The sequence below is a fragment of the Bradyrhizobium sp. TM239 genome (genome assembly GCF_036247985.1).
Lineage (GTDB): Bacteria > Pseudomonadota > Alphaproteobacteria > Rhizobiales > Xanthobacteraceae > Bradyrhizobium > Bradyrhizobium ottawaense.
Map to the genome: position 1 here is coordinate 288129 of NZ_BTIR01000011.1, position 228977 is coordinate 517105.

Annotated in this window: 213 protein-coding genes, 2 tRNA genes and 2 pseudogenes (2 of these 217 cut by a window edge); 127 read left to right on the forward strand and 90 right to left on the reverse strand. The window is 64.3% G+C overall.

Going from position 1 to position 228977, the window contains the following annotated elements; all coding sequences use genetic code 11:
• Both AABA84_RS19750 and AABA84_RS19755 read right to left on the reverse strand, forming a co-directional pair.
• Positions 1-1570: the 5' portion of a xanthine dehydrogenase family protein molybdopterin-binding subunit gene (locus AABA84_RS19750; protein ID WP_338312820.1), read on the reverse strand. 725 nt of this gene lie to the left of the window's left edge; the window shows 1570 of its 2295 coding nt (coding positions 1-1570); its start codon is at positions 1568-1570; its stop codon lies off the left edge, out of view.
• A complete protein-coding gene (locus AABA84_RS19755) occupies positions 1567-2058 on the reverse strand; it encodes a (2Fe-2S)-binding protein (RefSeq protein ID WP_338312821.1) in 492 nt (163 codons plus the stop codon). Before AABA84_RS19755 ends, AABA84_RS19750 begins: the two co-directional genes overlap by 4 nt.
• A gap of 415 nt (positions 2059-2473) precedes the next feature.
• Here AABA84_RS19755 and AABA84_RS19760 point away from each other — a divergent pair, with 415 nt between their 5' ends.
• The 4 genes from AABA84_RS19760 (at position 2474) to AABA84_RS19775 (ending at position 5124) form a co-directional block, all read left to right on the forward strand.
• Positions 2474-3238: an alpha/beta fold hydrolase gene (locus AABA84_RS19760; RefSeq protein ID WP_338312823.1), complete on the forward strand. Its 765-nt coding sequence runs from the start codon at positions 2474-2476 to the stop codon at positions 3236-3238.
• Positions 3239-3258: 20 nt separating this feature from the next.
• Positions 3259-3600, forward strand: coding sequence for a hypothetical protein (locus tag AABA84_RS19765; protein ID WP_212243593.1), 342 nt, complete (start codon positions 3259-3261; stop codon positions 3598-3600).
• 143 nt (positions 3601-3743) lie between these two features.
• Complete coding sequence (locus tag AABA84_RS19770) at positions 3744-4415, forward strand: dienelactone hydrolase family protein (protein WP_212243590.1); 672 nt, start codon at positions 3744-3746, stop codon at positions 4413-4415.
• A gap of 226 nt (positions 4416-4641) precedes the next feature.
• The gene (locus tag AABA84_RS19775; RefSeq protein ID WP_338312824.1) at positions 4642-5124 is read left to right on the forward strand and encodes a hypothetical protein; all 483 of its coding nucleotides are present in this window, start codon (positions 4642-4644) and stop codon (positions 5122-5124) included.
• A gap of 1 nt (position 5125) precedes the next feature.
• Here AABA84_RS19775 and AABA84_RS19780 read toward each other — a convergent pair whose 3' ends face one another.
• The 3 genes from AABA84_RS19780 to AABA84_RS19790 all read right to left on the reverse strand — a co-directional run bounded on the left by AABA84_RS19780 (position 5126) and on the right by AABA84_RS19790 (position 7263).
• Positions 5126-5866: a polysaccharide biosynthesis/export family protein gene (locus AABA84_RS19780; RefSeq protein ID WP_338312826.1), complete on the reverse strand. Its 741-nt coding sequence runs from the start codon at positions 5864-5866 to the stop codon at positions 5126-5128.
• Between the two features lie 246 nt (positions 5867-6112).
• Positions 6113-6769, reverse strand: coding sequence for a peptide-methionine (S)-S-oxide reductase MsrA (msrA, locus tag AABA84_RS19785; RefSeq protein ID WP_338312828.1), 657 nt, complete (start codon positions 6767-6769; stop codon positions 6113-6115).
• Between the two features lie 176 nt (positions 6770-6945).
• On the reverse strand, positions 6946-7263 hold the full coding sequence (locus AABA84_RS19790) for a hypothetical protein (protein WP_212243583.1): 318 nt from the start codon (positions 7261-7263) through the stop codon (positions 6946-6948).
• 378 nt (positions 7264-7641) lie between these two features.
• On the opposite strand from AABA84_RS19790, the gene rpsT reads away from it, so the two are divergent.
• The 13 genes from rpsT to AABA84_RS19855 all read left to right on the forward strand — a co-directional run bounded on the left by rpsT (position 7642) and on the right by AABA84_RS19855 (position 24836).
• A complete protein-coding gene (gene rpsT / locus AABA84_RS19795) occupies positions 7642-7908 on the forward strand; it encodes a 30S ribosomal protein S20 (RefSeq protein ID WP_018319466.1) in 267 nt (88 codons plus the stop codon).
• Between the two features lie 1249 nt (positions 7909-9157).
• Positions 9158-10567, forward strand: a complete 1410-nt coding sequence (gene dnaA / locus AABA84_RS19800; RefSeq protein ID WP_212243580.1) for a chromosomal replication initiator protein DnaA — start codon at positions 9158-9160, stop codon at positions 10565-10567.
• A gap of 257 nt (positions 10568-10824) precedes the next feature.
• Positions 10825-11943: a DNA polymerase III subunit beta gene (gene dnaN / locus AABA84_RS19805; RefSeq protein ID WP_018319464.1), complete on the forward strand. Its 1119-nt coding sequence runs from the start codon at positions 10825-10827 to the stop codon at positions 11941-11943.
• A 124-nt stretch (positions 11944-12067) separates the two neighbouring features.
• Entirely contained in the window at positions 12068-13204 is a 1137-nt protein-coding gene (recF, locus tag AABA84_RS19810; protein WP_212243578.1) for a DNA replication/repair protein RecF, read from the forward strand.
• 118 nt (positions 13205-13322) lie between these two features.
• A complete protein-coding gene (locus AABA84_RS19815) occupies positions 13323-14066 on the forward strand; it encodes a hypothetical protein (RefSeq protein ID WP_338312829.1) in 744 nt (247 codons plus the stop codon).
• Positions 14067-14206: 140 nt separating this feature from the next.
• Complete coding sequence (locus tag AABA84_RS19820) at positions 14207-16363, forward strand: hypothetical protein (RefSeq protein WP_338312830.1); 2157 nt, start codon at positions 14207-14209, stop codon at positions 16361-16363.
• 30 nt (positions 16364-16393) lie between these two features.
• Positions 16394-17137: a hypothetical protein gene (locus AABA84_RS19825; RefSeq protein WP_338312831.1), complete on the forward strand. Its 744-nt coding sequence runs from the start codon at positions 16394-16396 to the stop codon at positions 17135-17137.
• A gap of 283 nt (positions 17138-17420) precedes the next feature.
• Positions 17421-19856 (forward strand): DNA topoisomerase (ATP-hydrolyzing) subunit B, encoded by a 2436-nt coding sequence (gene gyrB / locus AABA84_RS19830; protein WP_338307245.1) that lies wholly within the window; start codon positions 17421-17423, stop codon positions 19854-19856.
• Positions 19857-20129: 273 nt separating this feature from the next.
• Positions 20130-20597 carry a hypothetical protein gene (locus tag AABA84_RS19835; protein ID WP_212243568.1) on the forward strand — a complete coding sequence of 156 codons (468 nt, stop codon included), beginning with the start codon at positions 20130-20132 and terminating at the stop codon, positions 20595-20597.
• A gap of 140 nt (positions 20598-20737) precedes the next feature.
• The gene (gene murA / locus AABA84_RS19840) at positions 20738-22033 is read left to right on the forward strand and encodes a UDP-N-acetylglucosamine 1-carboxyvinyltransferase (RefSeq protein ID WP_338312832.1); all 1296 of its coding nucleotides are present in this window, start codon (positions 20738-20740) and stop codon (positions 22031-22033) included.
• Between the two features lie 261 nt (positions 22034-22294).
• Positions 22295-23689: an MATE family efflux transporter gene (locus AABA84_RS19845; RefSeq protein ID WP_338307246.1), complete on the forward strand. Its 1395-nt coding sequence runs from the start codon at positions 22295-22297 to the stop codon at positions 23687-23689.
• Positions 23686-24174 carry a DUF2867 domain-containing protein gene (locus tag AABA84_RS19850; protein ID WP_338312833.1) on the forward strand — a complete coding sequence of 163 codons (489 nt, stop codon included), beginning with the start codon at positions 23686-23688 and terminating at the stop codon, positions 24172-24174. The genes AABA84_RS19845 and AABA84_RS19850 overlap by 4 nt, the downstream gene beginning before the upstream one ends.
• A complete protein-coding gene (locus AABA84_RS19855; RefSeq protein ID WP_338307247.1) occupies positions 24171-24836 on the forward strand; it encodes a 2-hydroxychromene-2-carboxylate isomerase in 666 nt (221 codons plus the stop codon). The genes AABA84_RS19850 and AABA84_RS19855 overlap by 4 nt, the downstream gene beginning before the upstream one ends.
• A 13-nt stretch (positions 24837-24849) precedes the next feature.
• Here AABA84_RS19855 and AABA84_RS19860 read toward each other — a convergent pair whose 3' ends face one another.
• Together AABA84_RS19860 and AABA84_RS19865 are read right to left on the reverse strand one after the other, a co-directional pair.
• The gene (locus AABA84_RS19860) at positions 24850-25344 is read right to left on the reverse strand and encodes a septal ring lytic transglycosylase RlpA family protein (RefSeq protein ID WP_338312834.1); all 495 of its coding nucleotides are present in this window, start codon (positions 25342-25344) and stop codon (positions 24850-24852) included.
• Positions 25345-25651: 307 nt separating this feature from the next.
• Positions 25652-26767, reverse strand: coding sequence for an FUSC family protein (locus tag AABA84_RS19865; protein ID WP_212243555.1), 1116 nt, complete (start codon positions 26765-26767; stop codon positions 25652-25654).
• A 147-nt stretch (positions 26768-26914) separates the two neighbouring features.
• On the opposite strand from AABA84_RS19865, the gene AABA84_RS19870 reads away from it, so the two are divergent.
• On the forward strand, positions 26915-28282 hold the full coding sequence (locus AABA84_RS19870) for an MmgE/PrpD family protein (RefSeq protein ID WP_212243553.1): 1368 nt from the start codon (positions 26915-26917) through the stop codon (positions 28280-28282).
• Positions 28283-28345: 63 nt separating this feature from the next.
• Here the strand turns inward: AABA84_RS19870 and AABA84_RS19875 are convergent, their stop codons facing one another.
• Positions 28346-29773: a serine hydrolase domain-containing protein gene (locus AABA84_RS19875; RefSeq protein WP_338312835.1), complete on the reverse strand. Its 1428-nt coding sequence runs from the start codon at positions 29771-29773 to the stop codon at positions 28346-28348.
• A gap of 144 nt (positions 29774-29917) precedes the next feature.
• Complete coding sequence (locus AABA84_RS19880) at positions 29918-30979, reverse strand: AraC family transcriptional regulator (protein ID WP_338312836.1); 1062 nt, start codon at positions 30977-30979, stop codon at positions 29918-29920.
• 325 nt (positions 30980-31304) lie between these two features.
• Here AABA84_RS19880 and AABA84_RS19885 point away from each other — a divergent pair, with 325 nt between their 5' ends.
• From AABA84_RS19885 to AABA84_RS19895, 3 genes are all read left to right on the forward strand, one after another.
• The gene (locus AABA84_RS19885; RefSeq protein ID WP_338307250.1) at positions 31305-32222 is read left to right on the forward strand and encodes a pirin family protein; all 918 of its coding nucleotides are present in this window, start codon (positions 31305-31307) and stop codon (positions 32220-32222) included.
• Positions 32223-32299: 77 nt separating this feature from the next.
• Positions 32300-33214, forward strand: a complete 915-nt coding sequence (locus AABA84_RS19890; RefSeq protein WP_338312837.1) for a phosphoribosylaminoimidazolesuccinocarboxamide synthase — start codon at positions 32300-32302, stop codon at positions 33212-33214.
• 337 nt (positions 33215-33551) lie between these two features.
• Entirely contained in the window at positions 33552-35768 is a 2217-nt protein-coding gene (locus AABA84_RS19895) for an SLC26A/SulP transporter family protein (RefSeq protein WP_338312838.1), read from the forward strand.
• 61 nt (positions 35769-35829) lie between these two features.
• Here the strand turns inward: AABA84_RS19895 and AABA84_RS19900 are convergent, their stop codons facing one another.
• The 3 genes from AABA84_RS19900 to AABA84_RS19910 form a co-directional block, all read right to left on the reverse strand.
• Positions 35830-36915, reverse strand: coding sequence for an SbmA/BacA-like family transporter (locus tag AABA84_RS19900; protein WP_338312839.1), 1086 nt, complete (start codon positions 36913-36915; stop codon positions 35830-35832).
• A gap of 105 nt (positions 36916-37020) precedes the next feature.
• Complete coding sequence (locus AABA84_RS19905) at positions 37021-38514, reverse strand: NAD-dependent succinate-semialdehyde dehydrogenase (protein ID WP_338312840.1); 1494 nt, start codon at positions 38512-38514, stop codon at positions 37021-37023.
• A gap of 107 nt (positions 38515-38621) precedes the next feature.
• On the reverse strand, positions 38622-38942 hold the full coding sequence (locus AABA84_RS19910) for a hypothetical protein (RefSeq protein ID WP_212243538.1): 321 nt from the start codon (positions 38940-38942) through the stop codon (positions 38622-38624).
• Positions 38943-39289: 347 nt separating this feature from the next.
• Between AABA84_RS19910 and AABA84_RS19915 the strand changes: the two genes are divergently transcribed.
• Both AABA84_RS19915 and AABA84_RS19920 read left to right on the forward strand, forming a co-directional pair.
• Entirely contained in the window at positions 39290-40483 is a 1194-nt protein-coding gene (locus AABA84_RS19915) for a serine hydrolase domain-containing protein (protein ID WP_338312841.1), read from the forward strand.
• Between the two features lie 115 nt (positions 40484-40598).
• Positions 40599-42293, forward strand: coding sequence for an AMP-binding protein (locus AABA84_RS19920; RefSeq protein ID WP_338312843.1), 1695 nt, complete (start codon positions 40599-40601; stop codon positions 42291-42293).
• A 150-nt stretch (positions 42294-42443) separates the two neighbouring features.
• On the opposite strand, the gene AABA84_RS19925 is transcribed toward AABA84_RS19920, so the two are convergent.
• Entirely contained in the window at positions 42444-43445 is a 1002-nt protein-coding gene (locus AABA84_RS19925) for an adenosine kinase (RefSeq protein WP_338312844.1), read from the reverse strand.
• Between the two features lie 125 nt (positions 43446-43570).
• On the opposite strand from AABA84_RS19925, the gene murJ reads away from it, so the two are divergent.
• The 16 genes from murJ to trmB all read left to right on the forward strand — a co-directional run bounded on the left by murJ (position 43571) and on the right by trmB (position 58718).
• Entirely contained in the window at positions 43571-45103 is a 1533-nt protein-coding gene (murJ, locus tag AABA84_RS19930; RefSeq protein ID WP_338312845.1) for a murein biosynthesis integral membrane protein MurJ, read from the forward strand.
• 68 nt (positions 45104-45171) lie between these two features.
• Positions 45172-46224 carry a tryptophan--tRNA ligase gene (trpS, locus tag AABA84_RS19935; RefSeq protein ID WP_212243528.1) on the forward strand — a complete coding sequence of 351 codons (1053 nt, stop codon included), beginning with the start codon at positions 45172-45174 and terminating at the stop codon, positions 46222-46224.
• 92 nt (positions 46225-46316) lie between these two features.
• A complete protein-coding gene (locus AABA84_RS19940; protein WP_338312846.1) occupies positions 46317-46811 on the forward strand; it encodes a universal stress protein in 495 nt (164 codons plus the stop codon).
• 296 nt (positions 46812-47107) lie between these two features.
• Positions 47108-47677 carry a NifU family protein gene (locus AABA84_RS19945; RefSeq protein WP_212243526.1) on the forward strand — a complete coding sequence of 190 codons (570 nt, stop codon included), beginning with the start codon at positions 47108-47110 and terminating at the stop codon, positions 47675-47677.
• Between the two features lie 158 nt (positions 47678-47835).
• Positions 47836-48531: a tRNA (adenosine(37)-N6)-threonylcarbamoyltransferase complex dimerization subunit type 1 TsaB gene (gene tsaB / locus AABA84_RS19950; protein WP_212243524.1), complete on the forward strand. Its 696-nt coding sequence runs from the start codon at positions 47836-47838 to the stop codon at positions 48529-48531.
• On the forward strand, positions 48528-49013 hold the full coding sequence (gene rimI / locus AABA84_RS19955; RefSeq protein ID WP_212243522.1) for a ribosomal protein S18-alanine N-acetyltransferase: 486 nt from the start codon (positions 48528-48530) through the stop codon (positions 49011-49013). The genes tsaB and rimI overlap by 4 nt, the downstream gene beginning before the upstream one ends.
• Positions 49014-49052: 39 nt before the next feature.
• Positions 49053-49508, forward strand: a complete 456-nt coding sequence (locus tag AABA84_RS19960; RefSeq protein ID WP_018319430.1) for a Fur family transcriptional regulator — start codon at positions 49053-49055, stop codon at positions 49506-49508.
• A 4-nt stretch (positions 49509-49512) separates the two neighbouring features.
• Positions 49513-50193 carry an HAD family hydrolase gene (locus tag AABA84_RS19965; RefSeq protein ID WP_338312847.1) on the forward strand — a complete coding sequence of 227 codons (681 nt, stop codon included), beginning with the start codon at positions 49513-49515 and terminating at the stop codon, positions 50191-50193.
• Between the two features lie 183 nt (positions 50194-50376).
• On the forward strand, positions 50377-51771 hold the full coding sequence (gene miaB, locus AABA84_RS19970) for a tRNA (N6-isopentenyl adenosine(37)-C2)-methylthiotransferase MiaB (RefSeq protein WP_338312848.1): 1395 nt from the start codon (positions 50377-50379) through the stop codon (positions 51769-51771).
• A gap of 64 nt (positions 51772-51835) precedes the next feature.
• On the forward strand, positions 51836-52831 hold the full coding sequence (locus AABA84_RS19975) for a PhoH family protein (RefSeq protein WP_212243516.1): 996 nt from the start codon (positions 51836-51838) through the stop codon (positions 52829-52831).
• Positions 52832-52893: 62 nt separating this feature from the next.
• The gene (gene ybeY / locus AABA84_RS19980; protein WP_212243514.1) at positions 52894-53403 is read left to right on the forward strand and encodes an rRNA maturation RNase YbeY; all 510 of its coding nucleotides are present in this window, start codon (positions 52894-52896) and stop codon (positions 53401-53403) included.
• Position 53404: 1 nt separating this feature from the next.
• The gene (locus AABA84_RS19985) at positions 53405-54523 is read left to right on the forward strand and encodes a hemolysin family protein (protein WP_246549918.1); all 1119 of its coding nucleotides are present in this window, start codon (positions 53405-53407) and stop codon (positions 54521-54523) included.
• Entirely contained in the window at positions 54520-56133 is a 1614-nt protein-coding gene (lnt, locus tag AABA84_RS19990; protein ID WP_212243504.1) for an apolipoprotein N-acyltransferase, read from the forward strand. Before AABA84_RS19985 ends, lnt begins: the two co-directional genes overlap by 4 nt.
• Positions 56134-56355: 222 nt before the next feature.
• Positions 56356-56769, forward strand: a complete 414-nt coding sequence (locus AABA84_RS19995; RefSeq protein ID WP_008131807.1) for a helix-turn-helix domain-containing protein — start codon at positions 56356-56358, stop codon at positions 56767-56769.
• Between the two features lie 84 nt (positions 56770-56853).
• Positions 56854-58011 (forward strand): M20 family metallopeptidase, encoded by a 1158-nt coding sequence (locus tag AABA84_RS20000; RefSeq protein ID WP_212243502.1) that lies wholly within the window; start codon positions 56854-56856, stop codon positions 58009-58011.
• The gene (gene trmB, locus AABA84_RS20005) at positions 58008-58718 is read left to right on the forward strand and encodes a tRNA (guanosine(46)-N7)-methyltransferase TrmB (protein ID WP_338307260.1); all 711 of its coding nucleotides are present in this window, start codon (positions 58008-58010) and stop codon (positions 58716-58718) included. The genes AABA84_RS20000 and trmB overlap by 4 nt, the downstream gene beginning before the upstream one ends.
• On the opposite strand, the gene AABA84_RS20010 is transcribed toward trmB, so the two are convergent.
• Positions 58715-59797, reverse strand: a complete 1083-nt coding sequence (locus tag AABA84_RS20010; protein ID WP_212243500.1) for a DUF2336 domain-containing protein — start codon at positions 59795-59797, stop codon at positions 58715-58717. The genes trmB and AABA84_RS20010 overlap by 4 nt on opposite strands.
• 377 nt (positions 59798-60174) lie before the next feature.
• Here AABA84_RS20010 and rimP point away from each other — a divergent pair, with 377 nt between their 5' ends.
• From rimP to pnp, 8 genes are all read left to right on the forward strand, one after another.
• Positions 60175-60933, forward strand: a complete 759-nt coding sequence (gene rimP / locus AABA84_RS20015; protein WP_212243499.1) for a ribosome maturation factor RimP — start codon at positions 60175-60177, stop codon at positions 60931-60933.
• A 2-nt stretch (positions 60934-60935) separates the two neighbouring features.
• On the forward strand, positions 60936-62546 hold the full coding sequence (gene nusA / locus AABA84_RS20020; RefSeq protein ID WP_338312849.1) for a transcription termination factor NusA: 1611 nt from the start codon (positions 60936-60938) through the stop codon (positions 62544-62546).
• A 23-nt stretch (positions 62547-62569) separates the two neighbouring features.
• Positions 62570-63253 carry an RNA-binding protein gene (locus AABA84_RS20025; protein ID WP_338312850.1) on the forward strand — a complete coding sequence of 228 codons (684 nt, stop codon included), beginning with the start codon at positions 62570-62572 and terminating at the stop codon, positions 63251-63253.
• Between the two features lie 69 nt (positions 63254-63322).
• Entirely contained in the window at positions 63323-66031 is a 2709-nt protein-coding gene (gene infB / locus AABA84_RS20030) for a translation initiation factor IF-2 (protein WP_212243495.1), read from the forward strand.
• A gap of 155 nt (positions 66032-66186) precedes the next feature.
• Complete coding sequence (gene rbfA, locus AABA84_RS20035) at positions 66187-66633, forward strand: 30S ribosome-binding factor RbfA (protein WP_338312852.1); 447 nt, start codon at positions 66187-66189, stop codon at positions 66631-66633.
• Entirely contained in the window at positions 66630-67751 is a 1122-nt protein-coding gene (gene truB / locus AABA84_RS20040; protein WP_338312854.1) for a tRNA pseudouridine(55) synthase TruB, read from the forward strand. Before rbfA ends, truB begins: the two co-directional genes overlap by 4 nt.
• Before the next feature lie 2 nt (positions 67752-67753).
• Positions 67754-68023 (forward strand): 30S ribosomal protein S15, encoded by a 270-nt coding sequence (gene rpsO, locus AABA84_RS20045; protein ID WP_008131787.1) that lies wholly within the window; start codon positions 67754-67756, stop codon positions 68021-68023.
• 378 nt (positions 68024-68401) lie between these two features.
• Positions 68402-70558, forward strand: coding sequence for a polyribonucleotide nucleotidyltransferase (pnp, locus tag AABA84_RS20050; RefSeq protein ID WP_212243489.1), 2157 nt, complete (start codon positions 68402-68404; stop codon positions 70556-70558).
• Between the two features lie 119 nt (positions 70559-70677).
• On the opposite strand, the gene katG is transcribed toward pnp, so the two are convergent.
• Positions 70678-72846 (reverse strand): catalase/peroxidase HPI, encoded by a 2169-nt coding sequence (katG, locus tag AABA84_RS20055; RefSeq protein ID WP_338312855.1) that lies wholly within the window; start codon positions 72844-72846, stop codon positions 70678-70680.
• Positions 72847-72960: 114 nt separating this feature from the next.
• Here katG and AABA84_RS20060 point away from each other — a divergent pair, with 114 nt between their 5' ends.
• The 4 genes from AABA84_RS20060 (at position 72961) to AABA84_RS20075 (ending at position 76183) form a co-directional block, all read left to right on the forward strand.
• A complete protein-coding gene (locus AABA84_RS20060) occupies positions 72961-73887 on the forward strand; it encodes a hydrogen peroxide-inducible genes activator (protein WP_212243483.1) in 927 nt (308 codons plus the stop codon).
• Positions 73888-73894: 7 nt separating this feature from the next.
• Positions 73895-74359, forward strand: a complete 465-nt coding sequence (locus AABA84_RS20065; RefSeq protein WP_338312856.1) for a GNAT family N-acetyltransferase — start codon at positions 73895-73897, stop codon at positions 74357-74359.
• Between the two features lie 91 nt (positions 74360-74450).
• On the forward strand, positions 74451-75470 hold the full coding sequence (locus tag AABA84_RS20070) for a hypothetical protein (RefSeq protein WP_338312857.1): 1020 nt from the start codon (positions 74451-74453) through the stop codon (positions 75468-75470).
• A gap of 116 nt (positions 75471-75586) precedes the next feature.
• Positions 75587-76183 (forward strand): glutathione S-transferase family protein, encoded by a 597-nt coding sequence (locus AABA84_RS20075; protein ID WP_338312859.1) that lies wholly within the window; start codon positions 75587-75589, stop codon positions 76181-76183.
• A 138-nt stretch (positions 76184-76321) separates the two neighbouring features.
• On the opposite strand, the gene fabI is transcribed toward AABA84_RS20075, so the two are convergent.
• The 3 genes from fabI to fabA form a co-directional block, all read right to left on the reverse strand.
• On the reverse strand, positions 76322-77122 hold the full coding sequence (gene fabI, locus AABA84_RS20080) for an enoyl-ACP reductase FabI (protein ID WP_028139498.1): 801 nt from the start codon (positions 77120-77122) through the stop codon (positions 76322-76324).
• Between the two features lie 126 nt (positions 77123-77248).
• Complete coding sequence (fabB, locus tag AABA84_RS20085) at positions 77249-78472, reverse strand: beta-ketoacyl-ACP synthase I (RefSeq protein ID WP_038949452.1); 1224 nt, start codon at positions 78470-78472, stop codon at positions 77249-77251.
• 39 nt (positions 78473-78511) lie between these two features.
• The gene (fabA, locus tag AABA84_RS20090; RefSeq protein ID WP_018323402.1) at positions 78512-79033 is read right to left on the reverse strand and encodes a bifunctional 3-hydroxydecanoyl-ACP dehydratase/trans-2-decenoyl-ACP isomerase; all 522 of its coding nucleotides are present in this window, start codon (positions 79031-79033) and stop codon (positions 78512-78514) included.
• A gap of 352 nt (positions 79034-79385) precedes the next feature.
• Here fabA and irrA point away from each other — a divergent pair, with 352 nt between their 5' ends.
• Entirely contained in the window at positions 79386-79877 is a 492-nt protein-coding gene (gene irrA, locus AABA84_RS20095; protein ID WP_094894280.1) for an iron response transcriptional regulator IrrA, read from the forward strand.
• A gap of 198 nt (positions 79878-80075) precedes the next feature.
• Here irrA and AABA84_RS20100 read toward each other — a convergent pair whose 3' ends face one another.
• Positions 80076-80606, reverse strand: a complete 531-nt coding sequence (locus AABA84_RS20100; RefSeq protein ID WP_212243474.1) for an SH3 domain-containing protein — start codon at positions 80604-80606, stop codon at positions 80076-80078.
• A gap of 340 nt (positions 80607-80946) precedes the next feature.
• Here AABA84_RS20100 and AABA84_RS20105 point away from each other — a divergent pair, with 340 nt between their 5' ends.
• Complete coding sequence (locus tag AABA84_RS20105) at positions 80947-81948, forward strand: 2-hydroxyacid dehydrogenase (RefSeq protein WP_212243473.1); 1002 nt, start codon at positions 80947-80949, stop codon at positions 81946-81948.
• A gap of 16 nt (positions 81949-81964) precedes the next feature.
• On the opposite strand, the gene AABA84_RS20110 is transcribed toward AABA84_RS20105, so the two are convergent.
• On the reverse strand, positions 81965-82768 hold the full coding sequence (locus AABA84_RS20110; protein WP_038949454.1) for a HesA/MoeB/ThiF family protein: 804 nt from the start codon (positions 82766-82768) through the stop codon (positions 81965-81967).
• Positions 82769-83016: 248 nt separating this feature from the next.
• On the opposite strand from AABA84_RS20110, the gene AABA84_RS20115 reads away from it, so the two are divergent.
• Positions 83017-84375, forward strand: coding sequence for a peptidoglycan-binding protein (locus tag AABA84_RS20115; protein WP_338312861.1), 1359 nt, complete (start codon positions 83017-83019; stop codon positions 84373-84375).
• A 382-nt stretch (positions 84376-84757) separates the two neighbouring features.
• The gene (locus AABA84_RS20120) at positions 84758-85501 is read left to right on the forward strand and encodes a ParA family protein (protein WP_338312863.1); all 744 of its coding nucleotides are present in this window, start codon (positions 84758-84760) and stop codon (positions 85499-85501) included.
• Positions 85502-85766: 265 nt separating this feature from the next.
• Here AABA84_RS20120 and mutM read toward each other — a convergent pair whose 3' ends face one another.
• Entirely contained in the window at positions 85767-86666 is a 900-nt protein-coding gene (gene mutM / locus AABA84_RS20125) for a bifunctional DNA-formamidopyrimidine glycosylase/DNA-(apurinic or apyrimidinic site) lyase (RefSeq protein ID WP_212243465.1), read from the reverse strand.
• A gap of 81 nt (positions 86667-86747) precedes the next feature.
• On the opposite strand from mutM, the gene ubiE reads away from it, so the two are divergent.
• From ubiE to AABA84_RS20185, 12 genes are all read left to right on the forward strand, one after another.
• Positions 86748-87509, forward strand: coding sequence for a bifunctional demethylmenaquinone methyltransferase/2-methoxy-6-polyprenyl-1,4-benzoquinol methylase UbiE (gene ubiE, locus AABA84_RS20130; RefSeq protein ID WP_212243463.1), 762 nt, complete (start codon positions 86748-86750; stop codon positions 87507-87509).
• Entirely contained in the window at positions 87506-89080 is a 1575-nt protein-coding gene (ubiB, locus tag AABA84_RS20135; protein WP_212243461.1) for a 2-polyprenylphenol 6-hydroxylase, read from the forward strand. Before ubiE ends, ubiB begins: the two co-directional genes overlap by 4 nt.
• Before the next feature lie 71 nt (positions 89081-89151).
• On the forward strand, positions 89152-90600 hold the full coding sequence (gene coaBC, locus AABA84_RS20140; RefSeq protein ID WP_338312864.1) for a bifunctional phosphopantothenoylcysteine decarboxylase/phosphopantothenate--cysteine ligase CoaBC: 1449 nt from the start codon (positions 89152-89154) through the stop codon (positions 90598-90600).
• Positions 90597-91055 carry a dUTP diphosphatase gene (dut, locus tag AABA84_RS20145; protein WP_212243454.1) on the forward strand — a complete coding sequence of 153 codons (459 nt, stop codon included), beginning with the start codon at positions 90597-90599 and terminating at the stop codon, positions 91053-91055. Before coaBC ends, dut begins: the two co-directional genes overlap by 4 nt.
• Before the next feature lie 358 nt (positions 91056-91413).
• Positions 91414-93918: a sensor histidine kinase gene (locus tag AABA84_RS20150; protein WP_338308763.1), complete on the forward strand. Its 2505-nt coding sequence runs from the start codon at positions 91414-91416 to the stop codon at positions 93916-93918.
• Positions 93915-95447 (forward strand): tRNA (adenosine(37)-N6)-threonylcarbamoyltransferase complex ATPase subunit type 1 TsaE, encoded by a 1533-nt coding sequence (gene tsaE / locus AABA84_RS20155; protein ID WP_338312866.1) that lies wholly within the window; start codon positions 93915-93917, stop codon positions 95445-95447. Before AABA84_RS20150 ends, tsaE begins: the two co-directional genes overlap by 4 nt.
• An 86-nt stretch (positions 95448-95533) precedes the next feature.
• The gene (locus tag AABA84_RS20160; RefSeq protein WP_212243443.1) at positions 95534-95851 is read left to right on the forward strand and encodes a PilZ domain-containing protein; all 318 of its coding nucleotides are present in this window, start codon (positions 95534-95536) and stop codon (positions 95849-95851) included.
• 118 nt (positions 95852-95969) lie between these two features.
• On the forward strand, positions 95970-96692 hold the full coding sequence (locus tag AABA84_RS20165) for a nucleotidyltransferase family protein (RefSeq protein ID WP_338312868.1): 723 nt from the start codon (positions 95970-95972) through the stop codon (positions 96690-96692).
• Positions 96693-96906: 214 nt separating this feature from the next.
• A complete protein-coding gene (addB, locus tag AABA84_RS20170; protein ID WP_338312869.1) occupies positions 96907-100053 on the forward strand; it encodes a double-strand break repair protein AddB in 3147 nt (1048 codons plus the stop codon).
• Positions 100047-103556, forward strand: a complete 3510-nt coding sequence (gene addA, locus AABA84_RS20175) for a double-strand break repair helicase AddA (RefSeq protein ID WP_338312870.1) — start codon at positions 100047-100049, stop codon at positions 103554-103556. Before addB ends, addA begins: the two co-directional genes overlap by 7 nt.
• 67 nt (positions 103557-103623) lie before the next feature.
• Positions 103624-103944, forward strand: coding sequence for a thioredoxin (gene trxA, locus AABA84_RS20180; protein ID WP_007598398.1), 321 nt, complete (start codon positions 103624-103626; stop codon positions 103942-103944).
• A gap of 147 nt (positions 103945-104091) precedes the next feature.
• Positions 104092-105099 carry an ATP-dependent DNA ligase gene (locus AABA84_RS20185; RefSeq protein ID WP_338313014.1) on the forward strand — a complete coding sequence of 336 codons (1008 nt, stop codon included), beginning with the start codon at positions 104092-104094 and terminating at the stop codon, positions 105097-105099.
• 124 nt (positions 105100-105223) lie between these two features.
• On the opposite strand, the gene AABA84_RS20190 is transcribed toward AABA84_RS20185, so the two are convergent.
• The 14 genes from AABA84_RS20190 to aroA form a co-directional block, all read right to left on the reverse strand.
• The gene (locus AABA84_RS20190) at positions 105224-105964 is read right to left on the reverse strand and encodes a metallophosphoesterase family protein (protein ID WP_338312872.1); all 741 of its coding nucleotides are present in this window, start codon (positions 105962-105964) and stop codon (positions 105224-105226) included.
• Between the two features lie 123 nt (positions 105965-106087).
• A complete protein-coding gene (locus AABA84_RS20195; protein WP_338312874.1) occupies positions 106088-107431 on the reverse strand; it encodes a bifunctional folylpolyglutamate synthase/dihydrofolate synthase in 1344 nt (447 codons plus the stop codon).
• Entirely contained in the window at positions 107428-108369 is a 942-nt protein-coding gene (gene accD, locus AABA84_RS20200) for an acetyl-CoA carboxylase, carboxyltransferase subunit beta (protein WP_338312875.1), read from the reverse strand. Before accD ends, AABA84_RS20195 begins: the two co-directional genes overlap by 4 nt.
• A 119-nt stretch (positions 108370-108488) precedes the next feature.
• Positions 108489-109325, reverse strand: coding sequence for a tryptophan synthase subunit alpha (gene trpA / locus AABA84_RS20205; protein WP_212243430.1), 837 nt, complete (start codon positions 109323-109325; stop codon positions 108489-108491).
• Positions 109322-110536: a tryptophan synthase subunit beta gene (gene trpB, locus AABA84_RS20210; protein WP_212243429.1), complete on the reverse strand. Its 1215-nt coding sequence runs from the start codon at positions 110534-110536 to the stop codon at positions 109322-109324. Before trpB ends, trpA begins: the two co-directional genes overlap by 4 nt.
• Entirely contained in the window at positions 110533-111204 is a 672-nt protein-coding gene (locus AABA84_RS20215; protein WP_038950993.1) for a phosphoribosylanthranilate isomerase, read from the reverse strand. The genes trpB and AABA84_RS20215 overlap by 4 nt, the downstream gene beginning before the upstream one ends.
• Positions 111205-111269: 65 nt before the next feature.
• On the reverse strand, positions 111270-111662 hold the full coding sequence (locus AABA84_RS20220; protein ID WP_338312877.1) for a lipopolysaccharide assembly protein LapA domain-containing protein: 393 nt from the start codon (positions 111660-111662) through the stop codon (positions 111270-111272).
• 74 nt (positions 111663-111736) lie between these two features.
• Positions 111737-112042, reverse strand: a complete 306-nt coding sequence (locus tag AABA84_RS20225) for an integration host factor subunit beta (protein WP_007598410.1) — start codon at positions 112040-112042, stop codon at positions 111737-111739.
• Between the two features lie 171 nt (positions 112043-112213).
• Entirely contained in the window at positions 112214-113194 is a 981-nt protein-coding gene (sppA, locus tag AABA84_RS20230; RefSeq protein ID WP_091962325.1) for a signal peptide peptidase SppA, read from the reverse strand.
• A gap of 350 nt (positions 113195-113544) precedes the next feature.
• Positions 113545-115251 (reverse strand): 30S ribosomal protein S1, encoded by a 1707-nt coding sequence (rpsA, locus tag AABA84_RS20235; RefSeq protein WP_028139473.1) that lies wholly within the window; start codon positions 115249-115251, stop codon positions 113545-113547.
• Between the two features lie 267 nt (positions 115252-115518).
• A complete protein-coding gene (gene cmk, locus AABA84_RS20240) occupies positions 115519-116157 on the reverse strand; it encodes a (d)CMP kinase (protein WP_028139472.1) in 639 nt (212 codons plus the stop codon).
• A 5-nt stretch (positions 116158-116162) separates the two neighbouring features.
• Positions 116163-116504, reverse strand: a complete 342-nt coding sequence (locus AABA84_RS20245; RefSeq protein WP_338308754.1) for a hypothetical protein — start codon at positions 116502-116504, stop codon at positions 116163-116165.
• Positions 116505-116547: 43 nt separating this feature from the next.
• Entirely contained in the window at positions 116548-117153 is a 606-nt protein-coding gene (locus AABA84_RS20250) for a hypothetical protein (protein WP_212243425.1), read from the reverse strand.
• A 10-nt stretch (positions 117154-117163) separates the two neighbouring features.
• The gene (gene aroA, locus AABA84_RS20255; protein ID WP_338312879.1) at positions 117164-118501 is read right to left on the reverse strand and encodes a 3-phosphoshikimate 1-carboxyvinyltransferase; all 1338 of its coding nucleotides are present in this window, start codon (positions 118499-118501) and stop codon (positions 117164-117166) included.
• Between the two features lie 160 nt (positions 118502-118661).
• Here aroA and AABA84_RS20260 point away from each other — a divergent pair, with 160 nt between their 5' ends.
• The 3 genes and pseudogenes from AABA84_RS20260 (at position 118662) to AABA84_RS20270 (ending at position 119615) form a co-directional block, all read left to right on the forward strand.
• Complete coding sequence (locus AABA84_RS20260; protein WP_211411279.1) at positions 118662-119069, forward strand: TIGR02300 family protein; 408 nt, start codon at positions 118662-118664, stop codon at positions 119067-119069.
• Between the two features lie 92 nt (positions 119070-119161).
• Positions 119162-119237, forward strand: a tRNA-Ala gene (locus AABA84_RS20265).
• Between the two features lie 134 nt (positions 119238-119371).
• Positions 119372-119615, forward strand: a pseudogene (locus AABA84_RS20270) (GIY-YIG nuclease family protein).
• Positions 119616-119626: 11 nt separating this feature from the next.
• Here AABA84_RS20270 and AABA84_RS20275 read toward each other — a convergent pair.
• Positions 119627-120088 (reverse strand): MarR family winged helix-turn-helix transcriptional regulator, encoded by a 462-nt coding sequence (locus AABA84_RS20275; RefSeq protein ID WP_212243422.1) that lies wholly within the window; start codon positions 120086-120088, stop codon positions 119627-119629.
• Between the two features lie 155 nt (positions 120089-120243).
• Between AABA84_RS20275 and AABA84_RS20280 the strand changes: the two genes are divergently transcribed.
• The 8 genes from AABA84_RS20280 (at position 120244) to AABA84_RS20315 (ending at position 127562) form a co-directional block, all read left to right on the forward strand.
• Positions 120244-120669, forward strand: a complete 426-nt coding sequence (locus AABA84_RS20280) for an organic hydroperoxide resistance protein (protein ID WP_018323436.1) — start codon at positions 120244-120246, stop codon at positions 120667-120669.
• Positions 120670-120856: 187 nt separating this feature from the next.
• Positions 120857-122077 carry a CaiB/BaiF CoA transferase family protein gene (locus AABA84_RS20285; RefSeq protein WP_338312880.1) on the forward strand — a complete coding sequence of 407 codons (1221 nt, stop codon included), beginning with the start codon at positions 120857-120859 and terminating at the stop codon, positions 122075-122077.
• A 220-nt stretch (positions 122078-122297) separates the two neighbouring features.
• Positions 122298-123614 carry a sn-glycerol-3-phosphate ABC transporter substrate-binding protein UgpB gene (ugpB, locus tag AABA84_RS20290; protein ID WP_212243420.1) on the forward strand — a complete coding sequence of 439 codons (1317 nt, stop codon included), beginning with the start codon at positions 122298-122300 and terminating at the stop codon, positions 123612-123614.
• Positions 123615-123664: 50 nt separating this feature from the next.
• Positions 123665-124546: a sn-glycerol-3-phosphate ABC transporter permease UgpA gene (gene ugpA, locus AABA84_RS20295; protein WP_212243418.1), complete on the forward strand. Its 882-nt coding sequence runs from the start codon at positions 123665-123667 to the stop codon at positions 124544-124546.
• Positions 124546-125394, forward strand: coding sequence for a sn-glycerol-3-phosphate ABC transporter permease UgpE (gene ugpE / locus AABA84_RS20300; RefSeq protein ID WP_338312882.1), 849 nt, complete (start codon positions 124546-124548; stop codon positions 125392-125394). Before ugpA ends, ugpE begins: the two co-directional genes overlap by 1 nt.
• 13 nt (positions 125395-125407) lie before the next feature.
• The gene (locus AABA84_RS20305; RefSeq protein ID WP_338308749.1) at positions 125408-126496 is read left to right on the forward strand and encodes a sn-glycerol-3-phosphate import ATP-binding protein UgpC; all 1089 of its coding nucleotides are present in this window, start codon (positions 125408-125410) and stop codon (positions 126494-126496) included.
• A gap of 317 nt (positions 126497-126813) precedes the next feature.
• Positions 126814-127239, forward strand: a complete 426-nt coding sequence (locus tag AABA84_RS20310; RefSeq protein ID WP_018323442.1) for an Hsp20 family protein — start codon at positions 126814-126816, stop codon at positions 127237-127239.
• Between the two features lie 50 nt (positions 127240-127289).
• Positions 127290-127562 carry a DUF1150 family protein gene (locus AABA84_RS20315; protein ID WP_007598581.1) on the forward strand — a complete coding sequence of 91 codons (273 nt, stop codon included), beginning with the start codon at positions 127290-127292 and terminating at the stop codon, positions 127560-127562.
• 436 nt (positions 127563-127998) lie between these two features.
• On the opposite strand, the gene AABA84_RS20320 is transcribed toward AABA84_RS20315, so the two are convergent.
• The 11 genes from AABA84_RS20320 to AABA84_RS20370 all read right to left on the reverse strand — a co-directional run bounded on the left by AABA84_RS20320 (position 127999) and on the right by AABA84_RS20370 (position 140371).
• A complete protein-coding gene (locus AABA84_RS20320) occupies positions 127999-129021 on the reverse strand; it encodes a glycoside hydrolase family 5 protein (protein ID WP_338312884.1) in 1023 nt (340 codons plus the stop codon).
• A 13-nt stretch (positions 129022-129034) separates the two neighbouring features.
• Positions 129035-130348, reverse strand: coding sequence for an O-antigen ligase family protein (locus tag AABA84_RS20325; protein WP_338312885.1), 1314 nt, complete (start codon positions 130346-130348; stop codon positions 129035-129037).
• 491 nt (positions 130349-130839) lie between these two features.
• On the reverse strand, positions 130840-131301 hold the full coding sequence (ptsN, locus tag AABA84_RS20330) for a PTS IIA-like nitrogen regulatory protein PtsN (RefSeq protein WP_014438750.1): 462 nt from the start codon (positions 131299-131301) through the stop codon (positions 130840-130842).
• 221 nt (positions 131302-131522) lie between these two features.
• A complete protein-coding gene (hpf, locus tag AABA84_RS20335) occupies positions 131523-132125 on the reverse strand; it encodes a ribosome hibernation-promoting factor, HPF/YfiA family (protein ID WP_338308746.1) in 603 nt (200 codons plus the stop codon).
• A 201-nt stretch (positions 132126-132326) separates the two neighbouring features.
• Positions 132327-133949 (reverse strand): RNA polymerase factor sigma-54, encoded by a 1623-nt coding sequence (gene rpoN, locus AABA84_RS20340; protein ID WP_212243402.1) that lies wholly within the window; start codon positions 133947-133949, stop codon positions 132327-132329.
• A 90-nt stretch (positions 133950-134039) separates the two neighbouring features.
• Positions 134040-135047, reverse strand: coding sequence for an LPS export ABC transporter ATP-binding protein (gene lptB, locus AABA84_RS20345; RefSeq protein WP_338308745.1), 1008 nt, complete (start codon positions 135045-135047; stop codon positions 134040-134042).
• A 221-nt stretch (positions 135048-135268) separates the two neighbouring features.
• On the reverse strand, positions 135269-135979 hold the full coding sequence (locus AABA84_RS20350) for an LptA/OstA family protein (RefSeq protein ID WP_338308744.1): 711 nt from the start codon (positions 135977-135979) through the stop codon (positions 135269-135271).
• A 4-nt stretch (positions 135980-135983) separates the two neighbouring features.
• A complete protein-coding gene (gene lptC / locus AABA84_RS20355) occupies positions 135984-136712 on the reverse strand; it encodes an LPS export ABC transporter periplasmic protein LptC (protein WP_338308743.1) in 729 nt (242 codons plus the stop codon).
• 131 nt (positions 136713-136843) lie between these two features.
• Positions 136844-137458 (reverse strand): ribonuclease D, encoded by a 615-nt coding sequence (locus AABA84_RS20360; RefSeq protein WP_094976049.1) that lies wholly within the window; start codon positions 137456-137458, stop codon positions 136844-136846.
• A gap of 102 nt (positions 137459-137560) precedes the next feature.
• Positions 137561-138850, reverse strand: coding sequence for a UbiA family prenyltransferase (locus AABA84_RS20365; protein ID WP_338312887.1), 1290 nt, complete (start codon positions 138848-138850; stop codon positions 137561-137563).
• A 357-nt stretch (positions 138851-139207) separates the two neighbouring features.
• Positions 139208-140371, reverse strand: coding sequence for a hypothetical protein (locus AABA84_RS20370; protein WP_338312888.1), 1164 nt, complete (start codon positions 140369-140371; stop codon positions 139208-139210).
• Between AABA84_RS20370 and AABA84_RS20375 the strand changes: the two genes are divergently transcribed.
• The 4 genes from AABA84_RS20375 (at position 140370) to AABA84_RS35040 (ending at position 143059) form a co-directional block, all read left to right on the forward strand.
• Positions 140370-140630: a hypothetical protein gene (locus AABA84_RS20375; protein WP_338312889.1), complete on the forward strand. Its 261-nt coding sequence runs from the start codon at positions 140370-140372 to the stop codon at positions 140628-140630. The genes AABA84_RS20370 and AABA84_RS20375 overlap by 2 nt on opposite strands.
• Positions 140631-141146: 516 nt before the next feature.
• Positions 141147-142418: an MFS transporter gene (locus AABA84_RS20380; RefSeq protein WP_338312890.1), complete on the forward strand. Its 1272-nt coding sequence runs from the start codon at positions 141147-141149 to the stop codon at positions 142416-142418.
• Positions 142419-142503: 85 nt separating this feature from the next.
• Positions 142504-142761, forward strand: a complete 258-nt coding sequence (locus tag AABA84_RS20385) for a type II toxin-antitoxin system ParD family antitoxin (RefSeq protein WP_212243390.1) — start codon at positions 142504-142506, stop codon at positions 142759-142761.
• A 148-nt stretch (positions 142762-142909) separates the two neighbouring features.
• A complete protein-coding gene (locus tag AABA84_RS35040) occupies positions 142910-143059 on the forward strand; it encodes a type II toxin-antitoxin system RelE/ParE family toxin (protein WP_445083416.1) in 150 nt (49 codons plus the stop codon).
• A gap of 550 nt (positions 143060-143609) precedes the next feature.
• Here AABA84_RS35040 and AABA84_RS20395 read toward each other — a convergent pair.
• Positions 143610-144164: a thermonuclease family protein gene (locus AABA84_RS20395; protein WP_338312891.1), complete on the reverse strand. Its 555-nt coding sequence runs from the start codon at positions 144162-144164 to the stop codon at positions 143610-143612.
• Positions 144165-144232: 68 nt separating this feature from the next.
• On the opposite strand from AABA84_RS20395, the gene AABA84_RS35045 reads away from it, so the two are divergent.
• The 4 genes from AABA84_RS35045 to AABA84_RS20410 are packed head-to-tail and all read left to right on the forward strand — an operon-like array spanning position 144233 to position 148129.
• The gene (locus AABA84_RS35045) at positions 144233-144721 is read left to right on the forward strand and encodes a DUF4236 domain-containing protein (RefSeq protein WP_445083414.1); all 489 of its coding nucleotides are present in this window, start codon (positions 144233-144235) and stop codon (positions 144719-144721) included.
• Positions 144722-144723: 2 nt separating this feature from the next.
• Entirely contained in the window at positions 144724-145392 is a 669-nt protein-coding gene (locus AABA84_RS20400) for a vWA domain-containing protein (RefSeq protein WP_338312893.1), read from the forward strand.
• A gap of 3 nt (positions 145393-145395) precedes the next feature.
• Positions 145396-146208, forward strand: a complete 813-nt coding sequence (locus AABA84_RS20405) for a PP2C family serine/threonine-protein phosphatase (RefSeq protein WP_338312894.1) — start codon at positions 145396-145398, stop codon at positions 146206-146208.
• Positions 146192-148129, forward strand: a complete 1938-nt coding sequence (locus AABA84_RS20410) for a protein kinase domain-containing protein (protein WP_338312895.1) — start codon at positions 146192-146194, stop codon at positions 148127-148129. The genes AABA84_RS20405 and AABA84_RS20410 overlap by 17 nt, the downstream gene beginning before the upstream one ends.
• A 9-nt stretch (positions 148130-148138) precedes the next feature.
• Here the strand turns inward: AABA84_RS20410 and AABA84_RS20415 are convergent, their stop codons facing one another.
• Positions 148139-148531 carry a hypothetical protein gene (locus AABA84_RS20415; protein ID WP_338312896.1) on the reverse strand — a complete coding sequence of 131 codons (393 nt, stop codon included), beginning with the start codon at positions 148529-148531 and terminating at the stop codon, positions 148139-148141.
• A gap of 153 nt (positions 148532-148684) precedes the next feature.
• Positions 148685-149170, reverse strand: a pseudogene (locus AABA84_RS35050) (lysozyme inhibitor LprI family protein); the annotation flags it as partial.
• A 240-nt stretch (positions 149171-149410) separates the two neighbouring features.
• On the opposite strand from AABA84_RS35050, the gene AABA84_RS20420 reads away from it, so the two are divergent.
• Positions 149411-149950, forward strand: coding sequence for a hypothetical protein (locus AABA84_RS20420; protein WP_338312898.1), 540 nt, complete (start codon positions 149411-149413; stop codon positions 149948-149950).
• A gap of 295 nt (positions 149951-150245) precedes the next feature.
• Here AABA84_RS20420 and AABA84_RS20425 read toward each other — a convergent pair whose 3' ends face one another.
• The 4 genes from AABA84_RS20425 to AABA84_RS20440 all read right to left on the reverse strand — a co-directional run bounded on the left by AABA84_RS20425 (position 150246) and on the right by AABA84_RS20440 (position 155807).
• Positions 150246-150452: a hypothetical protein gene (locus AABA84_RS20425; RefSeq protein ID WP_338312899.1), complete on the reverse strand. Its 207-nt coding sequence runs from the start codon at positions 150450-150452 to the stop codon at positions 150246-150248.
• A gap of 201 nt (positions 150453-150653) precedes the next feature.
• The gene (locus AABA84_RS20430) at positions 150654-153497 is read right to left on the reverse strand and encodes an AAA family ATPase (RefSeq protein ID WP_338312901.1); all 2844 of its coding nucleotides are present in this window, start codon (positions 153495-153497) and stop codon (positions 150654-150656) included.
• A complete protein-coding gene (locus tag AABA84_RS20435; protein ID WP_338312902.1) occupies positions 153494-154081 on the reverse strand; it encodes a hypothetical protein in 588 nt (195 codons plus the stop codon). Before AABA84_RS20435 ends, AABA84_RS20430 begins: the two co-directional genes overlap by 4 nt.
• 1 nt (position 154082) lies before the next feature.
• The gene (locus tag AABA84_RS20440) at positions 154083-155807 is read right to left on the reverse strand and encodes an ABC-three component system protein (RefSeq protein ID WP_338312904.1); all 1725 of its coding nucleotides are present in this window, start codon (positions 155805-155807) and stop codon (positions 154083-154085) included.
• A 495-nt stretch (positions 155808-156302) separates the two neighbouring features.
• Between AABA84_RS20440 and AABA84_RS20445 the strand changes: the two genes are divergently transcribed.
• The 5 genes from AABA84_RS20445 to AABA84_RS20465 all read left to right on the forward strand — a co-directional run bounded on the left by AABA84_RS20445 (position 156303) and on the right by AABA84_RS20465 (position 160679).
• Positions 156303-157040, forward strand: coding sequence for a recombinase family protein (locus tag AABA84_RS20445; protein WP_338312905.1), 738 nt, complete (start codon positions 156303-156305; stop codon positions 157038-157040).
• A 171-nt stretch (positions 157041-157211) separates the two neighbouring features.
• Positions 157212-158051, forward strand: a complete 840-nt coding sequence (locus AABA84_RS20450; RefSeq protein ID WP_338312906.1) for a hypothetical protein — start codon at positions 157212-157214, stop codon at positions 158049-158051.
• The gene (locus AABA84_RS20455; RefSeq protein ID WP_338312907.1) at positions 158048-158536 is read left to right on the forward strand and encodes a hypothetical protein; all 489 of its coding nucleotides are present in this window, start codon (positions 158048-158050) and stop codon (positions 158534-158536) included. The genes AABA84_RS20450 and AABA84_RS20455 overlap by 4 nt, the downstream gene beginning before the upstream one ends.
• A 101-nt stretch (positions 158537-158637) precedes the next feature.
• Entirely contained in the window at positions 158638-159270 is a 633-nt protein-coding gene (locus tag AABA84_RS20460) for a hypothetical protein (RefSeq protein WP_338312908.1), read from the forward strand.
• A 200-nt stretch (positions 159271-159470) separates the two neighbouring features.
• On the forward strand, positions 159471-160679 hold the full coding sequence (locus tag AABA84_RS20465; protein WP_338312909.1) for a hypothetical protein: 1209 nt from the start codon (positions 159471-159473) through the stop codon (positions 160677-160679).
• 521 nt (positions 160680-161200) lie between these two features.
• Here AABA84_RS20465 and AABA84_RS20470 read toward each other — a convergent pair.
• Entirely contained in the window at positions 161201-161437 is a 237-nt protein-coding gene (locus AABA84_RS20470) for a helix-turn-helix domain-containing protein (protein WP_338312910.1), read from the reverse strand.
• Between the two features lie 118 nt (positions 161438-161555).
• Here AABA84_RS20470 and AABA84_RS20475 point away from each other — a divergent pair, with 118 nt between their 5' ends.
• Entirely contained in the window at positions 161556-161981 is a 426-nt protein-coding gene (locus tag AABA84_RS20475) for a hypothetical protein (RefSeq protein WP_338312911.1), read from the forward strand.
• Between the two features lie 51 nt (positions 161982-162032).
• On the opposite strand, the gene AABA84_RS20480 is transcribed toward AABA84_RS20475, so the two are convergent.
• The 3 genes from AABA84_RS20480 to AABA84_RS20490 all read right to left on the reverse strand — a co-directional run bounded on the left by AABA84_RS20480 (position 162033) and on the right by AABA84_RS20490 (position 164900).
• Entirely contained in the window at positions 162033-163019 is a 987-nt protein-coding gene (locus AABA84_RS20480; protein ID WP_338312912.1) for a hypothetical protein, read from the reverse strand.
• Positions 163020-163066: 47 nt separating this feature from the next.
• Positions 163067-164725: a tyrosine-type recombinase/integrase gene (locus AABA84_RS20485; RefSeq protein WP_338312913.1), complete on the reverse strand. Its 1659-nt coding sequence runs from the start codon at positions 164723-164725 to the stop codon at positions 163067-163069.
• Positions 164726-164813: 88 nt separating this feature from the next.
• A tRNA-Leu gene (locus AABA84_RS20490) sits at positions 164814-164900 on the reverse strand.
• 151 nt (positions 164901-165051) lie between these two features.
• Here AABA84_RS20490 and AABA84_RS20495 point away from each other — a divergent pair.
• The gene (locus tag AABA84_RS20495; RefSeq protein ID WP_338308737.1) at positions 165052-166017 is read left to right on the forward strand and encodes a complex I NDUFA9 subunit family protein; all 966 of its coding nucleotides are present in this window, start codon (positions 165052-165054) and stop codon (positions 166015-166017) included.
• A 72-nt stretch (positions 166018-166089) separates the two neighbouring features.
• Here AABA84_RS20495 and AABA84_RS20500 read toward each other — a convergent pair whose 3' ends face one another.
• From AABA84_RS20500 to AABA84_RS20510, 3 genes are all read right to left on the reverse strand, one after another.
• Positions 166090-166830 carry an SDR family oxidoreductase gene (locus tag AABA84_RS20500; protein WP_338308736.1) on the reverse strand — a complete coding sequence of 247 codons (741 nt, stop codon included), beginning with the start codon at positions 166828-166830 and terminating at the stop codon, positions 166090-166092.
• A gap of 3 nt (positions 166831-166833) precedes the next feature.
• Positions 166834-168159: an FAD-binding oxidoreductase gene (locus AABA84_RS20505; protein ID WP_338312914.1), complete on the reverse strand. Its 1326-nt coding sequence runs from the start codon at positions 168157-168159 to the stop codon at positions 166834-166836.
• A 112-nt stretch (positions 168160-168271) separates the two neighbouring features.
• Positions 168272-169078 carry an undecaprenyl-diphosphate phosphatase gene (locus AABA84_RS20510; RefSeq protein ID WP_212243379.1) on the reverse strand — a complete coding sequence of 269 codons (807 nt, stop codon included), beginning with the start codon at positions 169076-169078 and terminating at the stop codon, positions 168272-168274.
• A gap of 169 nt (positions 169079-169247) precedes the next feature.
• On the opposite strand from AABA84_RS20510, the gene AABA84_RS20515 reads away from it, so the two are divergent.
• From AABA84_RS20515 to AABA84_RS20525, 3 genes are read left to right on the forward strand one after another with little or no spacing between them, the layout of a single operon-like run.
• A complete protein-coding gene (locus tag AABA84_RS20515) occupies positions 169248-169940 on the forward strand; it encodes a glutathione S-transferase family protein (RefSeq protein WP_212243377.1) in 693 nt (230 codons plus the stop codon).
• Entirely contained in the window at positions 169889-171064 is a 1176-nt protein-coding gene (gene queG, locus AABA84_RS20520) for a tRNA epoxyqueuosine(34) reductase QueG (protein WP_338312915.1), read from the forward strand. The genes AABA84_RS20515 and queG overlap by 52 nt, the downstream gene beginning before the upstream one ends.
• A gap of 31 nt (positions 171065-171095) precedes the next feature.
• Positions 171096-171893, forward strand: coding sequence for an acyl-CoA thioesterase domain-containing protein (locus tag AABA84_RS20525; RefSeq protein WP_338312916.1), 798 nt, complete (start codon positions 171096-171098; stop codon positions 171891-171893).
• Between the two features lie 10 nt (positions 171894-171903).
• Here the strand turns inward: AABA84_RS20525 and AABA84_RS20530 are convergent, their stop codons facing one another.
• Together AABA84_RS20530 and AABA84_RS20535 are read right to left on the reverse strand one after the other, a co-directional pair.
• The gene (locus AABA84_RS20530; protein WP_338312917.1) at positions 171904-172389 is read right to left on the reverse strand and encodes a nuclear transport factor 2 family protein; all 486 of its coding nucleotides are present in this window, start codon (positions 172387-172389) and stop codon (positions 171904-171906) included.
• A gap of 27 nt (positions 172390-172416) precedes the next feature.
• Complete coding sequence (locus AABA84_RS20535; protein WP_338312918.1) at positions 172417-173205, reverse strand: alpha/beta hydrolase; 789 nt, start codon at positions 173203-173205, stop codon at positions 172417-172419.
• A 246-nt stretch (positions 173206-173451) separates the two neighbouring features.
• Here AABA84_RS20535 and infC point away from each other — a divergent pair, with 246 nt between their 5' ends.
• Positions 173452-173991 carry a translation initiation factor IF-3 gene (gene infC, locus AABA84_RS20540; protein ID WP_091962567.1) on the forward strand — a complete coding sequence of 180 codons (540 nt, stop codon included), beginning with the start codon at positions 173452-173454 and terminating at the stop codon, positions 173989-173991.
• A gap of 207 nt (positions 173992-174198) precedes the next feature.
• Here the strand turns inward: infC and AABA84_RS20545 are convergent, their stop codons facing one another.
• On the reverse strand, positions 174199-174603 hold the full coding sequence (locus AABA84_RS20545) for a hypothetical protein (RefSeq protein ID WP_212243366.1): 405 nt from the start codon (positions 174601-174603) through the stop codon (positions 174199-174201).
• A gap of 271 nt (positions 174604-174874) precedes the next feature.
• Between AABA84_RS20545 and rpmI the strand changes: the two genes are divergently transcribed.
• The 6 genes from rpmI (at position 174875) to AABA84_RS20575 (ending at position 180535) form a co-directional block, all read left to right on the forward strand.
• On the forward strand, positions 174875-175075 hold the full coding sequence (gene rpmI / locus AABA84_RS20550) for a 50S ribosomal protein L35 (protein ID WP_008143958.1): 201 nt from the start codon (positions 174875-174877) through the stop codon (positions 175073-175075).
• A gap of 80 nt (positions 175076-175155) precedes the next feature.
• On the forward strand, positions 175156-175515 hold the full coding sequence (gene rplT / locus AABA84_RS20555) for a 50S ribosomal protein L20 (protein WP_027561620.1): 360 nt from the start codon (positions 175156-175158) through the stop codon (positions 175513-175515).
• A 214-nt stretch (positions 175516-175729) separates the two neighbouring features.
• Positions 175730-176812, forward strand: coding sequence for a phenylalanine--tRNA ligase subunit alpha (pheS, locus tag AABA84_RS20560; protein WP_338312920.1), 1083 nt, complete (start codon positions 175730-175732; stop codon positions 176810-176812).
• A gap of 104 nt (positions 176813-176916) precedes the next feature.
• Positions 176917-177363: an endonuclease domain-containing protein gene (locus AABA84_RS20565; RefSeq protein WP_212243360.1), complete on the forward strand. Its 447-nt coding sequence runs from the start codon at positions 176917-176919 to the stop codon at positions 177361-177363.
• The gene (gene pheT / locus AABA84_RS20570) at positions 177360-179768 is read left to right on the forward strand and encodes a phenylalanine--tRNA ligase subunit beta (protein ID WP_338312921.1); all 2409 of its coding nucleotides are present in this window, start codon (positions 177360-177362) and stop codon (positions 179766-179768) included. The genes AABA84_RS20565 and pheT overlap by 4 nt, the downstream gene beginning before the upstream one ends.
• The gene (locus tag AABA84_RS20575; RefSeq protein WP_338312922.1) at positions 179765-180535 is read left to right on the forward strand and encodes a sulfite exporter TauE/SafE family protein; all 771 of its coding nucleotides are present in this window, start codon (positions 179765-179767) and stop codon (positions 180533-180535) included. Before pheT ends, AABA84_RS20575 begins: the two co-directional genes overlap by 4 nt.
• Before the next feature lie 163 nt (positions 180536-180698).
• Here AABA84_RS20575 and AABA84_RS20580 read toward each other — a convergent pair whose 3' ends face one another.
• Positions 180699-182096, reverse strand: a complete 1398-nt coding sequence (locus AABA84_RS20580; protein ID WP_338312923.1) for a flavin monoamine oxidase family protein — start codon at positions 182094-182096, stop codon at positions 180699-180701.
• A gap of 192 nt (positions 182097-182288) precedes the next feature.
• On the opposite strand from AABA84_RS20580, the gene AABA84_RS20585 reads away from it, so the two are divergent.
• Positions 182289-183272, forward strand: coding sequence for a YiiX/YebB-like N1pC/P60 family cysteine hydrolase (locus AABA84_RS20585; RefSeq protein WP_212243344.1), 984 nt, complete (start codon positions 182289-182291; stop codon positions 183270-183272).
• A 126-nt stretch (positions 183273-183398) separates the two neighbouring features.
• Here AABA84_RS20585 and AABA84_RS20590 read toward each other — a convergent pair whose 3' ends face one another.
• Positions 183399-183674, reverse strand: coding sequence for a metal-sensitive transcriptional regulator (locus AABA84_RS20590; protein ID WP_007598521.1), 276 nt, complete (start codon positions 183672-183674; stop codon positions 183399-183401).
• A gap of 65 nt (positions 183675-183739) precedes the next feature.
• On the opposite strand from AABA84_RS20590, the gene AABA84_RS20595 reads away from it, so the two are divergent.
• From AABA84_RS20595 to AABA84_RS20605, 3 genes are all read left to right on the forward strand, one after another.
• The gene (locus AABA84_RS20595; RefSeq protein ID WP_338312925.1) at positions 183740-186205 is read left to right on the forward strand and encodes a heavy metal translocating P-type ATPase; all 2466 of its coding nucleotides are present in this window, start codon (positions 183740-183742) and stop codon (positions 186203-186205) included.
• Between the two features lie 58 nt (positions 186206-186263).
• Positions 186264-186710 carry a nickel-responsive transcriptional regulator NikR gene (nikR, locus tag AABA84_RS20600; protein WP_338308724.1) on the forward strand — a complete coding sequence of 149 codons (447 nt, stop codon included), beginning with the start codon at positions 186264-186266 and terminating at the stop codon, positions 186708-186710.
• 111 nt (positions 186711-186821) lie between these two features.
• Entirely contained in the window at positions 186822-187562 is a 741-nt protein-coding gene (locus AABA84_RS20605; RefSeq protein ID WP_038948637.1) for a sulfate transporter family protein, read from the forward strand.
• Positions 187563-187568: 6 nt separating this feature from the next.
• Here AABA84_RS20605 and AABA84_RS20610 read toward each other — a convergent pair whose 3' ends face one another.
• From AABA84_RS20610 to nth, 3 genes are all read right to left on the reverse strand, one after another.
• Positions 187569-189197, reverse strand: a complete 1629-nt coding sequence (locus AABA84_RS20610; protein WP_212243334.1) for an MFS transporter — start codon at positions 189195-189197, stop codon at positions 187569-187571.
• A complete protein-coding gene (locus AABA84_RS20615; RefSeq protein WP_338312927.1) occupies positions 189184-190317 on the reverse strand; it encodes an HlyD family secretion protein in 1134 nt (377 codons plus the stop codon). The genes AABA84_RS20610 and AABA84_RS20615 overlap by 14 nt, the downstream gene beginning before the upstream one ends.
• Before the next feature lie 81 nt (positions 190318-190398).
• Positions 190399-191151 carry an endonuclease III gene (gene nth / locus AABA84_RS20620; RefSeq protein WP_212243330.1) on the reverse strand — a complete coding sequence of 251 codons (753 nt, stop codon included), beginning with the start codon at positions 191149-191151 and terminating at the stop codon, positions 190399-190401.
• A gap of 22 nt (positions 191152-191173) precedes the next feature.
• On the opposite strand from nth, the gene AABA84_RS20625 reads away from it, so the two are divergent.
• Both AABA84_RS20625 and AABA84_RS20630 read left to right on the forward strand, forming a co-directional pair.
• Positions 191174-191704: a DUF2244 domain-containing protein gene (locus tag AABA84_RS20625; protein WP_338312929.1), complete on the forward strand. Its 531-nt coding sequence runs from the start codon at positions 191174-191176 to the stop codon at positions 191702-191704.
• A 54-nt stretch (positions 191705-191758) separates the two neighbouring features.
• Positions 191759-192655: a methylated-DNA--[protein]-cysteine S-methyltransferase gene (locus tag AABA84_RS20630; RefSeq protein WP_212243327.1), complete on the forward strand. Its 897-nt coding sequence runs from the start codon at positions 191759-191761 to the stop codon at positions 192653-192655.
• A 145-nt stretch (positions 192656-192800) separates the two neighbouring features.
• Here the strand turns inward: AABA84_RS20630 and AABA84_RS20635 are convergent, their stop codons facing one another.
• The 8 genes from AABA84_RS20635 to dnaK form a co-directional block, all read right to left on the reverse strand.
• Positions 192801-193424, reverse strand: coding sequence for a 2,3-bisphosphoglycerate-dependent phosphoglycerate mutase (locus AABA84_RS20635; RefSeq protein ID WP_338312931.1), 624 nt, complete (start codon positions 193422-193424; stop codon positions 192801-192803).
• 23 nt (positions 193425-193447) lie between these two features.
• Positions 193448-194263 carry a 4-hydroxy-tetrahydrodipicolinate reductase gene (gene dapB / locus AABA84_RS20640; protein WP_212243325.1) on the reverse strand — a complete coding sequence of 272 codons (816 nt, stop codon included), beginning with the start codon at positions 194261-194263 and terminating at the stop codon, positions 193448-193450.
• A gap of 170 nt (positions 194264-194433) precedes the next feature.
• The gene (locus AABA84_RS20645) at positions 194434-194745 is read right to left on the reverse strand and encodes a DUF1330 domain-containing protein (protein WP_027566211.1); all 312 of its coding nucleotides are present in this window, start codon (positions 194743-194745) and stop codon (positions 194434-194436) included.
• Between the two features lie 100 nt (positions 194746-194845).
• Positions 194846-195553, reverse strand: a complete 708-nt coding sequence (pyrF, locus tag AABA84_RS20650) for an orotidine-5'-phosphate decarboxylase (protein WP_338312933.1) — start codon at positions 195551-195553, stop codon at positions 194846-194848.
• Positions 195554-195559: 6 nt separating this feature from the next.
• Entirely contained in the window at positions 195560-196138 is a 579-nt protein-coding gene (locus tag AABA84_RS20655) for an NADPH-dependent FMN reductase (RefSeq protein WP_212243323.1), read from the reverse strand.
• Positions 196139-196195: 57 nt separating this feature from the next.
• Entirely contained in the window at positions 196196-196795 is a 600-nt protein-coding gene (locus AABA84_RS20660; RefSeq protein WP_212243322.1) for a class I SAM-dependent methyltransferase, read from the reverse strand.
• An 88-nt stretch (positions 196796-196883) separates the two neighbouring features.
• Positions 196884-198011 (reverse strand): molecular chaperone DnaJ, encoded by a 1128-nt coding sequence (dnaJ, locus tag AABA84_RS20665; protein ID WP_028139412.1) that lies wholly within the window; start codon positions 198009-198011, stop codon positions 196884-196886.
• Positions 198012-198256: 245 nt separating this feature from the next.
• On the reverse strand, positions 198257-200158 hold the full coding sequence (gene dnaK, locus AABA84_RS20670) for a molecular chaperone DnaK (RefSeq protein ID WP_028139411.1): 1902 nt from the start codon (positions 200156-200158) through the stop codon (positions 198257-198259).
• 393 nt (positions 200159-200551) lie between these two features.
• Here dnaK and AABA84_RS20675 point away from each other — a divergent pair, with 393 nt between their 5' ends.
• Both AABA84_RS20675 and pncA read left to right on the forward strand, forming a co-directional pair.
• The gene (locus AABA84_RS20675) at positions 200552-201493 is read left to right on the forward strand and encodes a hypothetical protein (RefSeq protein WP_338312935.1); all 942 of its coding nucleotides are present in this window, start codon (positions 200552-200554) and stop codon (positions 201491-201493) included.
• A gap of 305 nt (positions 201494-201798) precedes the next feature.
• Positions 201799-202518: a bifunctional nicotinamidase/pyrazinamidase gene (gene pncA / locus AABA84_RS20680; protein WP_212243318.1), complete on the forward strand. Its 720-nt coding sequence runs from the start codon at positions 201799-201801 to the stop codon at positions 202516-202518.
• Positions 202519-202579: 61 nt separating this feature from the next.
• On the opposite strand, the gene grpE is transcribed toward pncA, so the two are convergent.
• Positions 202580-203197 carry a nucleotide exchange factor GrpE gene (gene grpE / locus AABA84_RS20685; RefSeq protein ID WP_338312937.1) on the reverse strand — a complete coding sequence of 206 codons (618 nt, stop codon included), beginning with the start codon at positions 203195-203197 and terminating at the stop codon, positions 202580-202582.
• A gap of 97 nt (positions 203198-203294) precedes the next feature.
• Positions 203295-204383, reverse strand: coding sequence for a heat-inducible transcriptional repressor HrcA (hrcA, locus tag AABA84_RS20690; protein WP_028139407.1), 1089 nt, complete (start codon positions 204381-204383; stop codon positions 203295-203297).
• 181 nt (positions 204384-204564) lie between these two features.
• On the opposite strand from hrcA, the gene rph reads away from it, so the two are divergent.
• From rph to hemW, 3 genes are read left to right on the forward strand one after another with little or no spacing between them, the layout of a single operon-like run.
• Entirely contained in the window at positions 204565-205278 is a 714-nt protein-coding gene (rph, locus tag AABA84_RS20695; RefSeq protein ID WP_097660458.1) for a ribonuclease PH, read from the forward strand.
• A gap of 11 nt (positions 205279-205289) precedes the next feature.
• Positions 205290-205925, forward strand: a complete 636-nt coding sequence (rdgB, locus tag AABA84_RS20700) for an RdgB/HAM1 family non-canonical purine NTP pyrophosphatase (protein ID WP_338312938.1) — start codon at positions 205290-205292, stop codon at positions 205923-205925.
• Positions 205926-205941: 16 nt separating this feature from the next.
• Complete coding sequence (gene hemW / locus AABA84_RS20705; protein WP_212244111.1) at positions 205942-207126, forward strand: radical SAM family heme chaperone HemW; 1185 nt, start codon at positions 205942-205944, stop codon at positions 207124-207126.
• Positions 207127-207227: 101 nt separating this feature from the next.
• Here hemW and AABA84_RS20710 read toward each other — a convergent pair whose 3' ends face one another.
• The gene (locus AABA84_RS20710) at positions 207228-208478 is read right to left on the reverse strand and encodes a penicillin-binding protein activator (RefSeq protein WP_433960958.1); all 1251 of its coding nucleotides are present in this window, start codon (positions 208476-208478) and stop codon (positions 207228-207230) included.
• Between the two features lie 339 nt (positions 208479-208817).
• On the opposite strand from AABA84_RS20710, the gene rsmI reads away from it, so the two are divergent.
• From rsmI to AABA84_RS20745, 7 genes are all read left to right on the forward strand, one after another.
• Entirely contained in the window at positions 208818-209768 is a 951-nt protein-coding gene (gene rsmI, locus AABA84_RS20715; protein ID WP_338312939.1) for a 16S rRNA (cytidine(1402)-2'-O)-methyltransferase, read from the forward strand.
• Positions 209755-210156 carry a YraN family protein gene (locus AABA84_RS20720; RefSeq protein WP_338312940.1) on the forward strand — a complete coding sequence of 134 codons (402 nt, stop codon included), beginning with the start codon at positions 209755-209757 and terminating at the stop codon, positions 210154-210156. Before rsmI ends, AABA84_RS20720 begins: the two co-directional genes overlap by 14 nt.
• Positions 210157-210166: 10 nt before the next feature.
• A complete protein-coding gene (gene gshB / locus AABA84_RS20725; RefSeq protein ID WP_212243308.1) occupies positions 210167-211111 on the forward strand; it encodes a glutathione synthase in 945 nt (314 codons plus the stop codon).
• Between the two features lie 502 nt (positions 211112-211613).
• Positions 211614-212435 carry a Flp pilus assembly protein CpaB gene (cpaB, locus tag AABA84_RS20730; protein WP_338308717.1) on the forward strand — a complete coding sequence of 274 codons (822 nt, stop codon included), beginning with the start codon at positions 211614-211616 and terminating at the stop codon, positions 212433-212435.
• Positions 212436-212448: 13 nt separating this feature from the next.
• Positions 212449-213966 carry a type II and III secretion system protein family protein gene (locus tag AABA84_RS20735; protein WP_338308716.1) on the forward strand — a complete coding sequence of 506 codons (1518 nt, stop codon included), beginning with the start codon at positions 212449-212451 and terminating at the stop codon, positions 213964-213966.
• Between the two features lie 52 nt (positions 213967-214018).
• Positions 214019-214753, forward strand: a complete 735-nt coding sequence (locus AABA84_RS20740) for a CpaD family pilus assembly protein (protein ID WP_212243305.1) — start codon at positions 214019-214021, stop codon at positions 214751-214753.
• Positions 214750-216039 carry an AAA family ATPase gene (locus AABA84_RS20745; RefSeq protein ID WP_212243304.1) on the forward strand — a complete coding sequence of 430 codons (1290 nt, stop codon included), beginning with the start codon at positions 214750-214752 and terminating at the stop codon, positions 216037-216039. Before AABA84_RS20740 ends, AABA84_RS20745 begins: the two co-directional genes overlap by 4 nt.
• A gap of 21 nt (positions 216040-216060) precedes the next feature.
• On the opposite strand, the gene AABA84_RS20750 is transcribed toward AABA84_RS20745, so the two are convergent.
• Together AABA84_RS20750 and AABA84_RS20755 are read right to left on the reverse strand one after the other, a co-directional pair.
• Complete coding sequence (locus AABA84_RS20750; RefSeq protein WP_338312941.1) at positions 216061-216834, reverse strand: tetratricopeptide repeat protein; 774 nt, start codon at positions 216832-216834, stop codon at positions 216061-216063.
• A 180-nt stretch (positions 216835-217014) separates the two neighbouring features.
• Entirely contained in the window at positions 217015-217260 is a 246-nt protein-coding gene (locus AABA84_RS20755; RefSeq protein WP_011083489.1) for a PilZ domain-containing protein, read from the reverse strand.
• A gap of 228 nt (positions 217261-217488) precedes the next feature.
• Here AABA84_RS20755 and AABA84_RS20760 point away from each other — a divergent pair, with 228 nt between their 5' ends.
• The 5 genes from AABA84_RS20760 (at position 217489) to AABA84_RS20780 (ending at position 223975) form a co-directional block, all read left to right on the forward strand.
• Entirely contained in the window at positions 217489-219027 is a 1539-nt protein-coding gene (locus AABA84_RS20760; RefSeq protein WP_338312942.1) for a YifB family Mg chelatase-like AAA ATPase, read from the forward strand.
• A 99-nt stretch (positions 219028-219126) separates the two neighbouring features.
• Positions 219127-219600, forward strand: a complete 474-nt coding sequence (locus AABA84_RS20765; protein WP_338312943.1) for a hypothetical protein — start codon at positions 219127-219129, stop codon at positions 219598-219600.
• A gap of 149 nt (positions 219601-219749) precedes the next feature.
• Entirely contained in the window at positions 219750-221999 is a 2250-nt protein-coding gene (locus AABA84_RS20770; RefSeq protein WP_338312945.1) for an ATP-binding protein, read from the forward strand.
• 104 nt (positions 222000-222103) lie between these two features.
• Positions 222104-222733 (forward strand): histidine phosphatase family protein, encoded by a 630-nt coding sequence (locus AABA84_RS20775; protein WP_338312946.1) that lies wholly within the window; start codon positions 222104-222106, stop codon positions 222731-222733.
• A gap of 183 nt (positions 222734-222916) precedes the next feature.
• Positions 222917-223975, forward strand: a complete 1059-nt coding sequence (locus AABA84_RS20780) for an AI-2E family transporter (protein WP_338308711.1) — start codon at positions 222917-222919, stop codon at positions 223973-223975.
• Positions 223976-223979: 4 nt separating this feature from the next.
• Here AABA84_RS20780 and AABA84_RS20785 read toward each other — a convergent pair whose 3' ends face one another.
• From AABA84_RS20785 to hisB, 8 genes are all read right to left on the reverse strand, one after another.
• Positions 223980-224219, reverse strand: a complete 240-nt coding sequence (locus tag AABA84_RS20785; RefSeq protein WP_338308710.1) for a hypothetical protein — start codon at positions 224217-224219, stop codon at positions 223980-223982.
• A gap of 99 nt (positions 224220-224318) precedes the next feature.
• Entirely contained in the window at positions 224319-225275 is a 957-nt protein-coding gene (gene coaA / locus AABA84_RS20790) for a type I pantothenate kinase (RefSeq protein WP_028139389.1), read from the reverse strand.
• Between the two features lie 27 nt (positions 225276-225302).
• Positions 225303-225623: a phosphoribosyl-ATP diphosphatase gene (locus AABA84_RS20795; protein ID WP_018323522.1), complete on the reverse strand. Its 321-nt coding sequence runs from the start codon at positions 225621-225623 to the stop codon at positions 225303-225305.
• Positions 225624-225712: 89 nt separating this feature from the next.
• Entirely contained in the window at positions 225713-226486 is a 774-nt protein-coding gene (gene hisF, locus AABA84_RS20800; RefSeq protein ID WP_018323523.1) for an imidazole glycerol phosphate synthase subunit HisF, read from the reverse strand.
• A 3-nt stretch (positions 226487-226489) separates the two neighbouring features.
• Positions 226490-227233 (reverse strand): 1-(5-phosphoribosyl)-5-[(5-phosphoribosylamino)methylideneamino]imidazole-4-carboxamide isomerase, encoded by a 744-nt coding sequence (gene hisA / locus AABA84_RS20805; protein WP_212243285.1) that lies wholly within the window; start codon positions 227231-227233, stop codon positions 226490-226492.
• A 166-nt stretch (positions 227234-227399) separates the two neighbouring features.
• Positions 227400-228050 carry an imidazole glycerol phosphate synthase subunit HisH gene (gene hisH / locus AABA84_RS20810; RefSeq protein ID WP_212243284.1) on the reverse strand — a complete coding sequence of 217 codons (651 nt, stop codon included), beginning with the start codon at positions 228048-228050 and terminating at the stop codon, positions 227400-227402.
• Positions 228047-228577 carry a DUF2628 domain-containing protein gene (locus AABA84_RS20815; protein WP_028139386.1) on the reverse strand — a complete coding sequence of 177 codons (531 nt, stop codon included), beginning with the start codon at positions 228575-228577 and terminating at the stop codon, positions 228047-228049. Before AABA84_RS20815 ends, hisH begins: the two co-directional genes overlap by 4 nt.
• A gap of 67 nt (positions 228578-228644) precedes the next feature.
• Positions 228645-228977, reverse strand: the 3' portion of a protein-coding gene (hisB, locus tag AABA84_RS20820; protein WP_018323527.1) for an imidazoleglycerol-phosphate dehydratase HisB. Its footprint extends 261 nt past the window's final position; 333 of the gene's 594 nt are visible here — the last part of the coding sequence; the start codon falls outside the window, past its right edge — the gene reads right to left on this strand; the stop codon is at positions 228645-228647.

The following is a 228977-nucleotide window of genomic DNA, read 5'->3' on the forward strand; positions in this document are numbered from 1 at the left end:
AGTGGTTGGGCACGGTGTAGAAGAAGTCCGCTCCATTGACCGTGAAGCTGTCGAGCGGGCCCTTCTTGTCGACCGAGGGCGTGAGGAAATCGGGGATTCCCCAGCGCGCGGTCGGCCAGGCCGAGACGACGTCGTGGCTGAGCGCGACGAGCTTGCCGTCGCCGTCCACGCCGGCCTTGACCTTTTGATAGGTGAGCGGCCGCGAGAAATCCATCGTCATGTCGTTCTCGCGCGAGTAGATCACCTTGACCGGCTTGCCGACCGCCTTCGCCGCCTGCACCGCCGGAATCATCATGTCGGCATCGAGCCTGCGGCCAAAGCCGCCGCCGAGCCAATGCTGATGCATCACGACGAATTTCGGATCGATCCCGGCTGCACCCGCAGCGATCGCGCCGGAGCGCGTCGCGAACTGGTTGCCGGAATAGATGTGCAGGATGTCGCCCTTGAACTCCGCCGTGGCGTTCATGGGCTCCAGCGGCGCGTGGATGTTGATGCTGGTGGTGTACTCGGCCTCGACCACTTTCGCCGCCGAGCCGAAGGCAGCAACGGGATCGCCGTCCTTGACGAAGAACTGGCCGGAATCCTCCAAGCCCTGCAGCCGCTTGGCCTCGTCGAGCAGCGACTGGCTCGACAGCTTTGCGTTCGGACCGCCGTCATAGGCGATCTTCAGCGCGTCCGCCGCCTTGCGCGCGTTGGCATAGGTGCTGGCCACCGCGACGACCCAGCCGGAGGTGGTTCCGGTCTTGTCGTCGAGGATGACGGCCTTCATGAAGCCTGGCACCTTCTTGGCTTCGCTGTCATCAACTGACTTCACCGTGGCGCCGAAGCGCACCGGCGGGGTCACCACCTTGCCGTAGGCCATGCCCGGCAGCATCACGTCGATGCCGTACTTGGCCGTGCCGTTGGTCTTGGAGGGGATGTCGAGCTGCGGCACCGAGACGCCGATCATGGTGTATTGATCCGGCGTCTTCAGCTGGATCGCCTTGAGTTCGTCCGGCGTGAAGGTTTTCGTCGCCTTGCCGCTCTTGACGATTTCGGCAAACGACATCTGCTTCTTGGACTTCGGATGCGAGACGATGGAATCGCGCACCACGAGCTGGTCCTTGAAATAGGGGGGCAGGCCCATGGCTGCGGCGGCGGCTTCCGTCAGCGCGATGCGGCCGGCGGCGCCTGCCCGGCTCATCGCCTCGAAGTTCATCATGGTCGACCAGCTGCCGCCGGTGATCTGCGCGCCCAAAACGGGATCGTTGAACTTCGGGTCGTTGGAGGCGAGCTGCACGCGCATATCGCTCCATTTCGCACCCAATTCTTCGCAGACGATCTGCGCCATGGTGGAGGCGATGTGCTGGCCCATGTCGGCCTTGCCGCAGGTCACGGTGACGAGACCTTCCGGCGAGATCGCATACCAGACGCTCGGCTCGAAATTGGCGGGCGCCGCGGCCGATGCGGAATCGATGCCGGGCACGCCGGCATAGCCGAGCACGAGGCCGCTTGCGGCGGTGCCGACGAGGAAGGAGCGGCGGCTGAGATCCGTCGTCACGGGGGCGAGATTTTTGACGTGCTCGTTCATGTGGGCCTCCGTTCGGTGGAGGCGGCCGACGCGGTGCGCATCTCGGATGCGGCGCGCATGATCGCCTTCTGGATCCGCGAATAGGTCATGCAGCGGCAGAGATTGCCGTCCATATGCGCCACGACCTCTTCCTTGGTCGGATTGGGATTCTTCGACAGCAGCGAGGCTGCCTGCATGATCTGCCCGGACTGGCAATAGCCGCATTGCGGCACCTGCTCGGCGACCCACGCCTTCTGCAAGGGATGATCGCCCTTGGTGGAGAGGCCTTCGATGGTGGTGATCTTCTTGCCGGCGACATCGCCGACCATGGTCTGGCACGAGCGCACGGCTTCGCCGTTGACGTGCACGGTGCAGGCCCCGCACAACCCGGCGCCGCAGCCGAACTTGGTGCCGGTCATCTGCAATTGCTCGCGGATTGCCCAGAGGAGCGGCGTGTCGTTCGCCGCATCCACGGACAGACTCCGCCCGTTGATGGTGAGAGTTGGCATAGGCGTCTTCCCCTGCCGGTGCATGAAGCCGCTTACGGCGGCAACTTGAATGGCGGACGCCCACCGGGCCGGCGCCAGCCTTGGCGGCGAGAATGATCGGGTTCGGTTGCCGTGGCAAATGCAATTTGGAAACGATCAAATCTATCTTGACAGCTCAGTGTTGTGCGCTGCGAGAACGGGGCCGATGCAGCGACTGGACGCAAACGGAGAGCGCCGGTCATGCATGCCATCGCGTTCGAGTAGTTTCCTCCAAGTAACCATGCGGGCTAGGATGAGCGACGAAGCAGCTTCGTAGGGTGAGCAAAGGCGCGCTCTTCGCGCCGTGCCCACCATCTCTCCACGTATGCAACGGAAATCGTGGGCACGCTTCGCTTGGCCCACTCTGCGAACTGCAATCAAAAGAAGGGGCGGAAACATGCCGAAGATCGATCGCGACGGCGTCAATATCTACTACGAAGTTCATGGCGACGGTCCGCCGCTGCTGCTCACCCACGGTTATTCCTCGACGTCGGCGATGTGGCACGGGCAGGTCGATGCGCTCGCGAGGGACCACAAGCTCGTGCTGTGGGACATGCGCGGCCACGGCCAGTCCGACTATCCCCATGATCCCAGCGCTTACAGCGAAGCGCTCACGGTCGGCGACATGGCTGCGATCCTCGATGCGGTCGGCGCTGAGCGCGCGATCATCGGTGGTCTCTCGCTCGGCGGTTACATGTCGCTCGCGTTCTATCGGACCCATCCAGAGCGCGCCCGCGCGCTACTGATCATCGACACCGGCCCCGGCTTCAAGAAGGACGACGCCCGCGAGGCCTGGAATGCGCGCGCACTGGCCACTGCGGACAGGCTCGACCGCGAAGGCCTCGACGTCTTGAAATCGGCAACACGCGAACGCGCAACCGCCAGCCACCGCGACGCCAGGGGATTGGCGCTCGCCGCACGCGGCATGCTGACCCAGCGCGACGCGCGCGTGATCGAGCTGCTGCCCGACATCAAGGTGCCCTGCCTGATCGTGGTCGGCGCCGACGACACCCCGTTCCTCGCCGCGACCAACTACATGGCGGCAAAAATCCCCGGCGCACAAAAGGTCGTGATCCCCGCGGCCGGCCACGCCGTCAACATCGATCAGCCCAAGGCTTTTGTTGACGCCGTCGCGCCTTTCCTGAAGAACTTGCCGGCATAGGCAATCAGGGACGCAAGACCATGATGCGAGCGATCTTTGCGGTGGGCGCAATCGCGGCGCTGCTGTCGTCGGCGGCGCAGGCCGAACCATTCGGCGCGGCGCCGCCGCGCCAGCCCTTCGTCACGACCTTGTCGAACAACACGCCGCTCGCCTTCGGCATGGACGCCGAGCAGACCGCCCGTGCCCTCGGGCAGCCGCTGCAATATGTGCGGGGGCGTCCCGGCAACGAGATCTATCTCGCGCTGCGCAACATCGGCGGCAGCAGCTTGATCCCCTACCGCCACCGCCTGTTCCTGCAATTCCGTCATGGACGGCTGGCAGGATGGAAGGAGGATTACGGCGAGAACTGGATGTGGGAGTGAGGGATGCCGCTCACGGCCTCAGGCCACGGCGCATGACGAGCGGAGATTTACGCTGAAGTTTCGGCTTCGTCAGGGCCGGGCATGACGAGATTGTGGAACGAGCGAATTTCCGCATCGACGACCAACCAAGAAGGACAACCCGCGTGGGACAAGACATCAAGCTGACGGCGTCCGACAACTTCCAGTTCGGCGCCTATCGCGCCGACCCCAGTGGCACGCCGAAGGGCGCGGTGGTGGTGATCCAGGAGATCTTTGGCGTCAATCACCACATCCGCTCGGTCTGCGACCGCCTCGCCGGGGAAGGCTACGTCGCGATCGCGCCGTCGATCTTCGACCGCACCACGCCGGGCTTCCAGTCTGGCTATTCGCCCGATGAGATCGCCGAAGCGCGCAAGTTTGTCGCCAGCCCCGATTGGGCCGCGATGCTGCGCGACACCCAGGCCGCAATCGATGCGGTGAAGAGCGTGGGTCCGGTCGGCATCATCGGCTTTTGCCTGGGGGGCAGCATCGCCTTTGTCGCGGCGACGCGGCTATCGGGATTGAAGGCTGCGATCGGCTATTACGGCGGCGCGGTCGTGCGCTTCGCCGAGGAGACGCCGAAGGTGCCGACGCAACTGCATTTCGGCGAGAAGGACGCGGGCATCCCGCTGACCGACGTCGAGACCATCAAGTCGAAGCGGCCGGAGGTGGAGGTGTTCGTCTATCCCGGCGCACAGCACGGCTTCCATTGCGACGAACGCGCCAGCTACGACAAGACCAGCGCCGACATCGCCTGGCCGCGCAGCATGGCCTTCTTCGCGGCGCATTTGAAATAGGGCGCGTCTCTTTCGTCTGTCATTCCGGGGCGACGCGTCAGCATCGAACCCGGAATCCATCGGGCGTCAGCGATGGTGGCGCGATGGATTCCGGGCTCGCGCTATCGCGCGCCCCGGAATGACAAGAGGAGAGAGTTGCGCCATCTCGAAGCAGGAATCGGGTGGCCGCATCCCGGCGCGCGGCGATAGAGCTGGCTGGTCAAGCCAACTCACGCCGGAGCTCGCCATGCAACAGGCCATCACGCACCTCGTCATTCGCAATCCGTTCGGAACCATGGATGTTCCCGCGCCCGATGATTCCGAAGTGATGGATTATGCCGCGACGGCCACGCTGCCCGGCGATGCCGCGGACGGCAATGCAGCGGCGTGGGCAGCGATCGCCGCGCCATCCGATCCGCTCGAAGGCATCTGGGCAAGCCGCTGGAATGGCGGCGCCGATCCGACTATTGCCGGCGATACGCCGGACAAGTGGAAGGAAGGGCGCGCGGAAATGCGCATCGCGGGCAGCCGGATCTATCTGCGCTTCGACTGGGACAACGGCCGCCGCCACGGGCTGATCGACGCTGCACGCGACGGCGCGGATCGGCTGGTCGGGAAATACATCAACCTGACCACGCCGGCGATCACACGGCCCTGGGTCGGGCGCGTGGTCGATACGATGCGGATCGACGGATGTTTTCCGGACGGAAGGCTGGATTTCAGACGGTGAGCTAGAACCAGCGTTCGCCGACGAACACGGTGTCGCCGGGGCTCAGGGGGGTGCCGAGCGGCACCACGGCGCGCATGGAGCCGCCGTTCTCGGTGTGCGTGATGGTGACCACGTCGCGCTTGGCACGGGGCGAGAAGCCGCCGGCGATCGCGACCGCGCTCTCGACCGTCATGTTCGGCACGTAAGGATATTGGCCGGGCGCCGTGACTTCGCCGAGAATGAAGAACGGGCGATAAGCCTCGATCTCGACCGCGACCGAGGGCTCGCGAATGTAACCGTTGCGGAGGCGCGCGGCGATCTCGCCGGCAAGGCCTGCCGTGGTGCGGCCGCGGGCCGGCACCGCGCCGATCAGCGGCATGGTGATGGAGCCGCCGGCGTCGATGGCGTAGCTGTTGGTGAGACCTTCCTGGCCGTAGACCACGACGCGGAGCTTGTCGCCGGCGTCGAGATGGTAGGAAGCGTCATAGCGCGCCGCCATCGGCGCGGCGTAGCCGACCGGCATGGGCGCGGGCGAAGAGGCAAAGGAATTGCGCAGCGCGCCGATGGCGCCGCCGCCGTCAGCGACGACGACCGGCTGCGGCGCACTGTAGGGCTGGCCATAGGCCATGGAATCGAGATCCGCGCGCGGCTGCATCACCGCGACGGGGCCGGCGGTCTGCATGCAGCCGCCAAGGGCAAGCGCGGCGGGCGCTGCCAGGGACGCTGCCAAGATCGACCATCGAAACGCGCGTGCAACCGGCACCGGACCAATCCCTCGAAACGAGACGGCTTAAGTGATGCACCGGTTATGGTTAATAAAGCGTTGAGCGGGACGGGGTGCGCTGCGGGCGCGGTGCGCGCCGTCTCCGGCTTGCGGGAGAGGGCGGGGGAGAGGGTGTCTCCACAACGGGACAATCCCCCAGAGGAAAGAGCCCTCACCCGCATTGCATCTGCGATGCAATGCGACCTCTCCCGCAAGCGGGAGAGGTGCACCACCTTCGTGGCTGGCCTACGCACTCACACCGACGCCGATCGGGCAGGTCACGCCGGTGCCGCCGAGGCCGCAATAGCCGGCGGGGTTCTTCGCCAGATATTGCTGATGATAGTCCTCGGCGAAATAGAATTCGCCGGCCGGCGCGATCTCGGTGGTGATGGCACCGAGGCCGTTGGCGGCGAGCGCCTTCTGATAGAGCGCCTTCGACTCGTCGGCCGCCTTCTTCTGCGCATCTGAATAGGTGTAGATCGCGCTTCGGTACTGCGTGCCGACATCGTTGCCCTGACGCATGCCCTGCGTCGGGTTGTGGCTCTCCCAGAACGTCTTCAGGAGCTTCCCGTAAGACACCTTCTTCGGATCGAACACGACCAGCACAACTTCGGTGTGACCGGTGCGGCCCGAACAGGTCTCTTCATAGGTGGGGTTCGGCGTGTGGCCGCCGGCGTAGCCCACGGCCGTCGCATAGATGCCGTCGCCGAGCTCCCAGAACTTGCGCTCGGCGCCCCAGAAGCAGCCCAGCCCGAACACGGCCTGCTCGAGGCCGGCGGGATAAGGCGGCTGCAGCTTCGCGCCGTTGACGAAATGGATGGTCGCGGTCGGAATGGCTTGCGCACGGCCCGGCAGCGCCTCAGTTGCGCTCGGCAATGCGGTGGTCTTGCGCATGAACAGCATGATTGCATCTCCGCGGACGAGCTGTCGTCGCCCGAGCCAGATACTCAGGCGGCGTGCTCGCGATCAGGTGGGAATATAGGGATCTACGCTGGCGTGGGCAGCCTTGTTACGCCGCACGCCTCGCGCCGCTCAATCCAGGCGGGAATGAAGGATCAATCCCGGCGGGAATTGAAAGATCAATCCCGGGAATAGCCGATCAGCGGTTTCCGCGGACGGAACAGGAGCATCAGCAGGATGCCCAGAATGCCGAGGACGGCGAACACCGGCTGATCCAGCAGCAGGCGGATCACCGAGGTCCAGAGCCAGGGCGCCTTGGCCTCGACCCAGGTGCGGAAAGCCGACTGGCTGGCCTGATTGATGTCGTTCCAGAACTGGCCAAACCGGGTGAACTTAAGGGTCTGGTCGGCCACCCAGCGGGCGCCGTCATAGACCATGAAGATGAACCCGCCCGCGAGCAGCAACAGCCCAATCAGTCGGAAAAAGCCGCGGATCATGCCTCACCTTATATGGTCGTCCGATCGGAGGAGCTGACAAAACGCCGCCAGCCAATAGCCGGGAGACGGCAGAAATTCAACCACTTCAGGGCGTTACGATGCCCCCTGGAGGGCCCCAAGGCCGCTTTTCCGGCCTGGAAAGCGTTGACGGTGCCGAAGACCCTCTCTATAAGGGCGCCAACTGGCGGCGGGCGCAATCCTGCCGCCGCTGTTCTTTGAGCAGTTGCAGGCTCCTTGAGCTTAGAGCTCCTTGAGGCCTCATGTTCCGGGGACAGCCCAGCAACCGAACACCCTAAATCCGAGCGTCGATTACGCGGTCAAGCAAGCCGGCGCTACCCGACCAAGACGCGACCGGTACCCGCAAAGGACATTGAGACCATGGCCAATACCACTTCCGCCAAGAAAGCGACGCGCAAGATCGCCCGCCGCACCGCCGTCAACAAGTCGCGCCGCACCCAGATGCGCGGTGCCGTGCGTAACGTCGAAGAAGCCATCGCGACCGGCGACCGCGCCGCTGCCGTGAAGGCGCTGGCGAATGCCGAGCCCGCCTTGATGCGCGCCGCCCAGCGCAACATCATTCACAAGAACAACGCCAGCCGCAAAGTCTCGCGGCTCACCGCGCAGATCGCCAAGCTCGCCAAGTAACGAGCCAGGTAACGGCGAACCAATCGGTCGGCGATCCGATCGAACATCGCACGCGTCAAACAGCCCGGCATCGCGCCGGGCTTTTTTGTTGCCCGTCATATTCACGCAAGCGGTCACGCCACAGTCGACCATCGATCGGAAGGTTTGTACTGCCTGCGCTATTCTTCGTTCCGTAGTTCTACCTGCCGATGTCTTGCAACAGTGGAAACTTTCACCGCGTTGCAAAAACCCCTGTGCTGCCGGGCTAAGATGAATTCGCGCACGCAAGAGTTCTGCACACCGTAGATTCACCGGAACGCGCGCGGCGGTGGAGTTACCCTGTGAAACGAGACTCAAAAAACGATGTCTCGCTAATCACTTATCGACATAGCGACCGCAAGCATTTGGAAAATTCGCCAGCGCGTCCGATGCGTGACGAATTTGTAAAAATTTTTTGGCGGTGACTGAGAATTGTCACATGATGCCCGGCATTCTCGATTCTGTGCACGAATCCAAAAACTTGCTTCCGAGCCTGTGAACAACTCGCGCGCGGCGTTAACCGAGGTCAAGTTTTTTGACGCCTCAAGTGTGAATCAATTTCGTTGCGAGTCTTTCCGCATAGTGTATTCCTTAAGTCGTCAGCGGCGCCCACGATCTTCAGACCAGCGCGGTTTAGGAAACGGGGCGAGCGTGCAAATCGGCGGCGATGTGCACGTAGGCGACGCTTCAAAAAGCGATTGTCGGATCAAAAACCCATAGCAATATGGGAGGGGTAGCTCTTTGCCTGAATGTCTCCAAGCGGGATCTTGCGTATCCCGCACGCATGAGGCGCACAGGCATCGCAAAGCCACCCCGACACAAGCGACGGCGAAGCCGAGCGGACGACACGTATAGACGGGCGGGACATTCGCGACTGGAGCGTTTCAGGAGCGGCTGTCTTTCACACGCAGGACCTTGCCGTGAGCAATCACGGCGGGACGGGGAGGTATCATGTCCTACGGATTCAACGCGGTATTGACACAAGTTCCATCGTTCACCGATGCCGTCTCCGATCCGTCCAGCGTTCAGCCTCCGACATGCGAGGGCGCGTCGAGTACGCGCTGACCTCGCGAACTCTCCATCTCCGACATCGCTGATCTGACCCGCGGCGCATTCGCCGAACGGTCGAGCTGTGCCTGACGATGGACTCGCTTGAGGTCGCGCCATGACCAGGGAACCCCTGCATGGCGCTCACAACGCAACCTTATCTCTCAAGAGAAGTTTTTTGACGATGACAATGGAACAGGATCGCTGGTCACGCGTGAAGGGTCGGCTGCGCTCGACCGTTGGCGAAGACGTTTACACGAGCTGGTTTGCGCGCATGGATCTGGAAGGCGTGCAGGATGAGAGCGTGCGCCTCTCGGTGCCGACCCGGTTCCTGAAGAGCTGGATTCAGGCCCATTATGCCGAGCGCGTGCTGTCGTGCTGGCAGGCCGAGATGCCGGAAGTGCATCGCATCGACCTCACGGTGCGTTCGGCCGTGCGCCCGGTGGTGCAGCCGAAGGAAGCCCCCGCGCCAATCGAGACGCGACGCACGCCCACGCCGGAGCTGCGCTCGACCGCGACCGCGCCGGTCTCGGCCAATCATGACGCGCTCGGCGGCTCGCCGCTCGATCCGCGCCTGACTTTCGCGAGCTTCGTGGTCGGCCGTTCCAACACGCTGGCGCATGCGGCCGCGCGTCAGGTCGCCGAGGGCCGCCGCGGCGATCCTGTGATGTTCAATCCGCTCTACATCCATGCCGGTGTCGGCCTCGGCAAGACGCATCTGCTCCAGGCGGTGACCTGGGCCGGCAATTCCGGCAACGAGCGCAAGGTGCTGTACCTCACGGCAGAAAAATTCATGTACGGCTTCGTCGCCGCGCTGAAGACGCAGACGGCGCTGGCGTTCAAGGAAGCGCTGCGCGGCATCGACGTGCTGGTGATCGACGATCTCCAGTTCCTGCAGGGCAAGTCGACGCAGGCCGAGTTCTGTCACACGCTGAACGCGCTGATCGATGCCGGCCGCCAGGTCGTGATCGCGGCCGACCGTCCGCCGTCCGATCTCGAAAGCCTCGATGACCGCGTCCGCTCGCGGCTCGCTGGCGGCCTCGTGGTCGAGATGGGCTCGCTCGGGGAAGAGCTGCGACACGGCATCCTCAAGTCGCGCGTCGCCGCGGCCCGCGCCCATCACGCGACCTTCGAGGTGCCGGAGGAGGTGCTGCATTATCTGGCGCGCACCATCACCCATAACGGCCGCGACCTCGAAGGCGCGATCAACCGCCTGCTGGCGCACTCGAAGCTCAACAACCGGCCGGTGACGCTGGAGATGGCCGAGCACGAGGTGCGCGACCTGGTCCGGCCGCAGGAGCCCAAGCGGATCAAGATCGAGGACATCCAGCGCGTGGTGGCGCGGCAGTATAATGTCAGCCGCTCCGACCTGCTCTCCTCGCGCCGCACCGCCAACGTGGTGCGCCCGCGCCAGGTGGCGATGTATCTCGCCAAGACGCTGACCCTGCGCTCGCTCCCCGAGATCGGCCGCCGTTTCGGCGGGCGCGACCACACCACGGTGCTGCACGCCGTGCGCAAGATCGAGGCCCTGGTCTCCAAGGACACCGCACTGTCCGAGGAAGTGGAGTCGCTGAAGCGCCAGCTTCAGGAATAAACGCCTAGACCTCCCGCCATTCTGCCGCCGCCCCGGCCATGCCTGGGCGGCGGCTCCGTTTTTGCCTGTAAATCGTGGGGAACTGCCCGGCAATCCCTTGAAACGGATGGTTTTCCGCGCCACCTTGCGCGACCCTGACGGCTTTGGTCATATCGGCTGGATGATCCGGCTTTCCGGGGTCTTCGGTGCCGTGGCGCGCGTCCCGCCGCCCGGCTTTTCCAACGTTGTGTTTCCTTGGGGATCGGGCGAGTAGTGCAATGAAGGTTACGGTCGAACGCGCGCAACTCCTGAAGTCGCTGGGCCATGTCCACCGCGTGGTCGAGCGGCGCAACACGATTCCGATCCTCGGCAACGTGCTGGTCCGCGCCGAGAACGCAAAGCTGTCGCTGAAGGCGACCGACCTCGACCTCGAGGTGACGGAGACGCTGCCGGCGGAAACCGCGACCGCGGGCTCCACCACCGTGCCGGCGCACATGTTCTACGACATCGTGCGCAAGCTGCCGGATGGTTCGCAGATCGTGCTCGAGGCCGACGGCGACCGCGCCGTGCTGGCGATCCGCGCCGGCCGCTCGCGCTTCACGCTGCAGACCCTGCCGGAGAATGATTTCCCGGATCTGGCCGCCGGCGACATGTCGCACTCGTTCTCGCTCGCCGCCAAGGACGTCAAGCGGCTGATCGACCGCACCCAGTTCGCGATCTCCACCGAGGAGACCCGCTATTACCTCAACGGCATCTACCTGCACGCCGCCGGCACGCCCAAGGCCGCCACCCTGCGCGGCGTCGCCACCGACGGTCACCGCCTCGCCCAGCTCGACCTGGTGCAGCCCAAGGGCGCCGAGGGCATGCCCGGCGTGATCGTGCCGCGCAAGACCGTCGGCGAGGTGCAGCGCCTGATCGAGGATACCGACGCCGAGATGACGATCGAGCTGTCGCAGGCCAAGATCCGCTTTACGATCGGTAACGTCGTGCTGACCTCGAAACTGATCGACGGCACCTTCCCCGACTACGGCCGCGTCATTCCGCAAGGCAACGACAAGGAGCTCGTGGTCGACAAGAAGGACTTCGAGAACGCCGTCGACCGCGTCTCGACGATCTCCAGCGAGCGCGGCCGGGCGGTGAAGCTGTCGCTGTCGCCGGGCAAGCTGGTGTTGTCGGTAACCAATCCGGATTCCGGCAGCGCGACCGAAGAGCTGGAGGTCGAATACGCCTCCGACGCCCTCGATATCGGCTTCAACTCCCGCTATTTGCTCGACATCGCCGCCCAGATCGAAGGCGACGTCGCAACGCTCCGGCTCGCCGATCCCGGCTCCCCGACCCTGGTGCAAGACCGCGACGACAAGAGCGCGCTGTATGTGCTGATGCCGATGCGGGTGTGAGACTTACCGGCATCCATACCTGTCACTACATCGTCATGGCCGGGCTCGTCCCGGCCATCCACGTCTTCGGAGCAAAGAACGTGGATGCCCGGCACAAGGCCGGGCATGACGGAAAACGGACCTCATGACCCCCTCCCGCATTCATCGCCTGACGCTGACGCATTTTCGCAATTATCGGGCGGCGGGGCTCGAGACGGCGGCTGACATGGTGGCGCTGGTCGGGCCGAACGGGGCGGGCAAGACCAATTGCATCGAGGCGATCTCGTTTCTCTCGCCCGGGCGCGGCTTGCGGCGGGCGACGCTGGAAGACGTCGCCGACAACCAGGGCGACGGGTCCTGGGCCGTCTCCGCGCAGGTCGAGGGCGCGCTGGGGCTGGCCACGCTCGGCACTGGCATTGATGCGCCGCGCGCTGACGCCGCCGTAAGCCGGCGCTGCCGCATCGACCGCGAGCCGGTGGGGTCGGCGGCCGCCTTCGGCGACCATATCCGCATGGTGTGGCTGACGCCGGCGATGGACGGGCTGTTCATGGGCGCAGGCTCGGAACGGCGGCGCTTCTTCGACCGCCTGGTGCTGGCGATCGACAATGAGCATTCCAGCCGCATCAACGCGCTGGAACGCTCCTTGCGCTCGCGCAACCGCCTGCTCGAAACCCGCAATTACGACGACCATTGGTGCGACGCGATCGAGCGCGAGACCGCGGAGCTTGCGGTCGCGGTCGCGGCAACGCGTGGCCAGACCGCGGCAAGGCTCACCGGCATGCTGAATGCGCGCGCGCAGGCCTCCGCCTTTCCCTCGGCGCAGATCGCGCTCGACGGCTGGATGGAGAACGCGCTGCTGACCGAAACGGCGACGTCGGTCGAGGACCGCTACCGCCAGATCCTGCGCGACAACCGTCCGCGCGATGCCATCGCCGGCCGCACCACCGATGGTCCGCATCTCACCGATCTCCAGGTGATCTATGCGCCGAAGAGCATGCCGGCGCGCGATGCGTCCACGGGCGAGCAGAAAGCGCTGCTGATCGGTCTGGTGCTGGCGCATGCGAGCCTGGTCGCCGAGATGACCGGCATCGTGCCGCTGCTGCTGCTCGACGAGGTCGTTGCCCATCTCGATCCGAACCGCCGCGCCGCGTTGTTCGACGAGCTGCGCAAGCTCGGCGCGCAGGTGTGGCTGACCGGCGCGGACCCGGCGGCCTTCGCCGAGATCGGCGCTGGAGGCGAAGTCTTCGACGTCGAGAGCGGACAGGTCTCGTCGCGACGCTAGGCCTCCGGGTTGAACCCGCTCTGTTCCATCAGCGACTAGCTGTCTGAAGCGGCGCCGACGGTGTCGCCGTTGTGCAATCGCGCGGTATTTCCCACGCGCGCGATGCTTGGAGCGTAGCATGACGACGGTAAGGCATGGGGCAAGAGCTCCTGCGCGATGGCAACTTCTTGCGTGCGGCCTCGCTCTGCTCGCGAGCTGCCTGCTCGCCGCAAGCGCCGGGGCCTTGGTATCGAATTTGTCGCCATTGTTCTCGGTCGCGCTCACACCGGATCCGGATGCGCGGCTGCTCGCGCCGACCCGCTACAGCTATCGAGGGACCCACACCACCGTGATGCCCGGCGTCGAAGCCCCGCTCCGCACCAGGCTCGAAACCACCGTGCCTGCAGAGCTCGGCGACGTCCTCAGCTTCTATCGCACGGAGCTCGGAAAGCTCGGCTGGCAGGAACAGCCCGATGGCGCGGTGATCGCAACCGATCACGCCCAGCTCGCTTTCGCCTCCCCGCTGGGGCCGGCCGCACTGCAGCTCGCCCGCAAGGACAGCAGCACCTCGATTCATCTCGTGCAGAAGAACGCCGATGCGGCGACCCGGGCCAATATCATGCCCGAACCCGGCCAGGCCAAACTGGTGTTCAGCAATATCAGCGGGAGGGACGCGGCGCTCACGATCAACGCACGAACCGTCAAACGCGCCGCCGGCGCCAATGCGATATCGCTGGATCTGGCGCCCGGCAGGTATTCCTACGAACTGACCCTACCGGACCATTCGGCTACCACGAACGTCCTCAACCTTGCCGCCGGCGATACCTGGGAGCTCACGATCGGGCGCGACGGCGACGCCTGGCCGCCGCTCCAGCTGTACTGAGCAGCAATATCGAGGCCTGCGCGATCTTTGAACCTGACGGGTTCCTGCCGCGACTTCTCGTCAGAGGCCGCGCCGGCGGTGTCGCAGCCTGCAATTGCGCGCGAGCCGATGCGCCGCGCCACGCCCCTGGAGAAGTGACGATGTCGAGGATGACGCGCGGGACGCAGGTCCCGGCACGCTGGCGGCTGCTTGCATGCGGCTTCTTCCTGATGGCGAGCTGCGGGGTCGCGGCGGCCGCCGACGCAGGTATCGTCGACGTCCACGCGCTGCCGCAGCTCGAGGGCGCGGTGGAGGACACCTCGCGCCCCGACCCCTACCGCGTCGAATATCGCGTGCCGACGCCGCAAGCCGTGACGTCGCAGGCGGTGCGAAAACTCCTGAGCACCGAGGGCTGGGTGCCCTATGTGCTGCCGCTGGAAGAGAAGAGCACCACGTTGAAATTCAAGAAGGGGCGGCAGGGCCTGTCCGTTCACTTCACGCAAGCGCTCGGCCGGCCCGATCAATCCGTGGTGTATTACACGACCGACCGGATCTATTCGAACGTGCCATTCCCCGACGGCGCGAGCGACCTCGTGTTCGACGGCACCAGGCCCTATCTCGGCTGCATCGCGCCCGGCGCACTCGATGCCACCTCGGATTTCTACACCAGCCAGATGGAGGCGATCGGCTGGCGCAAGCTCTCGGCGGAAACGGCTGCGCGCTGGACCACGACGGGCCTCGACGAGACCGTTCCGAACGGCGTGCGCGCGTTCTACGACCATCCCGAGGGCGACACGACGCAGTTCTACAAGCAGAAGCCGGTGATGCTGACGCTGACGCGACGCGACGACGGCCGGACCAATGTCGACATCCGGATCGCGCCCTTCGTGGCGCCCGCCGACCTCAATGCCGACAGCGACGTCGCCGGCCTGCCGCGACCGAACCCGACCAAGTCGGCCAGAGGCCTCGGCAGCGCAAGCTCCAACAAGCGCGAGATGAGCGCCGCCGCAATGGCGGAGCTGCCCGCCGTGCTCGCCTTCTATCATCGCGAATTCGCCGCGCGCGGCTGGCAGGAAGACGGCAGCGCGCCGCTCGCTCCCGGCGACGACGTCGCGCTCAAGATCTCCAACGCCGAGGAAACCGGCGTGCTGCGGCTCGGCCGCAAATACGACTTCACCATGGTCAATCTGACCGCGCAGCTGAAGGAATCCGCGCTGGCCGCCCGCGCCAAGGCGAAGAAGGAAGCCGACGAGAAGTTCATGAGGGACGCCGAGGCGATGGCCAAGCAGGTCATCGCCGCCGACGAAGCGAGGCGAAAGGTGCAGGCGGCCGCCCTGTCCGACGCGCCGCTCAATACGCTCGCCGACAGCAAGACGCCGGTGCCGCTGCCCGAGACCGCCGAAGGCGTGAAGTTCGAAGGCAATGACGGCCATCTCGAATTCTCCTCCACCTCGAGCGTCAAGGCGCTCACCGCCTTCTATCGCGCGTCACTCAAGCCCGCAGGCTGGAAGGAGCAGCCCTCCGTCATCAACCAGCCCAACATGGCGATGATGGAATTCTCCAAGAGCGGCAAGTCGATCTCGATGACCGTGATGCAGATGGGCCCGAAGGTGAATGTCCGCGCCGACGGATCGGGGCTGGTGATGGCCGCCGCGAAGCCGATGGCCACCGCGGAAGTGCAGGCCAAATCCTCCGAGCCGCTCAAGCCCGACCCTGAATCCCAACTCCCCGTGCCGACGCAGCGGTCGTCGACCTCGCTCGCCACCACCAAAATGCCGGGTAGCGAGACGCCGTTCCGCCGCGAGCTGGCAGCCAGCATCCCGGCCCCGCTCGGCGATGTCCTGGCCTTCTACCGGGCCGAGCTTTCCAAGCTCGGCTGGCAGGAAAAGGCCGACGGCGCCACCGTGTCCGCCGAACGCGCACAGATCGACTTCACCTCGCCGCAAGGCCCGGCCGTGCTCAAGCTCGGCCGCGCCAAGGGCGAGACCACGGTCAGCCTGGCGCAGAAGAATCCGGATGCCGCTGTTAAGGCCGACATCATGCCGAAGCCCGGCCAGGCCAGGCTGATGTTTGGCAATATCGGGGCGAAGGAAGCCTCGCTGACGATCAACAAGCAGACGGTGAAGATCGCCGCCGGCGCCGGCGGTCCGCGATCGCCCAAAGGCCCGATGCTCGACCTGCCGCCGGGCACCTACCAGTACGCCCTGCGCATGCCCGGGCGCCCGGCCCACACCGAAACCCTCACCGTCGCCGCAGGCGATGCCTGGGGCCTGATGGTGGGTCCGACCGGCGAAGCGCTGCCGTTGCAGATGTACTGATCTACCGGGCCCCTGATGCCGGGAACGAACATGATGACGATAAAGCCCGTGATGAGCGGTCCGGCACGCTGGTTGCTGCCGCTGTGCGGTCTCGCCCTCCTCGCGGGCGGCCTGATCGCCGCAAGTGCCGGCGGATGGATGCCGCATCTATCACCGCACACTTCGGCTGCACTCACGCCGGCGGATCCCGACGCCGACATGCCAGTGCCGAAGCAACACAGCTCCTCCAGCTCCAACACCACCCATGTGACCGGCATCGAAATCCCGCTGCGGGTCGGACTCGAAGCCCATGTGCAGGCCCCGCTCACTGCTGTGCTCGCCTTCTACCGCACGGAGCTCGCAAAGCGCGGCTGGGAGGAAAAGCCTGACGGCACTGTGGTTGCCGCCGATCACGCTCAGCTCGCCTTCGTCTCCCCGAAGGGCCCGGCAACATTGAAACTTGGCCGTGCGGAGGACGAGACCATTGTCGAGCTGGTGCAGCGGAATACGGAGGCCGTGGCCAAGGCCAATTTCCTGCCGATGCCAGGACGAGCGCGGCTGATCTTCGGCTATCTTGCGCCCGGCGTGGCTTCGCTCGCGATCAACGATCAGACCATCAAGATCGCGGGCGGCGAAAATCACCCACAAACGCTGGATCTGCCGCCCGGCACGTATTCCTACCATCTGGTCGTGTCGGGCCATACGTTGCGCACCGATACGATCACCGTGGCCGCAGGCGAGACCTGGTCCCTCCAGTTGGGTGACGACGACAGGAAGCCGGATCAGATCTACTGACCCCGCAGACCTGTTCCCGGGCGCCACAGCACGTCGGAACAGGTCGCTGCGACCCCGCAAAATCCACGCCTTTGAAGGCTAGAAAAGGGGTCTCGAATCGGGCTTTTCGCGAGCCCCGGAATCGGCCTTCGAACACCTTGAAAACCGGCCCAAAAACCCCATTTAGTCAAAGGGTTGCCGGAAGATACTTTGCGCTAGGCGCAATCTCTCTTTCATGGCACAAATAGCTCGCAAATCAGCGCCTTTTGCGCGGCTGATTCGGGCGACATCTCGAAGGCCTCTCATGACAGAACCTGCTCGGCAGACACCTGCCGAAAACGAGCCCTCCAATCCGAGCGATTACGGCGCGGAATCGATCCGCGTGCTCAAGGGTCTCGATGCCGTTCGCAAGCGCCCGGGCATGTATATCGGCGACACCGACGACGGCTCGGGCCTGCACCACATGGTCTACGAGGTCGTCGACAACGCGATCGACGAAGCGCTGGCGGGCCACGCCACGCGCGTCGATGTCGTGCTCAATGCCGACAATTCCGTCACCGTGCGCGACGACGGCCGGGGCATTCCCGTCGACATCCACAAGGGCGAAGGCATCTCGGCGGCCGAGGTCATCATGACCCAGCTCCATGCCGGCGGAAAGTTCGACCAGAACTCCTACAAGGTCTCCGGCGGCCTGCACGGCGTCGGCGTCTCCGTGGTCAACGCGCTGTCGAGCAAGTTGGGCTTGCGGATCTGGCGCGACAACAAGGAGCATTACATCGAGTTCGCCCATGGCGATGCCGTCGCACCGCTCAGAATGGTCGGCGATGCGCCGGGCAAGCGCGGCACCGAGGTGACGTTCCTCGCTTCGGGCGAGACCTTCAAGAACATCGAATATGATTTCGCCACGCTGGAGCATCGCCTGCGCGAGCTCGCCTTCCTCAATTCCGGCGTCAACATCGCCCTCTCCGACATGCGGCACGCGGTCGAGAAGCGCGAGGAGATGCACTATTCCGGCGGCGTCGAGGAATTCGTCAAATATCTCGACCGCAACAAGAAGGCGATCGTGCCGGCGCCGATCATGGTGCGCGCGGAAGCCAACGGCATCGGCGTCGAGGCCGCTTTGTGGTGGAACGACAGCTACCATGAGAACGTGCTGTGCTTCACCAACAACATCCCGCAGCGGGACGGCGGCACCCATCTGGCCGGTTTCCGCGGCGCGCTGACGCGCCAGGTCAACGGCTATGCCGAGGCCAATGCGAAAAAGGAAAAGATCGCGCTGACCGGCGACGACTGCCGTGAAGGCCTCACCGCCGTGCTGTCGGTGAAGGTGCCCGATCCGAAATTCTCGTCGCAGACCAAGGACAAGCTCGTGTCCTCGGAAGTGCGTCCCGTGGTCGAGAACGTGCTCAACGAGGCGCTCCAGGCATGGTTCGAGGAGCATCCCACCGAAGCCAAGATGATCGTCGGCAAGGTGATCCAGGCGGCCGCGGCCCGCGAAGCTGCGCGAAAGGCGCGCGAGCTGACGCGCAAGAGCCCGCTCTCGGTGTCCTCGCTGCCCGGCAAGCTCGCCGACTGCCAGGAAAAGGATCCGGCCAAGTCCGAACTCTTCATCGTCGAGGGTGACTCGGCAGGCGGCAGCGCCAAGCAGGGCCGCAACCGCGAATTCCAGGCGGTGCTGCCGCTGCGCGGCAAGATCCTCAACGTCGAACGCGTCCGTCCCGACAAGATGCTGGGAAGCGAGCAGATCGGCACGCTGATCACCGCGCTCGGCACCGGTATCAGCGACGAGTTCTCGATCGAGAAGCTGCGCTATCACAAGATCATCGTGATGACGGACGCCGACGTCGACGGCGCTCACATCCGTACGCTGCTGCTCACCTTCTTCTACCGGCAGATGCGCGACATCATCGACGGCGGCTATCTCTATATCGCCCAGCCGCCGCTCTATAAGGTCTCCAGAGGCAAATCCGAGCAGTATCTGAAGGACGAGCGGGCGCTGGAGGATTATTTGATCGAGACAGGCCTCGATGATTGCATATTCACGCCCGGCACCGGCGGCGACCGCAGCGGCCGTGACCTGCGCGGACTGGTCGACGACGCCCGAGTCGTTCGCAGCATCCTGCGCAATCTGCACACCCGCTACAACCGCAAGGTCGTCGAGCAGGCCGCCATCACCGGCGTGCTGAACAAGGACATCTACGGCGATCCCGACAAAGCCGCCCAGGCTGCCCAATACATCGCCGGACGGCTGGACAAGCAGGCCGAGGATGTCGAACGCGGATGGGTCGGCCACTACGTGGAAGGCCAGGGCTTCCAGTTCGAGCGCACTGTGCGCGGGGTCAAGGACGTCGCGATCATTGACTCCGCGTTCCTGGGCTCGGCCGAGGCCCGCAAGCTCGACGAGTTTACGCCCAAGCTGCAGGATGTTTATGCCCGCCCCGGCAACCTGCGGCGCAAGGACGTCGAGCACACGGTCCACGGTCCGGTTGATCTGTTCGAAGCGGTCACCGACGCCGGCCGCAAGGGCATCACCCTGCAGCGCTACAAAGGTCTCGGCGAGATGAACCCGGAGCAGCTCTGGGAGACAACGCTGGATACCAATGCGCGCTCGCTGCTGCAGGTGAAGGTCAAGGAGGTCGACGAGGCCGACGACATCTTCACCAAGCTGATGGGCGACGTGGTCGAGCCGCGCCGTGACTTCATCCAGGAACATTCGCTGAGCGCGACGATCGATATCTGAGGTCCGCGTTTGCCTTGGGTTTGATCTGGTGGCCAAACACTCGCTGCAACCTCTCCCGCGTGCGGGGGAGGTCGACGCGAAGCGTCGGGTGGGGGCTTTCTCCTCTTGGGGATTGTCCCGTTGTGGCGACACCCTCTCCCCAGCACTCCCCCGCACGCAGGGGAGGGAGCACACCACCTTCGCGGCAACGCCACCCCCTGAACCTCCCCACCCGCCATTGCGACGAAGTGGCATGATCCCGCAAGGCCAGTTCCGGCCGGGAAGTGTCGTGCCATGACCGCCTCCACAGCGACCAGTTCCGCCCTCCCCTCCCGCCGCCTCGGGGTGATCGGCAGCATCGTCGGCGTGCTGGCGCTGATCGCGGCCGTGCTGCCGCATTGGGTCATACCTGCGATCTACCCGCCGCCGCCAGCGGACAAGGTGATTGTCGACACCGGCCATCGCCTGAAGGATCGCCTGATCGCGCGCGTCAAGGGCGTCGAGTACCAGGCCCCGCCGCGGGAGAAGTCGACGGGGAGCCAATTGAGGGAAGCGTCCTCGATCGCGGCGATCTCACTCGGCCTGCTTGCCATCCTGCTCTCGGTCCTCGCCCTCGTGTTTCGCGAAGAGAGGCTGCTGGCGGGCGTCGCGGCCGCGCTTGGGGCCGGCGCCATTGCCGTCGAAATCTCCTTCCTGGCGATGGGCGTGCTGATGCTGATCGTCATCCTTTATGTGGTGGCCAATATCATCGGTCTGTTCTAAACGCCGGATACAGCGGGCCTATTCAGGCCAACGCGCGGCCTTCCGCCGCGACAAGTGCAGAATTGCTACCCTGCTCAATTCTCGGTAGTTTCCGCTCCCGAAGCAGCCCGCCCCAACGCAACAGGACGGAGAAAACCGACGTGGCGCCCATCCAATATATCGTCGAGGGCGGTCACCGGCTCTCGGGCTCGATCGAGCCGTCCGGCAACAAGAATTCGGCGCTGCCGATCATCGCCGCGGCGCTGCTCACCGAGCATCCGGTGACGCTGGAGAACGTGCCGCGCATCCGCGACACCGAGACGCTGGTCGAGCTGATACGCTCGGTCGGCGCGGCGGCGGAATGGACCGGGCGCAACACGCTTCACATCCATGCCAAGAGCATCCGCGCCGCCGATCTCGACCCTGAGCTGTGCGTGCGCATCCGCGCCTCGATCCTGCTCGCAGGCCCCCTGCTCGCCCGCTGCGGCGAGGTGATGCTGCCGCCGCCGGGCGGCGACGTCATCGGCCGCCGCCGGCTGGACACGCATGTGCTGGCGCTGGAGCAGTTGGGCGCCAAGGTCACCGCGACCGACCGGCTCGAATTCCGCGCACCCAAGCTTGCCGGCGCGGACGTGTTCCTGGACGAGCCGAGCGTCACCGCGACGGAGAACGCGCTGGTGGCGGCGGTCGCCGCAGACGGCGTCACCTATTTGCGCAACGCGGCCTCCGAGCCGCATGTGCAGGACCTCGCCAACTTCCTGGTCGCGCTCGGTGCGAAGATCGAGGGCATCGGCACCAACACCATGATCATTCATGGGCCGGCAACGCTGGGGGAAGCGACCTATCGGATCCAGCCCGACCATATCGAGGTCGGCTCGCTGATCGGGCTTGCCGCCGTGACGCGCTCGCCGCTTCGCATCACGCGCGCCGGCGTCGAGCATCTGCGCTCGATCCGCATGGGGTTCGAGCGGCTCGGCATCGTCTGCCGCGTCGAGGGCGACGACCTGATCGTGCCGTCGAACCAGACGCTGAAGATCCAGGACGATTTCGGCGGCCACGTGCCGAAGCTGGAGGACCAGCCCTGGCCGGCCTTTCCGGCCGACCTGATGTCGATTGCGATCGTCACCGCCACGCAATGCGAGGGCGTGATCCTGATGTTCGAGAAGATGTTCGAATCCAGGATGTTCTTCGTCGACAAGCTGATCGCGATGGGCGCGCGCATCGTGCTGTGCGACCCCCACCGCGCCATCATTGCCGGCCCCAGCCGCCTGCACGGCGCGACCATGACCTCGCCCGACATCCGCGCCGGCATGGCGATGCTGCTGGCCGCCGTGTGCGCCCAGGGCACCTCCACCATCAACAACGCCGACCAGATCGAGCGCGGCTATGAGCGCATCGACGAACGGCTGAACGTGCTGGGCGCAAAGATCAAGCGCGTGCCGGAGCGGAAGGGCTGAGGGCTCTGTCTTCCTTCTCCCTCGTCGGAGAAGGTGGCGAAGCACACAGTATCGTAGGGTAGGCAAAGCGACTTGTCCGCCGTAGCTCGTAGAGCGAAGGCGGAAGCCTGCCCACGCCCTCTGTTGCAATATTGAAAAGGTGGTGGGCACGGCGCTGGCGCGCCTTTGCCCACCCTACGAGACCGGGCTAACGGATAGAGCACCTCACCTCTCGCTCTCACGGGCCATGTTTTCGTCGCGGGGCTGTGCTAATGAGCCGCCATGCTCGACACCGTCCAACATCATTCGCAGCCGCAAGCCGGCGTGCCGCAGAACCATCTCGCCGAAGAGTTCGTCGAGACGCTGCGGCTGGCCGTGCCGATGATGCTGACGCAGCTCGGGCAGATCGCGATGATCACGACCGATCTCGCGCTGATCGGGCGGCTTGGCGAGGATGCGGTGGCCGCGGCGGCGCTGGCGCACACCGTCTATTTCGTCAGCTTCACCTTCGGGCTCGGATTGATGGCTGCGGTGTCGCCGCTGGCGGCACAGGCATTTGGCGCCGGAGATGTCAGGCTGATTCGCCGCGCCTTGCGCGTCGGCCTGTGGGTCGCGCTGCTGATCTCGCTGCCGATGATGGCCTCGCCGCTCTATGGCGAGCAGATCCTGATCGCGCTCGGCCAGGCGCCGCAATCGGCCGCTTTGGCGCAACGCTATCTGAACGGGCTGGCCTGGGGCATCGCGCCGGCGCTCGGCTTCATCGCGCTGCGCAGCATGATGAGCGCGGTGAACCGGCCGCAGCCGCCGCTGTGGATCACGCTCGCCGCGATCCCGGTCAATGCCGCGCTGGTCTATGCCATGATCCACGGCCGGTTCGGCCTGCCGGAGCTCGGCCTGTTCGGCGCCGGACTTGCGACCACGATCGTCAACCTCGGCACGTTCGTCGCCGTGCTCGCCATCGCAGGGCTGCGCAAGCCGTTTTCGGACTACCGCCCGCTCGCGCGGTTGTGGCGGATCGACTGGCCCCTGATGCGCCAGCTGATCGCGATCGGCGCGCCGATCTCGTTTTCGCTGCTGCTGGAATATGGCCTGTTCTCCTCGGCGGCGCTGCTGATGGGGCTCATCTCGACCACCGCGATTGCCGCGCATCAGATCGCGCTGCAGATCACCGCCGTGCTGTTCATGGTGCCGCTCGGCATCGGCATGGCGGCCACCGTGCGGGTCGGCCACGCCTTCGGCCGCGGCGAGCCGGCCGCGGTGAAGCGCGCAGGGCTCGTCGCGGCCGTGCTCGGCGTCGCGCTGGTCTCCGCCCTGACGATCGCCATTATCCTCGGCCGCTACCAGCTGGGCCGGCTGTTCTTCGGCAGCGGCGAGGCGAGCGCGGCCACCATCGAGCTGACCGCGACGCTGCTGCTGGTCGGCGCCACCTTCTTCATCGCCGACGGCCTGCAGACCATCATGGGCGGCGCGCTGCGCGGGATCAACGACACGAGAATGACGCTGCTGTTCGCGGCGATCGGCTATTGGGGCATCGCCTTTCCCATCGCCTGGGTGCTGGCCTTCAACCTCGGGCTCGGCGCGGTCGGGGTCTGGGTCGGGTTTTCGGTCGGGACATTCGTCTATGCCGGGCTCTTGATCTTGCGCTTCCGGATGCTGACGCGCAGACTGGCGGGATGAACGGGGCCGTCCGCGAAGTCACGCCTGAGGTCGATGCCAACACGCTGCTGGCAGGCGCGCAATTCGTCGACGCGTTTCGCGTCGAGATCGGCGCAGCGACGGTGAATGCCCGCGAGGCCTGCACCCGGATGGTGCTGCACGGGCCGCGCTGGATCGACGTGCTGCTGCGGCTCCGCAATATTCTGGTGAGGCCGTTCGGGCTGAAGACATCGGGCGAAGGCGCACCGGCGCCGCACGGATTGATCGGCCTGTTTCCGGTCGTCAGCGAGACGCCGGAGCGGCTGGTCGCGGGCTTCAACGATTATCATCTCGACTTCCGCATCGTTGTCGACGCGGCCGGAGATGCTGCGAGCCGTCAAGTCACACTAACCACGCTGGTGCGGACGCATAATCTCCTGGGCCGAACCTACCTCTGCCTCATCGCGCCCTTCCACAAGCTCGTGGCCCGCGGCATGATGGGACGCATCGCGGAGCCGGCGCGATGACGCTGTCCGTCGACCTGTTCTTCTCCTTTCGCAGTCCGTTCAGCTATCTGGCGCTGCCGAAGACGCTGAAGCTGGTCGAAGACTACGATCTCGCAGTGAACCTTCGGCCGGTCTACCCGCTCGCGGTCCGCGTGCCCGGCTTCTTCAAGAAAGCCAGCCCGAATTTCATTCGCTATGTGGTGCTCGACAGTACGCGCGTCGCGCAGCACGAGGGCATTCCGTTCCGCTTTCCCAGGCCTGATCCGATCGTGCAGGACAAGACGACGTTCGACGTCGCGGCCGAGCAGCCCTACATCCACCGCCTGACCCGCCTGGGCGCCATGGCGCAGCTCGAGGGACGCTCGCTCGCATTCACCTATGCGATCGCGCGCGTGCTGTGGGACGGCTCGGTGGCGGGCTGGAACGAAGGCGAACATCTCGCGCGCGCCGCCGAGAGCGCGGGCTTCGACCTCGCCGCGATGGATGCCGCAATCACCGCTGACGCGGATCGCTACGAGCAGGTGATCGCGGAAAACGAGCGGGTCCACGCCGCCTCCGGCCATTGGGGCGTGCCGACCTTCGTGTTCGAGAACGAGCCGTTCTTCGGCCAGGACCGCATCGATCTGCTCGTGTGGCGTATGCAGGGCAAAGGCCTGACGCCGCGTCCGGGCCGAGATGGATGAACACCGCTCGTGTTCAGCCGACCGGCCCCGGGGTCCAATTGTCCCCTGCAAGCGGACTAACTCTCACATCAGGAATGATTCCGAGGTCCATGCCTGGATCGAAATGGCGCATCGTCCGCTCATTGAGGTCAATGATGCGGCCAGGTCTCAGTGGCCCCACGTCATTTATCTTGACGATGACCTTCTTGCCCACGGCCTCGACGAGCGCATATTTCGGCCTCGCGCCAAATTGGACCCCACCAAATTTCCGACGCAGGCTCGTCCGGATGGCAGCCGTCCAGGCAGAGGGATCATAGCGCTCGCCGGAGGCTGTCTTCGGACCGCCCTCCTCCTTGCCGGGCTTGAACGGATTGTATGTGGACGCCGCGCCAACGATCGCATCGCCAGAGGCGGCATCGACGACACCACTTGAGTGATCCCCACGTGTTTCACTTCGAGCAACGGCAACAGAAACGGCGAGCGCAACCAGGGCGCCGCAAATTGCGGCGCTCGAGCGGAATAGCATCATAAGTCCTGTGATTTTTTGGATTGTCCGGTTCCAGAACCGCAAACGTGGTCAAGCGAACGCAGAAGCGTTCGTGAACTTGCGCCGATCGTTTTGCGGATTCGAGCCGACCGTGGCTACGGAACCGTCGTGGGAACCGGAGTGGCCCTCACGGAGTGTTTTAGCTTCACACCGACTAAGACAGAGATTGCGTCAGCAGCATGACCCATTGGAACCCAGCGCGTGCAACGTCTCAGAGGTCGCATCAGGGCCAAGCCGCGCGACATGCGCATTGCTGTCGAAAGCCGACGTTCACGAGGACGCGCCGAACTCACTCCGCAACGCGCGCGGACTTGTCGGCCGAGGCCTCCGACCATTCGCCGACGACGCGGTCGAGGTCGCAGAGATTCTGGTGCATCTGCTCAAGCGAGAAACCGAGTGCGAAGAAGCGCTCGGCAGTGTCGCCGGCATGGCCGCGGATCAGGCCGTCCTGACGCACGGCGGCAACCGCTTCGGCGTAGTGCTGAAGCGCGACGTGGACGGGATGGATCGGCGGCGCGCCGGCGCCTTCGCGCAAGGCCGCCGCGGCCGACCGCAGGAAGCGCGCGATCACGGTCGAGACTTCCGTCAAGGGCGCTGCGAGCCGCGTCTGCACCTCGATCGGTAGCGGCACCACCGTGGCGCGGCCGATCATCACGACGTCATGACGCAATCGCAGGACGGTTCGCAGCAGCGGACCGGTGTCCGGACCGCTCGACAGCCGCGCGGCGCGCTCGCGCTCGGCTTCAGTGCCGATCGCATTGAGACCGACCATCGCGGTGCCGATCCCGTCCTGGATCCGGTGCAGCGCGTCGTTGTCGCGGCCGCGGGTGAGGCCCGCGAGCAGCTCGGTGAAGGCATCGGCGATCAACTCGAGCAGGATCGCCGCGCTGGCACGGATCTGCCGCACCGCGCGCGAGGGCAGCACCAGGAACGAGACCAGCAATCCCGTGATGGCACCGACCCCGACCTCGCTGACGCGGTCGATCGCCGAGGTCATGGGATCGGAATGATGCATGGTCGGAACCAAGAGCACGATCACGGCGGTCACGGTGGCGGCGCTGAGGCTCGGATTGATCGCGGCGATGAAAGCGAGCGGGGCGACCGAGAGCACCAGCAGGCCGAGCAGCCCCACCTCGCTGGAATAAGGGATCAGGATCGCGATGGCACCGCCATAGATGGCACCGCCGATGGTGCCGAGCATGTAGTCTCGGGTTGCCTTCAGCGACCGGCCGACACTCATCTGCGTCACGATCAGCGAGGTCAGGACCGCCCAGAGCGGCAACAGCAGATGCAGCGCGGTGGCGAGCGCATAGGCCGCGGTCGCGGCGACCGTGACCCGGATCGCCAATCCCAGTTGCGTCCGCCGCGACCTGATCCGGTCGAACAGCTGTTTTGCGAGTGCCATCGTCGGAAGTCTCGATCCTCTTGAAGCCAAGCTCTTCGGGTCAGGCCTTTGGAGCCTGCCAAAAGCATGGCTGATGCCCGCGGCCCCAAGCCCGCTTGAAAGGCCAAATCAGCCCGCCTAATTTGCGCGCCAAAACGAGGAAACACGATGGCCCACGAAACCGCAACGCTCGCCGCCTATGTCTTCAATCTGAAATACCAGGATATTCCGGCGGAGGTGCTGGATCGCGCAAAAGTGCTGACGCTGGACTTCCTCGGCAGCGCGATCCGGGCCAGGCGCGAGGCGGAATCGACCCCGTCGATGCTGAAGATGCTGGAGGCGCTGGCGCTCGACACCAAGGGCGAATCCACCGTGTTCGGCGACACCAAGACCTGGACGCCGGCGGTGGCCGCGCTGCTCAACGGCGCGCTCGGCCATTCCCTCGATTTCGACGACACCCACGCCGATTCCTCGCTGCATCCGAGCGCGCCGGTCGTTCCGGCCGCTTTCGCCGTCGGCGAGATGGTCGGCGCATCGGGCCGCGACGTGCTGACCGCGATCGTCGCGGGCTATGAGGTCTGCTGCCGGCTCGGCAATGCCCTCGACCCGACCTCGCATTATGCCCGCGGTTTCCACCCGACCGCGACCGCCGGCACCTATGGCGCGGCGGCCGCCGCTGGCAAGCTGTTCGGCCTGTCCGAACAGCAGATCATTGCCGCCTTCGGCGTCTCCGGCAGCCAGGCCGCGGGTTCGCTGCAATTCCTGGTCAACGGCGCCTGGAATAAGCGTTACCAGGTCGGCGCCGCCGCGATGAACGGCGTGATCGCCGCGACGCTGGCGCGCAACGATTTCGTCGGCGCGACCGAATCGGTCGAGGGCAAGCACGGCCTGCTCGCCGGCTACACCGACGATGCGCATCCGGACAAGGCGGTCGCCGAGCTCGGCAAGACCTACGAGACGATGAAGATCGGCGTGAAGCCATATCCGAGCTGCCGCTACACCCATGCGGCGATCGATGCGCTGATCGCGATGCGGCGTGAGCACAATCTGACGCCCGACCAGGTCAAGCGCGTCGAGATCGGCCTGCATCGCAACGGCATCACGCTGACCGGCGACGCCGCGACCAAGCGCCACCCGACCTCGATCGTCGGCGGCCAGTTCTCGATGTTCTTCACCGGCGCGCTCGCGCTCGATCAGGGCTCGTTCGGCTGGGACGACTATAATCGCCTTGGCGACGCCGCGATCGACGCGCTCGCCGACAAGTTCGACGTGGTGCAGGATGACCGGCTCGAGATCGGCCGCACCCATCCGTTCGGCGCCCGCGTCAGCATCACGACGGACGATGGTGTGCATGAGCGGCTCTATGCGGATCCGTCCGGCGAGCCGAATTCGTTCCCGGACGCGCAGGCGATGCAGCAGAAATTCCTGACGCTGGCGCGCCCCGTGCTGAACGCGCGGGCGGAGAAGTTTGCGGACGCGATCATGACGCTGGAGCGATTCGATCGCGTGGCACAGGCGACGGAGCTGGGGCGGTAAGACTAGCACTGCGGCGCTCTGTTCATCCTCCCCTGGAGGGCCTCTCCAGGGGGTAAGAAGACCTCAATTCGCCCCGGCGAGCTTCCCCTTCTCGCGCGTTGCCGCAACGACATCCCGCACGAGATCGAACACGCCATCGGCTTGCGGCGGCCCGTTCGGTGAGCGGCCAAGGCGGACGATCACCAGCTTCTCCGACGGGATCACGATGGTGTACTGCCCGATCGTGCCCTTGGCGAAGAAGGCATCGCGCGGCCAGCCGTGTGTGATGCGGAAATTTGCGCCAAGACTGTCGCCTTGGTTGGTCCAGAAGCCGGCACCGATGCCGACCCACGCATTCGGCGTGGCCGTCGCCGAATAGCTCACCCAGCCTTCCGGCAAAATGCGTTTGCCGCCAACGACACCGTCATTGAGATAAAGCTGGCCAAAGCGCGCCCAGTCGCGCGCGGATGCGAGCATCTCGCTCGACCCTTCGATCGTGCCGGAGCCATCGAGCTGGAGCGTGACATGGCGCATGCCGAGCGGCGCGAACAATTCGCGGCGCGCGAAGCGCAGCGCGTCCGCAGGATCCCCGCCGGCAGCGACACGGATCAGGTGCGAGAGAATGAGGATATTGCCGTCGTGATAATTCCACGCGGTGCCAGGCGCGGTCTCGAGCGGGATAGTCTCGGCATAGGCGGCCATGTCGGACTCGACGAACTTCATCCGGTTGACCGGCTCGAAGGCGGAGCCGAGCGAGGCCTCCAGGGAGCTGCCGAGCGCAAGGCCGGCGGTGTGGCGCAGAAGCTGATCGACGGTGATCGCATGGCGCGGATCATCGGGATCCTTCCAGGCGGCAACGGGCGCTGGTCCGCCCAGCTTCAGCTTGCCCTGGCGCACGAGGATTCCGGTGAGAGCCGAGATCACCGATTTCGTCATGGAGAAGCCGAGCAGCGGCGTCTCGGGTCCGATGCCGTCGGCGTAGCGCTCGGCGATGACGCGGCCGGCCTTCATCACGACGACCGCGCGGGTGCGGCGGTAAGGCGGTTGTGCCGGCTCGGTGAAGGCGCGGTCGAGCGCAGCGGCTAGCTCGGGGCTTTGTGACGGCACGATCGCAGGGCCGGCGATCTCGGGCAGTAACGCGGGCTGTTTATCGTCAGGCGGCACCGTCACGTCGGTGAGCGCCGCGCCGTGGTCCAGCGTGCAGCCGATGCCGTCGCGATAGACGGCATGGCTGCGGCCGATGCCGAACAGCGTCACCGTGACATCCTTGCGCGTGCGATCGACCCGGTAGTCCATCGCCCAGGTGATCAGGCTGGTGCCGGGCATGGCGTCGGTGGTCTCGGTGAAGTCGCGCCTTGGATCGAGGCCGGAGACGAACGTCTCCGAGCACAGGATGTCGGCGACGAAGCCGGTGGCGACCTTGGGCATGTCGCGGGCGCGCGCCGCGCCGAGCGCGAGGCCGGCAGCGGCGATGGTGGTGGTGAGGAGGACGATCTTGCGGCGGCGGGTCACGGGCTTTCTCCAACACTGGGGACGTGTGTCGCGAGGAAGCCGGAGCAGGCAGAGGAGCGCTCGCCGGATTTGGAAAATGGCCTGGTCGAAGTTGGAGGGCGCTGGTCGATTCTGGAATATTGCAATGATTACAGCGGCTTAAATCTAAGCTGCATTCACCTTCAGCCGCCGGTATTCCGTCGGCGTCACGCCGGTCACCGCCTTGAAGGCGCGGTTGAACGGGCCGAGCGACTGGAAGCCGGCGTCCATCGCGATGGTGATGACGGGGACCTCCGCCTGGGCGGGATCGGCGAGCGCGGCCTTGGCTTCCTCGATCCGGTGGTTGTTCAGGAACACATTGAAATTACGGTAGCCGAGACGCTGGTTGATCAGCCGGCGCAGCCGGTACTCGGGAATCTTCAGCCGGTTCGCCAGCACGCCGATGGTGATGTTCTCCTGGCGGTAGATCCGCTCGTCCGCCATCAGGCGCAGCAGGGCATCAATGAGCTTCTTGTCGGCGCCATCATCGGCCGCAGGCTGACTGAAAACGTCAGGCGGTGCGGGCTCCGCCGCGGCCGGAAACAGATCCGCCCCATCAACGCGCATCATGGCATGGACGATCGCCGCGACGGTACAGGCGAGCACGCCGGCATTGATGGTTTCGGCGACATCGCCGACGTGGTGGCCGACGACGGCGATCTGGAGCACCGCGTTCAGCCCGCCATAGAGCGCGACTATGCAGACGATGAAGACGCGAACGCGGCGGCGGCGCTCGACCAGGTCGGCCGGCCAGGAGGCGATCATCTGCCCGACCGCAAGCGCGATGAAACCGAGCACGATCAGATTCACCAGCGTCACCGAGAACCGCACATGGCCGCTAGGTGCAATCCAGACGCAACCCGCGAAGCTGAAGGCCGTGACCAGCGCCCAGACCCATCCGTGCCACCAGCGGAGGCGAAACTCGTCGTCGAACAGGGAGCGTGTGAACAGCCAGAACACCACGATGGTGCCGGTCGACAACGCGATCAGCGGTGCATGCCAGAGCGGGACCCGCGACGTGACATCCACCGAATAGCTCAGCGCATGCGCGGCCGAGCTCAGCGCGAAGGCCGCGCCGAGACGAGCTGCCAGCACGTTGCGGAAGTCGTGCAACAGCGACGCCGCCAGCATCAGCAGTAACGCGACGCTGGCGGCGCGAAAGGCAAGGTCGAGGGCGGCAAGGCTCATCGGGCGATGCGATCGGTCGCTGTTGAAGTCGGACGAACATCGTTCGTTGCGTCCGTTTTTTCAAGGACCATCCGCGTCCACAACTGTCATCGCCCGGTTTCACGGATCGCAGGATGGGCAAAGCGAAGCCTGCCCACCACTTCTTCTCGATCGGAGAACGCTGGTGGGCACGGCGCTGACGCGCCTTTACCCACCCCACGGCCTGTCATCGCCGACCACGGAGTACGGCGCTATCACACCTGTGACGTCGGAGCCCGCCTTTGTCGCGACGGCGATGCGGAATTCTGCTACCGTCGCGACCAAGAAAGCCAAAAGGAACCTACTCATGAGCTGGCAACCCTCCAACGATCCCGTGCTCGGCGATCCCATGTCCTGCGATGCGCTCGATCTCGTCATCGTGCCGCGCACGCGCGATCTCGGCGACGGGTTCGCGGTGCGGCGCGCGCTGCCGCATGGCAAGCGGCAGATGGTCGGGCCCTTCATCTTCTTCGATCATTTTGGTCCGGTGCAGTTCGTCTCCGGCAAGGGCATGGACGTGCGGCCGCATCCGCATATCGGGCTCGCCACCGTCACCTATCTGTTCGACGGCGCGATCATGCATCGCGACAGCGAGGGCAATGTCCAGGAGATCGCACCCGGCGCGATGAATTTGATGACGGCGGGGCGCGGCATCGCGCATTCCGAACGCACGCCCGAAGCGCAGCGCGCCTCGGGCCAGAAGATGCTGGGCCTGCAGAGCTGGATCGCGCTGCCGGCGGGATCGGAAGAAATCGCGCCGTCGTTCCAGCATTACGGCGCCGGCGATTTGCCGATGATCTCCGAGCGCGATTTCACCGCACGGGTGATCGCAGGCTCGTCGTTCGGCATCACCTCGCCTGTGACGATGGTGTCGCCCTGGTTCTATACCGAGGTCACCGCCGCCCAAGGCGCGAGCGTGCCGCTTGATCCCGATCACGAGGAGCGCGCGATCTATATCGTCGACGGCGAGGTCGAGATCGCAAACGAGCGTTACGAGGCGCCCCGGCTGCTGATCTTCCGCCCGGGCGACCGCATCACCGTGAAGGCGCTGAAGGCGACCCGGATGATGTTTCTCGGCGGCGATGCACTGGAGGGGCCGCGCCACGTCTGGTGGAATTTCGTATCCTCCAGCAAGGAGCGGATCGAGCAGGCCAAGCAGGACTGGAAAACCGGCCGTTTCGCAGCAGTTCCGCAGGAACATGAGTTCATTCCGCTGCCGGAATAGGCTAATCCGGTTGCCGGCCGTGCTGTCCAGTGCGGCCGGATGTCCCGCCTGAATGCCAAGTCTGCGAAAGCTTTGCGATGACCACCATGCTCTCCAGCGACCTGCCCCTGCCCAAGATCGGCCGCGGCAAGGTGCGCGATATCTACGCCGTCGACGACGACCGCCTGCTGCTCGTCACCACCGACCGCATCAGCGCCTTCGACGTGGTGATGGGCGAGACCATCCCGATGAAGGGCGCGGTGCTGACGCAAATCAGCGCGTTCTGGTTCAACGAGCTCGAAGGCGTGGTGCCGCATCACATGATCAGCGCCGACACCGACGAGATCATCGCCGCCGTGCCGGCATTGAAACCGCACCGCGCCGAGATTCTCGGTCGCGCCATGCTGTGCAAGCGCACCACCGTGTTTCCGATCGAATGTGTGATCCGCGGCTATCTCTCGGGCTCGGCCTGGAAGGAATACGCCGCCAGCGGCACGCTCGCGGGCGAGAGGCTGAAAGCGGGCCTCGTCGAGAGCGAGAAGCTGGAGCCCTCGATCTTCAGCCCGGCGACCAAGGCCGAGACCGGTCATGACGAGAACATCACCATTGCGAAGATGCGCGAGGCGGTCGGCGACGAGGTCGCCTACACGCTCGAGAGCATGACGCGCGCGATCTACACGCTCGGCGAGGAGCTGGCGCGCGAACAGGGCATCATCATCGCCGACACCAAGTTCGAGTTCGGCCGCGACAAGGACGACCGCATCATCCTGATCGACGAGGCGATGACGCCGGATTCCTCGCGCTTCTGGGCGGCCAGTGCCTACAAGCCCGGCCAGCCGCAGGCGAGCTTCGACAAGCAGCCCTTGCGCGACTATCTCGACGTCGAGCGCCGTGCCGGCCGCTGGAACGGCGACGCCCCGCCGCCGCCGCTGCCAACAAGCGTGGTGGAGGCGACCAGCAAGCGGTATCTGGAAGCGTATCGTCGCGTGACGGGGAAAGAGCTGAAGATTTAGGCTCTGAAGATTTAGGCCCCACTGTTGCGTCTCGCGCCACACTCTCGCTGTCATCGCCCCGCTTGACCGGGCGATCCAGTACGTCGAGACGTCTGTGATTCACCGAGAGGCCGCGGCGTACTGGATTCCCCGCTTCCGCGGGGAATGACAGCGGTGGATGTGGAGGCTTCGGCTTTTCCCTCGACCATATGGTTGATCATTCACATCTCGTGAACGGCGGTCCTCAACGGATCGCGACAAAGACCGTCGGATATTTCAGAGTTACAAGAATCCTGTTGCGCTAAGGCGGGAGTCGTCTACGTCTCAGACGATATTTTTAAGGAGCGAGCGCAACGGCGTGACCGATCCAGCAATTACTTTCAGCCCGGCTCCTCGTTTCAATCCGGCCCTCAAACGTGCGCTGAATGATATAATGGGCGGCAGCGCCGCCAGCATCCTGACCGTCACTTTCGGGCTGTCCTATTCGCTGCTGATCTTCGCCGGCTCGCTGTCGCCCTATCTGTCCTACGGCATCACCGCGACCTTCGTCAGCTCCGCGGTGCTCGCGATCGTGGTCGCGCTGTGCAGCTCGCTACCCTTCGCGGTGGCTGCGCCCGACAGCTCGACGGCGGCGGTGACAGGGATTCTGGTGGCTTCGCTGGTGGAGCGCATCGAGGCCGCCAACCCGTCCCTGCCCTTGCTCTCGCCGGTCCTCATCACGCTCGGCGTGTCGACGGTGCTGACGGGGCTGGTGCTGTGCGGATTGGGCCTGACGCGGCTGGGGCGCGCCATCCGCTACGTGCCCTACCCCGTGGTCGGCGGCTTCCTCGGCGCCACCGGACTTCTCATCGCGCTCGGTGCCATCAGGGTGATCACCAATCACCCGCTGCAATTCGCAACACTGCCGTATTTCGCCAACCGCACCACGTTGCTGGAGCTGGGGGCCGCCTGCGCGATGGCGCTGGTGCTGTATCTCACCTGGCACCGCTCGCGCAGCCCGTTCGGGCTGCCGATCATTTTGATCGGCGGCGTGCTCACGGCGCATCTGGCGTTCTGGATCACAGGGGTGTCGTTCGACAGCGCCCGCACGCTGGGCTGGACCTTCCAGCCACCGCCGCAGGCGGTATTCACGTTGCCCTGGCATACCGACGATTTCGCCCACTATCCCTGGTTCGTCGTGCCCGATCTGATCGGCAACGTCGTCGCCGTCATCTTTGTCACGGCATGCTGCACGCTGTTCAACACCACCGGCATCGAGGTCGCCGTGCACCGCGAGGCCAATCTGGAACGCGAGCTGAACGTCACCGGCATCGCCAACATCCTGACCGGCGTGCTGGGCGGCTACCCCGGCTGCAGCTCGATCAGCCGCTCGATTCTCAATTACAGCAGCGGCGGGCGCGGGCGCCTGTCCGGCCTTACCGTCGCGGCGCTGTCGCTGCTGATGCTCGCGGTGGCGCCCGAGCTGCTCGGCTTCATCCCGAAATTCGTGATCGGCGGCCTGCTGCTCTATCTCGGCGCCGACCAGCTGCACAGATGGATCATCGAGTCGCGCAAGCGGCTTTCGAAGCTCGAATATCTCTCGCTGATCGCCATCATCGCGATCATCGTCGCCTGGGGCTTCGTGCCGGGCATCCTGATCGGCGTGATCATCGGCTGCGCGACGTTCGCGTTCAGCGCCGCGCGAGTCGAATCGATCAAGTACAGTTTCGACGGCTCGGAGTACCGCTCCTCGCTCGACCGCTCGCGCGACGATCAGGAGGTGCTGCTGGCCCATGGCGGCAGCATCCAGGGTCTGAACCTGCAGAGCTATCTGTTCTTCGGCTCCGCCAACCGGCTCTACCAGCATGTCAAACAACTGCTGCAGGAGCGCCCGGAGTGCCGCTATCTGCTGTTCGATTTCAAGCTCGTCACCGGCGTGGATTCGTCGGCGGCCTACAGCTTTGCCCAGATCAAGCGCAGCGCGCATGACCTCGGCGTCGAGCTGATCCTGGTGCATCTGCCGGCCGCGGCGGAGAAGGTGCTGCGCGCCAGCGATTTCATCGGCGACGGCGTCACCCTCATTCCCGAGCTCGATCGCGCGCTGGAATGGTGCGAGAACGAGATCATCTCGCAGCATCAGGGCCTGGCCCAGGAGGAAGCCAGCCTGCATGACTGGTTCGCGCGGATTCTCGACAGCGAGGACGATGCCGACAGGCTGATCCACCGCTGCCAGCGCATCGAGGTCGAGGCCGGCGAGATCATCGTGAAGGCTGGCGACCCCGCCGATTCCATGCACTTCATCCTCGAGGGACGCGTGGGCGTCATGGTCCCCGCCGAGGAGGAGCGCGCCACGCGCGTGCGCAGCCTCGGCCGCTACACCACGATCGGCGAGATGGGCCTGGTGTCGAACACGCCGCGCAGCGCGACGATCAAGGCCGAGGTCGACAGCGTGCTCTACGTGCTGAACATGCACCAGTTCGACGCGATCAGGGACGAGGACCCGGCACTCAGCCACAAGCTGCTGACCTATTTCGTCTCGGTCATGGCGGAGCGGCTGACCTTTGCGAACAGGACGATCGCGGTGCTGCGGAGGTAGCTCGCGGGGAGCCCGCGACGTGACCCAACCTTGCGTCGAGACAGCAGAGGTGGATCCAACCTCAAGCCTCGACCATCCGCTGCTCGTCCAAGGCCAGCAGAAGCTCGGCAACCCGGTTGGCGGACGCCGTCCATTCCGCGAGCTTGGCGTAGTTGTCCGTGAACCAGTTGAATGCGGTCTGGACAACGACGAAGGCCGCCGACGCCTGAACCACTTCGCCGAGGGTCATTGTGTCGTCGAGATATTTGGGAACGCAAAGCAGCAGACCGACCACGGGCGTCACCAGAAGACCCGTATAGGTGACCAGCGTCATCCGCATCAATTGCCAGCAGTAGATTCGCCAGATGGAGATCACGGCTTTCAGGGCGGCGCCCACGGCCTGGCGGCCGTTCATGCCGGCCTCCTGCACCACCTTGCCTTCGCCGCTCTCGCGCACATGCGTTCCGATCGCACGGAGTTCGGCTTCCATGCGCTTGTTCTCCTCGATCACCCGCGTCAGATGACCCGCGGTCAGCCAGATGCCGATCACCAGCAGCGCGGAATACGCGATCACGGCGATGACGAGGTAACCGGGAATCGCAAGGGAGATGCCGTCGAAATGGACCGTCAGGCTGCCGCCGACCGACCATAGCACCCCGACGAAGGTTGCAATCGTGAGCACCGACTGGAGCAGGCCGGTGACCAGATCGATCGGGAGGTCCGTCGCGACCTTGGCATCTTCGGCGATGCGATATTCCGGCGCCTCGTGATGTCCCTCGATGGCGCTACGCCCTGGAAGACGATCATCGGCCAGCCAGTCTTGATAGAGGCGGCTGCTCAGCCACTCGCGCCAGGAGCGCTGCAGGGTCATCCGCGCCCACACCGAGAACACGGTGAGAGCGATGCTCGCCGCCGCCAGCGGCAGAAACCGGAACGCCTGGTACAGAAGCTCTGCCTGATCCTTCCGGCCGATGGCGTTGAAGAAATCCCGATTCCAGAAGTTCAGGCCATATTGGGTCAGGAGCTGCAGGACGACGTTGACGATCAATGCGATCACCAGGAGCCGGGCCGTCCACGCCGTCGCTCCGCGCCAATATCCCGAAGCACTTTGCCAGAAGCGACCGAGAAGCCGCTTCTCACCCGGAATGAAAGAGCTCCTCGTCAGCATGAGCGAGCCGCAATCCTGCGCGTGCGCCACCCCTATGATGCCGCGCGCGTCAGGTTAGGCAATCTCGCCTGAAGCCTCTTGACCTGCGTCAAGCGATGCTGGGGGCTACACCCCCGCCATCATCACGTATTTGATCTCGACATATTCTTCCATGCCGTGATGCGAGCCTTCGCGCCCCAAGCCGCTTTCCTTGACGCCGCCGAAGGGCGCGACTTCGGTGGTGATGAGGCCGGTGTTGACGCCGACCATACCGGATTCCAGTGCTTCGGCGACGCGCCAGACGCGGCCGAGATCCCGAGAGTAGAAGTAGGAGGCAAGGCCGAACGGCGAGGCGTTGCACATGGCGATGACGTCGGCCTCGTCCTTGAAGCGGATCACCGGCGCCAGCGGGCCGAAGGTTTCCTCCTGCGCCACCAGCGAGTCCGGCTTGACGTCGGCAAGCACGGTCGGCTCGAAGAAGGAGCGTCCGAGCTCGCTGCGCTTGCCGCCGGTGACGACCTTGGCGCCGCGCTTGACCGCATCCGCGATGTGGCGCTCGACCTTGTCAACCGCTTTCAGATTGATCAGCGGGCCCTGCGTGACGCCGCTCTCGGTACCGTCACCGATCTTCATCGCGGCGACCTTCTTCGACAGCTTCTGCACGAACTCGTCGTAGATCTTGTCCTGGGCGTAGAGGCGGTTGGCGCAGACGCAGGTCTGGCCCATGTTGCGGTATTTCGAGACGATGGCGCCTTCGACCGCAGCGTCGATATCGGCGTCGTCGAACACGACGAAGGGCGCGTTGCCGCCGAGCTCCAGGCCAAGCCGCTTCACGCCGACGGAGGCCTGCTGGTAGAGGATCTTGCCGACTGCGGTCGAGCCGGTGAAGCCGACGAAGCGCACCGCCGGATGCTCGCACAGCACCTTGCCGATCGGCGGCGCATCACCGGTGATGATGTTCAGGACGCCCTTGGGGATTCCGGCCTTCTCCGCCAGCACAGCCAGCGCCAGCGCCGACAGCGGCGTTTCATTGGCGGGCTTGAGCACCACGGTACAGCCGGCGGCGAGCGCCGGCGACACCTTGCGGGTAATCATGGAGTTCGGGAAATTCCACGGCGTGATCGCGCCGCAGACGCCGATCGGCTGCTTGATCGCCAGCAGCCGCGCGTCGGGCCGCTGCGTCGGAATGGTCTCGCCGTAGACGCGCCTCGCTTCCTCGGCGAAGAACTCGATATAGGCCGCACCGATATCGACCTCGCCGAGCGCTTCCGATAGCGGCTTGCCCTGCTCGGAGGTCAGGATCAGCGCGAGATCCTCGCGGTTGGCGATAATCAGCTCGAACCATTTGCGCAGGATGTTCGACCGCTGCTTGGCGGTGTGCTTGGCCCAGGCCGGAAAGGCGCGCTGAGCGGCCTCGACCGCCTTGGTGGTGTCGTCCGCACCGAGCTGCGGCACCTTTGCAAGCTCGACGCCCGTCGCGGGATTGTTCACCGCGAACACCGGCGTGCCGACCCAGGCGCCGTCGATATAGCAGGCCTCCTTCAGGAGCGAGGGGTCTTTCAACCGGTCGCGCAGGGTGGCGGTGGCTTGCGTGGCGCGTGCGGCAGCGGGCGGGGTCATGGCGTTACTCCCTGGGGCGATCGGATTGGGCCGGAATATAGGGAAAGACGGCGCGCAATGCACCGCCCCGCAATGCACATCTGATGGGAGCTAAGCTGGGAGCGGCCTTACGCCGCGCCACTCATGTAAGTCTCGCGGCGACCGATCATGCGCTCTTCCGCGGCCTTGGCATCGGCCTTCGACGACGTTGCGCAGGTGCGGTATTCGAGATCCGGGACATGGGAGGTGTCGCGGCGGCCGAACCAGGATTTTGAGCCGACGGGCAGCAGCGCCAGCGCCTGCGCCAGATTGTCGACCGCGCCGAAGGAATAGAGTGCGCCAGTGCCGGCAATGCGGACCTCGTAGATCCCTGGCGAAATCGGCGCTTCCAGGTTCTCGCCGCGTCCCGGACGGGGATAGCGCTTCCATTCACTCCAGGTCGAAATCATCTGAGGTCCCCCTGGCCGCCCATCCACGGCCGGCAACATTTGCATCAAGTCTTAACGGGCCCGTCGATCGGGCCGGGTGCTGAACGCGGCAGCTCACGAAATGTTTCAAGTGCTCGAAAACTCTCGAAACATATCGCCTGGAGCCCATCCAAAGTGAGGGCGAAGTACGCCCATCCACCGCAGATTGCGAAGGAGCATCGCCGTCGGCCGTCTTGTCGTCCTGCGTGGGGCACGGACCGTCAAGTCACGACATCGCGACCTTCGCGAGGGTTGAGACGCTTGCCGCCCGCGACCTCCGGGACGACAATCAATCACTTCCAAAAATAATCAAACCGGAGGAAACGTGCATGCAAAGCAAAACTGAGATCGACGAGCTTCTGCGCCAGAAGAGCGAGGCCAGGGAGATCCCCGGCGTCGTCGCCATCGCGGCCAGCGGTAACGACGTGCTGTATCAGGGCGCGTTCGGCAAGCGCGACCTGTCCAAGCCCGACGCAATGACGGCGGACAGCGTGTTCTGGATCGCCTCGATGACGAAGGCCGTGACATCGGCGGGCGCGATGCAGCTGGTCGAGCAGGGCAAGCTGTCGCTGGATGCGCCGATCGGTGAAGTGTTGCCCGATCTCGCTGCGCCGCAAGTGCTCGAAGGCTTCGATGCCAAGGGCGAGGCCAAGCTGCGGCCGGCCAAGCGGCCGATCACGCTGCGCCAGCTCATGACCCACACCGCCGGCTTCTGCTACAACATGTGGAACAGCGATCTCGCGGTCTATCTCGACAAGAACGGCATTCCCGCCATCACCACCTGCCAGAACGCGGCGCTGAAGACGCCCGTCATGACCGACCCCGGCACGCGCTGGGAATACGGCACCAATATCGACTTCGTCGGCAAGGCCGTGGAAGCCGTCAGCGGCAAGCGGCTGGATGCTTACCTGCGCGACAATCTGTTCGCGCCGCTCGGCATGAGCGACACGGCGTTCAAGATCACTGACGACATGCGCAAGCGCCTGGTCGGCATGCATGCGCGCGGCGAGGACGGCCAGCTCGCATCGATCCCGTTCGAGCTCGAGCAGGAGCCGGAATTCCACATGGGTGGCGGCGGCCTTTACTCGACCGCGGCCGACTACATCAAGTTCACCCAGATGATCTTGAACAAGGGACGCGGCAACGGCAATCAGGTGCTGAAGGCCGAGACCGTCTCGACCATGGGGCAGAACCACATCGGCGATCTCGCCATGGGCAAGATGACGACGGCTGCGCCGATGTACACCAACGACGTCGACCTTTATCCGGAGCAGGTGAAGAAATGGGGCCTCAGCTTCATGATCAACACCGCCAAGACCGCCGAAGGCCGCAGCCCCGGTAGCCTCGCCTGGGCGGGCCTTGCCAACACCTATTACTGGATCGATCCTGTGCGCGACGTCACCGGCGTGATCCTGATGCAGCTGCTGCCGTTCGCCGACGCAAAGTGCCTGGAGGCATTCGCGGGATTCGAGCGCGGGGTTTATGCCGGGCTCGATGCGGGGAGCGGGCAGAAGGCGGCCTAGCCCCTTAGCGTGAGGCGCGACTTGTCGCGCCTCACGACACAATGGATATTCTCGTGGCCGGCGACACTCCCGGTCTGGGCACGGGAGACAAGGATTTGGGCTGGAGGACATCGACTTGGCAGAGAAGGGCGATAGCTACGTTTGCGGCATCTCGGATACGCCGCTGCTCGGCGACACCATCGGTCGCAGCCTCGACCACGCGGTGCGGCGCTGGAGCGATCGCGAGGCGCTGGTCTCGCCCAGCCACGGCGTCAGATGGACCTGGAAAGAATTCGCCGAGCGGGTCGATGCGCTCGCCGCCGGCTTTCTCGCGCTCGGGCTCGAACGCGGGGAACGGATCGGCATCTGGTCGCTGAACCGGCCGGAGTGGACACTGACGCAGTTCGCCGCCGCCAAAGCCGGCCTGATCCTGGTGACGATCAATCCGGCCTACCGGCTCAGCGAGCTGGAATTCGCGCTGAAGAAGGTCGGCTGCGCGGCGATCGTCACGGCGACGGCGTTCAAGACCAGCAATTACATGGAGATGCTCAACACGCTGCTGCCGGAGCTGGCGAGTGCCAAACCCGGACAGTTGCAGGCGGCGCGACTGCCGGCCTTGCGGATGGTGATCCAGATCGGCGGCCCGGCGGCCTCAGGCACTGTCGCGTTCGAGGAGGTCGCGCACATGGGCAGAGCGGAGCATCGCGAGCAACTTGCCGCGCTCGGTGCCGCGCTTCAGTTCGACGACCCCGTCAACATCCAGTTCACCAGCGGCACCACGGGATCGCCGAAAGGCGTGACGCTGACCCACCACAACATCCTCAACAACGGCTATTTCACCGGGCGCGCGATGCGCCTGACCGAACAGGATCGCATCTGCATTCCGGTGCCGCTCTATCATTGCTTCGGCATGGTGATGGGCAACCTCGCCTCGGTCACGCTCGGCACCACCATGGTCTACCCGGGCGAGGGCTTCGATCCACTCGCGACGCTACGCGCGATCGAGCAGGAGAAATGCACCGCGCTATATGGCGTGCCGACCATGTTCATCGCCGAGCTCGACCACCCCGAGTTCAAGAATTTCAATTTGAAATCACTGCGCACCGGCATCATGGCGGGCGCGCCCTGCCCGATCGAGGTGATGAAGCGCGTCAACACCGAGATGAACATGCGCGAGGTCACCATCGCCTATGGCATGACCGAGACCAGCCCGGTGAGCTTCCAGAGCGCGACCGACGATCCGCTCGAGCGCCGCGTCTCCACCGTCGGCCGCATTCACCCGCATGTCGAGGTGAAGGTCGTCGATCTCGAAGGCAAGATCGTCAAGCGGGGCGAACGCGGCGAGCTCTGCACCCGCGGCTACAGCGTCATGCTGGGCTATTGGGAGGAGAAGGAAAAGACGTCCGACGTGCTCGATGCCAATGGCTGGATGCACACCGGCGACCTCGCCACCATCGATGACGCCGGTTATTGCAACATCGTCGGCCGCATCAAGGATCTGGTGATCCGCGGCGGCGAGAACCTCTACCCGCGTGAGATCGAGGAGTTTCTGTACCGTCACCCCAAGATCCAGGACGTGCAGATCTTCGGCGTCGCCGACGCCCGCTACGGCGAGGAACTCTGCGCCTGGATTCGCGTCAGGCCGGGCGAGACGCTGACGGCCGAGGAGGTCCGCGCCTTCTGCGACGGCCAGATCGCTCACAACAAGATCCCGCGCTACGTCGAGTTCGTCGACGAATTCCCGATGACGGTGACGGGCAAGATCCAGAAATTCATGATGCGCGACGCCGTGGAGCAGCGGCTGGGATTGAAGGCGGCGAAGACGGCGTGAGGGCTCTCACCACACGAAGACTGTCATTCCCCGCGAAGGCGGGGAATCAAGTACGCCGCGGCTTCTCCGTAACCCACTAACGCCTCTGGAATACTGGGTCGCCCGGTCAAGCCGGGCGACGACAGCGGAGATTGAGGCGAGAGCAGGACTTTAAGCCGTCAACCCGCGCTGCTGCGCCAGCTCCTTCAGCGACACCAGCGGGCGGGCGCCGATGTGCTGGATGACTTCGGCGGCCGCGAGCGCACCGAGCTCACCGCATTGCTTGTACGCAAGATTGCGCGCCAGGCCATACAGGAAGCCGGCGGCGAAGAGGTCGCCGGCACCGGTGGTATCGATCACCTTGTCGACCGGGAACGCCGGAGCCGCGACGGCGTCTTCCGATGAGACCACCATGCAGCCCTTCTCGCTGCGGGTGACCACGCCGAGATTGACGTCGTTGCGCAGCTGCTTCAGCGCGGTGTCGAAATCCGAGGTCATGTAGAGCGAATGCAGCTCGGACTCGTTGGCGAAGACGATGTCGACGGTGCCGTTGCGCATCAACGAGAGAAACTCGTCCCGATAGCGGTCGACGCAGAAGGAATCCGACAGCGTCAGCGCCACCTTGCGCTTGGCGTCATGGGCGATCTTGGCCGCCTTGACGAAGGCGTCCTTGGCGTTCTTGGGGTCCCAGAGATAGCCTTCGAGATAGACGATGCCGGCGCCGGCGATCTCGGCCGGATCGATATCGGCGGGCGAAAGGTCCTGCGCGGCGCCGAGATAGGTGTTCATGGTGCGCTCGCCGTCATCAGTGACCAGGATGTAGGAGCAGCCGGTGGCGGGGCCGTCCTTCGCGGCGGGCGTGTTGAAGGCGACGCCGGCTGAGCGGATGTCGTGCATGTAGAGCTTGCCGATCTGGTCGTCCTTGACCTTGCCGACATAGGCCGCACGTGCGCCCAGGCTGCCGATGCCGACAATGGTGTTGGCGGCCGAGCCGCCCGAGACTTCCGTGGCCGGCCCCATGTCCTTGTAGATGGCGGCGGCCCGCGCCTCGTCGATCAGGGACATGCTGCCCTTGGTCATGCCGTGCTTGGCCAAAAAGGCCTCGTCGGTCCTGACCAGCACGTCGAACAACGCGTTGCCGATGCCGAGAACGTCATATTTCACGTCAGCCATTCACCTTGATCCTGTTTGGCGGATTGCGATCCCTGCGAAAATCCGCTTCCTGTCGGCCTGAAATCTGGCTCGCGGCCTATCACGACCGGGCCTGCGCGGGCAAGCAACGGTATGATAAAGAGCCGATGATCCGCTCCTTCCTGACCGTCTCGACGGGAACACTGGCCTCGCGGCTGCTGGGCTTTGCGCGCGACTCCCTGATCGCGGCGCTGCTCGGCACCGGCGCCGTGGCGGACGCATTCCTGGCCGCATTCCAGCTCGTCAACGTGGTGCGCCGGCTGCTCAGCGAGGGCGCGCTGAACGCGGCGCTGGTCCCGGCCTGGCTGCGCATCCGTGACCGCGATGGCGCGGACGCTGCGGCAGCATTCGCGGGGCGCGTCCTGGGCACGGTCAGTGCGGCCCTGATCGTGATCTCGCTCGCGATTGCCCTTCTGATGCCGCTGATCATGACGGTCATCGCGCCCGGTTTTCTCGGTACCGGCACGCTCGATCTCGCCGTCCAGAACGCGCGGCTGATGCTGCCTTATCTCGCCTTCGCCGGTCCCGTCACCGTGCTGATGGGGCTGCTGAATGCGCAAGGACGCTTTGCGCTCACGGCATTCTCGCCGCTGCTGTTCAACATCGCGCTGATCGCTGCGATCGCTTTGCTGCTCGTCTGGCACGCTGACGCCGGCTTCGCCGCATGGCTGCTGGCGGCCACGGTCGGCATCGCCGGCCTGCTGCAGCTCCTGATGCTGCTGTCGCAGCGAAGTGCGCGCCTCGCCACGCCTCTGCGCGTCAGTTTCGACAAGGAGATGCGCAGCTTCTTCGCCAAGGCGATCCCCGGCATGATCGCAAGCTCGGGACCGCAATGGCTGATGGTGGCCGGCGCGATCATCGCATCGGCGACGCCGTCCGCGGTGTCCTGGCTCTATTTCGCCAACCGCCTGATCGAGCTGCCGCTCGGCATCGTCGGCGTCGCCATGGGCACCGTGCTGGTGCCGGAGTTGACGCGCGCGGTGAGTGGCGGTGACCGTGATGCGGTAGCACACGCGCAATCGCGCGCGCTGGAGCTTGCGACCGGACTGGCGCTCCCCGCCACGCTCGGCCTGATCGTGCTGGCCGAGCCGATCGTGCGGCTGTTGTTCGAGCATGGCGCGTTCGGCGCGGAGGACAGCGCGGCGACCGCGCACGCGCTGATGTGGCTGGCGCTGGGCCTGCCGGCGCACGTGCTGATCAAGGCATTGTCGCCGGCCTTCTATGCCCGCGGCGACACGATGACGCCGCTGCTGGCGACGGCCAAAGGTTTTGTGGTCGCGGTCGCCCTCGCCGTGCTGCTCGGCCATGTCTTTGGCACAAGCGGGATCGCGGCGAGCATCGCGGCCGGCGCCTGGAGCAGCGCGCTCTCGTTGCTGCGCAAGGGCACGGCCGCGTTCGGCTTCTCGGTCGATGCCGCCGCCCGCAAGCGGCTGCCGCGGATCGTGCTCGCCGCCGGTGCGATGGGCGCCCTGCTTTGGCTGACCACAGGCCTCGTGCCCGCCGAGGCGCACGGCTTCATCCGCTTCATCGTGCTGGGCCTGCAAATCGCGGCCGGGATCGCCGTTTACGGCCTGCTGCTGCAAATCCTCGGCGCGGCCTCGTGGCGCGAGGCGGCTGCCGCCTTGAAGCGGCCCGCCTGACGAATTGCCCTTGACGGGGCAGCGCCGCTGTTGGAAACGACGGCCGAATACCTATGGGAAGGCTTACCATGCCATTCGTTGAACGGGTCTTTTCGGGCGTCCAGCCGACCGGCAATCTGCATCTCGGCAATTACCTCGGCGCCATCGTCAACTTCGTGAAGATGCAGGAAACCCACAACTGCATCTATTGCGTCGTCGACATGCACGCGATCACGCAGGGCGTGGACGTCTGGGGCGGACCGGCCGAGCTCGCGCGCAACACCCGCGAGGTGACCGCGGCGTTCATCGCGAGCGGCATCGATCCGAAAAAGCACATCGTGTTCAACCAGAGCCAGGTCTCCGGCCATGCCGAGCTCGCCTGGATCTTCAACTGCGTCGCGCGCATGGGCTGGCTCGGCCGCATGACCCAGTTCAAGGAAAAGGCCGGCAAGGACCGCGAGAACGCCTCCGTCGGCCTGTTCGACTATCCCGTGCTGATGGCCGCCGACATCCTGCTTTACCGCGCTACCCATGTGCCGGTCGGCGAGGACCAGAAGCAGCATCTCGAGCTCTCGCGCGACATCGCGCAGAAGTTCAACAACGACTTTGGCGACTCGATCCGCAACCTCGGCGCCAATGACGGGCTGTTCTTCCCGCTGCCGGAGCCCCTGATCACGGGCCCGGCGACGCGGGTGATGAGCCTGCGCGACGGCACCAAGAAGATGTCGAAGTCCGATGCGTCGGACAATTCGCGCATCAATCTGACCGACGATGCCGACACCATCGCGCAGAAAATCCGCAAGGCGAAGACCGATCCGGAGCCGCTGCCGACGGAGGAGAAGGGCCTGGAAGCGCGTCCCGAAGCCGACAACCTCGTCGGCATCTTCGCCGCGCTCTCCGGCCGCCCCAAGGCGGATGTGCTGCGCGAATTCGGCGCCGGCCAGTTCTCGAGCTTCAAGAACGCGCTGGCGGAATTGTGCGTCACCAAGCTGGCACCGATCGCCGGCGAGATGAAGCGCCTCGTCGCCGACCCCGGCCATATCGATTCGATCCTGAACGACGGCTCCGACCGGGCCCGCGCCATCGCCGACGAGACGATGAAGCTCTCCAAGGACATCGTCGGCTTCATCCGCCGGCGCTAAAGACGGTCGGCGCCAGCGCGCCGGCCGCATCTCCTCTCCCCAACCTTGCGGGAGTGTGGCAGCATGCCGGCCGTGTACATGCCGGGACATGCATGACCAGCAAGCGACTTTGCTTCGAGCCGGGTCACAAGCCCAAATGCCTCGTCGTCGTCGACGAGACCGCCGAATGGGATCGCGCGGTCTACTATGCCAGCCGCTGGGCGATCCGCGCCGGCGGCGGCGTGGTGATGCTGCGCATCATCGAACCCGAACCGCAGAGCCAGGAATGGTTGGGGGTCGCCGACATCATGCGCGCGGAGGCGCAGGAAGCGGCGGAGGCCGCGCTCGACCGTGCCGCCGGCCGCGCCAACGGCATCGCCGCGATCACCCCGGAGCGGGTGATCCGCGAAGGTGTGCCGATGGAACAGCTGCGCGCCGTGATCGACGAGGACCCCGACATCGCCATGCTGGTGCTCGCCGCCAATCCGGGCGCGGAAGGGCCGGGCCCCCTGGTCGCGCTGCTCGCGCATGCGGTGGGGACGTTCCCGATTCCCGTCACGATCATTTCCGGCGCGCTGAGCGACCAAAGCGTCGATTCGCTGTCGTAGGGCACTTCTAACCCTCCCCTGGAGGGGAGGGTCGGCTCATGTCGAGCGAAGCGAGGCGTGAGATGGGGTGGGGTGGGGTGACGGTCTCTCACCATCCAACGGTGCCCGTGTGGAGAGATCACCCTACCCCGCTCGCGCTGCGCGCGATCGACCCTCCCCCTCCAGGGGAGAGCACCTTAACCCGCTGATATAACAACGAAACGCTCGCTTCTCCCCTTGATCGTGCGTTCGTCGTCGCCATCTGCTAGTGGATAGGGCACGCGCCGGCCTTGAACCGGCGACGTCTGGAGAAAACCATGTTCATTCAAACCGAAGCCACCCCCAATCCCGCCACGCTCAAGTTCATTCCCGGCCGCGTCGTGGTCGACGGCAGTCCGATGGAATTTGCGAGCCGCGAAGCCGCCACGCGCTCGCCGCTGGCCGAAAAGCTGTTCGAGGTGCCCGGCGTCACCGGCGTGTTCTACGGATCGGACTTCATCACCGTGACCAAGGCGAACGGTGAATGGCAGCAGCTCAAGCCCGCGATCCTCGGTGCTATCATGGAGCACTACATGTCCGGCGCGCCGCTGCTTGCCGACGGCGCGGCTCAAGGCGATGCCGATCTCGACGACGAGGACGAGTTCTTCGACGAGGCCGATGCCGAAACGGTCGACATGATCAAGGACCTGATCGAGACCCGGGTGCGGCCGGCGGTCGCCAATGACGGCGGCGACATCACTTTCCGCGGCTTCAAGGACGGGATCGTCTATCTCAACATGAAGGGCGCCTGCTCCGGCTGCCCGTCATCGACCGCGACGCTCCAGCACGGCATCCAGAACCTGCTCAAGCACTTCGTGCCTGACGTGGTCGAAGTCCGGCCGATGTGAGTTGCACGGCCTGCGCACCGATTTTCACTCCGTCATGCCCGGGCTTGTCCCGGGCATCCACGTTTTTGGGGCCGCAAAGTCGTGGATGGCCGGGTCAAGCCCGGCCATGACGGCTAGAACCTTAGGCATCATCCAATTGCCGATGCTATGATCACGTCATGCTGATCCTCGCCATCGATACCGCGCTCGACGCCTGCTCCGTCGCCGTACTCGACACCGAAACGGCCGAGCTCGTTGCGCAGGAGCAGCTTCTCATGAAGCGCGGCCACGCCGAGGCCCTGATGCCGATGATCGCGCGCGTGATGCAATCGGCCAATCTCGCCTTCACCTCGCTCGACCGCATCGCCGTCACCGTCGGCCCCGGAAGCTTCACCGGCCTGCGCGTCGGCATTTCGGCGGCGCGCGGCCTTGCGCTTGCGGCTGAGCGGCCGGCGATCGGCCTGACCACCTTGTCGGCCTATGCCGCCGCCATCGTCGGCCAGAGCAAATCGGCACCCGTGATCTCCGCAATCGACGCGCGGCACGACCATGTCTATTTCCAGATCGTCGCCGGCGACGGCAGCCAGCTGGTGCGGCCGAGCGTCGCTCCCGTCGACGAGGCGATCGCAGCCTCGCAATTCGGCGCGCCGCATCTGGTCGGCAATGCCGCGAATATCCTCGCCGAGCGCTGGCCGAAGGATGTCCCGCAGCCGGTTGCGGTCGATGCGCAGCCCGCGCCCGATATCGGCTGGGTCGCATGGCTCGGCGCCGCCGCCGATCCCGAGGCGAATCCGGCGCGGCCGTTCTATCTGAAGGCGCCCGACGCCAAGCCGGCGGCCCAGCCGCCATTTGCAGCACAAGCCCCGACCCCATGATGAGATGGCTATCGGAATGGTGGCGCGGCGGCACCGCCGCCGTCGAGCCCGCATCCGTGCGTGACGCCGCGCAGCTGGCGCAGCTTCACGGCGCCTCCTTCGCGCGCGGCTGGGGCGAGGGCGAATTCGAGAGCATGGTCAGCGAGCGCAACACGCTCGTGCATCGCTTACGCCTCGGCCGCAGGACCGTCGGATTCGCGGTATCGCGGATCGGGGCGGACGAAGCGGAAATCCTTTCGATCGCGGTGGACGAGGCCTATCGCGGCCGCGGCCTCTCCCGCACGCTGCTGATGACCCATCTCGGCCACCTCGCGGGGCGCGGCGTGCGCACAATATTTCTCGAAGTCGAGGAAAATAACCAGCCGGCGCGGCGGCTCTATGACGGGTGCGGATTCATGGTGGTCGGGCGCCGCGAACGCTACTATAAGCAGCCAAACGGGGAACAATTGAACGCCCTTCTGATGCGACGTGACTTGTCGTAACATCGGTGGCAGAAAGCGCCCCCGCCAGGCAGACAAACTATGACCGCACTGAAACCTTCTTCCGCATCCAAGGCGTCCGGCATCGAAGCGCGCTGTGCCGCCACCGGCATGCGCATGACCGAGCAGCGCCGTGTCATCGCCCGCGTGCTCGCGGAGGCGATCGATCATCCCGATGTCGAGGAATTGTACCGGCGCTGCGTTGCCGTCGACGACAAGATCTCGATCTCGACCGTCTATCGCACCGTCAAGCTGTTCGAGGATGCCGGCATCATCGAGCGCCATGACTTCCGCGAGGGCCGCGCCCGCTACGAGCAGATGCGCGACAGCCACCACGACCACCTCATCAATCTGCGCGACGGCAAGGTGATCGAGTTCACCTCCGAGGAGATCGAGAAGCTTCAGGCGGAAATCGCCCGCAAGCTCGGCTACCGGCTGGTCGACCACCGGCTCGAGCTCTATTGCGTCCCCCTCGACGACGACAAGCCGACGTCTTGATTTAGTGCCCGTCGACCTCATCATCTTCGACTGCGACGGCGTGCTCGTGGACAGCGAGGTGATCTCCTGTCGCGCGCATGCGGATGTGCTGACGCGGCACGGCTATCCGATCACGTCGGAGCAGGTGCTGGTCCGTTTCCTCGGCGTATCCGAGAAGGACGCGCGGCTGATGGTCGAACAGGAAATCGGCCGCAGCCTCCCGGCTGATCTGGAGCAGCAGATCAGTGCGGCCACACTGCAATTCTACGCCAGCGATCTGCAGCCGATCACCCATGTGGCTGCGGCGATCAGCGCAATCGATCTGCCCAAATGCGTCGCATCGAGCAGCACGCCGGAGAAGATTACTCACGGCCTGACCTGCGCCGGCCTCTACGACCTGCTCGCTCCCCACATCTTTTCAGCGAGCCAGGTCGCTCGCGGCAAGCCCGCTCCCGATCTGTTTCTGTTCGCCGCCAAGCAGATGAAAGTCACGCCCGAACGCTGCCTCGTGATCGAGGACAGCGTCCCCGGGGTGACCGGCGCGTCCGCGGCCGGGATGACCGTGCTGGGCTTTCACGGCGGCAGCCACTGCCCGCCGGGCCACGCCGAAAGGCTGCGCGCCGCCGGCGCCGGATCGACATTCGATGATATGCGGCAATTGCCGGAGCTGATCCGACGGATCGAGGCGGCCCGCCCCGTGAGGTAGCCTTTGACCGTCATTCCGGGGCACGTGCAGCGCGCGTGAAGCCGGAATCTCGCCCAAAACCTCAGGATTCCGGGTTTGCGACTGCGTCGCGCCCGGAATGACGGGCCCAAGGGGCCCATTCGCTGGATTTTCGTCCCTCCAACCTATATCTGAGGGCCGTCCTCCACCTCAATTCCAGGTTCCATGACGCCGCCGCGCAAGCTGCACATCAAATCATATGGCTGCCAGATGAACGTCTACGATGCCCAGCGCATGGTGGACACGTTGGCTCCAGAAGGATTCGTGGAGACGGCCAGCGCTGATGACGCCGACCTCGTCATCCTCAACACCTGCCACATCCGCGAGAAGGCCTCCGAAAAGGTCTATTCGGAGCTCGGCCGATTGCGCGTCGCCAAGGACGAGGCTGCGCGCGAGGGCCGCACGATGCAAATTGCGGTCGCGGGCTGCGTCGCCCAGGCCGAGGGCGAGGAGATCGTGCGCCGCGCGCCTGTCGTCGATGTCGTGGTGGGACCGCAGAGCTATCATCATTTGCCGGGGCTGTTGAAGCGCGCCGGCGACGAAGGCCGCGCGATCGAGACCGAGTTTCCTGCCCAGGACAAGTTCGGCTTCCTGGCTCAGCCCAAGCCCGATGCGATCCGCGCGCGCGGCATTTCCGCTTTCGTCACGGTGCAGGAAGGCTGCGACAAGTTCTGCACCTTCTGCGTCGTGCCTTATACGCGCGGTTCGGAAGTCTCCCGTCCTGTCGCCAAGATCATCGACGACGTGAAACGCCTTGCCGACAACGGCGTGCGCGAGCTGACGCTGATCGGGCAGAACGTCAACGCCTATCATGGCGACGGACCGGACGGAAAAACCTGGCCGCTCGGCAGGCTGCTCGAGCATCTGGCGACGATTCCCGGCATCGCGCGGCTGCGCTATTCGACCAGCCACCCGCGCGACGTCGACGACAGCCTGATTGCCGCCCATCGCGATCTCGGTGCCCTGATGCCGTTCGTGCACCTGCCGGTGCAATCGGGTTCGGACCGCATTCTGGCGGCCATGAACCGGAAACATACCGCCGATGATTACCGGCGGGTCATCGACCGTTTCCGCACCGCTCGCCAAGACATTGCTTTTTCATCAGATTTTATCGTGGGCTTCCCCGGCGAGGGCGAGCAAGATTTTCTCGCCACCCTCGCGCTTGTCACGCAAATCGGTTACGCTGCGGCTTATTCGTTCAAATACTCCGCCCGGCCGGGAACGCCGGCCGCGGACATGCAGGAGACGGTGTCCCCCGCCGAGATGGACCAGCGATTGGAGCGGCTCCAGGAACTGATCGACAGCCAGCAATCGGCCTTCAACAAGGCTGCGATTGGCTCAACGGTCGATGTGCTGTTCGAGCGTCCGGCCCGCAAGGACGGCCAGATCGTCGGCCGCACTGCATTCCTGCAGCCCGCCCATGTGATGGCCTCGCCCGACATCATCGGACAAATCCTGCCTGTGCGGATCGACAGCCTCGAACGCTACAGCTTTCTCGGTGAGCTCGTGACGCCGCGTGGGGCGCGCGAGCCCGCTTTATCGCCAGCCATCGGAGCCTGAACCCTTGCCAAAAAGCGCATCGGATTCGTCTTCTCTCGCTCCCAGCCGCAAATTTGACCGCGACATGCAAGTTCCGCCCGAGACCCAGGTCGTCATCGACTTCGACGACAACCGCGCCGCTTCCGCGCTGGTCGGCCCCTACGGCCAGCATCTGGCGCAGATCGAGCGGCGGCTCGGCGTCGTCGTCGATTCCAAGGGCAACCACATCACGATCGGCGGCACGCGCGACGGCTGCGACGCCGCACGCCGCGTGCTGGAGATGCTCTACGCGCAGGCCGTGAAGGGGCAGGATCTCGACCAGGGCGAGGTCGAGGGCGCGATCCGCGCCGTGATCGCCCAGGGTTCCCTGTTCGAGTTCGACGCCAAATCGGCCAAATCCAGCTTCGACAGCATCAATCTGCGCAAGCGCCCGGTGCGCGCGCGGACCGCCGCACAGGATTCCTACATTCGCGCGCTGAAGCGCCACGAGCTGGTGTTCGGCATCGGCCCGGCCGGCACCGGCAAGACCTGGCTCGCGGTCGCGCATGCCGCGCAGCTGTTCGAGCGCAAGGAGGTCGACAAGATCATCCTGTCGCGTCCGGCGGTGGAAGCGGGCGAGCGGCTCGGTTTCCTGCCCGGCGATCTCCGCGAGAAGGTCGATCCTTATCTGCGCCCGATCTACGACGCGCTCTACGACCTCATGGATGCGCGCATCGTCGAGCGCGCACTTCAGACCGGCGAGATCGAGATCGCGCCGCTCGCCTTCATGCGCGGCCGCACCCTCACCAACGCCGCCATCATCCTGGACGAGGCGCAGAACACCACGTCGATGCAGATGAAGATGTTCTTGACGCGCCTCGGTGAGAACAGCCGCATGATCGTGACCGGCGATCCCTCGCAGATCGACCTGCCGAACGGCCAGACCTCGGGCCTGGCCGAAGCGACCCGCCTCCTGGGCGGCGTCGAGGGCATTGCCCAGGTTCATTTCAAAGCCGAGGACGTGATCCGCCACGAACTCGTGGCGCGGATCGTCGCTGCCTACGAAGGCTCGCCGCAGCGGCCGGCCGCCGGCAAATCCTGACGAGGCAACAGCCGGACCCAGAGGGCGCGGACGAAGGCGCCTCATCGTTCCGAACAAAGACAATGTCGCAACCGAATCTTCCCATGACCGAGGTCCTCGTCGTCGCCGATTGCTGGCAGCACGAGCCCGATTCCGAAGCCGTGATTCAGCGCGCGGTTGCGGCCGCCGCCGAGAGTGTCGACGACGACGTTGCCGACGCGGAAGTGGCGGTGATGCTGACCGATGATGCCGGCATCCGCACCCTCAACAGCAACTGGCGCGGCATCGACAAGCCGACCAACGTGCTGTCGTTTCCCGCGCTCCAGCCGGAGGGTGAATGGAAGCCGGGCGATGCGCCGCGCATGCTCGGCGATATCGCGATCGCCTACGAGACCATGCGGCGCGAGGCGGACGAGGAACAAAAGCCGTTCGACCACCATTTGAGCCATCTTGCCGTGCACGGCTTCCTGCACCTGATCGGCTACGACCACGAGAACGACGGCGACGCCGAGGAGATGGAAGCACTGGAGACCCAGATCCTGGCTCACCTGGGAATTCCCGATCCCTATGCAGACCGCGCAGGGACGCACTGAGATGCCGGATTCCGACCCGATCCAGGACAACCCGCGCCACACGGCCAATCTGCCGGCCGTGGTGCCCCAGGGCGAGGTGATGCGCCCGACCGCCGATGGCTGGCTCTTGCGCGCCATCCGCACGCTGTTCGGCTGGAAGGCGGGATCGGTGCGCGACGACCTCCAGGTCGTGCTCGATGCGACGACGCCCGACGACACCGGCTTCTCGGCGGTCGAGCGCACCATGCTGCGCAACATCCTCGGTCTGCACGAGCGCCGCATTGCCGACGTCATGGTGCATCGCGCCGACATCATCGCAGTGAAGCGCGACATCCCGCTCGGCGAGTTGATGGACCGCTTCGAGAGCGCCGGCCATTCGCGCCTGGTGGTCTTCAACGAGACGCTCGACGATCCCGTCGGCATCGTCCACATCCGCGACCTGCTCGCTTTCATGACCGCGCGTGCCCGCGTCTCGGAAGCCACCAAGACCAAGCGCAAGAAGCCGCTGCCGGCCGGGCTCGACCTCCGCACCGTCGATCTCGCGCTGCCGCTCGAGGATGCGCGCATCATCCGCAAGCTGCTCTACGTGCCGCCGTCGATGCGGGCGATCGACCTGCTCGCGCAGATGCAGGCCACGCGCATCCACCTGGCGCTGGTGGTCGACGAATATGGCGGCAGCGACGGGCTGGTCTCGATCGAGGACATCGTCGAGCAGATCGTCGGCGAGATCGACGACGAGCACGACAGCGACGAGCCGCCCTCGATCGTGCGCCTGCCCGACAACGCCTTCATCGCCGACGCCCGCGCCAGCCTCGACGACGTCCGCTCGGTGATCGGCGAGGATTTCGTCACCGGCGAAGCCGGCGAGGAAGTGGAGACGCTCGGCGGCTATCTCGTCAGCTTCGTCGGGCGCCTGCCGGTGCGCGGCGAGGTGATCTCGGGTCCCGGCAATTACGAGATCGAGGTGCTCGATGCCGATCCGCGCCGCGTCAAGCGGCTGCGCATCTCGACGCGGAAGGAGCGTCCCGCGCCGCGCACGCAGCGCGAGAGCCGGCGCCGCGAGGCTGCGCCGGACAGCGGTCAATCGCCGGCCAATGACACGCCCACCCCGCCGCCAAGCGACGGGACCGGCCAGCAGTGAGCCCATTCCAGCGACTTCGGCAGATTGCGCTCGCCATCATCCTCGCCTGGGGATGGAAGCGCGCCGTCATCGCCATGGGGTGCGGAGCGCTGTCGGTGCTGGCGCTGGCGCCGTTCAACCTCTTTCCGGTGCTGTTCATCACCTTCCCGGTGCTGGTCTGGCTGATCGATGGCGCCGGCGCTGGGCGATACAACGGCGTCCCTGCCGCGGCGCTGACCGGCTACTGGTTCGGGCTCGGCTATTTCGTCCCCGGCCTCTACTGGATCGGCTACGCCTTCTTTGTCGAGGCCGATGTGTTCGCCTGGCTGACGCCATTCGCCGTGCTCGGCCTGCCGGCTTACCTGTCCATCTTCACGGCGATCGGCTTTGCGCTGGCACGCCTGCTCTGGACCAAGAACGCCACGCGCGTGCTTGCGCTCGCAGCAAGCCTCACCATCAGCGAATGGCTGCGCGGCCACGCGCTGACCGGCTTTCCCTGGAACGCGTTCGGCTACGCGCTGTCCGAGCCGCTGCCGCTGGCGCAGACCGCCTCGCTGGTCGGCCTGTGGGGCATGACATTCCTGACGGTTGCGATCTTCGCGAGCCCCGCGACGCTGATCGACCGCACGCCCGATCGCCGCCTGGCGTGGCGCGTGCCGGCGGCCGCAATCGCGCTCCTGCTTGTCATGAGCATCTTCGGCGCGATCCGCCTGTCGCTGCATCCGACCACGATGGTTGCTGGCGCCAAGCTGCGCCTGATGCAGCCGAACCTGCAGCAGGACGCCAAGTTCAACTACGCCGCCAAGTCGGAGGTGATGAGAAGATATTTGGCGCTGTCGGACCGCGCCTCCGGCCCGCAATCGACCGGCGTGCGCGATGCCACCATCCTGATCTGGCCGGAATCTGCCTTTCCGTTCTTCCTGACCCGCGAAGCCGACGCGATGGCGCAGATCGCCGATCTTCTGCCCAAGGGCACGGTGCTGATCACGGGTTCGGTCCGCGCGCCCGACCTGCCGCGAGGCACGCCGATCACGCGTGCCTATAATTCGATCTACGTGATCGATCACGACGGCAGCGTGCTCGCAGTGTACGACAAGTTGCATTTGGTGCCGTTCGGAGAATTTCTTCCCTACCAGGCATTGATGGAGAAGCTCGGTTTCGAGCAACTGACGCGTGTGCGCGGCGGCTTCATTCCCGGCACTGTACGGCATGCGCTGCAGGTGCCCGGCGCGCCGCCCGCGCTGCCGCTGATCTGTTACGAAGCGATCTTTCCCGGCGAGGTGGCTGGACGCAACGAACGTCCGGGCTGGATCGTGAATCTCACCAATGACGGTTGGTTCGGCATTTCGACCGGCCCCTATCAGCATCTGGAGCAGTCGCGCATGCGCGCCATCGAGCTCGGATTGCCGCTGGTCCGCTCCGCCAATACCGGCATCTCTGCGGTGATCGATCCGGTGGGCCGCACCGTCGCCAGCCTCGGTCTCGGAATCGAAGGCATTTTGGATGCAAGCCTGCCTGCCGCGATATCACCGACCGTCTATGCGCGCGTGGGCGACGTGCCGGCCGCCATGCTGGTCGCGCTGGCCGTGATTCTGGCGGTCCGCCGACGTGTCGCCAAGCGGAAGGCCTGATCGCGCCATCGCCGTGGAGGCGGCCGGAAGCTTTTGACAACCGTAGTCCCACGGTTGACAGACTGCACATGGGCTCCCCATTCTGCACCGGCTGCAAAAGACAGCGGTGCATTGCTAAATTTCTCCGCAATGTTTCCCAATAAGAGGGTTTGATTTGACGATGCTTGCACCTGAGGCACTCCGGTTGATTGCGCTGAAGGTGGTGTTTGGAGGGCTGAGGAAATGTCGAAAGCGCCCAACCCTGTTGACAAATATGTCGGCAGTCGCGTGCGTATGCGCCGCATCATGTTGGGCATGAGCCAGGAAAAGCTCGGTGAAGCTTTGGGCCTGACTTTCCAGCAGATCCAGAAATATGAGAAGGGCACGAACCGGGTCGGCGCCAGCCGTATCCAGCAGATCGCCGAGATTCTCCAGGTGCCGGTGTCGTTCCTGTTCGAGGGCGGCCCGAGCGGCGTGGCGGGGCCGGACGGCTTCGCAGAAGGCGCTTCGCCCTCCTATGTTTCGGACTTTCTCGCGACCTCCGAAGGACTTGCGTTGACCAAGGCGTTCACGCGAATCACCGATTCGAAGATGCGCCGCTCGATCGTCGATCTCGTCGAGCAGATTGCGGCTCGCGAAGGTCCCGACAAGCGCTGATCGCCACTCAGTGGCGATTTGAGACTGCGTCAAATCTGGCCTATGTCGTCATTTGTGGCCGCGCTTTGACGCGCGTCCGCTTCGATGATGCGATTCAAAGGCACAGATGCTCCCATGGCCGGCTCCAATTGGTTCGATTCTCAAACTATTCTCGATGGCATCCGCCGCTGGGTGGAGGTCGAGACGCCGACGGAAGCGCCTGAACAAGTCAACAGGCTGATCTCTGTGGTCGCGGAGCAATACCGCGATCTGCCTGTCACGCTCGAACGCGTCGCCGGCGTCGATGGCTGCGGCGATCATCTCGTGGTGCGCTCGAATTGGGGGCAGGACCGGCCGGGCATCCTGGTGCTGAGCCACCTCGACACCGTCCATCCCATGGGATTCATCGAGCGGCTGCCGTTCAAGGTCGAAGGCGACGTCGCCTACGGTCCCGGCATCTACGACATGAAAGGCGGGGCCTATATCGCCCATCACGCGTTTGGTGCGCTGTGCGCGACGGCCGATCGCTCGCCGCTCGGCATCACGCATTTGTTCACCTCCGACGAGGAGATCGGCAGCCCCACCTCTCGCGCACTCATCGAGACCGAAGGGCGCAAGGCCAAATACGTGCTGGTGACGGAGCCGGCGCGCGACGGCGGCAAGATCGTCACCGGACGCAAGGGCGTCGGACGCTTCCGGGTGCTCATCAAGGGCGTGCCCGCGCATGCCGGCTCGCGGCCGGAAGACGGCCGCAGCGCCGTGCGCGAGCTCGCCAACGTCATCCTGGCCCTGGAAGGGATGAACGACCTGACACGCGGCGTCAGCGTCAATGTCGGCGTGGTTCGTGGCGGCACGCGCCCCAACGTCACGCCGGAAGAGGCCTATGCCGAAGTCGATCTGCGCGTGCTGAGCCTCAAGGACGCAGAGGAGTTCGTCGGCAAGATCCTTGGGCTGACGTCGAAGACCGAAGGCGTCACCGTCACCGTCACCGGCGAACTCAATCGTCCGCCATACGAGAAGAGCAACGCGGGCGCTTCGCTGTACGAGCATGCGAAGACGCTCGCCGGCGAGATCGGCTTCGAGCTGGTCGACACCCACACCGGCGGCGGCTCGGACGGCAATTTCACCGCGGCCCATACCGCGACGCTCGACGGTCTCGGCGTCGACGGCAAGGGCGCGCACACCCATTATGAGCAGCTCTATGTCTCGTCGCTCGCGCCGCGCGCGCGGCTGCTCCATCGCCTGTACCAGACGCTGCGATGAGCGAGCGCAAATCAACCCCCGATCGCGATGACAGCGAGCGCGCGTTCTTCGGGCGCCGCAAGGGTCACAAGCTCAGGCAGCACCAGGCCGAGCTGATCGGTCAACTGCTGCCGCATCTGGCGCTCGACATCGACGGTGAGACGCCCGCGGATGCAAGCGAGATCTTCGATCCCGCCGCCGACGATGTGCGGCTCGAGATCGGCTTCGGCGGCGGCGAGCATCTGGCGGCCGAGGCACAAAGCTTCGCCACGACAGGCTTCATCGGCTGCGAGCCCTATGTCAACGGCATGGCCAAGATCCTCGCGCAGATCGAGGCCGCCAACATCGGCAACATCCGCCTGTTTGCAGGCGATGCCGCCGAGCTGCTGGCCTGGCTGCCCGAGGCATCGCTGTCGCGGATCGACCTGATCCATCCGGATCCCTGGCCGAAGCGGCGGCACTGGAAACGGCGCTTCGTCCAGGACAGGACCATCGCCGCGATGGCACGCGTGCTGAAGCCGAACGGCGAATTCCGCTTTGTCTGCGACATCGACGATTACTGCGCCTGGACGCTGTCGCATCTTGCGCGTTCGCAGGATTTCGTCTGGCTTGCCGAACGCGCCGATGACTTCAGGCAGCCGTGGGCGGGCTACACCATGACGCGCTACGGCCGAAAGGCCGCACGCGAGGGACGGAAGGCGGCGTATTTGCGATTCAGACGACTCTAGATCGTCTGCCGGTTGCGCCAGAAATTGACGACGCGCTCGGCGGTCGTCGGCATCAGGCGCGTGAAGTTCACGCGCGCGGCCTCGATATCGGCATCGGCCGGCGTGCGGTGCGGACCGTACCAGAGCAGGATGAGCGCGCGCACCGTGGGCCAGCCGAGATTCAGCACGCGGCCGAGAATGAGGATCGGATCGTAGCGGTCGCCTGCAATCAGGCGGTCGAGGACCGAGAGCCGAACGCCGGACATCGCCGAGAGCGAGGCGATGGATTCCTCGTATTTGTTCGCCTTGGCGAAGCCGAGCAGCGCGCTCTCGCCGAGATGGCCCTCGCGATGCAGGGTGAGCACCGTGCGCTGGGCCGCGGAGAAATCGCGCCGTGGCCCCGGCGGCAGCGCGGCCTCCTCGATGGCCACCATCGCGCGCTTGATCTCGACCTGGCGCGCGGGGTTGACCACGCTGGAGAGCCGGCGGCGGATGACGTCGAGCGTTCCGTCGAGAAGCTGTTTCAGATTCTCGCCCGAGAGATCACTGCGCTGGCCGATCTTGAGCGTCAGCACGCCGTCCTGCGCCGCACGCTTGATCAGCTCGGAATAGCTGCCAGGCGAGAACACCGCGCCGGCATTGCCCGCGGCGCGCCGCACCACGTCGCGGTCGCCGCGCTCCACCAGCACGTCGGTGATGACGGGAGACAAAGCGGGGCGCTCCGTCATCGCCAGCAGATGCCCCTGACCTTTCAGCCGCGCAATCTCGACCAGCGCGGCGTCGTCGAGCACGGGGGAGCTGCGCAGCACTGGACCTGCGACCGCGATTTCGTTTTCGCGCGCGAGCTGATTCACCAGATGCGGCGGGGCATTGTTCAATCGCGAGAACCGCTCGGCGAGATCGACGCGCGAGGCAAGCTCCGCATGCGGGACGAGATCGATCAGGAGGTTGTCGAAGAGATCGATGAGCTCGGGCCGAAGTCTTGCGGGATCCTGGAAGAACAGCTCGGAGATGGCGCGCGCGATTTCGCCGCGTCGCCGCGGATCGCCGCGTTTGACGATATCGTCCAGTCCGGGAATGAGCGACGTGGCAACGGTCATGAAAACGCAACTCGTACGGGGCACGCCGCGGGCGCGCCCTTGGTCCAAGCCGCCCCACAATCAGGGAATTTAGCCCCCCGAGGTGAAGGAAGCGTTAGGCCCGGGGCGCCGCGAATCGGGCGCAAAAAGCCTCGTCTGGCCTGCGATGGGCCTTGTCCGGGGGGACAGAAAGCGCTATATCAGCGCCAATTCATCTTCTCATACGATCCGCGTAGTGAGAGTGGGCCCGAAAGGACCCGCTCTTTTTTATTACCCGAACGCGGCTTGGCGGAAGATGCGGCCCGACGCGCTGTCGTCGGGGAGTTCCGAAGCGGGCTTTGAAAATCTTAACCAAGCCTTAACCCAAGCCTTATCCAACGAGCGCCTTGACCCCTGATATGACCGAACCGAACACTGGTTCCACGGATGCCGAGTTGCTGGCCGAGCCGAGGCTCGTGGTCGAGCCGGGCGTGGCGGCACGTGTGTCCGCGGTCGCAGCGCCGGTGCTCGAGGGCATGGGCTACCGCCTGGTGCGGATCCGTATTTCCGGGGAGGCCGGCTGCACCGTGCAGGTCATGGCCGAGCGGCCGGACGGCTCGATGCAGCTCGAGGATTGCGAGGCGATCTCGCGGGCGCTGTCGCCCGTGCTCGATGTCGCCGATCCCATCGATCGCGCCTATCGGCTGGAAATCTCCTCGCCCGGGATCGACCGGCCGCTGGTCCGCCGCTCGGATTTCGAGCGCTATTCCGGCCATCTGGTGAAGATCGACATGGCGGTGGCCCATGAGGGACGCAAGCGGTTCCGCGGGACGCTCGGCGCCGTCGAGGGCGACCGCGTGCACCTGCGTCGCGACGACGCCAAGGCGAGCGATAATCCCGACGTTCTCCTGACGATGGAAGATATCGGCGAAGCCCGCCTGGTGCTGACCGACGATCTGATCGCGGAATCCATGCGCCGCGGCAAGGCCGAGGAGCGCCAGATGCGCCGGGACCTCGGCATCGAGCCGCCGGCAGCACCGCACGCGGAGATCAGTGCGAAGATCACCAAGAACACCAAGCCGCAAAAAAAGAAGCCGGCCCCGACCAATACGAAGAAACATCGCCTTGCCGCCGAACGCGCGCGGCGCGGTGAGATCGAGCCTGACGAAGGAGACTAGCCATGGCAGTCAGCGCCAATCGACTCGAATTGCTCCAGATCGCGGACGCGGTTGCCCGCGAAAAATCGATCGACCGCGGCATCGTGATCGCGGCGATGGAGGATGCCATCGCCAAGGCGGCGCGCGCACGTTACGGCAGCGAAACTGACGTTCACGCCGAGATCGACCCGAAGAAGGGCGAGCTGCGGCTGTCGCGCCACATGCTGGTGGTCGAGAAGGTCGAAAACCATTCCAACCAGATCTCGCTGGTGGACGCGCAGCGCGCCAATCCCGGCGCCCAGGTCGGCGACACCATCGCAGACACCCTGCCGCCGCTGGAATATGGCCGCATCGCTGCGCAATCGGCCAAGCAGGTCATCGTGCAGAAGGTGCGCGAGGCCGAGCGCGACCGGCAATATCAGGAATTCAAGGATCGCATCGGCGACATCGTCAACGGCGTCGTCAAGCGCGTCGAATATGGCAGCGTGATCGTCGACCTCGGCCGTGGCGAAGCCATCATCCGCCGCGACGAGATGCTGCCGCGCGAAGTGTTCCGCAACGGCGACCGCGTCCGCGCCTACATCTTCGACGTCCGCCGCGAGACCCGCGGCCCGCAGATCTTCCTCTCCCGCACCCATCCGCAGTTCATGGCGAAGCTGTTCGCGCAGGAAGTGCCGGAGATCTATGACGGCATCGTCGAGATCAAGGCGGTTGCCCGCGATCCGGGCTCGCGCGCGAAAATCGGCGTGATTTCCCGGGATTCCTCGGTCGATCCGGTCGGCGCCTGCGTCGGTATGCGCGGCTCGCGCGTGCAGGCCGTGGTGAACGAATTGCAGGGCGAGAAGATCGACATCATTCCGTGGTCGCCCGACATCGCGACCTTCGTGGTCAACGCGCTGGCGCCGGCCGAAGTGTCCAAGGTCGTGATCGACGAAGACCGCGAGCGCATCGAGGTCGTCGTCCCCGACACCAACAACCAGCTCTCGCTGGCGATCGGCCGCCGCGGCCAGAACGTGCGTCTGGCCTCGCAGCTCACCGGCTGGGACATCGACATCCTGACCGAGCAGGAGGAATCGGAGCGCCGCCAGGCCGATTTCGAGAACTCCACCCGCGTCTTCATGGAATCGCTCAACGTCGACGAAGTGGTCGGCCAGCTGCTGGCGTCCGAAGGCTTCACCTCGGTCGAGGAACTCGCCATGGTGGACCTCAAGGAACTCGCCGGCATCGAGGGTTTTGACGAGGAGACCGCGCAGGAGCTCCAGAGCCGCGCCCGCGAATATCTCGAGCAGCAGGAAGCGGAGATCGAGGCCAAGCGCAAGGAGCTCGGCGTCGAGGACGCCGTCAAGGACGTGCCCGGCGTCACCTCCAAGATGCTGGTGAAATTCGGCGAGAACGACATCAAGACGGTCGACGACCTCGCCGGCTGCGCCACCGACGATCTGGTCGGCTGGACCGAGCGTAAGGAAGGCGGCGAGCAGACCAAGTTCGCCGGCGCGCTCGACGGTCTCGACGTCTCCCGCGACGATGCCGAGGCCATGATCATGCAGGCGCGCGTCAAGGCCGGCTGGATCACCGAGGCTGACTTGGCCAAGCCGGCCGAAGAGGCTGAGGCGGCTGAAGATCAGCCGGCTTAAGGGCAAAGGAGAATGTCGCCCGGATGCTCGCAGATGCTGACCACGATCTCGACAATGGCCCGCGGACCGAAAGGTCCGCGACCATGCGGATGTGCGCGGTCAGCCGCGAGGTCCGGCCGATCGACGAGCTGATCCGCTTCGTCATTTCGCCGCAGGGCGACGTAGTTCCAGATCTCAAGCGCAAGCTGCCCGGGCGCGGCATGTGGCTCACCGCCTCGCGCGGGGTGGTTGCGGAAGCCGTCCGGCGTCACCAATTTAGCAAGGCCTTCAAGCGCGAGCTGCGCATCCCTCAGACGCTTCCCGCCGACATCGAGGCGCTCCTGGTTCGGAGCGTGACGGAAGCCCTTGGGATTGCTGCCAAGGCAGGCCAGATTGTGGCCGGCTTCGGCAAGGTCGAAAGCGCCCTTCGGGAAGGCACGGCCGGGGTCCTGATCCACGCCAGCGACGGGGCCGCGGACGGAATCCGCAAATTGGACATGCTGGCGCGTCAAAATGCCGGAAATCGCGGCGCCAAGCCGCAGATTCCCGTCGTCACCGCGCTGAAATCGTTAGAATTGGATTTGGCACTGACCCGGTCAAATGTGATACATGCTGCCCTGCTCGCGGGCCCGGCGAGCAGGTCATTCCTGTCACGTAGCCAGATGCTGGTCCGATACCGGATGGCGGACGCTGACAAGACTGCCGAAAAGCCCGGCCAGGATTTCTGAGAGATACGACGACCCGATATGACGGTGCGGCAACGCACAACACTGACAAATCAGGATTAGGACTGCTGAATGGTTGATACCAAGACCCCTGACGACAAGAAGCTGAGCGTTCCGAGCAAGACGCTATCGCTCAAGCCGCGCGTCGAAACGGGCACTGTCCGCCAGAGCTTCAGCCATGGCCGCAGCAAGCAGGTCGTGGTCGAGAAGCGCGGCAAGCGCCGCATCGACGGCAGTGCCGAACCACAGGCTCCCACGGTTGTCGCGAAGCCGGCGCCGGCCGCGCCAACTCCGACGCCCGCTCCGTCGCGCCCGGCGCCACCGCGCAACGCCGGATCCGGCGTGGTGCTGCGCACGCTGACCGAGGACGAACGTTCCGCCCGCGCCAGCGCGCTGGCCGATGCCAAGGTGCGCGAAGTCGAGGAGCGCCGCCAGGCCGAGGAAGAGGCCCAGCGCCGCGCAGTTCGCGAAGCCGCTGAACGCGTCGAGCGCGAAGCTGCCGAATCCCGCCGCAAGGCCGAGGAAGAGCGTCACCGTCACGAGGACGAAGCCAAGCGCAAGGCAGAGACCGAGGCCAAGAAGCGTTTTGGCGAAGGCGAGCAGCCGGCATCCGCGCCGCGCCCCGCGGCAGCAGCCCCGGCCGCTCCGGCGCCGCGCCCCGGCGCCCCCGCAGCCCGCCCCGGCACCACCACGGCACGCCCGGGAACATCGACCGCGCGCCCCGGAACGACCACAGCCAGACCGGCAGGTGGCCCGTTGGGCCGCGCTCCCGCGGTTGCTGCCGGCCCGGACGAGGACGATGGTCCGCGCCAGATCCGCCGCGGCCCCGGCGGCGCCGCGCGTCCCGTGGTAGCCCCCAAGCCCACCCACAAGCCCGGCCCGCAGAAGGAGCGCGGCCGCCTGACGGTCGTGACCGCATTCAATGCTGACGATGTGCGCGAGCGCTCGATCGCCTCGTTCCGTCGCCGCACCCAGCGCCTGAAGGGCCATGCCGCGAACGAGCCGAAGGAAAAGCTCATCCGCGAGGTGGTCATTCCGGAAGCGATCACCATCCAGGAGCTCGCCAACCGCATGGCCGAGCGCGCGGTGGAAATCATCCGCATGCTGATGAAGCAGGGCGCGATCCACAAGATCACCGACGTGATCGACGCCGACACTGCGCAGCTGATCGCCGAAGAGCTCGGCCACACCGTCAAGCGCGTTGCTGCGTCCGACGTTGAAGAAGGTCTGTTCGACGCCACCGACGATTCGACCGACACCGAGACCCGCTCGCCCGTGGTGACCGTCATGGGCCACGTCGACCACGGCAAGACCTCGCTGCTCGACGCGCTCCGCCATGCCAACGTCGTCTCCGGCGAAGCCGGCGGCATCACCCAGCATATCGGCGCCTATCAGGTGCTGTCGCCCGAAAGCGGCAAGAAGATCACCTTCATCGACACGCCCGGCCACGCCGCGTTCACCGCGATGCGCGCGCGCGGCGCCAAGGTGACCGACATCGTCGTGCTGGTGGTTGCGGCCGATGACGGCGTCATGCCGCAGACGATCGAAGCCATCAACCACGCCAAGGCGGCGCGGGTGCCGATCATCGTTGCCATCAACAAGATCGACAAGCCCGACGCCAAGCCCGAGCGCGTGCGCACCGAACTGCTCCAGCACGAGGTGCAGGTGGAATCCTTCGGCGGCGAAGTCGTCGACGTCGAAGTGTCCGCCAAGAACAAGACCAATCTCGACAAGCTGCTCGAGATGATCGCGCTCCAGGCCGATATCCTCGACCTCAAGACCAATTCGGAACGGCCGGCCGAGGGCACCGTGATCGAAGCCAAGCTCGACCGCGGCCGCGGTCCGGTCGCGACCGTGCTGGTCCAGCGCGGCACGCTCCGGGTCGGCGACATCATCGTCGCAGGCGCCGAGATGGGCCGCGTCCGCGCGCTGATCTCGGATCAGGGCGAGACCGTGCAGGAAGCGGGTCCGTCGGTGCCGGTCGAAGTGCTCGGCTTCAACGGTCCGCCGGAAGCCGGCGATCGTCTCGCCGTGGTCGAGAACGAAGCCCGCGCCCGCCAGGTCACCAGCTACCGTGCGCACCAGAAGCGCGAGAACGCGGCGGCCTCGATCTCCGGCATGCGCGGCTCGCTCGAGCAGATGATGTCGCAATTGAAGACCGCGGGCCGCAAGGAATTCCCGCTGATCATCAAGGCCGACGTGCAGGGCTCGCTGGAAGCGATCCTCGGCTCGCTGGAGAAGCTCGGCACCGACGAAGTCGCAGCCCGCATCCTGCATGCCGGCGTCGGCGGCATCTCGGAATCCGACGTGACGCTGGCCGAAGGCTTCAACGCCGCGATCATCGGCTTCTCGGTTCGTGCCAACAAGGAGGCCGCTGCGGCCGCCAAGCGCAACGGCATCGAGATCCGCTACTACAACATCATCTACGACCTCGTGGACGACGTGAAGAAGGCGATGAGCGGCCTGCTCGCGCCGACCTTGCGCGAAACCATGCTCGGCAATGCCTCCATCCTGGAGATCTTCAACATCTCCAAGGTCGGCAAGGTCGCCGGCTGCCGCGTCACCGACGGCACCGTGGAACGCGGCGCCAATGTGCGCCTGATCCGCGACAACGTCGTCGTGCACGAAGGCAAGCTGTCGACGCTGAAGCGCTTCAAGGACGAAGTGAAGGAAGTCCAGTCCGGTCAGGAATGCGGCATGGCCTTCGAGAACTACCACGACATGCGTGCCGGTGACGTGATCGAGTGTTACCGCGTAGAGACGATCCAGCGCTCCCTGTAAGTCCAAATCTTACCGAAGCGCCCGGATCTTTTTGAACTGAAATTGCGGGAGTGCGATGGCCGGATTTTTTCCGGCCATCCACCCCTCTTCGTTTCAACAGGACAAATGACAATGCCCGTCTCCCAAACACGGGCATGACGAGGTGATTTTCGAGAATGCCACGCCATCATCAGAAAAAAAATTCCGCACCGGGCGGAGGCTCGCAACGTCAGTTGCGCGTCGGCGAGCAGGTTCGCCACGCGATGGCCGAGATTCTGGCGCAAGGCAATGTGCATGATGCGGATCTCGAAGGTCACATCATCACCGTGCCGGAGGTGCGGATGTCGCCCGACCTGAAGCTCGCGACAGTCTATGTGATGCCGCTCGGTGGCCGTGACACCGAGGTCGTCATCGCTGCGCTCGAACGCAACAAGAAGTTTCTGCGCGGCGAGGTCGCGCATCGCGTTAACCTGAAATTTGCACCTGATCTTCGTTTCCGCGTCGACGAACGATTCGACGAGGCGGAACGGATCGAGAAACTTTTGCGAACACCTGCGGTGCAGAAGGACCTCGAACAGGACTTGGAACAGGATCCGGAGACGGATCGGGAAGAAGAACGATGACGATGGACCCGGCTCACGACACGATCAGCGGCGAACAGGCCGATCAGCGCGACGTGCAGAAAAATAATTTTGCGGACATCGGCGGCGATTCTCAGCCGCATCAGCAGCCGCGCCGCGTCAACAACGATCCGCGCGCCAATGCCAAGCAGAAGGGCAACCAGGTTCGCCGCGACCGGCGCGACGTCCATGGCTGGGTCGTGCTCGACAAGCCGATCGGCATGACCTCGACGCAGGCGGTTGCGGTGCTCAAGCGCCTGTTCAACGCCAAGCGCGCCGGACACGCCGGCACGCTCGATCCGCTCGCCTCGGGCGGGCTGCCGATCGCGCTCGGGGAAGCCACCAAGACCGTTCCCTTCGTCATGGACGGCCGCAAGCGCTACCAGTTCACGGTGTGCTGGGGCGAGGAACGCGACACCGACGACATCGAGGGCCGCGTGACCGCGACCTCCGACCAGCGTCCGACCCGAGAGGCGATCCTGGCCCTGTTGCCCCGCTTCACCGGGGTGATCGAGCAGATCCCGCCGCGCTATTCCGCGATCAAGGTCCAGGGCGAGCGCGCCTATGACCTCGCCCGCGACGGCGAGGTCGTGGAACTGGCCGCCCGTCCGGTCGAGATTCATCATTTAACCCTTGTGGATCAACCGGATAACGACCGAGCCGTGTTCGAGGCCGAATGCGGCAAGGGCACCTATGTCCGGGCGTTGGCCCGCGATATGGGCCGGATTCTCGGCACTTACGGCCATATCTGCGCGCTCAGGCGGACCCTGGTCGGCCCATTTGGCGAAAACGACATGATTCCGCTGGATCAGCTGGAGGCTTTGTGCGATAGAGCCGCGTCCAGCGAGGGTAGCCTCGCGGACGCGCTTATGCCCGTTGAGACCGCGCTGGACGACATCCCGGCACTGGCCGTCACTCGGGCTGATGCGGCAAGGCTCCATCGGGGCCAGGCCGTTTTGTTGCGCGGACGGGATGCGCCCACTTGTAGCGGCACAGTCTATGTCACGGTGGCAGGCCGTCTTCTCGCGCTTGCTGAAGTCGGCAATGGCGAAATCATCCCCAAGCGTGTGTTCAACCTGACCGGCCTGACTGCCAGCCCCGGTCGCAACGAGAGAAATTGACGATGTCGATTGCCGCAGAACGCAAAGCGGAAGTCATCAAGACGAATGCCAACAAGGCCGGCGACACCGGCTCGCCCGAGGTTCAGGTCGCGATCCTGTCGGAACGCATCAACAACCTCACCAACCATTTCAAGACCCACGTGAAGGACAACCATTCGCGTCGCGGCCTCTTGAAGCTGGTCTCGACCCGCCGCTCGCTGCTCGACTACCTCAAGAAGCGGGACGAGGCGCGTTACAAGGCGCTGCTCGAGAAGCACAACATTCGTCGTTAAGAGTTCTTGCGCGCGCCAACGGCGCGCGTTTTCGCACGTGGTTTCGAACGAAAGCGCTTATTTTAAGCTTTTTGATCGAGGTTGCGCGCACGTCGGATGCGGGCCGTTGACGGCCAGCATCCGGGCATGATGAGCGAAGATCGCAATTCGGTGTTCGCATTCGTGCCGACTGACAGTCCAGCAGCAATCCGGCGGCTGGGCACAACGGGCAAGGCGCCCGTATGACCCGAAAGGATGGACGCCATCCGAAATCCAAAAACCATGGCAGGATCGCAGGACGCTGATCGCCCGCTTCGATCAACGTCCCGCAATCTTGCGCATGGTTTTTGTTTTTCGAGAGCCGTCCCTTCTTTCGAGAACCCATGAAAGAAGACCTCTATGTTCAATAAGCATTCAGTCGAGATCGACTGGGGCGGACGCCCTCTCAAGCTGGAAACCGGCAAGATCGCCCGCCAGGCCGACGGCGCCGTCGTCGCCACCTATGGCGAGACCGTTGTCCTCGCCACCGTCGTCGCGGCGAAGGCGCCGCGCGAAGGCGTCGACTTCCTGCCGCTGACCGTCGACTACCAGGAGAAGACCTACGCTGCGGGCCGCATTCCCGGCGGCTATTTCAAGCGCGAGGGCCGTCCGACCGAGAAGGAGACGCTAGTCTCCCGCCTGATCGATCGTCCGATCCGTCCGCTGTTCGTCGACGGCTGGCGCAACGAGACCCAGGTGATCGTCACCGTGCTCTCGCACGACATGGAAAACGACCCGGACATCGTCGCGCTGGTGGCGTCGTCGGCGGCGCTGACCCTGTCGGGCGCACCGTTCAAGGGTCCGATCGGCGCGGCCCGCGTCGGCTTCGCCAATGACGAGTTCATCCTCAACCCGACGCTCGACGAAATGGTCGACACCCAGCTCGACCTGGTCGTCGCCGGGACCGCCGACGCCGTGCTGATGGTGGAATCGGAAGCCAAGGAGCTGAACGAAGACATCATGCTCGGCGCCGTGATGTTCGGTCACCGCCACTTCCAGCCGGTCATCAACGCGATCATCGAGCTCGCCGAGAAGGCCGCCAAGGAGCCGCGCGAAGTCACCGTCATCGACAATTCCGCGCTCGAGAAGGAGATGCTCGGCCTCGTCGAGCAGGAGCTGCGCGCCGCCTACGCCATTCCGGTCAAGCAGGATCGCTACGCCGCGGTCGGCAAGGTCAAGGAAAAGGTGGTCGCTCACTACTTCCCCGAAGGGCAGGAGCCGAAATACGACAAGCTGCGCATCAGCGCCGTGTTCAAGGAGCTCGAGGCGAAGATCGTTCGCTGGAACATCCTCGACACCGGCAAGCGCATCGACGGCCGTGACTCCAAGACCGTTCGTAACATCGTCGCCGAAGTCGGCGTGCTGCCCCGCGCCCACGGCTCGGCGCTGTTCACCCGCGGCGAGACCCAGGCGATGGTCGTGACCACGCTCGGCACCGGTGAGGACGAGCAGTACATCGACGCGCTGTCGGGAACGTACAAAGAGACGTTCCTGCTGCACTACAACTTCCCTCCCTACTCGGTCGGTGAGACCGGTCGCCTCGGCGGCACCAAGCGCCGCGAGATCGGCCACGGCAAGCTGGCCTGGCGCGCCATCCACCCGGTGCTGCCGCCGCATCACGAATTCCCCTACACCACGCGCGTGGTGTCGGAGATCACCGAGTCGAACGGTTCGTCCTCGATGGCTTCGGTCTGCGGCGCCTCGCTCGCGCTGATGGATGCCGGCGTGCCGTTGAAGCGGCCGACCGCGGGCATCGCGATGGGCCTGATCCTCGAAGACAAGCGCTTCGCGGTTCTCTCGGACATCCTCGGTGACGAAGACCATCTCGGCGACATGGACTTCAAGGTCGCCGGTACCGAGCAAGGCATCACCTCGCTCCAGATGGACATCAAGATCGAGGGCATCACCGAAGAGATCATGAAGGTCGCGCTCGCGCAGGCCAAGGATGGACGTATCCACATCCTCGGCGAGATGGCCAAGGCGCTCACCAACGCCCGTGCCGAGCTCGGCGAATACGCGCCGCGCATCGAGACCTTCAAAATCGCCACCGACAAGATCCGCGAAGTGATCGGCACCGGCGGCAAGGTGATCCGCGAGATCGTCGAGAAGACCGGCGCCAAGGTCAACATCGAGGACGACGGCACCGTGAAGGTCGCCTCCAGCGACGGCGAGGCGATGAAGGCCGCGATCAAGTGGATCAAGTCGATCGCCTCCGATCCGGAAGTCGGCCAGATCTATGACGGCACCGTCGTCAAGGTGATGGAGTTCGGCGCCTTCGTGAACTTCTTCGGCTCCAAGGACGGTCTCGTCCACATCAGCCAGCTCGCTTCGGCGCGCGTGCAGAAGACCTCCGACGTCGTCAAGGAAGGCGACAAGGTCAAGGTCAAGCTGCTCGGCTTCGACGACCGCGGCAAGACCCGCCTGTCGATGAAGGTGGTCGACCAGACCACCGGCGAAGACCTCGAGGGCAAGGGCGGCGACGGCGAGAAGGCCCCGCGCGAAGCCGCCGGCGAGTAAGCGCTCCGCACCACATCAGAAACACGAAGGGCGGCCGAGAGGCCGCCCTTTTGTTTGTCGCTTGCTCCGGGGTGATCTGCGCCCCCTCTCCCGCTTGCGGGAGAGGGGGCAACACGGGGTCAGGAGGCCGCGATGTCGTAACGGTCGAGGTTCATCACCTTGGTCCAGGCCTTGGCGAAGTCCTTCACGAACTTCTCCTTGGCGTCCGAGGTGGCATAGACCTCGGCGTAGGCGCGGAGCTGCGAGTGCGCGCCGAAGATCAGATCGACGCGCGTGCCGGTCCACTTGACGGCGTTGGTCTTGCGGTCGCGCCCCTCGTAGGTGCCGTCGGCCGCCGGCGTCCATTGCGTGCTCATGTCGAGCAGGTTGACGAAGAAGTCGTTGGTCAGCGTTCCCACCTTGGAGGTGAAGACGCCGTTCTTCGAATTGCCCGCGTTGGCACCGAGCACGCGCAGGCCGCCGAGGAGCGCCGTCATCTCGGGCCCGGTGAGCCGCAGAAGCTGCGCGCGGTCGACGAGCGCCTCTTCCTGCTGCATGAACTGATGCCGCTTGCCGATGAAGTTGCGGAAGCCATCGGCCCGCGGCTCCAGCGGAGCGAAGGACTCCGCATCGGTCTGCTCCTGCGAGGCGTCCATGCGGCCCGGCGTGAAGCCGACCTTGACGTCGACGCCGGCATCCTTGGCGGCCTTCTCGACCGCGGCAGAACCGCCGAGCACGATGAGGTCCGCGAGCGAGACCTTCTTCGCGCCTGAGGACGCGTTGAAGTCCTTCTGGATCGCTTCGAGCTTGCCCAGAACCTTGGAGAGCTGAGCCGGCTGGTTCACCTCCCAATCTTTCTGCGGGGCAAGACGGATGCGCGCGCCGTTGGCGCCGCCGCGCTTGTCCGAGCCGCGGAACGTCGAGGCCGACGCCCAGGCGGTCGAGACCAGCTCGGAGACCGACAGACCCGAGGACAGGATCTTGGTCTTCAGCGTAGCGATGTCCTGCTCGCTGGCCAGCTCGTGATTCACGGCCGGAATCGGATCCTGCCAGATCAGCGTCTCCTTCGGCACCAGCGGGCCGAGATAGCGCTGGATCGGCCCCATGTCGCGATGGGTGAGCTTGAACCAGGCGCGGGCAAAGGCGTCCGCGAACTGAGCCGGATTCTCCAGGAAGCGACGCGAGATCTTCTCGTAGGCCGGATCGAAGCGCAGCGAGAGATCGGTCGTCAACATCGTCGGCCGATGCTTCTTCGACTTGTCGAAGGCATCGGGGATGATCGCGTCGGCGCCCTTGGCCGTCCACTGCTGCGCACCGCCCGGGCTCTTCGTCAGCTCCCATTCGAACTTGAACAGGTTCTCGAAGAAGTTGTTGCTCCACTTCGTCGGCGTCGTCGTCCAGGTCACCTCAAGACCGCTGGTGATGGAATCACCGGCGAGGCCCGAAGCGTGCTTGCTCTTCCAGCCGAGGCCTTGATCCTCGAGCGCGCCCGCTTCCGGCTCCGGACCGACCAGCGACGGATCGCCGGCGCCGTGGGTCTTGCCGAAGGAGTGGCCGCCGGCGATCAGCGCGACGGTCTCTTCGTCGTTCATCGCCATGCGGGCGAAGGTCTCGCGGATGTCCTTGGCGGCGGCGACCGGATCCGGCTTGCCGTTCGGGCCTTCCGGATTGACGTAGATCAGGCCCATCTGCACCGCGCCAAGCGGCTCGGCGAGCTGGCGTTCGCCGCTGTAGCGCTCATCACCAAGCCAGGTGCCTTCGGGACCCCAATAGAGCTCTTCCGGCTCCCAGACGTCGGCGCGGCCGCCGGCGAAGCCGAAGGTCTTGAAGCCCATCGATTCCAGCGCGACGTTGCCGGCGAGAACCATCAGGTCGGCCCAGGAGAGCTTGCGGCCGTATTTCTGCTTGATCGGCCACAGCAGCCGGCGCGCCTTGTCGAGGTTGGCGTTGTCGGGCCAGCTGTTGAGCGGTGCGAAACGCTGCTGGCCGGCACCGGCGCCGCCACGGCCGTCGGTGATGCGGTAGGTGCCCGCGCTGTGCCAGGCCATGCGGATCATGAGGCCACCATAGTGACCGAAATCGGCGGGCCACCACTCCTGCGAGTCCGTCATCAGCGCGGTCAGGTCCTTGACGACCGCGTTAAGGTCGAGCGTCTTGAATTCCTTGGCATAGTCGAATTCGTCGCCCATCGGATCGGACAGGCCGGAATTCTTGTGCAGCATCTCGATGCTGAGCTGAGTTGGCCACCAATCGCGGTTCGCTGGCACGCGTTTTCCACCCGAAAACGGGCACTTCGAAGTGTCGTCCATGAATACCTCCTCTGGTGGCGTCGAACTCGCGCCTTTGACCAGGTAGAACCACTCTAAGCGTCGCGTCCTATCAGGTAAAGTTGACTTTAATGATCGCTGCGATAGGATTTTCTGATGATAAACCTGACGCTGCGCCAGCTCCGGTATTTCGACGCTCTGGCGCGTCACGGCCATTTCGGCCGCGCGGCCGAGTCCTGCTCCATCTCGCAACCGGCCCTGTCGATGCAGATCAAGGAGTTGGAGGAGACGCTCGGCGGCCTGCTGCTGGAGCGGAGCGCCCGGCAGGTGGCGCTGACGCGGTTCGGCGAGGAACTCGCGCAACGCGTCCGCGACATTTTGCGCTCGGTCGATGAGCTCGGGGATTTCGCCCGCGCCTCGCAGGACCGCTTCGCCGGCCGGCTGCGCATCGGCATGATCCCGACCATCGCGCCGTATCTCCTGCCCACCATCACCAAGAATCTCACGCGCATGCATCCGGAGCTCGACATCCGCGTGCGCGAGACCATGACGCCGCGGCTGATCCAGGAGCTGGTGGAAGGACGGCTCGACACCGCCATCGTGGCGCTGCCGGTGTCCGAGCCCTCGCTCACCGAGGTCGCCCTGTTCGAGGAAAAATTCCTGCTGGTCCGGCCCGGCGCGGATGAGGGGACGCCGGCGCCGTCGCGCGAGATGATGCGCGAGATGCGGCTGCTGCTGCTCGAAGAGGGGCACTGCTTCCGCGATCAGGCGCTGTCGTTCTGCAACATGCAGTCGGCGCCGCCGCGCGAGATGCTGGATGCCAATTCTCTGTCGACGCTGGTCCAGATGGTCAGCGCCGGCATCGGCGTGACCTTGATTCCTGAAATGGCGGTGGCGGTGGAGACGCGATCGGCCTCGGTCTCGCTGGCGCGCTTCCGCGACCCGCAGCCATCGCGCACCATCGGCATGGTCTGGCGCAAGACCAGCCCGCTGGCGCGGCAGCTGCTGCAGATTTCCGAGGTGGTGTGCCTGTCGGCCGGCAAGGTGCGCGCAGGCCCATCTGTGCGCAGCCAACGGGCCTGAAGCTCCGATGTCGCATCCGATCATCCGCCCCGCCCGCGCCGACGAATATAACGAGGTCGGCCGCGTCTGGATGGAGAGCTGGGTCTCGACCGGGCTCGGCGAGGCCAGCGACTTTCTACTCGCGAATCTCCGCGCGCGCATCCGGCGCGAGATCGAGAACGGCTGGAGCCTGTTCGTCGCCGACGATCGCGGTACCATCGCCGCCATGCTGGCGCTGCATCTGCCAAAACTCTATCTCGATATGCTCTTCGTGGGACCCGCCTATCAGGGGCAATCGCTCGGGCGAAAGCTGCTCGCCTTCACGCGCACGCAAATGCCCGACGAGATGCACCTGCGCTGCGTGCGCGAGAACGAAAAAGCCTGGCGCTGGTACGAGCGCGAAGGTTTTGTGTTCGAGAAGGAAGAGATCGAGCCGGCGAACGGGTTCATGATGAAGTATTACCGGTGGAAACGGCAGCGACCAACGGGATAGACGACGAGCTCCGGGTGCAGCTTGCGGTTGTCACGATGTCACCCTAGTGTGGCGTGTCTGACAACTTCCTGCCGCCACTCCCCTGGAATCTATGGTTCGTATCGCCCTCTCGCTGGTCGCGCTGCTGTCCCTTCTGACCTCGGCAGTGGCGCAAAATCCTCCGACGGGACGCGACACAAGCTATCGCTCGTCCGCTTCCTGCGGCTGGACTACATTTGGCGTTTTGGCCCGGCTGGCCGTCGTTGCGGCCGTGGCATGGTGCTTTCCGATATATGCTTGGGCGCAGACCAAATCGGGACCTCAAGGGACGGAGACGACAGGACCAGCCGTCAAGCAGCGCGCCAACAGCAAGACGACTACGCGGACGGCCAGATCTGCTTCCGTGGTCGGCGGCCCGTGCGACTTCGGTGTCGTCGTCACCACCGGCGACGAGTTCACCGTGCTTACGACCGGCCTGACGGTATTTCAGAAAAAGACGACGGTGGTCCCGATCCCAGGCTGGGGACTCAACGATCTGATCTTTGCTCGGACGCGCGCCGCGATCCCTGCCGGCGTGTCCGTTCTGAGAATCCCCTACAATCCGGCGAAATTCCCTCCCCACGATGAATCGAAGGACACCTTGAAGGACAGGTTATTCCGCGATCTCAACGCGGAGCTGGCCGCATACATGCGCGAGGTAGTGAAAGGAACGAATTGCCGGCATTACATCCAGATCCTCAATTCAATCAGCCCCATCGGGTCATCCAGCTACACGGTCCGCGGCTTCGGCATCCTCAACCAGGATGTGATGCTCGGGCGTCGCATTTATCTCTACGCCCTGGCATTTATCCGCATCTTTGACGGGCGCGACTTCTCCGTTGTTAAACAGAGCTCTGCGCTGATCAACATGCAGCACTCCCTGGCGGTGCAAAGGTTTTTGGGCAAGCTCATCGGCGGTCCCTATCGCGAGCTGCCCGCTGAATCGTTTCCAACGCAGCCTGAGGATGTCGCCGACAATCCCGCGCTGCGTGACGGTGTGCGCGCCATGCTGACGGAAAGCCTCGATAAGACGCTGCCGATCTTACTTGGACTTCGACCAGCAACGCGCCAAAGCAACACCAGAGAACGTTGAGCCACATATCGTTCACGCGGCTTGGCTTCTACCTAGGCGTAGTGCATTGCGAATGCCGGTCAAACGCGGCATGAATTGCGCGCTGTCCGCCTCACGCAGATGGAAGGTTCCCCGCCATGATCAAGCTCTATTGGTCACCCCGCTCGCGCTCGTTCACGACGCTCTGGCTGATGGAGGAGAGCGGCCTGCCCTATGAGCGCGTGCTGACCGACATCTCGACCGGCGCGCAGAAGGCGCCGGAGTATTTGAAGATCAACCCGATGGGCAAGGTGCCGGCCCTCAGCGACGGCGATGCCTCGCTCGGCGAAGCCGCCGCGATCTGCGCCTACGTCGCCGACCGCTATCCGGAGACCAGGCTTGCGCCTGCCGTGACCGATCCGCGCCGCGCGCGCTATCTGCAATGGCTGTTCTTCTCACCGGGCTGCATCGAGCCCGCCATCATCCAGATCTTCACCAAGATCGAGATCCCGACCTCGACCGCGGCCTGGGGCAGCGCGACGCAGGTGTTCGACGTTCTGGAAGCTGCGCTCGCCGAGGGGCCGTGGATTCTCGGCGAGGAATTTTCGGCCGCCGACATCACGATCGGCTCGGGCCTGAATTTCGCGGTGCGCCTGTTCAAGATGGTGCCGTCGCGCCCTGCCTTTGACGCCTATCTCGCGCGCTGCATGTCACGTCCCGCGTTCCAGCGGGCGGAGAAGATCGCGGCGGGATAGACGAACTCTCGTAGGGTGGGCAAAGCGTAGCGTGCCCACGTCATGCGTCTATTGCGATCACGCAGAGATGGTGGGCAAGTCGCTTGCGCTCCTTTGCCCACCCTACGGCGTCGTCATATCAGGCTACTCGCGGACGCCTCAGTCGGGCGTCTTCAAATCGTCAGGCCTCGGCATCAGGACGATGTTGTAGCCGGAATCGACGTAGTGGATCTCCCCGGTGACGCCGCCGGAGAGATCCGACAGCAGATACAGCGCCGAGCCGCCAAGCTCGTCGAGCGTGACGCCGCGGCGAAGCGGCGAATGCTTTTGCATGAAGGCGAACATCGCGCGCGCCTCGCCGATGCCGGAGCCGGCGAGCGTCCGGATGGGGCCTGCCGAGATCGCGTTGACGCGGATGCCGCGCGGTCCGAAATCGGAGGCGAGATAGCGCACGGAGGCTTCCAGCGCCGCCTTGGCCACGCCCATCACGTTGTAGTTCGGCATCGCGCGCTCCGAGGCGCCGAAGGTCAGCGTGATCATGCTGCCGCCCTCCGTCATCAGCTCGGCGGCGCGCTTCGCCACTTCCGTGAACGAGAAGCACGAGATCACCATGGTGCGTGAAAAGTTCTCGCGGCTGGTGTCGGCGTAGCGGCCCTTCAGCTCGTTCTTGTCGGCAAAGCCGATGGCGTGGATGACGAAATCGAGCTTGCCCCATTTTTCACGGAGCACGTCGAAGGTCGCATCGACGCTGGCGATGTCCTCGACGTCGCACGGCAGCACCAGATCGACGCCGAGCTGCTCCGCCAGCGGCTTGACGCGCTTGCCGAGGGCCTCGCCCTGGAAGGTGAAGGCAAGCTCGGCGCCGTGGGCATGCAGCGTCTTCGCCATGCCCCAGGCGATCGAATGATCATTGGCGATGCCCATGATCAAACCGCGCTTACCTTTCATCAGACCTTCCATCTCGCGATCACCTTCCGCTTTGGTCATGCCCGGGCTTCCACGCCCTTCCAAACCTAGTCCCAATACGTGGATGGCCGGGACAAGCCCGGCCATGACGAGAAAATCAACAGTACGCCAACAACGACGTCATGCATCCAGCCGGCTGAACACCAGCGTGGCGTTGGTGCCGCCGAAGCCGAAGGAGTTCGACAGCACGGTGCCGATCTTGACGTTGTCGATGCGCTTGCGCACGATCGGCATGTCGGCGAAGACAGGATCGAGCTCCTGGATATGGGCGCTCTCGCAGATGAAGCCGTTGTTCATCATCAGCAGCGAGTAGATCGCCTCCTGCACGCCGGTGGCGCCCAGCGAGTGGCCGGTCAGCGCCTTGGTCGCCGAGATCGGCGGGCACTTCTCGCCACTTCCGAACACGCGGCGGAGCGCGTCGATCTCCGGCGGATCGCCGGCCGGGGTCGAGGTCGCGTGCGGATTGATGTAGTCGACCTTGGTCTTCACCGTCGACATCGCCATGCGCATGCAGCGCTCGGCGCCTTCGCCTGAAGGTGCGACCATATCGTAGCCGTCCGAGGTCGCGCCGTAGCCGACGATCTCGCCGTAAATGCGGGCGCCGCGCGCCTTGGCATGTTCGAGCTCTTCCAGCACCAGCACGCCGGCGCCGCCGGCGATGACGAAGCCGTCGCGGTTGACGTCGTAGGGACGCGAGGCCGTGGCGGGCGTGTCGTTGTACTTCGAGGACATCGCGCCCATGGCGTCGAACAGCACGGAGAGCGACCAGTCCAGCTCCTCGCAGCCGCCGGCGAAGATGACGTCCTGCTTGCCGATCTGGATCGTCTCATAGGCGTTGCCGACGCAATGGTTCGACGTCGCGCAGGCCGAGGAGATCGAATAGTTCACGCCCTTGATCTTGAACCAGGTCGCAAGCGTCGCGGAGGCCGTGGACGACATCGCCTTCGGCACGGCGAAAGGTCCGACGCGCTTCGGTCCCTTGGTGCGGGTGATGTCGGCGGATTCGACGATGGTGCGGGCAGAGGGGCCGCCGGAGCCCATGATGATGCCGGTGCGAATGTTGGAGACTTCATCAGGCGACAGACCGGAGTCCTGGATCGCCTGCTCCATCGCGACGTGATTCCACGCCGCGCCCTGGCCGAGGAAACGCATCGCGCGGCGGTCGACCACCGTCGCAGGATCGAGCGTCGGCGCGCCCTGTACCTGCGAACGGAAGCCGAGCTCGGCATATTTCTCAGCCCGCGAAATGCCCGACTTCGCCTCGTGAAGGCTCGCAAGCACTTCCTGGGTGTTGTTTCCGATCGACGAGACGATGCCCATCCCGGTGACCACAACCCGCCTCATGACAGCCTCGCCTTAATCGTTGTTGTCTTGGTGATGCGCTCAGCCCAGGCTCGTGCCCTGCTTGAACAGGCCGACCTTCAAGTCCTTGGCGCGATAGATAATCTGGTCATCGACCGAAAGCCACCCGTCGGCGATACCGAGCACCAGCTTTGAACGCATCACGCGTTTGATATCGACGTTGTACACAACCTTGCGCGCCTCGGGCAGCACCTGGCCGCTGAACTTCAGCTCGTTCAAGCCAAGCGCCCGACCGCGACCTTCGCCCCCGGTCCAGCCCAGGTAAAAGCCGACCATTTGCCACAGCGCGTCGAGGCCGAGGCAGCCCGGCATCACCGGATCGTTCTTGAAGTGGCAGCCGAAGAACCAGAGGTCGGGCTTCACGTCGAGCTCGGCGCGCACCAGCCCCTTGCCGAACTCACCGCCATTGTCGTTGATGTCAGTGATGCGGTCGAACATCAGCATCGGCGGCAACGGCAGCTGGGCATTGCCCGGGCCGAACATCTCGCCGCGGCCACAGGCCAGCAGATCTTCGTATTCGTAACCGTTGCGCCTGTTCAGCATGCACGAGCCTCTGTTTGAATTCCGGTTGAGCGGCGCTTTCTGGCGAAAATGGGCCCCGTCCCGGTCGGAGAGCAACGCCATTGCCACTGTCAGGCGCTACGCCCGCATGCCCCGGATGGACTGCGGACCGGGCTTCGATGCCCGGCTGCGCCAAGATCGGCTAAGCGGAACCGCGCGCTCTCTAACACAGGCCATTTCGGGTAGCAAAGCGCATCCATGAAGGTAAAATGACGCGATCCCGGCCCGGTTCCAAGCCTGATTAGAACCTCTCTAGTTGCGAGAAACTTGCATCTGCATCTTTCTGTTCTTATATTGCGGAGAGATATTGTTCACGCGTGCCCGAAATCTGGAAATGAACGAGAATACCGCGCCCCATCACGACGACGACGTCCATGCCGCGGCCCTCTTGTCCGGCCGCCAGCCGGCTCTGACCGGCTGCCCCTGGCACGACGTCAATGAAATGCTCCAGTCCGCCGGGCTTCGTCCGACGCGCCAGCGCATGGCACTGGGCTGGCTGTTGTTCGGCAAGGGTGCGCGTCACCTGACGGCTGAAATGCTGTACGAGGAAGCCACGCTGGCCAAGGTTCCGGTGTCGCTGGCGACCGTCTACAACACGCTGAATCAGCTCACCGACGCCGGGCTGCTCCGGCAGGTCAGCGTCGACGGCACCAAGACCTATTTCGACACCAACGTCACCACCCACCATCACTACTACCTCGAGAACAGCCATGAGCTGGTCGACATCGAGGATCCGCATCTGGCGCTGTCCAAGATGCCGGAGGTGCCGGAGGGTTACGAGATCGCGCGCATCGACATGGTCGTGCGCCTGCGCAAGAAGCGCTGACGTCGTCCTGAAATCGCTGAATTGATCGTCTTGGCCGGGCTTGTCCCGGCCATCGTTATTTGCACGGTCATTCCGGGATGGTCCGAAGGACCAGACCTCAGATGCGCAATTTGCGCATCGGGGAATCTCGGTATCCTCAGGTGCGCAATTGCGCACCATAGTTCGATGCTGACGCATCGCCCGGGATGACCCTTCGGGTCAGTTGACCTGCTCGTCCGAGTACACGCCCCAGAGGCGCTCCTGCTGGATCCAGCCGTCAAAGCCGTTGCCGGTGACCCGGCACCAGTTTGCAATGCACTTCTTCACCTGCGTGACGACGCCGGCCTGGAGTCTTGCTGCAACCGCGCTGTCGAGATCGGCGCGATCGTAGATCGGGGCGAGGTCGTCCTTGTGCTTCATGGTGACGACCGCGGTGCGGCGGCCCGACAGCAGCGAATGATAGACCCAGCCCTCGGCGCCCTCGGAATCGCGCACCCGGCGCCAATTCTCGAACTCGGCGGTGATTTCCACCGGCAGGCCTGAACGGGTGTAGACCCAGGCCACGTCATTGTCCTTGGTCGGGCCGGCACGGACGTTCACGTGGTCCGATTTGAGGCTGACATAGCGCGGCACCGGCAGGCCGCTGGCGGTCTGGGGCGTGGTGTCCTTGGCCGAATGCGAGGGGCCGACCGACGCGCTCAACCAGGTGCAAACGAGCGCCATCACCGAACAAAAACGCCCCAACGCCATCAACCCGTCTCCTGTCGAAGACCCGGCCCGAGCCGGGTCTTCACCCCAAATTCCAAAACCCGCCGCGCAAACCCCTGACCCGCCCCACGCGGGTGTTCCCCAGGCCCGATCCTTGTTGCCTTAACCCGTGGTTCTTGTCTTGGCCCGGCCTTCTGCTAGAGAGGACGGGCACTTGAACAACCAGTTTGCCCCGATTTTCCGGCCGGAAATATCGGGGGAGCTTGAAGGAAACGCCGGGGACGGACACGGCAAGGGCAGTGTCGAACAACCGGGTTAATGAGACCTCAACGACCGGCCTTTGGCGACAGAGGCGGCCTGCGACGCCTCATGAGAGCAGGACATGTCGGTGAAGAAAAAGCCCCTCGTCGTGGTGACGCGCAAGCTGCCGGATTCGATCGAGACGCGGATGCGCGAATTGTTCGACGCGCGGATCAATCTCGAGGACACGCCGATGTCCGCCGACCAGATCGCGGAAGCCGCACGCACCGCCGACGTGCTGGTTCCGACCGTCACCGACCATATCAGCGCCGACATCGTCAACCAGCCCGACTGCAAGCTGCGGCTGATCGCCAATTTCGGCAACGGCGTCGACAATATCGACGTCGAGGCCGCGCATGCCCGCGGCATCACCGTCACCAACACGCCGAAAGTCCTGACCGAGGACACCGCCGACATGACCATGGCGCTGATCCTCGCCGTGCCCAGGCGGATGATCGAAGGCGCCTCGATCCTGACGGAGGGAAAACCCTGGCCGGGCTGGTCGCCGACCTGGATGCTCGGCCACCGTATCGGCGGCAAGCGGCTCGGCATCATCGGCATGGGCCGCATCGGCCAGGCGGTGGCGCGCCGCGCCCGCGCCTTCGGCCTGCAGATCCACTATCACAACCGCCGTCCCGTAGCGCCGAAGATCGCCGAAGAGCTGGGGGCGACCTATTGGGAAAGCCTCGACCAGATGCTGGCGCGGATGGACATCATCTCGGTGAACTGCCCGCACACGCCGGCGACCTATCATTTGCTCTCGGCGCGGCGGCTGAAGCTGATCCGCAAAGACGCCTACATCGTCAACACCGCGCGCGGCGAGGTGACCGACGAGGACACGCTGATCAAGCTGATCGAAGGCGGCGAGATCGCCGGCGCCGGCCTCGACGTCTACGAGCACGAGCCCGCGGTGAATCCAAAACTGGTGCGGCTCGCCAAGGCCGGCAAGGTGACACTGCTGCCGCACATGGGCTCGGCCACGATCGAAGGCCGCGTCGAGATGGGCGAGAAGGTGATCATCAACATCCGCACCTTCCTCGACGCCCACAAGCCGCCGGATCGCGTGCTGCCGAGCATGCTCTGAGGTTTCACTGCCACCTCTACTCGCGGTGGATGCTCAAATCGTCGAACACCGGCCCATCGCCGTTGAGCGGGTTGGCCGGATCGCGTTCGTAGCGCAGTGTCTCGAAGCGCATCGCGCGCGCATCGATCATCAGGAGGCGGCCGACCAGCCCGTCGCCGAAACCGACGATCTCGCGGATCGCCTCCATCGCCATCATCGATCCCAGCACGCCCGCCAGCGCACCCATGACGCCGGCTTCCGCGCAGGCCGGAACGGTGCCCGGCGGCGGCGCTTCCGGAAACAGGCAGCGATAGGTCGGATTGAATTCGCCCTGCTCGTTGGTCTCGTGCGCGCGGATGGTGGTGAGCGAGCCGTCGAAGGTGCCGAGCGCCGCCGTGATCAGCGGCCGCTTCGCGAAGAAGCAGGCGTCCGAGACCAGATAGCGCGTCGAGAAATTATCGGAGCCGTCGAGCACGAGGTCGTAATCGCCGATCAGGCTGAGCGCATTGTCCGCATTCAGCCAGGTGGCGTGGCCGACGAAACGGACATGCGGATTGAGCGCTGCAATCCGTTCGGCGGCGCTCTCGACCTTGTGCCGGCCGATATCGGGCGTGGTGTGGATCACCTGGCGCTGCAAATTGGACAGCGACACCACGTCGTCATCGACCACGCCGAGCGTGCCGATACCGGCGGCGGCCAGATACATCAGCGCCGGCGCGCCGAGCCCGCCGGCACCGACCACCAGCGCGGAGGCCCGCTTCAGCGCGGCCTGGCCCGGTCCGCCGACGTCGCGCAGCACGATATGGCGGGCATAGCGTTCGAGTTCGTCCGGGCTCAGCATCGTCGTACGCCTCTCCTAACACGCCCTTGCTCTCGATCCTCATGGTGAGGAGCGCGGAACGCGCGTCTCGAACCATGAAGGCCCCGATGTCGCCTGTGGCCATCCTTCGAGACGCCGCCTTCGGGCCGCTCCTGAGGATGAGGATCTCGGTTTATGGCCACTAAGCCACCTGAACCACCGCTACATTGTTCGCGACCAACGAGATGTGCTTGAATGACATTGCGTTCAATGGGCTGGCTGGATTTGTCATGAGATCGATGCTTGCGGCAACACTGATGTTTGCGTCTGCCACAGGCGCGAACGCCCAGATGACGACGCCGCAGATCCCCGGTACCAAGCCGAAGCCGGTCCAGACCGTGCCGATCCGGCCACCCGCAATGCAGACGCCGTCGGCGACGGCGGACGCGATGGCGCAGGCGGAGCGGCTGTCGCTGCAATCCGACCTCGCCTGGGTCGGCCAATACAACGGCGCCATCACCGGCGACGTCAGCGCGCGGCTGGTCACCGCCATCAAGGAATACCAGAAGGCCAAGGGCGGCAAGCCAACCGGCGTGCTCAATCCGCAGGAGCGCGCCGCGCTGGCCGAGACGGCGCGAAAGAAGCAGGACGGCGTCGGCTGGAAGATCGTGACGGAGCCGACCAGCGGCGCCCGGCTCGGTATCCCCTCGAAACTGGTGCCGCAGCAGGCGAGCGACGCCAACGGCTCGAAATGGACTTCGCCGACGGGAACCGTGCAGGTGCTGCTCAGCCGCCGCAAGGAGGCGAACCCGACCACGGCAAAACTCGCGGATCTCGAGAAGGAGCCGTCCGGGCGCAAGGTCGATTACACCGTGGTGAAGCCGGATTTCTTCGTGCTGTCCGGCTTGCAGGGCCTGAAGAAATTTTACGTCCGCGGCACCTTTAGAGGCGACGAGGTCCGCACCATGACGATCCTCTACGACCAGGCGACCGAGAACACGGTCGAGCCGGTCGTGATCGCGATGTCGAGCGCGTTCAATGCGTTTCCGCCAGGCCCGCAGGCCGGGCCGCCGCCCCGCAAGACCGTCGAGTACGGCACCGGCCTCGTCGTCAGCGACGACGGCGCGATCGTCACCGACCGGCTCGTCACCGACAACTGTCTTGCCATCACGATCGCCGGCTATGGCAGCGCCGATCGCCTCGCCGAGGACAAGGAGCGCGGTCTCGCACTCCTGCATATCTACGGCGCGCGCGCCCTGAAGCCGTTCAGCCTCGCTGGCGGCGCAGCAAAGACGAACGTGGATGTCGTCGGCATCGCTGATCCCCAGAGCCAGGGCGGCGCGGCCGGCGTGTCGGTGGTCAAGGCCGCACTTGCGCCGGTCCCGAGCAGCGATTCCATGCTGTCCCCGCCGCCGGCGGTCGGGTTGTCCGGTGGTCCGGCGATCGATGGCGACGGCAAGTTCGCCGGCATTGCGCTGTTGAAGCCGGCGATGGTCGCGGGGCCCGCGACATCGGTGCCGGCGTCACAGGCGGTGATGGTGTCCGCGGACGCGGTGCGCGAATTCCTGAAGGCGAACGAGGTCACAGCGAACGGCCCCTCGACGGATGCAAAAGCTGCCGTCGTGCGCGTGATCTGCGTGCGGAAGTAGGTCTAACGCCAACTCTCGTGTCCCGGACGCGGTGCGGCGCGTAGTGTCGCGCCGCTGAGCCGGGACCCGTGCTTCCTCAAATTCCGTGCAAGTGGCTTTCTGGGCCCCGGCTCCGCAGCGCATCACTGGCGTGCTGCGCTTTGTCCGCGGCACGAGCTCAACCGAGCCGCGAGCATCGTCACACGTACGACTACTGGTCCAGTAATGGTACGGATTAGCTGGCCATCCCTATTCCGCCATCATCGTTACTGCTGATTCGGACCTCCGCGATCCCCCTTTGGATCGGGCCGGCACGTCCTGAGCTAGAAGGCTCAGCATCGAGATCGATGCACGTTCGCGTGGCGTATTCCTGACCCAAGCATTCCAAAGGATTGATCTTCAAATGCACACGATCGTACTGGCCACCCAAAAGGGTGGCAGCGGCAAGAGCACGCTCGCCATCGGCCTCGCGCTGGCGGCCAAGCAGGCCGGCTTCACCGTCCGCCTGATCGAGACCGACCCGCAGGGCACCCTGTCGAACTGGCAGCGCCGCCGCACCGCCGATGATCTCGTCGTCGAGCCGATCTATCACGCCGCCGACATCGAGCCGCGCCTGAAGATGCTGGCTGACAGCGGCCTGCAGCTTGCGATCGTCGACACCGCAGCCGGCCTCAGCGCTGCGACCACCGCTGCGATCCGCCATTCCGATCTCTGCCTGATCCCGGCCCGCCCGAGCGTCGCCGACATCGAAGCGACCGTCTCGACGCTCAGCGTCGCGCGCGCCTGGAAGCGACCCTACAGCTTCGTGCTCAACCAGACACCGATCCGCGGCCAGCGCATCGACAATGCCGCCAATACCCTCGCCGAGGAAGCCGCGCTCGATCTTTCGGACGTGCTCGCGCGCCCGCTGATCGTGATGCGCAACGATCACCAGGACTCGCTCGCGAACGGCCTTGCGGTGAGCGAATTCGCGCCGAACGGCAAGTCGGCGGACGAGATCCGCGGCCTCTGGCGCTGGATCGAAACCCGGCTCGAGCTCGAAGCCACGGCCAATGTCCTGATCGACCAGGACATCTCGGCTGCGGACGGCATGCTTCACGTCGCGACCGAGCTTGCTGCCGACGAGACCACGACACTGGCGTCCTGAGCGGGGCGATCGCTCAGACGACAGCCGGCCCTTCACCATCCGGAAGGGCCCCAGCGACGAAGCAATCCGGCCACCAGCCCGGCTGGATTGCTTCGCTTCGCGTTTTTCAGGGACCCCATCCATCCGTCATTGCGAGCGCAGCGAAGCAATCCAGAGTCCCTCCATGGAAAGATTCTGGATTGCTTCGCTGCGCTCGCTATGACGCGCGTGGTGGGCTTCGTCACCCTCGCCTAGACTCACGGTCTTGCGGTCGCAGGCCTCATCCTCATTTCTGACATTTCGGACACCAGAAGGTCGACCGGCCGTTCTGGGTGAAGCGCTTCACCGTGCCGCCACACCCCGGCGTCTTGCAGGTCTCGCCTTCGCGGTCGTAGACCTTGAACGAGTGCTGGAAATAGCCGAGCTCGCCCGAGGTCTGGCGATGATCGCGCAGGCTGGAGCCGCCGGCCTTGATGGCGTCGTTCAGCACGGTGTGAATCGCACTCACCAGCCGCTTCGCATGATCGGTCGGCTCGCCGCCACCAGTGCCCTTGCGACCCTTGGTCGCGAGCGTCGCGGCGATCCGGCGCGGCGACAGGTGCGAGCGATGCAGGGCTTCGCAGACATAGATGTTGCCGAGCCCCGCCACCACGCGCTGGTCGAGCAGCGCGGCCTTCAGGCTGGTGGTCTTGCCTTCGCAGGACCGCGCCAGCATCGCGGCGTCGAATTCATTGCCGAGCGGCTCGGGACCGAGGTCGCGCAGCAGCGGCTCCTCGTCGAGCGCGTTACGTGCGATCACTTTCATGTAACCGAAGCGGCGCGGGTCGTTGAAGACGATGTCGGCGCCAGAGGACATCCGAAACAGCACGTGGTCGTGCGTGGAGTCCTTCCCCCTGGGATAATGAAACTCGCCGGGAGCAGCCTCGTTGTCCGGCTTGATGACGCGGAACGAGCCCGACATGCCCAGATGCATCAAGAGCACATCGCCGGAGGCGAGATCGGCCATGAGATATTTTGCACGGCGGCCGAGCCCCGTGACGATCTGCCCCTGAAGCCGGGCCACGAAGTCCGGCTGGAACGGAAAGCGCAGGTCCGGCCGGCGGGCCTCCGCGACCAGGATTTTCGCACCCTCCATGACGGGCTGAAGGCCGCGGCGAACGGTCTCGACTTCGGGCAATTCAGGCATGGTCAGGCATTCACCTTATGAGGGCGGTGTGATAGCGCCATTGCGGCGGGCGCGCTATGGTTCGCCCAGTGGAGTAGAGTAATGGATCGGCCGGGCGAAACCACGCATTTTGGCTTCAGGGACGTCCCCCTCGGGGACAAGCAGACGCTGGTGAACGACGTGTTTCACAGCGTGGCGTCGCGCTATGATTTGATGAACGATTTGATGTCCGGTGGCCTGCACCGGGTCTGGAAGGACATCATGATCACCGCGCTCGACCCGCCCAGGGGCGACCGGCCGTTCGCGTTGCTCGACGTGGCCGGCGGCACCGGCGACATCTCGTTCCGCGCCGCCAAGGCGGCGGGCCCCGGCTTCCATGCCACGGTCTGCGACATCAACACCGACATGCTGGCGGTGGGCCGCGAGCGCGCCGCGAAGCGCCATCTCGAAACCCGGGTCGATTTCGTCGAAGGCAATGCCGAAGCGCTCGCCTTCGCCGACCGCAGCTTCGACGGATATACGATCGCTTTCGGCATTCGCAATGTGCCCCGGATCGATCTGGCGCTGCGCGAGGCCTATCGCGTGCTCAAGCCCGGCAGCCGCTTCCTGTGCCTGGAATTCTCCACCGTCGAGATGCCCGGGCTCGACCGGATCTACGACCTGTTCTCGTTCAAGGTGATCCCGCCGCTCGGCCGGATGATCACGGGCGATGCCGAGTCTTACCAATATCTCGTCGAATCCATCCGCAAGTTTCCCAAACCCAACGCCTTCGCCGACATGATCCGCGACGCCGGCTTCGCCCGCGTCAGCTGGCAGACATTGTCCGGCGGAATCGTCGCACTGCATTCGGGCTGGCGTTTGTGATCTCTGCCTTCACCCACATTGCGCGCCTGATCCGCGCTGCGTTCGTGTTTGCGCGCGAGGGCGTGTTCGGCTCGGTCGATCCGAGCCTGGTGCCGCCGCCGGGACAGCTCGCGCTGAAGCTGGCGCGCCTCATCGAACGGCGCGGCGTCAAGCACGGCCCGCGGATATCGCGTGCGCTGACGCGGATGGGCCCCGCCTATCTCAAGCTCGGACAATTCCTGGCCACGCGCCCCGACGTCGTCGGCGTCATCATGGCGCGCGACCTCGAGAGTCTCCAGGACCGCCTGCCGCCGTTTCCGCAGGACGAAGCCGAAGCCGCCATCGCGACCTCGCTGGAGCGGCCGCTGAAGGACGTGTTTGTGAGCTTCGGGCCCCCCGTCGCGGCCGCGTCGATCGCGCAGGTGCATCGCGGCGAGGTCTTGCACGCCGGCATCCGCAAGTCGGTCGCGGTCAAGGTGCTCAGGCCCAACGTGGCCTCACGCTTCCGCCGTGATCTCTCCGACTTCTTCTTCGTCGCAAACAAAGCCGAGACCTACTCGGCCGAAGCGCGGCGGCTGCGCCTCATCGAGGTCATCAACACCATGTCGCGCTCGGTCGCCATGGAGATGGATCTGCGGCTGGAAGCTGCGGCGCTGTCGGAGATGGCGGAGAACACGCAGGGCGATCCTGATTTCCGCGTGCCGTCCGTGGACTGGGACCGCACCACGCACAACGTGCTGACGATGGAGTGGATCGACGGCATCGCGCTGAACGATCACAAGCGGCTGGCAGAATCGCAGGTCGACCTGCCCGATCTCGGCCGCAAGGTGATCCAGAGCTTCCTGCGGCACGCGCTGCGCGACGGCTTCTTCCACGCCGACATGCATCCGGGCAATCTGTTCCTGGATGACGCGGGACGACTCGTCGCGGTCGATTTCGGCATCATGGGCCGGCTCGGCATGAAGGAGCGGCGTTTTCTCGCGGAAATCCTGCTCGGCTTCATCACCCGCGATTATCGCCGCGTCGCCGAGGTGCATTTCGAGGCGGGCTACGTGCCCGCGCATCACTCGGTCGAGAACTTTGCGCAAGCCATCCGCGCCATCGGCGAGCCGATCCACAACCGCACGGCGGAAGAGATCTCGATGGCGCGGCTCTTGACGCTGCTGCTCGAGGTCACCGGCCTGTTCGACATGACGACGCGGCCCGAGCTGATCCTGCTGCAGAAGACCATGGTGGTGGTCGAGGGCGTGGCGCGCGGCTTCGATCCCAAGCTCGACATCTGGAAGATCGCCGACCCCGTGGTGCGCGAATGGATCGAGCGCAATCTCGGACCCATAGGCCGGGTGCAGGGTGCCCTCGCCGGGACCGGAGACATCGCGCGCGTGCTGATGCGCCTGCCGGAGATCGCCGAGCGGTCGGTGAAGGTGCTGGAGCAGCTCGAGACCATGACGCGGGAGGGCATCAGGCTGTCGCCGGAGAGCATCGCTGCGATGGGCCGCAGCGAGGGCCGCAAGAACCGCTGGCGCACCGTCGCGCTCTGGATCATCGCCGCGACCTTCATCGGGATCCTGATCGCGGTCCGGAATCTGTGATTGCCAAAAGTTTGATTGCATTGCAATCACGCGAATTATAGCATCGCCATCATTTCGTGCTGGAGGGCGTCATGGCAAGCCTGACCATCCGCAAGCTCGACGACGGCGTCAAAACCTATTTGCGGCTGCGCTCGGCCAAGAACCGCAGATCGGTCGAGGAAGAGGTCCGGGTCATCCTGCGGGAGCTGATCGAGGGCCGGGAGGAGCCGCTGACGCCGTTTTCGGCGCCGCCGGCGGCCTCCGTCGCCCCCACCCCTCAGCGCACCGGCGCCGTCCCTGAGGCCAGCGTCACCCTGATCATCGGCGGCGGGATCGCGGCCTATAAATCGCTCGACCTGATCCGAAGGCTGAAGGAGCGCCGCGTCGAGGTCCGCTGTGTCCTAACCAAGGCCGCGCAGCAATTCGTCACGCCGCTGGCGGTCAGCGCGCTGTCGCATGAGCGTGTCTATACCGACCTGTTCGACCCCCAGAGCGAGTTCGACGCAGGCCATATCAGGCTCGCCCGCGACTGCGACCTGATCGTGGTGGCGCCGGCCACCGCCGACCTGATGGCGAAGATGGCGAACGGCCACGCCGACGATCTCGCCAGCGCGATCCTGCTCGCGACCAACCGCAAGGTGCTGCTGGCACCTGCAATGAACCCACTGATGTGGAACAATGCGGCGACGCGTCGCAACGTCGGCTTGCTCCAGCGCGACGGCGCGGTGCTGATCGGGCCCAATTCCGGCGAGATGGCGGAAGCGGGCGAAGCTGGTGTCGGCCGCATGTCTGAAGCGATCGAGATCGCCAATGCCGCCGAGCGTCTGCTGCGGCCGCCGGTGCCGCGCCCGCTCGCCGGCAAGCGCGTGTTGATCACCGCAGGTCCCACCCACGAGCCGATCGATCCGGTGCGCTACATCGCCAACCGCTCTTCCGGCAAGCAGGGCTTTGCCATCGCCGCCGCCGCACAGGCCGCCGGTGCCGAGGTGATTTTGGTGAGCGGGCCGGTCGACCTCAGCGATCCCCAGGGCGTGACGGTGAAGCATGTGGAATCGGCACGGCAGATGCTGGAGCAGGTGCAGGCCTCGCTTCCCGCCGACATCGCGATCTTTGCCGCCGCGGTCGCCGACTGGCGCGTTGCCAACGAAGGCGAGCAAAAGCTGAAGAAGACCTCGGCCGGCATGCCGCCGCTTCAGCTGATCGAGAACCCCGACATCCTCGCCACGATCTCGAAGCTGACCGACAAGCGCCCGCCGCTGGTGATCGGCTTTGCCGCCGAGACCGAGCACCTCATCGACAACGCCAAGTCAAAACTCGCCCGCAAGGGCTGCGACTGGATCGTCGCCAATGACGTCTCGCCCGCCACCGGCGTGATGGGCGGTGATCGCAACACCGTGCACCTCATCAGCAAGAATGCTGAGAAGAACGGCGAGATGACAGTTGATTCCTGGCCGGTGATGACCAAGGAACAGGTCGCCATCGAGCTGGTCGCGCACATCGCGAGAAGTGTGACCGACAAATCCCTGGAGCCGGCATCTTGAGCACGAAGGTCACTGTCGAATTGCAACGCCTGGCCCACGCCGAGGGCCTGCCAATGCCGGCCTATCAGACCACCGAGGCTGCCGGCCTCGATCTGATGGCGGCGGTGCCGGAGGGCGAGCCGATGACGCTCGCTCCCGGCCAATATGCGCTGGTGCCGACGGGCCTTGCGATCGCATTGCCGGCCGGGCACGAGGCGCAGGTGCGGCCGCGCTCGGGACTTGCCGCCAAGCACGGTGTCACCGTGCTGAACGCGCCGGGCACGATCGACGCGGACTATCGCGGCGAGATCAAGGTGATCCTGATCAACCACGGCGCGGCGCCGTTCGTGATCGAGCGCGGCGAGCGCATCGCCCAGATGGTGATCGCGCCCGTGGTGCAGGCCGCGCTGGTTCCGGTGGCCACATTGTCGGCCACCGATCGGGGCGCCGGCGGCTTCGGCTCGACCGGCCGCTAGTTTTTACACCTCTCCCGCTTGCGGGAGAGTTCGGCGCGAAGCGCCGGGTGAGGGCTCTATCCTCTGGGGGATTGTCCCGTTGCGGAGACACCCTCTCCCCGACCCTCCCCCGCAAGCGGGGGAGGGAGCGCACCTTCATCTTGGCGAGCGATCCGCATCACACGCTAACGCCCGGCAATTTCAGCCGAATCACCCGAAGAATTACGTGGGTTGGAACCGCCCGGCCGGCATTTTTGGGGGGCTATGTTTGCGTTCACGATCTGGACTCTTACCGGCGGAGTCACGGTGAGGGTATTGTCGTTTGATTCGCGCGCGACGGGGGTCGCCGCGCGTAAATTCGTGCGGTCTTGGGGCAACTATGTCAGGCGTGATCGTGTCGATGCGTCGGACGCTGCTGTCGTGCACATCGCTGGCGCGCAACGGCTTGTTGGGAGGCGCTCTTGCGGCGCTGCTGCCGGCTGCGCCGGCCGAGGCGGCCGACCTCATCGACACCCTCTCCATCATGCTGGATTTCAACCGGCAGGAACTCGCGGTGCTCGCCACCGCGCTGGCCTTGCTCGGCTTCTCGGTGGTGGCTGCGATCCTCTTGATGCGCACGCGCGTGCGCACCGCGAAGAACGAGGCGCGGCTGCGCGCCCGAATCGGGGAACTCCAGCTCCAGGCCGACCGCTTCGGCGCGCTGCTGTTCGCCGAGCCGCAGATCCTGATCTCCTGGCCGGCCGGCGACAATCGCGCGCAGATTTCCGGCGACATCTCCTTGGTGCTGCCGCGCGATTCCTCGCCGCAACGCGTGCTCGCCTTCGGAACCTGGCTGCCGCCGGAACCCGCGCTCCAGATGGATCATGCCGTCGATGCGCTGCGTGACCGTGGCGACGGGTTCCAGCTGACGCTGACCACCGCGCATGGCCACACGCTCGAGGCCATCGGCCGCGCCATCGGCGGCCAGGCCATTGTCCGGATTCGCGAACTCTCGGGGCTGCGCCGCGATCTGGCCGAGACCAATCTGCGCTACAACGCGCTCTCCGACGAGACCGAGATGCTGCGCGGCTTTGCCGCCAACGCGCCCTGGCCGATCTGGGCCAAGGGCGAGAACGGCGCGCTGACCTACGCCAACCCGGCCTATGTCCGCGCCACCGAGGCAAACAACGTCACCGACGCGCAGGAGCGCAGGCTCGAGCTGCTCGACAGCGCCGACCGCAGCGCGATGGAACGGGGACTGAAGGACACCGCCAATTTCAACGCGCGGCTGCCGATCGTGATCAGCGGCGAGCGCCGCATCTACGACGTGCGCGCGGTCAATGTCGGCAGCGGCAGCGTCGGCGTCGCCATCGATGCCAGCGAGGCGGATGCGCTCAGCTCGGCGCTGGTACGGATGGCAGAGGCGCATCGCCGCACGCTCGACCAGCTCTCCTCCGGCGTTGCCGTGTTCGACGGCCAGCGCCGGCTCGCCTTCTACAACGATTCCTACCGCCGGCTGTGGGACCTCGACCGCACCTTCCTCGACGCCAATCCCGATGATTCCAGCGTGCTGGATCAGCTCCGTGCCGCGCGAAAGCTGCCGGAGCAGCCGGACTTCCGTGCCTGGAAATCCAAGCTGCACGAGGCCTATCGCGCGGTCGAGACCACCAAGGACACCTGGTACCTGCCCGATGGCCGTGCGCTCTCGGTCGTCACCACGCCGAACCCGGAAGGCGGCGTCACCTATCTGTTCGACGATGTCACCGAGAGCCTCGAGCTCGCCCGCCGCTTCGACGGCATGATCCGGGTCCAGCGCGAGACGCTGGACAGCCTCGCCGAGGGCGTCGCCGTGTTCGGCAGCAACGGCAAGGCGCAGCTGTTCAACCCGGCCTTCGTGCGGATGTGGAAGCTGTCCAGCGATGCCATGCGCGACGAGCCGCACATCCAGACGGTGGAAGGCTGGTGCCATCAGCTGTTCGACGACCCCGCGGTCTGGCGCCAGATCCGCGAGGCCGTCACCTCGATCGAGAGCCGCGCCGACGTGCCGCTGAAGCTGGAGCGCAAGGACGGCAGCGTGCTCGACGGCATGATCCGCCCGCTGCATGACGGCGCGACCATGCTGACGTTCCAGGACATCACCGACACCGAGAACGTCGAGCGCGCGCTGCGCGAGCGCAACGAGGCGCTGGAGGCCGCCGACCAGATGAAGGTGGATTTCGTCCACCACGTCTCCTACGAGCTGCGCTCGCCGCTCACCACCATCATCGGCTTCGCGCATTTCCTCAGCGATCCCTCGACCGGGCCGCTGACGCCGAAACAGGCCGAATATCTCGACTACGTCACCAAATCGACCAACGCGCTGCTGGCGCTGACCAACAACATCCTCGATCTCGCCACCATCGACGCCGGCGCCATGAAGCTGGAACTCGGGCCGGTCGACGTCAGCAAGACCATCGAGCTGGCCGCGGAAGGCATCCAGGACCGGCTCGCCACCGACCGCATTCGCCTCAAGGTCGAGATCGCGCCCGATGTCGGCAGCTTCGTCGGCGACGAGAAGCGCGTGGTGCAGGTGCTCTATAACCTCCTCGCCAACGCCGTCGGGTTTTCTCCACAGGATTCCACGGTCGGCATCAGCGCGCGGCGTACAGAGCGTAGCGTGGTCTTCACTGTGACAGATTCCGGGCCTGGAATACCTGCCGACATGAAGGACAAGGTGTTCAACTGGTTCGAAAGCCGCTCGCAAGGCTCGCGTCACCGCGGTGCCGGGCTCGGCCTGTCGCTGGTGCGCTCCTTCGTCGAGCTGCATGGCGGCAAGGTGCGGGTGGATTCGATCGTCGGCCGGGGCACGGTCGTGATCTGTGACTTCCCGACCGACCAGGCGGCGCATCGCGACGCCGCCGAATGAGCGCGCCCACCACATTCTCCGTCGCGCTTCACAACGAGACGGCCACCGCGCAACTGATGGCCGACCTCGCGCTGCTGGTCGGTCCCGGCGATGTCATCACCCTCACCGGCGATCTCGGCGCCGGCAAGACCGCGGCCGCGCGCGCCATGATCCGCTACCTCGCCGGCGACGAGGCGCTGGAGGTGCCGAGCCCGACCTTCACCCTGGTGCAGGGCTACGAGCTGCCGCCGTTTCCGGTGATGCACGCCGATCTCTACCGCGTCGAGGACGAGAGCGAGCTCGAGGAGATCGGGTTATCGCCGCTCCCGGAAGCAACGCTCGTCCTGATCGAGTGGCCGGAGCGGGCGCCGTCGGCGATGCCACAGGATCGTATCGACATCGCGCTGACGCATCGGCCAGCGCTGGGCTCGAATGCGCGCGCCGCCGACATCACTGGTTACGGCAAGGGGGCCGCCGCTGTCGCGCGGCTGCAGGCGCTGCGCGAATTCCTCGACGCCTCCGGCTACATGGATGCAACGCGCAAACGCATGGCCGGCGATGCCTCGACCCGCTCCTATGCGCGGCTCTTGCGCGACGACGACATCGTCATCCTCATGAACTTTCCGCAGCGCCCTGATGGTGCTCCGACGTACAACGGAAAATCCTACAGCGCCGCAGTGCACCTCGCCGAGAACGTCAAACCCTTCGTCGCCATCGACGAAGGCCTGCGCGCGCAGGGCATCTCCGCGCCCGCGATCCACCATTCCGACCTCGACCATGGCTTCCTGATCACCGAGGATTTCGGCAGCGAAGGCGTGATCGAAGGCGACCCGCCACGCCCGATTGCCGAGCGCTACGAGGCCGCGACTGACGTGCTGGCCGTGCTCCACGGCAAGACGCTGCCGGAAACATTGCCGCTGGACGGACAGACCTACGCCATTCCCCTCTTCGATGCCGAGGCGCTGCTGATCGAGATCAGCTTGATGCCGGAATGGTACCTGCCCGATCGCAACGCGCCGCTGAGCGACGACAAGCGCGCCGAATTCTTCGCGATGTGGCGCGAGCTGCTGAAGAAGCCGCTGGCCGCGCCGAGGACGTGGATCATCCGCGACTATCACTCGCCCAATCTGATCTGGCTTCCGGATCGCGCCGGCATCGCGCGCGTCGGCGTGATCGATTTCCAGGACACCGTGCTCGGTCCGCAATCCTACGACGTGGTGTCGCTGCTGCAGGACGCCCGCATTGACGTGCCCGAAAGCCTCGAGCTGACGCTGCTGTCGCGCTACATCAAGGCGCGGCGCGCTGGCGATGCCGGCTTCGATCCGGCCGGGTTCGCCGAGCTCTACGCCATCATGTCGGCACAGCGGAACACGCGGCTGCTCGGCACCTTCGCCCGCCTCAACCGCCGCGATGGCAAGCCGCATTATTTGCGTCACCAGCCGCGGATCTGGACCTATCTCCAGCGCTCACTGGCGCATCCCGCGCTGAGCCCTTTGCGCGACTGGTATCTCGCCAACGTCCCACCGCCCCAAAGTCCGCCAAAGGCCTGATTCGGAGTCCGATTTACCGGCTGTTAGCCAAGACGCCGGTATTCTGGCGGCGAGGCAGCCGGATGATTACGGGCTGGAGCGGGCAGATGGCGGTAAAGACGGACCAGCGAGGCAACAGCCGGGTTGTCTTCGAGCGCGGGATCTCGGCCCAGATGATGGGAATCGACGGCACCTGGCGGCGCGACTGCACCATGGAGGACGTCTCCGAGACCGGCGCCAAGCTGACCATCGACGGCTCGGTGGAGGGCCTCCATCTGAAGGAGTTCTTTCTGCTGCTGTCGTCCACGGGACTTGCGTACCGGCGTTGCGAGCTGGCCTGGGTCAATGGCGACCAGATCGGGGTCAATTTCCTCAAGCTCGGTGACAAGAAGAAAAAGACGCGTTCCACAGCCGTCGGGGCATGATGGCAACACCCGTCGTACAACCGTCACGGCGGGTGGTTAAGGCGGTTGAGATGCGGTGCGGCTGATCTAACCTCGTGTTAGGATTGCTGCGAACGCGAAAGGTCCGAGAAAGCGAAGGATGTCCGTCAAACCGACCAAAGCCATGGTGCTCGCCGCAGGATTTGGCCTGCGCATGCGTCCGCTGACGGACAAGATGCCGAAGCCGATGGTGCCGGTGGCCGGCCAGCCGCTGCTCGACCATGTGCTCGACAAGCTCGGCCAGGCCGGTGTGACCGAGGCCGTGGTCAACGTGCATTATCTGCCGGACCAGATCATCGATCACACAGCATCGCGCCGGCTTCCGCGCGTGACAATTTCCGACGAGCGCGACCAGGTGCTCGGCACCGGCGGCGGCGTTGTCAAGGCGCTGCCGCTGCTCGGCGATGCACCGTTCTACCACGTCAATTCCGACACGCTCTGGATCGACGGCGTGCGCTCCAATTTGATGCGGCTCGCCGAGAATTTCGACCCCGCGCGGATGGACATCCTGCTGCTGATGGCGCCGACTGCGACCAGCATCGGCTATAGCGGTCGCGGCGATTACGGCATGCTGCCCGACGGCGCCCTGCGCAAGCGCAAGGAAAAGGAAGTCGTTCCGTTCGTCTATGCCGGCGCTGCGATCCTGTCGCCGTCGATCTTCGAAGGCGCGCCGCAGGGCGAGTTCTCGCTGACGAAGATGTTCGACCGCGCAGGCGAGCAGGAGCGGCTGTTCGGCCTCCGTCTCGACGGCGTCTGGATGCATGTCGGCACACCCGATGCCGTGCACGCCGCGGAAGAGGCGTTTCTGGAGAGCGTGGCGTAGGCCAGCCTCGAGGACGGTGCCGTAGGGTGGGCAAAGCGAAGCGTGCCCACCGCCTGATGCCGTCGGGAAAGATCGTGGGCACGGCGCAAGTGCGCCTTTGCCCACCCTACGGCACCTCGCCTAGTCCGGCGAACAACGGGGACTATCCCACCTCCGCCCATGACCATTTGAGCCCGCCTCCCTATATTGCCCTGATCTCCGAATCAGGCGGTTCATGCGCGTCTTCAGCGTCCCCATCTCAGTTCCATTCCTGCGCACGATCGTCGCGAGCCTGCTCGAGGGACGGCTGGTCGAGGGATTCGAGGCGCGCAAGGAACCGGCGCGGCTGGCGGATGCCACGCTGTATTTGCCGACAAGGCGTGCGATGCGCGTGGTCCGCGAGATCTTCCTCGACGAGATGAAAGCGGACGCCGTGGTGCTGCCGCGCATCGTCGCGCTCGGCGACATCGACGAGGATGAGCTCGCCTTCGCCGATGAAGGCGAGCAGTTCTCCGGCGCGACTCCGCTCGACATTCCGCCGCGGCTCGGCGAGCTCGAACGACGGCTGACGCTGGCGCAACTGGTTGCGGCGTGGGCCAAGGGCCCGGTGCTGTCGCCGCTGGTGGTCGGCGGACCTGCCTCGACGCTGGCGCTCGCCGGCGACCTCGCGCGCCTGATCGACGACATGGTGACGCGCGGCGTCGACTGGAGCGCGCTCGATAGCCTCGTACCTGATAACCTCGACCGCTACTGGCAGCACTCGCTCGAATTTTTGCGGATCGCGCGCATCGCCTGGCCCGGGCATCTCGCGGAAATCAACCGGATCGAGCCCGCGGCGCGGCGCGATCTGCTGATCGCGGCGGAAGCCAAACGGCTGACCGCGCATCCGAGCGGGCCGGTCATCGCAGCCGGTTCGACCGGCTCGATGCCGGCCACCGCCAAATTTCTGCACGCGGTCGCATCGCTGCCGCATGGCGCCGTGGTGCTGCCGGGCCTCGACACCGATCTCGACGACGACGCCTGGCGCAGCATCGGCGGCGTGCGCGACTCGCTCGGCAAGTTCGCGGAGCATCCGGCGTCGAACCATCCGCAATATGCCATGCACGCGCTGCTGGATCGTTTTGGCATCAAGCGCAGCGACGTCGAGATTCTCCAGCCGCCAGCGGACGGCGGCCGCGATCTGCTCGCATCCGAATCGATGCGACCATCGGCCAAGACGGAAGTCTGGCACGACCGGCTGAAGCAGCCGGATGTTGCCGCGAAGATCACCGGCGGCATGAAGAATCTCGCTGTCGTCGAAGCACCCAACCCTGAAATGGAAGCGCTCGCCATCGCCATTGCGATGCGCGAGGCGCGACATCTCGACAAATCGGCGGCGCTGGTGACGCCCGACCGCGCGCTGGCACGACGCGTGATGGCCGCGCTGACCCGATGGGATCTCGCGTTCGACGATTCCGGCGGCGACGTGCTGATGGAAACATCCGCCGGCGTTTTCGCGCGGCTTGTGGCGGAAGCGGCGACCAAGGGATTGGAGCCGCCGACGCTGCTGGCGATGCTGAAGCATCCGCTGTGCCGGCTCGGCCGACTGCCTGGCGCGTGGAAGGCGGCGATCGAAGATCTCGAGCTTGCAGTCCTGCGCGGCACGCGCCCGCCTGCGGGCACGGCCGGCCTCTTGCGCGAATTCAACCGCTTTCGCGAGGAGCTGACAAAGCTGTGGCGCAGCGAGGTCTCCGCGCTCCACAAGGCCGAGCCCCGCGCGCGTCTCAAGGCTGAGGATCTCGACCGCATCCAGACGCTGATCGACGCCCTGCAAGCAGCATTGGCGCCGATCGAGAGCCTGCCGCCATTAAAGCCATATGACTTCGCCGAGCTCGCGCACCGGCACCGCGAGATCATGATCGAGCTGTCGCGCGACGAGCAGGGCATCCCGCTGGCCTTCGAGGAGCGCGAAGGCCTCGCGCTCGCCGGCGCCTTCGACGATCTGCTGCGCGGCGGCACGATCAGCGGATTGATGGTGACGCTGCCTGATTATGCCGACGTCTTCCAGACCGCGTTCAGCGATCGCGCGGTGCGGCGGCGCGACAAGCCGGGCGCGCGGCTGCAGATCTACGGCCCGCTGGAATCGCGCCTGATGCAGGCCGACCGCATCATCGTCGGCGGGCTGATCGAAGGCGTTTGGCCACCCGCGCCGCGCATCGACCCCTGGCTCAGCCGGCCGATGCGGCACGAGCTCGGTCTCGATCTGCCGGAACGCCGCATCGGCCTCTCCGCCCACGATTTTGCCCAGCTGCTCGGCGGCGACGAGGTGATCCTCACCCATTCCGCCAAGGCCGGCGGCGCGCCGGCGGTGGCTTCGCGCTTCCTGCATCGGTTGGAAGCGGTTGCGGGCGACGATCATTGGAAGGCGGCCGTTCGCGCCGGCGAGAAATATGTGCAGTTCGCCGGCGCGCTGGACCAGCCGGACGAGGTCAGGCCGATCAAGCAGCCCGAGCCGCGGCCGCCGCAGGCCACGCGGCCGCTCAGGATGTCGGTGACCGCGATCGAAGACTGGCTGCGCGATCCCTACACGATCTACGCAAAACACATTTTGCGGCTCGATGCGCTCGATCCCGTCGACATGCCACTGTCGGCCGCCGACCGGGGCTCGGCGATCCATGACGCGATCGGCGAGTTCACTGAGAGCTATGCCACACGTCTGCCTGACGACCCCGCGCGTGTGCTGCGCACGATCGGCGAGAAATATTTCGCTCCGCTGATGGAACGGCCCGAGGCGCGGGCGCTGTGGTGGCCGCGCTTCCAGCGCATCGCGCGCTGGTTCGGCGAATGGGAGACCGCGCGGCGCAACGCGATCGAGGCCATTACCGCCGAGACACGCGGCGAGATATCCATTCGCCTCGACAATGCGCGCACGTTCCATCTTTCCGCACGCGCCGACCGCATCGAGCGGCGCCAGGGCGGCGGCTACGCCATTCTCGACTACAAGACCGGCCAGCCGCCGACCGGCAAGCAAGTGCGCATGGGCCTGTCGCCGCAGCTCACGCTGGAAGCCGCGATCCTCCGCGAGGGCGGTTTTCCCGATATCGACGCAGGTTCTTCCGTGAGCCAGCTCGTCTATGTGCGCCTGAGCGGCAACAACCCGCCCGGCGAGGAGCGTATCCTCGAGCTCAAATACAAGCAGAGCGACGAGCCGCAACCGCCGGACACGGCGGCCGCGGAAGCACGGGCCAAGCTGGAGGCGCTGATCCGTGCCTTCGAGGACGAGAACCAGCCCTACACTTCGCTGAACCTGCCGATGTGGACGAACCGCTACGGCGCCTATGACGACCTTGCCCGGATCAAGGAATGGTCGGCAGCCGGCGGCTTGGGGATCGAGGAATGGTGAAGCTGCCGCGCCCCATCCCCGACGAGGTGCGCGCGCGGCAGGCGCGTGCGTCCGACCCGACCGCGTCGGCCTTCGTGTCGGCCAATGCCGGCTCGGGCAAGACGCATGTGCTGGTGCAGCGGGTGATCCGCCTGCTGCTGTCGGGCGTGCCGCCGGAAAAGATCCTCTGCATCACCTTCACCAAGGCCGCCGCCGCCAACATGGCCGAGCGCGTGTTCACCACGCTGGGACATTGGGTGACGCTGGATGATGCAGCGCTCGACGGAGCGATCAAGGCTGTCGGCATCCCGCATCCCAGCGCGAAAATTCGGCGCGACGCGCGAAAGCTGTTTGCCTGTGCGCTGGAGACGCCGGGCGGACTGAAGGTGCAGACCATCCACGCGCTGTGCACGCGCCTGCTCCAGCAGTTTCCGTTCGAAGCCAACGTGCCCGCGCGCTTTGCCGTGATCGACGAGCGCGACCAGACCGACATGATGGAGCGCGCCAATCTGAAGGTGCTGCTGGAGGCCGCGCGCGACCCGGAGAGCGTCACCGGCCGCGCATTGCTGACCGCGATGGCGAGCGCGGCCGACGTCACCTTCAAGGAGGTCGTGCGCGAGGCCTGCCTCAGCCGCGATCACTTCATGGCCTGGACGGACGAGGCCGGCAACGCAGAGGCCGCTGCCGCGCAGATGGCGGCGGCGCTGGGTGTTGACCCCGCCGACCGCATCGAGGACATCGAGACCGAGATTCTCGATGGACCCTTTCTGCCGCGATCGCGCTGGGACGACATCGCCTTCGCGCTGGAGGACGGCAGCAAGTCCGACAACGACCAGGCCGGCCGCCTTCGCGACGCAAAGGCATTTTCCGGCAGCGCGCAGGTCGATGCCTATCTCTGCGTCTTTCTCACCGACGAAAAGCTGCCGCGCAAGGCGGTGCTGACCAAGAAGTTTGGCGAGCACAACCCGTCCGTCGCCCGCCTGTTCGAGAACGAGGCGCAGCGCATTGGTGTATTGATCGAGAAACGCCGCGCCGTGACCATGCGCGATCGCACCGCGGCGCTGTTGCACATTGCGACCGCTGCCGCGGCAAACTATCGTCGCGAGAAGCAGGAGCGCGGCCTGCTCGACTACGACGACCTCATCGACAAGACGCTGGCGATGCTGAACCGCGTGTCTTCGGGCTGGGTGCATTACAAGCTCGACCGCGGCGTCGACCACGTGCTGATCGACGAAGCGCAGGACACCAGCCCGCGGCAGTGGGACATCGTCGCCCACATCATCTCCGAATTCACGGTCGGCGAAGGCGCGCGCGAGGGGCTGAACCGCACGGTCTTCGCGGTCGGCGACGAGAAGCAGTCGATCTTCTCGTTCCAGGGCGCTGACCCGCACGAATTCGACAGGCGCAAGCGAGAGCTGGATCGCAGATTCAGGGCTGCCGGGCTGAAGTTCGACCCCGTCGCCTTTACCTACTCGTTCCGTTCGGGTGCTGCGATCCTGCATTCGGTCGACCACGTCTTCCGCGAGCCTGAGATCTACAAGAGCATCCATTCGATCGACGTCGGTCACCCCCTGCACAATTCGCTCAGCGATGCAGGTCCGAGCGTCGTCGAACTCTGGGATCTTGCGGAGGCCGACGACAGGCAGGAGATCGAGGGCTGGCGCGCGCCGTTCGACGGCGTGGCCGTCACCAGCCCCGAGGTCAAGCTGGCGCGCCGCATCCAGGCCGAGATCAAGCGGCTGGTCGAGAGCGGCACGCTGACCGGGCATGAGGGCGAGCGCCGTCCGCTGCGCTATGGCGACATGCTGATCCTGGTGCGCCGGCGCGGCAACGCCTTCGACGCGGTGATCCAGGCGCTGAAGCACGCCGGCGTACCGGTGGCCGGCGCCGATAGGCTCAAGCTGACCGAGCACATCGCGATCATCGACCTGATGAACCTCGCTGATGCCCTGCTGCTGCCGCAGGACGATCTCGCGCTGGCGGTCGCGCTCAAGAGCCCGCTGTTCGGGCTCGATGACGACGACCTGTTCCAGCTTGCCCATGACCGCAAGGGATCCTTGCGCCGCGCACTCGCTCAGCATGCTGCCGGAAGCGAGAAGTTCGCGGCCGTGCTGCGCCGGCTTGAAGCCTGCGAGACGCGCGCGCGCGAGGAGACGCCGTTTGCCTTCTACGCCTGGCTGTTGGGAGGCGACGGCGGCCGTGCGCGCATCCTGCGCCGGCTCGGCCACGAGGCCAATGACGCGCTCGACGAATTCCTGGAGCTGGCGCTGAGCTGTGAGCGCAAGGCGCCGGCCTCGCTGCAGGGCTTCATGGCCTGGCTGCGCTCGGCCGACACCGAGGTGAAGCGCGACATGGAGATCTCGCGCGACGAGGTGCGGGTGATGACCGTGCACGGCGCCAAGGGCCTGGAGGCTTCCGTCGTGTTCATGGTGGACACCACGTCGTCGCCGGCAGACTCACAGCGGGTTCGGCTGATCCACGTGCCGCGCGGCAATGGCGGTGAGGTCGTGGTCTGGGCCGGCCGCAAGGCGGATGATCCCAAACCGGTCGCCGAGGCGCGCAAGGCCATGCTCGAGGAGACCGAGGACGAATACCGCCGCCTGCTCTATGTCGCGATGACACGCGCGGCCGACCGACTGATCGTCGGCGGCTGCATGCCCGGCAATATGAGGACGGTGCGCAAGCTGAGCTGGTACGACCTGGTCGACACCGGTCTCGGCGGCTCGGGCCTGGACAAGCAGACGATCGAGACGCCGCTCGGCAAGGTGACCCGATTCACCCGGCCAGAGGACGTCGCCGCGCTGGGTATCCCGGCGGCGACCGTGGACCAGACGGTCGCGTTGCCGGACTGGCTGCGGACGCCAGCGCCGCGCGAGACCGTTGACGACGATCTGGTGCGTCCCTCCGGTCAGGTCGCCGAGCAAGGCCGCGCGGTGCGGACTGGCGAATCGGTCCAGTCCCGCGCGCTCGCGCTGCAGCGCGGCACGCTGGTGCACCGTCTCCTGCAATCCCTGCCCGATATCGCCGCGGAGCGCCGGCGCGAGGCCGCGCTCGGCTTCATGGCGCGCAACGCCGCGGACTGGACGGAAGCCGACCGCACCGCTTTGGCCGACAAGGTGCTGGCCTTGATCAATGAACCGCGCTTTGCGCCGGTCTTTGCCGCCGGCAGCCGGGCGGAGGTCGCTATCGCCGGCCGACTGGAGCGGCCGGGCCGTGCGCCAGCGCTGGTGTCGGGGCAAATCGACCGGCTGGTCGTTCGTCCGGATGAGGTTTTGATCGTCGATTTCAAGACCAACCAGGCGACGCCCAGGAACGCCGCGGAGGCGCCCGCCGCCTATGTCCGGCAGCTTGCGCTGTATCGGGCGGTGCTGGCGCGGCTTTATCCCCAAAAGCCGATCCGCGCCGTCCTGCTCTGGACCGAGGCCCTTGAATATATGGAGATTTCACCCCCCGCGCTGGACGCGGCGCTGGCATCCCTTCATCTCGGCGTGAGCGTCCTTGACCCGGCAAGGGGCCGTTCATAGGTTGACGGCATGATTCCGGGCGCGATTCCCATCCGCGCCGATTCTTTCAACCGAACGAGGTACTCCCATGGCCGTTGGCAAGGTTTCTGACACCGATTTCGAAGCCGAAGTGCTCAAGGCGAACGGTCCTGTGGTCGTCGATTTCTGGGCTGAGTGGTGCGGCCCCTGCCGCATGATCGCGCCCGCCCTTGACGAGATCGCCGGCGCGATGGGCGACAAGGTCAAGATCGTGAAGCTCAACGTCGACGAGAGCCCCAAGACCGCGTCCAAGTATGGCGTGATGTCGATCCCGACCCTGATGATCTTCAAGGGCGGCGAGATGGCCTCCCGCCAGGTCGGCGCGGCGCCGAAGGCGAAGCTGCAGCAGTGGATCACCTCCGCGGTCTGATCCGCGGCGCGTAAGATTATTTTCGACAACGGCCGGCGAAAGCCGGCCGGTTTGCGTTGATGGGACGTGTCCAGCGTATGACGAGTCCCGCCCTTGCCCGCCCCTCCCGCAAAGCGCGCGCGAAAATCGACCTCCTCTCTCGTTGCGATGGAGGCGCGGTCGGTCGACGAGATTCCGCGCGGCAAGGAGTGGCAGTACGAGCCGAAATGGGATGGCTTTCGCTGCCTGCTGTCGCGCGACGGCGGTCATGTCGATCTGCGCTCAAAATCCGGCGAGGATCTCGCGCGCTATTTCCCGGAAGTAGTCGTCGCCGCATTGAAGCTGAAGGCAGATCGCTTCACCCTCGACGGTGAGATCGTCGTGCCGCACGGCAAGAGTTTTTCGTTCGACGCACTCCTGCAACGCATTCATCCCGCGGCGAGCCGCGTGACGAAACTCTCGCAGGACACGCCGGCGCTCTATCTCGCCTTCGATCTGCTCGCGGCGGCAAAACAGGAGCAGCTTGCTGAGCGGCCGCTGAGCGAACGACGGCCGGCGCTGGAAGCTTTTGCGAAGGCCATTCTGAAGGCCAGTCTCTTCCGGCTCTCACCGGCGACAACGAACTATGCCACCGCGAAGAAATGGCTGGCTCAGTCCGGTGCCGGCTCGGACGGCGTCATCGCCAAGCGCGTCGACCTGCCCTATCAGGCCGGAAATCGCGACGGCATGCAGAAGATCAAGAAATTCCGCAGCGCCGATTGCGTCGTCGGCGGCTTCCGCTACGCCACCAACAAGATCGCGGGGCGAAAGGTGGTCGGCTCGCTGCTGCTCGGGCTCTATGACGATGGCGGCCTGCTGCATCATGTCGGCTTCAGCTCCGCGATCAAGGCAGAGGAGAAGCCCGCGCTGACCGACCGGTTGGAGGCGCTGATCGCAGAACCCGGCTTCACCGGCAACGCGCCGGGCGGGCCGAGCCGCTGGTCCACCGAGCGCTCGGCGAAATGGTGTCCGCTCAAGCCAAAACTGGTGATCGAAATCTGCTACGACCATTTCAGCGGCGAACGCTTCCGCCACGGCACCTCGATCCTGCGCTGGCGCCCCGACAAGGCACCGCGGCAATGCGGCTTCGAGCAGCTGAAGCAGAAGGCGGCGGACCCGATGAAGCTGCTGAAGTGAGTCGGTCTAGTGCCCCGGACGCAGCGCGAAGCGCTGCAGAGCCGGGGCCCAGAAGCCGCGAGTCTGGGTCCCGGCTCTGCGGAGCAGCGCGAAGCGCTGCACCGCGTCCGGGACACGAGAGGATTTACCTGAGCCATCCGGTCGCGATCGCCTGCGCCAGTTCGGGCTGCCCATTGCGCCGCGCCAGCGCCGCCATCGCCTCGTGATCGTACGCGACGTGGCGGAATGTCACCTGCCAGGCACCATCAACGAGATCGAGGATCGCGTAGCGCGCATGCGGCGTGCCGGCCTCGACGACATGCGGATAGGGATGCTTGTCGCGAAAGCCGGGGCTGCCGACGCTGCCGGGATTGACGATCAACCGGCCGTCGCGCAAGCGCACGGCGCGGGCGAGATGGGTGTGGGCGCAGAGGATCAGGGATTGCGCGAGCCCCAGCGCGAATTGCTCGATGCGGTCGAGCGGCGACAGCGCCACCGCGCCGTCCGGGTGCACGGTGTCGAGCCAATAGACTTCGTCGTTATCGGGCGTCGCGTGGCAGAGGAACACCTGATCACGGAAGACGCGCGTCATCGGCTGCGCGCGCAGCCAATCCAGTTGCACGGTATTAAGCGCTGCGTGGGCGGGGCGATCCCACGAGCCCATTTTCTCCGGGGGGCGGTCGAGCAGATAGCGGTCGTGATTGCCGAGCACGTGCACGGCGTCGAGCGTCATCAGGATCTCGATGGTGCGGCGCGCATCGAGCGGGCCGCTCAGCATGTCGCCGAGATTGACGATGTCGGTGATATCAAGGGCCCGGATGTCGGCCAGCACCGCCTCCAGCGCGAGATAGTTTCCGTGGACGTCGGCAATCGCGGCGAAGCGCATGTTGTTATCCCCACTCTCGTGCCCCGGACGCAGCGCAGCACGCAGTGGTGCGCTGCTGAGCCGGGGCCCATGTTGCGGCATTCTGGGTCCCGGCTCGCGCTCCGCGCGTCCGGGACAAGAGAATCATGCAGGAGGCGTGCCGTTGATCGCCAGCACGTGGCCGGCCAGATACAGCGAGCCGGTGATCAGGATCCGCGGCGGCACCTCGTAGGCGAGCTTCGACAGGGCGCGCAGCGCGGCCTCGACGCCGGAGACGGTCTCGACGCGCATGCCGAGGCTGCGGGCGGCATCGGCGAGGCGATCGACCGGCATCGCGTTCTCGGTGTCGGGGATCGGCACCGCGATGATGTGACGGGTGAGACCGGCGAAATTGGCGAGAAAGCCCTGCGCATCCTTGTTGGCCATCATGCCGGCGATGACGACCAGCGGTCGCGACACCCGCTCTTCGAGATCTCCGAGCGCGGCTGCCGCGACGCGGCCGCCTTCGGCATTGTGCCCGCCATCGAGCCAGATCTCCGAGCCTTGCGGACCCCACGAGAGCAATTCGCCGGAGGTGATGCGCTGCATCCGCGCCGGCCATTCGGCACCGACGATGCCGGCCTCGAACGCCGCATGATTGATCTTGAAGTTCGGAATCGCGCGCAGCGTCGCGATCGCAAGGCCGGCATTGTCGAACTGGTGGCGGCCGAACAGCCGCGGCGCCGTGAGATCCATCAGGCCGCGATCGTCGGAGTAGACGAGGCGACCGTGCTCGACATTGACGTGCCAGCTCTCGTTCGCCGCAAAAAGCGGCGCGTGCATGCGCTTGGCCTGCGCCTCGATCACCGCCATGGCTTCGCCCGCCTGCTCCGCGGAGATCACTGGCACGCCGCGCTTGATGATCGCCGCCTTCTCGCCGGCGATCGACGTCAGGGTGTCCCCGAGGAAATCCATGTGGTCCATGCTGACGGGCGTGATCACGCAGGCCGCCGGCGCATCGATCACGTTGGTCGAATCGAGCCGGCCGCCGAGGCCGACTTCGAGCAGCACCACGTCGGCCGGGTTCTGCGCAAACAGATGGAAGGCGGCCGCCGTCTTCAGCTCGAACAATGTCGCGGCCTCACCGGCATTGACGCGCTCGACCCCTTCGAGTGCGGCACGCAACTCGTCATCGCCGACGAGCTCGCCACCGCCGACGCGGCCGAGCCGGAAGCACTCGTTGATCCTGACAAGATAGGGCGAGGTATAGGCGTGCACCCGCAGGCCTGCTGCCTCCAGCGTCGCGCGCAGATAAGCGAGCGTCGAGCCCTTGCCATTGGTGCCGGCGATGTGGATCACCGGCGGCAGCTTGAGCTCGGGGTGGCCGAGCCGCTCGAGCAGGCGGTGCATCCGCTCCAGCCCGAGATCAATGCGCTTCTGATGCAGGACCGACAGCCGCCCGATCAATTCACCGAGCGGCGTCTTCGCGCTGTCAGGGGACGCGTTCACGCGTGGGGCGCAGCCGGCGCCGTTTCGGCGGCCGATACGATCTGTGCCGGGCTGACCACCGGCTGCATCGGCTTCGACGCGGTCTCCAGCGCCGGCGCCTTGGTCAGCAGGCGGCAGAGCCGCGCCAAAGTCGGACGCAGCTCGTGGCGATGCACGACCATGTCGACCATGCCGTGCTCTTTCAGATATTCGGCGCGCTGGAAACCTTCAGGCAGCTTCTCGCGGATGGTCTGCTCGATCACGCGCGCGCCGGCAAATCCGATCAGCGCGCCGGGTTCGGCGATCTGCACGTCGCCGAGCATCGCATAGGACGCGGTGACGCCGCCGGTGGTCGGGTTGGTCAACACGACGATGTAGGGGAGCTTGGCCTCGCGCAGCATCTGCACCGCGACCGTGGTGCGCGGCATCTGCATCAGCGACAGGATGCCTTCCTGCATCCGCGCGCCGCCTGATGCGGCGAACACGATGAAGGGCGACTTCTTTTCAACGGCAAGCTCGAGCCCGCGGACGATGGCTTCGCCTGCGGCCATGCCTAGCGAGCCGCCCATGAAGTCGAAATCCTGCACGGCGACGACAACGGCGGAGCCTTCGAGCTTGCCGTAGCCGACCTTGATCGCGTCGTTCAGATTGGTTCGGGCGCGCGCGTCCTTGATGCGGTCGACATATTTCTTCTCGTCGCGGAACTTGAGCGGATCTGGCGTGACGTCAGGCAGCGCGACGTCGTACCAGGTCTCGTTGTCGAAGATAGACTTCAGGCGCGCCACCGCACCCATGCGCATGTGATAGTTCGAGCCGGGGATGACGAACTGGTTGGCCTCGACGTCCTTGTAGAACACGAGCTGCCCGGAATCCGGACACTTGATCCACAGATTCTCCGGCGTCTCCCGCCGCAGCATGTTGCGGATCTTCGGCCGGACCACGTTGGTAAGCCAGTTCATGGTTTGCTCCGATGTGCGACCCGCCTCGCGGATCGCCTGAAGGGATATATGGCGACCGGGCCGTTGCCCGGCAAGCCGCCGTGTCGCCGTGTCGCCCGCCCCAAAAGCGGAATTATGGCCTATTCCGCCGCTGCCCGCGCGCCCTTGACGCCCTGGGCCAGGGCCGCCGTCAGCTCAGCCACGGCGTTAACGGTTTTGCCGGTCGCCCGTCCCTCGGCGTCGAGGCTGTTCTTGAGCGCATCGACCAGCGCGGTGCCGACCACGGCGCCGTTGGCATGGGATGCAATGGCACGTGCCGTCTCCGGCGTGCGGATACCGAAGCCGACGCAAACCGGCAGCTTGGTGTGCCGCTTGATGCGGGCGACCGCCTCGCTCACGGCCGAGGAGTCCGCCGTCGCAGCACCGGTGATGCCGGTGATGGAGACGTAGTAGACGAAGCCCGAGGTGTTGGCGAGCACGGCCGGCAGCCGCTTGTCGTCGGTCGTCGGCGTCGCCAGGCGAATGAAATTGAGGCCGGCCTTCAGCGCGGGCAGGCAGAGCTCGTCGTCCTCTTCCGGCGGCAGGTCGACGATGATGAGGCCATCGACACCGGCGCTCCTGGCATCGACCAGGAATTTGTCGACGCCGTAGATGTAGATCGGATTGTAGTAGCCCATCAGCACGATCGGCGTCGCATTGTCGTCCTTGCGGAAGCTGCGCACCAGCTCCAGCGTCTTCTTCAGCGTCATGCCGGCCTTGAGCGCACGCAGCCCGGCGGCCTGGATCGAGGGACCGTCGGCCATCGGATCGGTGAAAGGCATGCCGATCTCGATGACGTCGGCGCCTGATTTCGGCAGCGCCTTGATGATCTCGAGCGAGGTCGCCGGATCAGGATCGCCGGCCATCAGGAAGGTCACGAAGGCCGAGCGGCCCTGCTTCGCGAGCTCGGCAAAACGGGTGTCGATACGCGTGGTCACTTCTTGCCCCTCAGGATGTCGCCGACCTGCGGGACGTCCTTGTCGCCGCGGCCGGAGAGGTTGACGACCATCAGGTGATCCCGAGGCCGCTTCGGCGCGAGCTCCATCACCTTGGCGATGGCGTGCGCGGGCTCGAGCGCGGGGATGATGCCTTCGAGGCGCGACAGCAGCTGGAACGCGGCGAGCGCCTCGTCGTCGGTCGCGGAGAGATAGTTCACGCGGCCGATCTCGTGCAGCCAGGAATGCTCGGGGCCGATGCCGGGATAATCGAGGCCGGCCGAGATCGAATGCGCGTCCTGGATCTGGCCGTCCGCGTCCATCAAGAGATAGGTGCGGTTGCCGTGCAGCACGCCGGGACGGCCGCCCGCGATCGACGCCGCATGCAGCTGCGTCAGCCCATGGCCCGCAGCTTCGACGCCGAAGATTTCGACGGAGGGATCGTCGAGGAACGGATGAAACAGGCCCATCGCGTTCGAGCCGCCACCGATGCAGGCGACCAGCGAATCCGGCAGGCGGCCTTCGACCTCCTGCATCTGCGTCTTGGTCTCGTTGCCGATGATCGACTGGAAGTCGCGCACCAGCGTCGGATAGGGATGCGGGCCGGCCACCGTGCCGATGCAGTAGAAGGTGTTGTGCACGTTGGTGACCCAGTCGCGCAGGGCCTCGTTCATGGCGTCCTTCAACGTGCGCGTGCCGGACTGCACCGGCATCACCGTGGCGCCCAGCATCTCCATGCGGATCACGTTGGGCTGCTGCCGCTCGACGTCGACGGCGCCCATGTAGACCACGCATTCGAGCCCGAAGCGCGCGCACAGCGTCGCGGTGGCGACACCGTGCTGGCCGGCACCGGTCTCGGCGATGATACGCTTCTTGCCCATGCGCCGCGCCAGCATGATCTGGCCGAGCACGTTGTTCACCTTATGCGAGCCGGTGTGGTTGAGCTCTTCGCGCTTCAAATAGATCTTGGCGCCGCCGAGATGCTCGGTGAGACGCTCGGCGAAATAGAGTGGCGAGGGCCGGCCGACATAGTGCTTGAGATAGCCGTTCATCTCGGCCTGGAACGCCGGATCGGCCTTAGCCTCAGTGTAGGCCTTCTCCAGATCGAGGATCAGCGGCATCAAGGTTTCGGCGACGAAGCGGCCGCCGAAGATGCCGAAATGGCCGCGATCGTCGGGACCGCTGCGATAGGAATTGGGTTTGGCGACGTTCATCGAACACTCAACTCTTGGCTGGATTCTTGGCTGGCGCGCGCAGCGCGAATGAAGGCCTTGATCATTTCAGGATCTTTCACGCCGGGGGCGCTCTCGACACCGGAGGAGACGTCGACGCCGCCGGCGCGGGTGACGCGGAGTGCCTCGGCGAGATTGTCGGCGTGAAGCCCGCCCGAGACCATGTAGGGCAGCTTCAGATCGAGGTTTTCGAGAAGGTGCCAGTCGAACGGCTCCCCCAGGCCGCCGGGCCGGGTCGCGTCCTTCGGCGCGCGGGCATCGAACAGGATGCGGTCGGCGATCGCGGCATAGCCGGGCAACACGGCGAGATCGGCCGCGGTCGCGACCGGGACCGCCTTCATCACCGGCCGGCCGAACCGCTGCTTGATGTCGCGCAGCCGCGCCACGCTCTCCTTGCCGTGCAGCTGGAAAATGTCCGGCGACAGCGCGTCCATGATGTTGTCGAGCGTCGCATCGTCGGCGTCGACGGTGAGGGCGACCTTGAGCGCGCGCCCCTTCACCTGCCGGCCGAGATCGCGGCCAAGCTCCAGGGACAGGTGCCGCGGCGAAGGCGGGAAGAACACGAACCCCACCATATCCGCACCCGCCTCGAGCGCCGTTTGAAGCGTCTCGCGCGTGGACAGGCCGCAGATTTTGACGAGCAGGGACATGGTCTCAAAGCAAATGGAGGCCGCAACGTGCGGCCGGAAAACAGCGTTTTCGGTCGGGGCCGCTTCTACAACGTCGCGCGCTGCTTGTCTCGCCCGATGGGCCCGTAAAGCCCGACCCCGGAGGGAACGGGAAGGCGCTGCGACCCGGGCTTTGCCGCGGCCGCCTGGGCCCGCAAATCGGCCAGTTCGACCCTGGCCGCCCGTGAATCCGCCTCGTGCCGGCGCGCCGCGCGGCGCCAGTGCCGCTGGCCGAACCAGACGGCACAGCCGCCAGCGAAGACGCCGAGGGCGGCGACCAGGATCAGGAGCAGGAACAGCGGCAGTGTGACCGACAATGACGGGTCGTTCGCAATGAACGGATCGAACGAGACCGCGACGAAATGCCGGTTGGCAACGGCGAACGCCACCAGGATCAGGCCCAGCGGGATCACGATCAGCGCGGTCAGGAACTTTCGCATCGCGATCGCTCGTCTTGAATCAAGCTTGCGGCCGCATCGTGCGGCCGTTCGGTTAAACCCCGACGACGACAGCCTCAGTCGGGCGCGCCGGGATCCGGATGGTCGCGGTTTAGCCGCTCGCGCATTTCCTTGCCGGTCTTGAAGAACGGAACGCTCTTCTGATCGACGGGCACATGGGCGCCGGTACGTGGATTGCGCCCGGCGCGTGCAGGGCGATGCTTGACCGAGAAGGCACCGAAGCCGCGCAACTCGACGCGGTCACCGCGCGCGAGGGCCGCTACGATCTCTTCGAGAATCGCATTCACAATGTTCTCGACATCCCGCTGGTACAGATGCGGGTTGTGCTCGGCGATACGCTGAACAAGTTCGGATTTGATCATCGAGAGATAGGACCCGGGAGCGTGCGGATGACCATTTCCGTGAAAATACCTTGATCTGTCAAGACGCTAAATCAAGGTTGAGCGTCGTGAAATTGCGTGACAAATGCCGAAAAAGCGGGCTGCCCCGACGCGCGTCAAACGGGAAAACCCTCAGACGCTCGCCCAGTTCCGTCAATTTGAGGCGGCCGGTTGCCACAGGGCCAGCATTCCATCCATTCCGAACCGATCGACCGCCTGCGCGACGCCGGTTTGCCCGATTTGATGCGCAATCGAGCCCAAACCGAGCGCTTCCAGCGTAACGGCGGCGGCCGTCTTGAGGAATGGCAGATCGCCGAAGCGCGGCTGGAGCTTGTAGTCGCGCACGGAGAGCCCCTTCTTGACGCCCTTCTGCTCGACCAGCCAGGTCACCGCCGTCTTCTCGTCGCCGATCTGATCGATCAGCTTGAGATCGATCGCCTGGCGCCCGGTGAAGACGCGGCCATCAGCCACTTTCTCGAGCTGCGTGTCATCCATGCCACGCCGCTCCTTCACCAATCCCCTGAACCAGGCATAGGAATCCTTCACCAGCGCGTCGAGGGCGGCCCGTGCTTCCGGGCTGGTCGGCTCAAAACCGTTGGGCGCGGCCTTCAGCGGCGACGACTTCACCTCCTCGACCTTGACGCCGATGGTCTTCAGCAGCTCGCTGACGTTGGGATATTGGAACAGCACGCCGATTGACCCGACCAACGAGCTCTGCTGGGCGATGATGTGGTCGCTGGCAATCGCCGTGATGTAGCCCCCGGAGGCAGCCAAGCCCTCGACCACCACGACGAGCGGCTTTTTCGCCTTCAGCCGGACAAGCGAATCGTAAAGCTGCTCGGACCCGGCCGTGGTGCCGCCCGGCGAGTTGATGTGAATGATGACCGCGGCGGCCTGCGAATTCTCCAGCCGCTCCAGCGCCTGCGTGCGATCGGAATCGCTGCGGATCAGGCCCTCGATCTGGACCCGCGCGATCGAGCCGGCGGATGCGAACGTGCCCCGCGTCCCCGGTGTCACGACCAGCGCAAAGCCCGCAATCGCCGCAATCGCGATCAGCGCAGCCACCACGCGCCAAAACGTCAGCTTGCGGCGGATCCTGCGGCGATCGACGATGATGTCCGAATCGAGCGACATCTAGGTATCTCCAAATGAAAGGCCGGACGCGTTGTGCCCTCACAGCGTGACCAACGGCTTATCTGGATACATCAATTGCGGCGCAATTTGAAGAAAACAAGGCCTCTTGAGGCCCAGCAAGCAGCCACAAGCTCAGTCGTCATCCCCGCGAACGCGGGGATCCATAACCCCAGGCAAAAGTTGTCGCGCGAGCTCGCAACCGCGAGTCTTCGCCAAACTCGATCCTGTGGTTATGGGTCCCGGGCTCGCGCTTCGCGCGCCCCGGGACGACAGCGGAGTTTGTGGAGGCGGCAACAAAAAAGCCCCGGCTCGCGCCGGGGCTTCGATGTCTGGCGAACCGAAAGGTTCGCTTACTTGCTGTCGCGGTTCTTGAGCGCGGTGCCGAGGATGTCGCCGAGCGTTGCTCCCGAATCGGAGGAGCCGTACTGCGCGATGGCTTCCTTCTCTTCGGCAACTTCGAGCGCCTTGATCGACACCTGGACCTTGCGGGCCTTCTTGTCGAACTGGATCACGCGGGCGTCGACCTTCTCACCGACGGCAAAGCGTTCGGCGCGCTGGTCGTTGCGGTCACGGGCGAGCTCGGAGCGCTTGATGAAGGTCGAGAAGTCGGTCCCGGTGATCTTCACCTCGATGCCGCTTTCCTTCACTTCGAGCACTTCGCAGGTCACGACCGCGCCCTTCTTGACATCGCCCGGCTCGGCGAAGGGGTCGCCTTCGAGCTGCTTGATGCCGAGCGAGATGCGCTCCTTCTCGACGTCCACATCGAGCACCACGGCCTTCACCATGTCACCCTTCTTGTAGTTGTCGATCACCTGCTCGCCCGGAAGCTTCCAGTCGAGGTCGGAGAGATGGACCATGCCGTCGACGTCGCCCTCGAGACCCAGGAACAGACCGAACTCGGTCTTGTTCTTGACCTCGCCCTCGACCGTCGAACCGGTCGGGTGACCTTCGACGAAGACCTCCCAGGGGTTGCGCATGGTCTGCTTGAGGCCGAGCGAGATGCGGCGCTTGACGGAGTCGACTTCCAGCACCTGCACTTCGACTTCCTGCGAGGTCGAAACGATCTTGCCGGGGTGCATGTTCTTCTTGGTCCACGACATCTCGGAGACGTGGATCAGGCCTTCGATGCCCGGCTCGAGCTCGACGAACGCACCGTAGTCGGTGATGTTGGTGACGCGGCCGGTGAAGCGGGCACCCAGCGGGTACTTGGCTTCGATGCCCTGCCACGGATCGTCGAGCAGCTGCTTCATGCCCAGCGAGATGCGGTGCGTCTCGTGGTTGATCTTGATGATCTTGACCTTCACGGTCTGGCCGATCGAGAGCACCTCGGTCGGGTGGTTGACGCGGCGCCACGCGATGTCGGTGACGTGCAGCAGGCCGTCGATGCCGCCGAGATCAACGAACGCACCGTAATCGGTGATGTTCTTGACCACGCCGTCGATGACCTGACCCTCTTCGAGGTTCTGCACCAGCTCCTGACGCTGCTCGGCGCGGGTCTCTTCGAGAACCGTGCGGCGGGACACGACGATGTTGCCGCGGCGGCGATCCATCTTGAGGATCTGGAACGGCTGCGAGTTGTTCATCAGCGGCGCAACGTCGCGGATCGGACGGATGTCGACCTGCGAGCGCGGCAGGAAGGCCACGGCACCGTCGAGGTCGACGGTGAAGCCGCCCTTGACCTGGTTGAAGATGACGCCGTTGACCTTCTCGTTGTTCTGGAACGCCTTCTCGAGCTTGCCCCAGCTCTCTTCGCGGCGCGCCTTGTCGCGCGACAGCACGGCTTCGCCGAGCGCGTTCTCGATGCGATCGAGGAACACTTCGACCTCGTCGCCGACCTTCAGTTCGCTGTCACGGCCGGGGCCGGAAAATTCGCGCAGGGCGACGCGGCCCTCGGTCTTCAGGCCGACGTCGATGACGGCCATGTCCTTTTCAATTGCAACAACCTTGCCCTTGACGACGGAGCTCTCCTGCAGGTTGCCACCTGCGAAGGACTCGTCGAGCATCGCGGCGAAATCGTCGCGCGACGGGCTATAGGTATCAGCAGAAGTCGAAGCCATTTGTTCTCCAGTTGCGGATGTCGTGCCGGCCGTTGGGTTCATGGGCGTATCGCGCGCGCAGTGTCGGAAGGTCCGCAGAACCTTCGAGCGACCGCTCGCTGCTCCGGCCTGAAAGGCGGAACAGCGGAAGCGGGCCGGCTGAGGCCCGCGCGTTCGATACGTGGAAATCTTGTGTCCGGAGCCTGGATCGCGTCGGCCCCAAACAGGGGACCGAGGTATCGACCTCAAAGAGCGGGAGCGGGCACTTCCTCCAATGACGGCGGCGGCTTAACCCCGCGACCGGCCCGCTCGGACGGCCTCGATAATGTCGATGGCGGCCCGGACGCCGCCTTCTATATCCAGTTGGGAGTTATCTAGCAAGTAAGCATCCGCGGCCGGTTTCAGGGGTGCAATCGGCCGGTTCTTGTCACGTTCGTCGCGCTGGATGATGTCGGCGAGGACGGCGGCCTCGTCGGCCTCCTCGCCCCTCGCCTTGGCCTCCATGGTCCGGCGGCGCGCCCGGACTTTTGGGTCGGCGACGACGAAGATCTTCACGTCGGCATGCGGGCAGATCACGGTTCCAATGTCCCGGCCGTCCAGCACCGCGCCGGGCGGATCGGCGGCGAATTGCCGCTGAAAATTGACCAGGGCCTCGCGCACCCTGGGGATCGCCGAGACGATGGAGGCGCCCTCGCCGGCCTTCTGGGTCTTCAGGGCGGGATTGCCGAACTTCTCGGGATCGAGTTCCAGCGCCGCAGCGACCGCAGCCTCCTCGTCCCGGAGATCGTGACCGGACTGCATCAGAGCATAGGCCACCGCGCGATAGATCACACCGGTATCGAGATGACGATAGCCGTAATGGTGCGCGAGACGCTTGCCGAGCGTCCCCTTGCCCGAGGCCGCGGGCCCGTCGATGGCGATGATCATGTCACTCAAACCTTGGCTGTCTGCGGCCCGCGCGCACGTCGCAATGGCCGCTCTTCGGTAAAAATATTGCGAGACGCGAACTCGGCCGGGCTCGCAAAAGTGAGATATTCGCGCATCGCGTCGGACGGGGACGACGCGGTGAACCATGGCTCGGCAAGGCGTCGGGCCGGATCGCAGACCCAGGCCGGCACCCGGCCAAGACAACGTTGTTTTGCCAGATATTCGGCGATCGCTCCGACCAGGGCGTCGAGCCGTTCGTTCTGCGTCAGCGCCGGCTCGTCCTCGATCGTCTCGTATTGAGCGAGGCTTGTCCCGGCCAGATCGAACGTGTCTACGAATTCGGCCAACGTCGCGTCCTGCGGCGCGCCGGCGCGAATACGGTCGACGGCTTCAGCGAGGGTATTTGGGCGCATCCGCTCCTCCCCCGAGATCCATGTTTTTCAGCAAGAAGCGTTGCTTCTCCGAGGACGCGGCGCTCACCGGAAAATATCGGCCTAGCAAAGCGATGGCTTCCTCAACAGTCGAGATTCCGACGACTTTCATCAAGTTCAAAATATCCAGCCGCTCCGTCTCCCCGCGAACGGGATCCGTGATACGGAACGCCTTCAATTTCAATGCCAGAAGATATGCAGCGGAGGGCACGGAAACCTCAAGCCCTGGTGATGTGCCGTCACGTGGGAAAGTGCCGAATTCGAGGTGATCCGCGGCGCGATCAGCCAGCGGGCTGAGATGAAATACGACCTGATCGTTGAACCAGTCGGCGTCCCATCCATTCCGCGCGGCAATTTCGGCTGTTATCCTCTTCAGCCAATCTGGCAGCGGATGCTCGAGCTTCGAGACGTCGACATCTTCCGTCGCAAAGCGGAAATTACTGGCGAGCATGAGGGCGGAGCCACCATAGACCGCGATCTGAAGCTTGGTTCCGGCGTCGGCCGCAGCGCGGCCGATCGAATCGAAAGCGTCCAGCAAGGCCTCGCGGTCGAGGGCTTCGCTCATGGCCGCGGCCTCATGAAAACTCGGCCCCTAGCGAACGCATCATCGGAATGAAGTCCGGGAAACTGGTGGCGATGAAGGCGGTGTCGTCGACGGTCACCGGCTGGTCGGAAGCGCAGCCCATCACCAGGGCGGACATCGCGATACGATGGTCCATGTGGGTTGCGACAGTGCCGCCGCCGGGGACGTGACCGCGGCCTTCAACGATCAGGTCATCGCCGGAGACCTCGACCTTCACACCGTTGACGCGGAGCATGGCGGCCGTGGCCTCCAGACGGTCGGATTCCTTGACGCGCAGTTCCTGCAGGCCGCGCATGATCGTCGTGCCCTCGGCGAACGAGGCTGCCACCGCCAGCACGAGATATTCATCGATCATCGAGGGCGCGCGCTCCGGCGGCACCACGACGCCGCGCAGCTTCGAGGCGCGCACGCGCAGTTTCGCCATCGGCTCGCCAGCGTCGCCGCGGATCTCGCTCTCCTCGATCGATGCGCCCATTTCGCGCAGCGTCGTGAACAGGCCGGTGCGCAGCGGATTGGTCATGACGTCGGACAGGACGACATCGGAGCCCTCGACGATCAGCGCCGCGACCACCGGGAAAGCCGCCGAGGAGGGATCGGCCGGCACCACCACATTGGCGCCGTGCAGCTCGGGCTGGCCTTTGAGCGTGATACGGCGGCCGTGCACGCCCTCCTGTGCCGAGGTGATGTCGGCGCCAAAATGCTTCAGCATCAATTCGGTGTGGTCGCGGCTGGCCTCGGTCTCGATGACCGTCGTGGTGCCGGGTGCGGCGAGGCCCGCCAGCAGCACCGCAGATTTGATCTGGGCCGAGGCGACCGGAGTCTTGTAGGTGATCGGCAGCGGGTCGCGCGCGCCCTGAAGGGTCAGGGGCAGACGGCCACCCTCACTGCCCGAAATGACCTTGGCGCCCATCTTTTCCAAGGGATCGAGGATCCGGCGCATGGGGCGGCTGCGCAGCGAGGCGTCGCCGTCGAAAACCGCCGAGATCGGGCAGCCGGCGACGGCGCCCATCACCAGCCGGCAGCCGGTGCCGGAGTTCCCGAAATCCAGCGCTCCCTTGGGCTGGGCGAAGCCCGCGACGCCCACACCCTGCACCTTCCAGGCAAAATCGCCGGTCCGCTCCACGGTGGCGCCCAGCGCCTGCATCGATTTGGCGGTGTTGAGGACGTCTTCGCCTTCCAGCAGGCCTGAAATCCTGGTCTCGCCGACCGCGAGCGCGCCCAGGATGAGGGCACGGTGGGAGATCGACTTGTCCCCGGGCACCCGTACTTTCCCGGTCAGGGCCCCGCTGGCGCGAGCCTGGAGCGGCCTCGTTTGGTCGGAATGGGTCACGATTGTGTCCTTGGATGCGCCCTCGAGGGGGCTGGGCGCAGGTACCACATGGTCCGCGCCTCGTCACGGGCATGTCGTTCTCCCGTAATGCGCTATTGACAGCGGGCCGCCAACTAGCCAAGTGAAACACCGCTTTTCAGACATTCCCAGGATTCCTGCCGTGGCCAAGTCCGAACTCGGAACTAAACGTATTTGCCCGACCACGGGCAAGAAGTTCTATGACCTCAACAAGAATCCGGTGATCTCGCCCTATACCGGCGAAGTCGTGCCGATCGCCCCGGTCGCGCCCGCGCGCGTGCCCCGCGGCGCCGAAGCCCGGCACGCAGCGACGGCGGACGCCACGCCGGAGCCGGCAGAGGTCGAGGAGGTCTCGCTCGAGGAGGCCGACGCCGAGGAGAACACCGGCAAGGTCAAGGCCGCCGTGCCCGAATCCGAGGACGATATCGAGGTCGATGAGACCCTCGATGACGACGATGACGATGATTCGACCTTCATTGCCGACGAGGAAGAGGGCGATGAGGACGTGACCGACATCATTGGTGATGTCGGAGGTGATGAAGAGACTTGAGATCAGCCCTGATCTGTGAAAAAGGGTGCACCGCGCGAGTCACCAGGGCTCGCCGGTGCGGGTGATCCACCAGGATCCCCGCAAGGACTAAAGGGGCCATAGCTCAGCTGGGAGAGCGCTTGCATGGCATGCAAGAGGTCGGCGGTTCGATCCCGCCTGGCTCCACCACGCTTCGCCCTTCGGGCTACGCGTGGCGCAGCCGCGCGAAGCCTGAAGGGTGAAGCGTGGTGTCCGGCATAGCCCGAAGGGCGAAGACGGACTGGTGAGACCCCCACCTAACGGCTACCCGGGCGATAGCGTCGATGTGGTACGTCTACATCCTCCGCAGCATTGAATTTCCCGAGCAGGAATACGTTGGCGCTACCGAGAATTTGAAGCGACGGATTCCGGAGCACAATGCCGGCAGATCCAGCCACACCGCCAAGTTCAAGCCCTGGAAGCTGATCTGGTACTGCGCCTTCCCCCGACAAGCATAAAGCGCTCGCGTTCGAGGCGTATCTGAAGTCTCACTCCGGTCGCGCTTTCACGAAGAAGCGGCTGTCGTAAGGGATACCCCCCTACTCCCCGATCACCGCATTTAGCCGATCCCTCAGCGCGACGATCTCGTCCTTCATCGACACCAGCTCCGACACCGAGCAGTCCGAGGCCGCCAGGATCGACTGTGGCACGCTGCGGGCTTTTTCCTTCAGGGCCTGCCCCTGCGCCGTCAGCGCGATCAGGACCTGACGCTCGTCCTCGCTCGAGCGGGTGCGCCTCACGAGATGGGCGGCCTCGAGCCGCTTGAGCAGCGGCGTCAGCGTGCCCGAATCCAGGAACAGCCGCTCGCCGATGTCCTTGACCGGCACGTCGTCGCGCTCCCACAGCACCAGCATCACCAGATATTGCGGATAGGTCAGGCCGAGCCGGTCCAGCAGCGGCTTGTAGACGCGATTGAAGGCGTGCGCGGCCGAATAGACCGCGAAGCAGATCTGGTTGTCGAGCCGCAGCGGCGCGTCCGCTGCCGAAGGTCTTCGAGGCATGGAGAATCTCACGGGATTTCCTCCCATTCTGGGGCCGGCGGGCGGCACATTCAATTGCGAACAATTAAATGTGAGCCATGCTAATTTCAATTGCGCACAATCTAATTGTTTGCGATACAGAGCGCACCCCAACCGGAAGACCCGAGGAGACGACAATGTCCGTGAACGTCCTCTACAAGACCAGCGCCAAGGCCACCGGCGGCCGCGACGGCCATGCTGCAACCCTCGACGGCGCGCTCGACGTCAAGCTCACCACGCCTAAGGAGCTCGGCGGCGGCGGCGGCGCCGGCAACAATCCCGAGCAGCTGTTCGCGGCCGGCTACGCCGCCTGCTTCATCGGCGCGATGAAGTTCGTGTCGTCGCAGGGCGGGCCCAAGGTTCCCGCCGACGCCTCCGTGACCTCGACCGTCGGCATCGGCCCGCGCTCCGAGGGCGGCTTCGGTCTCGACATCGATCTCGCCGTCTCGCTGCCGGGCCTCGCCCGCGCGGAAGCCGAGGCGCTGGTCGAGAAGGCGCACCAGGTGTGCCCATACTCCAACGCCACGCGCGGCAATGTCGACGTTCGCCTGACGGTCGTCTGATCGAAACGGCGGATTGGCTGGCCCGGGATCCCCCTCGGGCCGGCCGCTTCCGCTGATGCGCCCATCCTGATTTGCCATGCTGCGGCATGCGGCCGGCACTGCATACGTCCCTACGCAACAAGCCATTGCTGGCTTGTACGAACCTCGCTAGGCCTGTGACCAAATCTCGACACAGGGAAGCGAAGGCATGAGTTCTGAAGCCGCCAGTTCTGAAGCCGCATTGGGCGCAATGAGCGGATTGCGCGTCATCGACCTCACGCGCGTGCTCGGCGGTCCCTACTGCACCCAGATCCTCGCCGACCACGGCGCCGACGTGATCAAGGTCGAGCCGCCCGCCGGCGACGAGGTGCGCGAATGGGGCCCTCCCTTCCACGAGGAGGACGCGGCCTATTTCGTCGGCATCAACCGCAACAAGCGCTCGATCGGCCTCGACCTCGCCTCGGAGGGCGGCCGTGCCGTGCTGCTCAAGATGCTGGAGACGGCCGACGTCCTGATCGAGAATTTCAAGCCGGGCACGCTGGAGAAATGGGGCATCGGCAACGATGTGCTCAGCAAGAAATTTCCGCGCCTCGTGCATTGCCGGATCTGCGGCTTCGGCGCCGACGGCCCGCGCGGCGGCAATCCCGGCTATGACGCCATCATCCAGGCCATGACCGGCATGATCGCTGCGACCGGCTCGCCCGAGAGCGGGCCGATGCGGATCGGCGTGCCCTTGGTCGACATCACCACCGGCCTCTACGCGGCGATCGGCATCCTGATGGCGCTGTCGGAGCGGCAGCGTTCGGGCAAGGGGCAATTCCTGGAGACGACGCTGTACGAGACCGGCCTTGCCATCATGCATCCGCACACCGCGAATTACTTCATGCATGGCAAGCCGCCGAGCCTCACCGGCAACGAGCATCCGAACCTCGTGCCTTATGCGATCTTCCCGACCAAGACCGACAACATCTTCATCGGCGTCGGCAATGACGGCACCTTCCGCAAGCTCGCCAAGGAGATCGGCAAGCCGGAGCTCGGCACCGATCCGCGCTTTGCCCGCAACAAGGACCGCATCGCCAACCGCGAGGCGCTCCGCGCCGAGCTAGCCGCCGTGTTCAGCCAGCACGAGGCCGAGCCGCTGTGCAATCGCCTGCTCGCCGCGGGCCTGCCCGCAGGTCCCGTGCAGAAGATCGACCAGGCGCTGACCAACCCGCACACGATCGCGCGCGGCGATATTATCGAGAAGGACTGGTACAAGGGCGTGGCCTCGCCGATCCGGCTCGACCGCAGCAAGCCGAGCCTGCGCCGCCTGCCGCCGAAATTCAGCCAGCACTCGGCGGAAGTGCTGGGCGAGTTCGGCTACTCCAAGGCCGAGATCGACGCGATGGTCGAGCAGGGCACGGTCTGCGGCCCCGAGCGCAAGCGGTAGAGGCTGGCAGCTCCGTTCAACGAATGATGCCGCAGTGCGGCGCGGGCACGATAGTGCAGCGCGAACGGAGGAGGCTGCCCGCTCCGTCTTCGCCTATTTGCCGGCTTCCCTTTTCCAGCGCTTGCCGCTTTCGTTTCGGCCGCTTACACAGTCATGTGAACGTCATATGGCGCTGCTAGCGCAAGCGCTTCTTTAGTGACGGGCAAGGGAGGTTTTCTTGATGGCTCTTCGACATTTTGGCACGGCTGCTGCTGTTGCACTCACGGTTGGTCTCGGCGCTTCGCCGGCTCTGGCCGTGACGGAAATCCAGTGGTGGCACGCGATGACCGGCGCCAACAACGACGTCATCGTCAAGCTCGCCAACGACTTCAACGCGTCGCAGAGCGACTTCAAGGTCGTTCCGACCTACAAGGGCAATTACGCCGACACCATGAACGCGGGCATCGCGGCGTTCCGTGCCGGCAACGCGCCGCACATCATGCAGGTGTTCGAGGTCGGCACCGCCACCATGATGGCTGCGACCGGCGCGGTGAAGCCAGTCTACAAGCTGATGGCCGACGCCGGCGAGAAGTTCGATCCCAAGATCTACCTGCCCGCCATCACCGGCTACTACTCGACCTCGAAGGGCGAGATGCTGTCGTTCCCCTTCAACTCGTCGTCCACCGTGATGTGGGTCAATCTCGACGAGCTGAAGAAGGCCAATGTCGCGATCCCGAAGACCTGGCCCGAAACGTTCGAGGCCGCCAAGAAGCTGAAGGCTGCCGGTCATGACACCTGCGGCTTCTCCGGCTCCTGGGTCACCTGGGTCAATCTCGAGCAGCTCTCCGCCTGGCACAACGTCCCGCTCGCCAGCAAGGCCAACGGCCTCGACGGCTTCGACACCAAGCTCGAGTTCAACGGGCCGCTCCAGGTCAAGCATCTCGAAAACCTGGTCGAGCTGCAGAAGACCAAGGTCTACGACTATGCCGGCCGTACCAACACCGGCGAAGGCCGCTTCACCTCGGGCGAATGCCCGATCTACCTGACCTCGTCGGCCTTCTTCGGCAACGTCAAGGCCCAGGCCAAGTTCGCCTTCACCGCGGTGCCGATGCCGTATTATCCGGAGGCAAAGGGCGCGCCGCAGAACTCGATCATCGGCGGCGCTTCGCTCTGGGTCATGGGCGGCAAGCCGGCCGACGAATACAAGGGCGTCGCGAAATTCCTGACCTTCCTCTCCGACACCGATCGCCAAGTCTACATCCACAAGGCCTCGGGTTATCTGCCGATCACCAAGGCGGCCTATGAGAAGGCCAAGGCCGAGGGCTTCTACAAGGATCAGCCCTATCTCGAGACCCCGCTGCTCGAGCTGACCAACAAGGAGCCGACCGAGAACTCGCGCGGTCTGCGCCTCGGCAACATGGTTCAGCTGCGTGACGTCTGGTCGGAAGAGATCGAGCAGGCGCTGGCCGGCAAGAAGACCGCCAAGCAGGCGCTGGATGCCGCCGTCGAGCGCGGCAACACGATGCTGCGGCAGTTCGAAAAGACCGCCGTCAAGTGAGGCGATGAGCGGCAGGCCGGTTGCCCGGCCTGCCGCTTTCGGCGGACACCATGCAAAAGCAAGCCATTTTCCAATCCAGGCTATTGCCTTACGCGCTGGTTGCGCCGCAGCTCGCGATCGTCCTGCTATTCTTCTACTGGCCGGCCTTGCAGGCGGTCATCCAGTCCTTCCTGCTCCAGGACGCCTTCGGTCTGTCGACGAGCTTCGTCTGGTTCGACAATTACATCGAGCTGTTCAAGGACCCCGCCTATTTCGAGGCAATCGTCCGGACCTTCTTCTTCTCGTTCGCGATCGCGGTCTCGTCGTTGTCCTTTGCGCTGCTGCTCGCCGTCATGGCGGACAAGCCCCTGCGCGGCTCGATGCTGTACCGCACGCTCTTGATCTGGCCCTATGCGGTGGCGCCGCCGGTCGTCGGCGTGCTCTGGATCTTCATGCTGCATCCCTCGCTGGGCATCATCGCGCGCTACCTGCGCGCGATCGGGATCGACTGGAACCCGCTGCTCGACGGCGACCAGGCGGCAACGCTGATCATCCTTGCCGCCGCCTGGAAACAGATCTCCTACAATTTCCTGTTCTTCCTCGCCGGCCTGCAGAGCATCCCGCGGAGCGTGCTCGAAGCCGCCGCGATCGACGGCGCACGCCCGATGCGCCGATTCTGGACCGTGACCTTCCCGCTGCTGTCGCCGACCATCTTCTTCCTGCTGGTCGTCAACATCGTCTACGCCTTCTTCGACACGTTCGGCATCATCGACACCATGACCCGCGGCGGTCCCGGCAAGTCGACCGAGACGCTGGTCTACAAGGTCTATTCCGACGGCCTGCTCGGCGGCAATCTCGGCAGCTCCGCGGCGCAATCGGTGATCCTGATGATCATGGTCATCGTGCTCACGGGAATCCAGTTCCGCTTCGTCGAACGCAAGGTGACCTACTGATGGTCGAGAAAGAGGGCTTTCGGCGCTACGTTGCCCACATCATTCTCTGGATCGGGATCGCGATCGTCGCCTTCCCGGTCTACATCGCGTTCATCGCCTCGACCCAGGACAACGCGCTGATCGCGAACGGGCAGATGTCGCTGCTGCCGGGCGGTCATTTCTTCGAGACCTATTATCAAACCATCTTCGTCGGCACGAGCGGCTCGACCCGCGAGCCGGTCGGCAACATGATGCTGAACTCGCTGGTGATGGCGCTGCTGATCGCGATCGGCAAGATCGCGATCTCGATCATCTCGGCCTATGCGATCGTGTATTTCCGCTTTCCGTTCCGGATGCCGATCTTCTGGATCATCTTCATCACGCTGATGCTGCCGGTCGAGGTCCGCATCTATCCGACCTACAAGATCGTCGCCGACCTGCACATGCTCGACAGCTATGCGGGCCTCGCGCTACCGTTGATCGCCTCGGCCACCGCGACGCTGCTGTTCCGTCAGTTCTTCATGACCGTGCCGGACGAGCTGCTGGAAGCCTCGCGCATCGACGGCGCCGGCCCCTTGCGCTTCTTCTGGGATACGCTGCTGCCGCTGTCGCGCACCAACATGGCGGCGCTGTTCGTGATCCTGTTCATCCTCGGCTGGAATCAATATCTCTGGCCGCTGCTCATCACCACGCGCGACGACATGCAGACCATCCAGGTCGGCATCCGCAAGATGATCACCACCACCGACGCGCTGACCGAATGGCCGATCGTGATGGCAACCGCCGTGCTGGCCATGCTCCCGCCGGTGTTCGTCGTCGTCGCCATGCAGAAACTGTTCGTGCGCGGACTGGTCGAGACGGAAAAGTAAGAAGTGAGTTTTCATGGCTAACGTTACCCTGCGCAACGTCCGCAAGACCTATCCCGGCGGCTTCGAGGCCATCAAGGGCGTCAACGTCGATGTCGGCGACGGACAGTTTTGCGTGCTGGTCGGCCCCTCCGGCTGCGGCAAGTCCACGCTGCTGCGCATGGTCGCAGGCCTCGAGACCGTCACCGGCGGCGAGATCGACATCGGCGGCCGAATCGTCAACCAAATCGAGCCCGCCGATCGCGACATCGCGATGGTGTTCCAGAACTACGCGCTCTATCCGCATATGAGCGTCTACAACAACATGGCTTACGGCCTGCGCAACCGCGGCATGGCGGAGGCCGAGATCAAGGCCCGCGTCGAGGAAGCCGCGCGCGTGCTCGAGCTGTCGCCGATGCTGGAGCGCAAGCCGCGCCAGCTCTCCGGCGGCCAGCGTCAGCGCGTCGCCATGGGCCGCGCCATCGTGCGCCAGCCCAAGGTGTTTCTGTTCGACGAGCCGCTCTCGAACCTCGATGCGAAACTCCGCATCGCGATGCGCGTCGAGATCCGCAAATTGCAGCGCCGGCTCAACACGACGTCGATCTACGTCACCCACGACCAGCTCGAAGCCATGACGCTCGCCGACATTCTCGTCGTGATGAACGGCGGCCAGGTTGAGCAGGTCGGCAATCCCCTGGCGATCTACGAGAAGCCGGCGACCACCTTCGTCGCCTCCTTCATCGGCGCGCCGCCGATGAATTTGATGTCGACGCGCCCCGAGGAGATCAGGTCGCAGCTTGCGGGCAGCGCGGCGGCCGATGCCGGCATCCTCGGCATCCGCCCGGAAGATTTCGTCATCACCGACCAGACACCGGCCGGCGGCGTCGCCTTGCCGCTGACCGTGGAGGCGATCGAGCGCGTCGGCGCCGAAACCTTCGTCTACGGCTCGCGCGAGCAGGAAGAGCAGCGTGTCGCCGCCACGCCGGGCGAGCTGCCGCCCGGCGAGATCATCGTCCGCATTCCCGGAACCGAGGCGCCCGCGATCGGCGCGAAAATCCGCGTCGCGGCGCTACGGGCGAAGCTGCATTTGTTCAGCGGTGACGGGCGGACGCGGCTGGAGGGCTGAAGGTCCAACCAAAAAGTGCGAAAACAACCCCATGCACAGTAGAGGGGGCTTTGTTTTCGTTGGAGTAATTCTCCTGCAACTTCGTCGTGCCCGGGCTTGTCCCGGGCATCCGCGTTCTTGATGCCGCGAATAAAGATCGGGAATGGCCGGGACAAGCCAGCCATGACGGTTCGGGAGCATCTGGCGGCGCGACCAGCCCCTCCACAGCACTCTGCTACGTGCTTGAACCCACAGGGGAACGTGCCCATATTGCTGATCAAGGGGCGCCTCTATGGGCCCTGATGCACCAAAGTCGCTTTGCGAGGACTTTGTAAACTATGTCTCGTGTTCCCACGTTATCCAGTCCGTTCCTTCTGGGCTTCGACGAGATTGAGCGCGTGCTCGATCGCGTCGTCAAAGGCGCCGACGGCTACCCTCCCTACAATATCGAGAGGTGTGGCGGCGCGGACGGCCAGCCCGAGCGCTTACGTATCACGCTGGCGGTCGCCGGATTTACGCGCGACCAACTCGATGTAACCATTGAGGAAAACCAGCTCGTGATCCGCGGGCGGCAGCAGGACGACAAGTCCCGGCAATACATCCATCGCGGCATCGCCGCGCGCCACTTCCAGCGCACCTTCGTGCTGGCGGAGGGGATGCTGGTGCTGGGTGCGGATCTGAAGAACGGGTTGTTGTCGATCGATCTGGCCCGGCCTGAACCGGAGAGGATCGTTAAGACAATCGCTATCAATGAGCACGAATAATGGAACGAGTAGCGGACTCGACCGCTTAGTGTTCCAGAGGAGTCGAGACCATGAGTGAAGGTCACGTTGCGTTCGAATACGAAGCCAAGAACGTCTCGCCCGAGACGCTGGCAACCCTGGGCGAAGGCCATATCGCCTATGTGAAACAGATCCGCTCCGAGGACGTGCCGGGCCTGTTTCCCGAAGCGCCGAAAATCGCGCCGGGCCTCAAGCTCTTTGCGCTCCACGCCGCCGACGGCACGCCGATCATGCTGACCGACAGCCGGGAAGCTGCGATCGCCAATGCCTGGAGCAACGAGCTGCAAGCCGTCAGCGTGCACTGAGCGCACGTCGCACGAATAGAGTTTCCAGCGGGCATGCCTTCTTGCGAAGGCGTGCCCGTTTCCATTTCGTGTGCAAACTCGAACCGGAGCGCGAGCGCGATCTGACTGAATCGATTGAGCCACGGACCCGTCCGACTTGTCTCGCTTAAGTAAACCGCCGACGCGAGCCGCGCGCATGGGAATACTGAACTAGCCGCAAGGGGCGCGCTCGTATCGCACCGAACAGTTACGGAACGCGGGATTGCGGCTTAGTCGCTTGTCCCCATGTGGCGCTGGATAGAACTCCTCGCAACAACAGCAAGCGCTAGATTAAAATGACCTAGTGTGAGGCCGCGGCGTGCTTAGCTCTCGTGCCCCGGACGCGACGCAGCGCAAAGCGGCGCGGCGCAGCACGACGCATCGCGCGGTGGAGTTCAGGTCACGTAACTTTCCCGCTTCAACGCCCCGCCGGCATCAGCGCCCGCATGACGTCCGGCTTCCAGGTTTGACGCGCGCTGTCGAAGGCCGCGAAATCATGGTCGAACTGCCAATAGGCCCATGCCCAGCCAAGCCGGTCCGCACTTCGCGCCACGAACGACAGATATCGCGTCCGGGCTTCGGCCGGAGCGCGCTCGTACACGCCGAACTCGCCGAGATAGATCGGGCGCCTTTCCTTTTCCGACCAGATCCGGATCTTTTCGAAGTCGGCGAGAGCCTTCCGTTCGTCCTCCGGCGTGCCCCAATCGAGTGGCCCGATTTGCGAAAACGTTGGGGACCACGGCGCACCCTGATGCGTGAAGCGTATCGGCGCGTAATAGTGAAACGTGACGATGAGGTTCCTGTCACCTGATGGCAGGGCCAGTTCCTCGACCGGCATGTCATCGACGTTGAGAACGGCAGCAATGACCGTCCGTTCGGGGTTGCCGGTGCGGATGATGCCGAGACACTCGTTCAGAAGCGCGTTCCAGCTGGTCGACGTCATCTGCCCGCCGGGCTCGTTGAGGACCTCGAAGACGAGCGTCGGATATCTTCCGGCATAGCGCCCGGCGATTTGCGTCCAGAACGCCTTCAGCTTCTCGGCGCATCCGGACACGTCGCGCTGGCAAGTATCCGTATCGTGCTCGTCGAGAATGGGGATGAGCTTCCGGGCGAGCACCTCCTCGATCACGGCATCAAGCCGCCTCAAGACGATTTCATCAAGCAGATTCCCTGGGCCCATGAACTTGAAGCCGAAGAAATTGATCCGAACGTGCGAGAACCCGGCCTTTCGGATGGCCGTGAGGTTGTCCAGACGAAATGGCGCGTTCCGGCCTCCCTCCCAGATGCCGTCGTAGCCAAGGATGTTGATGCCGCGCCCAAACTCTCCTGGGGCGCGCGCGATGCCCTGTCCGGCTGCGTCGGCCTGAGAGCAGATCGCAAGCATGGTTATCGCCAAGGTGAGACGGAAGGTCACCGACCAGCGGGCGCAGATGGCATTCATGCTGCTTCCTCCATCATGGCTGCAGGGGTTGCTGCGGCACCGGCCTGCACACTGCGATGAAGCATGCGACGAGAAGCACCGACGTGAACATCGTCGAGCGAAGGAACATCGTCTCCGTGAAGTTCGATTGAAAGCTCAAGACGACAAATCCGATGATGAGAGCGCAATGGCAACGATTGATCGACCGCGTGGCGATCAAATACAGGACCTTTTCCGAAAACAGATAGACGCTCGCGACGAACAGCAAATATCCCAGAAACCCCGTTTCGATCGCCACCGCGATGTAACCGCTATGATAATTGTCGAGCACCCAACCATGGTTCTGGTTGAAATAGTCGTAAATCGAAGGACGCGTCCAGAATCCGTTGATGCCAAAGCCCAGCAGGGGCGCATCGTTGAAATGGCTGATGGCGTACTGCCAGATGAAGGTCCGCTCGGTCAAATCGATGGTCGATTCGCCGAGATGGATGGAATCGTACCCCGTCAGATAGAAATACAGGAACAGCAGGGCGGCCAGGATGCACATGATGAATGGCAGAACCGCGTAGACTCTCATGCAACGGATCGACCACATCGAGGTCACGAGCAGTCCACACGCGGCAACGGCAACGGCGCCGGCACCGCGGGATTCCGAGGCGATGACGCACGTCAATGCCAGGAGGAACGTCGCGAGAAAAGCGATCCATCCCTGCCCCGTCATCTTCTGATAGCAGGCAAAGAACATCAGATATGCGCTGATGAAGCCGAGCGTCTGCTTCGATTCGTAGATTCCTTGCCACTGGCCATTGTGCATCCAGCTTTGGTCGACGCCGATCTCTGGCACGAAGACGGCACACAAGGCCGAGGCGGCGACCAGAATGAAGAACCCGAGGGCCGTCGATCCGACGATCTCCTCCATGTCGATACGCGTAATGAGGCAGTACGCACCGAAGGTCGTCACCACAAGTGCCGCGCTCTTCATGAGCGCCGCAACGGCGAGACTGGTCCAGAGAACGGAAATGGCAGCGAGGGCATAGAACGCCACCAGCGCGATGAGATCGGGATTGAGCTGCACGCGCACGCGTGGACGCACGAAGACACTGGCGTAGATCAGGATGCTCCACATCACGAGCGCAACGGCCTGTTGCAGATAGCTCCACTCTGCGGGAAGCAGCGCGGGATGGAAGACCCCCATCGACGCGACCACGTTGACGGTGATCGAACCGCGGATCACGTTTCGGGCAAGCTTCTCCACGCCGACGCTGCGCGCTTTCCAGATCGCGCTTTCGTATGCCTCGGAATCCGAAGCGATTTGGAGGTTGGCCCCGAGCTGACCTTCCTGAAGCACGGCTGATGTTCCCTTACCGCGCGTCGCGACCGCCTTCGCGCGGTCGACATTCCCGGGACTTACGCCGCGAGCGGGCCTCCATTGGCCCGGACGTCAGTTCGAGCAAAAGCGCAGCGTGAACCCAACGATATCGATGATTGGCGGTTCGTCGCCGGCTCCAACGCCAGCACCGAATGGATCGCCTGGGCGTTTCGCGAGGCGCGTAGCTTTTGGACGATACGCCGGGCATCCGCCGGCCGAGGCCCGGTTGCCCGGGCCGCTCTCCCCCCGCCGCGCCAATGCGCAACGACGCATTTCCATTCCGAATCACGTCCGCTCAGTCCAAAGCTTCGAACGACTCTTAGCGGATCCTGGCGCCGCCCAATATGCCGTGCGTCTCACGCGGGACAATTTTCGGAGCGTCTACCTGGAGATCCCTTGGGGCAGGGCGCGACGCCGACAATGCCGGGCGATCCAGGAGGCCAGAGTCGATCCGGCCTTTGACGGCGACGTTACGCCGCGGTGGCCGGCGGCAGTGCCAGCACAGAGTAAATCGCCTGGGCATCGCGCGAGGCACGCAGCTTCTTGGCGATGTCCTGGTCGCGCAACAGGCGGGCAATGCGGGCGAGCGCCTTGAGGTGATCGGCGCCGGCGCCTTCGGGGGCGAGCAGCAGGAAGACCAGATCGACCGGCTGGCCGTCCATCGCCTCGAAATCGATCGGGCGGTCGAGGCGAGCGAACAGGCCAAAGATCTTTTCGAGCTTGGGCAGCTTGCCGTGCGGAATGGCAACGCCATAGCCGACCGCGGTGGTGCCGAGCTTCTCCCGCTGCAGCAGCACCTCGAACACGGAGCGCTCGTTCTGCCCGGTCAGCTCGGCGGCCCTGGCCGCGAGCTCCTGCAGAGCCTGCTTCTTGCTGTTGACCTTCAATGCCGGGAGAATCGCCTCGGGTGCGACCAGATCGGTAATCGGCATGGAGGGTTTCCGAGGTGAATTAAACCGTCAGGTTCCGAATTGGCCGGCTTGGAGAGAAACCACGCCGGGCCGGCGCGAGAAGGTGAAGCAGGAAGGGGACTTAGCCCCGGTCCTGATGTGGGGCGCTTCTACTCCAACGCAATCCCGGTGCCAACTGCCGCGTGCGGCTTTGCCCCGGTCATTGTTAAGCCCTGGGGATCATACGGGGCTCCGGTTTTTGGCTAACCGCCCGCCTTGCCGTCCGGTTTCGCACCAGGCGGGTCGATCCAGCCCACATTGCCGTCGGCCCGGCGGTAAATGATGTTCACCCGGCCGCTGGAGCCGTGCTGAAAGACCAGGCAGGGGGCCCCGCTCAGGTCGAGTTCCATGACGGCCTCGCTGACCGACAGCGGCTTCAGCGAGGTGGTGGCCTCGGCGATGATGACGGGGCTGTAGCCGGTGACCTCGTCCTCGCCCTCCGGCGCCTCGAGCACGTAGCTGGTGGCATCGAGCGCAGCCATCGCTTCGGAGGCGACATGGGCCTTGCGGGCGGAGCGGTCCTTGAGCCGGTTCTTGTAGCGGCGCAGCCGCTTCTCGATCATCAGCAGCGCCTGGTCGGCGCTGGCATAGGCATCCGGCGCGTTCGAATCGGCCTCGAGCGTGATCCCGGAATCGAGGTGCAGGGCGCAATCGGTGCGGAAGCCGAAGCCGTCCTTGCTGAGCGTGATGTGGCCGGAATAATTGCCGTCGAAATATTTGCGCAGCACCTCGTCGGTGCGGTCGGCAACGCGGCCGCGCAGGGCCTCGCCGACGCTGATGCTCTTTCCGGAGATTCTGAGAGTCATGTGATGCCTCGCTTGGTTCACGTGCTCGCGGTGCGATGACACGTCATCGCACCTCTGGAATATTCCCTGCGCATGATCTCCCCGCAAACGCGTTTGGCCTTTGTCGGGAAGGGAAACCGCTGGCCACTTTTCCGGATCATGCGCGTGCTTGGATCGGTCTCGACGGGAGGTCGAGAGTAGCGGGATTTCGCGCCAGCGCAATCAGGCTGGTTCGGTGTTGCGGGAACGATCGGACAACGCGGTGGAGAGGACGTTACCAAGAGCGCTCTGCTTGTCGCGGCGACGTTGCACCGAGGAAGGAATGCGCATGGCTTCGCGGTACTTCGCGACCGTGCGGCGGGCAATATCAATGCCCGAGGCGCGCAAGCGTTCCACGATGGTGTCGTCCGACAGGATCGCCGCAGGCTCCTCCGAATCGATCAGCTGCTTGATGTGGTGGCGCACGGCTTCGGCGGAATGCGCCTCGCCGCCATCGGCCGAGGCGATCGAGGCCGTGAAGAAATATTTCAGCTCGAACGTGCCGCGATTGGTCGCCATGTATTTGTTGGCGGTGACGCGCGACACCGTGGATTCATGCATCTGGATGGCGTCGGCGACGGCCTTCAGATTGAGCGGCCGCAAATGCGCCACGCCGTGGGTGAAGAAGCCGTCCTGCTGGCGCACGATCTCGGTTGCAACTTTCAGGATGGTGCGGGCGCGCTGGTCGAGCGCGCGCACCAGCCAGGTCGCGTTCTGGAGCGCGTCGGTGAAATAGGACTTGTCGCCGTCCTTGCCGATCTTCTTCGAGAGCTCGGAATAGTAGGTCTGGTTGACCAGCACGCGCGGCAAGGTGTCGCTGTTGAGCTCGACATGCCAACCGCCGTCGGGACCCGGGCGGACATAGACGTCGGGCACCATGGTCTGCAAACGCGCCGAGCCGAACTTCATGCCGGGCTTGGGATTGAGGCGGCGAATCTCGCCGATCATGTCGGCGATGTCCTCGTCGTCGACGCCGCAGAGCTTGCGCAGCGCCACGATGTCGCGCTTGGCCAGGAGATCGAGATGCTCGACCAGGGCCTGCATCGCAGGGTCGTAGCGGTCGAGCTCGCGGAGCTGGATCGCGAGGCATTCGCTCAAATTGCGCGCACAGACCCCGGGCGGATCGAACTTTTGCAGCACGGCAAGGACGCCCTCGACGTCGGCTTGCGTCGCGCCAAGGCGCTCGGCGGCCTGGCCGAGGTCCGGCGGCAGATAGCCGGCCTCGTCGACGAGGTCGATCAGATACTGGCCGATCATGCGCTGCGCAGGGGCGGTGAAGGCCACCGAGAGCTGCTCGGCGAGATGGTCGCCGAGCGTGGTTTCCGCGGCGACGAAGGCCTCGAGATTGTAGTCCTCGTCGCCGGAGGCACCGCCGCCCCATTCCGTATAGGTGGTCGGCGCCGCATCCTGGGCGTTGCGCGCCGCGGCCTCGGCCGGCTCCTCGGAGAAGACGTTGTCCAGGCCCGTATCCAGGGTCTGCTCGATCTCGGCGCGGGTGCCGAGATCCTTGCTCATCCATTCTTCCTGGCCCGGCTCGAACGCCTCGCCCGGACCGCCGCCCGGCTCGTCGCTACTTCCACCGCCGAAATCGTCGTTATCGCTGTACTGGCCGGCCTCGGCCGGGGCCTCGCCCGCGGGGGCCTCATCATTGGCCCGTTCCAGCAGGGGGTTACGCTCGAGCTCCTCTTCCACGAAGGTCGTGAGATCGAGATTGGACAATTGCAGCAGCTTGATCGCCTGCATCAACTGCGGCGTCATGACCAGCGACTGCGATTGCCGGAACTCTAATCTCTGCGTGAGCGCCATGAAGCAAGAACCGTTCCCAAAAATTGGTCCGATTTTTGCTTATCCTAGTCCGGGCCCGATGTACACGCCTTGACGAAACCCAAAAACGGGCTAGAGGCGGAATTCCTCGCCAAGGTAAAGGCGGCGCACGTCCGGATCGGCGACGATCTCATCCGGGCTCCCCTCGGTCAAGATTTCACCGGCATAGACGATGTAGGCGCGATCGGTGAGGCCGAGCGTCTCGCGGACATTGTGGTCGGTGATGAGCACGCCGATGCCGCGATTGGTGAGATGGCGGACGAGGTCCTGGATGTCACCGACCGCGATCGGGTCGATGCCGGCGAAGGGCTCGTCGAGCAGCATGTAGTTCGGACGCGTCGCCAGCGCGCGCGCGATCTCGACGCGGCGCCGCTCGCCGCCGGACAGCGCGATCGAGGGTGATTTGCGCAGCCGCGTGATGTTGAACTCGTCGAGCAGCGAATCGAGCTGCTGCTCGCGCTTCTTGCGCGAGGGCTCCACCACCTCAAGCACGGCGCGGATGTTCTGCTCGACGGTGAGGCCGCGGAAGATCGAGGCTTCCTGCGGCAGATAGCCGATGCCGAGCCGCGCGCGCTGATACATCGGCAGCTTGGTAACGTCGTGGCCGTCGAGCTCGATGGCGCCGCGATCGGCCTTGATCAGGCCGGTGATCATGTAGAACACGGTGGTCTTGCCGGCGCCGTTCGGACCGAGCAGGCCGACGGCTTCGCCGCGGCGCACATAGATGCTGACGCCGCGCACCACCTGGCGGCTGCCGAACGCCTTTTCCACGCTATGCACAGCCAGGAAGCCCGGCCGCTTCAGGAGCTGGGGCCCGCCGGTGCCGTTCGGCTTGGCGGCGGCCCTGACGGGATGAACCGCCGGCTGACGCGGCGCCTCGGCCTGATAGTCGTCTTGATAGTCACCCTGGAACTGATCGGGCGCAGGTATCGCCTGATCGCGGGCCATCGGCGCGTCCCTGATAGGGCTGGTCACGAGCCCGCCGACGCCGTCACCGAGCGCGGTGATGTCCTGACGCGCAAATCCTGGCCGGCCGCGCTTGGCGGGGCGCCGACGGAACATGCTGAAGAGATCGACCATCCCCGCCTTCTAGCCTTTCGCGACGATCCTGCGCGAATTCGCGCAACTGCCGCACAGGCATTTCGATTTGCCGGTGCAGCATGAGTGAAGGGATGTCTCATGCCCAGTGAAACACGCCCGAAAAGCGGCGGACCCCGCTTCGAAAGCCCTGCGCGCTAGATACAGTCTCGCCGGCCAAGCTTCAACCTCGGTTCGGCCGCATCCGAACCAAGCTGTTGAATTCATTTCGGTTTAGTTGCACCGGGCAATTGCAAAGGCGGCGCCCCGCCGGGCTTGCCCGAACCGCAATCATTGCCGCCGCCCTGCGGCAGCAGGGCCTGAACCCGGCCGTTGTCGGATTCCACCCGCGACACGCCGGTCGTCATGTCGACCATCAGACGGTCGCCGCGCAGCACGTTCTTGCACTGCGTCAGGACGACCTGGCCCCCGCCGCCCAGCATGGTGATGAGATTGGTCCTGGTGTCGAACACGGCGGTCTCGCCCGTCACCACCTGGTCCTTCTGGGTGACCACGACATTGCCGCGCGCCTCCAGCCGCTTGATCGAGGAGCTGCCACCCGGGCCCGGCTGCGCCGACTGCATCGGCGCGCTCTTGGTCGCCTTGGCCGCCGGCTGCGGCGTAGCCGGCTTGTCGCCGCCCGATTCGTAGAACACCACCAGCGTCTTCGAGGTCATGGTGGTGTCGCCCTGGACGACCTTCACATTGCCTGAGAAGGTCGCCTCCTTCTTCTTGTCGCGCATCTCGAGCGAGGCGGCTTCGATCTGGATCGGCTGATCGCGGTTCTGCGAAAAGCCCTGCATCGCGTTGGGCACGCCCTGCATCGTGCTCTGCGCAAATGCGGCGCCGGTTGCAGCAAGCGCGACGGTGGCGGCGAGCGCAACTGCACTGAAGATGGCATTGCGCGTGTGATTGCGCGGAAAAGACCTGATCATGAAATCACTTTGAATTGGCAGATTTGTTCTTTGACTTGGCCGGCGGCGCCGCCGGCGCGGGCTCGACCGGCGCAGGCTGCGCGGCGGCGGGGTCATCCAGCTTGTCCAGATGCATCACCACATTGCCCTCGAAGCGGATGACGTCGCCGCCTTCCGTGATACGCAGCTTGTCCGCGGTCAGCGTGCCGTTGGTCAGCTTGACGTCGACACGTTCGTCCGAGGAGACCGTGCCCTTGCCCATGTCCACGAAGGCCGAGTTCAGCCGCGCCTCGTAGCCGGTCGAGGTGCGCAGGAAGATGTCCTTGTGCAAATCGAGCTGCTGCTGCTTGTTGTCGAAGCGGCCGGTGCGGGCATCGAGGAACAGGGTCGATTGATCCTCCATCAGCACTTTCGCGCGCAGGTCTTTGAGATCGACGTGATCGGGATCGGTGATGTCCTGCGTCGCGGTCTTGGCCCAGAGCTCGTAGGGCCGCTGATCCGGCGTGAAGCCGGCCAGATGCGGCGATTCCATCGTGATCTTGGTGCCCGACACCACCATGTTTTCGACGGTGAGCGGCAGCTCGGGAATCCTGAATTTGTTGAAGAACGCGATGTAGATGATCACGGCCATGGCCACGATCACCGTCGCCGGGACCGAGACCCGCAGAATCCGCACCAGGCGGCTGTGACGCGCCGCGCTGGCAAACTTCGCCGCAAGCGCGGCGTCGTAGGTTGGATTGTGGGCCGAATTCACCTGAACTCCAGGGTGCCTGCTAGCCTGTTCGGGTCGAAGGTTCATTGTACCCGGCGCCGGCAAAATATGCAGCTGGCGACAGGCCGTTACGAAAGTGTCCGAAACGGGGCGGCAACTCCCTCCAGATGGGCTCAGGAGTGCGCGAAAATGTCCTCCTCCTCCCAGCCCTGGAGGTCGAGCAGGGCGCGGGTCGGCAGGAAATCGAAACAGGCTTTGGCCAGCGCAGTGCGGCCCTCCCGCACCAGCATGGCGTCGAGCCGCTCGCGCAGGGCGTGGAGGTGCAGCACGTCGGAGGCGGCGTAGGCGAGCTGCGGCTCGGTCAGGCTGTCGGAACCCCAGTCGCTGGATTGCTGCTGCTTGGAGAGATCGACATTGAGCACCTCGCGCACGAGGTCTTTCAGGCCATGGCGATCGGTGTAGGTGCGGATCAGACGGGAGGCAATCTTGGTGCAATAAATCGGGCCGGTCATGACGCCGAAGGTCTGGTACAGCACCGCGACGTCGAACCGCGCAAAGTGGAAGATCTTGGTGATGGCGGGATTGGCCAGGAGCGCCTTGAGGTTCGGCGCGTCGGTGTGGCCCTTGGGGATCTGCACCACGTCGGCGCTGCCGTCGCCGGGCGAGAGCTGCACCACGCAGAGCCGGTCGCGGTGCGGGTTCAGCCCCATGGTCTCGGTGTCGATCGCCACCGCTCCGGTGTAGCGGGACAGGTCGGGCAGGTCGCCGCGATGCAGGCGTACGGTCATGGCGTTCAAAACCTCGGGTCTAATCGGTGCGTCGGCACAATAGCGAATTCGGATTGCCCGCGATGTAGCCATTGCCGGCGGACCGCGCAAGCACGGGTTCGCTCAGATCGCCGCCAGCATGATGCAGATCATCGCCGCAACCGCAATGCGGCTGGGGCCGTCGCGGAAGGCGTACAGAATCGGGTCATCGGGCATCTCGCGGCGATGCGCCATCATCAGGGCGCGGCCGAACCAGTACAGCAACAGCGGATTGAGCAGCCACAGCATCCAGGGACGGCTGTACAGCGGCATCACCGCGGACGAGGAGACGTAGAGCGAGAACACGGTCACCGCGTTCATCGCGCTCGCCGCCGCCATCGCGGCGATGATTTGCAGGTCGGTGATTCTGTAGTCGCGGTTGGAAGGATCGGAGAGGCCGGCGCTCTCGCGCATGCTGAGCTCGCTGAAGCGCTTGATCAGTGCCAGCGAGGTGAACACGAACAGCGAGAAGATCAGCAGCCATTCCGACAGCACCACGCCGACGCCGACCGCGCCGGCGACGATGCGAAGCGTGTAGAGACCGGCGAGCGTGACGATGTCGACCAGCATCTTGCGCTTGAGCGCGAGCGAATAGGCAATCGTGGTGACGAGATAGGCGCCGAGCACGCCGAGGAACAGCGGCGAGATGCAGAGGCCGGCCACGACCGCGAACAGCCACAACGCAGGGATCGCTGAAAGCGCCGACGAGATCGGCAGATCTCCGGCCGCCAGCGCGCGATGGCGCTTGGTCGGATGCTGCCGGTCGGCAGCGAGATCCAGGAGGTCGTTCATCAGATAGGCGCCGGACGCACAGGCCGAGAACGCCAGGAACGCCAGCAGCGCGGAGCCGAGGCTGGCAAAGTTCAGCTGATGCGCGGTGATGACGGGCACGAACACCAGGGTGTTCTTGGCGTATTGATAGACCCGCAGCGCCTTGGCCCAGGTCCTGAGGCTCGCACGGCCGCTACTGCGTGCGCCGATGCGCGCGATGAAGGCGCGATCGAAGGGAAGCTCGCCCGCGGCAAGATTGGCCGGCGCAACCACGCCGTCGAAGCCGAGATGCGCGGCGATGCCCGCGGCATGATGGGCGAAGCGGTGAGCGACCAGATAGATCTTCTCGCCCCGCGCCCGCGCCGCCAGCGCCCGGTTCAGCACTTCGGAGTCGTAGGGCAGATGGGCGTAGTCGATCTCGGCGCGCGCCAGGATATCCGTGAGCGCCGCCATGCCCGGGCGTCCGCCAGCGCCGAAGCGGGCGAGCATGCGCGCCGGCGCGCTGAACAGCGCCTCCATCAGCAGCTCCGACCGCAGCAGGCCGCCTTCGAGATCGATGACGAGCGTCCGCGCAGCCGCCGCCGTGACCGACGGCTCGGGCACGCCAGAATCAAACTGCCGGGCAGGCTGCTCCATCCGAAAACGCTCTGACTTGCCGCAAACTGACCGGCATCCGGCCGGGGAGCAGGGAAATGGACGGTCAGGACACTAGGGGAGCATTCGCTAAAGGCGGCTTAATCGGGGCTGCAGGCGCAGCGAGAACAGGTGGGAGCGCCCGCCGGTCCAGCGACAAATGCAAATTTATCAATGGGTTATGACCCAGCAACCGCTCGCGGCGCCTTCTTCTGCGCAGCCATGGCCGGCTTCGCGGGCGTCGCCTGGGCGTGCGGCTGTGGGGATGCGGCTTCCGGCGTGGCGACCGCGAACAGACGCCATTGCATGGAAGGCCAAAGCCCGACATCACCAGCCGACGCGCATTCCGACGCGGCCGCCCAATCCGCCGCCATTGGTGCCGTAGGTCAGGCCGCCACTGGCCTGCACATGCTCGCTGACGCGCAGCGCTGCACTCATGGAGAGCGCATTGGTGTTCTGGAAGGTGCCCCAGTTCATGCTCATTGCGATCTTCTCGGACGGCATCAGCCATGGCGAGCCGGACATTGCAAAGGCCATCGCGACGCCGTTGATCGCCTTGCCGGCTCTGCCGTCGATCTCGTTGAGGCGGGCATTGATGCCGGCGAGCTGGCTATTGATGCCTGCGATATCCGCGGGGCTCGCAAACCCGAGCGCACTGAGCGAGGTCGCCGCGAGATTGCCGGCCGCGTCCGTGGTGACGAGCTGCACCGGTCCGGACTGCGCGGCCGTGCTCGCGGCCGAGGTGACGCCTGTCATCGTGTAGGTATTGCTCGCGGTGCCGTAGACCTGCTGGTTCGCGCGCGTCGCGGTGGCGCCATTGCCGACCGCGGTGGAATTGGCGAAGGTTGCGGAGGCGCCATTGCCGAAGGCCGAGGAATTTGCGCCGGTGGCGTTGGAGCCGTTGCCCACCGCGGTGTTCGCGACACCGTTTCCGCTCGCATTGGCGCCGTTTCCGACCGCAATGTTGAAGCTGCCGGTCCCGCTGGCATTGGATTGCGTGCCGTTCGCGATATTCCTCGAATTGGCGCCGTTGGCATTCGCAAGATAGCCGGTCGCCGCGTTGGAGCTGTTGGCGCCAAATGCGATGGCGGCGTTGCCGGTGGCGACGTTGTTGCTTCCGGACCCGCTCGCGTTGGTATTCAGGCCGGTCGCGATGTTGAAGCTGTTGTCGCCGGTCGCGTTGGAGTTGACGCCGGTCGCGATGTTGCCGCTGCCGTTGCCGAAGGCGTTGGCGTTGCTCCCCGTCGCGGTGTTGGCGCTGGCGTCACCGTAGGCCTTGGCGACAAACCCGCTCGCAACATTTCTGCTGTTGTTGCCGGAGGCATTGGAACTGCGCCCTGTCGCAACGTTCCTGCTGTTGTCTCCGTTGGCCAGGGCGGTGAGCCCGGACGCAAGATTGCCGCTGTTGTTGCCGCTGGCATTGGCTCCGGCGCCGGCCGCGATATTGGTGCTGTTGTCACCGCTGGCTTGCGCGTTGTTTCCGGACGCCATGTTTTTGCTGCCGTCACCGCTGGCGATGGCTCCCGCTCCGGTCGCGCTGTTGAAACTGTTGTTGCCGCTGGCGTTGGCATTGCTTCCGGTCGCAATATTGGAGCTGCTGTGGCCGCTGGCGTTAGCGCCGGTCCCGGTCGCGGAGTTGTTGCTGCCGTTGCCGTCAGCGGAAGCAGACGGCCCGCAGGCAAAATTGCTCGCTGATCCGGCCGCCGTGGCGCCTTGCTCAGACGCGGCACCATCCACGCACACGAACTGAGCCCGGGCCTGCGGTGCGCCGGCGCAGGCCGCGATCACGGCAATGAGCGCCGTTGCCAGAAAAGCGGTTGCTGGCGCCCGCGATGAAATCGTCATGTTCGTTCCCCACTCCCGTCTTCCAAACTCGCAACCGGCAAGACGAGGAAGAATGAAGACCGCCGTCACTTCCAGCCCCAGCCTGCCACTGCGTCAACGCGATTGACGCTTGTGCAACACTCAAAGCATGTGAGCTGTGGTTTTGGGAAGGCTCCCGACGCAGGCAGGTCTGCGCGGCATTCCGTCCTCCCATGTTCATGGGGCATGTTCGTGGGGCTTGCCCCGACGACCCAACTTCTCAGTCCGCGCATCCCTTTCGCGAAGAGGCGGACGGTTTGCCGAATGCCCTGCTGTTGCATGGATCCCACAGCTCGGCGCGAGCTTCATGTTCCGGCGCAACGAGTGGCCTGCGGCCCCTAAAAATCGCCCCAAGCCACCCCATCTGCCAATTTCTCTCCCCGCCCACTACGAATCGAGATCCATGACCGAACAGACGCTCGCCGCGCCGATCGACGATCCATCAGAACGCCAGCGCGGCTTCACGCGCTACCAGGCGCTTCTGATCGCGCTGCTCGCGTTCACGCAGTTCACGATCATCCTCGACTTCATCATCATGTCGCCGCTCGGCGCCATCCTGATGCCCGCGCTCGACATCACGGCGACGCAATTCGGCGTTGCGGTGTCGGCCTACGCGTTCAGTGCGGGACTGTCGGGCATCCTCGCCGCCGGCTTTGCCGACCGCTTCGACCGCAAGCGGCTCTTGCTGTTCTTTTATGTCGGCTTCACGCTCGGCACCCTGCTCTGCGCCGTGGCGCCGAACTACCATGTGCTGCTGCTGGGCCGGATCGTGACCGGATTGTTCGGCGGGGTGATCGGCTCGGTGGTGCTCGCCATCATCACCGATCTGTTTCCGCTGCACCTGCGCGGCCGCGTGATGGGCCTCGTGCAGACAGCGTTCGCGGCGAGCCAGGTGCTCGGCATTCCCGCCGGGCTGTTTCTCGCCAATCACTGGAGCTGGCATGTCTGCTTCATCGCGATCGTCATCGTGTCGATCGCCGCGATCGCCATCATCGCCTTCGCCATGGAGCCGGTCGATGCGCATCTGAAGCTGAAGCAGGACAAGAACCCGTTCCACCATCTGATCGCGACCGTCGCCCAGCCGCGCTACACGCTGGCCTTCTGCGTCACGACGCTGCTGGCGACCGGCGGATACATGCTGATGCCGTTCTCCAGCGCCTACACCGTGAACAATCTCGGCATCGACATCACGCATCTGCCGACGATCTATCTGGTCTCGGGCCTGTTCAGCATCGTCACGGGACCGCTGGTCGGCCGTGCGAGCGATGCGTTCGGCAAGTACCCGACCTTCGTATTCGGCAGCGTGGTGTCGGTGATCATGGTGCTGATCTACACCCATCTCGGCCACGTCTCGCTCGTGACCGCGATCCTCGTCAACGTGCTGATGTTCGTCGGCATCTTCTCGCGCATGATCCCGTCGCAGGCGCTGATGTCGGCAATCCCCGATCCCGACCAGCGCGGCTCGTTCAGCGCGGTCAGCGCCTCGCTGCAGCAGCTCTCCGGCGGCCTCGGCTCGGTGCTCGCCGGCGCGATCATCGCGCAGGCGCCCGACGGCTCACTGATCCATTTCGACCGGATCGGCTACGTCGTCGTGGCGTCGGCAATCGTCTCGCTGGTGGCGATGTACTTTGTGCAGAAGGCGGTGGCGGAGCGGGCAGGGAAGCGCGTGGTGTGAGGGGGCGACTCAGGACCACAATCCCGCTTGATGAGGTGAGGATTCAATAATAGTTATTGACTCCGACCCTCGGCGGAGTTGCAGCATGGCTGTCAGTGCAGATCTGGGCGAAGCCCTTGAAAACTTTGTAACAAAGTTGGTCGCCTCGGGCCGCTACCACTCCAAGAGCGAGGTGCTCCGGGAGGGCGTGCGGCTCATCCAGGAGCGCGAAGCGCGGCTGGCCGTATTGGACGCCGCGGTCGCCCGCGGGCTCGATGACGCTGAGGCAGGTCGGGTGAAGCCGAGTTCGGAGGTCTTTGACCGGCTAGAGGCGAAATTGGCCGGCAAGGCCAGCCAATCGTGATCGTCGTCGTCACCACGGAAGCCGAAGGAGACCTTGAAGACATCGCGTCGTATGTCGCCCAGCAAAGCCCGCGAAGCGCTTTGACACTCATCCGTGGGCTGCGCGTGAAAAGTGCGACTCTCTTGCCGACGCGCCGCGCGGCTATCCCCTGGTACCGCGCTACGAACAGAAGGGCGTTCGTCGGCGTCCGTTCGGCAACTATTTGATTTTCGATCGGGTCGGTAATGATGCGATCGAAGTGATCCACATCCTTCACGGCGCGCGAGACTATGAGCCGCTGCTTTTCCCGGAGGACTAGCTTCTCTGGAAAAGGGGGGCCCGCCGGTTACGACCGCACAAGCCCCAATGGTGCCCAGGAAAGGATTGCACGGACCGACGTTCAAGATATTGATTCCATTTTATTTTTTCAAGTCTAGGCGGCCGATGTTACACAGCCCTGTATCCTTCTTGGCTGGCCCCGACTCATCGGCATGCGCGGACGGACCCGACATCTTGAAATTCGACTTGAACGGGTCGCGACACGCGAGCATCCTGCCAAAATGCGCAAGATAATTACGTTGGTCTTTTATCTCGCAATGATCGGCGGGGGCTGTTGGCTGACCTACGAATGGTTGATTCTTGGGGACCGCAATATCGTTTTCAAGGCTGGAGCGTTCTTGGTCCTATTCGGTACGTATCTTCTCTGGACAGACTTTCTCTCGCCCGACCGTGAACCGCTATAGGCCTGCGTTGAAATCTCGCAGAAAGGTTTTTCACGAGCTTAGAGCGGCACCTAGGGCAGGTCTCGTTTCCACCAAGACACACCACCCCGAAAGTAGGCCTTTGAATGCGTCCTTTCTTGGCTGCTATTACTGATCAGAACACGCGACCACGATGCCACCGCCTCTCATGCATTCGCGATACCGCCACGGAATTACGAAGCTACCGGCCCACATCCCGCGCTCTTCTGCAGTAGCCGACGCCTGTTGAGCCGCGTATCGTCCCTTTGAGTATTTAGGCCAGTCCAACGCATATCCATTGCGAACAAGCCATTCAGCCAAGTCTGTTTCGTCCACCGAACACTTGCCGACGATCCGACCGTAACGGTCATGCTCGGACCTCGTGCAACTCACAGTCCTACGTCCAATGAATTCGCCCAGTTTGTTCGCAGCCGCGGAGCCGCATCGATATTGGAGACTATCACCGCCGCGACAGAGCTGGCCGCTTTCTGGGGCATCGATTCCGAACAATCGCACGCGATGGCCGTGAATTTCAATCGTGTCGCCATCGATGACGGACGCAACGCCAACTAGCGTGGATTCCGACGCCGCCACCCCGGAAAAAAATCCCACGGTCAGGACAGCGAGGCTCGTGTTCCAAAGGCACCGCTTCACCAGCCAGCCCGCATAGTTAAAAGGTCTCATCCAGGATTATCACACGGCAGGTTGCATCGAGCCCAAATGTATCCGAATATTTGAACTAGGGGGAGAGAATGGGGCTGCGATTCAGAAAATCGATAAGGCTGCTGCCCGGAGTTCGCCTTAACTTCGGTCTCAAGAGCGCCAGCGTTTCGTTTGGCGGACCGGGCGCGACGTACAATGTCGGGTCGAGGGGCTCACGCGTAACCGTTGGCATCCCTGGGTCGGGTCTTTCTTACACAACTAGTATTGCTCGCCAAAACCAAACGGCCGGTACTCCTGCACTAACTCCCAAGAGGCGTCTTCCTTTAGTCGCTCTCGCAATCATCCTGTTCGCCCTAGCATTTGCATACGTCGTGCAGACGAGTGGCTCAATTTCGCAAACTCAACCTGCCGCCGCTTCTCCCGTTTCAATTGACGCGACCAGTTCCGCAACGTTAGGCGCGCATGAAAGAGACCAGCCCCTAAGCGGTCCAGTCCCTATTCCGCGCCCAAGACCCAAAGCACTTGATGGCGCCGCTAATCAGCCCTTACAGATCACACCAAATCATTTACGGGAGTGAGTATGTCCGACTTCGAGCAAATTGGATTTGGCAGCGACGACGATTTTACGCGGAACCCTGAACCTCGGTGCCCGTGTCTGCTGCTATTAGACACATCCCATTCGATGCAAGGCCGAGCCATCTCCGAATTGAATCGCGGTATCGTCGCCTTCAAAGACGAGCTTGCCGCTGACTCTTTAGCGATGAAGCGCGTAGAAATTGCCGTTGTGACCTTCGGGCCGGTGAACATCGATTCCGGCTTCCAAACTCCTGACTATTGGCAGCCCGCGAATTTCTCCACGACCGGCGACACGCCGATGGGGCAGGCAATCGAACAAGGACTGGAAATGGTCCGCGAGCGGAAGCAGCGGTATAGGGACAACGGAATCTCATACTATCGGCCGTGGATATTTCTCATAACTGATGGTGCCCCAACGGATAGTTGGCAACGTGCCGCGCAACGAGTCCGAGAGGGTGAGGACAACAAGGAGTTTTCGTTCTTCGCAGTTGGTGTGGCAAATGCCGACATGGGAATTTTGGCTCAGATAGCGCCAAGAGGGCCGCTAAAACTAGATGGGCTAAAGTTCCGCGAGCTGTTTATGTGGTTGTCAAACTCGCTCAGCCGTGTGTCAGCATCGAATACGGGTGATCGCGTGGCGCTTCCCCCACCAACCGGATGGACCGAAGTATAATCCATGCCGTGGCGCATAGCTGCCGCCTCGGTCGTTGGCACCTCGCATCTGAAAACAGGGCAACCCTGCCAAGACAGCTCTCGCGCGACACTTGTCGATGCGGGCGACAACTCCGCCTTGATTTGTGCCGTCTCGGATGGCGCAGGCAGTGCGGCCCATTCCGAGACCGGATCACGAGTTGCCGTTGCCACGGCCACGTTGCTGATCGAGAACTACTTACAGACTGGCCAAGAGATTAACGCAATACAACGCGAGACCGCTTTGAGCTGGCTGGCTCAAATACAGTCGACACTATCGAACCTCGCGTTAGAAGCTAATGCACCATCGAGGGAATTCGCTTGCACCCTCCTGGTCGCTGTGATCGGAACAGACTGCGCCGTCTTTCTTCAAGTCGGGGACGGAGCGATGGTCGTGTCCGAAGGGGGAGATGATGGTTGGGCTTATATCTTTTGGCCGCAGCATGGAGAATACATCAATACGACTAACTTCATAACGTCGACATCTGCGGCTGACGTCATGGAGTTCACCTCTGTGCAGCGCCGCATCGAAAGCATCGCCGTGTTTTCCGACGGCATCGAAAGCCTCGTTCTGCACTATGCAACGAAGACAGTGCATGATCGCTTCTTCAATCTAATGATTGAACCTGTGATGCAGGCCGTACCGGAGGGCCTTGACGTGCGCCTCTCGGAGAGTCTCCTTCGATATCTTGGCTCCGAAACGATTTGCAGTAGGACCGACGACGACAAATCACTGATCCTAGCAACTCGGAGCCCAATCGCTCAATTGCCTACGGCGCAAGATGTCCAAGCTTCCTGAAGTTGTCGATACATCTGGACGACCCATCCACCTTGGCACTGTGCTTGGCAAGGGCGGTGAGGGAACCGTCTACGGCATCGTCTCGACTGACGAACTCGTAGCGAAGGTCTATCACAAGCCGCTCACGGCCGATCGCGCCGCGAAGATTGAACTCATGTCATCCTTCTCAACTGGAGTTGTTAAGAAGGTCTCCGCTTGGCCAGCAGGCCTGCTCTTGTCGAAAGCGGATCGCGCGCCAGTTGGGCTATTGATGCCCAGGGTGGGAGACGCGAAGGATATTCATAAGCTTTACAGCCCCAAGACGAGATCAACCGAATTTCAAAGGGCCGATTGGCGCTTTCTCGTCCTTGCTGCGGCGAATACCGCAAGGGCGTTTGGCGCCATCCATGCGACCGGATGCATCATAGGAGACATCAACGAGGGCAGCATCCTAGTCGCGAACGATGCCAAGGTTAAGTTGATCGACTGCGACAGCTATCAGATTATTGAGCGAGGGAAGCGCTATCCGTGTGAGGTGGGCGTGGAGACATTTACGCCACCGGAGCTACAGGGAAAAAATCTGCGCGAAGTCATCCGAACGGCGAACCACGATAGTTTCGGCCTTGCCGTTATGGTCTTTCTGCTTCTCTTCATGGGCCGGCATCCATTCGCAGGAAGATTTCTCGGGCGCGGCGATATGCCCATTCCAAAGGCGATATCGGAGTTGCGATTCGCCTACAGCGCGATGCGTGCCGATGTCCAAATGGAAAAACCACCGAACACGCCGCCGCTTTCCATTGTTGGCGATGAGGTTGCGTTTCTATTTGAGCGGGCGTTCGCTAAGCAAATGGTCGCGGGGGGACGCCCTGAGCCGGCCGAATGGGTGCAGGCTCTCACCGGCTTAGAGCGCAATCTCAAACAGTGCGCGGCGAATGGGTCTCATTGGTACCACAAAGGAAGCAGTTGTCCTTGGTGTCCAATGGAAGCGGTCACCGGTGTCGAACTCTTTCCCTTTGTCTCTATGGGAGATGGAGGCACCGTCGATCTAACCCAGCTCTGGCGTCAGATTGAGTCCCTAGCAAGCCCAGGGCAAGCACCCGAGGTGCAAGTCGTTCGTCCCGAGCCCAGTGCCGAAGCAGTTGCTGTTGCCAATTCCTTCAAGAGGGCAAATATTCTTGCATTTATCCTAGCGCTGGGTGTGGGTGCAATTGGAGTATTCGGGGGTCTAGGCGCCCCGGCTCCCCTTCTTCTAATTATCGGCGCCCTATTGACGTTCTTTGGCGCTCGCCGTTGGTTGGACAAATCGAGCGAGGTTTACAAGTTCCGCGACGCTGAGGCCACAGCAAGAGAGACTTGGAAGCGTGCTCATCAACAGTGGACCGAACGAGCAGGCTCGGGGGGCTTCGACGTGAAGAAACAGGAGTTGTTGCGGCTGAAGACCACCTTCGATCGCCTTCCCACCCTGAGAACCTCAAAGCTAGATAATCTGAGAAAGACCGTGAAGCAGGCACAACTGACACGGTTTCTTGATACGTTCGAGATCGACAAAGCTAAGCTCGATGGGATTGGCGATGGTCGAAAGCGAACATTGCAATCTTACGGCATAGAGACCGCTGCAGACCTTTTGAATTCCACCGTGGAATCGGTGCCAGGGTTTGGCCCGAAGCTATGCGGCGTGCTGTATTCTTGGCGCCAAGCGCTGGAAGCAAAATTCGTTTTCAACCCCGCCACAGGAATTGATCGCCGTGACATCGATAAAATCGAACACGAGATAGCCCTAGAGCGACGGAGGTTGGAGCAAGCGGCTCGATCGGGTTTTGAAGAATTAAAACACCTACACGACCGGGCGATGTCTGCACGCGCCCAACTTCGTTCCTCCGTTGAGACGGCCTATATGTCGTACTTGCAAGCTGACGCAAACTATAAGGCGGTGTCTGGCTAACCCGGGACCTTATTGCTTCCAGCCCACCACGTGGCCGTTTTCGATGAATACGCGGCTGCTAAATCTGTTGCGGCCGACTTGTCCGTATTTCCAAGTTTCTTTCGTTTTCGCGTGCCGCACTTCGTAGTCGCGATCAGCCGGTGGCCCCCAAGACTCGATTAGCTGATCTTCGGTCATCCCTTGCCAGATCGTATGCGCAAGTATGCGTTCGGCAATGTCGTCGCCGTACTTTGCGATTAATCGCTGACGCTCCGTCTCAGCGCGGCGTTTCTCCTCCATTAAGCGCTGACGCTTTTGTATGTTATTGAAGACCGCTATCGCGCCCACTATTGCACCAATTACAAATAGAATGACCAGCAGAGGGTTTGACCCTTCGGAGCCAGACGCACTGGGCGAAGGCATTGCCTTCGGAACATTGCTTGGGGCCGTCGGAGCCGGTGTGGTTTGGACGGTAGTGCTCTGATCTCTCTGCGCCGTTTGGGGCTGGGGTCGCAAGCTTGGCAGCGGTGATGGCAGGGGTTCGATTGACTGCTGGCTGTCGGATAGCGCCGTGATACGCTGTCTCGTCATATCCACAATGCAAGACCACACGGCAGTCCCAGGAACTGCCCCGCACGTGTTATTGCGTTGCTGTATCCAAGATCGTTGGCTCTCCACAAACGCCTGCAACTCGGTCGGCTTCTTCGAGCGTCGTGCTTGTTGGAACAGTTGCCCCAGCCGCGAGTCCCACTCGGCTAAGGTGGCGTCGCTACAAATGGCGCGTTCTATGGAATGCGACGCGGCGCGACAATCAAAGCTCGGACCGGTCCGAGCAGTCTGAGGCGACTTCTGAGGTTGAGGTGCATCAGAAGTCGTACCGCCGCTCTCAAGACAGTCCACTCGCTCGTCAACGTTGGAGATCGAAAGGCAGCGCTTAATAAGCTCCCTGTCCTGCGCAGCCGCAGAGGGAACAAAGAGAACGCCATAGGCGGACACAGAGCACGCAAATATCACGAGCCCCACTGGAGGTATTTTTGGCAAAGTGACTTGCCTCAATGCCACAGCAATCGCAAAAATTGCTAAAAACGACAGCCACAATCTACTAGCAGGAATCAGCCAAATACAAGAGCCGAGACACCCACCGCGCTGCCGTGTCAGGAAGAGGTGGACGCAAGGTCAGAGAGGATCGGCGAGTTGCTGGACCTTGTGTGGTACATCAGTCACCCCAATTTAGAAGGTTGGGATATCTTCATTCGGGCGATGCACCGTGTGCATGAATTCGCTCAATTTTAGGCGGCTAGCGTGCTCAATAGTATTCACCTATTTTTAGATATCTTGGAATGGCGGCAGACCATCCGGGATGAGAAGCAAAAGCGCTACCACGGCCGGGGACTTAGTCTGACGGCTCTAGCAACTAACGTCCATGACATTCAATTAATAAACATGCCGGAGAGGCTCCGAGAGCTGCAGTTTCACCTGACAGTCCATGAAGGCACAGCGAGAGTCGCAAATGGCGAGCCTTTCGAGGATGGAATCGGGGTTATGGTTTTGCATCCATCAGAGCCTGCCAGGGACGATCTTCCTGCTATCGACGCGATGGTCTCGGGTTGGTTTTTCCTCCAGGCCGACCTCTATCATGATGTCTGGCAGCAGGTGTCGGCCGACAACTATTCGAGTGCCAGACTATCGCTCTATGCGGGGCCATTCGGTTTTGATGTGATGGAATGGATCTGGGACTATAAAAAGAACCCGGGTCTCAACATCGAGGAGGCGTCGTTTGAATTCGTGCGGAATAAACGAGCGATACAGCCTCCGCCGTTGAAAAAGAGTCTGTTTGGGTAGGTTGCGATGACGCTAGGCATCAAGCTAGGTTGGCATTCTTCGGTTTAATCGTCGTTGTGTTGCTTGGCTACGGGTTCACGCGCGAGATCTTTGTCGGGTCAACAACCAAATACAATGCTGTTGTCGGCGCCAACGGAGCCTATTACTCGTACCAATGCCGCTATCTTTACGCAGATGGCAGCAGGTCGAAGTTTGGTGGCAGGACTCGCGCAATTCCGGAAGAAGCTGCCAAAGACGATACCCGCCGTCCATTTCTCGCACCAGAGAATTGACCGTGCGGTCACAATGTGCGGATTCAGTAGCGATCGCAGTTATTAAGCGCTTCTTCCTTTGAGCTTGCTACAAAAGGGATGGTGACCTGCCCGCCCCATCCTTTTGCCTGCTCCCGTTTAGCCTTCGCTATCTCGTTCGTTTCGAACGGTCCCTCCACGACCCAGCTACCAACGGGATTGGTAACTCGAAAGCCGAAATAGTACTTCATATCTGCGGGCTCGGCGCTCATGTAGAAGCTCCTCGGTTGATTCGAAAATGCGAAAACTTCTCGATCTCCGCATCAACAACGATGGAGAGAACGATAGGCGTGCCAAAAACTGTTGGCGCCGCCGCTCCTTTAGCCAAGCGACCTAGCACCGAGACCTCCGGGGGCCGGAGACCGTCAAATTGGTTCACGAACCGCGCTCTGAGCGAAGCGGGCTTAGAGCCTTCAACCGAAACCCTTCGTTTTAACGCTAATTCCGACCCTCGGATTCCCTTCCAACTCTATGACCCGCATAATCGGTATCGCGCGTTCACTCCGGTTAGCTGAAGCAACTAAAGCAAACTTCTCCAACATGTGGCGTAGCACCGGCCTGTTCGCAGTGGTAATCACGAGCGATAAATTACGGTTCTCTTCCAAGACAATGGCACGCAAGACATCAAGTAGCGCAACGCGATTTAAGTCATCTAGGTGGACCAGTGGCTCATCTAAGAAGAAGGAACCACCCAAGCCACGGGCCCGCGCAAGAAATACAGAAAGTGCAAAGTCCTGCTTTTGACCTTGGCTAAATTTAGTGTCCGGGTCCATCACTAGCCTTTCAGACACCGCTCGCCAAGATAGCGGGGCGGATGCATCCCCCACTCTGATTCCTTCGTAAACCTCATTGGACTGCAGTCTGTTGAACATCGGGGAGACTACACGAACCAACTGATCCATCTGCCTGTTGGCATGCTCCACCCGCGCCGCTCGATAAGCATCTTGGGATGCAGCTGCCGATTGCATGTATAAGTCAAGTCTGTCACGTTCATTTTGCAAGGGGCGCACCTTCGCCTGCAAACGCGTAATTTCTTCCATGTTGGCCGACACATCCGCCAATTGCTCAGCCTGATCTAGAAGCGCCTCGCTCGCAGCAATGATTTCCCGCTCTTTGCTTAGCTGGCCTGACAACATTGCAAGCTTCTCGTCGGTCCACTCTTCGGAATCAGCGAGAATGAGCCAGGCAGAACGCAGCTGCTGTAGTCTTGAGGCTATGCTCTCAATCCTCTTCCTAGTTGCCTCCGATTCTAGCTCCGCTCCTGCCAAGGCTCTTTGCACCTTCTCAAGCACCGAACGCGATTCAATAAACCTCTGACGCAAAGCTTCCAGCGATAGGAGCCGCTCGGATTCGACCGCTCGCACATGTTCTTGGATCGAATTGACATACTGCTCGAGTTTGACTTCCCGATCTATCGACCGCTCTAAGAATTGTTCGGCGACACTTATCGCCGTCACCAAGCGAAAGAGGTTTCCGATTAGCTCCAAACGTTTTAATTCGGCGAATACGTCTTGAGCCAGATTTGCCGATTCTCTCAATTGCGCTTCAGACAAAAGGGATTCGAAGGATGCCCTCTTTTCGGACAGCGTATGCTGCCGAAACCCAAGCTCTCGCGCTATGTGCAGCGCCTGCCTTTTCGCGTGAAGCTCATTCGAAAGACGACCAAATGTGTGCTGTGCAGCAGTTAACTGCTCAGCCAATGCTTGCAAGCCCCTGGGCATAGCACGTTGAGCATCTTCTAGGGCCCGCTTCAGCCTCTCGGGGCTCTGCCAATCATGCCCGCAAGCCGGACAGTTCTGCGCGTGCTCAAGAAGGGAGGAGACTTGTGCAACCAATTGTTTCAACTGATCGGCGGGGCCTGCAACGTCATCATACTTTTGCCGTAGGCTGTTGACCTGTTGTTCGGCGCTCGCACTCTCCTGAATGAGACGCGTGATATCGTCGGATGATGCAAGCGTCGGTCCCAGAATAATGAGCTGCTGTCTGAGGTTTTCCGATTCAACACGCTCTGAAGCTCTTTCAGAGAGCTGGCTCTGAATGGACAGCAAAAGCGCGACCCTTGCGCTCCTCGCAGTCTCCGAGCTGACGCTCGAACAGAGCGAAACAGCTTCCTCGGCTGTCAGAGCTTCCCGACCAGTCGTTGCCAGGAAGTGTCCGAGCGACGGAATGCAGGATGCGAGAGACGAAGAAAGCTCCTCCACTATTGCCCGAGCGGCATTTGCCTGTTCCCGAACAGCCTTCCCTTCCTGTTCCACCTGCTGAATTGTGGCGGCTGTCGCCTCGATCTGGTTTTTGAGCTCCGCTTCGAGGTCAGCCTCACTAGCCAACTTCGCCTGCTCAGCATCAAGTTGCTGTGCAAGCAGATAGCGTGACTTCCAATCCGGCGCCATTCTGATCTCGGCCTGCCGACGAAGCTCGAATGAAGCCTTTCGTGCAGCAAGATCGCTCCTAAGCAACGCCACACGTCGCTTTAACTCGGCAGCATCGCTTGCTTCGGAGTCCAAAAAACGCTTCGAGAATCCGAGCATATTGCCCGCCTCCCGGAGACGGCTATTCGCCGCCGGAAGAAACGCCAAATGGTCCTCTTCGCGCTCCTCGCTAACTTTCTGCTGCCGATCCCGCAGCTCTCCTTGGGCAGCTTCGAGCAACGCCTGACGCTCCCGTACAAGCGGACGTAGCGTTTTCTGATAGTTCTCGAGCTGCCGCTCGGCTTCTAATAGATGGCCGACTCCCAACAAATCAGCAAACAATCGCTGCCGTGCTTCTACTGCTTCTTCACTCGAATCTAGCAACGACGCGAGCGAATCGCTCGATAGGAATCGGGCTCCTCGAAGCCAAATCTGGCGAGACGCGTTGGCGTGATTCTTGTGGACGTTAGGCTCAGAGCCACTTGGAGCAACGCACTGCAGCAGATCTGACAATGTCACCGCGACTTCTGCTGCCGAACCCACCTTCCATTTGCAACGAGTCAGGGTCCTAGTCAGCAGGATCGACTGGTTCTCTACCCTTATCTTCCCGCTAACTTGCGTTTCTGTCTCGTCATTGGCATGCGTGCATCGATAGTCGGCCCGACCGGCACCCGAATTATCAAGACGTTTGATTTGATCTAGCAGAAGAAATTCCGCTGCATCACATAACGACGTCTTTCCAACCCCATTGGGGGCGTAGATCAGCGTAATGGGCGCGGATAGATCCAGCGTCACCTTATCGGGAATGCCACGAAACGCCTGTATTGAAATCTCATCCAACGATATCATGCATCAGGACCCATCTTCGCGTCGCTAGCATGGCGCCGTGCAGACTCCTGGGCTCCAAACTGCTTTATGTCGTTCAGCAACCGCTTCTGGAGGTCTGCTTCCAAAATAGGACTTCCGGTCATTCGCGAATTCTCCGGCGACGCCGGCAGTCCGATGACAGTCACGCGGTATATGCGCGACCACCGAAGATCGCCTTCGTCCGTCGTAACGTGACTTGGCCACGCGAAATGCTTTCTGCAAGCCGTCGGGTCGAGTTCAATCTGATGAATCACCCCTGCCGTCTCTTGGTCTGGCGCATGGTCGAGGATAATTAGCAGATACCCGTCAATCACAGAGCCCACTTTCGATTCGCGTTGCATGCAAGCGATATCCAACCATTCCTGCCCCGATTGCACCGCTTCGCGTAATGAGGAGAGGTCTCCAGAACTAGGCTGAAGAGCGAGTATGAGTGCGTAATTCGAGGCCCAGAAGGTGCTCGTCCCGGGCAGAACGGGTGCGCCTACAAGCTTCGAAACCGGCTGGAGGACAAAGCCGACTTTTTCAGCTTGCTTCGCTAATATGTTGATCGCCTCAAGTTGGCTCATCTTAGGTTCTCCACTGAGCCTTTAGGTTGTCCGATTGCTCCGCGATCAGTTGAGCCGACGCGCTTATCGCCTCTTCGGTGGAAGCAAAAGCGAGACAGTTCATCAGAGCATCCAAGTCTGCCTGCAGTATTGGATTCTCACTTTTTGGTTCTGATATCGAGCGTGCCCCTGTGGGTGCTGCAGAAATATCAATCCTCCGATGCGAGGAAGAACTTATAGGTAGTGGCCCGCCTAGCGTTTTTAAAAAGACGATCGTGGGAGTGCGATTCTTAGGATCGATGCGCAACCGATCTAGTTCTTGCTTCACGGTTATTGGGGAGTCAGGTGAACTCCAGATTAGGACCGCATGAGGGCTATCGGTTAGTTTGAGCTGACCGCGAATGGCATCTTGCGTCTGCCACTCAGCCACGGCAGTTAGGGCTGCAATGGCGAGTGCCCTGAGGCCAAAGTCCAACTCTTTCGAGTAGTTGTGCAGGTCGTCCGCAAGTGTCAGATTGTCCAGCTTACTTTTTGTGCCCCCGAACAGCGTCAGATTCATGAGTCGGATCGCACTGGTTTCGTGCGCAGAGATACGCTCTTTGAGCGCCTCCAATGCGTCCACCACAGGCCGCATTGTAGAATTCGCGACGATTGATCGCCGAATGAGGCGGCTCAATTCGTACTTTAGAGGATCATCACAGAAAGGCGCGTCAAGCGTTCCGTCAGCCTGAATCGCGTAGCCGTGCGCCACGGTCCAGATGTTCCGCGCAGTCACCGTGAAATTCCAGCGGATCGGACCACCAACGACACAACCACTCGAAATCCTAGTAACTGCACCGTGGACGGCGTCGGTCGAAAATCGTTTAACGATCTTGAACGACCGGGCCCCCGGTTGCCTCGCGCTCGCTACATAAACTCCACTGTATGCTCGCCATCTGTCGTGATCTTCTTGCTGCTCAAGGAAATCAAACGCCCAATTGACGAGACAGAGATTGACCCTCTCCATGTTAATTTGGCGAGCAACATCCGTAATGGCATTGCGCCATTCGGAATGTCCTTTCGATTGAGCGAGCAAACCTACGACAAGCACCTTCCGATCGTCATTTTTGTATTCGCGGAGTCGCTCGGAAATCTTGCCGGCGATTGTTCTAGAATCCTGAACTTGCAGAAAATCGGAGCAGATTACTGGAAAGACGATAAGGTCGCTAAATTCGAGACAAAGCATGTCTCTGCCTTGATCTAGTCCGTCAATGAAGACCTCGTCCCGCTGTTCCGAGGTGAGCTTTAAGAAAGCCACGCATTCCGTATTTTGTGTTGTGTGCACCCAGCACCAGCCCCCGTTGTAGAGCCGCTCGCTCATGGGTGGCTTATCTGTCCACGAAGCTCGGCGAGTGGTGGCCGACGATTGGTCAAGCCAAGCGAGAAGCTCAACACCAGAGGTTACGCTGAAGCCGGAAATAAGCATGAGTGACGATGGATATTCGCGCACCATCGCATCAATTGCAGCCCAGTCCGAAAATGAGATTGCCACTTCTGGCAAAACTAGGATCGCAGGTCTGCCCTGGGTCACAATCTGTTGGAGTTTGCGGGGACCCGAAAGAAGCTCGCTGAGCATAGCTAGAACTTCAGGGCGGGCGCCATCACCGAGCATAATTTCGCGCGGATATGGAAAGAGCTGCGCTAAAGCGACGTGGGCTTGCGCCCCATCCAGCCATGAGGAGGCAAATTGTATGGGAGTTATGGTCATTCAACTTCAGTGAAAAATCATCGCGGATGAATAAGCGTCGCCGACGCAAAGAGTGTCGAACTATAGCTCCCTCCGAGAGAAAGTTTAGTATTTGATGCGATACAACCACAACAGCAGGGTCATGTCGAATCCGCGAACTTGAACCTTGGTCGAACCCTTCGGCCTCTTCGCGACGGCGTGGCCTTCTTTGGTCCCGGCGGGCGGAAGGGCTCCGGCCGCTTTCTGTTCAGGGGTCGCTAATCAAAGACGTGACCTCGTCAGCGACGAAAGGCAATTTCCCCCCGTGCCCCCTCCAAGGTCTGTGGACTGGTTCATTTCTCATTTGCTTAGCTACTGGCGTTCTCCGTCCCCCGATCCGCACAATGGAGATTCCTAGGCGACACCGTCCTGAGTCGATTTGACTCAGGCCCTCGAAATTGCTGCCGGAGTCCGTCGCCGCTAAAAATGGTGACAACGCTCGTTGACTGAGTTTTTCGCGGGCCTTCAGCGAAGGGAATGACCGTGCAGCACCGATTTGTCGCCTACTATCGAGTGTCCACCCGAAAGCAGGGCCAATCAGGCCTGGGTCTCGATGCCCAGAGGGCCGCTGTTGCGAGGCACCTAGGGGATGGGTTCGTGCACGTTATTGCTGAGTTCACAGAGGTCGAGAGCGGACGCCGCAATGATAGGCCTGCCTTGGACGAGGCGCTTGCAGCAGCACGTCTGCACCGGGCGGCGCTGGTGGTCGCGAAGGTGGATCGCCTGACCCGCTCTGTGGGTTTCCTAGAGAGGCTCCTGGAGGCGGGTGTGGACGTCCGCTTTGCCGATCTCCCTGCCATCGAGGGACCTACGGGGCGCTTCATGCTTCAACAGATGGCGGCAGTTGCAGAGCTAGAGGCCGGCTTGATCTCTGCCCGAACCAAGGCAGCCCTCGCGGCGGCTAAGGCAAGAGGGCAACGGCTTGGGGGAGATCGAGGGGCGAAGCTGTCCACTGATGCAAAAGCACGCGGGCGAGACGAGCAATGCCGGCTTGCCGATAGACGAGCGGCGGACCTTGCACCGGTGTTCAAAAAGCTAGCGGGAAACGGCATCATCTCACCTGCAGGTATTGCTCGTGCTCTGACCTTGCAGGGCATACCGACCACCAGAGGACGCGCTCAGTGGTCTGCAGCAGCTGTGAGACTCGTTCAAGCTAGAATGGCGAAGATCGGCAGCGCAGCTGGCGCCAACATCGCTCAGCAGGCCCAAAGCTAGGTTGCCGGGGCGCAAACCACTCGGGGGGTACTCCATGGGTAATGGAGGTGGGCCATGTACCCCGGGATACCCCTGCGATAGGGGGATCAACTACCCTCCCCTAGTTTGGGTGTGTTCCTTGCTCCTTTGATCTGGAAAAACTCGTTCAGTTTAACGCGAGCAAGCGCCGACATGAAGAGAACATCGTGGCATTTTACTATCGAAAGAGGCTCGCCGCTGCCAAGAATTGGTCGTGGAGGCGATGGCGATCCAATCTACTCTCCGTTGCCCGAGGCCGGTTGCCGTGCATGCCGCGACTACTATGATCGGGCCCAGCGCTATCTCGATCGCATGTTGCCAGACTTGCCGGCGCTAAGTGATCTGTCTGCGCAACTTCCACACGGAGCGGTCCAAAAGATTGAAGCCGGCCTAGGTGACCTGTTTGGTCCGAAAGCGCTGGTCACCATTAGCGACGCGGATCGGCCGAGGGAGACACGAAGCCCGCGCATCTTCGATCCTGAATATGTCCCGGCAATTGTAATGATGACGGCACCGGGCGGTAGCATCCGCTTCAACGATTCGAAGCCGCGCAACGATAAAAATGGGAAGGCTACGCCGCCAGACGATAGACGCTTTCTTTTAACTTTCGGACGGCGAGCCGAGCAAAACGTGCGGATTATGAGGGTTATCTTCGATGCACCAAAGGGACAGCAGGTTCACAGGATTCACCGAGAGTTGGCTCCTGATTATCACTATGATCATCGGAGGAGTGTGCTCGGTTTGAAATCGGACAATTCGATCGTGCGGTACGGTTCGCCAGCCGGTTACAGCGCGAAAGGACGCGCCGCGGCTATTGCAGCAGCCGGAGAGCATTTCGAACGGGCCTCAAAGAAAGACTCAGAAGCTGTGTTGCACATTGCGAGGACGAGGTTGGATTTTGAACGAGAGTTGCGGCGGATGTTTCGACTTGCCGATAGCCTTCACAAGGAACTCGTCAAACGCCGTCGCGCCGAAGAAGGGAACAAGTTATGAAATCGTGGAGCGCTAAATACGGCGAGCAACTTCAGTTGGTGAAAGAATCACTGTGGTTAGACGTGTTCATAGTCGGGACACAGGCAGCGAACAACATTGCTTCCGCTCACGCATTCGAGATTCTTCATGTGAATTCGGATAGAGCGGCGGTGCCGACGCAGGTCAATGTCAGCGAAGGTGAAAGTAGGCAAGAGCGTGCCTGCCTCAGCGCGGTAGCGAGAGCTCTGCAAATTGTCGCTCCGGAGTCGCATATCCGCGTGATCTGTCGACTTGAAAACGTTGTTGAGGCGTTGAGCGGCAGGCGCAAGCTGCGAACCAATGCCGACATATGGCGCGAAATTTCTTCTCTCCGGGAAAATAAGTCGATTCAGCTCTCTGCAATCCGAGCGCCGAATTACGGAAGGGAAGACTTCATTCTGCAAGGTCTGCTGCAAAAAGCACGAGCGGCTCTCGCCCAGGCTTTGAGTGTGCTGCAAACACAATGACGTTTCGTGATCGACGTAAGACCGCTCTAAAGAACAGCATCCGACTCGGGCCGCTCGCAGCATCAGCCAAGTGCGCTATTCCCGGCTGCGGGCGCCAGACCATGAAGGCGGCCCGCGAAGGCCTCGCTCCATTTCATTGCCGACGGCACGTTGAGCACCGGGCGCGTCATGGGTCCCACTGGCGGCCGAGCTTCAAGGCCTCCGAGTTGCGGCCATACATTACGGCGGCAACCGCGTATGTCGGCCTTCGGGCAGCCAATGATAAGTTCATCGCCGCCGCGATTGCGGACATGGGGCGGACGCTAGAGGACGCTGGCCCGGTGGAAATTGCGACGCGCCTCAAAGGCATGTCTGCCACAAAGCGGGCCAAGATTGGACTGGCGAGGCTCCGCGTTGAAGGCGTGCCCCCGCAGCGGATAGTCTCCATCGTCCTCGCCGTTGCGGCCCTCATCAAGGCCGCCCCCACAGCGCCCCGCGCAAAGGAGTTTCGGACGGTGCAAATCTGCAAGGCCGTCCACCGGCTGGCCTCTGGCACGCATCGTGTGTGGGTCCTGGAGGACCATGAGGGCAGGAAGCGGCAGATCGAAATGCACGCCTTCCCCAAGTCTACCGGGCGGGTTCTGCGGGAGATGGGGCGGATGCTGGAGGAGCCCTGCGACTGGGTCATTGAGAAGCATGTCGCGGGCGTCCTCGCCCACCGGCAGCGCTATGGGCGGCCCCGCGCGGAGAGCTGATCGATGTCCCCAAGAATTCGCGGGTCGCAGCATTCGCACGAGCGATCTGGTCGGAGTGAAGCAGTGCGTGCATATCGAGGGTTCAAGGAGGCCACTTTGAACACATGCCTCATTGCCCCATGACGCAATCACCCAACATAATGTGGTTCGATCCACTGCTCCGGGCCAGGACGACCGAGCTTGCTCATTCGGTCCAATGCTTGCGCGACGCGCTGCTGCTCTACGAGACCAACGTTGGCGCGAGGAGGCGAGCCCGGAAGGAAGCGGATGAGGAGAAATTTGGCCTCGCCGTTGAGGCGCTGGCCTGCAACTTGATACTGCTCAGCGCAATCAAATCCAGCCCCAAGCTCGCGGTGCCCCGATCACACAGCTTTCTTTGGCGGGGCGATGGCGGCACCAACCCTGTGTACGGCCAGCACTTCCTATCCGCGATAGATGGGCTTGCATCGCTTGGCCTGATCGAAGAGGAGCGAAGGGGATACAGGCTGTCGGCAAGAATGCGGGAGCCGTCACTCATTCGGCCAAGCGCAGCGCTCAATCAGCATCTTCCGCTGGCACCACCGGATTGGCGAAGCGTCAAGCAGATCGACGACCGCGCCCTGATCATCTTGAAGGAAGGCAAGGATGAAGATGGGCGTGCGGCCGCCATCGCCTTCTCGGAGACAGCAAAAACCCGCCAACTTGCGGGAGAGATGCGGCGCATCAATGAGTTTCTACGTAGCGCTGATATCGAGGTGAGCGGTGATGACACCGGCCTTTCGCTAGGAAAGGACGGCCAAGTCATCGCCCCCTATCGCCGCTCCCTTCGGCGAGTCTTCAATAACGCCGAATGGAAACAAGGGGGCCGCCTTGCTGGCGGCTTCTGGATGGGCATGGAGCGCAACGAGCGGTTTGAGCGCATTCGGATTGATGGTGAGTCAATTGCCGATGTCGATTACAGACAGCTCTTTCCACGCCTCGCCTATGTACGCGCGGACAAGCCGCAGCCGGAAGGTGACATCTATGACGTCGCGGGAAATGGCTCCGGGCGAGATGGCTGGAAGACCCTGATGAACGCGATGTTGTTCTCGGACGGACCACTCCGGAATTGGCCAGAGGGCACGCTTCAGCACTTTCCCTCGGGCACGAAACTCCGGGGCGCCACCGAAATGCTAGCCGCGCGCCATCAGCCTATCGCTCATTTGTTCGGGACCGGGCTAGGCTTCGAGTTGATGCGCATCGAGAGCGATATGTTGATCGGGATCATCACCCATCTGGCGAGCCTCGGGGTCACCGCCCTGCCGCTCCATGACGCGGTGCTGGTCGCGGAATCGAAGGCCCACGTTGCGGCCGACGCGATGCAGGCTGCTTTCAGCATGTGGACAGGATCTTCCTGCGCGATTGTTTCTGTAGAATTTTGTAAGGGATAGCAGCATCTTAGACCGGAAATCGGCCTTACGCCTCCGCTAATGGAGGAGGAAGCTAGAGGGGGGGAGTAAGCTAGAGGGAGGAAACCCAGAGGGTCAAAACTTACAGTTCTCTCTCAGGGGGGGCCTCTAAAGGTTGCCTTCAAGTTGGGAGGGTGAAACCACCCCCTCCTCCACGGTCACCCTAAGCGCGGCCTTTAGGGGTCACCCTTCAGCAACCCTGATGGGTCACCTCCAAGCTCGGGTGAGTGACCACTACCCCCAGCGATGAGATCACCACCTAGCACCCATCTTTTGACCTACATCAAGCGGGCCCTATCGCCCCCCCTTCTGATGGGGAAGCGAGATGGTCATGAGCAAGCACGGCTGGCTTCTGTTGGCGTGGGACCTTTGGGCGCTCCTCCTTGCTGCCCTCTTCATCTGTGGCGTGTTCGTGGAATGACTCTCGGGCTCCCGCGCTGCCGCGCGAGATGGGTTAGGTGTTGAAAGTGACCACTCACGGCTGACACCGGACGAGATAGGGACTAGGCCCGCCCCCTCCGCTGGGGGACAAGCAACCGGTCAGGGGTGGTTTTCAAGGCCTTCGCCAAGCGGGCCAGGACGATTATGGTGCAGTTTCGGGTGCCCCGCTCCACCTGACTGACGTAGGTGCGATCTAGCCCCGCCTCTAAGGCCAAATCCTCTTGGGACAGCCCGAGCCCCTTGCGTGCCTTCCGGACGGCCGCTGCCAACACATCAACGATGCCTGTCTCGTCTTCCATCCACGAGAGCAAGCCGCCATGATGACTTTCGGTCTACGGACTATGAGTCCCATTTTGTGATTGAGCCGTGATGACTATCGTCTACATTGTTTTGGCCGCTTATTGAGGAATGCCAATCATGCCCACCGAAAGCACCGCTCCGAAGTTAGATGAAAACGACCCCATCAAGGTTCTCTTCGATATGGCCAGCTACTGGGCCACCGTCTGGAGCCTCATCGCGCTCTGCCTCTGGCTTGAACATGAGGTTCTCAAGCGTCTCGACATCGAGTCGGGCAGCGTTCGGATTGCCATTCTACTGGTGAGCACACCGGCCATATTCTTGGCGACGGTCACCCGCATTCAGAAGAACCCCAAAGCCCGGCTGATTTTGGAGCGGGCACGTTACGTCGTGGTCTTGGTCGCTGCGGCGTTACTCGGGGCCTATCTTCACGCGAACCACAAAGACAATTCGTATGAGGGTGCTCTGCGCGATGGCGCTGTGCTGGCCTGCGCCAAGATCGCGCAATGCAAGGCAGCAGCAACCGACTATGCCAATACGCGGTAGAATTCCACTCGCTTTTTGGAGCTGCTCGGAGAATTTGCCCAGCGTTTACGCCTAAGAACTGAGCTTTTTCTTCAACGGACCGTCGCCAAGCACAGCCCCGATCCGCTCAAAAAGCTGCTTGCGAAGATCCGCAGCATCACACCACACGATGTGACTGTATTGCCGAGTATCGAAGTGAAGGTCCTTTACGGTGTCCTTGACGGTCCAAATGACGGGAATACCCAAACCCATTGCAAAGCCGGCTTCAAAATACACGCCGCCTCGGGGCTTCTCAGGTTCGCAGGTGAAGTCCGCTACAACGAAACGAGAGCGGCGGATTTCCGCGATGATCTCATCGTCCACCTTGTTAATGTGATGCTTGTTGTCGATCTTCATCGCCGTGTACCCTGCATCTGAGATCGCTCGGGAAATCCCTTGCTCGTACGCTTCTGTCATTTCAGCATTGAACCACATGGCGACGAAGCCCTGATGACTCTCCTGCTCTCGCGTGAAGCCTTCAAATCTCACCCAGCCAGCAGGAGTTAGGGAGTAGTGAAGGGCGTTAAAACTCCGACCTCCGTCGGCTTCGATCCGCTCCTTCTTCGAGATCAGTCCCATGTCCTCCATTGTTCTCAAAAACCCAGCGAGATCCTGGATATCCCTACAATCGGCGCAAGCGATCAACTCGCACTCAGCATCGGATAGCTTTGCAGAAGCGGGTGCGACTCTGAACGTTTGATCCATGCGGGAAGTCTTCTTTCCCAGATAATTCAACAGGGCATTCACCTTTGAGGTGAACGAGAGCGGAGGAATTTCGAGTGCCGCTTCCAAGGTTTCGCTATCAAGTCGCGGTGCAGTTATTCCAAAGGAACGCTGCCGATTTAACCATCGAGTGATAGACAAGTGCGGTTCTAGCCCAGCCGCGACGACTGCTTTCTCCACCGATCCGGTTATGATGTACTTCCCCCCGGCCCGCGGCGAATTGACGATTCGGAAGTCGCCTGTCTGCGGCTCATCCAAAGCCGAAGTGCCCCAGATTGCACAGCTCGTTTTTTTCATGGCATTTCCCTTTCGCATGTAGCCTCTATTCAGATGATACGTGCGGTTTATGCGAGATCGATCGTCGGAAACCGAGCAATAGTATTCGCCTTCGCCTTGATGGTCACGTCCCCGTAGCCTTCCGAGACGTTACGCGGCGCATGCCCCTGAATGGCATCCAGCACGCGCATCTCGACGCCTTGATCAATGCCAACCGTTTTGAAGCGATGCCGCCAGCCGTGGCTAGGATCAACGTTCTTATCCTTCACCACCTCGCGCACGAACGCATTGACCTTATTCCGCGCCGTTTTCACCGCATTGCGCACGCCTAGCTCACCGGCCTTGGGGTCAACGAACAGGTAGCCCCCCATGGACTTCTCATAGAACTCCACGAAGCCTTCCTCGATGATTTGCCGATGGAGCACGACATCACGGGCTTCGTCCGTCTTCACCGGCCCCGCCTCGGGCGTCACATGCAGCACCCAGAGCTTGCCCTCCCGGCGAATGTCCTCCTTGCGAATCTGGATCATCTCGCCCACGCGAGCACCCGTGAAGGCGCACAGCCACGGCACCCACCGCTTGGCCGCTGCCAGCTTCGGGGCTTCTCGGCCGGGCACGAAGTCGCGGGCGTGCTTCAAGATCGCGATGGCCTCCGAATCATAGAATCCCTTGGGCCGGAGCTTGCGCGATTTCCCGACCTTGATGGTGATGCCTTCGGCCGGATTGCTGGGCAGCCTACGATTGACCACCGCCCACCCGAACAATGTCTTCAGGCCCGCGAGATCACTGTCCTTCACGGTCTTCGGGCTAACGCCGCTCTGCACGCGATAATCCTTGAAGCGAACGATGTCCTCCGGTGTCACTCGGCTCGCGGTGTCATGCTTCAGGAATGTCGCAAGACGGGCCATCGAGTTGCGATAGCTCTCATAGGTGCTCTGCTTGCGCCCTGCCAGCTTGGCTTCCTTCCACCAGTCCTCGACCAACCCGGTGAGGGAGTTCTTGGAGGCGCCCCGCTTTGGCTTATCCTTCAGTGCCCCTTCAGGCGCCTGCCAGTCCGGGAAGCGGGCGGCCTTGAGGTCCGGCGCATAGTCCCCTCCCGCATTGCGCTGGCGGCTCATGAAAGCGTCCCGCAACGCCATCCAGAAAGCGACCAGCAACATGGCGCGCGTTTCGCTGTCCACGCGGCGAATGCCCTTGGTCAGCAAGAGGCGATCCACGATGGGGCCAAGCGGCTTTTCCAAGTGCTTGGGCTCGCCATCCTTGCCGACCTTTTCCCACATCGTCACGACGGCCGCCCATTGAGCTTCCTGCTCGTCCTGGCTGTCGGTGTCTGGCGCCCAGCCAACTCCGGGCGTGTGCACCATGGCGACACTCCGGGCGCGGCTCTCGCTGTCCGCCCAAACGCGATAGAGTTCGCCCGCCAAGGCCGTCGCCTGTCGGTGGCTCAGATGTACAGGAGCATCATTGCGGAACGCCGCCCAGACGGATTCCAGATAGGCCGCCGCGAGCGCGTGACGCGTCTTAACCTCGCTGGGCTCGGTGGCGCGAAGGGAGAACCGGACGGCCTGAGCGCCCTCGCTAAGCGTCACGAAGACGAAGCCATCACCAAGCGGTATCGCCAATTCGATACCGACCGCTTTGCGACGGACATCAGCCGGAATGCGCTGCACGAAAAGAGGAAAACGAGACCCGTCCCGCCGCATCGGCCGAACAACCCTGAACAGCAATGTTACACCCCATTGTTACACAGTCGGGGCCAACACAACACTCTGAAAGGGCTTATCTATCTGGATTTGTTTGCGATCCAGAATTGTATGGTGCCCAGGAAAGGACTCGAACCTTCACGGCCGTTAAGCCACTGGCACCTGAAGCCAGCGCGTCTACCAATTCCACCACCTGGGCATGCCGTTTGGGGCACGGAGGCGGTTACTACGGTTCGGTGACGCCGTTGTCAATTCATGCGTGACCCGGGTTTGGGGATGCCGATTGCGCATCGCAAACTGGCCCGATACAAGCCTGACAAGACGCACTCTTTTCCGCAGGAACGGCTCCCATGGCATCGAATCTGGAAACTCTCGTCACGGTTTTCGGCGGATCGGGGTTTTTGGGCCGCAGCGTGGTCCGCGCCCTGTGCAAGCGCGATTACCGGGTCCGGGTCGCGGTCCGGCGGCCGGAACTGGCCGGATTCCTCCAGCCGCTCGGCCGGGTCGGGCAGGTCCATACCGTGCAGGCCAATTTGCGCTATCCGGCCTCGGTCGAGGCGGCGCTGCGTGATTCGCATGTCGTGATCAACCTGGTCGGGGTCCTCACTGAAGCCGGCGAGCAGACATTCGACGCCGTCCAGGCCAGGGGCGCCGAAACGGTCGCGAAGGCCGCCGCCGCGGCAGGGGCCCGCCTGGTGCATGTCTCGGCGATCGGCGCCGATGCCGAATCACCCTCGCGCTACGCCAGGGCCAAGGCGGCCGGCGAGGCTGCGGTCCTGTCCGCGGTGCCCTCGGCCACGATCTTCCGCCCCTCGGTGATGTTCGGCCCCGAGGACCAGTTCACCAACCGCTTTGCCGCGCTGGCCCGGATGTCGCCGGTGCTGCCGCTGATCGGCGGCGAAACCAAGATGCAGCCGGTCTATGTCGGCGACGTCGCCACCGCGATCGCGAACGCCGTCGACGGCAAGGCCAAGGCAGGCGCTCCTTACGAACTCGGCGGGCCGGAAGTGCTGACCATGCGCGAGATCATCGAGACCATCCTGGAGATCACCGACCGCGAGCGCATGCTGATCCCGCTGCCGTTCGGCCTCGCCCGCTTCCAGGCCGCGTTCCTGCAATTCGCGCCGGGCGCGTTCAAGCTGACGCCGGACCAGGTCACGTTGCTCGAGCGCGACAATGTGGTGTCGGATACGGCGAAGGCCGCCGGGCTGACGCTGGAAGGGCTCGGCATCACCGCCGATTCGCTGGAAGCGATTGCCCCGCAATATCTCTGGCGCTTCCGCGCCGCCGGGCAGTTCCAGCGCAAGAGCGCGTGAGGTTCTTACCTCTCCCGCAAGCGGGCGAGGGAGCACACCTTCAGCGCGGCGGCGGCGCCACTTCTTCAACCCTCAGAACTTCAACTTCTTGAACACCGCTTCCGGCAGCGTCTTGATGATCAGCATCACGAGGCGCCATTTGCCGCTGACATAGACGACGTCGGTTTTGTTCTCGACCGCCTGGAGAATGGCATCGCCGACCACCGGCGCTTCGACGGTGAGCGGGCCGATCAGCTTCATGCCCTCCGTCATCTTGGTGCGGACGAAGCCGGGCTTGACGGTGACGACATGCACGCCGCCACGGCTGGCGCGGGCGCGCAGGCCCGACAGGAAGGCGGAGAAGCCGGCCTTGGCCGAGCCATAGACATAGTTCGAGGCGCGGCCGCGATCGCCGGCCACGGACGACACGCCGACAATCGTGCCGCTGCCACGCGCGAGGAATCTCTCCGCGAACAGGCCGAGGATCAGCGCGGGCCCTTCGTAGTTCGAGCGCATGATCGCGGTGGCATGGACAAGGTCGCTCTCGGCATTCTGCTGCACGCCGAGGAGGCCGACGATCGAGATGACGACATCGGGCAATGCCGGCAGGCCGCTCACAAAGCCCTCGAATGCGGCGGTGTCGAGCACATCGAATTTATGGAGCCCGACGTCGATCGCGTAGCGCGCGCGCAGATCGGCGGCGTCGGGCTCGAGCGCGACTACGTCGCGGCCGGCGAGACCGACATCGTATCCCGCCTTGGCAAAGGCGCGCGCCGCGGCGCGGCCGATGTCGGAGGAGCCGCCGAGCACCAATACAGACTTGCGTGACGTCACGGCCTAGACCTCATCAAACAGACGCTGTGAAAGTTTCGATCGGATGTTGCCGGCAGGATCGAGCGATTTGCGGATCGCGTTGAAACGCTGCAAGGCAGGATAGCCCGCCACGAAGGTCGCGCGCGACTGGCGCGCGTCTTTCGCCAGATACAGCCTGCCGCCGGCGGCGACGACGAGGCGATCGATCTCGTCGAGAAAGTTCAGGATGTCGCCCTTCACGGGGAAATCCAGCGCGAGCGTGTAACCGGGCAGCGGGAACGACAGGATGCCGTCGCCCTGGCCGAGCTTCTTGAGCACGGCGAGGAAGGAGGCATCGCCGCGCCGCGCGACACGATCGAGAATGTCGCCGAGAACGGCGCGCGCGCCGGCTTGCGGGATCACGCATTGATGCTGGAGGAAGCCGCGCTTGCCATAGATCCGATTCCACGCCCTGATGCTGTCGAGCGGAAAGAAATACGGATAGAGCGAGACCACATGGCTGGCGCCGGCGCGCCGCGCGCCCATGCGGTAGTAGAGCTCGTTGAAGGCGCGGACGCTGGTGCGGTTCAATGCCATCGACGGCAGGTCGACCGGCACGCTGAGGCGAGACTCCTTGCCGAGCGGAAATACATCGGCGCCTTCCGCCAGCTCGCCTCTGCCCGCGTGCTCGCCGAGATAGATCAGCGAACGGCCGAGATCGCGGCCTCGTGCCACGCAATCGATCCACGCCACCGAATAGGTCGCTGCATCGCCCGCCTCGAGCGCGCGTATCGCGGCATCGAGATCGGACGCGGAGATCACCCGCTCGCGGATCCACCCGGTCTCGACCCGGCGCAGCCGTATCGTCGCTTCGAGGATGATGCCGGTCAGGCCCATGCCACCGACGGTCGCGAAGAAGGCATCGGAGTTCTGTTCGCGCGAGGCCTCGATGACCTCGCCCTGCCCGGTGCGCAGCAGGAGGCTGTCGACATAGCGGCCGAAGCCGCCCTCGCAATGATGGTTCTTGCCGTGAACGTCGGCGGCGATGGCGCCGCCGATCGAGACGAAGCGGGTGCCGGGCACGACGAAAGGCAGAAAGCCACGCGGGCCAAAGGTGTCGATCAGGTCCGACAGGAGAACGCCGGCTTCGAGGCGGATGCGCCCGGTTGCCGGATCGAACGACCTGACCCGGTCGAAGCCGGTCATGCCGATCGTCCTGACGGCGCCGATCGCGGCATCGCCATAGGCGCGGCCGTTGCCGCGCGCGACGGTGCCGGCGGAGACGGCTTCGCCGACCGCCGCAAACGAGCGCGGGCGCAGCACATCGCTATCGACAACCGGGAAACGCCCCCAGCCGCTGACGAGGGTCATGGCTCAGCTCCTGTGCCGGACGCGCGCCGCCCGGCGTTGGAACTGACCTGACTACCGATCAAAAGCTTATTTTGCGTTGAAAACGCCGGTCCAACCGTTACGGACCATAAGCCTACCTGCCGAGCGCCAGCGCGATCAGGCCGAGCGTGCCGACGATGACGCGCCACCAGGCGAACACCACGAAGCCGTGCCGGGTGACATATTCCAGGAACGTCTTGACCACGATGATCGCGGTGATGAACGACACCACGAAGCCGATCGCGACGATGCCCATATGGTCCATCGTCATCTCGGAGCGGTTCTTGTAGAAGTCGTAGGCGAACGCACCGATCATGGTGGGGATGGCGAGAAAGAACGAGAACTCCGCCGCCGCGCGCTTGTCGGCGCCCAGGAACATCGCTGCGACGATGCTGGCGCCGGAACGCGACACGCCCGGGATCATCGCGACGCACTGCGCGATGCCGATATAGAGATACATCAGCAGCGGAAACCTGGTGGCGTCGTGCTCGCGCGGCTTGAGGTCGAGCTTGTCGACCCAGAGCAGGATGGCGCCGCCGACGATCAGCGTGAAGCACACGACCCAGGGATTGAACAGCACGCTCTTGATGTACTTGCCGGCGACGAGGCCGACGACGACAGCGGGCAGGAACGCGACCAGCACGCCAACCACGAAGCGACGCGAATAGGTGTCGCCCGTGAAGAAGCCGATCACGACGTCCCAGAGCTTCTTGAAGTAGAGCCCGACGATCGCGAGGATCGCACCCAGCTGGATCAGAACCGTAAACGAATCCCAGAACGCGCCTTCACCGAGATGGAAGAAGCGTTCCGCGAGCAGCAAATGGCCGGTCGAGGACACGGGAAGGAACTCGGTCACACCCTCGATGATGCCGAGGATCACTGCCCGTATTGCGTCTGACATATTTACGGTCCATTTCGGCTGGAAAAGCGGGGCTCTTCTCGCCTATTCGCCCCCATGCCGCAATCGCAAAATGCGAAATCACGCCCTTGCCTCGCGGTTTTGAAGGACTAGTGTGGCGCCGCACAAACATTGATGGAATCTTAAGCACCATCAAATAGTCAAAGGCTTCATGTTTACGCTGTTTCATCATCCGTTCTGTCCGCATTCGCGTTTCATCCGCCTGATCGCGGGCGAATACGGGCTCGACCTCAAGTTGGTCGAAGAGCGCAGCTGGGAGCGGCGCGAGGCGTTTCTGTTGCTCAACGCGGCCGGCACGACGCCCGTTCTGGTAGACGACGAGCAGCCGCCGATCCCGGGCGCGGCGATCATCGCCGAATATGTCGACGAGGCCTATGGCGCCGAGATGGGACCCAAGCGCCTGATGCCGGAAGCCATCGGCGAGCGCGTCGAGGTGCGCCGGCTGATGGCCTGGTTCAACGAAAAATTCTTCGAGGAGGTCTCGCACCCTCTCGTCACCGAGCGCATCTACAAGCGCTTCATGAGCGAGGAGAACGGCGGCGGCCCGCCTTCGGCCGACGTGATGCGTGCCGCCAAGGCCAATGTGCGCTATCATCTGGCCTATATCGGCTGGCTGGCGCAGACGCGTAATTTCCTCGCCGGCGACCGGCTCACTTACGCGGATCTCGCCGCCGCGGCGCATCTCTCGGCGATCGACTATCTGGGCGACGTGCCATGGAGCGAGGACGACGCAGCAAAGGCGTGGTACGCGCGGGTGAAGTCCCGCCCGTCGTTCCGTCCGCTGCTGAGCGAATGGCTGGCCGGCGTGCCGGCGTCGCGGACCTACGTGGACCTGGATTTCTGAACTCCGATCCGACTGAACTGAAAGCGGCGCTCACGCGCGAGGCGCGGGCACTCGGCTTCGACTGCATCGGCGTCACTGCACCTGGCACGATCGAGACCGCCGGAAAATACTTCCTTGAATTCATCGCATCCGGCGGCCATGGCGACATGGACTGGCTCGCGGCGCAGCCGGAGCGCCGGGTCGATCCGCGCGGGCTATGGAGCGATGTGCGCAGCGTCATCATGCTCGGCGTCAATTACGGCCCGGACCAGGATCCGCTCGCAATTCTCGAGCAGCGCATGCGCGCGGCGATCTCGGTCTATGCGCAGGGCGACGACTATCACGATCTCATCAAGAAACGCCTGAAGGCGCTGGCGCGCTGGCTGGTCGCGACGGTACCGTCGGACGTGAAAGTGTTCGTCGACACCGCCGCGGTGATGGAGAAGCCGCTGGCACAGACCGCGGGTCTCGGCTGGCAGGGCAAGCACACCAACCTCGTCTCGCGCGAATTCGGCTCGTGGCTGTTCCTCGGCGCGATCTACACCACGCTGGAGCTGCCGCGCGACGATGCCGAGATCGATCATTGCGGCTCGTGCCGGGCCTGTCTCGACATCTGCCCGACGGCGGCGTTCCCCGCGCCCTACAAGCTCGATGCGCGGCGCTGCATCTCCTATCTCACCATCGAGAACAAGGGACCGATCCCGCACGAATTTCGCAAAGCCATCGGCAATCGCATCTATGGCTGCGACGATTGCCTCGCTGCGTGCCCCTGGAACAAGTTTGCGCAGGAGGGGCGCGAGGCCAAGCTCGCCGCGCGCAGCGAATTGCGCGCGCCTGGTCTCGCCGAGCTCGCACGCCTCGACGACGCCGCGTTCCGCGCGCTGTTCACGAAGTCGCCGGTGAAGCGGATTGGTCGCGATCGCTTCTTGCGGAACGTGCTGATTGCGATTGGCAACTCGGGTGAGGCGGAGCTCACGGAAGAAGCGCGGCGGTTGCTGGAGGATGCAAGCCCGCTGGTGCGTGGCGCTGCGGTGTGGGCGCTGGGACAATTGATGGGACGGGACGAGTTTGAGGCGATGAAGGGCGCGGCGTTAGGCGAAGAATCGGACGAAGGCGTTCGTCAGGAGTGGCACGCCCACCCTTGATTTCCCCGTGCGTTTCTTCAATCTCGCGCGCATGACAAACCTGCCTTTCTTCACCCGCGACGGCGATACATTCCATCCGACGGAAGCCGCCAACGGTCCGTGGGATCCGAAATCGCTGCACGGACGCGTCGTCGTCGGGCTGCTCGGCTTTGCGATCGAGGAGCGCCATTCCGGTCCCGAATTGATGCCGGCGCGGCTCACCGTCGACATGTTCCGGCTGCCGACCATCGACAAGCCGATCGAGGTGACGACGCGCCTGGTGCGTGACGGCCTGCGCATCCGCGTGGTCGAGGCGGAGTTCGTCTCAGGCGGTGTCAGCATGGCGCGGGCCTCGTGCCAGCTGCTGCGCAAGACGCAAAATCCGAACGGCAACGTCTGGTCGCCGTCGAACTGGGACGCGCCGAAGCCGGCCGACATTCCAAAACCCACCGATCCCAGGCTCGGCATGAACGGCAAATGGACGACGCGCCCCATCGTCGGCCATATGGGCTCGCTCGGCCCGCGAAAGCTCTGGATGAGCGAGGTGCGCGAGCTCGTCGCCGGCGTGCCGATGACGCCGTTCGTCCATGTCGCCACCGGCGCCGATTTCGCCAGCCCGTTTGCGAACGCCGGCGACAACGGGCTCGGCTACATCAACAGCGACGTGACGATCTATCTGCACCGACTGCCGGTGACGAACTGGATCGGCTTCGAGGTGGTGAACCATCACGCCACCGACGGCGTCGCGATCGGCGAATGCTGGCTCTATGACGAGCAGGGCCCGATCGGCACCGCGACGGTGGCCGCACTGGCGCAGCGCAAGCCGATGACGAATCCGTCGAAGCGGTAGCTCTCCGCCGTCAATCCGGGTCCGCGCCGTGCACCAGATGCCGCTTCATCTCCGGCCGTGCCTTCAGCTCCGCGCCCTGCTTGGCGATGATCTTGGCAATCCGCTCGGGTGCGAACTTCAGATCGACGAACGCCGGCGCGGTATTGGCGACCTCGTGATAGCTCACGATCTTGCCGCCGTTCAGCGTCATGATCGCGACACCCTCGAACATCGCCCGCGCGCCGTTCGCCTCTGGCAAGGTCGAGCGATAGCTGAAGGTGTAGCGCGCATAGAGCGTGGTGCCGTCGGTGACGGGATCGTGCATGTCCCAGCGGAAATCGGTCGCCGTGCGATAGAACCAGTCGTCGATCATCGCAGCGATCTTCTCGCGGCCGGCGAAGGCGCCGTAGAACACGTCGTGATAGACGCCGTCCTCGGTGAACAGCTCGGCGAATGCATGGCCGTTGCGCTGCTCGACGGCATCACAGAACGCGCGCAGCATGGCGGTGGTGGTCATTGTTGCCTCCTGAAGGAAGAAGGCACTTCACTCGATCTCTGCCACCGCGGCAAGAATGCGCGCGATGTCCTGCGGGCGGGAGAGGCGGTGATCGCCGTCCTGGATCATGGTCAGCACGACGTCGTCGGCCGGCAGGCGATGTGTCAGCGCGAAAGCGTGCTGCCAGGGCACGTCGGGATCCTTCGCGCCTTGCAGGATGCGGACCGGGCAGCCGAGATCGATGGCGCTGCCGAGCACGAGGTGGTTGCGGCCTTCCTCTATCAGGTTCCGGGTGATCGGATAGGGTGAGCCGTCGCCATATTCGGATGGCCGCAGCCAGAGGCCCTTGGTCTCGATCTCCTGCTTCACCGCAGGCGAAAAATTCTTCCACATCAGCTCTTCGGTGAAGTCCGGCGCAGGCGCGATCAGCACGAGCCCTGCGAGCGAGGCCGCACCAGAACGCTTCCTGATCTCGCGCGCGAGCAGCAGCGCCATCCAGCCGCCCATGGAGGAGCCGATCAGGACCTGCGGACCGGCGCAGAACCGCTCGAACACCGCCACGCACTCCTCCAGCCAGCGTCCGATGGTTCCATCGGCGAAATCGCCGCCGGATTCGCCGTGACCGGAATAGTCGAACCGGACCATGGCGCGGCCATGATCCCGGGCCCAGGCGTCCAGCGCCAGGGCCTTGCTGCCCTGCATGTCGGACTTAAATCCGCCGAGCCAGACCAGCCCGGGGCCCTGTCCGTGCCGGCTGCGCACCGCGATCCTGCGCGCGGACGGGCCCTCGCCCACATCGATGGAGCCGAGCACGGCATCGGGAATTGCATGGCTCATGGAACGTTTGCCCTGGCTGCGCGGTTTGAGCTGTCGGGTCGAATTCCGCAACGCCGGAGACCGGCATTGTCCCTTTGGGACGCTTGCGGAACGGAAGCAAGGTGTCTATGTCGGTCAGCGTGCCTAGGCGTGACCGAAATACCTCGCATTTGAGGGTTTTTCGTTTCGCGCACGAGCGAATTGCTTGCCGGCAAACGTATCTTCCTGCAAAGTAGCGGCCTCTTTCACAACTTTGGAGAACCACCCATTCGCCGTCCCAATAAAGCCCCGCCCGTCGCCAGCAAAGACGGGCCGCGCATCAATGATGATATTCGCAATGCGCAGATCCAGCTGATCGATCAGGCCGGTGACAACAAAGGCACGGTTGAGACCGTTGCCGCCATCCGCATGGCCCAGGAAGCCGGCATGGATCTGGTCGAGATCTCGCCGAACGTCAGCCCTCCCGTCTGCAAGATCATGGACTACGGGAAGTATAAGTATTCGGCCCAGAAAAAAGCTGCCGAAGCCCGCAAGCGGCAGAAGATCGTCGAGATCAAGGAGATCAAGCTCCGCCCGATGATCGACGACCACGATTACGACGTGAAGATGCGCGCGATGCAGCGGTTCTTCGAAGAGGGCGACAAGGTCAAGATCACGCTGCGCTATCGCGGCCGCGAAATGGCGCACCAGGAGATCGGCACCAAGCTGCTCGACAAGATCAAGACCGACGTCGCCGAGCTCGCCAAGGTCGAGCAGGACGCCAGGTTCGAGGGCCGTCAGGTCGTCATGGTGCTGGCGCCGCGCTGAGCTTTGTTTTCAGTTGAGATTCAACGGCCCGTCCGGACATCCGGCGGGCCGTTTTGTTTAAGGGATCATGCGAGCCGCGGGAGAGGTCGGCGCGAAGCGCCGGGTGAGGGCTTTCTCCTCTTGGGGGTTCTCGCTTGCGGAGATACCCCCTCCCCAACCCTCCCCCGCAAGCGGGAGAGGGAGTGCACCGTCTCCGTGATTGCGATCTCAGGTCCTTGTCGCCTGCCAGGTGCCGCTGCAGCGGTCGCCGGAGATGATGCCGTTCCACGAACCGGCGCCGTTCACGCCGGCGAGCCGGCCGCCGCCGCTGGCGTGGGAGGCGCCGACCGAGACCTGGACTGCGACCGCGCCGCCGCGATTGATCTTGCCGGAGACCCGGCCGCCGCCGGCAGACGACACCCGGCTACCGGTCACGGTGAAGGGGACGCTGTAGCCGGAGCTGCAATTGCCCCGCGTGGTGGCGAAGGTGACGTTCCAGATGCCATCATAGCCGCCGACGCGGGCATCGGCAGTCGATGGCAGCGTGGTCGTGGCGAGCACGGCCAGAAGCGCCAGATGGCGCGGACGGGCGAAAACCGTCAAAGAGGGAAGCGATCGGGAAAAATGGGCCATTTTGGTCCTGCTCCAGGCGACAGGCTTGGACATGAGGGTCGCAATTCCGAATAGTCGCCGGGCTGGTTTCGCCGGTTCATCGTTGCCAATCGGCTTGTCCTCTGTCATAAGCCCAGCCTTCATCGCCCGGCTGATTAAGGGCTGCCGTGGCGGTGTTTCGTGCGGGTTTCGCGCTTGTTCGCAAAACTTGAGCACAATCAACGCTCTAACGAGCATTTTTGACGGCCAGCCGCCTTCGCGGGCGGATCTCTGTGGCCATTAGGAGAGCCAAATGCCCAAGCTGAAGACCAAATCGGGCGCTAAAAAGCGCTTCAAGGTGACTGCCACCGGCAAAGTGATGTTCGCCCATCGCGGCAAGCGTCACGGCATGATCAAGCGGACGAAGAAGCAGATCCGTCAACTGCGCGGCACCGCGGTGCTGTTCAAGACCGACGGCGACAACGTCAAGAAGTACTTCTTGCCGAACGCCTGATCGCGTCCAAGATCATTGCCAACTCCGCCGCGTTCCGCGCGGCGATCCGAAAACCAAGTCACCTCTGAAGGATATTTGTCATGTCACGCGTCAAACGCGGTGTGACCGCCCACGCCAAGCACAAGAAAGTCTACAAGGCCGCCAAGGGTTTCTACGGCCGCCGCAAGAACACCATCCGCGCCGCCAAGCCGGCCGTGGAGAAAGCCCAGCAGTACGCGTTCCGTGATCGCAAGCGCAAGAAGCGGACGTTCCGCGCGCTCTGGATCCAGCGCATCAACGCTGCCGTCCGCCCGTTCGGCCTGACCTACAGCCGATTTATCGACGGCATGGCCAAGTCCGGGATCACCGTGGACCGCAAGGTGCTGTCGGATCTCGCGATCAGCGAGCCCGCGGCGTTCCAGGCGATCGCCGAGAAGGCCAAGGCCGCCCTTGCGGCGTAATGCGGCCAAGGCTGCGCTGGCGGCGTAAGCCGTCCTCCACTGTCCTCTGCGCAGCGTTGAACTTGTGATGGCCCGGGCAGAGGCGCGTCTCGGCGCTTGACTGCCCCGGCCGTCATCACTCGCGCAAACACTTCTCCGACGTGGAAGCCCGGCGCAACGCCGGGTCTGACGGGCTAGGATCATCGGCTCAGCATCCTGGCCAAAAGGGATTGCCATGACCGATCTTGCCCAGCTCCAAGCCCAGATCATCGCCGACATCGCCGCCGCCGCCGACGAGGCCGCGCTCGAAGCCGTCCGCGTTGCCTCGCTCGGCAAGAAGGGCTCGATCTCAGCCTTGCTGGCAACGCTCGGCAAGATGTCGCCGGACGAGCGCAAGACGCAAGGCGCCGCGATCAACCAGGCCAAGGACGAAGTTACCCAGGCGCTCACTGCCCGGCGCGACGTGCTGAAATCGGCGGCACTCGATGCGCGGCTCGCGTCCGAGACCGTCGACGTCACGCTGCCGCTGCGCGATGCCCCGACCGAGGCCGGCCGCATCCATCCGCTGAGCCAGGTCTGGGACGAGCTGACCACAATCTTCGCCGACATGGGATTCTCGGTTGCCGAAGGCCCCGACATCGAGACCGACGATTACAACTTCACCAAGCTGAATTTTCCGGAAGGCCATCCGGCGCGCGAGATGCACGACACCTTCTTCTTCCATCCGAAGGAGGACGGCTCGCGCATGCTGCTGCGAACCCACACCTCGCCGGTGCAGGTGCGCACGATGCTGAGCCAGAAGCCGCCGATCCGCGTGATCTGCCCGGGCCGCACCTACCGCATCGATTCGGACGCGACCCACACGCCGCAATTCCACCAGGTCGAAGGCCTCGTCATCGACAAGCACTCGCATCTCGGCCACCTCAAATGGATCCTGCACGAGTTCTGCAAGGCGTTCTTCGAGGTCGACCACATCAACATGCGCTTCCGCCCGTCGTTCTTCCCGTTCACCGAGCCGTCGCTGGAAGTCGACATCCAGTGCCGCCGCGACAAGGGCGAGATCCGCTTCGGCGAGGGCGAGGACTGGCTCGAGATTCTCGGCTGCGGCATGGTGCATCCGAACGTGCTGCGCGCCTGCGGCATCGATCCCGACGAGTACCAGGGCTTCGCCTGGGGCATGGGCATCGACCGCATCGCCATGCTGAAATACGGCATCGCCGATCTGCGCCAGCTGTTCGACAGCGACGTCCGCTGGCTGTCCCATTACGGCTTCAAGCCGCTCGAAGTGCCAACGCTGGCTGGGGGGTTGAGCTCGTGATGGCCTGCTGGGACACGATCGCTCCAGCCGCGATGACGGTCGGACTCCCTCTCCCGCGTGCGGGGGAGGGTTGGGGTGGGGGTCTCTCCTCGATGGGGTTGCCAATGGTTGATCCTGAACATCCAGACTGGAAGGTCTCTGGCAAGCTGCGGGGCAATGCTCGCGCGCTCAGGCGCGACTCTACCGATGCGGAGCGGGTCCTCTGGTCGGAGCTGCGCGGCCACCGACTGAACGGTGCGGGCTTCCGCCGCCAGGTACCGATCGACCACTACGTCGCCGATTTCATCTGTCACGCCGCCAGACTCGTCATCGAGCTCGATGGCGGCCAACACTTCTCGGATGACGGCGAGCGCGCCGACGCGCGTCGCTCTGCCGCCATCGAAGCGAAGGGCTTCAAGGTGCTTCGCTTCAGCAACCTTGATGTCATGACCAATCGTGCCGGCACTCTCGAAAAAATCGCGACCACCATCGCGGAGAGAGCCCCCACCCCAGCCCTCCCCCGCAAGCGGGAGAGGGAGCAGACCGTCTCCGTGGAGAAAAAGCAGCCATGAAATTCACCCTCTCCTGGCTGAAGGATCATCTCGAGACCGACGAGCCGCTCGACAAGCTCGCCGAGAAGCTCACCATGATCGGGCTCGAGGTCGAGAACATCGAGGACAAGGCCAAGGCGCTGAAGCCCTTCACCATTGCGAAGGTGATCTCGGCCGAGCAGCATCCGAATGCGGATCGCCTGCGCGTCTGCATGGTCGATACCGGTGACGGCGGTGCGCCGGTGCAGGTCGTGTGCGGCGCGCCGAATGCGCGGGCCGGCCTCGTCAGCGTGTTCTCGGCCCCCGGGACCTACATTCCCGGCAAGGACATCACGCTCGGTGTCGGCACCATCCGCGGCGTCGAGAGCCGCGGCATGCTGTGCTCGGCGGCCGAGCTGCAGATCTCCAACGACCATGACGGCATCATGGAATTGCCGGCGGATGCGCCTGTTGGCGCCGGCTATGCCGAATGGGCCGCGCTTGGCGATCCCGTGGTCGAGATCAATTTGACGCCGAACCGGCAGGACTGCACCGGCGTGCACGGCATCGCGCGGGACCTCGCCGCCGCCGACATGGGCAAGTTCAAAGACCCGGCCATCAAGCCGATCAAGGGCGAGTTCGCGTGCCCGGTGAAGGTCACGGTCGAGGATTCCACACTCTGTCCAGGCTTCGCGCTGCGCCTCGTGCGCGGTGTCAAGAACGGTCCGTCGCCGGAATGGCTGCAGAAGCGGCTGACCGCAATCGGGCTGCGTCCGATCAACGCGCTGGTCGACATCACCAACTTCATGACCTACGACCGCGCGCGGCCGCTGCACGTGTTCGACGCCAGGAAGGTGAAGGGCAATCTCGTCGTGCGCCGCGCGCGCGAGGGCGAGACGCTGCTCGCGCTCGACGGCCGCACCTACAATCTCGATCCCGCCATCTGCGTGATCGCGGACGAGCACGGCGTCGAATCGCTCGCCGGCATCATGGGCGGCGAAGCCTCCGGCTGCGACGATGATACCACCGACGTGCTGATCGAATCGGCGCTGTGGAACGAGATCAACATCGCCCAGACCGGCCGCAAGCTCGGCATCAATTCGGATGCGCGCTACCGCTTCGAGCGCGGCGTCGATCCGGCCTTCATGGTGCCGGGGCTGGAGCTGGCGACCAAGCTCGTGATGGAGATGTGCGGCGGCGCGCCGTCCGAGACCGTCGTGGTCGGCAAGGCCTTTGGCGACGACCGGGTGATCGATTTCCCCGTGACCGAGGTCAAGCGCCTCTCCGGCATCGAGGTGCCGCAGCCAGAGATGAAGCGCATCCTGACCCATCTCGGCTTCATGATGGCGGGCCCCGGCCCGGTGGTGAAGGTTGCGGTGCCGTCGTGGCGCACGGATGTGCACGGCAAGGCCGACATCGTCGAGGAGATCGTCCGCATCTACGGCGTCGACAAGGTGCCAATGACGCCGTTCGAGCGCGGCGAGGACGCGCGCAAATCGGTGCTGACGCCGCTCCAGCTGCGCACGCGCCGCGCCCGGCGCGCGCTCGCAAGCCGCGGCATCATCGAAGCGGTGACCTGGTCCTTCATCACGAAGTCCGCGGCGAAATTGTTCGGCGGCGGCCAGCGCGAGCTCGAAGTCGCCAACCCGATCGCGTCTGACCTCTCCGACATGCGCCCGACCCTTTTGGCGGGCCTGATCGCGGCCGCACAAGCCAATGCCAATCGTGGCGTCAGCGATGTCGCGCTGTTCGAGGTCGGCCAAATCTTCAAAGGCGACCGTCCGCAGGACCAGTTCATGGCGGCGAGCGGCGTACGCCGCGGATTTGCCTCCTCTGAAGGTCTGGGACGGCACTGGTCGGGCTCGACGCAAGCTGATGCGTTCGACGCCAAGGCGGATGCGCTGGCCGTGCTGGCAGCCGCCGGCGCGCCGATGCAGGCGCTGCAGATCGTCGCCGGCGGGCCGGCATGGTTGCATCCGGGCCGCTCCGGCACGATCCAGATCGGGCCGCAGAACGTGCTCGGCACTTTCGGCGAGGTGCACCCCAGAGCGCTCGAAGCGCTCGGTGCCGACGGTCCGCTGATGGTGTTCGAGGTGATCCTCGACCGCATCCCCGAGGCGAAGAAGAAGCCGACCCGCGCCAAGCCCGTGATCGAGCTGTCGGCATTCCAGCCCGTCACGCGCGACTTCGCCTTCATCGTCGATCGTACCGTGAAGGCCGGCGACATCGTGCGGGCCGCGCAAGGCGTCGACAAGAAGCTGATCACCGGCGTGAACGTGTTCGACGTCTACGAGGGCAAGGGCATCGACGACGACAAGAAGTCGATCGCGATCGCGGTGACGATCCAGCCGCGCGAGAAGACACTGACCGACCAGGAGATCGAGGCCGTGGCTGCGAAGATCGTGGCCGAGGTCACCAAGAAGACCGGCGGCACGCTGCGGGGATGAGTATTGCGGACTTCCTTCCGAGGGATGTCAGCCTCACCATTGCGATGGCGCTCTGCGCCGTCGCCTTCGTTTCCGGCACTGCACGCGGCTTCTCCGGCTTCGGCTCGGCGCTGATCTTCATGCCGCTGGCAAGCAGCATTGCTGCGCCACGGCTCGTCGCCGCCTTGCTTCTGGTGATCGATTTCGTCGCGGCGGCACCGCTGCTGCCCGACGCTTGGCGTAAGGCCGACCGCAAGGCGACCGCGGTCATCGTGCTGGGCGCGCTGGTCGGCGTACCCGTCGGCACCTATTTCCTCAGCGTGCTCGAGCCCGTCACCACGCGCTGGATCATCTCCTGCTTCGTCGCCGCGCTGTTGCTCCTGCTGCTGTCGGGTTGGCGCTATCGCGGCAAGGACCACACCTGGCTCTCGGTCGGCATTGGCGGCCTGTCGGGCTTCTGTAGTGGCCTCGCGCAGACCGGCGGCCCGCCGATCGTCGGCTACTGGCTCGGCCGCCCGATCGCGCCGATCGTCGCGCGCGCCAATATCGTGCTGTTCTTCGGCGCGTCTGATTTCTTCTCGATGATCAGTTACGCGTCCACGGGTCTGATCAGCCGCGAGTCGCTCGTGCTCTCGCTGATCGTCGGGCCGGTCTATGCGGCTGGCGTCGCATTCGGCGCCTCGCTGTTCGGCCGCGCCAGCGAGAAGGTGTTTCGCAGCATCTGCTACGGGCTGATTGCGATGGCCGTGATCGCGGGACTGCCGCTGCTGGACGGGGTGTTGCGCTGATCCATCCGTCGTCCCGGCGAACGCCGGGACCCAGACCGCGTGATTTCGCGAGTGAGATCGGTTGCAGTACCAGGCGCAAAGTCTTCGCCAAACTTCTCCCTGGGCGTATGGGTCCCGGATCTGCGCTTCGCTTGTCCGGGACGACAGTGGAGTTTGTTGCGGCTTAGTTGCCCTGCTGCCGCGGCGCCCTGCGGCGCTTGGTCGATTGCGTCGGCACGTCGGCGGGCTCGTCCTTGAGCGCACCGATCTTGCGCAAGGCTGCGTCCGCGGCGCGTTCACCGCTTTCCCAGGCGCCGTCGACGGTGCCCCACAGCGTCTCGTGGGTGGCTTCGCCGGCGAGGAACACATTGCCGATCGGCTCTGTCAGGATTTTCCGCGACAGTTGACCGCCCGGGGCGGCCGCCGACATCGCGCCCATCACGTAGGGCGAGGCGTTCCAGCGCGTCGCGCTGGTCTTCTGCACGGCGACCGCGGCCTCGCTGCCGAACAGTTTTGTGATCCATTCGCGGGCGAAGGCCGCCATTGCCTTCTCGCCCTGCTCGGAGAGATCGCGGCCGAACGCGCCGCCGACGTCGATCGAGCACAGCGAGGAGCCGCCGATATTGGCGTACATCAGCGCCGTGCGCGCCGAATTGCTCTGCTCGATAAGGATATCGTCGCGCGACAGGCCGAGCGGATTGCCGGGCAATTGCAGCACGATCCGATCATAGCTGCCGAGGCCCAGCTTTGACGCCGCGTCCAACGTGCGTTTGGGAATGTCGGGCGTGAACTTGATCGCGCCCGATGTCAGCACGTTGGTCGAGACCGTGACGATGACGGCGCGCGCTGCGATCTTGCCGGCTTGCGTCTCCACGCTGACGTCGCGGTTGCTCCAGCTGATGCGGCTCGCCGGCGTCGACAGCGCCACCGGCGCCTGCTCGCCGAGCTTGGTGATCAGCGTGCCCAGGCCCTGACGGCAGGCGATCGCCGCGTTGCGATCCTGCGCGCGTCCCTTGTCGATCGCGGACAGCTCCTTCAGGTCCTTGCCGGCAAAGCCCGCGCCCAGCATGAACTCGGCCGCGCCCGTCCAGTCGCCGAGATCCTTCGGCAGCACGGAGGCGCAAGAGGTATCCAGCTTGGCCCGCGAGGCATCGTCGATGGCACGATTGGCGCGCACCAGCGCCGCCAGGAATTGCTCGGTCTCGCCCGCGCGCGCGTTGCGCCGGCCGATGCGCATCTTCTGGCCCGATGGCGCCGGCAGTACGTCCAGCCCGACATTGCGCGCCAGCCGGATCATCGGATTGGTGTCGGGATTGTGCATCCAGCGCGCACCACGGTCGAACGGCACCTCGAAGGTGGTGCTGTCGGTGATACAGCGGCCGCCGACTTGCGATGCCGCTTCCATCACGACGACCTTGCGTCCCGTCGCCATGATGCGCCGCGCCGCGGCGATTCCGGCGGCCCCCGCACCGATCACGACGATATCGGCCTCGCGCGGCAGGGGCGCGGCGGTCGCGCGCAGGACCGGCATCGCGGCAAGGGCCGCCGACGCCGAAAGGAAACCGCGGCGCGTGATTGTCATGTCATGGTTTCCGAGGACTTGCGGCGAACGGGAACAGTCAGCGAACCTTGCCGCATCTGATGTTGCACGGCAACCATCATGGTGAATCAATCGTGCTTGATGTCACGGAGTGATGAACCGAATTGCAAGACGTTTCGACCATGATAGAGAAGGGAAAAAGACGGCCGGAAAAGGCCGTGGGGGGAGTTTGAAATGGGGACGGTCCTAGATTCAGTCGGCAAGCTGATTGCCGCGTACCTCTCCAAGGAGGTGCCGGGCTACGAACCGTTCACGCCGAGCGACCCGGAGCACCTGCGCGGCGTGATCGAACCCGGCGACGTGCTGCTGGTCGAAGGCAACAACCGCATCTCCGGCATCATCAAATATCTGACGCAGTCGACCTGGTCGCATGCCGCGCTCTATGTCGGCCCGATCGAGGGCGCCGCGGAGCCCGACGGCGAACCGCATGTGCTGATCGAAGCCAATATCGGCGAAGGCGTCACCTCGGCGCCGCTGTCGAAATATTTCCCCTATCACACCCGGGTCTGCCGCCCGGTCGGGCTGTCCTATGAGGACCGCACCACGGTGTGCCGCTATGCGATCAACCGCATCGGCTTCGGCTACGACACCAAGAACATCGTCGACCTGATGCGCTTCCTGTTTCCGCTACCGATTCCGCAGCGCTGGCGGCGCCGCATGATCGCGATCGGCTCCGGCGATCCGACCAAGATCATCTGCTCGGCCCTGATCGCCCAGGCGTTCGATGCCGTGCGTTACCCGATCCTGCCGAAGATCACCAAGGCCGGCAGCCGCGCCGCCCGCCGCGAGATCCTGCACATCCGCGATTCCTCGCTCTACATGCCCCGCGACTTCGACATCTCGCCCTATTTCGAAGTCGTCAAACCCACCATCGTGCACGGGTTCGACTACACCGCCCTGCACTGGGCCGACAAGCAGAAGCCGCTCGAGGAGGTAGCGGGCACATTCAGTGTGTTTCCAGAAACGATCAGTGCGCCGCCGCTCGTTCCTGAGGCGGCTGACGAAGAGGCGCCGGACGAGATTCCGGCTGAGCAAGTGAGTGCGTGCCTTTCGGAGACCGCTGAAAGCGTCCCCGTCCCCGCTCATATCCCGCTGCTGAAGAAGCTGGCGATGTACCGCCCGCGGCGGCGTGGCCGAGTCCGCGAGAGGGCGGCGTAACGGCTGCGAGTGTGGCGCGATCTCGCCACAACAATCGTCATTGCAAGGAGCTCTTGCGACGAAGCAATCCAGACTGCCTCCACGGAAGCCGTCTGGATTGCGTCGTTGCACTCGCAATGACGTAAATTACCGCTCCGCCCGCCCGATCACCGCCATCAGCTCCGCGATCTTCTCGCGCTGGTCGGCCTTGTCGCCGCTCGCAATGGCGTGCTCGACGCAATGGGCGACGTGGTCCTTCAAGACCTCCTCCTCGACCCGGCGCAGCGCGGCACGCACCGCCGAGATCTGGGTCACGATGTCGATGCAGTAGCGGTCTTCCTCTACCATTTTCGAGAGGCCGCGAACCTGCCCCTCGATCCGGCCGAGGCGTTTTCCGACAGATGCCTTGATGTCCTTGCGCATGAGGTCTATATACCCCTACCGGGTATGGGTTGCAAGACCTGGGTGCAAGCGCCGGAGCGAGAACTATGAACGAACACGAGCATCATCACGACGCGGGCGGGCATTCCGGATGCGGTTGTTCAGCCAAGGCGGAAGCGGCCAAGACGGAACCAGCCAAGCCGGCGGCGTCCTCGTGCTGCGGCGGGCACGGCGATCACGCCGGCCACGGCCATCATCACGCGCATGACCATGGCGAGGCGGCCAGCAAGGTGCACGATCCCGTCTGCGGCATGACGGTCGATCCCACGACCTCGAAGCACCGCTTCGAATATCACGGCGAGACATTCCATTTCTGCTCGGCCGGCTGCCGCACCAAGTTCGCCGCGGATCCCGCAAAATATCTCGCCAAGGACAAGGCGCCCGAGCCCGCGATGCCCGCTGGCACGATCTACACCTGCCCGATGCATCCGGAGATCCGCCAGGTCGGACCCGGCAGCTGCCCGATCTGCGGCATGGCGCTGGAGCCGGAGGTCGCGAGCCTGGAGACCGGGCCCAACCCCGAGCTCGCCGACATGACGCGGCGGTTCTGGATCGGCGGCGCGCTGGCGCTGCCGGCCGTGGTGCTGGAGATGGGCGGCCATCTCGCGGGCCCGCACAACTGGATCGATCAGACGCTGTCGAACTGGATCCAGCTCGCCTTCGCCACCCCCGTGGTGCTGTGGGCCGGCTGGCCGTTCTTCGTTCGCGGCTGGCAGTCGCTGCTGACGCGCAACCTCAACATGTTCACGCTGATCGCGATGGGCACCGGGGTTGCCTATGTCTACAGCATCATCGGCACCGTCGTGCCGCAGATCTTCCCCGCGACGTTCCGCGGCCATGAAGGTGCGGTTGCCGTCTATTTCGAGGCGGCTGCCGTCATCACAGTGCTGGTGCTGCTCGGCCAGGTGCTGGAGCTGCGCGCCCGTGACGCAACCTCCGGCGCGATCAAGGCGCTGCTTCAGCTTGCGCCGAAGACCGCGCGCCGCGTCGATGACGACGGCAGTGAGCACGAGGTCGAAATCGACGCGCTCCATGCCGGCGAACGCCTGCGTGTCCGTCCCGGCGAAAAGGTGCCGGTCGACGGAGTGATCCTCGAGGGCCGCTCCTCGCTCGACGAATCGCTCGTCACCGGCGAGTCCATGCCGGTGACCAAGGAGAGCGGCGCGAAGGTGATCGCCGGCACGCTGAACCAGTCGGGCAGCTTCATCATGCGCGCCGACAAGGTCGGACGCGAGACGCTGCTGTCGCAGATCGTGCAGATGGTCGCGGACGCGCAGCGCTCGCGCGCGCCGATCCAGCGGCTGGCCGATCAGGTCGCGGGCTGGTTCGTGCCCACCGTCATCGTCGTCGCGATCGCCGCCTTTGCCGCCTGGGCCTGGTTCGGACCTGAACCGCGGCTCGCCTTCGGCCTGGTCGCTGCGGTGAGCGTGCTGATCATCGCCTGCCCCTGTGCGCTGGGCCTCGCAACCCCGATGTCGATCATGGTCGGCGTCGGCCGCGGCGCGCAAGGCGGCGTGTTGATCAAGAACGCCGAGGCGCTGGAGCGGATGGAGAAGATCGACACGCTGGTGGTCGACAAGACAGGCACGCTGACCGAAGGCAAGCCCAAGGTGGTCGCGATCGTGCCGGCGTCAGGTTTTGCGGAGGATGATATCCTCAAGCTTGCGGCCAGCGTCGAGCGCGCCAGCGAGCATCCTTTGGCTGACGCGATCGTGCGCGCGGCCAAGGAGAAGCAGCTTGCCCTCGGCCAGGTCGAGCAATTCGACTCGCCGACCGGCAAGGGCGCCACCGGCAAGGTCGACGGCAAGACCATCGTGCTCGGCAATGCCAGATATCTGACTTCCATCGGCATCGACACCAAGACGCTCGACACCGAAGCCGAACGGCTGCGCGGCGATGGCGCCACCGTGATCAACATGGCCGTCGACGGCCGGCTCGCCGGCCTGTTCGCGATCGCCGATCCGGTCAAGGCCTCGACCCCGGAGGCGCTGAAGGCGTTAGCTGCCGAAGGCATCAAGGTGATCATGCTAACCGGCGACAACCGCACCACGGCCGAGGCCGTGGCGCGCCGGCTCGGCATTGCCGAGGTCGAGGCCGAGGTGTTGCCGGACCAGAAGAGCGCGGTGGTCACCAGGCTGCAAAAGGCCGGCCGCATCGTCGCGATGGCCGGTGATGGCGTCAACGACGCGCCGGCGCTGGCCGCCGCCGAAGTCGGCATCGCCATGGGCACCGGCACGGATGTGGCGATGGAGAGCGCCGGCGTGACCCTGCTCAAGGGCGACCTTACCGGCATCGTGCGGGCGCGAAAACTGTCGCAGGCGACGATGAGCAACATCCGCCAAAACCTGTTCTTCGCCTTCATCTACAACGCCGCCGGCATTCCGATCGCGGCCGGCATCCTCTATCCCACCTTCGGCGTGCTGCTCTCGCCGATCATCGCCGCAGCAGCGATGGCGCTGTCCTCGGTGAGCGTGGTCGGAAATGCGCTGCGGCTGCGTGCGGCCCGGCTGTGAGGGCGACGAAATCCGTGTAAGACGGGTCCATTCAGCGGGTACGCGCGGAGAGGACCTGATGCAGCGAATTACCATCACGATCGAGGACGATCTGCTGGCGGAGATCGACGCGGCGGCGGAAGCCCGTGGCTACCAGAACCGCTCCGAGATCATCCGCGATCTCGCCCGCGCCGGCCTGCAGCAGAGCACCGAGGACACCGCCCAGACCGGCCAATGCGTCGCCGGCCTCGTCTATGTCTACGACCACGCCGCCCGCGATCTGTCAAAACGCCTGGTGCAGGAGTTCCACGGCCATCACGACCTCGCGCTGGCGACGCTGCACGTCCATCTCGACGACAACAATTGCATGGAGATGACGGCGCTGCGCGGCGATGCCGCCGAAGTCAGGCATTTCGCCGACCACATCATCGCCGAACGCGGCGTGCGCTACGGCCGCGTGGTGATGATCCCGACCGGCGAAGGCAAGCCCGCGAAGGCGCGGAAGCATCCGCACCGGCATGGGTAGGAGCGAGCTTGCGTGCCCCGGACGCGGTCGTGCCTTGGGCAGCCGCCCTCCCTTGCCGAAGCCGCATTGGGTGTCTACCTCTCGCAGGTAGTTTACCTCAGAGGGTCCCCCATGCTGGATGCCGCCATCAAGGCGCTGTCGCAAATGATCTCGCCGCCGATGCGCTCGATCCTGTGGCGATCGGTCGGGCTTGCGCTCGTGCTGATCACCGTGCTGGCGATCGGGCTGCAGCGGCTGCTGAGCTGGTTTGCGACCTCCGGTGAGGTCTGGCTGGAAGGCCTGCTCGGGCCGGGCTGGCACACCTCGCTCGAGGTCTTGTCCTGGATCGTCTCGATCGCGGCGGGTCTTGGCGTCGTGTTCGGCGGCGTCTTCCTGATGCCCGCGATCACCTCGCTGGTGGCGAGCCTGTTCGTCGACGACGTCGCCGACATCGTCGAGCGCGAGCATTATCCCGCCGAGCAGCCGGGCCTCGCGCTGCCGTTCAGCCAAGCGATCTTCGAGGGCATCAAGACCGCGCTCCTGACCATCCTGGTCTATCTGATCGCGTTGCCGCTGGTGCTTTTCGCCGGCGCAGGCTTCCTGATCTTCTTCCTCGCCGCTGCCTGGCTGCTCGGCCGCGAATATTTCGAGCTCGCCGCGATGCGTTTCCGCTCGCCGGAAGAGGCCAAGGCGATGCGGCGCGACAATGCCGCCACCATCTTCACCGCCGGCCTCTTCATCGCCGCCTTCGTCTCGATCCCGATCGTGAATCTGGCGACGCCGATCTTCGGCATGGCCTTCATGGTCCACATGCACAAGCGGCTGTCGGGCCCGCGGCCGGAGCTGATCGAGCCGGCGCGGCAGATGCGGTGACGCGCTCTACGTTACCTGCACGCCGCACTTCCGCAGCACCGTCTTGGCGAAGCCGAACGGCGCCGGCGTGAACGGGCCGGGCGGGGCGCGGGTGATCAGCGCGAGGACACCGAGCGCGGCTACCGCGAGCCAGAAGCACAGCCAGAAGCCGTCGATATAGGCGAGCACATTGGCCTCGCGCTGCACGATGCCCGCCAGCGTGCCGACCGCGCGCGGCTGCGCCAGCCCGGCGCCGTGGGCCGCGAAGTGATCGGCAAGCTGCTTCAGGACGCGGACCACATCGACATCGCCGACGCCGAGGTTCTGGCCGAGATAGAAGGAATGGACCTGCTCGCGCACGCGCAGCCATGTCCCCATCAGCGCCACGCCGATCTCGGCACCGCCGAGCCGCATGATCTGGATATAGGCGGCAAAGGAGGTGGCACGGCTCGGGTCGGAGTTCGACAGCAGCGTGATGATCAGCGGCAGCAAGGTCAGCGACTGCCCGATCGCCTGGAGCAGCACGATGCCGACAAAGTCCTCGCGCGCCCAGTCATGGGTGAGCTGCGTGCCCCAGAGATTGGCGGCGGCGAAGCAGGCGAATCCCACGACCACCACGGTCCGCGTATCGAAATGCCGCAGCAGCCAGATCGAGAGCGGCACCAGCACGAACATCGGGAGCGCGCCATAGGTGAGCAGCAGCACGCCGCTCTGCTCGGGCCTGAGCAGGGCGATGGCAGCGAGGAAATTCGGCACCAGCGAGGCGTTGGACAGGCTGGTCAGCGTGTAGAGCAGGATCAGCACCAGCCCCAATCCGATATTACGCGAGAACAAGACGTTCACATGCGCCCAGGGCTGCCGTACCAGCGACTCGTTGATGAGGAAGCCTGCGAACAGCACCGCACCACTGACAAGCAGCGCCATCACCGTTCCCGAACCCAGCCAGTCCAGCCGGTTGCCCTGATCGAGCCCGGCGTAGATCATCGCGACACCTGCGCCGAGCAGCAGCATGCCGCCCCAATCGGCCTCGCGCAGCAGCGCGCGGTTCACCGGCTCGTTCGGTGTGCCGAGATAGACCATCAACCCCATCAGCGGCGCGACCACGACGCTCTGCCAGTACAGCCATTGCCAGCCGAGATGGTCGACATAGAAACCGACCAGCGAGCTCGAGGTATCGAGCGCAAAGCCGACGCGGATCGAATAGATCGAGATCGCCGGCAGCCACCAGCGGATCGGCAGATTGCGGAACACGATCATCAGCGTCGCCGGCACGAAGGTGCCGAGCAAGAGGCCATGCACGACGCTGAGCGCGAGCAGCGTTGGATAATCGTGCACGAAGGGAACGATCAGCGAGATGACGGCATAGATCAGGCTCGGAACGCCAAGCACGCGCCGCAACCCGAACACGGTCGCGAGCCATGCCACTGCCGGCGCGATGAAGATCTGCGAGCCGATGCCGGCGGTCGAGAGCCAGGCGCCCTCGTCGAAGCTGAGCGAGAACGCGCCGCGCAGGTCGGGCAGGCCGACCGTGGTCAGGCGGCTGTCGAAATTGGCGAGGAAGGAGCCGAGCAGCACCGCCGCAACGGCGAACAGCGGCCGCGGCGCGACGCCGCCGCGCGACAGCGGTCCGCGATCGGTATCGTCATTTTCCGCCATTGCCGTCCCTGGTGTCGATGCTGGTAACGACCGACATGCCCGGCACCAGCCGCGCCAGCAGCGGCTGGCCGTCGTCGAGCTGGATCCGCACGGGAATGCGCTGCACGACCTTGGTGAAATTGCCGGTGGCATTGTCCGGCGGCAGCAGCGCGACCTGCGCGCCCGTCGCCGGCGCGATGCGCTCGACCTTGCCGCGCAGCGTCTCGCGCGGAAAACTGTCGACGGTGATCTCGACCGGCTGACCCGGCGCGACGTGCGTCAGCTGGGTCTCCTTGTAGTTCGCGATCACATAGACCTTCGGCAGCGGCACCACGTTGATGAGGTTGGTGCCGATATTGACGTAGTCGCCGGGCTGCACCTGGCGCTCGCCGACGACGCCGTCGAACGGCGCCGATATCCTGGTGTAGCCGAGCTTGAGCTTCGCACCCGCCAGCGTTGCCTTGGCCGCAGCGACATCGGCGGCACGCTGCTTCCTGGTGCCTTGCAGGACTTCGAGCTGGTGCTGCTGGGCTGCGATCACGGCGCGGCTCGCGCGCACGTCGGCCTGCGCCTTGGCGTAAGCAGCCACCGCCTGCTCGAGCCGCTGCCGCGTGCCGGCTTCGGTCTGCGACAGCGATTGCTGACGCTCCTGCTCCTGCCGCGCCTCGACCTCCATGGCTTCCGCGGAAAGCCGCGCCGCCTGCGCCTGCGCGATCGTCGCATATTGCAGCTCGACCTGATTGGCCAGATTGTCGAGCGCGGCCTGCGCGGCGGCGACCGAAGCTTCGGACTGCGCGACTTGGGCCTCGTAGTCGGCGGGATCGATCTGGATCAGGAGATCACCGGCCTTGACGCGCTGGAAGTCGGTCACGGCGACGGTCAGCACTTCGCCCGAGACACGGCTGGAAAGCCGCGTCAGCTCGGCGCGCACATAGGCATCATTGGTGGTCTGGATCGCCGCATTGCCGACCCATTCGTCGAAGCGCAGCGTCGCCAGCGCGACGAAGCCGAGCGCGACGATCACGGCGAACAGCGGGATCGCGAACCGGCTCCACAGCGAAGTGGCTGGCCGCTGCGTCGGCTTCGATGACGGGGCCGGCGTTGCGGCAGCCGGAGGCGGGACTTGTTCCTGTTGACTCACGATATCACCCCAAGACGCTCTGCTCTTGCCGCCGTCATTCCGGTCCTTCGGACCGCCCCGGAATGACCGCCACTGCCAATCTCAGACCGTCTTCTCCGGCCACCGGCAGAGATCGTTGATCAGGCAGACCTCGCAGCGCGGCTTGCGTGCGAGGCAAGTATAGCGGCCATGCAGGATCAGCCAATGATGGGCATGCAGCATGAACTCGGCCGGGATCACCTTTTCGAGACCAAGCTCGACTTCGAGCGGCGTCTTGCCGGGTGCAAGTCCGGTGCGGTTGCCGACGCGGAAGACATGCGTGTCGACCGCCATTGTGTGCTCGCCGAAGGCCATGTTGAGCACGACGTTGGCGGTCTTGCGTCCCGCACCGGGCAACGATTCGATCCCGGCGCGCGTGCGCGGCACTTCGCCGCCGAATTCGCTGAGCACCTTGGCAGACAGCGCGATCACGTTCCTGGCCTTGGTGCGGTAGAGGCCGATGGTCTTGATGTACTCGCGCAAGCGCTCCTCGCCGAGATCGAGCATCTTCTGCGGGGTGTCAGCGATTTCGAACAAGGCGCGCGTCGCCTTGTTGACGCCGGCGTCGGTTGCCTGCGCCGACAGCACCACCGCGACCAGCAGCGTGAACGGATTGACGTGCTCGAGCTCGCCTTTCGGTTCCGGGTTGGCTTTGCGGAAACGGCTGAAGACCTCGTGGACCTCGGCGGGCGTCCAGCGCTTTATCGCCTTGAGCGTCTTCTTGGCGGGCGCGTTCGGCTTCGCGACGATCGCCTTTGCCTTCTTCTTCGGCACCGGCGCTTTGCGCGGAGCCGGCTTGCGGGTGATTTTCGCCATGATCGGGATATACTGAGGGACGATGAGCACAGGCAACGAAATTGAGGGCAGCGATCCTGATCCGCGCGACGTGCAGATCTTCTCCGCGCTGCTGACGCCGCACCGCTCGCTGAACCGCACCGGCTTCCTCGCCGTGATGCTGTTCCTGAGCGTGGTCAGCTTCGTCACGGGCCTCGCCTTCCTGATGATGGGTGCCTGGCCGGTGTTCGGTTTCTTCGGCCTCGACGTGCTCGTGATCTGGTGGGCCTTCAAGGCCAATTTCCGCGCGGCGCGGGCCAGCGAAGAGATCGTGGTCACGCCCTCGGAGCTGCGGGTGCGCCGCGTCAGCCATCGTGGCCAGCTCTCGGAATGGACGTTCAATCCGCTCTGGGTCCGGCTCGACCAGGAGGTCGACGAGGAATACGGCATCGAGCACCTCTATCTGATCTCGCGCGGCCGCCGGCTGCTCCTTGCCGGCTTTCTCGGGCCGGAGGAAAAAGCTAGCTTTTACAATGCCTTGGTCGGCGCCCTGAATGCCGCCCGGCGCGGCCCGACCTACAATCCGGTGACCTGAGCGCAATCAGAAATCGGGTGGTTTCCCATCCGTCCCTCTCCTACATTTCCGGTCATGATGACACTCGCCATACATGACCAGCGCCTGGCCGGGCCGGGCACCCACAACGCCGCGCTGCGCGACTATGATTCGGTGCGCCGGGCGATCGCCTTCATCTCGGAGAACTGGCGCGCGCAGCCGACCATCGAGGCGATGGCGGATGCGGCCGGGGTCACGCCGGATGAGCTGCACCATCTGTTCCGCCGCTGGGCCTCGATCACGCCAAAGGCTTTCATGCAGGCGCTGACGCTCGATCACGCCAAGGGCTTGCTGCGGGACTCCGCGAGCATCCTCGACGCCGCGCTCGACTCGGGCCTGTCAGGGCCGGGCCGGCTGCACGATCTCTTCGTGACCCACGAAGCGATGTCGCCGGGCGAATGGAAGAACGGCGGCGCCGGTCTGACCTTGCGCTACGGCTTTCACCCCTCGCCGTTCGGGACGGCCATCGTGATCGCGACCGATCGCGGCCTGTCGGGGCTCGCCTTCGCTGACCCTGGCGAGGAGAAGATCGCACTCGCCGATATGACGCGGCGATGGCGGAACGCAACCTATGTCTGGGATCACGAAGGCACCGCGCCACTCGCCCAGCGCATCTTCGATACAAAACTGTGGCGGCCGGACCAGCCGCTGCGCGTGGTGATGATCGGCACCGATTTTGAGGTGCGGGTGTGGGAGACGCTGCTGAAGATCCCGATGGGGCGCGCGGTGTCCTATTCCGACATCGCCTGCAACATCAACAGCCCGAAGGCCTCGCGCGCCGTCGGCGCGGCGGTCGGCAAGAACCCGGTCTCGTTCGTCGTGCCCTGCCACCGCGCCCTCGGCAAGAGCGGCACGCTGACGGGCTATCACTGGGGCATCACCCGCAAGCAGGCGATGCTGGGCTGGGAGGCCGGGCAGCTCGGGGTGCAGTAGTTGAGATCTAGTAGGGTGGGTTAGCCGTAGGCGTAACCCACCTCTTTGGTTTCCACGGTGACGGAATTGGTGGGTTACGCCGCCGACTGCGCTTCGCACAGTCGCCGTCTAACCCACCCTACGGCAGCGTGCTCGCGTCGAAAACCTAACCCGCCAGATCGAGCTTCGAGGCCACCGTCGAATCCGCGTTGAGGCGGTAGATGATCGGCACACCCGTCGCCAGCTCGCGCTTCAAAATGCCTTCGGGCGAGAGCTTTTCCAGCACCATGATCAGCGCGCGCAGTGAATTGCCGTGGGCGGCAACCAGGGTGCGCTTGCCGTTGAGCACGCCGGGCAGGATCTCCTGCACGTAGTACGGCAATGCGCGCGCCAGCGTGTCCTTCAGGCTTTCGCCGCCGGGCGGCGCCACGTCGTAGGAGCGGCGCCAGATCAGCACCTGGTCCTCGCCCCATTTCTTGCGCGCGTCGTCCTTGTTGAGGCCGGAGAGATCGCCGTAGTCGCGCTCGTTCAGCGCGAGGTTCTTCGTCGTCGGCAAGCCCTTCTGGTCGAGCTCGCCGAGGATGAGATCGAGCGTGTGCTGTGCGCGCGTGAGCACCGACGTGTAGGCGACGTCGAACACGAGGCCGTGCGCCTTCAGCTTGCGGCCGGCTTCCGTGGCTTCCTTGACGCCGAGCTCGGTGAGGTCAGGGTCCTTCCAACCCGTGAACAGGTTCTTCAGATTCCATTCGCTCTGGCCGTGACGCACGAGCACGAGAAGACGTTCGCTCATTGACTGCTTTCCGTTAAGTTCCATCAGATGTCGGACAGGCCGAGCACGTCGGCCATGGAGTAGTGCCCCGGCTTCTTGCCATGCGCCCACAGCGCCGCCTTCAGCGCACCATGGGCGAACAGCATGCGGTCCTCGGCCTGGTGCGACAGCGTCAGGCGCTCGAACGGGCCGAGGAAGGTGACGCTGTGATCGCCGGCGACGGTGCCGCCGCGCAAGGAGGCGAAACCGATATTGCCCGGCCTGCGCGCGCCGGTGATGCCGTCACGGCCACGTTCGGAATGTTCATCGAGGGTGACGCCGCGGCCGCTGGCTGCGGCCTGCCCGAGCATCAGCGCGGTGCCGGATGGCGCATCGACCTTCATGCGATGATGGGTTTCGACGATCTCGATGTCAAAACTCTGGTCGAGCGCCTTGGCGACGCGCTTGACCACGGCCGCCAGCAGATTGACGCCGAGGCTCATATTGCCTGATTGCACCACGACGGCGCGGTTGGTGACGCTCTTGATCACGGCGTTGTCGGAGCCGGACAATCCGGTGGTGCCGACGACATGCACGATACCGCGCTCGGCCGCGATCGCGACATTGGCGATGGTCGCCGCCGGCACGGTGAAATCGAGGATGCCGTCGGCCTCCTTCGACATCGCCCAGAGATCGGCCGAGAGCTTGATGCCGTTGGCCGGCAGGCCTGCGAGCACACCGGCATCCTTGCCGAGCAGCTCCGAGCCGGGGGCCTCGAGCGCGCCGGCCAGCACCGCGCCTTTGCTCTCGGCAATCGCCCGCACCAGCGCGCGGCCCATCCGGCCACCGGCTCCAGCAACAATCAGGCGCATGTCGGACATGGTGTGATCCTCTCACGGCCGTTGTAGCGGGGGGACGCAGTTCCGGCAACCGAGGGGCAAGCTCCATCGTCATGCCCGGGCTTGTCCCGGGCATCCACGAGAGGCCCCACATCAACGCAAGAGACGTGGATGGCCGGGTCAAGCCCGGTCATGACGGGGCTGATCGTACCTCAGCCGTCAGACGGCTGCGGGCCGTCATAGCCCTCGATGATGATGAGGTCGGCGACCGAGTGCGGCTGGCGCACCTTGATGTTGGCCTGGTATTCCGGCGAATTGTAGCAGGCGATCGCGGTCTCGTAGTCCGGGAATTCGATCACGACGTTGCGGGTGCGGCTGGCGCCCTCGACGGTGGTGAACTTGCCGGCGCGGACGACGAAGCGGCCACCCCACTTCTTGAAGATCGGACCGTTGGCGACGGCGTAGGGCTTGTAGCCCTCGTCACTGCTCACATCGACGCGCCCGATCCAGTAGCCTTTTGCCATTGTTCTTCTCCCTGTGTCGCTGATCTTCATTTGAGCATGATCTGATCGGAAAGCCGCTTCACACTTTGCGCTAACGCGGCCCTTCGGGTCCGGATCATGCTCAGAGCGCCTGCGCGATCTCGGCCTGGATGGCTTCCGCAATCGCCTTGGGGTCGGCGGCTTCGACGACCGGCCGTCCGACGACGAGATAATCGGCGCCGGCGGCGATCGCGCGGCCCGGCGTCATGATGCGCTTCTGGTCGCCGGTTGCCGAACCGACCGGCCGGATGCCGGGGGTGACGAGATGCATCTGGTGGCCGACGATCTTGCGCAAGGCCCCGACTTCCTCCGGCGACGACACCAGCCCGTCGATGCCAAGCACCTGGGCCTGCTGCGCGCGCGCCTCGACCAGCTCGGAGACGCCGAGCCGATAGCCGGCCGCGTGCAGATCGTCCTCGTTGTAGGAGGTCAGGACCGTGACGGCGAGGATCTTCAGGCTCGAATTGCCGCGGCCTTCGACCGCGCCCTTCATGGTCTGCGGATAGGCGTGCACGGTGAGAAAGGTGGCGCCAAGCCTGGTGATGCTCTCGACGCCTTGCATCACTGTGTTGCCGATGTCGTGCAGCTTGAGATCGAGAAAGACCTTCTTGCTCTTGTCGGCGAGCTTGCCGACCAGCGGCAATCCGCCGGCATAAGCGAGCCGATAACCGATCTTGTAGAAGGTGACGCTGTCGCCGAGGCGATTGATCGTCGCCTCCGCGGCATCGACGCTGGGCAGATCGAGCGCGACGATCAGGCGGTCCTTGGGGGCGATCTCGGCTGGCGTCATGTCACCTCACATCATGCGTTGGGAAATGTCGATCAATTGCGCCACCAACTCCTTCAACGCGGCGATATCGGCCTCGTTCTTGAGCCTGTCCATATCGTCATAGGCCTGGTCGGCAAAGGCGAGCGTGAGCTGGCTGGCAATCACATTGGCGTGGCAGGAGGTCAGGATCAGCCTGAGCGCCTGCAGCGCACGAGCCGCGCCGAGCCGGCTCTGCGAGGCGCCGGCGAGTGCGAAGGCACGGTTGCGGAACACCTCGCCGCGCGTCTCGTGCGGATCCTGCACGCGGCTGACCCAGTCGATCGCATTCTTGAGCAGCGGCGGCACCGAGGCGTTGTATTCGGGCGAGACGAACAGCACGCCGTGATGCGTGCCGATCATGCGCTTGAGATTGACCGCATGCTTGGGTACGCCGGCCTTGGCCTGGAGATCGCCGTCGTAGATCGGCAGCGGAAAATCGGCGAGCGAGATGCGGGTGACGTCCACGCCGGCCCGGGCGAATTCATAGGCGGCGACCGCCGCCAACTTCACGTTGTGCGAACCGGTGCGCAGCGAGCCGGGAATGACCAGGATTTTAGGTGCGGACATCCGCTTCCATGCGTTCGGCGAATACGAGCCGCCGCGCAAAGAACCGAGCCGGCGGAATTAGCGCTTGCGATACACCCAGACGCGGGCGGGCGGAAGGTTCATCCAGATCCGTTCCGACGCCTCTGTGGACACGCCGGGCAGCGATTTCGGGATCGGCGGCACCACCGCATAGGTGAACTGGACGAAAGGCGCGCCGGGCGCGAGCGCCGTGAAGGCGTCGCGGATCAGCCGCAGCCGCGTCAGCATCGGTTTTGTCACGAGCGGCAGGCCGGAGACGACTGCGGAGGCCGGCGCGCTCAGGACGTTCCAGAGCGTGTCACGCAGGCGATAGGCATCGCCCTGCACCACCTTGGCCTGCGGATAGCGGTCGCGCAGCAGGGCGCAGAAGCCGGGATTGTATTCGACGAGGACGAGACGCTTCTGGTCGACGCCGCGCTCGATCAGGGCCGAGGTGATGGCGCCGGTGCCGGGGCCGAGCTCGACCACAGGCGCGTCCGAATCGACATCGACGTAATGAGCCATGGTCCGGGCCAGCAGCTTGCCCGACGGCATCACCGCGCCCATGTGCAGGGGCTTTTCGATCCATGATCTGAGAAAGCGCACCTCGTCGTCGAGACGAGGCTTCTTCAACGCACGCGCGGACGATGGCAATGGCATGTCAGGACCGGACGGGACCGCGGGACCGCGGCGTGTCAGAAAATGGTCATAAAGACGTATAGGCCGAAGGCGGTATGGTCAAGCCGAGTCAACTCGCCCGATTACCGAAGAAATCCTTGACCTTGGCGAAGAAGCCCTCGGATTCCGGCTGGGTGTTGCCGCTTGACAGCTTTTCGAACTCGGCCAGCAATTCCTGCTGCTTCTTGGTGAGGTTCTGCGGGGTCTCGACCACGACCTGAACATACATGTCGCCCATCTGGCGCGACCGCAGCACCGGCATGCCTTTTGATGCAATGCGGAATCGGCGGTTCGACTGGGTCCCGGCCGGCACCTTCACCTTGGCCTTGCCCTTCTCGATGGTTGGCACCTCGAATTCGCCGCCGAGGGCGGCCGTCACCATCGAGATCGGCACACGGCAATGCAGATCGGCGCCGTCGCGCTGGAAGAACTGGTGCTGGGCCAGCGACAGGAAGATGTAGAGGTCGCCGGGCGGACCGCCGCGGACCCCCGCCTCGCCCTCGCCGGCGAGCCTGATCCTTGTGCCGTCCTCGACACCGGGGGGAATGTTGACCGAAAGATTCCGCTCGCGGGTGACGCGGCCCTGGCCCGAGCAGGACGGGCAGGCATCCTCGATCATCTGGCCGCGACCCTGGCAGCCCGGACAGGTCCGCTCCAGCGTGAAGAAGCCCTGCGACTGCCGCACGCGGCCGGCGCCGCCGCAGCTCGAGCAGGTCTTCGGCTTGGTTCCTGCCTTGGCGCCGATGCCCGAGCAGGCCTCGCAGGTGACCGAGACCGGAATCTCGATCTGCGCGGTCTTGCCGCCGAAGGCTTCCTCGAGCGTGATTTCCATGTTGTAGCGCAGGTCGGCGCCGCGCTCGCGGCCGCCGCGGCCGCGCTGCCCGGCCATGCCGAACAGATCTTCGAAAATGTCGGAGAAGGAAGAGGCGAAGCCCGCGCCGAAGCCGGCGCCACCGCCGCCTTGCTCGAAGGCGGCATGGCCGTAGCGGTCATAGGCCGCGCGCTTGTCCTTGTCCTTGAGGACCTCGTAGGCCTCGTTGATTTCCTTGAACTTGACTTCGCTGGTGTCGTCCCCGGGATTGCGGTCCGGGTGGAACTTCATCGCCAGCTTGCGGAACGACGATTTCAGGACGGATTCGTCGGCATCGCGTTCGACTTCGAGGGTTTCGTAATAGCAGCGCTTGGTGGACGTGGACATGTGGGACTCGGTCTATCCAATCGCGATTCAAGTCGGAGCGAAACGACGTCGCCACACGACGATATAGGCAGCCTTCTGCCTGGCGGCAGAGGGTCGCTTGGCGGCGTTCAGCATAACGGCTGGGAATTGATCGATCGTAACGGGCGACCCGCCCGTCCGTCCCGACACGACGGCCTCCCCCGCGAAGGAGGAGGCCGGTAGAGCGTGTGGGGTCCAAGCCGTCCGCATCATGACCCTCTTGGGGTTCAGGCGGACTTCTTGTTGTTCTTGTCGTCGTCGACTTCGGTGAATTCCGCGTCGACGACGTCGTCCTTGGCCGCGTCCTTCTTGGCGTCGGCCTCGGCCTGCTGCTTGTACATGGCCTCGCCGAGCTTCATCGAAGCCTGGGCCAGCGTCTGGGTCTTGGCCTTGATCGCCTCGGCATCGTCGCCCTTCAGCGCTTCCTTGAGGTCGCCGACGGCATCCTCGATGGCGCGGCGCTCGGTCTCGCCGACCTTCGAACCGTGCTCGGCCAAAGCCTTCTCGGTCGAATGCACCAGACCATCCGCCTCGTTCTTGGCGGTCACGGCCTCGCGGCGCTTCTTGTCCGCCTCGGCATTGGCCTCGGCGTCCTTGACCATCTTCTCGATGTCGGCTTCCGACAGGCCGCCGGAGGCCTGGATGCGGATCTGCTGCTCCTTGCCGGTGGCCTTGTCCTTGGCCGAGACGTTGACGATGCCGTTGGCGTCGATGTCGAAGGTGACCTCGATCTGCGGCATGCCGCGCGGAGCCGGCGGAATGCCCATCAGGTCGAACTGGCCGAGCATCTTGTTGTCGGCCGCCATTTCACGCTCGCCCTGGAAGACGCGGATGGTGACCGCGTTCTGGCTGTCCTCGGCGGTCGAGAACACCTGGCTCTTCTTGGTCGGGATCGTGGTGTTGCGGTCGATGATGCGGGTGAACACGCCGCCCAGCGTCTCGATGCCCAGCGACAGCGGGGTGACGTCGAGCAGCAGCACGTCCTTGACGTCGCCCTGGAGCACGCCGGCCTGGATCGCGGCGCCGATCGCCACGACTTCGTCCGGGTTGACGCCCTTGTGCGGCTCCTTGCCGAACAGCTGCTTCACGACTTCTTGGACCTTCGGCATGCGCGACATGCCGCCGACCAGAACCACTTCGCCGATCTCACCGGCGGTGACGCCGGCGTCCTTCAGCGCCTTGCGGCAGGGCTCGACGGTCTTCTGGACGAGGTCGTCGACCAGCGCTTCGAACTTGGCGCGGGTGAGCTTCATCGTCAGATGCTTCGGGCCGGTCTGGTCCGCAGTGATGAAGGGCAGGTTGATCTCGGTCTGCGTCGTCGAGGACAGCTCGATCTTGGCCTTTTCAGCAGCTTCCTTCAGGCGCTGCAACGCGAGCTTGTCGTTGCGCAGGTTGATGCCCTGCTCCTTCTGGAATTCGTCGGCGAGATAGCCGACCAGGCGCATGTCGAAGTCTTCGCCGCCGAGGAAGGTGTCGCCGTTGGTCGACTTCACCTCGAACACGCCGTCGCCGATCTCGAGGATCGAGATATCGAACGTGCCGCCGCCGAGATCGTACACCGCGATCGTGCCGGTCTTGGTCTTGTCGAGGCCATAGGCGAGCGCGGCCGCGGTCGGCTCGTTGATGATGCGCAGCACTTCGAGGCCCGCGATCTTGCCGGCATCCTTGGTTGCCTGGCGCTGGGCGTCGTTGAAGTAGGCGGGAACGGTGATGACGGCCTGATCGACCTTCTGGCCGAGATGGGCTTCCGCAGTCTCCTTCATCTTCTGCAAGATGAACGCCGAGACCTGCGAGGGCGAGTAGGTCTGGCCGTCGGCCTCGACCCAGGCGTCGCCGTTGGAAGCCTTCACGATCTTGTAGGGGACGAGCTTCTTGTCCTTCTCGACCATCGGGTCGTCGTAGCGGCGGCCGATGAGGCGCTTCACTGCGAAGAAGGTGCGCTCGGGATTGGTGACGGCCTGGCGCTTGGCCGGCTGGCCGACGAGGCGCTCACCGTCGTCCGTCACGGCGACGATCGAAGGCGTCGTGCGCATGCCTTCGGAATTCTCGATGACTTTGGCGTTCTTGCCATCCATCACGGCGACGCACGAATTCGTGGTGCCGAGGTCGATCCCAATGACCTTTCCCATGGTCCTGATATCCTTGTTTTTGCGGCAGGTTGGCTGGGCCCAGAAGGCACCCGACCGAAACCCCCTAAGATCAAACATCCGCGATATTGCGATGATTGAGGCTCATATAGGAGGGGGGGAGGGGCCCGCAAGGACCGAAGCTACGTTTCTGCCGTGAAAACATTGGGTTTTGGACGATGATATCCGGACTTCACCGCCCTTGCGGGTGAGGAATTATTAACAGGTTCAGGCTTCAGCAAGCCCCCGCTACCGCAGCCGGTGCCGCCCTGTTGCCGCGCGCCCAAACCCGGTAAAAGGCGGACGGGCCGGACAGCCGCCACAGCTGCCTCGCGCGACAAAGCGGCCCGGTGTCCGACCATCGAACGGCCTCAATGTGAACCAATCAGAGTGCCCATGAAGCTGATCCGTCCCCTCGCCGCGCTCGCCCTCCTCATTGCCTCCGCGCTTCCGGCTATCGCCGCCGACGCCGTGTTTCCGCCCGGCCTGCGCCTCGGCATGGTGCCGCTGGTCGGACTCAGCACGGCAAAGACCTTTCCGGGCTTCGAGAGCGAGGACGGCAGCGTCAAGGTGTTGATCACCGAGTTGCCGCCGGCGGCCTATGGCGAGGTCGTGAGCGCCTTCAATTCCAATCCGGCCGGCGCTGGCGGCGTCAAGCAGGACAAGATCGAGACGCCCGCGGGGCTCGCCTATTTCACCACCGAAAGCGGCAAGGCCGGCGACACGCCGGTGAAGCGCTATTCGATGATCGTGCCGGGCGCCGGCTTCTCCGGCTATGTCGCGGTGCAGATCCCGGAGAATGCGACCAAGATCTACACGGATGAAGCGGTGCGGCAGATGTTTGCGAGCGCCACCACCCGCAAGCAGGTCTCGGCCGAGGAGCAGATCGCGCTGATGCCGTTCAAGATCACCGATCTCGCCGAATTCAAGGACATCCGCACGCTGGCGCCGGGCTCCAGCATCATCCTGGCCGACGGCGACGAGAGCACCGGTTATGAGTCGAAGCCGTTCATGATCCTCGGCGTGATCGGTGCCACGCCGCAAGCCGCCGACGACCGCGCCCGCTTCGCCCAGGAGGCAGCGCTGCAGATCCCCGGCGTGCGCGAATCGCGCGTCACCATGTCCGAGCCGATCCGCATCAACGGTCAGCAAGGCTTCGAGACCCGGATCGACGGCGTCAGCGGCAAGGACAAGGTCCCGGTCACAGTGGTGCAGTGGATCCGCTTCTCGAGCGGCGGCGCCTCGCTGCGCATCATCGCCAGCGCCCCGCGCGACCAGTGGCTAGCCGCCTTCAACCGCTTCCGTGCCGTGCGCGACGGGATTCAGCCGAAGGGTTAGGGCAGAGGCGCTCCAACACACTCGGTGTCGTCCCGGCCTAGCGCGCAATTGCGCGCGGGGGGCCGGGACCCATACCGCGTGATCTCGCGATTGGGGTCGGTCGCAGTACCCACGAAGAGTCTTCGCCAAACTTCTCCCTGGGGGTATGGGTCCCGGATCTGCGCTGCGCTTGTCCGGGACGACAGTGGTGTTGAGGCTGCACGCCCACCCCCTCACCAAACCCGGCCGCATTTTCGGGCTTCTGTTCGTACACGAACGGAACTAGGCTTCGTCTCCGTTGAGTTCATCCTAAGGGGAGGCGAACGATGCTGGATCGGCGACAAGTCCTGGCAATGCTTGGAACGACCGCGCTCGCGGCTCTCGCTCCAACCGCACTCTTTGCAGCGGCATCGATCAAACCCGACGATGCCTCCGCGCTGCTGGTGATCGACGTGCAGAACTGCTTCCTGCCCGGCGGCAGCCTCGCGGTGAAAGAGGGCGAGCAGGTGGTGCCCGTCATCAACAAGATCTCGAAAGCGTTTGCGAATGTGGTGATGACGCAGGACTGGCACACGCCGGGCCACGTTTCGTTTGCGTCAGTCCACTCCGGCAAGAAGCCGTTCGAGACCGTCGACCTTCCCTACGGCAAGCAGGTGCTGTGGCCGGACCATTGCGTGCAGGGCACCGACGGCGCTTCGCTGTCGAAGGATCTTGCGATCCCGCACGCCGAGCTCATCATCCGCAAGGGCTTTCACAAGGACGTCGACAGCTATTCGGCCTTCCTCGAAGCCGACGGCAAGACCTCGACCGGACTTGCCGGCTATCTCAAGGGACGCAAGATCAAGCGCGTCTTCGTCGCTGGCCTCGCGACGGATTTCTGCGTCGCCTGGACCGCGCTCGACGCGCGCAAGGCGGGCTTCGAGGTCTATGTGGTGGAAGACGCCTGCCGCGGCATCGACACGCAGGGCTCGCTGGCAAAGGCCTGGGCCGATATGGCCAAGGCCGGCGTGAAGCGGATTCAGTCTGCGGATATCGCGAGCGCGTAGAGCTAGACGACTGTCATTCCGGGGCGATGCGAAGCATCGAACCCGGAATGACGCAAAAAAATCAGTTCGGCGCGCCGCTCGATTCATTGTTGTTCGCCGCGGGCGCGGCCTTTGCGCCGCCCTTGGCGACACCGACCAGAGCCGGGCGCAGCACACGCTCGCCGATGGTGTAGCCGGCCTGCATGATCTGCACCACGGTGCCCGACGGCACCGACGCATCGGGCACTTCGTACATCGCCTGGTGGAAGTTCGGATCGAACTTCTGGCCCTGCGGATCGAGCTTCTTCACGCCGTGCTTTTCCAGCGCGTTGAGCAGCGAACGCTCGGTGAGCTCGACGCCCTCGATCAGCGCGGTCAGGCCGGGATCGGCGGCGGCACGGTCCTCAGCCGGGACGGCATCGAGCGCGCGCTGGAGATTGTCGGCGATGTCGAGCACATCGCGGGCAAAGCCGGTGATGCCGTAGAGACGGGCGTCGGCGACCTCCTTGGTGGTGCGTTTGCGCAGATTCTCCATCTCGGCCAGCGTCCGCAGCATGCGGTCGCGCGCCTCGGCGGCTTCCTTCTGCAACGTTTCGACCGAGCCGGGCTCGGGATCGTCGGGCATGATATAGGGTTTCGACACCACGGGCTCGCCAGTCGGCGCGGCCGCGTCTTCGGGTTGCCGGTCTCGATCGGTCATCGGCTCTCTTTTCGAATTCGTCGCAGGGATTTTTCTGGCCCGGATATCGTGCTTCGGGCGCCGAAAATCAAGCGCCCGTGATCGGATCAAACGCCGGTCAGCCTCCCAGCAGGCGACTGACGATGCGGGCGGCGTAGTCCACGGTCGGGATCACGCGGGCATAATTCAGCCGGGTCGGCCCGATCACGCCCAATACGCCGACGATATGGCCGGCGGCATCCCGATAGGGCGAGATGATGGTGGAGGACCCCGACAGCGAAAACAGCTTGTTCTCGCTGCCGATGAAGATGCGCACGCCCTCGGCGGTCTCGGCGCGGCCCAGCAGATCGATCACGCCGCGCTTGGTCTCGAGATCGTCGAACAACAGGCGCACCCGCTCCAGATCCTCCAGCGCATGCAAGTCTTCGAGCAGATTGGCGTGGCCGCGGACGATGAGCTGGCGGTCCTCGTTCTCGCCGCCGGACCAGCTGGCGATGCCGGCGGAAATCACCTTCTGTGCGAGCTGATCGAGCTCGGCGCGGGCCTCTCCAAGTGCCGTCTCCAGCTCGAGCCGGGCCTCGGCCAGGGTGCGGCCGCGGATGCGCGCATTGAGGAAATTGCCGGCCTCGGTGATCGCCGAGGAGGGAACTCCGGGGGGCAGCGACAGCACGCGGTTTTCGACCTGGCCATCCTCCCCGACCAGGATCACCAGCGCCTTTTCCGGTTCCAGACGGACAAATTCGATGTGTTTCAGCCGCGCATTGGATTTCGGCGTCAGCACCACCGCGGCGGCGCGGGTCAGGCCCGAGAGCCGCGTCAGCGCCTGGTCCAGCGCCGCCTCGACCGATTGCGCCTGGCCGACGGTGGCAAGCTGGCTCTGGATCGACTGCCGCTCGGCCTCGTTGAGGTCGCCGACCTGCATCAGGGCATCGACGAAGAACCGCAGGCCGAGTTCCGTCGGCAGCCGGCCGGCGGAGGTGTGCGGGGCGTAGATCAGGCCGAGCTGTTCCAGATCGGCCATGACGTTGCGGACCGAGGCCGGCGACAGCGGCATGGCGATGAGCCGCGAGATATTGCGCGAGCCCACGGGCTCACCGGTCGCGAGATAACTTTCGACAATTTGACGAAAGATGTCGCGAGAACGCTCGTTGAGCTGGGCGAGGCCCGCGCGCGGCGCGATCAGATGGATCGGATCGTGATGGGCCACAGACGGTAACTCCTCTCAGATGCTCATAATTTGTCCATCCCCGAGGGTTCTGACAAGCGTCGCGTTTGCAGGGCGGAAAACCGGGGGTGAAAAAGCCTTGTCCTTTCCCCTTGCCGCATACCCTCACCCCACCTACAAGCACCGCGAATAGCCCTAACCTGCGAGTTTTGGAGGATTTCCCATGCGGCCAAGCCGCCGTGCGCCCGACGAATTGCGCCCCGTGACGCTGGAGCGCGGCGTGGTCAAATATGCGGAAGGCTCCTGCCTGGTGAAATTCGGCGACACCCATGTGCTGGTCACCGCCACGCTGGAAGATCGCCTGCCGCCGTGGCTGAAGGGCCAGGGCCGCGGCTGGGTCACCGCCGAATACGGCATGCTGCCGCGCGCGACCTCCGAACGCACCCGCCGCGAGGCCGCCGCCGGCAAGCAGAGCGGCCGCACCGTCGAGATCCAGCGCCTGATCGGCCGCTCGCTTCGCACCATCGTCGATCTCGAAGCGCTCGGTGAGCGCCAGATCACGGTCGATTGCGACGTGCTCCAGGCCGACGGCGGCACCCGCACGGCCTCGATCACCGGTGCCTGGGTCGCCCTCGCCGATTGCATCAACTGGATGAAGGCGCGCAACATGATCAAGGCCAATGTGATGCGCGACAATGTCGCCGCGATCTCCTGCGGCATCTACAATGGCACACCGGTGCTCGATCTCGACTATGCCGAGGATTCGGAAGCCCAGACCGACGCCAATTTCGTCATGACCGGCGATGGCCGCATCATCGAGGTCCAGGGCACCGCGGAACGCGAGCCGTTCACGCAGGACGAGTTCCTGAAGCTGATCGCCCTAGCGCAAAAAGGCATCGCACGTCTCGTGGACTTGCAGAAACTGGCTGTCGCGTAGTCAATAGGCCCATGCACCGCCGAATCACCGGAAAGCTCGTCATCGCCACCCATAATCCCGGCAAGCTCGCCGAGATGCAGGAGCTTTTGGCGCCGTACGGCATCGAGGCGGTGTCGGCCGGTGAACTGGGCCTGGGCGAGCCGGACGAAACCGGCAACGATTTCCGCAGCAATGCCGCGATCAAGGCGATCGCGGCAGCGCGGGCGACCAAGCTTCCCGCCTTTGCCGACGATTCCGGCATCGTGGTCGACGCACTCGACGGCGCGCCGGGCATCTACAGCGCGCGATGGGCCGGCCCGACCAAGGACTTCAACGCGGCGATGGCGCAGATCGAGCGCCTGCTGCAGGAGCGCGGCGCCACCACGCCCGACAAGCGCAAAGCGCATTTCGTCTCCGCGCTCTGCGTCGCCTGGCCCGACGATCATCTCGAAGAGGTCGAGGCGCGCGTCGACGGCACGCTGGTCTGGCCGCCGCGCGGCACCGCCGGCTTCGGCTATGACCCGATGTTCTTGCCTGACGGCCACAGCCGCACCTTCGGCGAGATGGAAAGCATCGAGAAGCACGGCCTGCCGCCGCTCGGCCTCGGCCTGTCGCATCGCGCCCGCGCCTTCGTGAAACTGGCGGAGATCTGCCTTGAGCCGCGCTAGAGCGTTTTCGAGCGAAGTGGGTACCGGTTCGCGCCAGGAAAACGCGTCAAAACAAGAGTCCGAAGCCTTCGGCGTCTACGTGCACTGGCCGTTCTGCCTGTCGAAATGCCCCTATTGCGACTTCAACAGCCATGTCCGCCATGCCGCGATCGACGAGGCGAGATATGCGGCGGCCTTCGCGCGCGAGATCGAAACAACTGCGCAGCGCTCGCCCGGCCGTGAAGTCACCTCGATCTTTCTCGGCGGCGGCACACCGTCGCTGATGCAGCCCGCAACCGTCGGCGCGGTGCTCGATGCGATCGGCAAGCACTGGACCGTCGCCGGCGATGTCGAGGTGACGCTGGAGGCGAATCCGACCAGCGTCGAAGCCACGCGCTTTGCCGGCTATCGCACCGCCGGCGTCAACCGCGTTTCGCTCGGCGTGCAGGCGCTCGACGACGCCTCGCTCAAAGCTTTGGGACGCCTGCACAGCGCGCGCGAGGCGCTCGATGCGGTCGCGATCGCGCGCCGCTCGTTCGATCGCTATTCGTTCGATCTGATCTACGCCCGCCCCGACCAGACGCCGGCGATGTGGGCCGATGAATTGCGTCTCGCCATTGACGAGGCGGCCGAGCATCTGTCGCTCTATCAATTGACGATCGAGGAAGGCACGCCCTTCTTCGGCCTGCACCAGGCCGGCAAATTGAAGACGCCGGACGAAACGGTGGCGCGCGCGCTCTACGACGTGACGCAGGAGACCTGCGACAAGCTCGGCCTGCCCGCCTACGAGATTTCCAATCACGCGCGGCGCGGCGCCGAGTGCCGGCACAATCTGGTCTATTGGCGCGGCGAGGAATATGCCGGCATCGGCCCCGGCGCGCATGGCCGGCTCGACATCGACGGCATCAGGCACGCCACCGCCACCGAGAAGCGTCCCGAGGCCTGGCTGATGCGGGTCGAGACCAACGGCCATGGAATCGTCACCGACGATCTCCTCAACAGCGAAGAACGCGCCGACGAATTCCTGCTGATGGGATTGCGCCTCGCCGAAGGCATCGACCCCGAGCGCTACAAAGCCCTCTCCGGCCGCCCGCTCGATCCCAAGCGCATCGCGCTGCTGCGCGAGGAGGGTGCGATCACGGTCGACGCAACGGGCCGGCTGCGCGTGACCAGCAGCGGTTTTCCGGTGCTGGATGCGGTGGTCGCGGATTTAGCGGCGTAGCAAAGTCCCGTAGCCCGGATGGAGCGCAGCGCAATCCGGGTTCTATCCGCGCGGTAAGATCGCCCCGGATTTCGCTGCGCTCCATCCGGGCTACGAAGCCACTACGCCCCAAAACTCTTCGGCGAACCCGCGACCGCAACGCCGCCGCCCGTCGTCACCTTCATCACCGCGAGGCCCCGTTCATTCGTGCCGTCCGCACGGAACCGGAACAGGCCGTCGATGCCGGCGAAGCCCGACGGATTGGTGAGCACGTCGGGCGAGAAGCGCGTGGTGCCTTGCGTGCGCGCCAGCGCGGCGACGAGGGCGACCGCGTCATAGGCGAGCGTCGCGGTGCGAATCGGCTCGGCGCCGTATTTGGTGCGATAGCGGCCGGAGAAGGCGCGGAAGCCGGCCGGGTCCGGCGCGGCATAGAGGCCGCCTTGCAGGCCCGCATTCGCATAAACTCGCGGATTGTCCCATAGGCCAGTGCCGAGCAGCTGGATGTTGCGCAAATTCGCGCCCGCCGCGGTCATCGCATCCGCCACCGACACGACGGCATCGCCATCATCGGCAATGAACAACGCGTCGGCACTGCCGAGTTGCTGCGCCACGGTGCGCGCCGGCGTGGCGCGATCGGCGCCGTATTTCTCGAAGGCGATGATGCGCCCGCCGCGCCGCGGCACCGCCGCCTTCACCGCGGCCTCGACGACATTGCCATAGGCATTGTCGGGCACCAGCACGGCGACGGAGCGCTTTCCGATGCTGGCGGAATATTCGACGATGCGGTTGACGTCGGACTCCGGCAGGAAGGAGAGCAAATAGACGCCGCGGCCGGCGATGCTGGAATCGGTCGAGAACGCCATCACGGAAATGCCGCGCGTGCGCGCGACTTGCGCCACCGCCGGCACCGATTGCGCGAACAGCGGTCCCAAAATGATCTCGGCGCCTTCGTCGACGGCCTGCTGCGCGGCGCCCTGCGCGCCTTGCGGGCTGCCATTGTCGTCCTTGATCAGCAGCTGGATGTTCGGATTCTGGAACTCGGCCAGCGCCATCTCGGCGGCGTTGCGCATGGATTGCGCGGCGAGACCAGCATTGCCGGCGGCCGAGAGCGGCAGGATCACGGCGACCTTGACGCCGCCGGTGCCGGCGGTCGTCGCCTGTTGCGGCGGACCTGCCGGCTGAGCCGGCGGTGCTGAGCTCGAAAACGGGTTGGAGAACTGGCTCAGGCTCTGCTGCACGCCGGCGCAGGCCGACAGCAGGGGTGCGCCGAGCAACAGGCCGAGCGCGCCCCGGCGGGTCGCCCCTGACATCAGGGACCCCGGAACGGGAGACTCCTCCGAAGAGGACGATCTGGGATAACGCGGGCCCATCATGGCAGCTTCTCTTCTGACCCGCCGGCGCCGGCCGGTCACGACACTCTTTCCACGACACAAGCCGCGGATTCAGGCATATTGTCGGCAAATAGTTAACCGAAACAAAAGGATAATAGCCGCTTAACGCGGCCGCCTTCCTGTCCCGGCAGCTGCTTGCCCTCGCTCACGCAGCATCAAGGCGGCGTTTCAGTCGCGAATATGGCGTGAGAGCCCTCACTCCCTCTCGACGTGATCCCGGATCGATCACATTCCCGTCCGTTCCTCGCCCCTCACCTCGGCACGATCTTTTTCGGCGAGCCGGTTCCCAGCCCTGAGGATCGTGCCTAAGTTGACTTCATTATGCGCGCAAAGCCGGCCCCGATAAATACGCCTGAAGCTCAAGACGCCGCCTCGCGCGGTTTCTCCATCGACGCCCATCGACTTGCGGCGCCGAAGGCGGCACCGGGCCTCCATCTGGTCTCAACCCCCATCGGCAATCTCGGCGACATCACGCTGCGGGCGCTCCAGACCCTCGCCGGCGTCGACGTCATCGCCTGCGAGGACACCCGCATCACCCGGCGCCTGACGGAGCGCTACGCCATCGCCGCGCAGCTCAAGCAATATCACGAGCACAACGCGGAGGCCGCGCGTCCGAAAATCCTGGAGGCGCTGGGGCAGGGCGGCTCGATTGCGCTGGTCTCCGACGCCGGCACGCCGCTGATCTCCGATCCTGGCTTCAAGCTGGTGCGCGAGGTCTGCGCCGCCGGCCATGCGGTGTATGCCCTGCCCGGCCCATCCTCGGTGCTGGCGGCGCTGACGGTGGCGGCACTGCCGACCGACCGCTTCTTTTTCGAGGGCTTTTTGCCGGCGAAATCCGCCGCGCGAAAGGCGCGCTTGACCGAACTCGCGCGCATCGATGCGACGCTGGTGATGTTCGAATCCGGCAACCGCGTACAGGACACGCTGGCGGAGCTCGCCGAGATCATGGGCACGCGCGAAGCCGCGATCTGCCGCGAGCTGACCAAGCTGCACGAGGAGATTTCGCGCGCACCGTTGAGCCAGCTGGCGCGCGAGGCCGATGCGCTGGAGACGCGCGGCGAGTTCGTGCTGGTGATCGCTCCGCCGGCGGCCGACGCCGAGATGCTGACGTCGGATGCGCTGGACGGTCTGTTGCGCGAGCAGCTTGCCGCGCACAGCGTCAAGGATGCCGTCGCGCACGCGGTCGCGCTCTCGGGCCGGCCGCGCCGCGAGGTCTATGCCCGCGCGCTCGAGCTCGCCAAGGACTTAAGGGGCGACGATGGCGAAGACTGAGGTCCCGACGGAGCCGAAGGTCGCCTCGCCCGAGCGCGTCGCCGCGTTCCACACCGGCATCTCCGCGGAGAGCCGCGCCGCGGCCTATCTCATGGCCAAGGGCTATCGCATCCTGGCCAAACGCTACCGCACCCCGCATGGCGAGATCGACATCGTGGCGCGCCGCCGCAATCTGATCGCCTTCGTCGAGGTCAAGGCGCGGGCCACGCTGGATGACGCCGCCTTCGCGGTGACGCCGCGCCAGCAGCAGCGCATCATCGACGCCGCGCAAGGCTGGCTCGTCGCGCATCCCGAGCATGCCGAATTCGAATTGCGATTCGACGCCATGCTGATTGCGCCGCGCTCACTTCCGCGCCATGTGTTGGCGGCATTCGACGCCTCGACCTGAAAGGCAGACCATGAAACTGAACGTCGCCGTCCAGATGGACCCCATCGCCCGCATCAACATCAAGGGCGATTCCACCTTTGCGCTGCTCCTGGAGGCGCAGAAGCGCGGCCACGGCCTGTCCTATTACACGCCCGACAAGCTCTCGATGGTCGGCGAGGAGATCGTGGCGCCGGTTCAGCTCCTGACCGTGCGCGACGAGCCCGGCGATCACTTCACGCTCGGCGAGCCCAGGCGCGAGGCGCTGAACGGCTTTGACGTGGTGCTGCTGCGCCAGGATCCGCCGTTCGACCTCGCCTACATCACCTCGACGCATCTTCTGGAACGCATCCATCCGAAGACGCTGGTGCTCAACGATCCCGCCTCCGTGCGCAACGCGCCGGAAAAGCTGTTCGTGATGAATTTTCCGCAGCTGATGCCGCCGACCCTGATCTCGCGCGACCTCGACGAGATCAACGCCTTCCGCGACAAGCACGGCGCCGTCGTGATGAAGCCGCTGCACGGCCATGGCGGCGCGGCGGTGTTCCGCGTGATGCCGCAGGACATGAATTTCGGCTCGCTGTTCGACATGTTCTCGGTGACGTTCCGGGAGCCCTGGGTGATCCAGCAATTCATCCCCGAGGTGAGGCACGGCGACAAGCGCATCATCCTGGTCAACGGCGAGTTCGCCGGCGCGGTGAACCGCGTGCCGGCCGCCGACGACCTCCGCTCCAACATGGTGCGCGGCGGGGCTGCGCAGGAGACCGAGCTCACTCCGCGTGAGCGCGAGATCTGTGCCACCGTCGGCCCGGCGCTGCGGGAGCGCGGCCTCTTGTTCGTCGGCATCGACGTCATCAACGGCAACCTCACCGAGATCAACGTGACCTCCCCGACCGGCATCCGCGCCATCGCACGGCTCGGCGGGCCTGACGTCGCGGCGAAGGTCTGGGACGTGATCGAGCAGAAGCGGGCGAAGTAGCGTTTTAGGTCCGCCGCCACCTCCAATCTATCACCGTCACCCTGAGGTGGCCGCTCTTCAGCGGCCCTCGAAGGGCGACGGCCCGACTGTTACCGCGCGTTGCTGCATCGCGACCGCGCATCCCTCGAGGCTCCCGGCACGATGCGTTGCATCGCGCCACTCGCACCTCCAGCGACGAGCGCAACGCGCTCGCGCGGGGTTGACAGATCACCCGTATCTGCGCGGCTCGCTGCGATCACGCCGTGACCACGATCGCACCCATCACTAACCACCCATTCACCATGACGCCGCGCATGTCATTCGAACGAACGTGCCGTACTGCGTGAATCTACGGGGCCGCTGGCCGACCGGATAACGCCGCGTTCACCATCTGCCGAGAACCAGCATCGTGGCCGGCCGTCGCATTCGGCCTCGCAACACCCCTTATACTTTTACTCCCTACTCATCGACACGGGGAACCCGCCAGGTGCGGTTCGAGTGCCCCGCGTAAGAGTAGAGGCGTATGAACACCGCACGCATTGTCGTTCTCGTCATCGCGCTGGGCGCCGGCGGCGTCGCTGCGTATCTGGCGAGCGGCTTCGACAACAAGCCCGCGCCCGCCCTTCCCGTCGCCGAGAAATTGCCGACCGTCGAGGTGCTGATCGCGAAGAACGACATCGGGCTCGGCCAGGCGGTGAAGCCCGAGGATCTGCAATGGCAGGCCTGGCCGGCGGCGACCGCGAGCAGTGCCTTCATTCGCCGCGACAGCAGGCCCGAGGCGCAGACCCAGATTGCCGGCTCGATCGCCCGAGTCCCCCTGATGCAGGGCGAGCCGATCCGCGAGCAGAAGCTGGTCAAGGCCGACGGCTCCGGCTTCATGGCCGCGATCCTGCCCGCCGGGATGCGCGCCGTTTCCACCGAGATTTCAGCCGAGACCGCCGCTGGCGGCTTCATCCTTCCGAATGACCGCGTCGACATCGTCCTGACCCGCCGTCTGAAGAACCCCGACGGCGCCAACAACAACGGTCCGACCGGCGGCAACGACCTCGTCCTGTCCGAGGTCATCCTGACCAATATCCGCGTGCTCGCGATCGACCAGGCGCCGAAGGAGAAGGACGGCCAGAACGCCGTCGTCGGCAAGACCGTCACGCTCGAGCTCCGGCCCGACCAGGTCGCAGTCCTCGCAGCCGCGCGCCAGGGCGGCACGCTCCAGCTCGCGCTGCGGAGCATCGTCGATGCCAACGCAGTCGACGGCACGCCTGAGGACCAGGGGATCAAGCGTGCGGGCGGCGTGAACGTGATCCGTTACGGGGTGCAGGCACGGCAATTGACGTCACAGAAGTGATGATGGGGATAGCATGAACTACGGGGATGATCGGACGGGCCTGCGCCTTCGGGGGAAGCGCACGCGCCCGTTCTGGACGGGGACGATGCTGATACTGGGGCTGCTCGCAGCCCCCGACCTCGTCAGCGCGACGGATGCGCCGGTCGGCGACCAGGCGCCGATGCAGGCACCGGATCTCGGCGTATCGTCGGTCGCGACCATCGCATCGGCGAAGACGCGTTTTCTCTCGCTTGGCGTGGGCAAATCCGTCGTCATCGACCTGCCTCGCGAGGTCAAGGACGTGCTGGTGGCCGATCCCAAGATCGCCAATGCCGTCATCCGCTCGGCCCAGCGTGCCTATATCATCGGCGGCCAGGTCGGCCAGACCAACGTTGTGTTCTTCACCGCCGACGGCCAGCAGGTTGCCTCCTATGACATCGCGGTGAAACGCGACCTCAACGGCATGCGCGCGGCCCTGCGCCAGTCGCTGCCGGGCGTTCAGATCGAAGGCGTCGGCGACAGCGTGATGCTGACCGGATCGGTGTCGAGCCCGGTCGAGGCCCAGCAGGCCGGCGACGTCGCCGCAAAACTGGTCGGCGGCTCGGACAAGGTCGTCAACAGCATCGTCGTGCGTGGCCGCGACCAGGTGATGCTCAAGGTCGTCGTCGGCGAAGTCCGCCGCGACATCGTCAAGCAGCTCGGCGTCGATCTCAGCGCCAGCCTGAACGCCGGCACCGCGGTGGTGAATTTCAACAATTCCAACCCGTTCTCGGTCTCGGGCGGGCCGATCGTCGGCAGCAACGGACTCGGCGTTGCCGGCGTCACCAAGGGCATCGCCACCGTCAGCGCCACCATGCGTGCGATGGAAAGCGCCGGCGTGATGCGCACGCTCGCCGAACCGAGCCTGACCGCGATTTCGGGCGAATCCGCCACCTTCATCGCCGGCGGCGAATTCCCGATTCCGGCAGGCTATTCCTGCGATCCCGTCACCCACGTCTGTACCACCCAGATCACCTACAAGAAGTTCGGCATCTCGCTGAACTTCACCCCGGTCGTGCTCAGCGAAGGCCGCATCAGCCTGCGCGTGATGACCGAGGTCTCGGAGCTGTCGAATACGAATTCGATCACGTTGACGCAGGCGGTGTCCTCGACCTCGAGCAACTCGATCACCATCCCCTCGATCCAGACCCGCCGCGCCGAGACGACGCTGGAGATTCCCTCCGGCGGATCGATGGCGATGGCCGGCCTGATCCAGCAGCAGACCAAGCAGGCGATCAACGGCCTTCCCGGCATCGACCAGGTGCCGATCATCGGCGCGCTGTTCCGCAGCCAGGACTTCGTCAACAACGAGACCGAGCTGATGGTGATCGTGACGCCCTATGTGGTGCGCGCGGTCGCCCAGAAGGAATTGGCGCGGCCCGACGACGGCTTCGCGCCGGCCTCGGACGCGCAGACCGCACTGCTCGGCCGCATGAATCGCCTCTATGGCATCGCGCGTCGCGTCGATCCGATCGCCGGCGCGCCCGGCGATTTCGGCTTCATCATCGACTGAGACGAACGGTTTGGGGACCGGGGCAGGACACGGGGCAAGAGGGGACCAGGCGATGACGACAACATCAGCCGATCGACGTCGCAATCTGGGCGTCGCGCTGGCACTGACGGGGCTCTCCGTCATGCTGGGCGCCTGTAACACCACCGGCGAGATCGTCACCCAGACGGTGCCGACCGACTATCGCCAGCGCCACCCGATCGCGGTGCAGGAAGGCAAGAAGTCGATCGTGATCTTCGTCGGCAAGGCGAGGGGCGGCCTGTCGGCCGCGCAGCATTCGGACGTCGCGGGTATCGCCCGGGACTGGGTGCGCGAAGGCACCGGCTCCGTCGTCGTCGACGTTCCCGTCGACGCTGCGAATTCGCGCGCGGCGGCGGCGACCTATCGGGAAATCCGGTCTGTGCTCGCATCAGGCGGCGTGCCATCGCGTGCCATCGTCCAGCATCCCTATCGCCCTGAAGATCCCGGGCTGCTGCCCACCATCCGCCTGAGCTATTCGAAGATCACCGCGGTCGCCGGCCCCTGCGGGCTGTGGCCGGAAGACCTCGGCCCCTCGATCCTCGATCCCGGCTACAACGAGAACCGGCCCTACTTCAATCTGGGCTGCGCCAGCCAGCGCAATCTCGCCGCGATGATCGACAATCCGGCCGACCTCGAGCAGCCGCGATCCGAGACGCCGGCCTATACCGCGCGGCGCGACATCGCCTTTGATCGCTATCGCAAGGGCACTGCGATCTCGACTCCCAATTCCGAAGCCGACAAGGCCAAGCTCAGCGACACAGGCAAATGACCGTTATCCACGACGAAGAAGCGGACGATCCGCAGCACCCCGAGGAACACATTGCGCCGGTTCCCCGCATCTCGGTGCAGGCCTTTTGCGAGACCGAGAAGACGCTCGCCGCGGTGACCGCGGCGGGGCAGGACCGCCGGCTCGCCAAGGCACACCTCACCGCCAAGGACGGTGGCCTTGCCGCGGCGATCGAAGTCTATGAATCGATGCCGACGCCGAACGTGATCGTGATCGAATCCGACGGTACGCGCGACATCCTCGAGGGACTCGACGACCTCGCCGGCGTCTGCGACCCCGGCACCCGCGTGGTCGTGATCGGCAATCCCAACGACACCGCGCCCTATCGCGAGCTGGTGCGCCGCGGCGTCAACGATTATGTGGTGGGACCGGTCGAAACCCTCGACGTGGTCCGCTCCATCTGCAGCCTGTTCTCGGCCTCCGAGGCCATCATCACCGGCCGCGTCATCGCGGTGGTCGGCGCCAAGGGCGGCGTCGGCGCCTCCACCGTTGCCCACAACGTGGCTTGGACCATCGCCCGTGACCTCGCGCTCGATTCCGTCGTGATCGACCTCGACCTCGCCTTCGGCACCGCGGGCCTCGACTACAACCAGGACCCGGTGCAGGGCATCGCCAACGCGGTGCTGTCGCAGGACCGGCCGGACACGGCGCTGATGGAGCGCCTGCTCTCCAAATGCACCGAGCGCCTCAGCCTCCTCGCGGCGCCTGCCACCCTCGACCGCGTCTATGATTTCGGCGCCGAAGCTTTCGACGCCGTGTTCGACACGCTGCGCATGACCACGCCCTGCATCGTGCTCGACGTTCCCCACCAATGGTCCGGCTGGACGCGGCGCGCGCTGGTGAACGCGGACGACATCGTCATCGTGGCCGAGCCCGATCTCGCCAATTTGCGCAACACCAAGAACATGCTGAGCGTGCTGAAGGCGGCGCGGCCGAACGACCGGCCGCCGCTGTATTGCATCAACCAGGTCGGCATGCACAAGCGCGCGGAGATCGAGGTCAAGGCGTTCGCCAAGACCATGGAAAGCCAGCCGATCGCGGTGATCCCGTTCGATTCGAAACTGTTCTCCACCGCCGCCAATAACGGCCAGATGATCGCGGAGGTCTCCAAGAACCACCGCACCACCGAGCTGTTCCAGAACATGGCGAACCGCCTCGCCGGGCGCGGCGAGGTGAAGAAGCCGAAGCGCTCGCTGCTCGGACCGCTGCTGAAGAAGCTGAAGGGCAGGTCAAGCCGCAACTCCGCGCCGCATCGCAAGGCGTCGTAAGCATCCACCAAGAGGGGCGGATTACTTGTCCGCCCGCTGCTGCTTCTTCGCCAGCAGCTGCCGCAGCGCCGCGACCTTGGCCGCTGCCTGGTCCGGCGGCAAATCTGCCTTCACGAGGATTTCGGCCTCGGCCTCGCGGCCCTGCAATCCCAGCACGAGCGCAAGATTGGCACGGACCCGCGCATCGTTCTGATTGCGCTGATGAGCGCGGCCGAGCACCTGTTCGGCCTTCGGCAGATTGTTTTGCAGCATATAGGACAGGCCGAGATTGGACAGCACGGTCGGCTCGTCCGGCACGATCTTCAACGCCGTGGTATAATATTGCTGCGCCTCTTCGTTGCGGCCGAGCTGATCGAGCGCCGCACCCTGTGCCGACAGGATGCGCCAGTCCGGATCCTCCGGCGTATGCGCGCGGCTGAGGACGTCGAAGGCCTGCTGGAAATTGCCGCTGTCGGCGAGCGCGCGGCCATAGCCGGCGAGCAGCGCCTTGTTGCTGGGATGGGCGAGCACGGCCTGCTCCATGACCGCGACCGCCTGCGCGCGCTGGCCGGTCTCGCGCAACGCCTTGCCGTAGGCGAGCGCAACGTTGGGATCATTGGGCTTGGCGCGATAACGCTCGCGCAACGCGTCCATGTCCGGCCTGGCGTCGGACTTGACAGCCGCTTCCGATCTGACGCCGAGCGCGCCGGTCACATCCTCGATGCCGGCGGTCTGGCAACCGCCGAGGACGAGCACCAGGAGTGCGGGAAGCAGCAATCTCGCCGGGGGAGAGGCGAGGGACGAACGCTTGGACATACTCTGATCACTCGGCAACTGATCAGAGATGCTTACCGATTAACGCTAAAGTCCCGTTAAGGACGCGGGCTGTGAGACCTTAAAGCATGATCCGGAAAAGTGCGCAGCGGTTTTCCGAAGAGATCATGCTTAAACAACAACCTAAAGCGCGATGACGATTCATCCTCATCGCATCGCGCTTTAGTCGGTGAACTCGGCGCCGAATTCGCAGCCGATGCGCCAGCGCAGGCGGCATTGGCGGGAATAATCAGGTGCGAAGATGATGGTGAATTGCGGCGGCACTTCCAGGAATTCCGCCACCACTTTCACGCCGCCATCCGAAATATCCGTGATCGTGCAGTCCCGCGGCAGCGAGCCCGCGCCAAAATGGATCTTGGCGAGCCGGCTGCACACCCGACGTTCGCTTCTCCGGCGATTTGCAAGCATTTGAATTGTTCACCCGTTAGACCACGGCCCATCCCGCAGCCTCAGGAATAGCGGACATTCGTTGGAATGTGCTGAGGACAGAAGCCGGCATTCGAGGCGTAGTGTCGGCGTGGCGTTTACGATTGGTTAGGGCTTGCTCGCCCGCCGAGATTGTTCCCGTATTGTTCTTGCGGAGAGGGCCCGTCTCTGCTACCCCTAATTGTGCGAGAGGGGCAGGCTGGTTTGAGCATGGTTCAGCGGGTTTCCACCGTCGCCTTCGAGGGGATCGAGGCCCGTGCGGTCGACGTGCAGGTGCAGGTCGCGCCGGGTCTGCCGGCCTTCGCCATTGTCGGCCTGCCGGACAAGGCGGTGTCTGAGGCGCGCGAGCGGGTGCGCTCGGCGCTGATTGCCTCCGGCCTGGCGCTGCCGGCGCGGCGGATCATCGTCAATCTGGCGCCGGCTGACCTGCCGAAGGAAGGCAGCCATTACGACCTGCCGATCGCCCTCGGGCTGATGGCGGCGATCGGCGCGATCCCGCCGGATGCGCTGACCGGCTTCACCGTGCTCGGCGAGCTCGGCCTCGATGGCTCGATCGCGCCCGTGGCCGGCGTTCTTCCCGCCGCGTTCGGCGCCAATATGCGCGAGGAAGGGCTGATCTGCCCGGCCTCGTGCGGCTCCGAAGCGGCATGGGCGAGCCCGGACATCCAGATCATCGCGGCAAGCTCGCTGATCCAGATCGCCAATCACTTCAAGGGCACACAGGTGCTGTCGCGGCCGTCACCGAAGGTGCATGAGCCCGCCGCCTCCACGCTCGACCTGCGCGACATCAAGGGTCAGGAGAGCGCCAAGCGCGCGCTGGAGATCGCGGCCGCCGGCGGGCATCATTTGCTCATGATCGGGGCGCCCGGCGCCGGCAAATCGATGCTCGCGGCGCGCCTGCCCTCGATCCTGCCGCCGCTGTCACCGAGCGAACTGCTCGAGGTCTCGATGATCGCCTCCGTTGCCGGCGAGATCGAGGGCGGCGCGCTGACGGCCAAGCGGCCGTTCCGCTCGCCGCATCATTCCGCGAGCATGGCCGCGCTCACCGGCGGCGGCATGCGCGCAAAGCCCGGCGAGATCTCGCTGGCACATCAGGGCGTGCTGTTCCTCGACGAATTGCCGGAGTTCGATCCGCGCGTGCTGGATTCGCTCCGGCAGCCGCTGGAGAACGGCGAGGTCGCGGTGTCGCGCGCCAACCATCGCGTCACTTACCCTGCCCGCTTCATGCTGGTCGCGGCGATGAATCCGTGCCGCTGCGGCAATGCGTTCGAGCCCGGCTATGCCTGCAAGCGCGGCCGTGTCGACCGCTGCACCGGCGACTACCAGGCGCGCATCTCCGGCCCGTTGATGGACCGCATCGACCTGCGCATCGAGGTGCCGGCGGTGACCGCGGCGGATTTGATCCTGCCGCCACCGGCGGAAGGCTCCGCCGAAGTCGCCGCCCGCGTGGCGGCGGCGCGCGACATCCAGCTCGCCCGTTATGCCGATGCCGGCCTGCCCAAGGTTCGCACCAATGCCGAGGCTCCTGCCTCCGTGCTGGAGGAGATCGCAAAGCCGGACGCGCAAGGCGCCAAATTGCTGCGCGACGCCGCCGAGACCATGCGGCTCTCGGCGCGCGGCTATCACCGCGTGCTGCGGGTGGCGCGCACGCTGGCCGACCTCGATCGCACTGAGAAGATCGGCCGGCTGCATCTGGCCGAAGCGCTCTCCTACCGCGCACTCGCGGAGGATGTGCGGCAGATGGCTTGATCATTCCGCGCATCAACCCGGCGGTAACGAGTTTCCTTTACGCTCTGCAAACCATAAGGCCCACAAAGTTCCCGTACCGGGCCCGGCGAGTAGAGTGTCATGTTGCGTTTTAAGATCCTGGCCTCGGCTGTTCCCTTGTTGGCGGCTGCGGTGTTGGCCCGCGGCGAGATCGGATCGGTCTCGCATCCCTGCATCGCCCTCGGCGATACCTCGGTCGAGCTCACCTCCCTGTTCTGGACCGCCGGCGTCCACGTCGCCTTCACCGAAGATCCCGCCCGGGCCACGGTGCGGGTTCAGATCACCGACGATGCTGATGCTGCGGACTTCGCCGTGGTCGACGACGGCCTCGGTTCCGAGCCGGAGTCCTGTCAGGTCAATCCCTCGACACGTCTTGTCTCGATTGCCGCTCAGCCCGTCGACGGCGGCCAGGTGATCTATCTCTCCACCGAAGGGCCAGCGGATTACCGTATCTATGTGCGCTCGAAGTCCTTCTCGCAGCGCGAGGCCGCGGCGCTGATCGTCGGCGCCCATGGCGGCCATCGCCCGCTGCCGCTCCAGGCTGCCTCGCTCTGAAGCGCGCTGAGACAATGCTTTGAGCCGTTAACACCTCGTTAGTCCTGTTTGGAGGCAGCGCCAAAGCCTCAAGCTGTTCGCAAGGTCGGCGCGACATCGTCGCAGACGGCGGGTGGCGGGATTTCGAAGAAGAGTCGGGGTCGGTGGCGATGGGTCGGACGTTCCGGATCAAGGTGCGCATGCGCCGCTTCAGGCGACAGCACCCCCGCATCGCTTTCGCGATCCGCTCTTTCATGATCTTCTCGGCGACCTTCGGCGGCGCCTATGGCTTCGTGTCCGGCAGCCGGTCCGAGAACTCCGGCTACGATCCCCACACCTTTGCGATCGGCGCGAGCTTCCTGTTCGCGCTCGCCTGCCTCGGTCTTGCGACGCTGAGCATGCGCCTGCGTTTCGTGGGCAAGCGGCTGCGTACGCTCGCCGCCCACAACGAGGCGCTGATCGATCGCAATTGGGAGCTGAAGGAGGCGGAAGAACGCGCCCGCAGCCTGTTCGAGCAGCAGGGCGACCTCATCGTGCTGCGCGCTACCGATGGCCGCATCACCTTTGCCAACGAAGCCTATTGCGCGCTCGCAGGACAGGCGCGCAGCGCGCTGGTCGGCACGCGCTTCGATTTCGACGTGCTGGAGCAGGGTGACAGCGCCCGCGAGAGCAGCGGCACACGCATCCACGACCAGAAGATCGCAACCTCGCTCGGCGCGCGCTGGATCGCCTGGCGCGAGGGCTATGTCCGCCTCGATGCCGGACAGCCCGCCGAATTGCAGAGCGTGGGGCGCGACGTTACCGACCGCACCGAGACCGAACGCGCTCTGTCCGACGCACGCGACCAGGCCGACGCCGCCAACCGCGCCAAATCGCGCTTCCTCGCGATGGCCTCGCACGAAATCCGCACCCCCCTGAACGGCATCATCGGCATGGGCGGCCTCCTGCTCGACACCACGCTGACGCCGGAGCAGGCGACCTATGCCAAAGCGGTGAAAACCTCGGGCGAAGCCTTGATGGCGCTGATCGAGGAGCTGCTCGACTATTCCAAGATCGAGGCCGGCAAGCTTGATCTGGAGCAGCGTCCCTTCGCGCTCTCGACCCTGGTCGAGGAGATCACCGAGCTGCTCGCGCCCCGCGCGCAGGCCAAGGCGCTCGAGATCGCCGCCTATGTCGACGAGCGCCTGCCGCTGGAGGTGGTCGGTGATGCCGCGCGGCTGCGCCAGGTGCTGCTCAATCTCGCCGGCAACGCCATCAAATTCACCGCGAGCGGCGGCGTCGCGCTGATCGTCGAGCCCGGCATCTGGCCGAACGAGATCAGCTTCCTGGTCCGCGACACCGGCATCGGCATTGCGCCGGAAGCGCAGCAGCGCATCTTCCGCGAATTCGAGCAGGCCGACGAGCGCGTCGCCCGCACCTATGGCGGCACCGGGCTCGGCCTTTCCATCAGCGAGCGGATCGTCAAGCGCATGGGCGGCCGGATCACGCTCGCGAGCGAGCCGGGCAAAGGCTCGACCTTCGAGATCGCGGTGCCGCTTCCGCCGTCGCAAGCCAGCGCGGGACAGACGGCCTTTCCGAGCCCTGACCTCACCGGCAAGTCGATGCTCCTCGTCGCAGACGGCATTGAGGCCTCGCTGATCGCGCGGCGCCTCGAGCGCTGGGGTGGCCAGACCTGCATGATTACGGATGCCGCGGTCGCCGAAGCGCTGCTGCCCGAACGCTCATGGCACGCGGTGCTGATCGATCGTGCGATCGGCCCTGCCGCGGCTGACCAGCTGGGCGAAATGGCCCGCGCGCATGCGTTGCAGCGCCTCGTGCTGCTGACCTCTAGCTCGCGCCACGAAAAGCTGTCCCCGGCCTTCACGGGCTTCCTGGTGAAGCCACTGCGGGCGGCTTCGCTCGCCGCGCGCCTTGCGATGACGCCGGAGGTGGCCTCGCCCGATCTGGCGCCGGAGCCGCCGGCTGAAGCTGCCGGCGCGACACCGGCCAAGGGAGCGACCAAGGGAGCGATCAAGGGCCTGTCGATCCTCGTCGCCGAGGACAACGAGATCAATGCGCTGCTGATGCGCTCGCTGCTGACGAAGCTCGGCCATCGCGTCGTCATCACCGTCCACGGCGAGGCCGCGCTGGAGTCCTGGCTCGCCGCATCATCGGCCGGCACGCCCTATGATCTCGTGCTGATGGACATCCAGATGCCGCAGCTCGACGGCATCGAGGCGACAAAGCGAATCCGCGCGCATGAGGCGGCGACCGGCGGCCACCACACGCCGATCCTCGCGCTCACCGCCAATACGCTGGTGGAGGATCGCTATGCCTGCTTCGAGGCGGGCATGAACGGATTCCTGATCAAGCCGCTCGATCGCGACAAGCTGGACGAAGCACTGGCAGGGCTTGCGGCGACACGGCGGCTGGCCGTCTGATCCGAAAATCTCACGGGAACCTCATCCCGGCCGGCAATCGATAATTGAAATCGACCGCGTTGCGCGTCACCATCCTCCGGGGGCATTGCAGGAGGGTTTCGCGCATGAACGTGCTGTGCCGCCTCGTATTCATTGTCCTTCTCGCTGGATTTTCCCGACACGCCGCGGCCGATACGCCGGAGCTCATCGCCTCGCTCAAGCAAGGCGGCTACGTGCTGATCTTTCGGCACACCGCCACCGACGACAGCCAAAAGGATATCTACCCCTTCAAGTTCGACGACATGAGCGCCCAGCGCCAGCTCAGCGAAAAGGGTAGGGACATGGCGCGCCAGATCGGGGCAGCGGTCAAGGAGCTCGCGATCCCGATCGGCGATGTCTACACCAGCCGGCTCAACCGCGCGATCGAGGCCGGCAGGCTGATCTCCGGCCGCGAGGTCAAGCCGGTCGACGCGTTGACGGACAGCAGCAACGCCAGCGCATCGGGAATGGCAAACCCCACCGGCGCCAATGCAAAGGCGGGACAGACCGTGCGCCAGCTCGTCGATGCGCCGCCGAAGGCGGGCAGCAATAATTTCCTGGTCACCCACAAGACGAACATCGCCGATGCCTTCGGCAAGGAGGCCGGCGACGTCGGGGAAGGCGAGGCTTTCGTTTACAAGGCCGGCAGCTCGGGCCCCGCCAGCTTTGCCGGACGCATCAAGCCCGCGGACTGGAGCGCCCAGGCCGGCAAGTGACGAGCCCGCATCCGAGCCTGGTCGCTGGTGTGGACGAAGAGCCGGATTTCCCCGGCCTCTCAACGGGCCGGCTCACGGGGAGGGTATCCGGCCAACGAACAGATTGACCGGGCGACTTGCCCCCACGGGATCGTCTTGTGATACCCACGTCTTGCGAGTTGCGACTGAAAGGCTGGCGAACACGTGAGAACATCGGAAGACCGCTCATTTCTCGTATTGCTTGCCGTAGTCACGCTAGCGTTTGGCTGGGTGCTGTGGCCGTTCTCCGGAGCATTGTTGTGGGCCACGCTGCTGGCCATCATCTTCGCACCGCTCTATCGACGCTCGTTGGAAATGCTTCCGGGAAAGCGCAACCTTGTCGCATTCGCCACCGTTGTCGTCGTGGTGGTGATCGTCTTGATCCCTGTCGCAATCGTCATCGCTTCGCTCATCGACCAGGGAGGGGAGCTGTATCAGCGCGTTCAGTCGGGGGAGATCAGTTTTGCTCATCCGCTTCAGCAACTGAGATCCGCGCTGCCCGACTGGGCTGCCCCCATGGCGGATCGCCTCGCCGGCATCGATTTCTCGGCCCTGAAGGAACGCCTGTCCGGTCTGGTCGTCCCGGCCGGCCAACAGCTGGCGGGGCATGCGATCAACATCGGTCAGTTGACCCTCGAGTTCGTCGCAAGCTTGCTCGTGATGTTGTACGTGCTGTTTTTTCTGCTGCGCGACGGTGACGAGCTGAACGCACGCATCCGCGACGCCCTGCCGCTGCGTGCGAGCCACAGCACTGAGATTCTGCATGCGTTCACCCTGGCGGTTCGCGGGACCATCAAGGGAATCATCCTCGTTGCCCTGATTCAGGGCGCGCTTGGCGGGGTGATCTTCTGGCTGCTCGGACTGACCGCGCCGCTACTGGCGGGCGCGCTGATGGCGCTGCTCTCGCTTCTGCCCGTGCTCGGCTCCGCACTGGTGTGGCTTCCGGCCGGGCTATATCTGCTTGTGGCGGGCTCGGTCACGAAGGGAATCATCCTGCTCGCTTTCGGCACCTTCGTGATCGGCCTCGCGGACAACTTTCTCCGCCCCATCCTGGTGGGACAGTCGATCCGGATGCCAAGCTACATTGTGTTGCTCGCCACCCTGGGCGGCCTAGCGGCCTTCGGAGCAAACGGCTTCGTCATCGGCCCACTCGTCGCGGCCATGTTTCTGACGGCCTGGCAGGTCTTCGTCCGCTCGAAAGAGCAACAGGAGGTCCGGAAATGACCTGCTACGCGGCGTAAGCTATGAAGCGCGGTGCGGAGAGCTTGTCGGGCGGCCCCGGAGTGCCCTTGAATATGGTGTCGGTCTTTGCCGCGCGCTTGCAATGCGGGCAGACGAACAGATGCGCGATGACCGGAACCGGCTCGTCCGCGAGCAGTTCCGAGCGGTACCACCTCATCTCGACATGGCAATCCGGGCAGGTCGGTGCTTCGAGCTGCTCCGCAGCGCTTCTGAGACGATCAACCATCGAACCCTCGCGTTTTCGAAGGTCATAGCCCAATACCTCTTGCCGGTCTGCAACAAAAGACACGCTGCACGAACGCGCAGGATCCGCCGACCGCCGCGACTACAGTCGCCTGAGCGCCACGTTCTCCACGGTGTGGTCGGCGCCCTTCTTCAGGATCAGCGTCGCGCGAGGGCGGGTCGGCAGGATATTGTCCTCGAGATTGGCGAGGTTGGTGCGCTCCCAGATCGCGATCGCGGTGGCAGTGGCTTCCTCGTCCGACAACAGCGCGTAGCGGTTGAAGTAGGACTTTGGATTGGTGAATGCGGTGTCGCGCAGCGCCAGGAAGCGCTTGATGTACCATTGCCGCAACGGGGCTTCGTCGGCGTCGATATAGACCGAGAAATCGAAGAAGTCGGAGACCACAGGCACCGCCTTGCCGTCGCGCGGCAGCTTGCCGGTCTGCAGCACGTTGACGCCCTCGACGATCAGGATGTCGGGCTGGTCGATCTCGGCCCACTGGTTCGGCACGATGTCGTAGGTCAGATGCGAATAGACCGGTGCACGCACATGGCGGCGGCCGGACTTGATATCGGAGAGGAAGCTGAGCAGCAGCGGCAGGTCGTAGCTTTCCGGAAAGCCCTTCTTCTGCATGATGCCCTGCCGGTCGAGCACGGCGTTCGGATAGAGGAATCCGTCGGTGGTGATGAGTTCGACCTTCGGGCGCGGCGACCAGCGCGCCAGCAGGGCCTGGAGCACGCGGGCCGTGGTGGATTTTCCGACCGCGACTGAGCCGGCGACGCCGATGATGTAGGGCACCTTGCGGTCGCGGATGTTGAGGAACTGGCGCTCCGCATAATACAGGCGCTGCATCGCATCGACATAGATCGAGAGCAGGCGCGACAGCGGAAGATAAATATCCTCGACTTCCTTGAGATCGAGGCGATCGTGCAGCGAGCGCAGCCGGTCGAACTCGCCCGGCTCCAGCGTCATCGGCGTATCGTCGCGCAGACGCGCCCACTCCTCGCGCGAATAGATGCGGTACGGATTATACTGCTGCTCGGGTGCGCGGATATCCATGACGCGACCTTTCCCTTGGGGCTTATACTAGCCCTTACGCGACGCTTTCTCTTCCAACCCTGACATATTCGTGCGCTTGTCCAGCGCCGCTTCCACCTCTTCCAGCTTTACGCCGCGGGCCTTCAGCAAGACAAGGAAGTGATAGAGCAGGTCGGCGCTCTCGGCGATCAGATGCGCGCGATCGTTTTCGACTGCTGCGATTACGGTTTCGACTGCTTCCTCACCGAACTTCTTGGCGCAATGCTCGGCGCCCTTGTCGAGCAGCTTGCGGGTATAGGACGCCTCGCCACCGGCCGCCGCGCGGGCGTCGATGGTCTCGGCCAGATCGTGGATCGTGAAACGCGGCATTGGAATTACTCGAAAAACACGCTTGGCAACACACTCGGCCCCGGAGGCCATCCCTCCGGCCTGTGTAGCATTTTTACGAACGGGAGTCGTCAGGCATCGAGGCGCATGGCCAGTCCGCGCCGGGCCATGTGCTCCTTGGCTTCGCGGATGGTGAATTCCCCGAAATGGAAGATCGAGGCAGCCAGCACGGCCGTGGCGTGGCCGTCGCGGATACCGTCGACGAGGTGGTCGAGATTGCCGACGCCGCCCGAGGCGATCACGGGCACGGCAACGCTGTCGGCGATCGCCCGGGTCAGCGGGATGTCAAATCCCTGCCTCGTGCCGTCGCGATCCATCGAGGTCAGCAGGATTTCGCCGGCGCCGAGCGAGACCACTTCCTGGGCGTATTCGATGGCGTCGATGCCGGTCGAGTTGCGACCGCCATGGGTGAAGATCTCCCAACGGTCGCCGCCGGGGCGCTTGACGCGCTTGGCATCGATCGCAACCACCACGCATTGCTCGCCGAATTTCTCGGCCGCTTCCTTGACGAACTCGCGCCGGGATACGGCGGCGCTGTTGATCGAGACCTTGTCGGCGCCGGCGCGCAGCAGCGTCTTGATGTCGTTGACCTCACGCACGCCGCCGCCGACGGTCACAGGCATGAAGCAGGCCTCCGCCGTGCGCCGGACCACGTCCAGCATGATGCCGCGATTCTCATGGGTCGCGGTGATGTCGAGGAAAGTGAGTTCGTCTGCGCCGGCGGCGTCATAGGCGATCGCGGCTTCGACGGGGTCGCCGGCATCTCTGAGATCAACGAAGTTGACGCCCTTGACGACCCGTCCGTCCTTGACGTCGAGGCAAGGGATCACGCGCACCTTGAACATGTGTCAGCTCCCAGGCGCGCGCGCGTTACGGATCAAGGTGAGGGCGGCGGCGGGATCGAGCCGGCCGTCATAGAGCGCGCGGCCGGCAATCGCGCCGGCGAGCTTCTTCGCGCGCGGTGTCAGCATGGCTTTCACATCTTCGATCGAGGCGAGGCCGCCGGAGGCGATCACGGGAATCGAGATGGCGTCGGCCAGCGCAATGGTCGCATCGAGGTTCAGGCCCTTGAGCAAGCCGTCACGCGCGATGTCGGTGAAGATGATGGCGGCAACGCCGGCATCCTCGAAGCGCCTTGCGATCTCCAGCACCGTCACTTGCGAGGTCTCGGCCCAGCCTTCGACCGCGACCTTGCCGTCGCGCGCGTCGAGCCCGACCGCGACGCGGCCGGGGAATTTTTTCGCCGCAGCCTTCACCAGCTCCGGATCGCGCACCGCGGCGGTGCCGATGATGACGCGGGTGATGCCCTTGTCGAGCCAGGCTTCGACGGTCGCGAGATCGCGAATGCCGCCACCGAGCTGCACCGGGATCTTGATCGTCTTCAGCATCGCCTCGACGGCCTCGGCATTCACCGGCTTGCCGGCGAAAGCGCCATCGAGATCGACGACATGGAGATACTCAAAGCCCTGCTCGACGAAGCTCTGCGCCTGCGCGGCAGGATTGAGATTGAACACGGTCGCGCGCGCCATGTCGCCTTGCTCGAGGCGCACGCATTGTCCGTTCTTAAGGTCGATCGCAGGAAAGAGGATCATGATTGAGCCAGGATTTTTCCGCGCACACGGTGCGCTCCCTCCCCCCTTGTGGGGGAGGGTTGGGGAGAGCGGTAAGCCACGAGCACCGCCGTCGCGGCTGCCCCCCTCCCGAATGCTTCGCATTCGACCTCCCCCACAAGGGGGGAGGTAACAAGAGAGACAACCATCACGGTTTCCATCGCAAAAAGTTCGAGATCAGAGCGAGGCCAAAGCGCTGGCTCTTCTCGGGGTGGAATTGGGTACCGATCGCGGTGTCCTTCGCGACGATCGCGGTGACAGGCCCGCCATAATCGGCGCGCGCGAGCACGTCCGCCTCGTTGGCGGCGTTGAGGTGGTAGGAGTGCACGAAATAGGCATGCTGGCCTTTCGGACCGAGCGGCAGCCCGTTCAGCACCGGATGTTCCTGCAGCACGTCGAGCGTGTTCCAGCCCATGTGCGGGATCTTCAGGCTTTCGTCGCGCGGCGTGATCTTCTCGACGTCGCCGCCGATCCAGTTCAGGCCATCGGTCGTGACGTGCTCCTTGCCACGGCTCGCCATCAGCTGCATGCCGACGCAGATGCCGAAAAAGGGCCGCGCCTTGACGCGCACCGCCTCGGTGATCGCCTCGACCATGCCGTTGACGGCGTCCAGTCCCCGCCGGCAATCGGCAAAGGCGCCGACGCCCGGCAGCACCAGTCGGTCGGCTTCGTAAGCCTGATCGGGATCGCTGGTGACGAAAACCTTTTGCGGATTTTCGAGGCTGCGCGCTGCGCGTTCGAAAGCCTTGGCGGCGGAATGCAGATTGCCGGAACCGTAATCGATGATGGCGACGCTCATCTTGACCCTCCCGGTTCTGGAAACAACCCGATGATGCCGCCGGCCGGAATCGGCGGCGGGTTCGAGAATGGCTGACCCGGCACACTGCGGGTCGGCGGCGGGCCGCCGCGATCGACGGCCCATTGATCGTTGACGATGCCGTGCTGCTTCTGGCTCCAGCGCTCGAAGAAGCGGCGCTCGGCGGTGTCCTCGTCATCGCCAACCACCACGTCGAGCTGTCGCCATTTTCCGCGCGACAGCGTCCAGCGGCGCAGGCTCGAGGCCTCGAAGCCCATCAGCAGCGCGACGATGAGATCGGCGAAGAAGATCGAGCCCCGTCCGACGCCGAGGCTCGACAGTCCGGCGTTGAACGCTGCGACGAAAACCACCCAGCCGATCAGCGCCAGCCACAGCCGATTCCACAGCAGCCAGAACGGACCGAGGATCATCGCCCAGAAATGGAATCCGTCGCGCACGAACACGAACTTGTCGGTCGCGCGCAGATCGGCTCCGGCAGGGGAGGGAGCATGAACTGTGTAGACAGGCATGGTGATGCCCCGTTCCTAGGAATTCAGTGATGCCGCAAGCAGCGCGCAGCCGCCCGGCCGAAAGACGTTAGCCGCCGAGCGAGCCCTTGGTGGACGGGATTTCTCCCGCCGCTTTCGGATCGATCGCGACCGCGGTGCGCAGCGCCCGCGCCAGGCCCTTGAAGCAGGACTCGGCGATATGGTGGCTGTTATCGCCATATAGGGTCTCGACGTGGAGAGTCACGCCGGCATTCATGGCGAAGGCCTGGAACCACTCGCGCACCAGCTCGGTGTCGAACTCGCCGATCTTGTCGCGGGGGAAGTCGGCCTTGAACACCAGGAACGGGCGGCCCGAGATGTCGATGACCACGCGCGACAGTGTCTCGTCCATGGGCATGTGCACGCCAGCATAGCGGGTGAT

Coding starts and splice junctions, on each gene's coding strand:
- queG (WP_338312915.1), top strand. CDS start 169,889: ATGGCTGGCCGGCGTGCCGGCGTCGCGGACCTACGTGGACCTGGATTT.
- ugpE (WP_338312882.1), top strand. CDS start 124,546: ATGGTCGAGAAAGAGGGCTTTCGGCGCTACGTTGCCCACATCATTCTC.
- AABA84_RS20610 (WP_212243334.1), bottom strand. CDS start 189,197: ATGGCGGAAAATGACGATACCGATCGCGGACCGCTGTCGCGCGGCGGC.
- AABA84_RS20220 (WP_338312877.1), bottom strand. CDS start 111,662: ATGCGAAAGTTCCTGACCGCGCTGATCGTGATCCCGCTGGGCCTGATC.
- AABA84_RS20225 (WP_007598410.1), bottom strand. CDS start 112,042: ATGATCAAATCCGAACTTGTTCAGCGTATCGCCGAGCACAACCCGCAT.
- hpf (WP_338308746.1), bottom strand. CDS start 132,125: ATGACTCTCAGAATCTCCGGAAAGAGCATCAGCGTCGGCGAGGCCCTG.
- AABA84_RS19815 (WP_338312829.1), top strand. CDS start 13,323: ATGACGACGGTAAGGCATGGGGCAAGAGCTCCTGCGCGATGGCAACTT.
- addA (WP_338312870.1), top strand. CDS start 100,047: ATGGTGAAGCTGCCGCGCCCCATCCCCGACGAGGTGCGCGCGCGGCAG.
- AABA84_RS19915 (WP_338312841.1), top strand. CDS start 39,290: ATGCAAAGCAAAACTGAGATCGACGAGCTTCTGCGCCAGAAGAGCGAG.
- hisH (WP_212243284.1), bottom strand. CDS start 228,050: ATGAGCGTCGCCATCATCGATTACGGTTCCGGCAATCTGCATTCCGCC.
- AABA84_RS20575 (WP_338312922.1), top strand. CDS start 179,765: ATGAGTATTGCGGACTTCCTTCCGAGGGATGTCAGCCTCACCATTGCG.
- AABA84_RS19890 (WP_338312837.1), top strand. CDS start 32,300: ATGACCACCATGCTCTCCAGCGACCTGCCCCTGCCCAAGATCGGCCGC.
- AABA84_RS20285 (WP_338312880.1), top strand. CDS start 120,857: ATGAGTTCTGAAGCCGCCAGTTCTGAAGCCGCATTGGGCGCAATGAGC.
- fabI (WP_028139498.1), bottom strand. CDS start 77,122: ATGGAAGGTCTGATGAAAGGTAAGCGCGGTTTGATCATGGGCATCGCC.
- AABA84_RS20630 (WP_212243327.1), top strand. CDS start 191,759: ATGATGACACTCGCCATACATGACCAGCGCCTGGCCGGGCCGGGCACC.
- AABA84_RS20595 (WP_338312925.1), top strand. CDS start 183,740: ATGAACGAACACGAGCATCATCACGACGCGGGCGGGCATTCCGGATGC.
- AABA84_RS19765 (WP_212243593.1), top strand. CDS start 3,259: ATGATGCGAGCGATCTTTGCGGTGGGCGCAATCGCGGCGCTGCTGTCG.
- AABA84_RS19885 (WP_338307250.1), top strand. CDS start 31,305: ATGAGCTGGCAACCCTCCAACGATCCCGTGCTCGGCGATCCCATGTCC.
- AABA84_RS19760 (WP_338312823.1), top strand. CDS start 2,474: ATGCCGAAGATCGATCGCGACGGCGTCAATATCTACTACGAAGTTCAT.
- AABA84_RS20400 (WP_338312893.1), top strand. CDS start 144,724: ATGTCCGACTTCGAGCAAATTGGATTTGGCAGCGACGACGATTTTACG.
- AABA84_RS20655 (WP_212243323.1), bottom strand. CDS start 196,138: ATGTCCGCACCTAAAATCCTGGTCATTCCCGGCTCGCTGCGCACCGGT.
- AABA84_RS20815 (WP_028139386.1), bottom strand. CDS start 228,577: ATGCCTGTCTACACAGTTCATGCTCCCTCCCCTGCCGGAGCCGATCTG.
- coaBC (WP_338312864.1), top strand. CDS start 89,152: ATGGCAAGCCTGACCATCCGCAAGCTCGACGACGGCGTCAAAACCTAT.
- trpB (WP_212243429.1), bottom strand. CDS start 110,536: ATGAACGTCGCCAAACCCAATTCCTATCGCAGCGGTCCCGACGATCGC.
- rpmI (WP_008143958.1), top strand. CDS start 174,875: ATGCCCAAGCTGAAGACCAAATCGGGCGCTAAAAAGCGCTTCAAGGTG.
- AABA84_RS20775 (WP_338312946.1), top strand. CDS start 222,104: ATGAACGTGCTGTGCCGCCTCGTATTCATTGTCCTTCTCGCTGGATTT.
- AABA84_RS19905 (WP_338312840.1), bottom strand. CDS start 38,514: ATGACCCCGCCCGCTGCCGCACGCGCCACGCAAGCCACCGCCACCCTG.
- ptsN (WP_014438750.1), bottom strand. CDS start 131,301: ATGCCGATTACCGATCTGGTCGCACCCGAGGCGATTCTCCCGGCATTG.
- AABA84_RS20535 (WP_338312918.1), bottom strand. CDS start 173,205: ATGAGCCATGCAATTCCCGATGCCGTGCTCGGCTCCATCGATGTGGGC.
- AABA84_RS20375 (WP_338312889.1), top strand. CDS start 140,370: ATGTTTTTGCTGCCGTCACCGCTGGCGATGGCTCCCGCTCCGGTCGCG.
- AABA84_RS20010 (WP_212243500.1), bottom strand. CDS start 59,797: ATGACCGTTGCCACGTCGCTCATTCCCGGACTGGACGATATCGTCAAA.
- AABA84_RS20545 (WP_212243366.1), bottom strand. CDS start 174,603: ATGGCCCATTTTTCCCGATCGCTTCCCTCTTTGACGGTTTTCGCCCGT.
- AABA84_RS20310 (WP_018323442.1), top strand. CDS start 126,814: ATGTCTCGTGTTCCCACGTTATCCAGTCCGTTCCTTCTGGGCTTCGAC.
- AABA84_RS19845 (WP_338307246.1), top strand. CDS start 22,295: ATGCTCGACACCGTCCAACATCATTCGCAGCCGCAAGCCGGCGTGCCG.
- AABA84_RS19870 (WP_212243553.1), top strand. CDS start 26,915: ATGGCCCACGAAACCGCAACGCTCGCCGCCTATGTCTTCAATCTGAAA.
- dnaK (WP_028139411.1), bottom strand. CDS start 200,158: ATGGGAAAGGTCATTGGGATCGACCTCGGCACCACGAATTCGTGCGTC.
- AABA84_RS20025 (WP_338312850.1), top strand. CDS start 62,570: ATGCTCGCAGATGCTGACCACGATCTCGACAATGGCCCGCGGACCGAA.
- dnaA (WP_212243580.1), top strand. CDS start 9,158: ATGACAATGGAACAGGATCGCTGGTCACGCGTGAAGGGTCGGCTGCGC.
- trxA (WP_007598398.1), top strand. CDS start 103,624: ATGGCCGTTGGCAAGGTTTCTGACACCGATTTCGAAGCCGAAGTGCTC.
- AABA84_RS20315 (WP_007598581.1), top strand. CDS start 127,290: ATGAGTGAAGGTCACGTTGCGTTCGAATACGAAGCCAAGAACGTCTCG.
- AABA84_RS20320 (WP_338312884.1), bottom strand. CDS start 129,021: ATGAATGCCATCTGCGCCCGCTGGTCGGTGACCTTCCGTCTCACCTTG.
- AABA84_RS20480 (WP_338312912.1), bottom strand. CDS start 163,019: ATGAAAAAAACGAGCTGTGCAATCTGGGGCACTTCGGCTTTGGATGAG.
- nusA (WP_338312849.1), top strand. CDS start 60,936: ATGGCAGTCAGCGCCAATCGACTCGAATTGCTCCAGATCGCGGACGCG.
- AABA84_RS19900 (WP_338312839.1), bottom strand. CDS start 36,915: ATGCTGACGAGGAGCTCTTTCATTCCGGGTGAGAAGCGGCTTCTCGGT.
- AABA84_RS20495 (WP_338308737.1), top strand. CDS start 165,052: ATGGCATCGAATCTGGAAACTCTCGTCACGGTTTTCGGCGGATCGGGG.
- AABA84_RS20605 (WP_038948637.1), top strand. CDS start 186,822: ATGCTGGATGCCGCCATCAAGGCGCTGTCGCAAATGATCTCGCCGCCG.
- AABA84_RS19835 (WP_212243568.1), top strand. CDS start 20,130: ATGACCGCCTCCACAGCGACCAGTTCCGCCCTCCCCTCCCGCCGCCTC.
- rpsA (WP_028139473.1), bottom strand. CDS start 115,251: ATGGCTTCGACTTCTGCTGATACCTATAGCCCGTCGCGCGACGATTTC.
- AABA84_RS19975 (WP_212243516.1), top strand. CDS start 51,836: ATGCAAGTTCCGCCCGAGACCCAGGTCGTCATCGACTTCGACGACAAC.
- sppA (WP_091962325.1), bottom strand. CDS start 113,194: ATGTCGCTCGATTCGGACATCATCGTCGATCGCCGCAGGATCCGCCGC.
- addB (WP_338312869.1), top strand. CDS start 96,907: ATGCGCGTCTTCAGCGTCCCCATCTCAGTTCCATTCCTGCGCACGATC.
- truB (WP_338312854.1), top strand. CDS start 66,630: ATGACGATGGACCCGGCTCACGACACGATCAGCGGCGAACAGGCCGAT.
- AABA84_RS20380 (WP_338312890.1), top strand. CDS start 141,147: ATGACCGAACAGACGCTCGCCGCGCCGATCGACGATCCATCAGAACGC.
- rplT (WP_027561620.1), top strand. CDS start 175,156: ATGTCACGCGTCAAACGCGGTGTGACCGCCCACGCCAAGCACAAGAAA.
- ubiE (WP_212243463.1), top strand. CDS start 86,748: ATGGATCGGCCGGGCGAAACCACGCATTTTGGCTTCAGGGACGTCCCC.
- mutM (WP_212243465.1), bottom strand. CDS start 86,666: ATGCCTGAATTGCCCGAAGTCGAGACCGTTCGCCGCGGCCTTCAGCCC.
- AABA84_RS19995 (WP_008131807.1), top strand. CDS start 56,356: ATGTCGAAAGCGCCCAACCCTGTTGACAAATATGTCGGCAGTCGCGTG.
- pncA (WP_212243318.1), top strand. CDS start 201,799: ATGCTGGATCGGCGACAAGTCCTGGCAATGCTTGGAACGACCGCGCTC.
- dnaN (WP_018319464.1), top strand. CDS start 10,825: ATGAAGGTTACGGTCGAACGCGCGCAACTCCTGAAGTCGCTGGGCCAT.
- ybeY (WP_212243514.1), top strand. CDS start 52,894: ATGTCGCAACCGAATCTTCCCATGACCGAGGTCCTCGTCGTCGCCGAT.
- rsmI (WP_338312939.1), top strand. CDS start 208,818: ATGCGCGCAAAGCCGGCCCCGATAAATACGCCTGAAGCTCAAGACGCC.
- AABA84_RS20350 (WP_338308744.1), bottom strand. CDS start 135,979: ATGATCAGGTCTTTTCCGCGCAATCACACGCGCAATGCCATCTTCAGT.
- AABA84_RS20385 (WP_212243390.1), top strand. CDS start 142,504: ATGGCTGTCAGTGCAGATCTGGGCGAAGCCCTTGAAAACTTTGTAACA.
- msrA (WP_338312828.1), bottom strand. CDS start 6,769: ATGCTGTTCATGCGCAAGACCACCGCATTGCCGAGCGCAACTGAGGCG.
- AABA84_RS20785 (WP_338308710.1), bottom strand. CDS start 224,219: ATGGTTGATCGTCTCAGAAGCGCTGCGGAGCAGCTCGAAGCACCGACC.
- AABA84_RS20440 (WP_338312904.1), bottom strand. CDS start 155,807: ATGACCATAACTCCCATACAATTTGCCTCCTCATGGCTGGATGGGGCG.
- AABA84_RS20515 (WP_212243377.1), top strand. CDS start 169,248: ATGTTTACGCTGTTTCATCATCCGTTCTGTCCGCATTCGCGTTTCATC.
- dnaJ (WP_028139412.1), bottom strand. CDS start 198,011: ATGTCCACGTCCACCAAGCGCTGCTATTACGAAACCCTCGAAGTCGAA.
- AABA84_RS20150 (WP_338308763.1), top strand. CDS start 91,414: ATGTCAGGCGTGATCGTGTCGATGCGTCGGACGCTGCTGTCGTGCACA.
- AABA84_RS20710 (WP_433960958.1), bottom strand. CDS start 208,478: ATGATGGGCCCGCGTTATCCCAGATCGTCCTCTTCGGAGGAGTCTCCC.
- AABA84_RS20625 (WP_338312929.1), top strand. CDS start 191,174: ATGAGCACAGGCAACGAAATTGAGGGCAGCGATCCTGATCCGCGCGAC.
- AABA84_RS20455 (WP_338312907.1), top strand. CDS start 158,048: ATGAAATCGTGGAGCGCTAAATACGGCGAGCAACTTCAGTTGGTGAAA.
- AABA84_RS20770 (WP_338312945.1), top strand. CDS start 219,750: ATGGGTCGGACGTTCCGGATCAAGGTGCGCATGCGCCGCTTCAGGCGA.
- fabA (WP_018323402.1), bottom strand. CDS start 79,033: ATGCTGAACAGGCGCAACGGTTACGAATACGAAGATCTGCTGGCCTGT.
- pheT (WP_338312921.1), top strand. CDS start 177,360: ATGAAATTCACCCTCTCCTGGCTGAAGGATCATCTCGAGACCGACGAG.
- infB (WP_212243495.1), top strand. CDS start 63,323: ATGGTTGATACCAAGACCCCTGACGACAAGAAGCTGAGCGTTCCGAGC.
- AABA84_RS20675 (WP_338312935.1), top strand. CDS start 200,552: ATGAAGCTGATCCGTCCCCTCGCCGCGCTCGCCCTCCTCATTGCCTCC.
- rph (WP_097660458.1), top strand. CDS start 204,565: ATGCGGCCAAGCCGCCGTGCGCCCGACGAATTGCGCCCCGTGACGCTG.
- AABA84_RS20450 (WP_338312906.1), top strand. CDS start 157,212: ATGAAGAGAACATCGTGGCATTTTACTATCGAAAGAGGCTCGCCGCTG.
- katG (WP_338312855.1), bottom strand. CDS start 72,846: ATGGACGACACTTCGAAGTGCCCGTTTTCGGGTGGAAAACGCGTGCCA.
- trmB (WP_338307260.1), top strand. CDS start 58,008: ATGAGCGAGCGCAAATCAACCCCCGATCGCGATGACAGCGAGCGCGCG.
- rpoN (WP_212243402.1), bottom strand. CDS start 133,949: ATGGCGCTCACGCAGAGATTAGAGTTCCGGCAATCGCAGTCGCTGGTC.
- rpsT (WP_018319466.1), top strand. CDS start 7,642: ATGGCCAATACCACTTCCGCCAAGAAAGCGACGCGCAAGATCGCCCGC.
- AABA84_RS19865 (WP_212243555.1), bottom strand. CDS start 26,767: ATGGCACTCGCAAAACAGCTGTTCGACCGGATCAGGTCGCGGCGGACG.
- AABA84_RS19755 (WP_338312821.1), bottom strand. CDS start 2,058: ATGCCAACTCTCACCATCAACGGGCGGAGTCTGTCCGTGGATGCGGCG.
- AABA84_RS20105 (WP_212243473.1), top strand. CDS start 80,947: ATGTCGGTGAAGAAAAAGCCCCTCGTCGTGGTGACGCGCAAGCTGCCG.
- AABA84_RS20065 (WP_338312856.1), top strand. CDS start 73,895: ATGTCGCATCCGATCATCCGCCCCGCCCGCGCCGACGAATATAACGAG.
- AABA84_RS20470 (WP_338312910.1), bottom strand. CDS start 161,437: ATGGAAGACGAGACAGGCATCGTTGATGTGTTGGCAGCGGCCGTCCGG.
- AABA84_RS20795 (WP_018323522.1), bottom strand. CDS start 225,623: ATGCCGCGTTTCACGATCCACGATCTGGCCGAGACCATCGACGCCCGC.
- AABA84_RS20755 (WP_011083489.1), bottom strand. CDS start 217,260: ATGCTTGCAAATCGCCGGAGAAGCGAACGTCGGGTGTGCAGCCGGCTC.
- AABA84_RS20190 (WP_338312872.1), bottom strand. CDS start 105,964: ATGCGCTTCGCCGCGATTGCCGACGTCCACGGAAACTATCTCGCGCTG.
- trpS (WP_212243528.1), top strand. CDS start 45,172: ATGCCATTCGTTGAACGGGTCTTTTCGGGCGTCCAGCCGACCGGCAAT.
- rbfA (WP_338312852.1), top strand. CDS start 66,187: ATGCCACGCCATCATCAGAAAAAAAATTCCGCACCGGGCGGAGGCTCG.
- AABA84_RS20475 (WP_338312911.1), top strand. CDS start 161,556: ATGCCCACCGAAAGCACCGCTCCGAAGTTAGATGAAAACGACCCCATC.
- rimP (WP_212243499.1), top strand. CDS start 60,175: ATGACCGAACCGAACACTGGTTCCACGGATGCCGAGTTGCTGGCCGAG.
- AABA84_RS20360 (WP_094976049.1), bottom strand. CDS start 137,458: ATGACCGTACGCCTGCATCGCGGCGACCTGCCCGACCTGTCCCGCTAC.
- AABA84_RS19910 (WP_212243538.1), bottom strand. CDS start 38,942: ATGATTTCGACCTGGAGTGAATGGAAGCGCTATCCCCGTCCGGGACGC.
- pnp (WP_212243489.1), top strand. CDS start 68,402: ATGTTCAATAAGCATTCAGTCGAGATCGACTGGGGCGGACGCCCTCTC.
- AABA84_RS20410 (WP_338312895.1), top strand. CDS start 146,192: ATGTCCAAGCTTCCTGAAGTTGTCGATACATCTGGACGACCCATCCAC.
- accD (WP_338312875.1), bottom strand. CDS start 108,369: ATGAACTGGCTTACCAACGTGGTCCGGCCGAAGATCCGCAACATGCTG.
- gyrB (WP_338307245.1), top strand. CDS start 17,421: ATGACAGAACCTGCTCGGCAGACACCTGCCGAAAACGAGCCCTCCAAT.
- AABA84_RS19940 (WP_338312846.1), top strand. CDS start 46,317: ATGACCAGCAAGCGACTTTGCTTCGAGCCGGGTCACAAGCCCAAATGC.
- lptB (WP_338308745.1), bottom strand. CDS start 135,047: ATGGTCGATCTCTTCAGCATGTTCCGTCGGCGCCCCGCCAAGCGCGGC.
- AABA84_RS20735 (WP_338308716.1), top strand. CDS start 212,449: ATGAACTACGGGGATGATCGGACGGGCCTGCGCCTTCGGGGGAAGCGC.
- rpsO (WP_008131787.1), top strand. CDS start 67,754: ATGTCGATTGCCGCAGAACGCAAAGCGGAAGTCATCAAGACGAATGCC.
- ugpB (WP_212243420.1), top strand. CDS start 122,298: ATGGCTCTTCGACATTTTGGCACGGCTGCTGCTGTTGCACTCACGGTT.
- AABA84_RS19880 (WP_338312836.1), bottom strand. CDS start 30,979: ATGAGCCTTGCCGCCCTCGACCTTGCCTTTCGCGCCGCCAGCGTCGCG.
- AABA84_RS19790 (WP_212243583.1), bottom strand. CDS start 7,263: ATGATCCGCGGCTTTTTCCGACTGATTGGGCTGTTGCTGCTCGCGGGC.
- nikR (WP_338308724.1), top strand. CDS start 186,264: ATGCAGCGAATTACCATCACGATCGAGGACGATCTGCTGGCGGAGATC.
- ugpA (WP_212243418.1), top strand. CDS start 123,665: ATGCAAAAGCAAGCCATTTTCCAATCCAGGCTATTGCCTTACGCGCTG.
- nth (WP_212243330.1), bottom strand. CDS start 191,151: ATGGCGAAAATCACCCGCAAGCCGGCTCCGCGCAAAGCGCCGGTGCCG.
- AABA84_RS20590 (WP_007598521.1), bottom strand. CDS start 183,674: ATGCGCAAGGACATCAAGGCATCTGTCGGAAAACGCCTCGGCCGGATC.
- AABA84_RS20565 (WP_212243360.1), top strand. CDS start 176,917: ATGGTTGATCCTGAACATCCAGACTGGAAGGTCTCTGGCAAGCTGCGG.
- AABA84_RS20460 (WP_338312908.1), top strand. CDS start 158,638: ATGAAGGCGGCCCGCGAAGGCCTCGCTCCATTTCATTGCCGACGGCAC.
- AABA84_RS20405 (WP_338312894.1), top strand. CDS start 145,396: ATGCCGTGGCGCATAGCTGCCGCCTCGGTCGTTGGCACCTCGCATCTG.
- cmk (WP_028139472.1), bottom strand. CDS start 116,157: ATGATCATCGCCATCGACGGGCCCGCGGCCTCGGGCAAGGGGACGCTC.
- AABA84_RS20160 (WP_212243443.1), top strand. CDS start 95,534: ATGGCGGTAAAGACGGACCAGCGAGGCAACAGCCGGGTTGTCTTCGAG.
- AABA84_RS19925 (WP_338312844.1), bottom strand. CDS start 43,445: ATGGCTGACGTGAAATATGACGTTCTCGGCATCGGCAACGCGTTGTTC.
- AABA84_RS20115 (WP_338312861.1), top strand. CDS start 83,017: ATGAGATCGATGCTTGCGGCAACACTGATGTTTGCGTCTGCCACAGGC.
- hisA (WP_212243285.1), bottom strand. CDS start 227,233: ATGATCCTCTTTCCTGCGATCGACCTTAAGAACGGACAATGCGTGCGC.
- AABA84_RS20525 (WP_338312916.1), top strand. CDS start 171,096: ATGACAAACCTGCCTTTCTTCACCCGCGACGGCGATACATTCCATCCG.
- tsaE (WP_338312866.1), top strand. CDS start 93,915: ATGAGCGCGCCCACCACATTCTCCGTCGCGCTTCACAACGAGACGGCC.
- AABA84_RS20430 (WP_338312901.1), bottom strand. CDS start 153,497: ATGATATCGTTGGATGAGATTTCAATACAGGCGTTTCGTGGCATTCCC.
- AABA84_RS20435 (WP_338312902.1), bottom strand. CDS start 154,081: ATGAGCCAACTTGAGGCGATCAACATATTAGCGAAGCAAGCTGAAAAA.
- AABA84_RS20120 (WP_338312863.1), top strand. CDS start 84,758: ATGCACACGATCGTACTGGCCACCCAAAAGGGTGGCAGCGGCAAGAGC.
- AABA84_RS20585 (WP_212243344.1), top strand. CDS start 182,289: ATGGGGACGGTCCTAGATTCAGTCGGCAAGCTGATTGCCGCGTACCTC.
- AABA84_RS20765 (WP_338312943.1), top strand. CDS start 219,127: ATGTTGCGTTTTAAGATCCTGGCCTCGGCTGTTCCCTTGTTGGCGGCT.
- pyrF (WP_338312933.1), bottom strand. CDS start 195,553: ATGACGCCAGCCGAGATCGCCCCCAAGGACCGCCTGATCGTCGCGCTC.
- AABA84_RS20250 (WP_212243425.1), bottom strand. CDS start 117,153: ATGAGCGAAGCCCTCGACCGCGAGGCCTTGCTGGACGCTTTCGATTCG.
- AABA84_RS20635 (WP_338312931.1), bottom strand. CDS start 193,424: ATGAGCGAACGTCTTCTCGTGCTCGTGCGTCACGGCCAGAGCGAATGG.
- fabB (WP_038949452.1), bottom strand. CDS start 78,472: ATGAGGCGGGTTGTGGTCACCGGGATGGGCATCGTCTCGTCGATCGGA.
- AABA84_RS19860 (WP_338312834.1), bottom strand. CDS start 25,344: ATGATGCTATTCCGCTCGAGCGCCGCAATTTGCGGCGCCCTGGTTGCG.
- AABA84_RS19820 (WP_338312830.1), top strand. CDS start 14,207: ATGTCGAGGATGACGCGCGGGACGCAGGTCCCGGCACGCTGGCGGCTG.
- AABA84_RS20185 (WP_338313014.1), top strand. CDS start 104,092: ATGGAGGCGCGGTCGGTCGACGAGATTCCGCGCGGCAAGGAGTGGCAG.
- AABA84_RS20100 (WP_212243474.1), bottom strand. CDS start 80,606: ATGGCGTTGGGGCGTTTTTGTTCGGTGATGGCGCTCGTTTGCACCTGG.
- AABA84_RS20530 (WP_338312917.1), bottom strand. CDS start 172,389: ATGACCACCACCGCCATGCTGCGCGCGTTCTGTGATGCCGTCGAGCAG.
- AABA84_RS19855 (WP_338307247.1), top strand. CDS start 24,171: ATGACGCTGTCCGTCGACCTGTTCTTCTCCTTTCGCAGTCCGTTCAGC.
- gshB (WP_212243308.1), top strand. CDS start 210,167: ATGAAACTGAACGTCGCCGTCCAGATGGACCCCATCGCCCGCATCAAC.
- pheS (WP_338312920.1), top strand. CDS start 175,730: ATGACCGATCTTGCCCAGCTCCAAGCCCAGATCATCGCCGACATCGCC.
- rdgB (WP_338312938.1), top strand. CDS start 205,290: ATGCACCGCCGAATCACCGGAAAGCTCGTCATCGCCACCCATAATCCC.
- AABA84_RS20720 (WP_338312940.1), top strand. CDS start 209,755: ATGGCGAAGACTGAGGTCCCGACGGAGCCGAAGGTCGCCTCGCCCGAG.
- AABA84_RS20110 (WP_038949454.1), bottom strand. CDS start 82,768: ATGCTGAGCCCGGACGAACTCGAACGCTATGCCCGCCATATCGTGCTG.
- tsaB (WP_212243524.1), top strand. CDS start 47,836: ATGCTGATCCTCGCCATCGATACCGCGCTCGACGCCTGCTCCGTCGCC.
- AABA84_RS20370 (WP_338312888.1), bottom strand. CDS start 140,371: ATGGCGTCCGGAAACAACGCGCAAGCCAGCGGTGACAACAGCACCAAT.
- AABA84_RS19825 (WP_338312831.1), top strand. CDS start 16,394: ATGATGACGATAAAGCCCGTGATGAGCGGTCCGGCACGCTGGTTGCTG.
- AABA84_RS20645 (WP_027566211.1), bottom strand. CDS start 194,745: ATGGCAAAAGGCTACTGGATCGGGCGCGTCGATGTGAGCAGTGACGAG.
- AABA84_RS19775 (WP_338312824.1), top strand. CDS start 4,642: ATGCAACAGGCCATCACGCACCTCGTCATTCGCAATCCGTTCGGAACC.
- AABA84_RS20505 (WP_338312914.1), bottom strand. CDS start 168,159: ATGACCCTCGTCAGCGGCTGGGGGCGTTTCCCGGTTGTCGATAGCGAT.
- grpE (WP_338312937.1), bottom strand. CDS start 203,197: ATGACCGATCGAGACCGGCAACCCGAAGACGCGGCCGCGCCGACTGGC.
- AABA84_RS20000 (WP_212243502.1), top strand. CDS start 56,854: ATGATGCGATTCAAAGGCACAGATGCTCCCATGGCCGGCTCCAATTGG.
- AABA84_RS20750 (WP_338312941.1), bottom strand. CDS start 216,834: ATGTCCAAGCGTTCGTCCCTCGCCTCTCCCCCGGCGAGATTGCTGCTT.
- rimI (WP_212243522.1), top strand. CDS start 48,528: ATGATGAGATGGCTATCGGAATGGTGGCGCGGCGGCACCGCCGCCGTC.
- coaA (WP_028139389.1), bottom strand. CDS start 225,275: ATGGATATCCGCGCACCCGAGCAGCAGTATAATCCGTACCGCATCTAT.
- AABA84_RS20760 (WP_338312942.1), top strand. CDS start 217,489: ATGGTTCAGCGGGTTTCCACCGTCGCCTTCGAGGGGATCGAGGCCCGT.
- AABA84_RS19850 (WP_338312833.1), top strand. CDS start 23,686: ATGAACGGGGCCGTCCGCGAAGTCACGCCTGAGGTCGATGCCAACACG.
- AABA84_RS20165 (WP_338312868.1), top strand. CDS start 95,970: ATGTCCGTCAAACCGACCAAAGCCATGGTGCTCGCCGCAGGATTTGGC.
- AABA84_RS20580 (WP_338312923.1), bottom strand. CDS start 182,096: ATGACAATCACGCGCCGCGGTTTCCTTTCGGCGTCGGCGGCCCTTGCC.
- dapB (WP_212243325.1), bottom strand. CDS start 194,263: ATGTCCGACATGCGCCTGATTGTTGCTGGAGCCGGTGGCCGGATGGGC.
- recF (WP_212243578.1), top strand. CDS start 12,068: ATGACCCCCTCCCGCATTCATCGCCTGACGCTGACGCATTTTCGCAAT.
- AABA84_RS19960 (WP_018319430.1), top strand. CDS start 49,053: ATGACCGCACTGAAACCTTCTTCCGCATCCAAGGCGTCCGGCATCGAA.
- AABA84_RS35045 (WP_445083414.1), top strand. CDS start 144,233: ATGGGGCTGCGATTCAGAAAATCGATAAGGCTGCTGCCCGGAGTTCGC.
- hisF (WP_018323523.1), bottom strand. CDS start 226,486: ATGTTCAAGGTGCGCGTGATCCCTTGCCTCGACGTCAAGGACGGACGG.
- AABA84_RS20060 (WP_212243483.1), top strand. CDS start 72,961: ATGATAAACCTGACGCTGCGCCAGCTCCGGTATTTCGACGCTCTGGCG.
- AABA84_RS20510 (WP_212243379.1), bottom strand. CDS start 169,078: ATGTCAGACGCAATACGGGCAGTGATCCTCGGCATCATCGAGGGTGTG.
- AABA84_RS20070 (WP_338312857.1), top strand. CDS start 74,451: ATGGTTCGTATCGCCCTCTCGCTGGTCGCGCTGCTGTCCCTTCTGACC.
- AABA84_RS20745 (WP_212243304.1), top strand. CDS start 214,750: ATGACCGTTATCCACGACGAAGAAGCGGACGATCCGCAGCACCCCGAG.
- AABA84_RS20415 (WP_338312896.1), bottom strand. CDS start 148,531: ATGCCTTCGCCCAGTGCGTCTGGCTCCGAAGGGTCAAACCCTCTGCTG.
- AABA84_RS20740 (WP_212243305.1), top strand. CDS start 214,019: ATGACGACAACATCAGCCGATCGACGTCGCAATCTGGGCGTCGCGCTG.
- AABA84_RS20215 (WP_038950993.1), bottom strand. CDS start 111,204: ATGTCCCTGCTCGTCAAAATCTGCGGCCTGTCCACGCGCGAGACGCTT.
- AABA84_RS20660 (WP_212243322.1), bottom strand. CDS start 196,795: ATGCCATTGCCATCGTCCGCGCGTGCGTTGAAGAAGCCTCGTCTCGAC.
- miaB (WP_338312848.1), top strand. CDS start 50,377: ATGACGCCGCCGCGCAAGCTGCACATCAAATCATATGGCTGCCAGATG.
- AABA84_RS19985 (WP_246549918.1), top strand. CDS start 53,405: ATGCCGGATTCCGACCCGATCCAGGACAACCCGCGCCACACGGCCAAT.
- AABA84_RS20305 (WP_338308749.1), top strand. CDS start 125,408: ATGGCTAACGTTACCCTGCGCAACGTCCGCAAGACCTATCCCGGCGGC.
- AABA84_RS20275 (WP_212243422.1), bottom strand. CDS start 120,088: ATGCCTCGAAGACCTTCGGCAGCGGACGCGCCGCTGCGGCTCGACAAC.
- AABA84_RS20075 (WP_338312859.1), top strand. CDS start 75,587: ATGATCAAGCTCTATTGGTCACCCCGCTCGCGCTCGTTCACGACGCTC.
- AABA84_RS19945 (WP_212243526.1), top strand. CDS start 47,108: ATGTTCATTCAAACCGAAGCCACCCCCAATCCCGCCACGCTCAAGTTC.
- cpaB (WP_338308717.1), top strand. CDS start 211,614: ATGAACACCGCACGCATTGTCGTTCTCGTCATCGCGCTGGGCGCCGGC.
- AABA84_RS20425 (WP_338312899.1), bottom strand. CDS start 150,452: ATGAGCGCCGAGCCCGCAGATATGAAGTACTATTTCGGCTTTCGAGTT.
- murJ (WP_338312845.1), top strand. CDS start 43,571: ATGATCCGCTCCTTCCTGACCGTCTCGACGGGAACACTGGCCTCGCGG.
- irrA (WP_094894280.1), top strand. CDS start 79,386: ATGAACGAGAATACCGCGCCCCATCACGACGACGACGTCCATGCCGCG.
- AABA84_RS20395 (WP_338312891.1), bottom strand. CDS start 144,164: ATGAGACCTTTTAACTATGCGGGCTGGCTGGTGAAGCGGTGCCTTTGG.
- AABA84_RS20445 (WP_338312905.1), top strand. CDS start 156,303: ATGACCGTGCAGCACCGATTTGTCGCCTACTATCGAGTGTCCACCCGA.
- AABA84_RS20280 (WP_018323436.1), top strand. CDS start 120,244: ATGTCCGTGAACGTCCTCTACAAGACCAGCGCCAAGGCCACCGGCGGC.